A 215,722-nucleotide genomic window follows, 5' to 3' on the forward strand; every position below is an offset into this window, starting at 1 on the left:
TGGCGCTCACCGAGTTGATGATCAGGTAGTAGAAGGGGTAGGCGCACAGCACCGCGAACACGGCGAACAGCAGGTAGTTCCCGCCGCGGAAGACGGTGTCGCCGATCGAGCCGCGGTAGCGCGCGGAGGTGTCGCCGCGCTTGGCCGTCGTGAGGGTCTTCGTCATGGTCATGGCAGCGCCCCTCAGACGATCGATTCGCCGCGGACGCGCTTGGAGACCGCGTTGACGGTGAGCAGGAGGATGACCGAGATGATGCTCTTGAGCATGCCGATCGCGGTGGCCATCGACAGGCTGTTGCCCGTCATGCCGATGTTGTAGACGTACAGGTCGAGCACCTGTATCCACTGTTTGTTGAAGGCGTTCTGGAACACGTAGTACTGCTCCATGCCGTTGTTGAGGATGTTGGCGATCGACAGCAGCAGCAGCACCAGGTAGGTCGGCATGAGCTGCGGCAGCGTGATGTACCGCATCAGCTGGAAGCGCCCGGCGCCGTCGATGCGGGCGGACTCGTACAGCGACTGGTCGATGCCGGCGATCGCGGCGAGGTAGATGATCGCGCCCCAGCCGAGCCCCTTCCAGATGCTCCAGAGCGTCATGGTGATCCAGACGTTCTGGTCGGTGTCGAGGAACTTGACCGGCGTCGTGATGAGACCCGAGTCCATGAGCACGTCGTTGACCAGACCGGAGCTGGAGAACAGCGAGAAGGCGATCATGTAGACGAGCACCCACGAGATGAAGTTCGGGAGCGACGTGAGGGTCTGCACCGAGTTGCGGAACCAGGGTGCCTTGATCTCGTTGAGGAAGATCGCGAAGAACAGCGGCAGGATCGACGTCGCGATGCCGAGGAAGCTGATCGCGAGGGTGTTGAGCAGCACCTGCCCGATCTGCGCCATCTGGGTCGGCGAGCTCACCAGCATCTGGAACCACTGCAGCCCGACGAACTCGCTGCCCTCGAGCCCCAGCGCCGGCTTGTAGTCGTACAGCGAGTAGATCCAGCCGTACAGCGGCAGGTACGAGAACAGGAACGCGAGGATGAGGAACGGGACGATGCAGAGGAACAGCGTGAACGACGTCCGGCTGCCTGCCGGGCGCAGTCGCCGTCCGCGACCCTTCTTCGAGTTCTTCTCGAGGCCCCGGACCGTCGCCTCCTGGATGACCGTCTGAGCCTGCGCCTGCGTCGTCATCGGACCGTGCCTTCGACTGTCGCGACCGCGGGGGTCACCGTCGGGTGAGCATGACGTCGTCCCATGTCACTCCTTCGTGTACGTGGCTGCCGCTCTCTCGGTGCCTGCGGGGGCCGAGCGGATCGCGAGATCATTGTCGAACCGCTTCGATGTCGAACCGCTTCGATTGAAGAGTAGGCGCGCCGGCATCATTCGTCAAATGCTTTCTCGTAACGCGCCGATAACGATGGGAGCGCTCTCGGACGTCCGGGGAGCGGCAGGAAAGCGCCTACCATGGTCGGATCGGACGCACGGCGGCTTCCGCCCCGTGGCGGACCCGGCAACAGGTGAGCGCGAACGCGGCGAGGGGGCGACGGCGACATGAAGCGCATCGGCATCCGCGATGTCGCCGAGCGTGCCGGCGTGTCGATCAGCACCGTCTCGAACGCCCTGAACCGGCCGCACCTCGTCAGCGACCGGCTGGTCGACCGGGTGCGCTCCGCCGCGGACCAGCTCGGGTACGTCCCGCTGCAGGCGGCCCAGCAGCTGCGCGCCGGACGCTCGGGCCTGCTGGGCATGACCGTCATCAACATCGCCAACCCGTTCTTCGCCGACATGGTGGCCGGCGCCGAGGATGCGGCCTCCGCGGCCGGACTGCGCATCCTCGTCGGCAACTCCAGCGACGACATCGCCAAGGAGCGCGACCACCTCGAGCTCTTCGAGCGGGTGCAGGTCGAGGGCGCGCTCGTGAGCCCCTTCGGCCCACTGGAGCCGTGGCTGCAGCGACTGCGGGGGCGCGGCATCCCGGTCGTCCTCGTCGACGCGGTCGACGACACCGGAGAGCTGCCCTCGGTCTCGTTCGACGACGTCGCGGGCGGCCGCCTCGCCGCCGAGCACCTGATCGCCACCGGCCGTCGGCGACTCGCCTTCGTCGGCGCCCGCGAAGAGGTGCGCCAGGTGCGCGAGCGCCTGCACGGCGCCCAGCTGGCCGTCGCGGTGCACCGCGGCGCGACGCTCGAGCCGATCTGGACGAGTCGCACGACATCCGAGCTGGGCATCGCGTTCGGCGAGCAGCTCGCCTCCCGCTCCCCCGCCGACCGCCCCGACGGCATCGTCACCTCGAACGACCACCTGGCGATCGGACTGGTGCACGGGCTCATCTCGCGCGGGGTGCGCGTCCCCGAGGACGTCGCGGTCGTCGGCTACGACGACATCGAGTTCGCCGCGATCGCCGGCGTGCCGCTGACCTCGGTCCGCCAGCCCGCGCGCGAGATGGGCCGCACGGCCGCCGAGATCCTCCTGGCGCGCATCGCGGGGACGGCCGGCTCCGACCTCGGCAACGTGGTCTATCAGCCCGAGCTGGTCGTGCGGGCCTCGACCGGCGGCTGATCCCATGGCGCCGGCTCAGCTGACCAGCTGCGAGCCCTTGGCCGGCTGATCGCCGTCGCGCCGCTCGATGGCCCGCAGCGACCGCCCGACGAAGGCCGCGATGCGTCGCGCCCCCTCCTCGCGGAAGTGCGTGTCGTCGGTGAGCCCGCCGGGCCACACGGGGTGCTCGCCGGGGGCGAAGTGCGACAGCAGTGAAGTGGATGCCGCGGGCCCGAGATCCTCGTAGAGCCAGGTCGTGAACACCGTCAGGTCGATGAGCGGCACGTCGAGCTCGTGCGCGAGGTCGCGCACCGCGTTGGGATAGTCCCCGTGCGTCGGTGTGACGCGGTCGCCGTCGAACCAGCGCCGTTCGGCCGACGTGCACAGCACGGCGGCGGCGCCGCGGCCGCGGGCGTCCTCGACCATGCCGCGCAGGCGCTGGGTGTACCCGCCGCGTGCATCGAGTTCGGGGAGCTTCTGGTCGTTGTGGCCGAACTGGATGACGACGGTGTCGCCGGGCGCGACGCCCCGCAGCAGACGCTCCCACGATCCGTCGGCGAGGAACGATTCCGTCGTCGCGCCGCCGTAGGCGAGGTTGCGCACCGGCGCCTCGACGACCGGCTCGATGTACGAACCCCATCCGGTGAGGGGGAGCTCTTCGGGTTTCGCGGGGGCGACGGTCGAGTCGCCGGCCAGGTGGTACGTCATGTGGAGTCCTTCCGCGCACGGGGTGCGGCTGGGCCCACGCGCCAGAGGCTCCGCACGACGCGCCAGCGGCGTGTGGAGAGGCGTGGGGATCGTCGATAGCATTGCCATCATGACGCAGAAAGCGTTTACCGGCGCCATTCGCGTCATCGGAATCGCTCAGAACCCCCGTCCCGGCCGCTCAGTGCTGAAGCTGCTGGCCCGCCGGCCAGGTCGCATGATCCTCGCGGTGCTCGCGTTCGCGTGCAAAGAGATCCCGCTGTGGTTCCTGCCGGTCGTGACGGCGAAGATCATCGACCTCGTGGCCACCGGCGGCGAGGTCTCGACAGTCCTCATCTGGTTCGGGGTCGCCGCGGTGCTGCTGATCCAGAACTACCCGATGCACATGGTGTACATCCGCAACTTCATGCGGGTCGTGCGCGACACCGGGGCCGATCTGCGCAACGCGCTCGCGGCACGGCTGCAGAGCCTGTCGATCGGCTACCACACGCGGGTGAGCTCGTCGATCGTGCAGACCAAGGTGGTGCGCGACGTCGAGAACGTCGAGCTCATGCTGCAGCAGGTGACCCACCCGCTGCTCTCGTCGACCATGGTGCTCGTCGGCGCGATCGTGATGACGGCGATCGCGGTGCCGCAGTTCCTGCCGGTCTACGCCCTGGCGGTTCCGGTCGCGCTCGTGCTGCGCAGCAGCCTCAGTCGTCGCTCGCGCGCCCGCAACGAGGTGTTCCGCCGCGAGGTCGAGGGGTTCGCCGCCCGCGTGGGCGAGATGGCCTCGCTCATCCCGGTGACCCGTGCGCACGGCCTGGAGCGCACCGCCGTCTCGCGCGTGCAGGCCGGCGCCGACGGCGTGCGCCGCGCCGGCTACGAGCTCGACCTGCTCAACGGGCACGTCGCCTCGATCTCGTGGGTGGCGATGCAGCTGCTGGGGCTCGGCTGCCTCGTGCTCGCCGCGGTCTTCGCGCTCACCGGCGTGCTGCCGATCACGCCGGGCGAGGTCGTTCTGCTGTCGTCGTACTTCACGCTGCTCACCCAGGGCCTCACGCAGCTGCTGATGCTGATCCCCGTCGGCGCTCGAGGCCTGGAGTCGATGCGCTCGATCTCGGAGGTGCTGCAGGAGCCCGACCTGGAGCTCAACGAGGGCAAGCGCACCGTCGCGCACGTGGGCGGTCACCTCGAGCTGCAGCACGTCAGCCAGCGGTATGCCGGCGCGGACCGGGATGCCGTGCACGACGTGTCGCTCGACATCGAGCCGGGCGAGACTGTGGCCTTCGTCGGCTCGTCGGGGTCGGGCAAGTCCACGATGCTCAACCTGGTGCTGGGGTTCGTCAGGCCGACGTCGGGGCGCATCCTGCTCGACGGCGACGACATGCAGGAGCTCGACCTGCGCACGGTGCGCCAGTCGGTGTCGGTCGTGCCGCAGGAGTCGGTGCTCTTCGAGGGCACGATCCGCGAGAACATCGCGTACGGCCTCGACGACGTGTCGGACGAGCGCCTGCGCGCGGCGCTGCGCGACGCGAACGCGGCCGAGTTCGTGGACACCCTGCCCGACGGCTGGGACACTGTGGTCGGCGAGCGCGGCGCCCGGCTGTCGGGCGGCCAGCGCCAGCGGCTGGCGATCGCCCGCGCGCTCGTGCGCGATCCGCGCATCCTGCTGCTCGACGAGGCCACGTCGGCCCTCGACCCCGAGTCCGAGGAGCTCGTGAAGGAGGCCCTCAACCGGCTCATGAAGGGGCGGACGACGCTCGTGGTGGCCCACCGCCTGTCGACGATCCGCCAGGCCGACCGCATCGTCGTGCTCGAGCACGGCGAGGTCGTCGAGATCGGCGGCCACGACGCGCTCGTCGCCGCGAACGGGCGCTACGCGCACCTGCACGCGACGCAGGCGGGACTCCCCCGCTGACCTCGGCCGCCGGCATCCCTCGCGTCCGGTCGAGGGATGCCGGAATAGGGCATTCGCCCGATGCCGAATGCGCGGCGCGGTCGTAGCGTGTGCGCAGACACCGGACGCGGCGTCGCCGACGGCGCGTCGCCCGCTCGAAGGACCCGAACGAGGAGGTCGTGCCATGCGATGGAGAGTTCCCACAGCGACGGCGATCGCCGCCCTGCTGGTCTTGGGGGCCGCAGCACCCGCACACGCGGAGTCGATCGTCCTCGAGAACGCCCAGGCGAGCAATGCCCGCGCGTCATGCACGCCGGACGGCTGGGCTGACGGAACCCGGAGGGGGCAGTCGTTCACCGCCCCCGAGTCCGGCCGTCTCACCGAGGTGGGCTTCCACGCGAAGAACGTGGCACGGACCACCACGGTGTCGATCGCCCGGGGCGTCGGACCCAGCCGCGTCGAACTGGCGTCGCAAGCGATCTCGTTCCCCGGCACGCCAGTGCCCGAGCTGACGTCGATCGTCCTCACGACGCCCGTCGACGTCGTCGCCGGGCAGCAGTACTCGGTCATCGTCGCGGACATCTCGTGCGGCCCGGGGACGACCCTCGCCACGACCTTCTACATCGCCGACGGCACGCCGTTCGAGGGCGGAGACGAGCTCATCGGCGACGGCGTGCCCCTGACGACCGCGGACCTGTGGTTCCGGTTCGTGATCGAGCCCACCATCGTCGACACGACTGCGCCGACCATCACCGCGACGACCTCGCCGGCGGCGAACGCCTACGGCTGGAACAACACCCCCGTTCGGGTGACGTTCGCCTGCGAGGACGACACGGCGGTGGCATCCTGCGGCCCGGACACCACACTGGGCGAGGGCGCCGGGCAGAGCGTCACAGGGATCGCCGTGGACGACTCCGGCAACTCGACACAGCGTGTCGTGTCGGACATCAACGTAGATCTGACCCCGCCCGTGGTGTCGCTCCGTGACGGGCCTACCGACGGCGCCACCTACACAGCGGGCGCGGTACCGCCGCAGCCCGACTGCGTCGCCACGGATGCCTCGTCGGGTGTGGCCACGTGCAGTATCGACGGTTACGCGAACGGGCCGGGCGTGCACATCGTGAGCGCGACGGCGACGGACCTGGCGGGCAATTCCGCGACGACGAGCGCGACCTACACCGTCATGCCGCTGCGTCTGCGCGGGTTCTTCGCGCCGGTCGACATGGACGGCGTCATCAACGTCGTGAAGGGCGGGTCCACCGTGCCGCTGAAGTTCGAGGTCTTCGACGGGGCCGTCGAGCTGACCGATCCCGCTGTGGTGACGTCGTTCACGCAGACACCCGTCTCGTGCGAGGACTGGAGCACGAGCGAGGCAGACCCGATCGAGGTCACCACCACGGGGGCGACGAGTCTGCGCTTCGACGCGAAGGCGGGGCATTTCGTCCAGAACTGGAAGGCCCCCGCCCCACGGGCGGCGTGCTACGTGGTGACGATGACGGTCCAGGACGGCTCGACGCTGGCGGCGGCATTCCGGATGAAGTGACCGCATGGGATAGCGCTTTCCGGCGAGAGCGCCTACGCTGGGGAGTGGATGCCGGGCGCCCGGCATCCACTCTCCACCACGCTCTTCGACCCGCACAGGGAGCACCCGTGACCGACATCCTCCGCTGCGCCATCGTCGGCACCGGATCGATCGCCCACCTGCACGCGGACGCCGTCGCCGCCTACCCGCACGCGGAGATCGTCGCGGCGACGGACCTGTCGCGCGCCGCAGCCGACGCGTTCGCCGAGCGCCACGGCGTGCCGGCCGTGTACGACGACCTCGACGGGATGCTCGCCGCCGAGCATCCTGATGTCGTGCTCATCTGCACCCCGCCGGGGGCGCACCCCGCGCAGACCCTCGCCGCCTTCGCGGCCGGAGCGCACGTCATCGTCGAGAAGCCCCCGGCGCCGTCGCTGGACGAGCTGCAGCAGATGACGGCGGCCGCCGAGGCGGCGGGCCGCGAGCTGGCCGTGGTGTTCCAGCAGCGCACCGGCACCGCGGCCGCGCACGTCAAGCGACTGCTCGACTCCGGCGCACTCGGCCGCCCGCTGGTGGCGCAGTGCCAGACGCTCTGGTACCGCGGCGCGGACTACTTCGCCGTGCCGTGGCGCGGCAAGTGGAAGACCGAGGGCGGCGGCACGACGCTCGGGCACGCGATCCACCAGATCGACCTGCTGGCGTACCTCCTGGGTGACTGGGTCCGCGTCGAGGGGCGCCTGTGGCGCCTGGACCGCGACACCGAGACCGAGGACGTCTCGACCGCGACGATCGTGTTCGAGGGCGGCGTCGTGGCGCAGATGGTGTCGAGCACCCTCTCGCCGCGCGAGGTCAGCACGGTGCGCATCGACACCGAGCGCGCCACCGTCACCGTCGACCACCTCTACGGCCACGGTCACGAGAACTGGCGCATCACGCCCGCACGGCACGTGGACGACGCCGAGGCCGCGACATGGGATCTGCCGGCCGTCGAGGAGCGCAGCGGCCACGAGCCGCTCCTGCGCGACGTGTTCGACGCTCTGCGCGCCGGCGCCCCGCTGCCGCCGGTGGCGGACTCCCCCGCGCGCTCGATCGAGATCGTGGCCGCCGTCTACGCGTCGGCCGACGCGGACGGCGCCGTCATGACCCCGGCGGACCTCGCCGTGCACCCGACGCACCGCACCGGGTTCGCGAGCACCGTCATCGACCTGCGTCCCGGCCGATGACCCCCGAGCCCGCACGCGCCGTGGACCCCGACGCCGCCGCGCCGCACGAGATCTACCGCGACCCCGTCTACGACGGTGCGACCGATCCGACCGTCGTGCGCGCGCCCGACGGCTGGTGGATGCTCTACACGCAGCGGCGGGCGACGCACCCCGCTCCGGGTCCCGGCGTCGCGTGGGTGCACGGCTCGCGTATCGGCGTCGCCCGCAGCGACGACGGCAACCGCTGGTCGTACGCCGGCACCCTCGAGCCGGATGCCGGCGGCCTCGCGCTGCGCGAGGGCCGCCCGCCCGCCGAGGTGGACGAGACCCACTGGGCGCCCGAAGTGATCCACGACGGCACCCGGTGGCGCATGTACCTGACCGAGATCGACGGTGTGCCGACGCAGTGGCCCGGTCACGCGCGTCACATCGTCCAGTACACGTCCGACGACCTGCGCACGTGGACGCGGCGCGGTCCGCTGCCGCTCGCGAGCGACCGGGTGATCGACGCCGCCGTGGCCCGCTGCCCCGACGGGCGCTGGCGCCTCTGGTACAAGGACGAGGCCGCGGGCTCCACGACCGCCGTGGCGGTCTCGGACGACCTCGACACGTGGCTCCCGGGCGGCACGGCCGTCGCCGGGCGCGCGCACGAGGGGCCGTTCGCGTTCGCACTGGGCGGCCGCTGGTGGCTCCTCACCGACGAGTGGCGCGGCATGGCGGTCCACCGCAGCGACGACGCCGTCTCATGGCGCCGCCAGGGCGGAGCGGATGCCGTCATCCTCGGTGAGAGCGGCACCCCGGCCGCCGGCGTCCAGATCGGACGCCACGGCTCGGTCGTCGTGACCGGGGACGAGGCGCTCCTCTACTACTTCACGCACCCGTGGTGGGACGGCAGCGAGCTCGCCGACGCCGACGAGCGCACGCATCGGCGCAGCGCCGTCCACGTCGCACGTCTGCGCGTCGTGGACGGCGAGCTGATCGCCGACCGCTGAGGGGCTACTGCGGCAGGCGGTGACCGACCAGCGCGAGGTTCTGGATCGCCGCCAGGCCGTACTGCGCGACGTCGTTGGTGCCGACGCTCGGCGCCTCGTCGACGGGGTTGAGCACCCCCGGGCCGTCGATGCGTCGCAGCACGAAGTCACGCCGGTGCACGAGCCACTCGCCGATGCCCTCGAACGCCTGCCAGGCGGCATCGGCGATCTCATCGTCGCCGGTCGCGGCCGCCGCGTACGCGGTCAGCCGGCTGTGCGCCTGTTCGAGATGGATGCCGGTGAGCTCCTGCCCGACGGCATCCAGCTGCTCCTGGGGTGAGGCCAGGTACAGCCGGCAGTACTCGAGCCACGCGTCGCGGAACCCGGGGACGTCGACGAGCGAGATGAGCTCGCTCGCGACCTCGACGAGCCCGAACACGGCGCTCAGGTGCGACACCGCGATGCGGTCGCGCGTGGTGTCGAACCGGCCGGCGTCGATGTCGTACAGCGCCTCGCCGGTGAGGAACCCGTGCGGGAGCGCGCCGATGTCGGCCATCGTGCCGAGCAGCCTGTCGCGCGAGCGCTCGTCGCCGGTGCGCTCCCAGTCGGCGAGCCACGTCGCGGCGAGCGCACCCCAGTCGGTGCCGAGGCCGACGGCGAGGGCCGCCCGGTCGGGGCGATAGGTCGCGGCGTCGGTGCGCACCTTGCGCGTCGGGTCGGTGTCGAGGAACCGGGTGTCGCTGTCGCGCAGCTCGGTGAGCAGGTCGCCCACCCGCTCGTCGGCCGTGAGGTAGTGGAAGATCCGGCGGTAGATCGGGCTCGAGATGCGCAGCTGCTTGGCGCTGCACCCCCAGTGCTGCACGTTGTGGCGCGATCCCAGGCCCTGCCACCGGCCGACGTGGTAGACGTCGACCTCGCCGGTGTGACGGGTCATCGCCTCTGCCAGGCGGAACACGTCGGCACGGCCGCTGCGCAGGTACGAGTACCAGAGCCACAGGTCGGGCGAGAGCTCGCTGTTGTCCCACGCGTAGCCGCCGACGTCGTAGCGCCACACGTGGCGGTCGAGGTCGTAGGCGTGCATGACGTCGCCGTAGTTCCAGAACCCGTACCAGCGGCGCTGGTCGATCTGGCCGAGGTAGTAGTCCAGCAGGAAGTCGACGCTGTCCTCGATCTCGGCGCGGGCCGGGGTCGAACGGTCCACCGGCGCCCAGTCCCCGAACACACCGACGGCATGCAGGTGCTCGGGCGTCGGCTGCAGCAGCGGCGGCCGCTGCACCGCGTCGACGGATGCCGCGACATCCTCGATCGCCGGCGTCGCGGCGTAGGCGAACAGCGTGAGCTCGTGCGTCCGGGCGACGCCGTGTGCGTCGCCGAACCCCGGCTCGTAGTCCTCGTAGGTGATCTCGAGACCCTCGAGCTGGGTCGCGAAGTCGTCCTGGCCGAGGCCGTCGTGGTAGAACCGCACGTCCATCGGGCGCGCCTCGGGCGCATACATCCACGCGGTCAGCTCGGCGCGTTCGCCCGTCGCCCCGCGCAGGTCGAGCTGACCCGGATGCGACTGCCAGAACGAGCGGACGCCCACGCCGAGGCCTCCCGCCGGATCGCTGATCGCGAGGTAGCCCTCGGCGCGCGTGCCCGCCCCGGCGTCGATCCACGCGTGGCCGGGCGCGGTGCGCTTGCGGATGCCGAAGCCATCGGCGCTCAGCTGCGTGAGTGTGACGTCTCCCCACGCCGGGATGAGCTCCAGACGCTGCGAGACCTGCGGGTTCCACTGGGCGGTCGGCGGCGTCGCCTCGCCGCGGATCTGCGCCGCGCGCACCTCGGCGCCCGGGTCGCGCCGCAGGCCGGTGAGCCCCCGGACTGCCTCGGCGAAGAACCCGCCGTCGGCGCCGGCCAGGCGCACGTGCCGGTCGTGCAGCGCGGCGCGCAGCGGCACGTCGGCGCGCAGCCCGAGCCCGGCGAGGAAGTCGTGCTGCGCGTCGCCGTCCCACACCACGGAGTGCACGAGGCGCACCTCGGCGGATCCGTCGACGAGCACGAGCCGCACCGTGAACGGCAGCCACTCGCGAGACCCGTCCTCGGCCCGGTGCACGCCCTCGACCCGCACGACCGCGCGGACAGGCCCGCGCTGCTCGACGACGACCGCGCGGATGCGCGAGCGGTAGTGCTGCCGCGGCGACGCACCGCCGTCCTCCGGGATCTCTTGCTGCAGCAGGCTCACGAGGCGCACGTCCTCGGCGACCGTGCGGCCGTCGCGCACGACGCGGCGCACGAGCGCGTCGACCGGTCCGCGCTCGGGGCGCGCGAACACCAGGTCGACGACGCCGTTCGACACGATGAGCTCGTCGGGTTCGTCGCGCACGACCACGGACCCGGTGGATGCCGGGGGCGCGGCATCCACCACCGCTTCGTACTGCGCCGGGGCCTCGACCGCACCGACCGCGCAGCCGGCCCACTTGACCGAGCCGTCGGGCCACGTCGCAAGGGGCCAGAACTGCGCAGGCACGGCGTCGCCGCCGACCTCGCGCAGGCCCAGCTGCCCGGCGGAGGACACGGCACCGCGCGGAAGCGGGATGCCCCACGTCGCGCCGCCGCCGAGGCGAGCGGGCGGCGCGTCATCGAGCCAGCGGAGCGGGATGGGCGAAACGGTCACAGTGCGTGAACCTCCAGGTTGCGGTAACGGGCGACCAGCGGCGACATCTGACGGAAGCCGATCCGGCCGCCGCGCACGCGTGGTCCGGTGGACTCGTCGTCGGTCCATGAGAAGAGGGGAAGATCGTCGATCGAGAACGCCACGTGCGCGGCGTCCTTCACGACCTCGATGCGGTAGAACGCGTCCATCGTGTCCACGACGGGCGGGAGGGGGTCCGCGCCTTGCGCCACCAGGTGGAAACCGGGCGACTTGCGCAGGTTGCACGTGTGGAAGGCGCGCTCGTCCTCCCAGCGCCGCCGGAAGTACGACACGTGCAGCGTGCGGATGTCGCCGGAGTGGTACTGCGGGTACTGGCCGGTGCGGTGCGCCACACCGTCGTCGAAGATGCCGCCGCCGGCCGTCGACGCCGCGCCGAAGAACAGCATCGCGAGCCCCGGCTCGGCGCGCGGCGAGAACTCCCACGTGATCCGCAGCCGGTCCGGGAACACCTCCGGGCACCACAGCGTCCAGTGGTCGTCGAAGCCGCCTGCGGCGAACAGCTCCACAGCGCCCCCGGCGTCGCGGGCGCCGACCGGACCCTCGCCGGCCCAGCCGTCGAGATCGGATGCCGCACCCAGTGCGTTGCGGTACAGCAGCGTCATCCCTTGACCGATCCGATCAGCATCCCCTTCGCGAAGTGCTTCTGCAGGAACGGGTAGAACAGCACGATCGGCAGCGTGGCCACGATGATCACGGCGAACTTGATGCCCTGCGCGGGCGGCAGTTGCGTCGGATCCTGCTCGACCACCGACAGATCGGTCGCGACCGTCACCTGGCGCAGGAACATCTGCAGCGTCCACATCGAGCTGTCGTTGAGATACAGCAGCGGCGACATGAAGTCGTTCCAGATGCCGACCGCGTAGAACAGTGCGAACGTCGCGAGCACGGGCTTGGACAGCGGCAGCACGATGCTCCACAGCGTCTGCAGCTCGTTGGCGCCGTCGATCTTCGCCGACTCCTCCAGCTCGGCGGGGAGCTGCTGGAAGAAGTTCTTGATGATGATGAGGCTGAACGGATTGATCGCCATCGGCAGGATGAGCGCCCAGTAGTTGTTGAGCAGCCCCAGGTCCTTCACGACGAGGAACGTCGGGATCATGCCGCCGCCGAACACCATCGTGAACACGATGAGCGACAGGATCAGCTTGCCGCCGGGCAGGTTCGCCTTGCTCAGCGGATACGCCATCGCCGCCGTCAGCGTCAGCTGCACGAGCGTGCCCACTGCGGTCACGAGGATCGTCGTCACCAGCGCCCGCACGAATGCGGGGCTCGTGAAGATCGCCTCGTACGCGTCGAGCGAGAACGTCTCGGGCCACAGGAAGAACGACCGCGTCGCGAGCTCGGCCTCCGTCGCGAACGACCCGGCCAGCACGAACACGAACGGGATGAGCGCGACGATGCCGATGGCCACCATGAGGACGACGTTGAACACGTCGAACACCCGCCCGGCGGGCGTGTTGAAGCGATACTTCTCGCGAGCCATCAGAAGATCCCTGCCTGGTTGAAACGCTTGGCGATCCAGTTGGCGCCGAAGATCAGCACGACGCCGACGACCGCCTTGAACAGGCCGACCGCGGTGCTGTAGCTGTAGGAGCCCTGCGTGATGCCCATGAAATAGACGTAGGTGTCGAACACGTCGGCCACCGACCGGTTGAGCGCGTTCGTCATGAGGTAGATCTGCTCGAAGCCGGTGTTGAGGATCTGCCCCATCTGCAGCACGAGCATCACGATGACCGTGGGCATGATCGAGGGCAGCGTGATGTGCCACACCCGCTGGAACCGGCCCGCGCCGTCGATGATCGCCGCCTCGTACTGCGCCTGGTCGACGCCCGCGAGCGCCGCGAGGAAGATGATCGTTCCCCACCCCGTGTTCTTCCAGATGTCCTGCAGCACGATGATCGGCCGGAACCACGCCGGGTCGGCGAGAAAGTTGATGTCGGTGCCGAGCACGCCGTTGATCAGCTGGAACAGCGGCCCGATGTCGAGGGCGAACAGCAGGTACGTGAGCGAGGCCACGACCGTCCACGACAGGAAGTGCGGGATGTAGATGAGCGTCTGCGTCGTGCGCTTGAGGATGGTCAGGCGCATCTCGTTGAGCAGCAGCGCGACCACGATCGTCAGCGGGAACGCGATCAGCAGGCTCAGCAGCGCGAGGATCAGCGTGTTGGCGAGCAGGCGTGGGAAGTCCGGGCTGGAGAAGAAGTCCTCGAAGTGCTCGAGGCCCACCCAGGGGCTGTCGGCGATCCCGAGGAACGGGACGTACTCCTTGAACGCGATGATCGCGCCATACATCGGCCAGTAGCGGAACAGGACGAAGTAGGCGATCCCGGGCAGCAGCAGCAGATAGAGCCACTTGAACTGCGTGAAGTGCACGCGCACCCCGCGACGACGACGCGACTGTTCGGCGACGGTCAGCGTCTCGGTCTCGGTGATGGCGGTGTCGAGCATGGCCATGGCAGGAACCCCTCAGGTGCCGGGGCGACGGAGAGCCCGTCGCCCCGGCATCCATCGATCACTTGTCGGCGTCGGCCAGCTCGTTGATCTCGTCGATGACGTCATCGCCACCGCTCGAGCGCCAGAGCTTGACGGCGGCCTTCAGGCCGTCGAGGTCGATCTGGCCGGCCAGGAACTGGATGCGCGCGTCCGAGACGATCGTGTCGAGCTGCGCGCCCTTCGAGACGTACGTGTCGGACACGTACGGTGCGGCGGGGTCGTACTGCGCGTGCTCGAGGTCGGACGCCTCGATCTCTTTGCGCTTGTCGTACATCTGCTGCTCGTAGTCGGACGCCTGCTTCGGGTTGTAGCCCTGGAAGCCGGTGACGTTCATGCCCAGCTGCGCGAACGCGCCCACGGTGTCCTTCTCGACCTGCGGCACGTCGGGAACGGCCACCGCGAGGTCGTCCTCGACGGTGTAGTGGACCCCTTCGATGCCGTTGTTGATGATCGGGCCCGCCTCTTCGGAGTTGAGCTTGTTCAGCACCTCGAGGACGCCACGCAGGTCGGCCTCGGTGCGCACCGAGGACTTCGGGATCGCGAGGAAGCCCGAGTAGCCCGCCGTGGGCAGCGCGTGCAGCTCGTCGCTGTCGGGGCCGAGCAGGTTGCCGGAGATGTCGACGTACTTGTCGAAGCCCTCGGGGTCGGACTGCTTGAAGAGGCCGATCAGCTGCTGGGCACGCGAGTGCACGTCGAGGATGATGCCGCCCTTGCCGGTGAGGAACGGCTCGTTCCACTTCGCGGAGTCGAACGTCGCGAAGTCGGCGTTCACGACGCCGTCCTCGACCAGCGAGCGCTCGAACTCGACGGCGTCGAGCCACTCGTCGGTGGTGAAGTTCGGCACGAGCTCGCCGTCCTGCTCGGTCCACTTGTTGCCGGCGCCGTACCAGGTCTCGATGGCGTCCCACGGGCTGTTCGTGCCGATGGTGCCCGGCCACTTCGGCACGATGAGGCCGTAGGTGTCGTCGACGCCGTTGCCGTCGGGGTCGTCCTCGGTGAAGGCCTTGGCGACCTTGGCGAGATCCTCGGTGGTCTTGGGCATGTCGAGCCCGAGGTTCTCGAGCCAGTCCTTGCGGATGATGGCGGTCTCGCGCATGACGTCGCGGGCGCGGAACACGCCGTACACCTTGCCGTTGACGCTCGACGCCTTCTGCACCTCGGGGAAGGTGGTCTTGAGGTTCGGGTAGTCCTTCAGGTAGTCGGTGAGATCCCAGAAGGCACCCGCCTCGGCATTGCGCACGAAGCCCGGGTCCTTGCCCTGGATCACCATGACCTGGGGCAGGTCGTCGCCGGCGAGGGTGATGTTGACCTTGTCGCCGTACGAGGCGTTGGGCACCCACGTCATGTCGAGGTCGACGCCGATGACGTCTTCGAGGGCGGTCTCGATGTCGCTGCCGTCCTCGGGCGCATTGGTGCTGAGGAACGGCGCCATCACCGAGAGCGTCTTGAGCTTGGTCGCGGCTGCGTCCTTGTCGGCGGCGGCCTCGCCGCCTCCGCCGGAGCAGCCGGTGAGAGCGAGTGCGGCGACGACGGCGATGCCGACGCCGACGAGCGGCTTGCTGTGTTTCATGGGGGGAACTCCTTCGTTCTGTGTGGGGAGGGAGGACATCAGCGGGAAGTGGATGCCGCCGCCTCGCGCTCGGCGAGCGCTCGGTCGTTGGCGGTGAAGAAGGCGATGCACAGGACGGTGCTGAGCGTGAGCCACGCCCCGACCGTGAAGAACGGGACGGCCCCGGGCAGGACGCTGCCCACCCCGGCGACCGCGACCGCGCCGAGCAGCAGCAGCACGACGTGCAGGACGTTGCGCGCCGCCCAGCGCCCGGCAGTGAGGAGGTACGCCCGCAGCGGCAGGTCGTAGTGCGCGTACATCGGCACCGCCACGGCCGTGATCGTGAAGGCGGCGACCAGCGCCATGGCGCTGACGATGCCGAGCGGCTCGCCGATCGCCCCGGCACCGAGCCGGCCGACGACGTTCACCGCGAGGATCGCGGTGACGACGGCCCCGACGCCCAGCGCCGCGTTGGAGCGCCACAGCTCCCGGCGCCACGCGGCCGCGAACGCCCGGACGACGGGGAACACCTCGCCGCGCAGTCTGCGGCGGGTGAGGTCGGCGGCCGCGACGCTCGCGGGCACGGCCCCGACGACGATCAGGCCGACGAGGGCGAACGCCCACCACAGCAGGTTGAGCAGCGCGATCCACCAGATCCAGTCGAAGACGGCGTGGGCACGCAGCGCCCACGTGGCCACCGGCGCTGCCGAATCCGTCATGACATCTCCATCGTTGTAAGGGCGCGGCCGACGTGCGGGAATACGTTTTCCGCATGACGGCTCCGAGTACGGTAACCGCCTCGCGGCGCCGAGTCAACCCGCCGCAGGTCGCGGATTGAAACGTTCTCACCGGCCTCTCATCGATCGGATCGAAACGTTTTCACGCCGATGCCAGTGCGCGAGAGACTGGGACCGGGCACAGCCAGCGGCCGGAGCCCGTTACTGAATCGTTCTAATTTCTCGCGAAGACGTCTTGCGAAACGTTTTTAGACCGGGTACCGTAGCGGGCAAGCGCTTTCCAACCCATCGCACTCCCGCACCGAGGAACGCGCGAACCGCACACACAGACAACGGAACGTCTGCGCGGAACGAGAACACAGACGTTCAAGAGAGGACAAGGATGTTCAGCAAGAAGAGGGCATTCACCGCCGCCGCGGTCGCGGCCGGCGCCGCCCTGGTTCTGGCCGGATGCGCCGGTGGCAGCGGAAGCGACACCGCTCCCGACAGCACCCCCACGCTCAACCCGGACGAGAAGGTCACCCTGAACATGTCGTTCTGGGGCAACGACGTCCGCGCCGGCCTGTACGACCAGGTCATCGCCGCGTTCGAGGAGCAGTACCCGAACATCACGGTCAACACCTCGTTCCTGGACTTCCCCTCGTACTGGGAGAAGCGCCAGACCGAGGCCGCCGGCGGTGGTCTTCCCGACGTGATGCAGTTCGACTACTCGTACCTGCGTCAGTACTCCGAGAACGGTCTGCTGCTCGACCTCAACCCGTACCTGGGCAACATCATCGAGACTGACCCGCTGCCCGACAACATCCTGAGCATCGGCGTCGTGGGCGACCAGACCACGGCCATCCCGACCTCCACCAACGCGTGGGGCCTGTTCACCAACCCGAAGGTGCTCGAGACCGTCGGTGTCGACGACTTCACGGGCGGCAGCTGGGAGGACTACAGCGACTGGATGGGCGAGGTCACCGACGCCGGCGGCGGAACCGTCTGGGGTGGCAGCGACTACACCGGACGCATCCAGAACTTCGAGGTGCAGCAGCGCGCGAAGGGCAAGGACCTGTTCACCGACGACGGCAAGGCCAACTTCACCGAGAAGGACCTCAAGGCCTTCTGGGAGCAGGGCGACGCGCTGCGTGACGGCGTCACCGTTCCGCAGCAGAAGATCGAGGAGCTCAAACCCCTCGGCGCCTTCGACAGCGCCAACGCCGCGAGCGAGCTCACGTGGGACAACTTCGGCGCCGGCTACCTGGCGAACCTCGGCGCGGACTACACCGAGCTGAACCTCATCGCCCCGCCGGTCACCAAGGACGGCGCGAAGGACCTGTACCTGAAGCCGTCGATGCTCGAGGCCGTCTCGGCCAAGACCAAGCACCCCGAGGCTGCGGCGACGCTGGTGAACTTCCTCATCAACTCGCCCGAGTCGGGTGAGATCTTCGGCACCAACCGCGGCCTGCCGGCTTCGCAGACGGCCCTGGACGCGGCGACGCTCGACCCGATCGCCCAGCAGATCAAGGACTACGAGGCATCGATCTCCGACCGCCTCGGCGACGCCCCGCCCGTCCCGATCAACGGCTACGGCACGCTCGAGCAGAAGTTCCTCGAGATCGGCCAGGAGCTCGGCTACGGCACGATCTCGGTCGATGACGCCGTCTCGCAGTTCTTCTCCGAGATGGACACCGTCCTCAACCAGTGACACCCTTGCCGCGGGGCCGGCACGCCCCGGCCCCGCGGCAACCCTGAACACGTGCCCGACGACACCGTCGGTCACAGCGACGCCGTCCGCCCCGAAGGACGCCGTCAGTCATAGAAAGGAGCCGAGGTGAGCACGACAGCGACGAGAGTCATCGTCACCGATCGCCCCGCCAAGCGCCGCCTGCTGCGCAGCGGCCGGCCCGAGAGCAAGTTCCAGCGTCCCGGCCAGCGCGCCCGGTCGCGACGTGAGACGGCGGCCGGCTACGCGTTCCTCAGCCCGTGGCTGATCGGCTTCTTCGGTCTGACCGCCATCCCGATGGTGTACTCGCTGTACCTGTCGTTCACGAAGTACAACATCTTCCAGCCGCCCAAGTGGACCGGGCTGGACAACTACATCCGGCTGTTCACCAACGACCCGGTGTTCATCCAGTCCGCCGAGATCACGCTGGTCTACGTGTTCATCGGCACCCCGATCACGATGGCCGCGGCCCTCGCCGTCGCGATGCTGCTGAACTTCCGCGACCAGGGCGCCGGCTTCTTCCGGTCCGCGTTCTACGCCCCGTCCCTCATCGGCGGCTCGGTCTCGGTCGCCATCGTGTGGCGCGCGATGTTCTCCACCGACGGCCCCGTCGACAACACCTTGTCGTTCTTCGGCATCGACATCGGCGGCTGGATCGGCAACCCGGCCATGATCCTGCCGATGATGATCCTGCTGCACGTGTGGCAGTTCGGCTCGACCATGGTGATCTTCCTCGCCGGCCTCAAGCAGATCCCCAAGGAGCTGTACGAAGCGGCCGAGATGGACGGTGCCGGCGCCTGGCGGCGCTTCACCGCCGTCACGATCCCGATGCTCTCGCCCGTGATCTTCTTCAACCTGCTGCTGGGCCTCATCGGCGCCTTCCAGGTGTTCACGTCGGCGTACATCATCTCCAACGGCACGGGGGGACCTGCCGGCATGACCAACTTCATCACCGTCTACCTCTACAAGCGGGGCTTCAGCGACGGTCAGATGGGCTACGCGTCCGCGATCGCGTGGGTGCTGCTCGTGGTCGTCGCGATCATCGCCTTCATCCTTTTCCGCACCCAGCGCTCGTGGGTCCACTACGCAGGAGATGACCGATGACCTCCGCATCCTTCACCGACGGCACGATGGAGACCATCGAGCAGGAGATGATGCCGGCCACGCCGGCAGCACCACGCCGCCGGGTCAAGCGCAAGACCTGGCAGACCGTGATCTGGCTCGTCGTGCTGCTGATCATCACCGCCGTCGTGCTCTACCCGCTGGTGTGGCTGTTCTTCGCGACGTTCAAGCCGAACTCCGAGTTCGGCTCCAACACCGGGCTGCTCCCCGAGAACCCGTTCTTCGGCAACTACGCCAAGGTGATGGAGGGCATCGCCGGCGTCCCGATGTGGCGGTTCTTCCTGAACTCGTTCATCCTGTCGGTCGCCGCCGTGATCGGCACCGTGCTCTCGTCGGCCCTCGCCGCCTACGCGTTCGCCCGCGTGCAGTTCAAGGGCCTCGGCATCTTCTTCGCCGCGATGATCGGCACGCTGCTGCTGCCGTTCCACGTCGTGATCATCCCGCAGTACATCATCTTCAACCAGCTCGGCTGGGTCGACACCTACATCCCGCTGATCCTGCCGAAGTTCCTCGCCACCGGCGCGTTCTTCGTGTTCCTGATGGTCCAGTTCATGCGGCAGATGCCGCGTGACATGGACGAGGCGGCCCGCATCGACGGCGCCGGCCACTTCCGGATCTTCTGGTCGATCATCCTGCCGCTGATCAAGCCCGCCCTGATCACCTGCGCGATCTTCGCGTTCATCTGGGAGTGGAACGACTTCCTCGGCCCGCTGCTGTACCTCACCAGCCCCGAGAACTACCCGCTGCCCATCGCGTTGCGCCTGTACAACGACGCCTCCTCGGGCGGCGCCGACTACGGCGCGACCGTGACGGCATCCTTCATCGCCCTCGTCCCGATCCTGCTGTTCTTCATCGTGTTCCAGCGGTTCCTCGTCGACGGCGTCGCCACCCAGGGCCTGAAGGGCTGACGACCATGGACCGCCGCCAGCTGCGTGCCGCACGCCGGGCCGATGCGTCAGGGAGCGGGCCGACCCTCGGCGAGAGGGAACCGGCCCGCTACCCGGGAGCCAAGGGCGCCTTCGCCCTGTTCGGCGAGGTGCTGCTGACCGGACTGCTCATCACGATCGCCGGCCTCCTGGTGGTGACCCTGCCCGCGGCGCTGGCCGCCGGCATCCGTCACCTCCGCCGGTACGTGAACGCCGAGCAGTCCCACACCCGCACCTTCTGGGCGGACTGGCGCAAGGCGCTGCCCGGCGGACTGATCGTCGGCGTGGCCGCGACCGTCATCGCCACCGTGCTCACCCTGGACATCGTGCTCGCAAACTCGGGCGCCCTGCCTGGCGGCCCACTCATCGGCATCATCGGCTGGGCCGGCCTGGTCATCGGCGCCGTCGCCCTGCTGGCCGCCGCCGGCGGCTGGACCCCCGAGACCGGCTGGCGCCCCGCCGTCCGCGGCATCCCCGCCGCCCTCGCCGGCGACCCGATGGGCGCCGTCTACTACGCCGTCGCCGCCGTGCTCACCGGCGTCGTCACCTGGATGCTGGCACCCCTCATCATCGCCGGCCTCGGCTGCTCGGCCTTCGCCGTCGTCGCCATCCCGGCCCGCCGCAGCCGCCGCTGACGCGGCATCCCCTCCCCTCCCCTCCGCCATCTCTCCCGCATCACCGAAGGAGCTGCTCGACGTGCTGTACGGCGCCGACTACAACCCCGACCAGTGGCCGGAGGAGGTGTGGGACGAGGACGTCCGCCTCATGCAGGAGGCCGGCGTCAACATCGTGAGTCTCGGCATCTTCGCGTGGTCGCGCATCCAGCCCGCCGAGGACGTGTGGGACTTCGCGTGGCTCGACACCGTGATCGGCAAGCTGCACGCCGGCGGCATCGCGGTGAACCTCGCGACGGCGACGGCGTCCCCGCCGCCGTGGGTCAGTGCGACCTATCCCGAGACGCTGCCTGCCGACGAGTCCGGCGCCTCGTACTGGCCGGGCAGCCGCCAGCATTTCGCGCCGTCGTCGCCGACCTATCGCCGCCTCGCCGGCGAGCTGGTGCGCCGCCTCGCCGAGCGCTACGCGCACCACCCGGCCGTGGTCATGTGGCACGTCGGCAACGAGTTCGGCTGCCACCTGTGGATGGACTTCTCGGATGCCGCCCGCGACGCCTACCGCGGCTGGCTCGAGAACCGCTACACGACCATCGAGGCGCTCAACGACGCGTGGGGCACGAGCTTCTGGTCGCAGCGGTACGGCGCGTTCGACGAGATCTTCCCGCCGCGTCTCGCGCCCTACAGCCACAACCCGTCGTCGATGCTCGACTGGCGCCGATTCACCAGCGACATGCTGCTGGAGTGCTATCTCATGGAGCGCGGAATCCTGCTCGAGGCCGGCGCGACGCAGCCGATCACCACGAACTTCATGGGTCCGTTCAAGCCCGCGGACTACCGCAGGTGGGCGCCGCACATGGACGTCATCGCCGACGACTGCTACCCCGATCCCGCGAACCCCCACCGGGTGCGCGACGCCGCGTTCCAGCGCGACCTCATCCGCTCGCTCAAGCCCGGCGTGCCGTGGCTGCTGTGGGAGCAGGCGACCGACGCCGTCAACTGGCGCCCCGCAAACCCGGGCAAACAGCCCGGCGCGCTGATGGCCGAGACCGCGCAGTCCGTGGCTCGCGGGGCCGACGGGATCATGTTCTTCCAGTGGCGGCAGTCCCGCGCGGGCAGCGAGAAGTTCCACTCCGCGATGCTCCCCCACGCCGGCACCGAGACCCGCACGTGGGACGCGGTCACCGAGCTGGGCGCACGTCTGGCGGCCCTCCCGCAGCTCCCCGCGCCCGGCCGTGACGCGCATGTGGGCCTCGTGTTCGACTGGGAGAACTGGTGGGCGGTCGAGGAGCGCGACCACCCCACCGAGATCGACTACCTGGCGCTGATGCTGGAGTGGTACGGCGCGTTCCACGAGCGCGGCATCCAGGTCGACATCATCGCTCCCGAAGAGGCCGGCCTCGGCTACGACCTCGTCGTCGCCCCCGCGCTCTACCTGCTGCGCGAAGAGGGGGCGGCCGCGCTGACGCGCTTCGTCGACGCCGGCGGCACTCTGCTCACCGGCCCCTTCACCGACATCGTCGACGGCCACGACCAGTTCCGCGATGGCGGCTTCCTCACGCAGCTCGCGCCCGTGCTCGGACTCCGGTTCGAGGACTTCGGCGCCCTCGCCGGCATGTCGGCGGGCGGGAGCGGCGTGGGTGCGCTCAACGCCGACGCCGTGCTGGCGGCCCGTGCGGCCGCGGCGTCGGGCACCGCGGAGTTCGCGCTCGACGGCACGGCGCACCGCGGCCGCCTGGTCGCCGAGTCGGTCCACGCGACGGGCGCGACAGTGGTCGCGGCCTTCGGGTCGGGGCTGCAGACCGGCTCCCCCGCGCTCACGCGCCACTCCCTCGGCGCCGGGGAGGCCTGGTACGTCGCGACGCAGCCCGTCGGCGACGGACTGGGTGCCGTGGTCGACGCGGTGGTGGCGGCATCCGGTGTGCGTCCCGTGGTCGAATCGCTGCCGGCCGGTGTCGAGGCCGCGCGCCGCGGCGGCCTCGTGACCCTCATCAACCACGGCGATGCGCGGGCCGAGGTCGCGATCGACGGAGTGGATGCCGAGACCGGCGTGGCCGCCACACTCATCGTGCTCGAGCCCCAGGCCGTCGCCTTCGTCCTCGCGCCCGAGATCGCCGCCCGGTCGCGGCAGGACCCTCGCGCCGCGCTCGCTCTTCCCTGATCCCACCCCACCAGAATCCGGAGCCTCCGATGCCCTCACGCCGCACCCTGCTCGCTGTCAGCGCCCTGACGGCGAGCGCCGCCCTGGTCCTCGCCGGATGCTCCGGCTCGGGCGGTTCGGCCGATCCCGGCAAGACGTTCGACCCCGACGAGAAGGTCACGATCGACTTCGCGTTCTGGGGCAACGACGACCGCGCGTCGCGCTACAACGACCTCATCGCCGCGTTCAACGAGAAGTACCCGAACATCACGGTCAACCCGTCGTTCAGCGACTACCCGAGCTTCTGGGAGAAGCGCCAGACCGAGGCCGCGGGCGGCAACCTGCCCGACGTGTTCCAGTTCTCCGACAGCTACCTGCGCCAGTACGCGGAGTCGAACAACCTGCTCGACCTCGCGAGCGTGTCGGACTACATCGACACCACCACGTTCGAGGACTCGCTGCTGGGCACCGGCGCACTGGACGGCGTGCAGTACTCGCTGCCTACCGGGTACAGCCTGTGGGCGAACTTCGTCAACGACGACCTGCTCTCCGCCGCCGGCATCGAAGCGCCCGAGGGCGGCACGAGCGCTGCCGACTTCGACGACTGGATGGGCTCGGTCACCGACGCGACCGGCGGCAAGCCCTACGGCGGCACCGACTACACGCAGCGCATCCAGAACTTCGAGCTCGTGCTGCGCGCGAACGGCGAGAACCTGTACACCGACGACGGCGAGCTCGGCTTCACCAAGGACGAGCTGAGCGACTTCTGGCACTCGGGCGACGCGATCCGCGACGGCGTCGTGATCCCCCAGCAGGCCCTCGAGGAGCTCTCGCCCAAGTCCGGCTTCGGTGCGGGCGCCACGGCGAGCGAGATGAGCTGGAGCAACTTCCTGGGCGGCTACCTCGCCGACTCGGGTGCATCGTCGATCTCGATGATCGCACCGCCCATCGCCAAGAAGGGCGCGAAGGACCTCTACCGCCAGGCCGGTCTGCAGGTCGCGATCTCGGCCAACACCGAGCACGCCGAGGCTGCCGCGCTGTTCCTCGACTTCGTGGTCAACAGCGCCGAGGCGGGCGAGATCTTCGGCACGACGCTGGGCTACCCGGCCTCGTCGTCGAAGCTCGCCGGCACCACGCTCGAGGGCGTCGACAAGCAGGTCGCCGACTACATCGACTCGCAGGCGGACCGCATCGGCGACGCCCCGCCCGTGCCGGTCGCCGGCTACGGCTCGCTCGAGCAGAAGTTCTGGGACCTCGGCAAAGAGCTGGGCCTCGGCTCGATCAGCGTCGACGACGCGGTCTCGCAGTTCTTCTCCGAGGCCGACACCGTCCTGGGCTGAGCCCGCCGAAGCGTCACGGGAATCAGGGAAGGGATGCTGTCGCGCGGCCTATGCGACGGCATCCCTTCTCTCGTCCGCAGCGCGGGCAACCGATTTCCCGCGGGCGTCGCGCGCCACGATCGAGCCGGGCGGGAACTGAGGTAGGACGTTAAGCCGGCACCGGATCTCGGCGCCGTTGGACTGTTCGCTCGACGATGAGGAAGACCTTGGACATCGCCACCACCGCACCCGGCACGGGCGCCCTCGCACCTCGCGCCCGGCTCCGTTCGGACGCCCCGCAGCAGTCCCTCGACGGGTGGTGGAGGTTCCGCGTCTCGCCGTCGCTGCGCAGCGCACCCGACGACTGGCGCACGATGGATGCCGCCGAATGGGGCACCGTGGCGGTCCCGGGTCACTGGAACCTGCAGGGGTACGGCTCCCCGTCGTACTCGAACGTCCAGATGCCCTTCCCGCTCGACCCGCCGCATCCGCCGGACGCCAACCCGATCGGCGATCACCGGCACGACTTCGTGCCGGCCGACGATGTGCTCGCGCACCGTCGGCGGGTGTTGCGGTTCGACGGCATCGAGTCCGCCGCGGAGATCTGGCTCAACGACACCCTCCTCGGCACGACGCGCGGAAGCCGGCTGACACACGAGTTCGACGTGTCGGCCGTGCTGACGCCCGGCGTCAACCGCCTCGCCGTGCGCGTCGCGCAGTTCAGCGACGCCACCTATATCGAGAACCAGGACATGTGGTGGCTGCCCGGTGTCTTCCGCAGCGTGACGTTGCTCGCACGCCCCGATGGCGGCGTGGACGACGCGTTCGTCCGGGCCGACTACAACGCCCGCACCGGCGCCGGCGTGCTCGAGGCGACCGTCGAGGTCGACGGCGGGGGCGCGGCCCGCCTCGTGATCCCCGAGCTCGGCGTCGACGCGCCCGCCGACACCGTGCTGCGCCTCGATGCCGTCGAGCCCTGGAGCGCCGAACGCCCCCGCCTGTACGACGTCGAGGTGCGCACGGCCGCCGAGACCGTGCGCCTGCAAGTCGGCTTCCGCCGCATCGAGGTGCGGGACGCGCAGTTGCTCGTGAACGGCGCGCCCATCATGTTCCGTGGGGTCAATCGGCACGAGCACCGCGCCGAGCACGGTCGCGTGTTCGACGCCGAGGTGATCCGCGGTGAGCTGCTGCTCATGAAGCAGCACCACATCAACGCCGTGCGCACATCGCACTACCCACCGCATCCCGACGTGCTCGACCTGTTCGACGAACTCGGATTCTGGGTCATCCTCGAATGCGACCTGGAGGCGCACGGGTTCGAGCACGTGCAGTGGCGCGGCGGCCCGAGCGCCGACCCGGCGTGGCGCGCCGCGTACCTCGACCGTATGCAGCGCACCGTCCACCGCGACAAGAACCACGCGAGCGTCGTGATGTGGTCGCTCGGCAACGAGTCGCACCACGGCGCGAACCTCGAGGCGATGGCCCGCTGGACCAAGGCGTTCGACCCGACGCGTCTCGTGCACTACGAGGGCGACACCGCGAGCCGCTATGTCGACGTGTACTCGCGCATGTACGCGCCGCACGACGAGATCCGCGCGCTCGGCGAAGAGGGCCTGCAGCCGCCCCCCATCCGCGCGACCGCCGACGAGCTGCACCGTCTGTCGCTGCCGGTCATCCAGTGCGAGTTCGCCCACGCGATGGGCACCGGGCCCGGCGGGCTGGAGGAGTACTGGGACCTCTTCGAGCGCTACCCGCGGCTGGCGGGCGGCTTCGTATGGGAGTGGATCGAGCAAGGCATCCTCGCCCCCGACGATGGAACCGGTCGACGCCGCATGCTCTACGGCGGCGACTTCGGCGAAGACGTCCACGACGGCAATTTCGTCATCGACGGACTTGTCGACGCCGACCGGCGACCCCGCCCGAGCCTGATCCACTACGCAGCCGTCATCGCGCCCATCGTCATCACGGTGGCATCGGACCGCGACCGCGTCATCGTCGCGAACCGGTACGACGCGCTCGACCTCGGTCATGTGGCCATCGCCTGGGAGCGGCGCATCGACGGCGAATCGGTGGATGCCGGGGTCCTGAGGATCCCGTCGTGCCCGCCGCGGACCACCGTCGAGATCGCCCTGCCCGCGACCGCGTCGACGCCCCGCGCCGGCACGGTGTCGGACGCCGTGACGGTGACCGCCCGCACCGCCGCCGACAGCCCGTGGGCACCGGCCGGGCACGAGCTCGGCAGCGGACAGCACGTCATCCGCCACGCGCGCGCGGCCGCGACGCAGACGGAGGGCCCGGCATCCGATCACGGCATCGGCCCGCTGGAACTCGACCCGACGACGGGGCGCACGATCTCCCTCGGCGGACTCGCGATCAGCGGACCCGTCGTAGGCGTCTGGCGCGCACCGACCGACAATGACCGGGACTACGGGTCCGAAGAGCTCGACCTGCCGTCGATGGCCGACCGCTGGCACGCGGCCGCCATCGACCGGATGGTGACGCGACTCGTCGGCATCGACGTCGAGGGATCGGCCGTGCGGGTGCGCACCCGCACCGGCACGCCCATCTTCGACACCGCGATCGACGCCGACGCGACCTGGAGCGCGCTCGACGACGGCACCGTCCGGCTCGACATCGCACTGGAGCCGAATGCGAGCTGGACGGGCGAATGGGCGCGACTCGGGCTCGACTTCGAACTGCCCGGCGCTCCGGGCGACGTCGATCTCGTCGGGTACGGGCCCGTGCCGAGCTATCCCGACCTGCGGACCGGTGCGCGCTTCGGGTGGTGGACGATCCCGGCCGCAGAGCTCACCGTCGACCATGTGCGCCCGCAAGAAAGCGGTGCGCGCATCGACGTCAGCGAAGCGACCATCCGCGTGCCCGGTGGCGCCCTGCGCGTGCGCTCGCTCACGGCGCCGTTCGCCCTCACGGTCTCGCCGCACAGCCGACGCGCGCTCGCCGCGGCCGCACACGACTGGGAGCTGCCCGACGAAGACCGCACGTTCGTGTCGATCGACATCGCGCAGGCGGGCGTCGGCACGGCGACCTGCGGGCCGGGCGTGCTGCCCCGCCACCGGCTGTTCCCGCGTTGCGGCGCGATCTCTCTGACGTTCGAGCGCCTCCCGCTCGGCGCACCCCGCACCTGACCGACTCGAACTGGAGCACCGATGACCGACGCCACCGCCCGCCTCGACCCGCACCACGACATCGCCGACATCGACCGCCGGCTGTTCGGCGGCTTCGTCGAGCACCTGGGCCGCCACATCTACGACGGGATCTTCGAGCCCGGGCATCCCTCGGCCGACGACGAGGGGTTCCGCACCGACGTCGTCGAGCTCGTCAAGGAGCTCGGGGTGAGCACCATCCGCTACCCCGGCGGCAACTTCGTGTCGGGCTACCGGTGGGAGGACGGCATCGGCCCGAAGGACGAGCGGCCGCGCCGCCTCGACCTGGCGTGGCACTCGACAGAGACCAACGAGGTGGGCCTGCACGAGTTCCAGGCCTGGCTCGACCGCGTCGGCAGCGACCTGATGCTCGCCGTCAACCTCGGCACCCGCGGCACGCAGGAGGCGCTCGACCTGCTCGAGTACGCCAACATCGACACGCCCACGGCGTGGACCGAACAGCGCGCCGCGAACGGGCGCGAGACCCCGTTCGGCGTCAAGATGTGGTGCCTCGGCAACGAGATGGACGGGCCGTGGCAGGTCGGTCACCGCAATGCCGACGACTACGGCAAGATCGCGATGCGCACGGCCAAGGCGATGCGCATGATCGACCCGGGAGTCGAGCTCGTGGTGTGCGGGTCGTCGGGTCGGGGCATGCCGACGTTCGGCTCGTGGGAGCGCCAGGTGCTCGAGCACACCTTCGACGACGTCGACTTCATCTCATGCCACTCGTACTACCAGGAGCATGACGGGAACGCGCAGGAGTTCCTCGCGTCGGGCGTCGACATGGCGCGCTTCATCGAGTCGGTGGTCGCGATCGCCGACACCGTCGCCGCGACCAAGAAGAGCGACAAGCGCATCATGATCTCGTTCGACGAGTGGAACGTCTGGTACCTGCACGACGGCGACGGCGGCCAGAACGACAAGCCCGAGGAGAAGGGCTGGCCGGTGGCCCCGCGCCTGCTCGAAGACAAGTACAGTGCGCTGGACGCCGTCGTCTTCGGCGACCTGCTGATCACGCTGCTGCAGCACGCCGACCGGGTGCGCTCGGCCTCGCTCGCGCAGCTCGTCAACGTGATCGCGCCCATCATGACCGAGCCGGGCGGACCCGCATGGCGGCAGACCACGTTCTTCCCGTTCTCGATCACCTCGCGCCTCGCGCACGGCCGCGCGCTGCGCGTCCCGGTGACCGCGGGCTCGTTCGCGTCGGAGAAGCTGGGCGAGGTCGCGAACCTCAACGCCGTCGCCACGATCGATGACGACGGCGTCTCGCTGTTCGTCGTGAACCGCTCGACGACGGATGCCGCAACCCTGCGTGTCGACCTCGCCCCGCTGGTGCGGGCGCTCGGCCGCGACCTCGCCGTCGCCGAGGCGCATCTGCTGCACGAGACCGACCTGTATGCCGCGAACACGCTGGCCGACCAGAACCGCGTCGGCGTGCGCGACGCGGACGCCGCGGTCGACGGTGGCACGCTCACGGTGGAGCTGCCCGCGGTCTCGTGGGCCGCGATCCGGCTGGTCTGAGGTTCCCGCGACGATGACGCGCCTGCTGCACCTGGATGCCACTGCGCCCGCACGCCCCGAGCGGCGGCCGCGCATGGCGAACGACGAGGATGTGCGCCAGGGACTCGGGATCACGAGCCGCTGCCTGCTCCGGGACGGACTGCCGTGGCTCCCGGTCTCGGGCGAGCTGCACTTCTCGCGCGTCCCCCGCGAACGCTGGACCGAGCGGCTGCGCCTCATGCGAGCGGGCGGGATCACGGTCGTCGCGACGTACGTGCTGTGGCTGCACCACGAGCCGGTGCGCGGGAGGGTCTCGTTCGACGGCGGCCTCGATATCGCGGCGTTCGTCGACGCGGCACGGGCCGAGGGGCTTGAGGTCGTGCTGCGCATCGGCCCCTGGGCGCACGGCGAGGCGCGCAACGGCGGCTTCCCCGACTGGGTGCAGCAGGCCCCGGTCGCCCATCGCACCGACGATCCCGCCTACCTCGCGCTCGTGGCCGAGTGGTTCGGGCACCTGGCCCGTGCGCTGGACGGGCGTAGCACGCCCGACCGGCTGCTCGGCATCCAACTCGAAAACGAGCTGTACGACCAGCCGGGGCATCTGCTCACCCTCAAGCGCCTCGCCCGCGAGGCCGGGCTGTCGGCACCGCTGTGGACGGCCACCGCGTGGGGCGGCGCGCAGCTGCCCGATCCCGAGGTGCTCCCCCTGTGGGGCGGGTACGGCGACGGGTTCTGGGTCGATCCGGGTGAGCCGTGGGACCACACCTTCCGCGCGCACTTCTTCTTCTCCGACACCTGGGACGACCCCGGCATCGGCGCGGACGTGCGCGAAGCGGGGGCCGCGGCCCCGGCGCCGACCGGATCGCCCGACCCGTCCTCCCGGCCGGTGAGCGAGCGCCAGGGTGGCGGAGCACCGCACGCCGACCTGCCCGACGCCACCGACCTGTCGCCGTGGTTCCCCGCGGCCACGTGCGAGCTCGGCGGCGGCATGGCGACCGCCTATCACCGGCGCCCTCGTCCGGACGCGCTCGACATCGCGGCCGTCGCGCACGTCAAGCTCGGCAGCGGCTCGGCCTGGCAGGGGTACTACATGTACGCCGGCGGCACGAATCCGGGCCCGGACCTCGAAGAGACGCAGGCGACCGGATACCCCAACGACATGACGCCGCGCGGCTACGACTTCCACGCGCCGATCGGCGAGGCGGGGCGGGCGGCGCCGAGCCACTCCGCCCTGCGGCAGCAGCATGCGTTCATCGCCGCGTTCGGCGACCGGCTCGCCCCGACGCCCGCGCACCTGCCCGCAGCGCGCCCCACCGGCGTCGACGACGTCGACACGCTCCGCTGGGCGGTGCGCGCCGACGACGGCTCGGGCTTCGTGTTCATCGGGTGGCACCAGCCGCATGTGCCGCTGCCCGTGCACCGCGCGGCGCGCTTCCGCATCGAGACGACGCGCGGACCGGTCGAGCTGCCGAGCGCGCCGGTCGACATCCCGCCCGGGACGCTCGCACGCTGGCCGCTCGGGCTCCAGGTCGGCGGCGTCGTGATCGAGTGGGCGACCGCCTCCGCGTTGACGGTGCTGCCGAGCGCGATCCCGACGCTGGTGCTGACCGAGGATGCCGGCATCCCCGTCGAGATCGTGCACGAGGGCATCGCGCATCGCGTCGAGCCCGGCGGAGACGCGCTGCGACTCGCCGGCGCGCTCGACGTGCTGGTGCTGACCGCCGACGACGCGGCGGACGCCTGGGTCGTCGAGGCCGGCGAGCGGCGACTGTTCGTCGCGCCCGACGAGGTGACGTGGGATGCCGCCGGCCGTGTGGCGGTGCGCTCGGCGTCTGCACATCCCGACGTGCGCGAGTACGTCGACGGCGGCTGGCGCGCGCTCGACCTCGATCGCACGGGCGGCAGCGTGACGGACGGGCGCACATCCCCCGAGGCTCGCCGTGGTGCGCCCGCGCCACGGCGACCGGGCGCGGGGAGCATCCGGTTCCAGACCAGGCGCGATGCCACCGTGCCGTCGGGCCAGTACGGAGCGCGCGACGGGCGGCAGGCCGCGCCGCGCGACGATGTGCTCGACGCGCACGCGGCGGTGTACGTGCTCGACGTGCCCGAGCACACCGACGATGCCGTGCTGCGCGTGCGATGGGCCGGCGACGTCCTGCAGCTGCGGGTGGACGGCGAGACGGTGACCGACCGGTTCTGGGACGGATCCGAGCTCGTCGCGAACCTGCGCGACGCGGGCGTCCGAAACGGCTCGCGCGTCGAACTGCGGGTGCTGCCGCTGCGCACCGACAGCGGCGTGCACCTCCCCGCCGACGCCGCCGCCCGCCTCGCCTCGGCATCCGGCGTGCTGTGCGCCGTCGACGCCGTCACCATCGACCAGCGAGCACTGTGGACCGAGAAGGAGACACCCCGATGACGCTGCGCAAGACCGCGACGCCCCCGATGGGCTGGAACAGCTGGGACAGCTACGGCACCACCGTCACGGAGGCGGAGGTGCTCGCGAACGCCGCGTTCATGGCCGAGCACCTGCTGCCGCACGGGTGGGACACCGTCGTCGTCGACATCGACTGGGCCGACCCCACCGCACGCTCGCACGGCTACAACGAGTCGGCCCCGCTGGTGATCGACGAGTTCGGGCGGGTGCAGCCGGATCCGGTGCGGTTCCCGTCGGCCGCGGACGGTGCCGGGTTCGCACCGCTGGCCGCACGTCTGCATGGTCTCGGCCTGAAGTTCGGCATCCACATCATGCGCGGCATCCCGCGGATCGCGGTCGATCGCGACCTGCCCGTGCTGGGCGTCGAGGCGACCGCGGCCGGCATCGCCGATCCCACCAACGTCTGCGAGTGGAACCCGCATTACGTCGGCCTGGACCACCGCCGGCCGGGTGCCGCGGCCTACTACCACTCCCTCGCGGACCAGTACGCGCAGTGGGGAGTCGACTTCATCAAGGCCGACGACATGCTGTGGCCGTACCAGACCGCCGAGATCGAGGCCCTCTCGACCGCCATCGAGACCGCACCGCGAGAGATCGCACTGTCGCTGTCGCCGGGGCGCGACCTGTCGGCCGCCCACGTCGACCACCTGCGCGCGCACGCCACGATGTGGCGCATCTGCGACGATCTGTGGGACCGCTGGGACGATGTCGAGGCCAACTTCGCGCGCCTCGCCCGGTGGGCACCGCTCGCCGGCCCGGACGGCTGGCCCGACGCCGACATGCTGCCGCTCGGGCGCATCGGCATCCGCGCCGAGCGCGGCGAGCCCCGCGAGGGAGCACTCACCCTGGCCGAACGTCGCACGCTCGTGACGCTGTGGGTGATGGCGCGCTCCCCGCTCATGATCGGCGGAGACCTGCCGACGAGCGCCCCCGAGACGATCGCGCTGTTCACGAATGACGATGTGCTGCGCGTGCTGAACACGTCGCACCGCAACCGGGAGCTGCTGCGCGAGCGCGGGCTCGTCGTGTGGGCCGCCGAGGGGCCCGACGGCGAGCGCTGGGCCGCCGTGTTCAACCTCGACGACCGGGCGCGGGTCGAGCCGTTCGACACCCGGTCGCTCAGCCTGGGCGCCGCCCCATCGTCCGTGGTCGACGTGTGGGCGTCCGAGCCCGTCGCGGTCGAGGCGGTGCACGAGCAATCGGACGCCGCCCGCAGTGTCGCTCCGGGCAGCTCGGTCGTGCGCCTCGCCCTGGAGCCGCACGGCTGCGTGCTGCTGCGCGCCTGATCCCCGCGCGACGGGAAGCGGATGCCGCCGGGAAAGCGCTTGCGAGGCATCCACTCTCGTGGCACACTATTGGAAAGCGTTTACCCGCTGGGCACTCGCCCCGGGAGACCACAGAGCATTCAGAGAAGAAAGCAGGACCCCGTGACCGATACGACCCTCGCCCCCGCCGGCACCGAGGCACTCCCTCAGGTGCGTGAGATCGGCATCATCATGAACGGCGTCTCGGGCCGCATGGGCTACCGCCAGCACCTCGTGCGCTCGATCCTCGCGATCCGCGACCAGGGCGGCATCGAGCTGTCCGACGGCACCAAGGTCACCGTCAAGCCGCTGCTCGTGGGCCGCAGCGCGGCCAAGCTCGCCGAGCTCGCCGCCAAGCACGGCATCGAGGACTACACCACCGACCTCGACGCCGCCCTCGCCGACCCGCGCTGGGAGATCTACGCCGACTTCCTGGTGACCAAGGCCCGCGCCTCGGCGCTGCGCAAGGCGATCGCCGCCGGCAAGACCATCTACACCGAGAAGCCCACCGCCGAGACCGTCGCCGAGGCCCTCGAACTCGCGAAGCTCGCGCAGGAGGCCGGCGTCAAGACCGGCGTCGTGCACGACAAGCTGTACCTGCCGGGCCTGCAGAAGCTCAAGCGCCTCATCGACTCCGGCTTCTTCGGCCGCATCCTCTCGGTGCGCGGCGAGTTCGGCTACTGGGTGTTCGAGGGCGACTGGCAGCCCGCCCAGCGCCCGTCGTGGAACTACCGCGCCGAGGACGGCGGCGGCATCATCGTCGACATGTTCCCGCACTGGAACTACGTGCTCGAGAACCTGTTCGGCGAGGTCAAGACCGTCTACGCACAGGCCGCCGTGCACATCGCCGACCGCTGGGACGAGAAGGGCGAGCATTACACCGCGACCGCCGAGGACGCCGCGTACGGCATCTTCGAGCTCGAGGGCGACATCGTCGCGCAGATCAACTCGTCGTGGACGGTGCGCGTGAACCGCGACGAGCTCGTCGAGTTCCACGTCGACGGCACGCACGGCTCGGCCGTCGTGGGCCTGTTCGGCGCCAAGATCCAGCACCGCAACGCGACGCCCAAGCCGGTGTGGAACCCCGACCTCGCCGACGACCACGACTACGACGCCGACTGGGCCGAGGTCCCGACGAACGACGTGTTCCAGAACGGGTTCCGCCAGCAGTGGGAGGAGTTCCTCGAGTCCTACGTGCTCGACACCCCCTACACCTTCGACCTGCTCTCGGGCGCGCGCGGCGTGCTGCTGGCCGAGGCCGGCCTGCAGTCCAGCCGCGAGGGCCGCAAGGTCGAGCTGCCCGAGCTCACCCTGGAGTGAACCGGATGCCCCACCTCACCCTGCTCTCGGCCGACGGGGTCCTCTCCGCCGCCGAGCTGAACGAAGCCCCGGGCTACACGCGCCCGGACGGTCCGCTGCGCTCGCGCGTCGCGTACGCCGCCGCGCACGTGGTGCCCAAGACGTGGGCCGACAACACGCCCGGTCAGCCGGCCGAGGTCGACTGGGATGCCACGCTCGACTTCCGCCGCGCCGTGTACTCGTGGGGCCTCGGCGTCGCCGACGCCATGGACACCGCGCAGCGCAACATGGGACTGGACGCCGCCGCGACGCGCGACCTCATCGCACGTTCGGCGCAGGTCGCCCGCGAAGAGGGCGGCTCGGTCGTGGTCGGGGTCAACACCGACCACGTCGACGAGGAGCGCATCTCGATCGACCAGGTGATCGACGCCTACAAGACGCAGCTGCACTTCACCGAGGAGCAGGGCGCCGGCCCCGTGCTGATGGCCTCGCGCCACCTGGCGCGGATCGCCGAGTCGGCCGACGACTACCGGCGCGTCTACCGCGAGGTGCTGCAGTCGGCGACCACGCCGGTCGTGCTGCACTGGCTCGGCACCGCGTTCGACCCGGTGCTCGAGGGCTACTTCGGCTCGCCCGACTGGCGCGAGGCCTCGGCGGTCCTCCTCGACATCATCGAAGAGAACGTCGACAAGGTGGCGGGCGTCAAGATGAGCCTGCTGGATGCCGCCTCCGAAGTGTCGGTGCGCGAACGGCTCCCCGAGTCGGTGCGCATGTTCACCGGCGACGACTTCAACTACGTCGGACTCATCGGCGGTGCGGACGTGCCCGAGGCGCCCCAGCCCGACCGGGACGCGGGGTCCTCTCGCCAGCACTCGGACGCACTGCTCGGGGCGTTCGCGGCGATCACGCCGGTCGCCTCGGCGGCGATCCAGACGCTCGATGCCGGCGACGCTGCGCGCTACCTCGAGATCCTCGGCCCGACCGAGGAGCTCAGCCGCCAGGTGTTCGCCGCGCCCACGTTCTACTACAAGACCGGCGTCGCGTTCCTGTCCTGGCTCAACGGCCACCAGCCCGCGTTCCAGATGGTGGGCGGCCTGCACTCCGCGCGGAGCCTCCCCCACCTGTCGCGCATCGTCGAGCTCGCCAATGCGTCGCTGGCGCTGGAGCAGCCCGAGCTCGCCGCGATCCGCTGGCACGGCATGCTGCGCCACAACGGCATCGACGTCCCGGGAGTGATCGCATGAGCGCCGTCGTGGATCCGCGCCTGTCGATCAACCAGGCGACCATCAAGTACGCCGACCTCGCCACCGCGCTGCGCGTGACGGCTGAAGCCGGAGTGCAGGGCATCGGCCTGTGGCGCGAACCCGTCAACGAGGTGGGCCTCGCGACCGCCGCGTCGATGCTGGCCGACTCGGGGCTGCGCTTCACGACGCACTGCCGTGGCGGGTTCTTCACGCTGCCCGAGGGGCCCGCGCGCCGCGCGTCGATCGACGACAACCGCGTCGCGATCGAAGAGACCGCGACCCTTGCGGCCGCCGGGGCTCCGGGCTCGACGGCCATCCTCGTGCTTGTCGCGGGCGGCCTGCCCGAGGGCTCGCGCGACGTGGTCGGGGCACGCGAGCGCGTGCGCGACGCGATCGGCGAGCTCGCCCCGGATGCCGCCGCCGCCGGCGTCACCCTGGCGATCGAGCCGCTGCATCCGATGTACGCGTCGGACCGCTGCGTCGTCTCGACGCTCGGTCAGGCGCTCGACATCGCGGCGGACTTCGACCCCGCCGTCGTGGGTGCGACAGTCGACACCTTCCACATCTGGTGGGACCCGGACGTGCTGTCCTCGATCGCGCGAGCCGGCCGCGAGGGCCGCATCGCCACCTATCAGGTGTGCGACTGGAAGACGCCGCTGGCCGCGGACGCGCTGCTCAGCCGTCACTACCCGGGCGACGGCGTCATCGACTTCGCGTCGCTGACCGCCGCCGTCGAGGCGACCGGCTACGACCGCGACATCGAGGTCGAGATCTTCAACCAGGAGATCTGGGACACCGACCCGCGCACCGTGGTGGAGCGCACCGCCGCCGGGTTCGCGGCATCCGTGTCGCCCCACCTGCGTGCGCGCGTCGCGAGCTGACGCCGCCCGAAGTCTCGGAGCGCCCGCGGGGTTCTTGGCCCCCGCGGGCGCTTCGTCGTCGGTACGGTCGCGCGGAGCGTCTTCAGCCGTTCACCCCGTCAGCCCTTCAGCCCGGTGAAGCCGATGCCGCGGACGATGGACCGCTGGAACACCAGGAACACCAGGATCGGCGGGATGCTGGCGATGAGGAGCCCCGCGATCAGATAGGCCGGACTCGTCGCCTGCGCCAGACGAGGCAGCGCCACCGAGAGCGGCTGGGCGTCGGGATCGGTCAGGACGATGAGCGGCCACAGGAACTCCTTCCACGCCGACATGATCGCCAGCAGCGACACGACGGCGAGGATCGGGCGCGACATCGGAAGCACGATCCGCCAGAAGATCGTGAACCAGCCCGCGCCGTCGATCTGCGCGGCTTCGAACAGGTCCCGCGGGATCTCTTCGAAGAACTGCTTGACCAGCAGGATCGTGAACGCGTTCGCGCCCGCCGGCAGCCACACCGCCCAGGGCGTGTCGGTGATCCCTACGCCGATCAGTGGCAGGTCGAGGACGGTGAGATACAGCGCGATCAGCGTGACCGTCGCCGGCACGAACAGGGTGACCAGGAACGCGCCGTACACGAACCCGCCGTACCACGGGCGGATCACGGCGAGCGCGAAGCCCGCGCTCGTCGAGACCACGAGCTGGACGATCCACGACCCGAGCACCAGGATCACCGTGTTCCACAGGTAGTGGCCGATGTCGAGCAGTTCCCACGCGGCGGGGATGTTGGCCCACATCGCCGGCTCCGGGATGAGGCTCAGCGGCCGCAGCACCAGATCCGTGGGCGTCGAGATCGCCGCGCGCAGCATCCACACCAGCGGAACAGCCCCGAACCCGATCAGGCCGGCCGCGAGGACGACGTGCATGAGGGTCCATCCGCCGCCCACCGCAGGTCGACGCCAATCGTGCGGTGACAGGATGCCGCGCTCCCGCGGCCGATCGGAGCGGCGCGACCGTCTGCCGCGCAGCGGGGGGACGGTCACGGTCATCGGGCGCTCCAGGATCGGGTGAGCCGCAGGTACGCGGCGGAGACGAGGACGAGCACGATCGCGAGCAGCACGCTGAGGGCCGTCGCGACACCGTAGTCGCCGAAGAGGAAGGCGTACCGGTAGATCAGCAGCATGATCGTCACGGTGGCGTTCGCCGGCCCGCCGTCTGTCATGACGTACGGCTCGGTGAAGACCTGGATGGCCCCGATGATCTGCAGCAGCAGGAGCACGAGGATGACGCCCCGCATCTGTGGGAGGGTGATGTGCCACATCCGCCGCCACACCGAGGCACCGTCGAGCTCGGCCGCCTCGTAGAGCTCGGTGCTCACGCCGGTCAGCGCGGCGAGGTAGATCAGCACGGCGGTGCCCGCGCCCGACCACGTCGCCGCGATGACCAGGCTCGGCATCGCGAGCTCGGCGGACTGCAGCCACGGCAGCGGACCGAGTCCCACGATCGCCAGCAGGCTGTTCGCGACGCCGTTCTCGCCGGGGGCGAAGAACACCTTGAACAGGAGCACCGCGACGACGGGCGGGATCACGACGGGCAGGTAGGCGAGCACCCGCGCAGCGGCGGCGCCGTGGCGCAGCTCCGACATCAGGACGGCGCACACGAGCGGCACCGGCAGCCCGATGGCGAGCGAGAGGACCGTGAACCACAGCGTGTTGACTGCGGCGCGGGGCAGCAGAGGGTCTGCGAACAGCACCTCGAAGTTGCGCCAGCCGACCCACTCCGCGGGCTCGACCAGGTTGGTCTGCTGGAAGGCGAGGGTGAGGCTCTGCACGATCGGCCACCAGGCGAAGTACGCGAAGATCACGAGCGACGGCAGCAGGAACAGCAGTCCGGCGACGGCCGCGCGTCCACGCATCCCCCATCGTCGCCGGGTGCGCGCCGGCACCGCACCCGGCGGGACGGCGCGGCTCGGTGCCGCACCGTCCAGCCGTTCCGGGGCGATGGTCATGATGCGTGCTGGGCCAGGATCGTGTTCACTCGACTCTCGGCGTCGTCCAGGAGCGCGTCGATGTCGGCATTCGGATCCGTCAGCACCGCCTGCACGAGCGGGTCGAGGGCGGCATAGATCTCCTGCGACGCGACCACCGGCTCAGGGATGTAGTCGAACTCCGAGAGCGACGCGACGTACGGCGCGAAGTTGTCGACCGGCACGTTGACGTACTCGGCGATCGCGTCCTGGTACGCGGCGTAGGTCTCGTCGCTGAAGATCGGCAGCACCGGCACCCCCACCGGCAGGCCGTCGGCGGCCGATGCCTTCGCGGTCTCGGCAGCGACGGCGAGATCGTAGTTCGGCCTCAGCGCCCGGTACTCGATCCACTTCACCGCAGCCCGCTTCTCGGCCTCCGTCGCATCGGCGCTGACCATGAGCACCGTCGCGCCGGCCAGGGTCGCATCGGCCCCGCCCTGCGGCATCGGCCCGGCGCCGAAGGCCTCGGGGTCGCCGCCTTGCGCGATGTAGTTCGGGTACACGTCGGGCGGCGCCGATACCCACATGCCCACGTTGCCCGCGGTGAACTCCGCCACGAGGTCCTCCTGCTTGCCCAGCACGTTGTCGCCGAGGGAGTCGTCGTCCCAGCGCATCTTCTGCCACGTCTCGAGCACTTCGCGGGTCGGATCGTCGTTGAACGCGGCGACCCAGGTGCCGTCCGCCTTCTGCTCGATCATCTGCCCGCCGTCGGTGTAGGTGTAGCCGGTCAGGTGCCAGCCGCCGCTGTTGTTGGTGCTGATCTCACCGAAGCCGGTCTTTCCCGTCTTCTCGGCGATCTGTGCCGCGTCCTCGCGCACCTCGTCCCACGTCGTCGGCGGTTCGTCGGGATCGAGGCCGGCCTGCTCGAACAGGTCGCGGTTGTACACGAGCCCGAACGCGTAGCTCTTCTCGGGGATGCCGTAGACCGCCCCGTCCTGCCCGAGGAACTGCATCACGCGGGGATTGAGCTCGTCGAAGCCGTCGATCTCGTCGACGACGTCCGACAGGTCGGCCACCTGGCCGCGCTCGATGAGGGCCGGGGGCTCGGTGAGCGGGATGCGCAGCAACGTGGGGGCGTTGCCGCCGGCCAGACGGGTGGCGAAGGTCTTCGCGTCCCAGGGCACGTCGGATGCTTCGATCGTGATCTCGGGGTTCGCCTTCTCGAACTCGGCCACCTGCCGCTCGAACAGGGCGACCGCCGCGGTGTTGGTGGCCGCGGGCTTGCCCATGACGGTGATGGTGACGGACTCGGGCTCGCCGTCCTCGGACGGCTCCGGGGCCGCGCCGCTGCTGCTGCAGGCGACGGCGCCGGCCGCCAGCGCGGGGACGAGGACGAACGTCGCCACCAGGCGACGCTTTCGCTGATGCATGATGCCTCCGATGTGGGGATGTGCGGCGCTGCCGCGGGTTCCACAGACGGCGGGCCGGTGACCTTCGGTGACACGTCGTCGTGTGCTCGTTCGTCAGTATGCGGAGTAAGTGGTCGATACGCAACCTTTTTTCATCTTTTCTTAACTTCAAGTTTCAATCTTGTGCCATTGCGTTCCATTGTGATGAGATCGCTTCATGACCACTCCGCCGGACGACGCGCGTCCGACCGCACTGCTCGCCATGAGCCGGACGACGTTCGACGACCTGTTCGATGCGCCGCGCAGGGATCGCCTGCACGCGCTCGCCGCCATCGCCGCACCGGCTCGCGTCGAAGAGCTCAGCTCGCCGCCTGCGATCACCCGCCTGCACGACGTCGAGGTGCTCATCACCGGATGGGGGACGCCCGCCCTGAACGCCGACGTTCTCGCGGCGGCGCCGCGGCTGCGGGCGGTCCTGCACGCCGGCGGCTCCGTGAAGGGGCACATCAGCCAGGAGTTCTGGGATGCCGGAGTGCTCGTGACGAGCGCCGCAGAGGCCAATGCGATCCCGGTGGCGGAGTTCACGCTCGCGACGATCCTCCTCGAGGGCAAGCGCAGCCCGCGATATGCGGAGGGATATGCCGGCGAGCGCACGGCCTCGGGCCGGTGGCGCAGCCGGATCCCGCCGTCCGTGAACTTCGGCGGCACCGTCGGCGTGGTCGGACTGTCACGGGTGGGCCGGCGCGTCGCGGGACTGCTGCGGCCGTTCGACATCGAGGTGCTCGCCAGCGATCCGCTGGTCGACCCCCGCCAGGCCGCATTGCTCGGAGTCGAGCTCGTCGAGCTCGACGAGCTCCTCGTGCGCAGCGACATCGTGACGCTCCACGCACCGGAGCTGCCCGAGACGCACCATCTGCTCGACGCGCGCCGGCTGGGGCTGCTGCGTCAGGATGCGGTGCTGGTGAACACGGCACGCGGATCCCTCATCGATGCCGAAGCGCTCGTGGCACGCTGCCGTGACGGCCGGATGCGGGCGATCCTCGACGTCACCGATCCCGAGCCTCTTCCGTCCGACTCCCCGCTGTTCACGACACCGGGCATCGTGCTGACTCCGCACATCGCCGGTGCGATGCATCCCGAGACCCATCGGCTCGCCGATGCGGTGCTGGACGAGCTCGACCACCTCGCGCACGGGCGGCCGCCGCGCCACCCCGTCGACCGCAGGAGCCTGGAGTACATCGCCTGAGGGGCGAGCCGGAGGTGATCGACGATGATCGAAAACGTTAAGTTCGTTAGTCTGGGCGCGCGGCGAGAACGGAGGGGCCACATGCTCGCAGCGGAGCGTCGTGCTCGCATCCTCGATCTCGCACGTCAGGACGGTGCCGTGCGGATCTCGCGCCTCGTCACCGATCTCGGCGTCTCGCACGTCACGATCCGTCGCGACCTCGACGCGCTCGTCGCCGATCGCCTGCTCGACAAGGTGCGCGGCGGGGCGATCCTCTCCGCAGCCCCCGACGATCAGCCGGCGCGCTCCGCGTCGGCGACGATCGGTGTGGTGATCCCGACGTCGTACTACTACCGGTTCGTCGTCGACGGCATCGGCGACGCCATGACCGGACGCGGTGAGATGAAGCTCGCGATCTCGGAGTACGACCTGGCCGAGGAGTACCGGCTCGTCCGCGAGCTCGTCGACAGCGGCGTGGACGGTCTGCTGTGGGTCCCGTCGATCTCCGAGCGCGACGAGGACGCGGACTTCGCCGCTTTCGTCGCCGGGCTGACAGTGCCCGTCGTGTTCGTCGAGCGCGAGACCCCCGGCGGCGGTCTCGGAGCCGTCTGCTCCGTGCGGTCCGCGCACGAGCGTGGAGCGATGAGCGCCCTGCGGCACCTGCGCGATCTCGGCCATCGCCGCCTGGTGATGGTCAGCCGCGGCAGCTCGCAGAGCGCGGAGTTCGTCCGCCGCGGCTGGGCCGATGCTGTCGGCCGCCTCGGCCTGGACCCGTCCAGCACGGTCCTCGGTCCGCAGGAGCTGGGCGCGGGACCGACGTGGGAGCGGGGCAGCGCCGACGTCGTCCTCGACACCGTGCAGCGCATCGGCGCGACGGCCGTGTTCAGTCACGGTGACGAGAACTCCCTGTTCGGTCTCGTGCAGAACGCGCGCGGCCGCGGACTCTCGGTGCCCGAGCAGCTGTCGATCGTCGCCTACGACGACGACGTGTCGGCACACGCCGATCCGCCGATCTCGGCCGTCGCGCCCGACCGCCGCCGGGTCGGCGCGCACGCGACGCGCCTGCTGCTGGATCTGATCAGCGAGCCGAGCGCCGAGCCGCCGCTGCAGCTGCAGGTCGAGCCCCGGCTCATCCTGCGCGCCTCGACCGCTCCCCCTCCGACTCCCTGATCAGCGATCGGATGCCGCGGCCAGCAGCCGCAGCTCGCGCAGGCGCGGCGTCGCCATGCCCTCGCCGTCGAGGCGGACCGGCACCTCCACACTGCCCGGCTCGATGTCGAGCGCGACCTCACGGGTCAGTGCGGGCGAACCGGTGGGGACGGACTCGTCGAGGACGACGGCATCCCCCACCGTCACGCGAAGCCGGGCCGCGTCGTCGGACGCGAGCCACGACAGGCGCAGGGCGTGGGCGGTGCCGCTCCAGTCACGCAGCGTGAGCGAGATCGTGCCGCGCGTGCGTCGCCAGCGCGCGTCGCCGTCGACGCCGATCTCTTCATCGGACGCCGTCAGGCCGTGGTCGGACTCGGGCTGCTGCTCACCGAACGCAACGAGGTCGCGCGTGCGCGCCTCCAGATCGAGGGATGCCGCATCGATCGCCTCGAGCGCGGCCCGGCGCTCGGCGACCGAGGTCGCGGCGACCGGCCACGACACCGTGTACCGCGCGTCGTGGATGCCGGCGAAGGGCTCCAGCTCGACGCTACCGCCATCGGCGACCGGGACCGTCACCCGACCGGGCGCCGTCCGCACCGCGTGGTCCAGCGCGCCGGGCGCGAGGATCGGCGTCCGCGCGAGCGGGCGGAGCGCGCCGATCGCGATGTGGCCCATGCGCGCGCCGCTCCCGCGGTACGCGAGAGCGTCGTCGGCGATGCGCTGCGCGAGCACGTCGGGGCCGTCGACGATCCACCCCCAGTCCGAGCCGTCGGCGGGGCGCTCGAGGCGCAGCCGCCTCGGCAGCCGGAAGCGCACGGTCGTGCCGCCGGGCCCCGCCTCGATCACCGCGCGGGCGCCGGACGAGACGCGCCTCGGCGCAGCATCCCGCTCCACGACGGCGTCGCCGTCGACCCAGTCCGGGATCAGCACCGCGAGGCGCACCGGGCGCTCGGCGTGCACGTCGAGCGTCGCGTGGACGACCGCCGCATCGGACTCCGCGTCGACCGTCACGACCACCGAAACGCCGTCGATCTCGGCGCGCGACGGGACGAAGGCGTTGATCCGCACTTCATCCGCCCCCGCCGCGTACACCAGCGCGGCATGGCGCGCCTGCGCCTCGAAGCCCGAGCCCATGCAGCACCAGAAGCCCTCGGCCTCGGGCGCGTACACGCGGTAGTGCGCGGGCCGCTGCGGGGTGAAGTAGACCAGTCCGCCGTGTTCGGGATGCTGCGCCGAGAGCAGGTGGTTCGCCCGTGCCCGCTCGGCCCAGTGCAGATACGCGTCCTCACCGGTGAGCACGTGGAGCTCGGCGGCGAGCTTGACCATGTTGTGCGTGTTGCACGACTCCGGCCCCTCGCGCGCGATGAACATGCTCGCGAAGTCGGAGGGGAAGTGCTCGCGCACGCTGTCGCCGCCGATCGCGGCACTGCGGTGCCGGGCGACACTGTCGAAGAACACACGGGCCGCGGCGCCTTCGCGCGCCTCGATCTCGGGGAGCAGCTCGGGGGCGACCTCGCGCGCCGCGCGCTCGATGGTCGCGAAGCCGACGGCCACCGGGATCTGCGTGTTGGCGTGCAGTCCGTCCAGCTCGTCACGGCCGGCAGCGAGCGGTTCGACGAGGCCGCGTCGGGCGAAGCGGCGCGCGAGCCGGAGGTACGCGGCATCCCCGGTGACCAGCGCGAGGCGTGCGAACGCCTCGGTCATGCCGCCGAACTCGCACTCCAGGATGCGCTCGAACGCGGCATCGTCGAGGTCGGCGCCGACGCGCAGCCACCACGCGCCGAGGTCGTCGAGCGCGTCCCGGGCGACCGGATCCGCGGTGAGCTCGACCGCGTCGACGAGCCCCGCGAGGATCTTGTGCAGGTTGTACAGGGGCACCCAGCGTCCGTTGAGATGGAACGCGCCCGCGTCGATCCGGCCCTCGCGCAGCTCGTCCCACAGCGCCTCGCCGTCGGGCACACCGCCGACGTAGCCGGTTCCCGTCGCTCGCTGGCATGTGCGGATGCCGCGCACGAGCGTCTGCGCGAGCGCTGCGCCGCCGGCATCCCCGCCCGCCGCCAGGGTGCTCGCGGCCGACAGCACGTGACCGGCGGTGTGGCCGTCGAGTCCGTCGGACTCCCACCCCGGATACGGCTCGGCGTGAGCCAGCCCCGCCTCGCGCCGGAACGGCGCGAGCAGACGCTCGGGGTCCAGCCGCCCGAGCGTCGCGGCGACGGTGCGCTGCGCGTCCAGATCGACGCCCGGCTCGAGGCGCACAGCGGATGCCGGCAGGAAGCGCAGCGGGGCTGACACGGGCATGGTGCTCCTTCGCAGGTGCGGGCGGGGCCGATCGGGTCCACCGCTCGGGAGAAGCAGGCGGGAAACCGCTTGCCAATCTACCGCGCGAACCGGACACAGGCTCTAGACTCTGGCCTGTGAGCGACACATCCGCGCCCGCCCGAGGCGCTGCCACCCTCCACGACGTCGCACGCGAGGCCGGGGTCTCGCTGGCGACCGCGTCGCGCGTGCTCAACGGCTCGACCCGCAAGGTCGCCGAGAGCTACCGCGAGCGCGTCGAGGCCGCCGCCGAGAAGCTCGGATACACCGCGAACCTGTCGGCCCAGGCCACCGCACGCGGCACCGCGGCCATCGTCGCGCTGCTGGTCGCCGACATCGCCGACCCCTACTTCGGACAGCTCGCCGCGGGCGTCGCCCGCGGCGCCGACGAGGCCGGCCTCGTCGTCACCATCGCGATCACCGAGCGCGACCCGCAGCGCGAGGTGCGCCTCGTGCGGGCCCTGCGCGGTCAGCGTCCGCGCGGGCTCATCCTCGCGGCATCCCGCACCGAAGGCACCGACGCGGTCGGCCTCGCCGACGAGCTCGAAGCCTTCGCCGGCATGGGCGGACGCGTCGCGGTCGTCGGTCCCGGCGGGGGCTCGGTGCGCACCGTCGCCCTCGACAACCGCGGCGGAGCGGCCGCCCTCGGTGCCGAGCTCGCACGCCTCGGGTATCGCGAGGCGATCGTGGTCGCGGCATCCGAGGGCATCCGCACGTCGGACGACCGCGTCGCGGGGTTCACCGAGGGCTTCGGCGCGGGCGGCGGGACGGTGCGCGAGGTGCGCCGCGCCGGCTTCACGCGCGACGCCGGATACGAGACGGCCCAGCGGCTGCTGGCCGACGGCCTGCCCGAGGGCACGCTGATCTTCGGCATCAGCGACGTGGTCGCGATCGGCATCATGTCGGCGATCCGGGATGCCGGACGCCAGGTCGGCGCAGACGTCGCGGTCGCCGGGTTCGACGACATCGCCACGGGGCGTGACGTCCGCCCGGGCCTGACGACCGTGCACGTGCCGCTGGAGGAGCTCGGCTACCGCGCACTGCACGCCGCGACGGATCCGGAGTGGGATGCGACCGAGCCGCCGCTGCCCCTCGAGGTCATCGTGCGCGGCTCGACCCCCGCACGCGCCTGACGCGCGAGACCTGGGGGCACGCCGCACCGCAGGAAGCGTTTCCTCCCCCGTTAGGCTGAGCCGACCGGAAGGAGACGCATGACTCGACGCAACGACGGCGCGACCCGCGTCACGATCGCGGACGTCGCCGCCCGGGCGGGAGTGTCACTGTCGACAGTCTCGCGCGCGCTGAACGGCAATCCGACAGTCGACCCCGCACTCGCGGAGCGGGTGAAGGATGCCGCGGCCGCCCTCGACTACACCGCCAGTCCCGTCGCACGCAGCCTGGTGCTCGGGCGCACGCAGACCGTCGCCGTCGTGGTGCCCGACCTCGGCAACCCGACGTTCCAGGAAGTGCTGCGCGGACTCAGCCGCGCCGCCGCGGCCGACGACTATCACGTGCTGGTGGCCGATTCGGCCGAGTCCGTCGACGAGGAGCGCGTGCTCGCCGGCACCACGCGGCGCCGCACCGACGGCGTGATCCTGTGCGCGCCGCGTCTGCCGCAGGACGAACTCGACCGCCTCGTGGGCGGACTGCGCCCGGTCGTGCTCATCAACCGCACCGCCGGCGAGGCGCCCTCGGTGCGCGCCGACTACCGCAGCGCTCTGACCGCCGAGCTTGAGCTGCTGCACGAGCTCGGCCACCGCCGCATCGTCTACCTCGCCGGCGCCCCGCGCAGTGTCGCGAACGCCGCACGCCTCGCGGCGATCGCCGAGTTCGTCGCAGGCCACCCCGACACCGAGGTCGCCGAGATCCCCTGCGGCGTCGACTTCGCCTCGGGCGCGTCCGCCGGCGCCGCCGTGCTGGCCTCGGGCGCCACAGCGGCGCTCGCCTTCAACGACCTCGTCGCCATGGGCCTGCTCAGCGCGGTGCAGGAGAGCGGATGCCGCGTCCCGGCCGACCTCTCGATCATCGGCTTCGACGACATCCCCTTCGCCCGGTACACGACTCCCCCGCTGACGACCGCGGCCGTGCCGGCGGCCGAGCTCGGCGCCCAGGCCTGGGCGCGCATGCGCGAGCTGCTCGAAGGCGCCGAGCCGGGGCATCCGCTCACCCTCCTCCCCGAGCTGACGGTGCGGGGCTCGACGGGTCCGGCGGCCTGACCGGCCCTGACGCAGGAACCGCTTTCTCAGTTCTCGTGGTATTCTGAGAAAACGTTTCCTGAAGGAGTGAGATGAGCCACCGCCGGTATGCCCTCGTCGGTGCGGGACACCGCGCCCAGATGTACGTCGACGCGATCATCGGCCGCTACGCCGATGATGCGGCGCTGGTGGCGATCTGCGAGCCGAACCCGGTGCGCGCGCAGTACTACGTCGACCGTGTCGTCGCCGCCGGCCGGCCGGCCCCCGCCGTGTACGGGCCGGACGACCTCGAAGCGATGGTGCACGACCAGCAGGTCGAGCGCGTCGTGATCTGCGCGCGTGACGACCTGCATGCGCCGCTCATCGTGCGCTCCCTCGACGCCGGCGCCGACGTCGTGGTCGAGAAGCCGCTCACGATCGACGGCCCGTCCGCCGCGGCGATCGAGGACGCCATCGACCGCACCGGCCACGAGGTCGTCATCACGTTCAACTACCGGTACTCGCCCCGCAACTCGGCGCTGCGCCAGGTCATCCAGGACGGCACGATCGGCGAGGTCACCTCGGTCGACTTCTCGTGGGTGCTGGACACGAAGCACGGCGCGGACTACTTCCGTCGCTGGCACCGCGAGAAGGAGCACTCGGGCGGGCTGCTGGTCCACAAGGCCAGCCACCACTTCGACCTCGTCAACTGGTGGATCCGCTCGGCGCCGCGCCGCGTGTACGCCTCGGGCGGTCTGCGCTTCTACGGCGCCGACAACGCCGCGGCCCGCGGCCTCCACGATCGTCCCGCCCGCGGCACCCACGACGGAGGCGATGCGTTCGAGCTCGATCTGCGCGACGACGAGCGGCTGAAGGCCCTCTACCTCGACGCCGAGCAGCACGACGGGTACCTGCGCGACCGCGACGTGTTCGGCGAGGGCATCACGATCGAAGACAACCTGGCGCTGGTCGTCGACTACGCCTCGGGGGCGACGCTCAGCTACTCCCTCAACGCGCACTCGCCGTGGGAGGGCTACCGCGTCGCGGTCAACGGCACGCTCGGCCGCGCCGAGCTCGAGGTCGTCGAGCGCGGCGCCGTGCTCGCCGACGAGGGCCTGCACCCCGTGCTCGACCCGTCCGCCGTGCACGCCGGCGACTCCGGGTCGCTGCGCCCCGAGGGCGAGCGGCTCATCGTGCAGAAGCACTGGGAGGCTGCCTACGAGGTGCCGATCGTCAGCGGCGACGGCGGCCACGGCGGCGGCGACGCCCTGCTGCTGTCCGACGTGTTCGAGGGTCCGGGCGAGGACCCGCTGGCCCGCCCCGCCGACTGGCGCGACGGCGTCCGCTCGATCGCGGTCGGCATCGCCGGCAACCGGTCGCTGGCCACCGGCCTTCCCGTCCAGGTCGCCGACCTCGGCATCCGCTTCCTCGCCGACGACCACGCCGCGGCGGCGGTCCGCGCATGACGCGCATCGCGGTCACCGGCGGCGCCGGCCGTCTCGGCCGCAGCCTCGTGGCCGGGCTCGCGGCATCCGGTCACGACCTCGTCTCGCTCGACCACGCCGTGTCGGACGCGCCGGAGCTCGCGGGCGTGGAGCAGGTCGCGATAGACCTGAGCGACGCGGATGCCACAGCCGTCGCCCTCGCCGGGACCCGGGCCGACGCACTCATCCACCTCGCCGCGATCGCCGTGCCGTTCAGCGCGCCCGAGGACGTCATCATGCGCACCAACGCGGGGCTTGCGGTGTCGGTGCTCGGCGGTGCAGTGAAGGCGGGCATCCCGCGGATCGTCGCCGCGTCGAGCCCGACCGTGCTCGGGTACGGCGCGCCCACCGGCTGGGTCCCCGGACGGTTCCCGCTGGACGAGGACACACCGCCCCGGCCGTGGAACGCGTACGCCCTGTCGAAGCTGCTGATCGAGCAGACGATCGCGATGCTCGCCCGTCAGACCGGCGACGCGACGCGCTTCGCGGCGTTCCGCCCCTGCTACGTCATCGCGCCCGAGGAGTGGGCCGGTGCGCTCACCCAGCAGGGCCACACCGTGCGCGAGCGGCTCGACGACCCGGCGCTGTCGGCGCCGGCGATCTTCAACTACGTCGACGCGCGCGACGTCGCGGTGTTCGCCGACACGCTGCTGGCCGCGCTGCCCGAGATCCCCAACGGCGAGACGTTCTTCGTCGCCGCCGACGACGCCCTCGCCCGCGAACCGCTCGCCGACCTCGTGCCGCGCTTCTTCCCCGGCACCGACGACGTCGCCGCGGTCCTCACCGGCACGACTCCGGCGTTCTCGAACGCGAAGGCACGTCGTGTGCTGGGCTGGAGCCCCGCGCACTCGTGGCGCGGCGAGCTCGGCGATGCTGCGACAGGCTCAGCGACCGACCCCATCCCCGACCCCGCCCGAAAGGACGTGCTGGCGTGAACTTCGACGGCATCCTCTTCTTCCCCGTCACCCCGTTCGACGCGCAGGACCGCGTCGAAGAGGACCTGCTGCGAGAGCACCTCGAGACGACGCTCGCGCACAGGCCGGGCGGTGTGTTCCCGGCCTGCGGCACGGGCGAGTTCCACGCGCTGTCGACCGACGAGGCCACGCGCGTCGTGCAGGTCGCGACCGAGACCGTCGCCGGGCGCGTCCCGGTCGTCGCCGGGACCGGCGGTCCGCTCGGCCACGCGAAGGCCCTCGCCCGCGCGGCCGCCGACGCCGGCGCCGACGCGCTGCTCGTGCTGCCGCCGTACCTCGTCGGCGGCCCGCAGTCAGGGCTCGTGGCGTACGTCGAGGCGGTGGCCGCGGCATCCGATCTTCCCGTCGTGATCTACCACCGCGCGAACGCGCAGTTCACGGTCGATTCGGTGCGGCGCCTGGCCGCCAACCCCAAGGTCGTCGGATTCAAGGACGGCGTCGGCGACGTCGGCCTCGCGCAGCAGATCGTGCGCGCCGTGGCCGCCGAGGGCCGCGAGGACTTCGCGTTCTTCAACGGCCTGCTCACCGCCGAGCTGACGCAGGGCGCCTACCGCGGCATCGGCATCCCGCTGTACTCGTCGGCGGCGTTCGCGATGGTCCCCGAGGTAGCCAACGCGTACTACCGCGCGTACGTCGCCGGCGACGAGGACCGCCGCAACGCCCTCCTCGACGGCTTCTACTCGCCGCTCGTGCGCCTGCGCGACGAGACGCCCGGCTTCGGCGTCTCGCTCATCAAGACCGGCCTGCGCCTGGGCGGCCTGCCGGTCGGCTCCGTGCGTGCGCCGCTGGTGGACCCGACCCCCGCGCAGCAGGACCGCCTCGCCGAGATCCTGGCCGCTGGGCGGGCGCTGCTGTGACCACTGCCCGAGAGGGGGATGCCGCCGACAGCACGATCGCGGCACTCGACGCCCGGCTGATCCGCGTGCCGCTGACCCGCCCGTGGGCTGCGGACGTGACGGCCGTCGGCGTGATCGCCACGCACGTGGTGCGCTCGGACGGCGCGGAGGGCTGGGGGTTCTCGTGGACCCCGCAGATCGGCGCCGAGGCGGTCCACGCCCTGCTCGCCCACGACATCGCGACCTTCGCCGCGGGCCGTGCCGCCGACCCGTCGGCGCTGTGGACCGACGCCTGGCGGCACCTGCACGAGGCCGGCGGCGGCGGCGTGACGACGATCGCGCTCGCGGGGCTCGACCTCGCGCTGTGGGACGCCGCGGCCCGCGCCCGTTCGCTCCCCGTCTCGGAGCTCATCGGGCGACGCCGCGAGTCCGTGCGCGCGTACGGCTCGGGCGTGAACCTGCACTACACGCAGGACGAGCTCGTCGCCCAGGTGCAGCGCTGGGTGGATGCCGGGTTCGACGCGGTCAAGATCAAGGTCGGCAAGCCCGACGTGCGCGAGGACGCCGACCGGCTCGCCGCCGTGCGCGAGGTGCTCGGTGCGGACCGCGCCCTCATGATCGACGCCAATCAGCGCTGGGACCTCGACCGGGCCACGGCCTCGCTGGAAGTGCTCGCGCCATTCGCCCCGGCCTGGATCGAGGAGCCGCTGCGCGCCGACGACCTGACCGGGCACACCGAGCTGGCCCGCCGCCTCGCTGGCACGAGCGGCATCCCGATCGCGCTCGGCGAGAACGTGCACACCGCCTACCGGTTCGCCGAGTTCCTGCAGGCGGGCGCCGCGCAGATCGTGCAGCCGAACATCGTGCGCGTCGGCGGCATCACGCCGTTCCTGCGCATCGCGGACGTCGCCGTCGCGCACGGCGCCGCGCTGCACCCGCACCTGCTGCCCGAGCTGTCGGGTCAGCTCGCACTGACCCTGCCGATCGCCGCCGGGGCCGCCGCCCCGATGGCCGAGGATGTCGAGGACGCCGGCTTCGGCGAGCTCGGCGCCCTCGACGGCCCGTCGCCGGTGCGCATCGCCGACGCGACCCTCACCGAGACGCCGCACGTCGGCCTCGGCATCCGCTTCAGCTGACTCCCCCGAAGGAATCCTCATGACCACCACGACCGCCGAAATCGATGCCCTGACCGCCGCCGCGGCCGCTGCCGCCCCGGTGTGGCGCGCCGCCGACGCCGCCACCCGCGCCTCGTGGCTGCGCGCCGCGGCCGACACGCTCGACGCCCACATCGACGAGCTGGTCGAGCTCGCCGATGCCGAGACGCGCCTGGGCGAGACCCGTCTGCGCGGCGAGGTCGGTCGCACGACCGGGCAGCTGCGCCTGTTCGCCACGGTGGTCGAGGAGGGCTCGTACCTCGAGCTCACGGTGGACGACGCCGATGCCGCTGTCGCACGCCCCGAACTGCGCCGCATGCTCACCGGGGTCGGTCCGGTCGCGGTGTTCTCGGCCTCGAACTTCCCGTTCGCGTTCTCTGTCGCCGGCGGCGACACCGCATCGGCCCTCGCCGCCGGCAACCCGGTCATCGTGAAGGCGCACTCGGGTCATCCGCGTCTGTCGGAGCGGACCGCAGCCCTCGTCGCCGAGGCGCTCGTGGCCGCCGGAGCCCCTGAGGGCTCGCTTTCGCTCGTCGAGGGTCGCGAGGCCGGCAACGCCCTGGTGCAGCATCCGGCCATCCAGGCGGCGGGCTTCACCGGCTCGCTCGGCGGTGGCCGCGCGCTGTTCGACCTCGCGTCCGGGCGCCCCGACCCCATCCCGTTCTACGGCGAGCTCGGCTCGGTCAACCCTGTCGTGATCACACCGGCGGCCGTCGCGGCCCGCGGCGAGGCGCTCGCGCAGGGCCTCGTCGACTCGTTCACCCTCGGCGTCGGCCAGTTCTGCACGAAGCCCGGTGTGGTGTTCGTCCCCGCCGGCGCAGGCTTCGAGGCCCTCGTCGCCGGCTTCGCCACCAGCGCGTCGGGCGGTCCGCTGCTCACCGAGCGCATCACCGAGGCCTTCCCGTCCGGGGTCGCGCACCTCGAGTCCGATCCGTCGGTGGCGATCGTCGCGCAGGGCGTCGAGGCCGCGCCCGGGTCGGCGCAGCCTGTCGTGCTGTCGACGGATGCCGCAGCCGTCGCCGCCCGTCCGTCGGTGCTGCTGGAGGAGTGCTTCGGCCCGGTCACCCTGCTCGTGCGCTACTCGTCGCGGGACGAGCTGCGCGCGGCGCTGGAGGCGGTTCCCGGCTCACTGACCGCGACCCTGCACGCCGAGTCGTCGGACGAGGTGTCGGACGTGCTCGAGGTGCTCACCCGCAAGGCCGGGCGCGTGCTGTTCGCCGGCTGGCCGACAGGCGTCGCTGTCACGTGGTCGCAGCACCACGGCGGCCCGTGGCCGGCCACGACCTCGCTGCACACGTCGGTCGGCGCGACGGCGATCCGCCGGTTCCTGCGGCCGGTGGTGTTCCAGGACGCCCCGGCGGCCCTGCTGCCCGAGGTGCTGCGCGACGAGTCCCTCGCCGGCCTGCCGCATCGCCGCAACGGCGTGCTGCAGGTCCCCTGATCCCGCCGGAGCGCCCGCCGCTCCGCCTCCGCGCTCGCTCGACGACCGGGAGTGCTGACCCGGTCGTCGAGCGGACCCTCACAACCAGCGCTTGAGCTTGAAGACGCCGTAGAGCCCGAACCCGAGGCCGACCATCATCAGCAGCGCGAGCGGGTAGCCGAACGTCCAGTGCAGCTCGGGCATGTGGTCGAAGTTCATGCCGTAGACCGTGCCGATCAGGGTCGGCGCGAACAGGATCGCCGCCCACGACGAGATGCGCTTGATCTCCTCGTTCTGGGCCAGGCCCAGCTCGGTCTGCCGCTGCGCCACGAGGGTCGCCTGCACGTTGAGCGCGTTCTCGAGGATCGACCGGAAGGCGCCGGCGCGCTCGACGATGCGCAGCGCGTGGTCGAGCACGTCGCGCAGGTACCGCTGCAGCTCGAGGTCGACCTCGTACTTGTCGGAGCCGCGCCGCAGCGCGTCGATCATGCCGGTGAGCGGCTGCGTCGCCCGCTGGAAGTCGATCACTTCGCGCGACAGGTCGTAGATGCGGCGCGAGACCGCCTCGACGTCGGCCGCGGCGTTGCCGAACAACTGGTCCTCGATCTCGTCGATGTCGTTCTCGAGCCCGGCGATCACCGGGCCGTACTCGTCGACGACCTCGTCGAGCACGGCGTACAGCACCGCCTCGGGCCCCATCGCGAGCAGGTCGGGCGCCGCCTCGAGCCGGCGGCGCACCTTGCCGAGATTCGGCGCCTCGGCGTGCCGGATCGTCACGACGAACTCGGGGCCCACGAACACGTGCAGCTCACCGAACTCGACCTGCTCGGCGGCATCGAGGTAGCGGGCGGGGCGCAGCACCACGAACAGCGTGTCGCCGTAGCGCTCCAGCTTCGATCGCTGATGGCCGGTCAGGGCGTCCTCGACCGCGAGCGGATGCAGCCCGAACTCGTCGGCGATCGAGCGCACCTCGTCGGCGCTCGGGCGGTACAGGCCGATCCAGGCCATTCCGCCGCGGTCGCGCATGACCTCGTACGTCTCGTTCAGGTTCGCCGGGTCCTGTGTGCGTCGCCCCTGGACGTACACGGCGTTGTCGATCAGGGCCATCATGATTCACCTCGATTGCTCGCGTCGGCACGGCGCCCCAGGCGCCGCCATAAAGGCGCGCGCAGACGCGCGCACCGGTGCCACCGCCCGCTGCGAGGGATCAGTGCATCGAGATGCCGACCAGCGAAGACGAAACGGTGGCGCGGCTACTATCACTGGACATCGCGCATCACCCACCTTCCTGGTCGAACGGCCGAAACGGCCTCCGCCACCCTAGGCGACCTCGGCCGAGAGGTCAACCGGAGTCAGTCGAGCGTGCGGGCCAGCAGCGCCCCCGCTGCCGTGAGCCACCGCACCGGCTCGTCCATCGCCGCCTGGCCCGATCCGGCGAGCGCGGTGAGCGACGCGGTCGCCGCGAACCCCGCGACGTCGGCATCCGCGGTGATCCGACCGGCGACGAGGGCGACCGGCACCCCCGCCGCGGCGGCGAGCGCCCCGACGTGCGCGGGCACCTTGCCCGCGGCGGACTGACCGTCGTATGAGCCTTCGCCGGTGAGGACGAGGGATGCCGCCCCCACCGCCGCGTCGAGTCCCACCAGCTCCGCGACCGCCGCCGAGCCCGGCACGAGGCGCGCACCCCACGCCAGGAGACCGAAGCCGGTGCCGCCGGCAGCACCGGCGCCGGCGGCATCCCGATCCGCGTCGGGCTTCGCACCGCCGATCACGTCGGCGAACCGTGCCAGGGCGGCATCGAGCGTCGCCACGTCGGCGGGCGCCGCTCCCTTCTGCGGCCCGAACACCGCCGCCGCGCCGCGGGCCCCGAGCAGGGGGTTCGTCACATCGCTGAGCACTGTCACTCCGCCGGCGGGCAACGGCGCGAGGCCGGACAGATCCGCCGTCGCGATCGTCCCGAGTCCGCGGGCGCCGTCCGGGATCGGCCGGCCGGCGGCATCGGCGAACCGCGCCCCGAGCGCCGTGAGCATGCCGGCGCCGCCGTCGGTCGACGAGCTCGATCCGATGCCCAGCACCAGACGCGAGACGCCGTGGGCGAGGGCCGCCGAGATCGCCTGGCCGAACCCGCGTGTGTGCGCGTCGAACGGGCGCAGGCGCGGCGGGGTTCCGAGCAGCTCGATCCCGCTCGTGTTCGCGAGCTCGACGACGCCGGTGCCGCCCGGCGCGTCGGGCGTCGCCGGCAGGAGCACCCACGACGCCGTGACGTCGGCGCCCTCGGGACCGGCGACGGTGACGGGCATCCGGCGCGCGCCGGGCACCGCGGCGGCGAACGCGTCGACGGTTCCTTCGCCGCCGTCGGCCATGGGCAGCAGGCGCAGGGTGGCGGCTGGCCGCTCGGCCCGCCACCCCGCGGCAAGGGCTTCGGCGACGGCCGCCGCGGCGACGGTTCCCTTGAACGAGTCCGGGGCGATCACGACGGTGTGGGCCATGCCAGTTCCTCCTGCAGCGGGAAAGCGTTATCCTCCAGATCATGGTACCCATGGAACGATCGGAACCCGAGGCCCCGCGTGTCGTCATCGCCACCGGAGCCGGCCGCTACGCCGACCCGTGGCATCCCTTCCCCGCGACCTCCGCCCGCATCGCCGAGATCCTCCGCGCCGACGGCTGGGACGCCGCGATCGACGACGACGTCGACCACGCGCTGGCTCACCTCGACGGCGTCGACCTGCTCGTCGTCAACGCCGGCGACCCGTGGCGCGACGGCGGCGAGCCCCGGGTCGACCCCGCGGCCGCGGCCGGACTCGCCGAGGCGATCGCGCGGGGCATCGGGCTGATCGGGGTCCACGCCGCCCTGTCGAGCCTGCGCGACCACCCGGCGTGGCGCGAGGCGATCGGCGGCGAGTGGGCGCCCGGCACATCGTGGCATCCGCCGATCGGCGACGCCCGCGTCCGGATCATCGACACCGGCCACGCCCTCACCGACGGCGCGACCGACCTCGAGGTGTTCGACGAGCGGTACAGCGACCTCGTGGTCGACGCCGACGCGCGCGTGCTGGCCGTGCACGACGTCGACGGGGCCGAGCACGCTGCGGTCTGGGTGCGCGAGCAGCCGACGCGCGCGGTCGTGTCGTCGCTCGGGCACGACGAACGCGCCTACGACTCCCCTGCCCTCGCCGCTCTGCTGCAGCGCGCCGCCCGCTGGGCCGCGCGGGTCTGAGCGTCGGCGCACCGCCTCGGGACGCCCCGGCGCCCCGCCGGCGAATGGATGCCGCCACCCCGCGCGCCCTGAAGGCCCGTGCGCTGTGCGCGCCTGTCGCACGAGCACCCCGGGGACGAGGCATCCATCGCGACCCGGCACAATGGAACGCGAAACCCGCCCCCGACCCGACGGAGTGACATGTCCTGGCTCGTGACCGGAGGCGCCGGCTACATCGGCGCCCACATCGTCCGCGCACTCACCGAGGCGGGCCTGACGTCCGTCGTCATCGACGACCTGTCGAGCGGGCACGCCGAGTTCGTGCCCGAGGGCGTGCCGTTCGTCAACGGGTCGATCCTCGACACGGCACTCGTCGAGAGCACGCTGCGCGAGCACGGTGTCGTGGGCGTCATCCACCTGGCTGGGTTCAAGTACGCCGGCGTCTCGGTGCAGCGCCCCCTGCACACGTACGCGCAGAACGTCGAGGGCACCCGCTCGCTGCTGGAGGCCATGCAGGCCGCCGCGGTGTCGAACCTGGTGTTCTCGTCGTCGGCCGCGGTGTACGGCACGCCCGACGTGCCGCTGGTCACCGAGGACCTTCCGAAGCGGCCCGCGTCGCCCTACGGCGAGTCGAAGCTCATCGGCGAGTGGCTCATCCGCGACCAGGGCATCGCGACGGCCGACACGCAGCACCCGCTGCGCCACACCGCGCTGCGGTACTTCAACGTCGTCGGCTCGGGCGACCCGTCGGTGTACGACACCAGCCCGCACAACCTGTTCCCGCTGGTGTTCGAGGCGCTCCTCGACGGCCGCACGCCGCGCATCAACGGCGACGACTACGACACCCCCGACGGCACCAACGTGCGCGACTACGTGCACGTCGCCGACATCGCGGCCGCACACGTCGCTGCCGCCGAGCGACTGCTCGCGGGCGAGGCGATCGAGCCGGCGTACAACCTCGGCTCGCAGAACGGCCTGAGCGTGCGCGAGATCATGGACGCGATGGCCCGCGTCACGGGCATCGACTTCACGCCCGAGATCGCCCCGCGCCGCCCCGGCGATCCCGACCGCATCGTCGCGACGGGCGAACTGGCCGCGCGTGACCTCGACTGGAAGAACCGGTACACCGTCGACGAGATGGTCCGCACCGGCTGGGAGGCCCGCCGCAACGCGAGCGCTGGTCGCTGAGCCGATCGTGCCAGCTCGTCGGGCGAGCGCCAGCGAGACGAAACGCGGTGACGGACCGCCGAGAACGTCTCCTCCTCCGGTCGTTGAGCGAGCGCCAGCGAGACGAAACGCGGTGAGACGTCCTCGAAACAGCCACGCGCCGGCTCGCCGGGATGGCCAAGTCCGAGCAGCGGCTCGCGGCGTTTCGCCTCGCTTCGCTCGCTCAACGAGCGGGCTCGACGAGCGGGATCAACGAGCGGGAGCAGAAGGACCCGTGCTCGCGCGCACGACGAGCCGCGTCGGCACCGTCTCGAACGCCGCGGGGGCGCCGGCCTCGATGCCGTCGACGAGCGCGGCGACCGCACGCGCTCCGAGGGCGTCGAAGTCCTGGTGCACGGTGGTCAGCGGCGGCCGGTAGTCCGCGGCGTCGGCCACATCGTCGAAGCCGACGACGCTCACCTCGCCCGGCACGTCGCGGCCGGCCTCGGCGATCCCCCGCAGCAGCCCCAGCGCCATCTGGTCGTTCGCGGCGAACACCGCCGTCGCGCCCGCGGTGAGGAGGGTGGATGCCGCACCCCACCCCGACGCTGACGTCCAGTCGCCGCGCACCAGGTCGGGCACGCGCGCCCCGGCCGCGTCGAGGGCGGCACGCCAGCCGCGTTCGCGCTCGGCCGCGGCGAACGAGCCGGCAGGACCGGCGAGATGGTGCACCGTCGGGTGCCCCATGTCGAGCAGGTGCCGGACTGCCGACTCCGCGCCGGCGGCGTGGTCGGTGACGACGACGCCGAACCGGTCGTCGCGCGGCGAGTCGACGACCACGAGCCGCAGGCCCGCGGCACGCACGTCGGCGCCGCGCAGGCGTTCGGTGGCCTCGTTGAGCACGATCGCGCCGTCCACGCCCTGCTCGGCGAGCCGCTCGAACGCGTCGGCCACCGAGGCGTCGGGGCCGAGCGTCACGACAGTGAGCGCGTAGCCGCGCGAGGCCGCGGCATCCGCCACCGCCTGCAGCATGCGCGAGTTGCCGACCGACGCGAGCGTCGACACGACCAGCCCGAGGGTCTGGGTGCGCCCGGTGCGCAGCGCGCGCGCCGCGCGATGCGGGCGGTAGCCGAGCGCGGCCATCGCGGCTTCGACGCGGGCCCGCGTGTCGGGATCGACGCGGGGGCTGCCGTTGACGACCCGCGACACCGTCTGCCCCGAGACGCCCGCGCGCTCGGCGACGTCGGCCATCGATACGCGTCTGTCGACCATGCTCCCCCGATTCGTGTTGACGCTAACATAGCGCCTCCGTTACCATGTTGACGTGAACACACCTGAGTTCGGGATGGATACCGTCACCCTCGGCGCCGGCGTCGTCAAGCGTCCGACGCGCCTGGCCGACGGGCGTGAGCTGATCTACTACGACGACCCGGGCACCACCCTCGGCCCCGACCGGGCGATCGATGCGCGCGAGCTCGCGCCGCGCCCCGAGACCGCGACCATGCGCCGCGACGTGCTCACCGGCGACTGGGTGTCGATCGCGGCGGCACGCCAGAACCGCGCGTTCCTGCCGCCCGCCGAGCTCGACCCGCTCGCCCCGCAGACGCCGGCCAACCCGTCCGAGATCCCGTCGCGCTACGACGTCGCGGTGTTCGAGAACAAGTCGCCGTCGTTCGGCCCGGCCCTCGCCGTCGCCCACGGCGACGCCCCGGCCGGCATCGATGCCCCGGTCGATCTCGACGACCTCGTCGCGCCCGGCCTCGGCCGCACCCGCACGAGCGTCGGGCGCTGCGAGGTCGTGTGCTTCAGCCCCGAGCACTCCGGCTCGTTCGGCTCGCTCACTCCCACCCGCGCGCGCACCGTCATCGAGGCATGGGCCGACCGCACCGCGGCGCTCTCGGCACTCCCGGGCATCGAGCAGGTGTTCCCGTTCGAGAACCGCGGCGAGGCCATCGGCGTGACGCTCCCCCACCCGCACGGGCAGATCTACGCCTACCCGTACATCACCCCGCGCACGACGAGCCTGCTGGCCTCGATCGACCGCGAGGGTCCCGACCTGTTCGCGCGCATCCTCGAGTCCGAGCGCACCGGCGATCGCGTGATCCTCGAGGGCGAGCACTGGACGGCGTTCGTGCCGTTCGCCGCGCGCTGGCCGATCGAGATCCACCTGCTGCCCCACCGTCACGTCGCCGACTTCGCCGAGACCACCGCCGCCGAGCGCGACGAGCTCGCACCGCTGTACCTGCGCCTGCTGCGCGGCGTGGACGCGCTGTACGACTCGCCGACGCCGTACATCGCCGCATGGCACCAGGCGCCGGTGCACCGCGGCCGTGACACCGCCCGCCTGCACCTGCAGCTGACGTCGCCGCGCCGCGCGGCCGACAAGCTCAAGTTCCTCGCCGGGTCCGAGGCCGCCATGGGCGCCTGGATCGGCGACATCCCGCCCGAGGCGGCCGCCGCGAAGCTGCGTGAGGCCGTCGCATCCATCCCCGAGGAGACCCTGTGACCGACGCCCGCACCGCCCACGACACCACCACCGCCGCCCGCGCCCTGTTCGCCGAGCGCTTCGGCGAGGACCCCGTCGGCACGTGGTCCTCGCCGGGTCGCGTCAACCTCATCGGCGAGCACACCGACTACAACGACGGATTCGTGCTGCCGTTCGCGATCCAGCACCGTACGCACGTGGCCCTCGCGCCGCGCGCCGACGGGGTGTTCCGCGTCCGCGTCGCGTCGACGTTCGACGACGCGACGGCAGAGGTCGCGCTCGATGCGCTCGACGTGGTGTTCCCCGACCAGCGCGCCGACGTCCCCGAGTGGGCGCGCTACCCCCTGGGCGTGGCGTGGGCGCTGCTGGCCGCATCCGGGACCGATCCCGCCGACGTGACCGGCGTCGACCTCGCCTTCGCCTCGGACGTGCCGGTCGGTGCGGGTCTGTCGTCGTCGGCCGCGATCGAAGGGGCGACCGCCGTCGCCCTCGCCGACACGTGGGGCATCGACCTCGATCGTGTGGCGCTCGCCAAGGTCGGCCGCCGTGCCGAGAACGAGGCCGTCGGCGCTCCCACCGGGATCATGGACCAGATGGCGTCGCTGCTCGGCCGCCCCGACGCCGCCATCTTCCTGGACTGCCGCTCGCTGGAGGCCGAGGTCGTCGACCTGGGCTTCGCCGAAGCGGGCCTGGAGCTCGTCGTCATCGACACCGGTGTCAAGCACTCGCACGCGACCGGCGGCTATGGCGAGCGCCGCGCCGCCTGCGAGCGGGGTGCCGCAGCGCTGGGCGTGCCGGCCCTGCGTGATGTCACGGTCGACGACCTGCCGCGCCTGGCCGAGCTCGTCGATGACGTCACCTTCCGCCGCGTCCGCCACGTCGTGACCGAGAACCAGCGCGTGCTCGACACCGTGCGCACCCTTCGCGAGCAGGGTCCGACCGCGATCGGCGAGCTGCTCGTCGCCTCGCACGCCTCCATGCGCGACGACTTCGAGATCTCGGTTCCGGAGCTCGACACCGCGGTCGAAGCCGCGCTGTCGGCCGGCGCGGTCGGCGCGCGGATGACCGGCGGCGGCTTCGGCGGCGCGGCGATCGCCCTGGTCACCCACGATCGGGTCGAGGCGGTCCGGGATGCCGCCACCGCCGCGTTCGCGGCATCCGGTTTCGCCGCCCCGACGATCTTCACCGTCACGCCGTCGGCGGGCGCCGCCCGCGACTGAACGTGTTCACTTGCGTTGAACGTACGACGACACGCCGTCGTGGCGTACGTTCAGCGCAAGTGAACCGGGAATGAACGGTCGTCGCGCAGCGACACACGCACTGGCGGTGAGGGATGCCGCGGCCTAGCGTCGGACGCAGGGCCGCGGCATCCCTCACCCGTCGTGGTCCGGAAGGAGCGATCGTGGCGTACATCACCGTCGGGACCGAGAACTCGGTCGACGTCGACCTCTACTACACCGATCAGGGACCGGCCGAGGCGCAGCCCGTGGTGCTGATCCACGGGTTCCCGCTGAACGGCGAGTCGTGGGGCAAGCAGCAGGCCGCCCTGCTGGACGCCGGCTACCGCGTGATCGCATATGACCGTCGCGGGTTCGGCGAGTCCACCAAGGCCGGCGACGGGTACGAGTACGACACGTTCGCCGCCGACCTGCACGCGCTGATCGAGGACCTCGATCTGCACGACGCGATCCTCGTGGGCTTCTCGATGGGCACCGGCGAGATCGCGCGTTACCTGTCGCGCTACGGCTCGGCGCGCGTCGCGAAGGCCGCCTTCCTCGGCTCGCTCGAGCCGTTCCTGCTCATCACCGACGACAACCCCGACGGAGCGGGTCCGCAGTCGTTCTTCGACGGCATCGCCCAGTCGGTGCGCGACGACCGCTACGCGTTCATCGCCGGGTTCTTCAAGGACTTCTACAACCTCGACGACACGCTCGGCTCCCGCATCTCGCAGGAGGCCCTGGACGCGAGCGTGCAGGTCGCGAACACCGCCGGCAACACCGCCATCGCCGCGGCGCCCCTCACGTGGCCCACCGACTTCCGCGCCGACATCCCTGCGATCGACGTGCCGACCCTCATCCTCCACGGCACGGCCGACAACATCCTGCCGATCGACAAGACGGCCCGCCGCTTCCGCGAGCTGCTGCCGGACGCCGTCTACGTCGAGCTGGAGGGCGCCCCGCATGGGCTCCTGTGGACCCACGGCGCCGAGGTGAACGAGGCGCTGCTCGCCTTCCTCGCGAACTGACGATCAGGAGCCGTCGGGGATCACGCGCACGTGGTCACCGACGGCTTCGCCGTTGCCCAGCACGTCGGCGTCCGAGGCGTAGAGGGTCGCCTTCACCAGCCCGTTCGACACCGCGATCGGAAGGGATGCCGCGCAGCCGGCCGCCCACTTCTCGCCGTCGAACATGACAAGGCAGGTGTCGTCGCGTCCGCTCCCGTTCGCCCGCAGAGCGGCATAGTAGGCGTCGCCATGAGAGTCCTCACCGAGATAGCGGGTGCTTGACGCCTGGAGATCGTCGAAGTCGGCGTCCGCCGGCAGGCGATCCTGCTCCGTCTGCTCACCGGTGAGGAACGCCGGCTGGTCCTCCGCCGCCGTGCACGCCGTCAGCCCCGCCATCGCGAGCACCGTCACCGCGATCCCGATCGCCCGACCGCGTGCGCGCATCGCCGCTCCTCACCTTCGAATGTGCAGGTCAGCCACACATTAGCGCCCGCGGCGGGCGCGGGGCGAGCGGAATGACGGATGCCTCGACCCGGGGCCTGCGCGCAGGCCCGGGTCGAGGCATCCACTCTTCGAGGATCACGCCTGCGCCGGCACCACGCCCGCGTTCGCCATGGCGATGAGGCCGTCGATCATCTCGGGGCTCGTGCCCGCGCCGTCGCCCGCGAGACCGGCCATCATGCCGATGCGGCCGATGGGGAAGGACTCCATCATCTTCGACATGTCGACGCCCTCGGGCATGATCGACGCGGCGCTGTCGGCGACGCCGCCCATCGCCTGCGCGACCATGGCCTGCACGATGGGGCCCGCCACCGGGTGGCGCAGCACCTCGCCCATCGACGACGAGCGCGTGAGCGGCAGCGTGAACGCGTCGCCCTCGACTGTGACCTCGGCGGTCGAGCGGATGTCGCGGCTCGATGCTCCGACCGACACCGTGTACGAGCCGCCCTCGACGACCCAGCGGTCGGCGCGGATGTCCCAGTACGCGAGGTCCTGGCGGCGCACCGTGAGGGTCACCGTCTGCGTCTCGCCGGGCTCGAGTGCGACCGAGGCGAACGCCTTGAGCTCGCGCGGGGCGCGCTGCACGGCCGAGCCGTCCAGGCCTGTGTAGACCTGCACGACCTCGCGGCCCGCGCGGTCGCCGGTGTTGGTGACGGCCACTGTCACCTCGACGTCGCCGTCCGCGTCGACCTCGGCGGCGGCATCCCCGTACGCGAAGGTCGTGTACGAGAGGCCGTGGCCGAACGGGAACGCGACATCCAGGTTGCGCGCGTCGTACCAGCGGTAGCCGACGAACAGGCCCTCGCCATAGCGGACGTGCGAGAACTCCCCCGGGAAGTCGAGGTACGCCGGGGTGTCCTCCAGACGCACCGGGATCGTCTCGGTGAGCTTCGCCGACGGGTTGACCTCGCCGAACAGCACGTCCGCGGTCGCGCCGCCGCCGGCCTGGCCGAGCAGCCAGCCCTCGAGGATCGCCGGAACGCGGCCGGCGAACGGCAGCGCCACGACGCCGCCGTTCGAGAGCACGACCACCGTGTTCGGGTTGGCGGCCAGCACCGCGTCGAGCAGCTCGAGCTGCGCGGCGGGCAGGTCGATGTCTTCACGGTCGTAGCCCTCGGACTCCAGACGCGCCGGCAGACCCAGGAACAGCACGACGACCTCGGCGGCGTCCGCGGCGGCGACGGCCTCGTCACGCAGGCTCGCGGCGTCGTCGTCGGACACCGCGAGCGCATTGCTGAAGCCCTGCGCGTACGACACCTCGCCGGCCGCGAGCGCGCGGATCTCGTCCAGCGCGCTGTCAAGGCGCGTCGGGTTGATCATCGACGAGCCGGCGCCCTGATAGCGCGGGGATGCCGCGAACTCGCCGATCACCGCGATCCGCGCATCGCGTGCCAGCGGCAGCACGCCGCCCTCGTTCTTCAGGAGCACGATCGAGCGGCCGGCGGCCTCGCGGGCGAGCGCGTGGTGCGCGTCGACATCGAGCGGGCCGGCGACCGCACCGGCGCCGTCCGTCGCCTTGCGCACGAGGTCCAGCACGCGGCCCGCGGCGACGTCGAGCACGGACTCGTCGAGCGATCCGTCCTGGACGGCGGCGACGATCTGCGCGTCGGTGACGCCGCCCGACGACGGCATCTCGAGGTCCATGCCGGCGGCAAGGCCCGGGACGCGCTCGTTGACGGCGCCCCAGTCCGACACCACGAGCCCGTCGAAGCCCCACTCGTCGCGCAGCACCTGCGTGAGCAGCCACGGGTCCTCCGACGCGTACACGCCGTTGATGCGGTTGTACGAGCACATGACGGTCCACGGCTGGGCGTCCTCGACGACACGCTGGAAGCCGCGCAGGTAGATCTCGCGCAGCGGCCGCGGGTCGACGTCGGACGACGCGCGCATGCGGTCGTTCTCCTGGTTGTTGGCGGCGAAGTGCTTGAGCGACGTGCCAACACCCTTGGACTGGATGCCCTTCACGATGGCCGCACCCAGCACGCCCGACACGATCGGGTCCTCGGACAGGTACTCGAAGTTGCGGCCGCACAGCGGCGAGCGCTTGATGTTGATGCCGGGGCCGAGCAGCACCGCGACGTTCTCGATCGAGGTCTCGGTGCCGAGCGCCTCTCCCACGCGGTGGATCAGGTCGACGTCCCACGACGAGCCGATGCCGACCGCCGGCGGGAAGCAGGTGGCCGGCACGCTGTCGCCGATGCCGAGGTGGTCGCCGCCCTCACGCTGCTTGCGCAGGCCGTGCGGACCGTCGGTCACCATGATGGCCGGCACGCCCACGCGCTCGACCGGCTTCGTGTACCAGAAGCTCGCGCCGCTGGTCAGCGACGCCTTCTCTTCGAGGGTCAGTTCCGTGACATCGGGGATGCTCATGGAGTTCCTTTCATCGGGGGTTCGAGATGGCGACCGAGGTCATCGTGTCGCCTTGATGGGCCACACCGCGAGGGCGCCCAGGATGCCGAGCACGATCGCGACCGGGAACAGCGCCGCGTAGCCGAACGCGAGCGCGATCGCACCGGCGACGCCGGGGGCGAGAGTCTGCGGCAGAGTGGCGGCGATGTTGACGACGCCGAGGTCCTTCGCGAACGACTTGGCCGACGGCAGGACCTCGCTCATGAGCGCCTGGTCGACGGCCTGGAACATGCCGAAGCCGAAGCCGGCGATGAAGGTCATGATCATCCAGGCGTTGAGGTCCTGCCAGAACCACGGCAGCAGGAACGCGAGCGAGACGACCGCGGCCGAGGCGAACACGAACGGCTTGCGACGCCCCACCTTGTCGGACAGCGGGCCCGACACGAGCGTCGAGATGATGATGCCGACGAGGCTCAGCATGCCGAGGAGCGGGATGACCGACTCGGGGCTCTCGACGCCGAAGTAGTCGGTGAGGAGGTACAGCTGAAGACCTGTGACGGCGAAGTAGCCGGTGTACAGGAGGAGCCGGCCGGTGAAGGCCCAGAAGAAGTCGGGGTGCTTGACCGGGTTGACCCAGAACGTGCCGAGGAACGCACGGAAGCTGAAGGGCTCGCGCTCGAGCTTCGTGCTGGGGTAGTCCGGGTTGAACGCGACGAACAGTCCCAGGATCACTACGGCGAACACGGCGAACACGATGTAACCGAGCGTGATGCTGTGGAAGAAGAACGAGCCGACGATCTGGCCGCCGATCGCGCCGACCATGAGGCCGATGCCCGAGAGCGCGGCGAACGTGCCGCGCCGCTTGAGCGGCACCCGGTCGGGCATGACCGCCGACAGCGGGCCCTGCGCGAAGTTGTAGCTGATCTGCACGAGCATCCAGGCGATGATTAGCCCGACGACCGAGTTCGCGAACGCGAGGCCGACGAGCGAGAGCGCGCCCGCGAGCGCGCCGAGCATGATCCACGGCGCTCGGCGGCCGTAGCGCGAACGCGTGCGGTCGGAGATCTGGCCGGCGATGGGCTGCGCGACCATGGCGGCGAATGCGCCGATGGTGGCGATGACGCTGTACGTGGCGAGCTTGTTCTCCTCGCCGAACAGCACGGCGACCTGCTGCGGCAGCAGGATGCCGGGCACGGCGCCCCAGATCAGGAAGATGCCCAGGTTGGCGGGGATGATCCACCACATCAGCCGCCGCAGGCCCTTGACGGGGGCGGGCGGATCGTCGTTGCCGGCGGCGTTCTCGACGAAGGTGTTGGTGGTCATGGGAGCCATCGGCTCAGACGGCGCTGTCATGGATGTCCTTGCTGCGGGTAGCGGGCACTCCTCATCGAGCGCCTCGAGAGAAAACCATATGTCACTAGGTTTTGAGAAATCAAGCACTGTTCGGTTTACTTCTCCTATGACAGAAAGCGGCAAGGGGCGACGAGGCTCCTATGCGAAAGGCGTCGCGAAGCGCGAAGAGATCCTCACTCGGGCGCTCGACGTCATCGCTCGCGAGGGGTACCGCGGTGCCTCCGTCAAAGAACTGGCCGACGCCGTGGGGCTCAGCCAGGCCGGACTCCTCCACTACTTCGACAGCAAGGAGGAGCTCTTCACCGAGATCCTCCGCAAGCGTGACGAGCTGGACGCGACCGGGCGCGGCCTGAGCGGCGACGTCGAGCACGGCCTGACCGCGGACGCGGAACTCGATCTCGACGCGGTGCGCGAAGGCTACGTCGGCGTGGTCCGCCACAACGCCGACGTACCCGGGCTCGTGCACCTCTTCGCCCGCCTGTCGGTCGACGCAGCCGATCCCGAGCACGCCGCCCACGAGTACTTCGTGCAGCGCGGCATCGGCCTGCGCGAGTTCTTCAGCAGCGCGATCGCCGCGGGCCAGGCCGGCGGCGACATCGATGACCGGATCGACCCCGAGGTGCTCGCCCGGCTGTTCCAGGCGGTCGCCGACGGCATGCAGGTGCAGTGGATGCTGGAGCCCGAAGTCGACATGGCGACCACCGTGGGCGCGCTCTTCGAGCTGATCACCCCGCGCGACGACCCGGCGGTCGAGCGAGCGAAGCGGGACGAAACGCCCTGACGGGCGGTCGACCTCTTCAGATCGCCAGCGGATCCGCGAGAAGCCGCATCCGCGCGTCGCGCTGCGCACCCCGCAGGGCCGCGTCGGCGCCGAGCGCGCTGCCGATCACGGGCGCGATCGGCAGCACCGGCGCGTGGGCGATGTGCGGCTGGATCGTGCGGAAGACCGCATCGACGTCGGCGGCCAGCGCCGCCATGAAGCCACCGAGCACGATGACGTCGGGTGCGACCGTCAGCGCGACGATCTGCAGCGTGCGCGCGATCTCGCCCGCCGCCTCGCGCCACACGGATGCCGCGGGCTCGGCACCCTGCTGCACCCGCGCCACGAACGCCTCCAGCGCTGCCGTCAGCCCCTTCTCGGCCGCCAGGGCGCCGAGGCCCGACCGCGACAGCAGTGCGTCGGGCCCGGCGACGGTCACGAGGCAGCCGTGCTGCCCGCATTCGCAGCGCACCCCGCCCGGCACCACCGGCAGATGGCCGAGAGCCGCGCCCAGCACGCGGGCGCCGTCGGCATCGGTCAGCACGATCGCACCGCCGATGCCCGAGTCGGCCTTGAGATACAGCAGGGTCTCGCCGCCCACCGCGGCGTGCTCGGCGAGCGCTGCGACATCCGAGTCGGGCACGAGACGCGCCTGACCGCCGCCACCCTCGTACCGGGCGAGTGCGGCGGAGCGAGCGCGCAGCAGCCCCAGCAGGTCGACCTCGCCCCAGCCCAGGTCGGTGTCGGCGAGCACCCGGGCGGGCGAGCCGCCGACAGGGGCCCAGACGATCACGCAGACATCGGCGATGCGCCGGCTTGCGGCATCCATGTTCACGGCGACAGCGTCGACGGCCTCGGCGAGCACGCCGGCGATCGCACCCGGGTCGCCCATCGGCCGCCCATGGCGCAGCGAGACGCGGGTGAGCTCGTCGCCCGCGAGTGTGCTCGCGACCGCGGTCGCGTGGTCGGCATCGACCATCGCGGTCACGAAGCAGGGAGCGGATGCCGCCGGCGCGAGCATCGTGCGCGGACGGCCCATCCCGGCCGGGGCGACGACCTCCGACTCCTCGACGAGGCCCGCCTCGATGAGTTCGGCGACGAGCGAGGTGACCGCTCCGCGCGAGAGCCCGGTGGCCGCCGCGATGTCGGCCCGCGCCTCTCCGGCGCCCTCGAGCACGCGCCCGAGCACCAGGCCGAGGTTGTGCCGGCGGACGTCCGGCGTGGCGAGGGGCATGACGGCAATCGTAGGCCGGGGCGGGGGCGACGACGCGCGCCCCGCCCCGCCCGGTCACTGCTGCGACGCGTAGTGCGTGTCGTTGACCGTCTCGACGGTCCAGGCGCCCGCCTGGTACGTCAGCAGGTTGACGGCGCCGTTCGCGATGCCGTTGTCGGGAAGGCGATCGCCGGCCCCGAGGTCGACGAGCAGGCACGAGATCGACAGGCCGCTCGAGACGACGAGGACCTTGTCGTCGCGGTGCTTCGCGGCGTCCTTCGCGATCGCGTCCAGCGAGTCCCGCATGCGCGCCGAGACGTCATCGCAGTCCTCGGCGGGCAGCGCCGGGACGGGATTGGTGGCCACGATCGCATCGGTCATGTTCTCGAGGGTGAAGTCGAGTCCGTGCTGGTCGAAGTAGCCGAACAGGGCGCCCTGCATCGCACTCTGCTTCGCGCCCTCCCAGCCGCCGAAGTTCAGCTCGCGCAGACCTTCGTCGCGGGCGACCTCGAGCCTCGAGCCCGCGCCCTGCAGCATCAGCGTCGCCGTCTCGTAGTGGCGCACCATGTCGGCGGAGTACGCCCGGTCGATCCTGCCGACCTCTGCGCCGAGGTTCTCGCCCACGCGGGTCGCGACCGCGACCCCCTCCTCGGTGAGCGGCGCATCCGACCAGCCCTGAACGAGCTTCAGCTTGTTGAGGATCGTCTCGCCGTGACGGGTCAGGTAGATCTGCACGACGGCGTCGCGGTTCGAGGTGGGCGGCTTCGCCGCCGGGGCTTGCGCCGCAGGGGCTGCCGCAGCGGGAACGGCCCAGCCGCCGAGCACGGTGACGGCGAGGACCGCCGCGGCGGCGATCGCCAGGCGGGGAATCAGTCGGGTCATGTCATCTCCTTCGATCGGACGGACTGAACGCTAGCGACATTCGGGATTCGCGCACCGGGGTCGTTGCGGGATCGTTATACATAGTTCAGGTCTTGAATTTTATTGACGGATGAGGAACACTGATCCCGAATGCCGTTCGCATTTCGCACCCGAACCGCCCGAGACGTCTCGACGAAGAGGAGTCCCCATGACCGCACAGCCCACGCCGGATCCCGCGATCGACATCGCGCCCACCGGACTCATCCGCAGCACTCCCCCCGTCGCCGGCGAGCCCGCCGCAAGCCCGCCCGCGACCAAGCGCCTGCTGCCGAGCATGCTCTTCGCCGGCCTCACGCTGTTCGCGACCTACGCGGGGCTCATCGCGATCCTGCTGCCCGCGCAGATCCAGATCCTGTTCGGCCAGGAGCACGCCGAGGCCAACCTCGCGATCGTCACCACCGTGTCGTTCGTCTTCACGCTCTTCGCCCAGCCGCTCGCCGGCGCATTCAGCGACCGCACACGCTCGCGCTTCGGCCGCCGCGCACCGTGGATGGTCGTCGGCGCGCTGATCGGCGGCGTCCTGCTGCTCGGCCTGGGCTCGCTCACGCAGCTGGTGTGGATCACGATCTTCTGGGTCGTCATCCAGGTCGCCCTGAACTTCCTCCAGGCGCCGCTGACCACGATCACCGCCGACCGGTTCCCGCGCTCGAAGCGCGGCGGCGCCAGCGCCATACTCGGGATCGGCATGCAGCTCGGCGGCATGGTCGGCGTCATGGTCGCGAGCGGGCTGGCGGCGCAGTTCGGCGTCGCGTACTCGATCTTCGGCGTCGCGGTGATCGTCGTCACGGTGCTGTTCGTCCTCATCAACCGCGACTGGTCGTCGAAGGAGACGGCCGTCGAGAAGTTCTCGTGGGCAGCCTTCTTCAAGGGCTTCTGGGTCAACCCGCGCAAGCACCCCGACTTCTTCTGGGCGTTCACCGCGCGGTTCCTGCTCATCCTCGGCTACTTCGTCGTCTCCAGCTACCAGCTCTACATGCTGCAGAAGTACATCGGGCTGTCGTTCGCCGCGGCCACCGGCGCCGTCCTCACCCTGACCCTCGTCGCCTTCGTCCCGACCCTGCTCGCGATCGGCCTGTCGGGGTGGCTGAGCGACAAGGTCGGCCGCCGCAAGGTGTTCATCTACGTCGCGTCGGTGATCATGGCCGTCGGGTTCGTGATGCCGCTGGTCATGCCGAACATGACGGGCATGATCGTGATGAGCATCATCAACGGTCTCGGCTTCGGCATCTACATGTCCGTCGACGCGGCCCTCATGACCGAGGTGCTGCCGAACCCGGAGGGCGCCGCGGCCAAGGATCTCGGCATCCTCAACGTCGCGACCAACATCCCGCAGGCGCTCAGCCCCTCGATCGCCCTGCTGATCATCTCGGCCTTCGGCGGGTACGCCATGCTGTTCGTGTTCGCGATCGTGTTCGTGATCCTCGCAGCGATCGCCACGGCGCCCATCAAGGGCGTCCGTTAGAGTCCGCAAGAAGGGACCCTCACCCATGACCGATACCACCACTGCTCTCCGCTACGCCGAGGCCGACACCGCCACGGGGCGCGTGCGCGGCTTCTGGCGGGGCGAGCCCGGAGCCGGCGGCAGTGCCGCGTTCCTCGGCATCCCGTTCGCGCAGCCGCCCGTCGGCGAACTGCGGTTCGCCGCTCCCGTACCCGCCGAGCCGTGGCAGGGTGTGCGCGACGCGCTCGACTACGGTGCGACGGCGCAGCGCGGAGACCCCGGCGTGACGCTCATCCCCGAACCCTCGGTGCCCGGCGAGGCCACGCTCAACGTCAACGTCTTCACCCCCGTCCCCGGCGAGACGGATGCGGCGCTCCCGGTGCTGGTGTGGATCCACGGCGGCGGGTACTTCGCGGGCTCCCCCGCGAGCCCCTGGTACGACGGGCGCGCGTTCAACCGCGACGGCGTCGTCACCGTGACGATCTCGTACCGCCTCGGGTTCGACGGCTTCGGGTGGATCCAGGACGCCCCCTCCAACCGCGGCATCCGCGACTGGCTGCTGGCGCTGGAATGGGTGCAGGCCAACATCGCGAACTTCGGCGGCGACCCGTCGCGGGTCACGATCGCAGGGCAGTCCGCCGGCGGCGGGGCGGTGCTGACGCTGCTCGGGATGCCGGCGGCCCAGCACCTGTTCCACTCGGTGTGGGCACTGTCTGCGGCCACGGCGGACGTCGCGCCCGCGACCTGGGAGCGCATCGGCCGCGACGTCGCCGCGCGCGCGGGGGTCGCGCCGACCCGTGCCGGGCTGTCGGCCGTGCCCGAGGAGAAGATCATCGAGGCCCAGAAGGCGGCCACCGACGTCTCGGGGCCCAACGCGATCACGAAGCTGCTCGACGACGGCCTGACCCTGGGCCCGGCGATCGACGGCGACCTGATCACGCGTCCGACGCTCGAGTCGATCGCCTCCGGTGTCGGCGCCGACAAGCCGCTCGTGCTGGGTGCCACCGAGGACGAGTTCTCGATGGTCGTCGCCGGCTCCGCCAAGACGCTGCGCTGGATCCCGCTCGCGTTCCTGCTCGGCAAGGCCGGCCTCAAGGGCGAGCGGCGCAAGGCGTATCTCGCCGCGAACCGCGACGTCGTCGCGCGCGGTCATGCCGCCGTGCTCGGCCGCTACATCACCGACCGCATGTTCCGCACGTTCGTCGTCAAGGCCGCGACCGCACGAGGCGCCGCGCCCACCTGGGTGTATCGCTATGCGTTCCGCTCGACGCAGCCCGGCATGGTGCACGACGCCGCGGTGCACTGCATCGACGTGCCGTTCTGGTTCGACTGCCTCGACTCCGTGAAGATCGAGCCGCTCACCGGACCGAATCCGCCGCAGTCGCTTGCCGACCAGACGCACGGCGCCGCGGCCGGGCTCGTCGCCGCGGGCGACCCCGGCTGGCCCGCCTGGTCTTCCGCACCCGGCACGACCCGCGTGTTCGGCGGCGCCTCCGGCACGCCGGCTGTCGACCCCGACGGCTACGCCGCGGTGGCGTCGCTGCTCTGACCCGCAGAACCCCGGAGGGGTGGATGCCGCGCGCCGCGGCATCCACCCCTCCGACGGGTACCGGCTCAGCTGAGCGCGGGGACGACCTCACGCTCGAACAGCTCGACGCCCGAGACGTCGTACGCGGCCTCGGGGAAGTAATGGATGCTGTAGCCCAGGCCGTGCCCGGCGCGCTCTGCCAGGCGCTCGGCGACCTGCTCGGGCGTGCCGAAGCCGGGCGAGGCCAGGTAGTCGTGCTCGATGTGCGCGGCGCGCTCATCGCCGACGTGGGGGCGCAGCCGCTCGATGACGACGGCGAGGCGGTCGCGGGCCTCGGCCTCGGTGGCGCCGACGATGGTGTTGAAGTTGGACGAGCGTGTGATCGACGCGAAGTCCCGGCCGAGTGCGTCGCAGTGGCCGCGCAGCACGTCGCTCTTGTGGTCGAACTCCTCGAGCGACCCGGAGAAGTTCGTGTACGACGCGTACTGCGCCGCGATCTTGAGCGTGACCTTCTCGCCGCCGCCGGCGATCCAGAACGGGATGCCGCCGTCCTGCAGCGGGAGCGGCTGCACGATCGCGCCGTCGACCTGGAAGTGGCGGCCGTCGAGCGTCGCGCGCCCGGTCGTCCACGCCTGGTTCATGATGTCGACACCCTCGCGCAGCATGCGCAGCCGGTCGGCGACGGGCGGGAAGCCGTAGCCGTACGCCTTCCACTCGTGCTCGTACCAGCCGCCGCCGATGCCCATCTCGGTGCGTCCGCCCGACACGATGTCGACGGTCGCGGCGACCTTGGCGAGGTACGCCGGGTTGCGGTAGCCCATGCACGTGCACATCTGGCCGAGGCGGATGTTCGAGGTCGAGGCGGCGAACGCCGCCATCAGGGTCCACGCCTCGTGGGTCGCCTCGTCGGAGTGCACCGGCGTGGTGTGGAAGTGGTCGTAGACCCACAGCGACTCCCACGGCCCCGCGTCGGCGCGCTGCGCGAGGGAGTTCATCACCGCCCAGTGCTGGGAGGGGTCGATGCCGACGAGATCGAATCGCCAGCCTTGGGGGATGAAGGTTCCGAAGCGCATGCCCCCAGCCTAGGGAAGCGTTTGCTCGGGCTCCATTCCGAAAACGCCGGCGTGCGGCATCCGCTCGCACATCACGGCGATCGCATCGGGGTTGTGGTCGACGAGGACCGCGTTGCGGCCGAGCGCCGATGCGACAGCGCCGGTCGTGCCGCTGCCGGCGAAGAAGTCGAGCACCCGGTCGCCGGGACGTGATGAGGCCTGCACGATCCGGCGCAGGATGCCCTCGGGCTTCTGCGTCGGGTACCCGGTCTTCTCGCGGCCCGTCGTGGGCACGATCGTGTGCCACCACACATCGGTGGGGAGCTTGCCGCGCTCGGCCTTCTCGGGCGTCACGAGCCCCGGCGCCATGTACGGCTCGCGGTCGACGGCCTCGGAGTCGAACCAGTACGCCTTGGGGTCCTTCACGTACACGAGGATCGTGTCGTGCTTGGTCGGCCAGCGCTTGCGGGTCTTCGCGCCGTAGTCGTACGCCCAGATCAGCTCGTTGAGGAAGCGGTCGCGCCCGACGAGCGCGTCCATCAGCACCTTCGCGTAGTGCGCCTCGCGGTAGTCCAGGTGCAGGTACAGCGTGCCGTCGTCGGCCAGCAGCCGCCAGGCCTCTAGCAGCCGGGGCTCGAGGAAGCCCCAGTAGTCGTCGAACCGGTCGTCGTACGCGCGCAGGTCGCCGCGGATGCGCTCGTACTCGCGGCCGTGGAACCCCCGCCGCACGACCGTGGTGGCCGAGGCCTCGCTCACGGGGTCGTGAGAAAGGGATGCCGTCGACCGCGCAGTCTCGACGGCCCGCTCCTGCGGGCGCCCGGTGTTGAACGGCGGGTCGAGGTAGATCAGCGTGAACGACGCGTCCGGCAGGGTGCGGATCACCTCGAGGTTGTCACCGACGTGGATCTCGACCGAGCCGCGCATGGGCGCCGCGGCGGGACCTGCGACAGGCTCAGGGACCGGCGCGGAGGTCACGGCACCCGGCGCAGCCACGCGTCGGTCGAGAACTTCGACTCCACGAGCGCCTCGGCCTCGGCGTACTCGTCGGGCGTGATGCCGCCGGGCACGGCGCCGTAGAGGGTGGTGAAGGTCTCTTCGAGCTTGGCGATGATCGCCTCGCGCGGAAGCCCGGTCTGGCGGCGGAGCGGATCGACGCGCTTGGCGGCCGAGGTGGTGCCCTTGTCGCTGAGCTTCTCGCGACCGATACGCAGCACCTCGGTCATGACCTCGCCGTCCATGTCGTAGCTGAGGGTCGCGTGGTGCAGCACGCCCCCGTTGGCCAGGCGCTTCTGCGCGGCGCCGCCGATCTTGCCCTGCGGCGAGGCGATGTCGTTCAGCGGCTGGTAGGTCGCGTCGATTCCGAGCGCGCGCAGCGCCTGCAGCACCCAGTCGTCCAGGAACGCGTACGAGTCCGCGAACGTGAGACCGGCGACGAGGGATGCCGGCACGTAGAGCGAGTACGTGACGATCGAGTTGGCGCCCATCATCATGGCACCGCCGCCCGAGATGCGCCGGACCACGTCGTAGCCGTGCTTGCCGGCGCCGTCGGGATCGACCTCGTTGCGGAGGGACTGGAACGAGCCGATCACCACGGCGTTCTCGTCCCACTCCCAGATGCGCAGCGTCGGACGCCGGCGGCCATCGCCGACGCGGCCGGTGAGCACCTCGTCCAGCGCCAGGTTCATGCGCGGCGACACCGGGCCGTCGTGAACGATCTCCCAGTCGAAGTCGCGCCATCCGGGTGCCGTGACCAGTGCCCGCCGCACGGCGGTGCCGACGGCCTCGGGCGTGAAGCCCAGCAGCTGGGCCCCCTCAGGGAGTGCGCCGCGCACGGCGGCCGCGATGGTCGCCACGTCGGACTCGATCGGCAGCCCGTTGACGGCGGCGTCGATGTCGAGCAGCGCGTCGTCGGGCTCGAGGAAGAAATCGCCCGCGAGGCGGAAGTCCGCGATGCGGCCGCCCTGCTCTTCGAGGTCGACCACCACGAGCTTTCCCCCGGGCACCTTGTATTCGCCGTGCATGGGATTCAGCCTATTCGCGCGGGTGGATGCCGCGACCCCGGCGCCCCTGAGACACGCGTCGTCTCGCCGTCGCCTGCTCAGCGACCGAGAGGTGTCCTGGGGTGTGAGTCAGGCGCGCGCGGGGAAGCGCTGGTCGAGCCACGCCAGCAGGTCGGCGCGGACGTCGGCCTGCATGAGCTCATTGAAGATCTCGTGCCGCGCACCCGGGTAGACGAGCGTCGTGACATCGGTGAAGCGCGAACGGGTGCGGTAGGCGTCGGCCAGGCGGTGCACGCTGCGCGGTCCGCCCACGGTGTCGTCGCGACCCACCATGAGCAGGGTCGGGATGCCCCGCCCCACGCGCTTGCGCGGTCGCCCGTACATCCGCAGGCTGTCGATCACACCCACGAGCTTGATCGGATCCGCCGACGTGGTCAGTGGGTCGTCGAGGAATGCGCGGCCGACGCTCAGATCGCTTGACAGCCACTCCGTGCCCATGGCCCCCGGGCCGTCCCACGGCTTGTTCAATCCGCTCGTGTGGATCGAACCGGGCATGCGCAGAGCCGAACCGCTCAGCACCAGTCCGTCGTACGCCTCGGGGTGGTCGTTCGCCAGCATCTGCGCCAGAACGGAGCCCGCCGAGTGCCCGAGCAGGATCAGCGGGACGCCCGGGTTCTCGGCCCGGACCATGCCGGTGAACTGCCACATCGCGGCCAGCGCGGCACGGAGTCCTCCGGGACCGGGATGTCCCAGGCGGGACGCATCGCCGTCGTACTGCTTCAGACCGGTACGGCCATGACCGCGGTGGTCGGCCGCGTAGACCGTGTAGCCGTCTGCGACCAGAGCGTCGATCAGGGCCCGGTATCTCCCGGCATGCTCGCCGATCCCGTGCAGCAGCTGCACGACCGCCCTCGACGCGGTCTTCGCGGGATGGACGTCGTAGAAGATCGTGATGCCGTAGGCGTCGCTGAACTCGGGCATGCCGAGAGTCTAGGGGGCGGCATCCCCCGCACTATCTTTAGCAAAGCTAATGAGCTAGGCTAAAGAACCGGATGAGCAGCTACGGAACCCCCACGACACGCACCGACACCGATACCGAACACGATCCCGATCTCGCCGCCGCCGCCTCGCAGCTGCGGATCGCCACCTTCCGGCTCGCGCGGCGCATGCGCACGCAGCGCGCCGTCGACTCCATGAGCGACGGGCAGTTCGCCGTCCTCGCCGCACTCTGGAAGACCGGTCCGCACACCCTCGGCGAGCTGGCCGAGCGCGAGCGCGTCTCCGCGCCGTCTATGAACCGCACCGTCAACTGCCTGCAGGACTCCGGCTGGATCACCCGCAGCGCCGACGAGAACGACGGTCGCAAGGTCGTCATCTCGCTCACCGACTCCGGCCGATCCGTCGTCGACGAGACGGCCCGCCGTCGCGATGCGTGGGTCGAGTCCGCGCTCGCCGAGCTCACCGACGAGGAACGCGCGACGATCGCCGCGGCCGCTGAGATCATGGCGCGGATGGTGACGCTGTGAAGGCCATGTTCCGCTCGCTGTCGCTGTACAACTTCCGCGTCTGGTTCATCGGCGCGCTCATCTCGAACATCGGCGGCTGGATGCAGTCGACCGCCCAGGACTGGGTGGTGCTCACCGAGCTGACCGATCACGACGCCACCGCGATGGGCGTCACCATGGCGCTGCAGTTCGGTCCGCCGCTCGTGCTCGTGGGCATCACCGGCTGGCTCGCCGACCGGTTCGATCGCCGCAAGCTGCTCATGTTCACGCAGTCCGCGCTCATGCTGCTCGCCATCGCTGTCGGCATCCTGCTGCTGACGCACGTCATGACGCTGCCGCTGATGTGGCTGTTCGCCCTCGGATTCGGCATCACCAACGCGTTCGACGCCCCGGCCCGCCAGGCGTTCGTGTCGGACGTGGTGGCGAAGGAGAACACCTCGAACGCCGTCGCGCTCAACGCAGCGTCGTTCAACACCGCCCGGCTGATCGGCCCCGCGATCGGCGGTGTCATGATCGTGCTCGTGGGCACCGGGTGGATGTTCCTCGCCAACGCCGCGACGTTCCTCGCGATGCTGATCGCCCTGTGGATGATGCGCACCGATGAGCTGGTGCCCCGGGTGCGCGCCCCCGGCGCGGCCCGCCTGGCCGACGGATTCCGCTACGTCGCCCGCCGCCCCGACCTCATCGTCACCTTCGTCATGGTGTTCCTGATCGGCGCGTTCGGCATGAACTTCCCGATCTTCGCGTCGACGATGGCGCTGGAGTTCGGACGCGACGCCGACGGCTACGGCCTGCTCAGCTCCGTGCTCGCGATCGGCTCGCTGGCAGGGGCCCTGCTGTCGGCCCGCCGCGACCGCGCGCGGCTGCGCGTGGCGATCTACGCCGCCGGCGGGTTCGGAGCCGTGTCGCTCGTGTCGTCGCTGATGCCCGAGTACGTGCTGTACGCGGCGACCCTCGTGTTCGTCGGGTTCTGCACCGTCACGATGCTGACCACCGCGAACGGGTACGTGCAGACCTCGACCGACCCGGCGCTGCGCGGCCGCGTGCTCGCGCTGTACATGGCAGTCATCATGGGCGCGACCCCCATCGGCGCGCCCATCGCCGGCTGGGTCGCCACGACGTTCGGCCCCCGCGCCGCGATCCAGGTCGGCGCCGTCGCGGGCCTGCTGGCCTGCGCGATCGGCATGACGTGGATGATCGCGTCGGGCCGCATGCGCCGCCACGAGTCCCGCCGGTTCCTGCTGACCGTCGACGAGACGCGTCCCCTGACGATCGTCGCCCCCGAGGAGTTCAGCGACGAGGTCGCCGCCACGACGCCGATCCGCGCCATCGCCGACGACGCCCCGCGCGCCGCGAAGGCCAGCTGAGTCCCGCTCGTTCGTCACCCGTGCCACGCCTGGGCTCGGCGTGTCGCGTGCACAGGTGACGAATGAATGGATGCCGGCGGCCGAGGCTGCCGGCATCCATCGATCGCCGCGACGACGTCGAGCGGTCAGCGCGGGCCGCTGAGGGCGATCGCGAGCACGACCGCCACGCTGGTGGCGCCGACGGCGAGGATGAACAGCGCGAGGACGAAGAGGATGCCGGCGCCCGGCATCCTGGCCCCGTCCCGCTCTCGGCCGAGGGCGAGGTTCACCCGCTCATAGCGGCGTCGCGCGCCGAGATAGAGGGCGGCCGTCGCGATCAGGCCGGCGACCCCGCCCAGGGCCCACCACGCACTGCCGAACGCCGCGGGCAGGAGCCGGAACGCTACGAGCGAGCCGGCGGCCAGCGCGAGGGCGGTGCGCCGCCACGCCAGCTCGGTGCGCTCGGGCTGCAGCCCGGGGTCGAACAGGGTGCTCATCGCAGCAGGATCGCGAGGATCACGAAGATCCCGGCCAGGGTCACCGACGAGCCCAGCACCACCCCGAGGATCGAGGCCGGCAGCGGCCTGCCCTCGCGGAGGGCGAGTTCGCTGCGCATCCACCCCAGCCACGCGAGCGCGGGGGTCAGGATGCCGACGGCGACGAGCACCAGCGATGCCGCCAGGCGCAGCCCGGCATGCAGATCGAGCCCCAGCACCTCCAGCGCGACGCCGCCGGCGATCAGCGCCAGCGCCGTGCGGATCCACGCCAGGAACGTGCGCTCGTTCGCGAGTGTGAAGCGCGCATCGGGCTCCGTGCCGCGAGAGAACACCGAGCGCGGGAAGCGGCGGTCGCTCATGCCTCTCCGATCGTTGTCAGCAGCTCCCGCGAGACCGCGGTGCCCGGCCTTCATTGTGGTCCATGTCAGGCACGGAACCCCAACCGCAGGCCCGGTGGCGCGGAACGTGTGGCGCGGAAGATCAGGCGCGGAGCATCAGGCACGGAACGTCAACGGCACCCGCACCGGCGCGAACCCCTCGGCGGTGACGACCACCGTCGCGGCTCCTTCGCCGGTGGGCCGGACGATCGCGAGCGCCCGGCCGTCGTGCGTCGTGACGGACGGCCCGGCGAACGACTCTTCGGTGCGGATGCGCCCGGTGCCGAGACCGGCGAGCTCGGCGTCGCCCTCCACCGTCACCGTGACCGCCACGTCGTCATCGCCCGCCACGACTCCCGAGGCATCGGCCAGCGCGATGCCCACGAACGCCAGTCCGTCGGGGGCGACGTCGGCACGCTCGGCCGTCGCGACGAGGCCCGGCTCGCCCGCCGTCCGCAGCGTCGTGCGCCCGATCTCGCGCCCGCCGGACCGCGCGATCGCGATCAGCTCGCCCGGCCGGTACTGCGTCTCGAACCGGGCGCGGAACGCCTTCTCGGCGCCCACCTCGGCGAGCCCGAGCGACACCCCGTCGCGCAGCAGCTCGACCTCGTCGGCGGCCGCGTAGACGTCGACCGTGACGGGTGCGCCGGGTGCGGCATCCCACGTCCACGACGACACGGAGTCATCCCACGACCACGGCGTCGTCGCAGTCGGACGGCCGTGGTGACGGGGCGGATGGACGGCGAGGTAGGGGTCGGTGCGCAGTCCGAACACGATCTCGCGGTAGTACGACACCGGCCGGCGGTGTCCCGTGATGTCGAGGTCGCCGCAGCCGGCGAGCAGGTGCGGGTACGGACCGACCGTGCCCGTGGGCGTGTAGTCGGGCTCGTCGGTGTAGTCCACGCGGCCGATGCCCGCCTCGCCGAGGTAGTCCCAGCCCGTCCAGGTGAAGTCGCCGATCACGTGCGGCAGGCGTTCGACGAGCTCCCACATGCGCTCGATGCGCGACGGGAACGTCTCGGACCCCACGATCACGCGATGCGGGAACAGCTCGCGATCGAGCTCGTAGCGCGACTCGGCGTAGTTGAACCCCACGACGTCGAGCACCGACGCCGATTCCTCGGTCGAGGTCGTCACGAGCTCCGACGCGTTGGCGCGCGCCATCGTGTCGCCCATCGTCGCCATCATCGTGTTGGGATCGGATGCCTCGTCCGACGGCGGCCCGTCGGTCGTGGCCGCCGCGGCATCGGCCGCCGCGATCTCGGCCATGCGGTCGAGGTTCGCGATGATGCCGTTGATGCCGTTCGTCACCAGGCGCGTGTCGTCGAGCGCGCGCACCGCCTCGGCCAGGCGCCGGCTCCACGCGGCGCCCGCGGGCGAGGCGAGCTCGAGGATCTCATTCCCGATCGAGTACATGATGACGCTCGGGTGGTTGAGGTCCTTCGCCACGAGCGCGTCGACATCGTGGCGCCAGCGCTCGGCGAATCCCGGCGCGGCGTCGAAGGCGACCTTCGACCGCGTCCAGGTGTCGGTGAGCTCGTCCATGACGTACACGCCGTGACGGTCGCAGGCGTCGAGCATCGCGCGGCTCATCGGGTTGTGGGCGCTGCGGAGGGCGTTGAAGCCGGCGTCCTTGAGCAGGCGGACGCGGCGGTCCTCGGCATCCGCGAACGTGGCGGCGCCGAGGGGTCCGCTGTCGTGGTGGACGCACGCACCGCGCAGGTCGACCGGCACGCCGTTGATGCGCAGGCCGCGCTGGGGATCGACCTGCAGGCGGCGGATGCCGAAGGCGGCGGCATCCTGGTCCAGCTCTTCGCTCCGTTCGTCGGCGAGAGTCGTCCGGACGCGGTGGAGGGCGGGCGAGGCATCGCTCCAGAGCGCCGGCGCCTCGACCGCGAGGCGGATCCGGGCGACGGCGTCGGATCCCGGCAGCACCGTCACCGGCGTCGATCCGGTGGCCAGCCCGGCGCCGGACGGCCCCTCGATGGCCCACGTCACCCGCACCGTGCGCGTGTGCCGCGAGCTGTTGCGCACCGTCGTGGCGAGGTGCACGACCGCCCGGTCGGCGTCGACGTCAGGGGTCGTCACGCGCGTCGCGTCGAGCGGCAAGTGCACGGGATCCGCCACGACCAGATGAACGGGGCGATAGATTCCGGCGCCGGAATACCACCTGCTGTCGCGGTGGGCGCGGGCCTCCACCGTGAGGCGGTTGGGCTCGCCGTAGCGCAGGTACGGGTCCAGCACCGCCTCGAACGCGTTGTACCCGTTGGGCTCGTGTACGACGGCATCGCCGTTGAGGAAGACGACGGCGTCCCGGTAGACGCCCTCGAACTCGACGCGCACGGTCTTCTCGCGCCAGTGCGCGGGGACCTCGAACGTCTTGGCGTACTCGAACACCCCGCCGGGGACGTAGCCGGTGTGCACCCCCTGATCGCCCGTCGCCGAGCGGGGCAGATCGCGGACGGCATCGTGCGGCAGTCGCACGGGGCGCGGGGCGGACTCGGCCGTCGCCGCCTCGAAGGCACCGAGCTTCGGCCCGACGGTCCAGCCGTCGAGCCAGGGTTCGCGGATCATGCGTCGCGCTCCGTCGCGTCGTTCGTGGCGTCCAGCGGAGTCTCGGACCCCGCCGACTCGCCGTCGGCCGGGGCGTTCGCGTCCAGCACGTCGAGCGCGTTCTCGAGGCCCGCGAGGTCGTAGCCGCGAATGAGACTGCGGAAGCACTCGTGCATGGCCGCGGCCATGTCGGTCGAGGATCGGTCCAGCAGCCACTGCACCTGGAGTCCGTCCATGAGGGCGATCGTCGCGACCGCAGCGCGCGCGGGGTCGACGCCGTCGTTCAGGCGTCCCGCCGCCGCGGCGCGCTCGAACGAGCCCGTCACGCTCGTGCGCACGTACAGGTAGCGGTTCTTGAAGTAGTCATGCGCGGGATGGTCGGGCGACGTGGCCTCGGCCGAGAGCACGCAGTAGAGCTCGACGATGCCGGGGTGGGCGGCATTGAACCGCGCGAGCTCGGCGAGTGAGCGCAGCGCCTCGACCCCGTCGGGCATGTCGAAGTCCACGCGGGACCGTGACAGGTCGTCGCGGTGATCGAGCAGCGCCATGAGCAATGCGCTCTTGCTGCGGAAGTGATGCAGCAGCCCGGCTTCGCTCATCCCCACGCGCTCGGCGACCTCGCGGAGCGACCCCGCACGGTAGCCGGACTGCGCGAACACCTCCAGCGCCGCGTCGAGGATCGCCGTGCGGGTCTCCTTCGACTTCGCGTACTCGCCGCGCGGCTTGCGCCCCGTCGTGGGAGCGGTCCCCTTCCGCGTGACGGCGGTCGTCGTCTCGGTCATCGTCTCACCGTATCCCCGGGTCGTCTCGCCACACCCCCTTCGGTGTGCGCCGGGGTCCTTCCTCTCCGTTCTATAACGAATTTCTAGGAGTCGCTAGCTTTTTGTGTCAAAAACCTAGTGCTCGCTCGAAATTGCTGTTAGCGTCATCGGCCAGCAGGCGATCCGCAGGGGCATCGCCACCTATGAAGGGACCAAGGATGTTCCGTTGGAAGGCCACAGCAGCCACCATCGCGATCGCCGCGCTCGCCCTGACCGGCTGCGCCGGCGGCGGCGACGGAGGGTCGGGCTCGAGCGACTCCGGTCGCGCAGACCGGCTCACACTCACGGCGATCGCCGCCCCCACGAGCTACGACATCGGCGCAGGCGCCGAGTACGGCAACCGCAGCCCGTTCTTCCAGGCGGTGTTCGACACGCTGCTGCAGAAGGACTCCACCGGCGAGATCCAGCCTTGGCTGGCCACGAAGTGGGAATACAACGACGACAACACGGTGCTGACCCTCACGCTCCGCGACGACGTCGAATTCACCGACGGCAGCAAGCTCGACGCCGACGCGGTCGTCGCGAGCCTGGAGCGCTTCCGGGACGGCACGTCGCCGCAGGCCGCGACCTTCGCCGGCAAGGAGTTCGCCGCCGTCGACGCCACCACCGTCACCATCACGCAGGCGGCGCCCGACCCCTCGCTCGTGAACCTGCTGTCGATCGCTCCGGGCCTCATCCAGGCACCGTCGACCTTCGACGATCCCGACGCCGCCACCGAGCCGATCGGCTCGGGCCCGTACGTCCTCGACACGGCGTCGACCGTCACCGGCACCACCTACGTCTACACGGCGAACCCCGACTACTGGAACGCGGATGCCGTCAAGTACGACAACCTCACCATCAACGTCATCGAGGACCCGACCGCGACCCTCAACGCCATGAAGGCGGGCGAGGCCAACGGCGCGAAGATCGTCGACAACAGCGCGATCCCCGAGATCGAGGCGTCGGGGTGGACCATCGAGTCCAACGAGCTCGACTTCCAGGGCCTGCTGCTGTTCGACCGCGACGGCACCATGGCGCCCGAGCTCGCCGACGTGAACGTGCGCAAGGCCATCAACATGGCCTTCGACCGCGAGGCTCTGCTGCACGCGCTGCAGTCCGGCTACGGCACGGTCACCGAGCAGGTCTTCCCGGCGACCTCGACCGGCTACGACGAGTCGCTCGACAGCACCTACGAGTACGACCCCGAAGGGGCCAAGGAGCTCCTCGCCGAGGCGGGCTACCCCGACGGGTTCACGCTCAACATGATGTCGACCCCTGCCTTCCAGCAGACGTTCGATCTCGTGGCGCAGCAGCTCGCCGACATCGGGATCACCGTCAACTACACCGACCCGGGCACCGGCAACTTCATCACCGACATGCTCGCCCCGAAGTACCCGGCGACGTGGATGGCGCTGGAGCAGAACCCCGACTGGCAGCTGATCAACTTCATGATCGCCCCCGACGCCACATTCAACCCGTTCCACTCGCAGGACCCGCAGGTCGACGAGTACATCAGCACCATCCAGACCGGCACGCAGGACGAGGCGGAGCAGGCGACGAAGGACCTCAACGCCTGGATCGTCGACAACGCCTGGTTCGCACCGTTCTTCCGGGTGCAGGGCACGTTCGCGACGGACGCGAACACGAACCTCGAGTTCTGGCCCACCAACGCCTACCCGTCGATCTTCGACTTCTCGCCGAAGAACTGAATCCTCTCCCCGCCCGCTCGCACACCGCGGGCGGGCGGGGAGACACCACCCACGGGAAACGTCATGCTTGCATTCATCCTCCGGCGCCTGCTGTCGGGCGTCGTGCTCATCGCGGTGATCTCGTTCCTCGCGTTCGTGCTGCTCTACCTGGGCGGCGGCGACATCGCCCGCCGCATCCTGGGAGAGAACGCGACCGCCGAGACCGTCGCCAAGAAGACCGAGCAGCTGGGCCTGGACCGGCCCCTCCTTCAGCAGTACTGGGACTGGGTCACGTCGGCCCTCACGGGCGACCTCGGACGCAGCTGGTTCACCGGCGAGCTGGTGTCGGTCAGCGTCAGCACCCGGCTCGCCGTCACGCTGTCGATCGTCATCGGGGCGACTCTGGTCTCGGCCGTCGTCGCCGTCGTCCTGGGCGTCCTCGCCGCCCGGCGCGGGGGCTGGGTCGACGGGACGGTCCAGGTGACCTCGCTCATCGGCTTCGCGATCCCCGGCTTCCTGATCGCCCTCGGGCTCGTGCTCGTGTTCGCCGTCAACCTCGGCTGGTTCAAGGCGACCGGCTACGTGCCGATCTCGACGTCCTTCACCGGCTGGCTGTCGTCGGTGACCCTGCCGATCATCGCGCTGTCGATCGGCGCGATCGCCGCCGTCGCCCAGCAGGTGCGCGGCTCGGTCATCGACGCGATGTCGCGCGACTACGTCCGCACCCTCCGCTCCCGCGGCCTCAGCACCGGTTCGGTCGTGTACCGGCACGTGCTGCGCAACGCCGGCGGACCGGCGCTCGCCGTGCTCGCCCTGCAGTTCGTCGGGCTTCTGGGCGGCGCCGTCATCATCGAGCAGATCTTCGCGATCCCCGGCATCGGTCAGCTGTCGGTCCGCGCCACGACGCTCGGCGACATCCCGGTGGTGATGGGGCTCGTGATCGCCTCCGCGATCATCGTGCTCGTCGTCAACCTCCTCATCGACCTCGCCCAGGCGGCGCTCAACCCGAAGGTGCGACTCTCATGACCGCCATCGACGTCCCCCTCGCGGTACCGGTCGCACCGGTCCGCGTCCCGCTCTGGCGACGACTGCTGCGGCGACCGCTCGGTCTCGCATCGCTGATCTTCCTCATGCTCGTGGTGGTCATCGCCATCATCGGGCCGGCGATCGCCCCCCAGGACGGCAACTACGCCGACATCCGCAACGTGCTCGCGCCGCCGAGCCCCGAGCACCCGCTCGGCACCGACGGCAGCGGCCGCGACGTCCTCTCGCGCCTGCTGCTGGCGACGCAGACGACCGTCGCGGCGGGTGCCCTCGCGCTCGTCGTCGCCCTCGTGATCGGCGTGCTCTCGGGTCTCATCGCCGGGTACTACCAGGGCTGGTTCAACTCCGCCGCCACGTGGGTGACCGAGCTGAACATGGCCCTTCCGGGCATCGTGGTGCTCCTCGCCGCGCGCGCCGTGCTCGGCCCGTCCGTGTGGATCTCGATGTTCATCTTCGGCATCCTGCTCGCGCCCTCGTTCTACCGCCTCGTCTACGCTTCGGTCACCTCGGTGCGCTCCGAGCTGTATGTCGACGCGGCCAGGGTGTCGGGACTCAGCGACAGCCGCATCGTCGGCCGGCACGTGCTGTCGGTGGTGCGGGCCCCCATCATCATCCAGGCGTCGATGATCGCGGGCATCGCGATCGCGATCCAGTCGGGGCTGGAATTCCTCGGTCTCGGCGACGTCCTCGTCCCGACCTGGGGCTCGATGCTCAACGACGGCTTCAAGAACATGTACAAGGACCCGCTCCTGATGCTGTGGCCGTCGCTGGCGATCGCGCTCACGTGCATCGCGCTGACCCTGCTGGCGAACGTGATGCGCGACGAGCTGGAGCGCACGGTGTCGGTGCGTCGCAAGCGGCGTCGAGCGGTGACGACGAGCACCGGCTCGGTGGCCGCCGTGACGACCTCGTTCTCGATGAGCGGCGGCGACGTCGTCGACCTCGACGAGCTGCCCGCGGCCGATGGCGACGGCGTCGTCGTCCACGAGGACGACCAGCGCAGCAAGGCGACCGAGAAGGTGCTCGAGGTGCGCGACCTGCACGTCGGCTACGACCAGCCCGACGGCTCGCACATCGAGGTGGTCCACGGAGTGTCGCTCGACATCCGCAAGGGCGAGGTGCACGGCCTCATCGGCGAGTCGGGCTCGGGCAAGAGCCAGACCGCGTTCGCGGTGCTGGGCCTGCTCCCCCGCGGCGGGCACGTCACATCGGGCTCGATCCGGTACGAGGGCACCGAGCTCGCCGACGCGTCCGACCGGGCCTACGCCGGCATCCGCGGCGCGCGCATCGGCTACATCCCGCAGGAGCCGATGTCGAACCTCGACCCGTCGTTCACGATCGGCAGCCAGCTCGTCGAGCCGCTGCGCAAGACGCTGGGCCTGTCGAAGAAGGACGCCACCCAGCGCTCGCTCGATCTGCTCGCCCGGGTCGGCATACCCAACCCGAAGCGCACCTTCGACGCGTACCCGTTCGAGGTGTCGGGCGGCATGGCGCAGCGCGTGCTGATCGCCGGCGCGGTCTCGACCGACCCCGACCTCATCATCGCCGACGAGCCGACGACGGCCCTGGACGTGACGGTGCAGGCCGAGGTGCTCGATCTGCTGCGCGACCTGCAGGCCGAACGCCACATGGCGATGCTTCTGGTCACGCACAACTTCGGCGTCGTCGCCGACCTGTGCGACCGCGTGACGGTCATGCAGAGCGGCCTGTTCGTCGAGCAGGGCCCCGTGCGCGCGATCTTCCACGACGCGCAGCATCCGTACACGAAGTCGCTGCTGGGGGCGATCCTCGACGAGGGTCCCGCCCGCGGCCCGCTGGCCGGAACCCCGGTCGTCGCGAAGGGAGCGGGAGCATGACCGCGCCGCTGTTGGAAGTCAAGGACCTCGTGGTCGAGTACCCCGGCAAGGGGTTCCGCGCCGAGCCGTTCCGGGCGCTGAAGGGCGTCTCGCTCGACATCCTCCCCGGAGAGACCGTGGGCCTGGTCGGCGAGTCCGGCTCGGGCAAGACCACGCTGGGCCGGGCGGCTCTCGGCCTCGCGCCGGTCACCGAGGGGACGATCACGTACGACGGTCGTGACATCTCGCACCTGGGACGCGGCGAACGCCGCGCCCTCAGCTCCGAGATCCAGGTCGTGTTCCAGGACCCGTACTCTTCGCTGAACCCGTCGATGACGGTGGAGCAGATCCTCACCGAGCCGCTGACGGCGGCGGGGGTGGCGACCGCCGAGGCGAAGACGCGCGTGCGCGGCCTGCTCGACCAGGTCGGGCTGCCGGCCGATGCCCGCGGGCGTCTGCCGCGCGAGTTCTCGGGCGGGCAGCGGCAGCGCGTCGCGATCGCCCGGGCGCTCGCCTTGCAGCCCCGCCTCATCGTGTGCGACGAGCCGGTCTCGGCGCTGGACCTGTCGACGCAGGCCCGCGTGCTCGACCTGTTCATCGAGATCCAGGAGCGCACCGGCGTCGCCTACCTGTTCGTGACGCACGACCTCGCGGTGGTGCGCCACATCAGCCACCGGGTGGCCGTGATGTACCGCGGCGAGATCGTCGAGGCCGGCGACGCCGACCAGGTGACGTCGCACCCCGAGCACCCGTACACGCAGCGCCTGTTCATGGCCGCGCCGGTGCCCGATCCCGACAAGCAGGAGGAGCGCCGGATCGCGCGTCGCGTCCTCCTCGACGCCGAGGCGGCTTCGAGCGCCGCCTGACAGACCGGATGCCGCGACCCGGCCCGTCCCGTGGGTGGCGGGTCGCGGCATCCGACCATGAACGACCCTCTGAAACGGAAGACCCCATGACCGACACCGCCGTCCACCCCGCCGCCGTGCAGCACCTCGTGCCGCTGCTGGAGCGCCTCACGCTGGAGCAGAAGGCGGCCCTGGTGCAGGGCGCGGACTTCTGGACCACTGTGGCGCTGCCCGAGATCGGCCTGCGCGCGATGACGCTGTCGGACGGTCCGGCCGGCGTCCGCGGTCCGCGGTGGGACGAGCGCGAGCCGTCGCTGAACCTGCCGTCGGGCTCGGCCCTCGCGGCGTCGTGGGACGTCGACCTGGCGTACCGGTACGGGGCGGCAGCGGCATCCGAAGCCCGTCGCAAGGGCGTGGACGTCGTGCTCGGGCCGACCATCAACCTGCACCGCTCGCCGCTGGGCGGCCGGCACTTCGAGTGCTTCAGCGAGGATCCCGAGCTCACTGCCGAGCTCGCTGCGGCCTACGTGCGCGGCCTGCAGGACAACGGGGTCGCCGCGTGCCCCAAGCACTACGTTGCCAACGACTCCGAGACCGACCGGTTCACCGTCGACGTGCGCGTGGACGAACGGGCGCTGCGCGAGCTGTACCTGGCGCCCTTCGAGCGCGCGGTGGCACAGGCCGGCGCCTGGACGATCATGAGCGCCTACAACGCGGTCGACGGCGTCACGATGACCGAGAACGAGCTGCTCGAGACGCCGCTGAACACCGAGTGGGGCTTCGACGGCACCGTGATCAGCGACTGGACGGCGGTGCGCTCGCTCGACTCGGTGCCCGCCGCACAGGACCTCGCGATGCCCGGGCCGGCGCCCGCGTGGGCGGGCCTGGCCGACGCCGTCCGCGACGGACGCCTGGCCGAGGCCGACCTCGACCGCAAGGTGCTGCGGCTGCTGCTGCTCGCCGAGCGCGTGGGCGCCCTGGGCGGCTCGGCGCCGCTGACGCCGGCAGACCTCGACGGATCCGCCTTCGCCCGGGCCGCGGCGATCGAGGGCACCGTGCTGCTGCGCAACGACGGCGTGCTGCCGCTCGCGCCCGCGGCGCTCGCCCGGGTGGCGGTCATCGGCCAGAACGCCCGCGAGGCCCGCACGCAGGGCGGCGGCAGCGCCACTGTGATCCCCGAGGCCGTCGTCTCGCCGCTGGACGCGCTGCGCGCGGCCCTCCCGGGCGCCGAAGTGCGCTTCTCGCTCGGTGCCGTGGTGCAGGAGGGCGTGTCGGAGCTCCCGCTGGACCAGCTGACCAATCCCGCCACCGGCGAAGCGGGCCTGCGCGTGGCGTTCTTCGACGCCGACGGCACCGAGCTGTTCGCCGAGAACCGCCGCTCCACCGCGCTCGTGTGGTTCGGCGGCGACGCGCCGATCTCGGCGAGCGCGACGGTGGTCTACGAGACGGTCTACACGCCGGCCGAGAGCGGCGACATCGAGCTCGGCTTCGCCGGCGCCAATCCCGGCCGCCTGTTCGTGGACGGCGAGCTCGTGCTCGACGATTCCCCCGTCATCGAGGGCACCGACCTCGGGGCCGCGTTCCTCAACCCGCCGTCGATCACCGCGACAGTGCACGTCGAGGCCGGGCGCGAGACCGCGCTGCGCGTCGAGTTCGCGCGCGCCGACGCCGGCGCCCTGTCGGGCGCGCTCAGCGCGACGCTGGGCATCGCCCCCGAGCGCACCGACCCCGAAGAGCTCATCGCGCGCGCCGTGGCCGAGGCCGCAGCATCCGACATCGCCGTCGTGGTCGTCGGCACGAACTCCAAGGTCGAGTCCGAGGGCTACGACCGCACGAGCCTCGACCTGCCGGGGCGCCAGGACGACCTCGTGCGCGCCGTCGCCGCCACCGGCACGCCCACGATCGTCGTCGTCAACGCCGGCTCGCCGGTCGTGCTGCCGTGGGCCGGCGAGGTGGGCGCCGTCGTGCAGGGGTACTTCGGCGGCCAGGAGTTCGGCCACGCGATCGCCGACGTGCTCACCGGCGCCGCGGAGCCGGGCGGACGCCTCCCCACGACCTGGCCGGCGTCGCTCGCGGACGTGCCAGTGACCGACGTCACACCGCGGAACGGCCGCCTCGATTACCGCGAGGGTCTGCACATCGGCTACCGCGCGTGGCTGCGAGAGGGGGATGCCGCGGCCCCCGCGTTCCCGTTCGGCCACGGTCTCGGGTACACGACGTGGGCGTGGGATGCCGCGCCGCGGGTCGGCGACGCGGTCGAGGTCACGCTCACGAACACCGGGAACCGCGCCGGCAAGCAGGTCGTGCAGATCTACGCCGAGCGTGCCGGCTCGGCCGTGGAGCGTCCGGTGCGCTGGCTGGTCGGCTTCGCGACAGTGCACGCCGCGGCCGGCGAGAGCGTCATCGCGACGGTTCCGGTGCCGCCGCGCCGCCTCGCGCACTGGGCCGGGGAATGGGTCGTCGAGCCCGGCGAGTACACCCTGCGTGTCGGAGCCTCGGTGGCCGACCTGCCGCTCACACTGGCCTGGCACACCGAAGGAGCCAACGGATGACCCTCTCCCTGCTCACCACCCCGCAGCTGCGCGGCACCGCCGACGAGCGCCTCGACGACGTCGTGGCCCGCCTCGACGAGTGGCTCGCCGCCGACCCCGACCTGTCGTTCCAGGTCGCCGCGTTCCACGACGGCACGCCTGTGCTCGACGCGTGGGGCGGACCGCACCTCGCCGAGGATTCGGTCATGGTGCCGTACTCGGTCACCAAGAACACGATCGGCCTGTCGATCGGCCTGCTCGTCCAGCGCGGCGAGCTCGACCTCGACGAGCGGGTGGCGCAGTACTGGCCCGAGTTCGCGGTGAAGGGCAAGGTCCGCGTCACCGTGCGCCAACTGCTGTCGCACCAGGCGGGGCTTCCGCAGGCCACGCCGCCGCTGCGGTGGGAGGAGCTGCTCGACGACCATGCCGCCGCGCAGCGCCTGGCCGCGAGCGCGCCGTTCTGGCACCCCGGAAGCGCCTTCGGCTACCACGCCATCACGATCGGCAACCTCGCATCCGAGCTGGTGTTCCGGGTGACCGGCCGCACACTGCACGAGTTCTACGAGACCGAGATCCGGGCTCCCCACGGCGTCGACTTCCATCTCGGGCTGCCCGCCGCCGAGGACCACCGCCGTGCGCCCGTGCTGCCGATGATCCGCCCGGTGTCCGACACCACGGCGCCGTCCTTCTCGGCGCTCGGCCCCGTCGTCTTCGCGATGGGCGGCGAGCCGGTCGACATCGGCAACGACGAGATCAGCTGGCGCTTCGGGCACCCGGCCGGTTCGGGCACCGGCACCGCGCGAGGTCTCGCACGGCTGCTCGCCGCGGCCGTCACGGGCGTCGACGGCGCCCCGCCGTTCCTCAGCGCCGACACCGTGGAGCAGATCGGCCAGCAGCAGATCCGCGGCTACGACGAGGTGCTGCACCAGCAGGACCGTGCCCACGCGATCGTGTTCCAGAAGCCCTCGCAGCAGCTCGCGTTCGGCGGCCCGCGCGCCTTCGGCCATGACGGGGCGCTCGGCGCCCTGGCCTGCGTCGACCCCGACTCGGGCGTCGCCTTCGCGTGGACGATCGCCCGCGGCCCGTGGCCCGGCGGCGCCGACCCGCGCGCGGTCGCGCTGGCCCGCGAGCTCGGCGTGCTGCTCTCGTCCTGACCCCGTCATCGTCCCGACCCCACCGGAGATCCTCGTGACCACGCTGTACAACCCGCTGCTGAACGGCTTCCACCCCGACCCGAGCGTCGTCCAGGTCGACGGCGCTTACTACCTCGCCACGTCGACGTTCGAGTATCTGCCCGGCATCCCGATCCACCGCTCGACCGACTTCGAGACCTGGGAGCTCATCGGCCACGTCGCCACGCGGCCCGGCCAGCTGGGCGTCGAGGACGTGCCCACCGGGGGCGGTGCGTGGGCGCCGACGATCCGCCACCACGACGGCGTGTTCCACCTCGTCATCACCGACGCGATGGGCCGCGGCATGCTGCACTTCACTGCGGCCGACGCCGCGGGGCCGTGGAGCGACGGCGATCTGCTGCGCAAGGCCGACGGCACGGGAACGATCGAGGGAATCGACCCCGACATCGCGTGGGATGCCGCCGGCACCTGCTACGTGACGTTCTCGGGTCTGCAGCTGACCGGAGCCCTGAACCCCAACCAGCCCGCGCACCTGGGCATCCAGCAGGTGCGGGTCGACCTCGGGACGCATCGGGCGCTCGAAGAGCCGCGGTCGCTGTGGTCGGGCACGGGGCTGATGTTCCCCGAGGCGCCGCATGTGTACGAGGTCGACGGCGCCTGGTACCTCATGATCGCCGAGGGCGGCACCGAGCGCGGGCACTCGATCTCGATCGCCCGCGGCGACTCCCCCGAGGGCCCGTTCACCGGCGCCCCGGGCAACCCGCTGGTCTCGGCACGGTCCACGCCGCGACCGATCCAGAACACCGGGCACGGCGACCTCGTCGTCGGCCCCGGCGGGCAGTGGCTGTGCGTGCTGCTGGGCGTCCGGCCGCGCAGCGGCACCCGGGCGTTCTCGGCGCTGGGCCGCGAGACCTTCGTCACGCCCGTCACCTGGCACGACGGCTGGCCCGCCATCGCGCCGGTCGAGCGCAACCCGCGCCCCGGCACGCGCGTCGAGGTGGCGTTCTCCTCCGACGAGCCGCTCGACCCCGAGTGGGTCGGCATCCGCCGTCTGCCGGCCGAGATCGCCGATCTCGACGCCCGCGACGGCGCGCTCGTGCTGCACGCCGAGGGCACGACCCTCTCCGACTCCCGGCCGGTGTTCGTCGGTCGCCGGCAGGAGCACCTGAACAACGCCGTCACCGTCCACGTCGATGTGAGCGCCGGCGTCGGCGGTCTGGCCGTGCGCTATGACGAGGGCTTCCACCTCGAGATCGAGGCGGGGGACGGCACCGTCACCGCGCGGGCGTGCCTGAGCGGGCTCCGCCAGGAGTGGACCGGCCCGCTCGACGGCCACGTCGTCGACCTGCACCTGGACTCCGTCACCCCCGGGCCCGGCTGGCGCATGGTCTCGACGAGCGACGTCTTCCGCCTGGGGTTCACCCCCCTCGGCGGCGAGCGGGTCGAGCTCGCACAGGTCGACGGGCGCTTCCTGTCGTCCGAGGTGGCCGAGTCCTTCACCGGCCGCGTCATCGGCGTGTACGCCGTCGACGGCGATGTCGCCGTGCTCGGCTGGGTGGCCGAGGGCGACGACGACTGACCCCCGCCCCACACCTCTGACCCCGACCGGAAGGAACCCCGTGTTCGACCGCGCCTCCACCTTCGGCGACACCCTCGACAGCCCCGCCGGCCGCGCCGTGCTCGAGACCCATCTGCCCGGCATCGCGGCATCGCCCATGGCGGCGCAGTTCCGCGGCGCGCGGCTCGGCCAGCTCGTCGCGCTCGTGCCCGCGCTCGAGGACCCCGCCGCGCAGGAGCGGCTGTGGGACGCCCTCGCCGCCGTCGAGGACGGCGACGAGGACCGCATCCCGTACCCGGCGGCCATCGCCTCGAACCCCGCGTACGAGGGCGAGGAGGTGGCGCGGGGTGCGGCATCCCTCCTCCCGGCGCAGCCGACCGCGCAATGGGACGTGCTCGAGGTCAGGATCGAGGGGCCGAGCCACCGCAACCCGTTCGTCGACGTCGAGCTCGACGCCCTGTTCACTCGGCCCGACGGCACCGAGGTGCGCGTCGGCGGCTTCTACGACGGCGACGGCGTGTACGTCGTGCGCGCCCTGGCCGACGCGGAGGGCGAGTGGCGCTTCGTCACCCGCTCGACGGCACGCTCGCTCGACGGACTGTCGGGTACCGCCGTCGTGACAGCGGCCCGCGAGGGCGCGCACGGCCCGGTGCGGGTCGACGGGTTCCACTTCCGCCACGCCGACGGCACCCGGCACCTCCCGCTCGGCACCACCGCGTATGCGTGGACGCACCAGAGCGACCAGCTGCAGGAGCAGACGCTGCAGACGCTCGCCGCGGCGCCGTTCACGAAGATCCGGATGTGCGTGTTCCCCAAGTCGTATCTCTTCAACGCGAACGAGCCGGCGGACTTCGTGTTCCCCGGGACGCTGGCCGACGGGTTCGACCTGGAGCGGTTCGACCCCGCGCACTTCCGGCGCCTCGAGCGGCGCATCGCACAGCTGGGCGCCCTCGGCATCGAGGCCGATCTGATCCTCTTCCACGCGTACGACCGGTGGGGGTTCGCCGACCTCGGACCGGCTGTCGACGAGCGCTACCTGCGCTACGTCGTGCGCCGCCTCGCCGCGTTCTCGAACGTGTGGTGGTCGATGGCCAACGAGTACGACCTGCTGTGGTCGAAGACCGGCGCCGACTGGGAGCGCCTGGCGCAGATCGTCGGCGAGGAGGACGCGTTCGGGCACCTCAACTCGATCCACAACTGCCGTCCCTACTACGACTACTCGCGCCCGTGGATCACGCACGTCAGCATCCAGCGCGTCGACGTCTACCGCACCGCCGAGAACACCGACGAGTGGCGCGAGCGCTGGGGCAAGCCCGTCGTGATCGACGAGTGCGCCTACGAGGGCGACATCGACCAGGGCTGGGGCAACATCACCGGTGAAGAGATGGTGCGCCGGTTCTGGGAGGGCGCCGTGCGCGGCGGGTACGTCGGCCACGGCGAGACCTACCTGCCCTCGGCGCTCGGCCGCGACGACGAGGTGCTGTGGTGGTCGAAGGGAGGGATGCTGCACGGCACGTCGCCCGACCGCATCGGCTTCCTCGAGCAGCTGCAGTCCGAGGCCCCCGACGGCGTGTGGGACCCGCTGCCCTCGGACTGGGACGTGCCGTGGGGCGGCACCGACACCCACCGCATCGGCTACTTCGGCTTCAACCGCCCCCGGTTCCGCAACCTCGTGCTGCCCGACGGCGAATGGACAGTCGACGTCATCGACACGTGGAACATGACGGTCGACCGCGTGCCCGGCACGCATCGTGCGACGCTGCGCGTCGAGCTGCCCGGCCGTCCGTTCATGGCCGTGCGGACGATCCGCGTCGGAGGTTGAGCACGCCGAGCCCCGGTCAGCGCGCCTCGCGCACGCCGACGCGCTCGAGGTGCGCGTTCGTGAACCGGCCCTCGGGGTCGAGACGCTCGAACACCCCGCGCGCGTCGGCGAGGCGGGGGTGCACGCGCTCGATCGCGGCGCGGTCGAAGCCGTGCACCTTGCCCCAGTGCGGGCGGGCGCCGAAGGGCTCCAGCGCCGCCTCGATGCGGGCGACCGCGGCCGCGACCTCGTCGGGGTGGTTGTACCAGGTGAAGTGGATGATCACGGTGTCGCGGCCGTACGCGGGGCTCAGCCACAGTACGTCGGCGGCCGCGGTGCGCAGCTCGGTCCAGATGAGGTGAGGACGGATGCCGTCGCCCAGGGCGCGCACCGCGTCCAGCGCCGCGGCGGCATCGGCACGGTCGACGAAGTACTCGGTCTGGATCTCGTCGCCGAAGGACGGCTGCGCGTCGAGACGGAAGTGCGGAAGCCGCAGCATCCACGGTCCCGGGACGCCGCCGATCTCGGTGGCGTTGTCGCCGTCGCCGAACGGCGACACGTCGCCGAGGGTGCGGACGCCGTCCAGCAGCGTGTCGGCCACCAGCTGGTCGTCCGACTCCAGGCGGGTCTTGACCCACACGTAGCCGACGGTCGGCTCCTCCCAGCGCGAGAACACCGACACGCTGTAACCGGCGGACGTGAGCTCGTCGTAGCGCGTCAGGGCGGCATCCCATGTGACACCGGAGTAGATGTCCTGCCGCAGCCGGAACGCGGGCACGACGTCGAGCGTCAGCGACACCACGATGCCGTAGGCGCCGAGGCCGACCACCAGCGCATCGAAGTCGGCGTCGCCGCGGCGCACCTCGCGCACCTCGGCGTCGGCGCCGACGTAGCGCAGGGCACTCACCGAGGCCGACAGCACCTGGTTGGCGTCGCCCGAGCCGTGCGTGCCGGTGGCCGTCGCGCCGCCGACGTTGATGTGCGGCAGCGACCCCATGTTGCGCAGCGCCCAGCCGCGCTCGTGCAGCCACACCGCGAGCACGCCGTAGCGGATGCCGGCGGGCACCGTCACGGTGCCAGACGCCTCGTCCAGTGCGAACTCGGGCGCGAACCCTGTCATGTCGACCAGGGTCCCGGTCGTGTCGGGCAGATCCGTGAACGAGTGGCGTGTGCCGAGCGCGCGCACGCGGCCCGGTTCGGCCAGCACCCGCCGGACATCGTCGACGGTGGATGCCGTCACGATCCGCGGCGCCGCGTACTCGTAGGTGCCCGCCCAGTTGCGCGACATCGCACTCCCTCTCAGATCCGGCCTGCCTCTCCATCCTGCCGGGTCGCGCCTGCAGCGTTCCGCTCTATGTCGGAACCCGCCCGTACCGTCGAACACGTCTTCGACGGCGTGCGCGTCATGTCGGAACCCGAGCGAGAAGGTGGGCGAGAATGAGTATCGTGCCGGAACTGCTGGAGCGAGCCGCCGACGACTCGGCGGGTGCGCGAAAGGCGCGCGGCGCGTTCTTCACTCCCCCGACGATCACGCGCTTCCTCGCGCAGTGGGCGATCCGCGAGGGGACGGATGCCGTGCTCGAGCCGTCCGCCGGCGACGCCGCGTTCCTGGTCGAGGCCGTGCGGCGCCTGCGCGATCTCGGCGCCGCCGAGCCGCCCGCTGTCAGCGGCATCGAGATCCACCCGCACAGCGCCGAAGTGGGCCGCGAGCGCATCCAGCGCATCGGCGGCGATCCCGCGCTGATCGTCGACGACTTCTTCAACGTCGAGCCGACCGCCCGCTTCGACGCGGTGATCGGCAATCCGCCCTACATCCGGTACCAGCAGTTCACCGGCGAGGCCCGCGCGCGGGCCCGAGAGGCCGCGTTCCGCGCCGGCGTCGCCCTCACCGGCCTCGCCTCCAGCTGGGCGGCCTTCACCGTGCAGTCTGCGCTGCACCTGCGGCCCGGCGGGCGCCTCGGGCTCGTGCTGCCCGCCGAGCTGCTGAGCGTCAACTACGCGGCGCCGGTGCGCCGGTTCCTGTTCGAACGGTTCGCGCGACTGGAGCTCGTGCTGTTCACCGAGCAGGTCTTCCCCGAGGCCGAGGCCGATGTCGTGCTGCTCATGGCCTCGGGCTTCGACGAGGGCGTGAGTCGCCACGCGACCGTGTACGAGACGACGAACGCCGCCGGGCTCACGGCGCTCCCCGAGGGGCTGACCTTCACCCCCACCGACCCGTCCGACAAGTGGAACAGCGCGCTCGTCGACCCCGACGCGATCGAGCCGCTCCACTCGCTGCGGCAGGCGGGCGCGTTCGTGCCGCTCAAGGAATGGGGCGAGACGACGCTCGGCATCGTGACCGGCAACAACGGCTACTTCTCCCTGAGCCCGGAGCGGGCGGCCACGCTCAAGCTCGACCCGTCCGAGCTGGTGCCGCTCTCGCCCCCGGGCAGCAGCCATCTGCGGGGGCTCGCGCTCACGACCGAACAGCTCGCCGCGCTGGGCGACGCGGGGCGGGCGACGCTGATGTTCCGTCCGACCGGCGACACCCTGTCTGCGGCGGCGAAGCGGTACGTGCGCGCCGGCGAGCGCGACCGGGTGAACGAGGCATACAAGTGCCGCACGCGCACCCCGTGGTACCGCGTGCCCCTCGTGCCCCCTGCCGATCTGCTGCTCACGTGCATGAACGCCGACACGCCTCGCCTCACGACGAACGAGGCCGGGGTCCATCACCTCAACTCGGTGCACGGCGTCTACCTCGACGCGGCGCTGCGCGACCTCGGTCGTGAGCTGCTGCCGCTCGCGAGCCTCAATTCGGTCACCGTGCTCAACGCCGAGATGGTCGGCCGCGCCTATGGCGGCGGCATCCTCAAGATCGAGCCGCGCGAGGCCGACCGCTGGGCAGTCCCCTCGGCCGAGCTGATCGGCGAACGCGCTGCCGAGCTGCGCGCGGTGCGCGATCGCGTCGCGGCGGACCTCGCTGCGGGCCGCCTGTGGGATGCCGTGCAGCGCGTCGATGACGCGCTCTTCTCCGGCCGTGACCTGCCGTCAGGCGACGACCTCCACGCTGTGCGTGCAGCGCACACGCGCCTCATGGAGCGCCGCATCGCCCGTTCACGAACCGCCCGCTGACGCCGCCCGCGCCCTCCGCGCTCGCTCTCCCCCAACGCCGCCCGCCGAGACGAAGGACCTCCACTCCGTGCCGATCAGGAAGCCGTCCGTCGCCGAACAGGGCTGGGCGCTGTTCGACCGCATCGTCGAGCGGGCCACCACCGCAGGCCACACCTCGCCCTGGACGGCCGACGGCCGCGTCGTCGAATATCGGCCGGACTTCGAGACGCTGCGCCTGCTGCTGGGCGTGCCCCTGCACCTCGGCGCCAACTCGCAATCGGGCGTGCCCGCGCTCGCGCTCGATGTATGGATCGGGTACGAGCTGCGTCGCGCCGGCTTCCACCCCGACGCGGTGTGGCCGCGCGAGTCCGACCCGCGCATCATGCCCGCGGCCCTCGCGGCGCTGCTCGAGGCGACCCCTGCGCGGGGCGGCGAGCGCGCCGCCCTCGAGGAGCGCATCCGCATCAGCGGATCGAAGTCCGGGCTCGTCGCCGGCAAGGCGAAGATCCTCGGCAAGAACTACCAGAAGCAGGTCGACGTCGTCCTGTCGGACTGGCGCACCGGTCCCGAGATGCTGATCAGCACCAAGCGGATGGATTCGTCGTTCGGCAAGAACGCGGCCAACCGCGTCGAGGAGTCCTACGGCGACGCGAAGAACCTGCGGCTGCGGCATCCTCTCGCCTCGCTCGGGTTCGTGTTCGGGCTGCGTACGACGATCTACGAGAAGGAGTCGGCGAAGGCCGCGTGGCTGATCGACCTGCTCGGCAAGCTCGGACAGGAGGACGACGCGTACGACGCCGTCGCCCTGGTGCTGATGGAGTACGCGCAGGACCCGCCCGCCGACGGCGACGACGTCGACGAGCCCGAGAGCGGACCCGAGACGGGTCCCGAGGCCGCACTCGAGACGACGGGCGACCCCGACCAGCTGTTCTCGCTCGACGCCCCCGGGGCCGCCGACACCGCCGCGGCGCAGGCGGCGGCGCGCGCCGAGCTCGACGCCGCGATCGCGGTGCTGCCGCCCGTGTCGATCGTGCTCGACGACCGGGTGCCCGACGAGCTGCACCCGGCGCGGTTCCTGCGGGCAATGGTCGAGCGCACGCTCGCGATCACCCCCGTCGACCACCACGCCGAGGCACGGGTGCGCCGCGATGCGGCCGTGCGCGCGGCCCGTGCGGCCGCCCGCTGAGATCGACCGGCCCGTTCCTTGCCAGGTTGTGCGGATGCCTCGACCCGCCCTGCTGCCGCGCGCGACTCCGGCTGAGGCAGTCCGCGCCTGGAGCTGCATCTGCGGGAGCCTCTGATGACCCGCCCCGACGTGGCGTAGCCGCGGGGTCCGCGCCGCCGCACCGCGCGTGGCCCCAGGCGCTACCGTGGCTTCGTGTCACCAGGGGCAGAGCGGGGCGATCGCGACGTCGGCGACGACGCCGCCGAGTTCGCAGAGCTCGGGGTGCTGCTGATCGACGCCGGGCTGTCGGTGACCGATGTGCGGACGTCCCTCGAATCCGCCCATGCCGCGACCGCGACACCCGCGGCCATGAGCTTCGCGGTCCTGCCGTCGGCGGTGTTCATCTCGCTCGACGACGAGGGCGGACGCACGGTGATGGGCAACACCACCTCGGAGGCGCTGTCGATCCGCCAGTCGGCCCGCGCCATGCGCCTGCTGCACCGCGTCGTCGACGGCTCCGTGCCCCTGGCGGGCGTCCGCGGGCACGCGCGGGGCATCCGGGCGTTCGTCCCCCGGCACCGCGTGGTCGCCTGGATCGGCGGCACGGCGCTGGTGGCCTTCGGGCTCGCCGTGCTGTTCCGCTGCCCGTGGTGGGCCATCGTCACCTCGGCCGTCGCGGGCGTCGTGGTGGGCGCGATCACCGCACTGCTGCGTCGCTCCGGGCCCGCGTCGTCGATCATGCCGTTCGTCGCCGCCTTCGCCTCGACACTCCTGGTCGGCGGCGTCGCCGCCGGGCTCGGCACCGGTGCGGTGCCGCTGTTCGCCGTGTGCGCGCCGATCGCGATCCTCGTGCCCGGCGCGCTCATCACCAACGCGCTGCTCGAGCTGACCGCGACCGACATCGTCACGGGGTCTGCCCGGCTGGCGTACGGGCTCATCGTGCTGGGTTTCATGACGGTCGGGATCCTCGCGGGCGGGGCGATCACCGGCCTCGCCGTCGACCCGGACTCGGCCGCGCTGGTCGGCCAGGCCCTCACGTTGCACTCGCCGCCCGGCGGCTGGACCGCGCTTCCGCCGGCATGGGTGTCATGGGTCGGCGTCGTCGCGCTCGCCGCGGGCGTCGGCCTGGCCTTCGGCGCCGGTCGACGTCTCATCGTGCTCAGCATCCTCGTCATGCTGTGCACGTGGGCAGCCCTCGCCCTGCTGACCCCCTTCGTGGGCAGCGCCCTGGCCACCGGCATCACCGCGGCGGCCCTGTTCGTCGCCGCCCGCATGCTCGAGAACCTGAGCTTCGGCGTCCCGGCGGCGACGACGTTCCAGCCTGCATTCCTGCTGCTGGTGCCCGGCACTGTCGGTCTCGTCGCCCTCGCGACCCTCGACCGAGGATCACTGGCCTCGGCGCTGCTCGTCTTCGCGAGCCTGTGCATCGGCACCAAGGCGGGCTCGGTGATCGTCGACACGAACTGGTCCCGCGCGCTCGCGCGGCGGCATCCCGTCCCGGTGAAGAAGCCCTCCCCCCGGGGCGACGGCCCGCGCGCCTGACGCCTGCCCGTTCGGGAGCGCCGTGGGCTTCCCCGCCGGAACGGGCGGATCAGCCGGCGGCTTCGGCGGCCAGCCGCTCGGATGCGGTGGCCATGTGGGTGGCCATCGCCGAGGCGGCGGCATCCGCATCCCCCGCTTCGACCGCTCGGAAGACGGCGTCGTGCTCGTCGATCGCGGTGCGCGCTTCGGCCTCGTCGTGCACGGCGCGGTCCGCGTACACCTGCAGCAGCGACCGCACCACGTGCAGCAGGTCGACGAGCGTGTCGTTGGCGGCCGAGGCTGCCAGCGCGTTGTGGAAGTCGAGGTCGGCGCGCGCGAACGACTTGAGGTCGCCGACGGCGGTGCGCATACGCTCCAGGGACGACTGCAGAGCGCCCCGATCGGATGCCGCAGCCCGGCCCGCGGCCAGACGGGCGACGTAGATCTCCAGGCCGGAGCGCAGTTCGAGCAGCTCGGCAGTGTTCTTCCGGCCGATGAGGAGCCCCCAGCGGAGCGTCTGCGGGAGCAGCTCGCTCGCGGTGCCCCGCAGGTACGTGCCGGATCCGGGGCGCACGTCCACGATGCCGAGGATCTCCAGCGCGGCGAGCGCCTCGCGCACGGCTGACCGCCCCACGCCGAGCGTCGCCGCCAGCTGCCGCTCGGGCGGCAGGCGCGTGCCGGCCTCGAGGTCGCCGCTGGTGAACAGATCCATGAGCCGGCGCGCGACCTCGGAGACCGGTGTGCCGCTCGGCAGCGCGCCGAGAGCGGCCGTGATCTCGGCGGAACGGTCGTCCGGGTACGCAGGCATGCGAACAACTTATCCTGCCGGCATCCGTTCGGGAAGATTTGGTCAACCGGTTCTTGCAATTGGTCAACCGGTTTGGCACACTAGACTCACACCACCTCGATCACCGTCGATGAGCCAGGAGTCACCGTGGACCAGAACCAGACCAGCGCTGTCGCGCCGCCCGTCGCGCGCTCGACGATCCGCAAGGTGTCGATCCGCCTCGTCCCGTTCGTGGCGCTGATGTTCTTCATCAACTACCTCGACCGCACCGCGATCGGGTTCGCCGCCCCCAACGGCATGAACGAGGACCTCGGCCTCAGTGCCGCCCAGTTCGGCTTCGCGTCGGGCGTCTTCTTCATCGGCTACATCCTGCTCGAGGTGCCCTCGAACCTGGCGCTGCACAAGTTCGGCGCCCGCCGCTGGCTCTCGCGCATCATGGTCAGCTGGGGGATCGTCGCGCTGCTGTTCACGTGGGTGCAGAACTTCGAGCAGCTCGTCGTGCTGCGCTTCCTGCTCGGCGTCGCCGAGGCCGGGTTCTTCCCGGGCGCGATCCTGTTCCTGAGCCTGTGGGTGCCCGCGCAGTACCGCGGCCGCATCCTGATGCTCTTCTACCTGGCCCAGCCGCTCACCACCGTCATCGGCGCCCCGCTGGCCGGCTGGCTCATCCAGCAGCATGGTGCGCTCGGCCTCGAGGGCTGGCGTTTCATGTTCCTCGGCGTCGCGATCCCCGCCATCATCGTCGGCGTCGTGGCCTGGTTCTACCTGAAAGACAAGCCCACCGACGCGAAATGGCTCACGCGCGACGAGCAGGTCTGGCTGACCGATGCGCTGGACCGTGAGAAGGCCGCGACGCAGAAGAAGGAGCACGGCCACGTGTCGGCGCGCTTCGCCTTCAAGAGCGGCCGCGTGTGGGTACTGTCGTTCATCTACTTCGGCTTCATCTACGGCCTGTACGCGCTGGCGTTCTTCCTGCCGACGATCATCGAGGGCTTCCAGACCCAGACCGGCCAGACCTTCGACACGCTCCAGAAGGGCCTCATCACCGCGATCCCGTACCTGCCCGCCGCAGTGGTCATGTACTTCTGGTCGCGCAGCGCCTCCAAGCGCGGTCTCAAGACGTGGCACATCGCCGGCCCCGCGATCGCCGGTGCCGTCAGCATCCCGCTCGCCCTGTTCATGGGATCCCCCGCGGCCACGATCGCCGTCATCACGGTCACCGCCTGCGCGATCTTCGCGGCCCTGCCGAACTTCTGGACGCTCCCGACGCGATTCCTCACGGGCGCCGCGGCCGCTGCCGGCGTCGCGCTCATCAACACGATCGGCAACCTCGCCGGCTTCTCGGCCCCGTTCATCACCGGCGCGGTGCACGACTGGACCGGCGGCTACGAGGTGCCGATGTTCATCGTCGGCTTCGTCATGCTCGTGTCGGCGGTGCTCATGGTGCTGCTGGCCCGCAGCAACCGCATCAACCCCGTCGTGGTCGACGATGCGGAGGGCCCGGATGCGGCCTCCGTCGCCTCTGCGCCGGCCGACACCGCGAACGGCGACGCCCGATGACCCGCCTGTGGAACGAGCCCGCGGACTTCGCCGACGAGATGATCGACGGCTTCGTCGCCGCGAACGAGCGCTACGTGCGACGCGTGCCGGGCGGCGTGGTCCGATCGACGGTGTCGCCGGCCGGGCAGGTCGCGGTCGTCGTCGGAGGCGGCTCGGGGCACTACCCCGCGTTCGGCGGGCTGGTCGGTCCCGGGCTCGCGCACGGCGCGGCGATGGGCAACCTGTTCGCGTCGCCCTCGACGCAGCAGGTGTTCGCGGTCGCGAAGGCTGCCGACAACGGCGGCGGCGTGTTCTTCTCGTACGGCAACTACGCCGGCGACGTGCTCAACTTCGATGCCGCGCAGGAGCGCCTGCGCGGCGAGGGCATCGCGTGCGAGACCGTCACGGTCACCGACGACATCGTCAGCGCAGAGCCCGACGAGAAGCACAAGCGCCGCGGCATCGCGGGCGATCTCACCGTGTTCCGGATCGCCGCCGCCGCGGCCGAGGCCGGCGCGGACCTCGCCGAGGTGACACGGCTCGCCCGCCTGGCGAACGAGCGCACGCGCTCGTTCGGCGTCGCCTTCACCGGATGCACGCTGCCCGGCGCCGAGCAGCCGCTGTTCACCGTGCCGGAGGGGCGCATGGCGATCGGCCTCGGCATCCACGGCGAGCCCGGCGTCGACGAGACCGGCATCCCGACCGCCGACGGACTGGCCGAACTGCTGGTCGACAAGCTGCTGGCCGAGGTGCCCGACGGCGTCACGGTCGAGGGCGCCCGGGTCGTGCCGATCCTCAACGGTCTCGGCTCGCTCAAGTACGAGGAGATGTTCGTCGTCTACCGGCGCATCGCGCAGCTGCTCGCGGCGGCGGGCATCGAGATCGTCGACCCGCACGTCGGCGAGTACTGCACGAGCTTCGACATGGCGGGCACCTCGCTCACGCTGTTCTGGCTCGACGAGTCGCTCGAGGCCCTGTGGCAGGCTCCCGTCGACACCCCTGCCTACCGCCGGGGTTCGGTCGCGCCGCAGGAGCGGGTGGATGCCGCGACGGTCGAGGCTGCGACGGCCGACACCGTCGTCGCACCCGGGGACGAGGCATCCCGAGCCGTCGCCGCCACCGTGCTCGCGGCGGTGCAGGCGATCGTCGACACCGTCGACACGCACGTGGACGAGCTCGGCCGCATCGACGCGATCGCCGGCGACGGCGACCACGGCATCGGCATGCAGCGCGGCTCGCACGCGGCGCTCGTGGCCGCGGCCGCGGCCGTCGAGGCCGGAGCCGGTGCCCGCACGACCCTCGAGCGGGCCGCCGACGCGTGGTCCGACCGGGCAGGCGGCACCTCCGGTGCGCTGTGGGGAGTGATCCTCACGGCGATCGCGGCCCGGCTCGGCGATGAGCGCGCTCCCGACGCGGCCGCCGTCGCGGCGGGCGTCCGCGCCGGTGCGCAGGGTGTCATGGACTACGGCAAGGCCGAGGTCGGCGACAAGACCCTCGTCGACGCGCTCGTGCCGTTCGCGGCGACCCTGTCGCAGGGCGTCGACGGCGGCGGCGGCCTGATCGACGCATGGCGCGACGCGGCCGCCGCCGCGACGTCCGCGGCCGAGTCCACCGCCGCCCTGCTCCCGCGCATGGGCCGGGCCCGTACGCACGGTCAGAACAGCGTGGGCACCCCCGACCCGGGCGCGATCTCGCTCGCGCTCATCGCGACGGCCATCGGCGAGACACTCGCGGCCGGCCCGCTCGCGGCCGAACCCCACCACGACGACAAGGAGAACGCACATGTCGACTGAGAACGCCCAGCCGCTGCGGATCGTGATCGGCGCCGACGACGCCGGCTTCGACTACAAAGAGATCCTCAAGAAGGACCTGGAGCAGAACCCGGGCGTCGAGGTCGTGTTCGACGTGGGCGTGGACGCCGATGGGCACACCCCGTACCCCAAGGTGGCGATCGAGGCCGCGCAGCGCGTCGCCGCCGGCGACGCCGACCGTGCACTGCTCATCTGCGGCACGGGCCTGGGCGTCGCGATCGCCGCCAACAAGGTGCCCGGCATCCGCGCCGTCACCGCGCACGACTCGTTCTCGGTCGAGCGCGGCGTGCTGTCGAACAACGCGCAGGTGCTCACGATGGGTCAGCGCGTCGTCGGCATCGAACTGGCCCGCCGCCTCGTGCGCGAGTGGCTGACCTACCGCTTCGACACCACGTCGGCGTCGGCCGACAAGGTCGCCGTCATCGACGAGTTCGAGACCACGGGCAGCTGCTGATGTCGCAGGTCACGGTCGGGGTGAGCCTGAAGACGTACTTCGGGCACGAGCGGGCGCGGACGTTCTTCGCCGCCCTGGCGCAGCGCGCGGCGACCCACCCCGCTGTGGTCTCGGGCGCGGTGCGCCTGTTCGTGATCCCCACCTATCTGCAGATCCCGGCGGCGCTCGAGGCCTTCGCGGATTCGCGCGTGCTGGTCGGCGCGCAGGACGTGTCCGAGTTCGAGCCGGGCGCCTACACCGGCGAGGTCACCGCCGCCGAGCTCGCCGAGGTAGGCGTCGCCGTCGCCGAGATCGGGCACGCCGAGCGGCGGCGCCTGTTCGGCGAGACCGACGAGGTCACCGCCCGCAAGGCCGCCGCCGCGCTCGCCCGGGGCCTCACACCGGTGCTGTGCGTCGGAGAGTCCTCGCGGATGGACGGAACGGATGCCGCACGCGCGACAGTCGCCCAGCTCGCCGCCGACCTGGCCGGCGCCCCCGCGGGGCCGGTCATCGTCGCGTACGAGCCGGTCTGGGCGATCGGGGCCCCCGAGCCCGCGCCGTCGGCGCACATCTCCGCCGTCACGACCGCGATCGCCGCCGCACTGCAGGCCTCGCCCGAGCGCGCAGGATCGGCGGTCATCTACGGCGGCTCGGCCGGCCCCGGCCTGCTCACGCGCCTGGGTGACAGCGTCGACGGCCTGTTCCTCGGCCGCTTCGCGCACGACCCGGACGCCCTCGTCGCGGTGCTGGACGAGGCAGCCCTTCTCGCCTCCTCAGGATCGGTTCCCCCCGCCTCGTCGCCGAGACGTCACCCGCGCACCGGGACAGAGGGTGCGTCGTGATCGGCCTCGGCACCTATGCCTTCTTCTGGCAGCACTCCGACCTGGTCGACGAGCCGCTGTCGCTCGTCGGCGCTTTCGAGGCGACCAAGGCCCTCGGCGTCGACCTGTTCCAGATCTGCGACTACGCACCGCTGGAGGCGATGGACGACCATGAGCTCGCCGACGCCGACGCCGCAGCCCGCGACCTCGGCCTGACGATCGAGCTCGGCACGAAGGGCATCGAGCCCCCGCGGCTCGCCCGATTCCTCGACCTCGCCGGCCTCTTCGGAGCGACGCTCGTGCGCAGCATGCTGTACTCCCCCGAGACCCGGCCGTCGCTCACCGAGGCCGAGGAATGGCTGCGCGCCGCACTGCCCGCGTACGAGGCATCCGGGATCGACCTCGCGCTCGAGACCTACGAGCAGGTCGCCACCACCGACCTCGTCGCCCTGATCGAACGGATCGGCAGCCCTCGATTGGGTGTGTGCCTGGACCCCGCCAACGTCGTCGCACGCCTGGAACGGCCGCGCGACTGCGTCGAGCAGACCGCGCCGCACGTCAAGAACGTGCACGTCAAGGACTTCGCCTTCGCCCGGCAGCCCGGCTGGGTCGGCTTCACCTACGGCGGCGCCGCCATGGGCGAAGGGCTGCACGACTACCCCCACCTGCTCGAGACCGTCCGGCCTCGCGAACGAGGCGTCAACGAGGTCGTCGAGCACTGGCTGTCGTGGCAGGGCGACGCCGAGACCACCATCCGCACCGAGCGGGAATGGACCCGCACCACCATCGAATACCTGAGGAGCCACTCATGAGCACCACCACCGACACCTTCAAGATCGCCGTCGTCGGCGCGGGCGGCAAGATGGGCATGCGCGTGTCGAACAACCTCGTCAAGACCGACCACCAGGTCGCGTACGTCGAGAACTCGCCCGCCGGCCGTGAGCGCACCGTCGAGGCGGGGCGCGAGCTGACGGATGCCGCCACCGCCGTCGCCGACGCCGACATCGTCGTGCTCGCCGTGCCCGACCTCGCGCTGCAGTCGGTCACCGCCGAGCTCGTGCCGCAGCTCAAGTCCGGTGCGATCGTCCTGACGCTCGACCCGGCCGCGGCGTACGCGGGACTGCTCACCACACGCGAGGACGTCGTGCAGGCCGTCGCCCACCCGTGCCACCCGTCGATCTTCCTGCAGCGCCAGAGCCCCGAGGAGTGGGCCGACACCTTCGGCGGCATCGCGGCCCCGCAGGACGCCATCGCCGCCGTCGAGTCCGACGACCCGGCCAAGAAGGCGATCGTGGAGGCGACCGTGCGCGCCATCTACGCGCCCGTGATCGACGTGCACTGGGTCACCGTCAAGCAGCTCGCGCAGCTGGAGCCGACGCTCGTCGAGACCGTCGCCTGCATGATCGGCGCGCTCCTCAACGAGGCGCTGCAAGAGACCGTCAACACCATGGGCGTGCCCGAGGCCGCGGCCCGCAGCATCCTGTACGGCCACACGCAGGTGGCCCTCGCCAACGGTCTGCGCGGCGACAACCCGTTCTCGGACGCGTGCCTCATCGCGATGGACTACGGCCGCGAGAGCATCATCAAGGACGACTGGAAGAAGATCTTCCGCGACGACGAGCTCGACAAGAACCTCTCGCGCATGCTCCACCTCGACCACATCGAGCGCTGAGCGGCACCCGCGGCCGAAGGGAAGAACATGGGACAGCTCGAAGGCAAGACCGCTCTCGTCACGGGTGCGGCACTGGGCATCGGCCTGGCCGTCGCGACGCGCTTCGCCCGTGAGGGCGCGCGCGTCATCCTCGCCGACCGCAACGGCGAAGGTGCGGCGGCCGCGGCCGCCGAGATCGGCGCGAGCGCACGCGCGGTGACGATGGACATCTCGGACGAGGATGCCGTCGCCGCGGCGTTCGCCGAGGTCGAGGCGGCGGGCTGGGCCCCCGACGTGGTGGTCGCCAACGCCGGCGTGCAGCTGTTCGGCCAGGACGCGCAGGCCGCCGATCTGGACCTCGACGTCTGGCGCCGCACGATCGACATCAACCTCACCGGGACGTTCCTGACCGTCAAGCACGCGGTGCGCTCGATGCTCCCCCGCGGCGGCGGGTCGATCATCCTCACCGGCAGCCCGACCGGGGTGAACGGCGAGGGCAAGGACTTCACCGCGTACAGCGCGTCCAAGGCCGGCATCCACGGACTCGGGCGCACTGTCGCGGCGGCCTACGCCGATCGCGGCATCCGCGTCAACACGGTGCAGCCCGCATACACCGAGACCCCGCTCGTCGCCGCGATCAGCGAGGACCCCGCGTCACGCGCCGCGATCGTCGGACGCATCCCGCTCGGCCGCGCCGGGACGCCGGACGACGTCGCCGGCATCATGGTGTACCTCGCGAGCGACGACGGCGCGTTCGCCACCGGAGCGCTGTTCTCGGTCGACGGCGGCATGACGACGATCTGACCCCCAGCTGGGCATGAGACGAAGATGGAGCGCATGACCGACGCCTGGCACGCGGACGATGCACGTGAGTGGCGCAGCGGACGCTGGTCGCTGGAGATGCGCGGCGACGAGCTCGCCGACCTCGCCTACGACGGCCGCGTCGTGCTGCGGTCGGTGCGCGCCGTCGTCCGCGACCGCAACTGGGACACCGCGGGCCTCGTGGTCGATCGCGTCGATGCGTCGAGCCTCGCTCTGACCCTGCACGTCCACTCCACCGGGCTCGGCAGCGACCTGCGCGGCGTGGTGCGCGCCGAGGCCCGTGGCGGGCGCCTGCGCGTGATCGCCGACCTCGAGTCGCAGACCGCGTTCGAGACCAACCGCACCGGGCTCGTCGTCCTGCACCCGCCCGTGCTCGCCGGGGCACCCCTGCTCGTGACGCACCCGGACGGCGCGGCCGCGGCATCCACCTTTCCGGCGCGGATCAGCGCGCACCAGCCGGCGTTCGACATCTCCGCCCTCGCGTGGTCGCACGACGGCCTCGACGTCGCCGTGCGCTTCGGCGGCGACGTGTTCGAGATGGAGGACCAGCGGAACTGGACGGATGCCTCGTACAAGACGTACAGCCGGCCGCTCGCCCTTCCGTTCCCGTACCCGCTCGCCGCGGGTGAGCGGGTGGTGCAATCGATCGACATCGAAGTGTCGGGCGAGCCCACCGCGGCCGATGCGGACGCGGTGACGCGCATCCGGCTGGCCGAGGGCCCGGCGCTCCCGGAGATCGCGGTGTCGGCCTCGACCGCCCCCGACCCGGCGCCGAGCCCCGCCCCGGGCCCCGCGCCGGCGGCGGTGCTGGTCGAACTCGACCTCGCCACGCGCAACTGGCGTGCGGCGCTGGCGCGGGCGGCGGCATCGGGAGCGCCCCTCGACGTTCGGTTCGTGCTGGCCGACGACGACCCGACGCGCATCCACGAGGGCGCCCTGGCACTGCAGGGGCTGCCGGTCTCGCGCGTGACGGCGTTCTGGCCGACCGGGCCCGCCCGGCACGTGTCCGACATCGACGCCATCGCCCTGCTGCGCGAGGCGCTCGCCGACGCCGGCGTCCAGACGCGCGTGGTCGGCGGTGCGCGGTCGCACTTCACCGAGCTCAACCGCGAGCACCACCGCCTGCCGCGGGGCCTCGACGGCATCGTGTTCAGCAGCACCCCGCTGTTCCACAGCCTCAGCACGGCGCAGCTCGTCGAATCGCCGCCCATCCAGCGGCTCGTCGCGACGCAGGGGGTCGAGCTCGCGGGCGGTCTCCCGGTGCATCTCGGCCCGATCTCGCTGCGCCCGCACTTCAACGACGTCGCGACCACCGCACCGCCGATGCCCGCGCACGACGATCTGCGGGACGGCTACGGCTCGGCTCTCACCCCGGCCGCCGACCCTCGTCAGGCCTCGCCCGAGCTCGCCGCCTGGACGATCGCAAGCGCGGCGGCCCTCGCCGTCCCGGGTGTGGCGACGCTGACGTACTTCGAGCAGTGGGGTCCGCGCGGGCTCCGGGCCGCCGCCGGAACAGCCTTTCCGGTGCTCGACGCCGTGACGGCGCTGTCCGCGCTGGCGGGGCGGCCGGGCCTGCGCGGCGACTCCCCCGACGGCCTCGTGTGGGCTCTGGGGGCTCGCGCCGACGGCCGCGACACCGTGCTCGTCGCCAACCTGGATCGCGCTCCCCGCACGATCGAGGTCGAGCTGCCGGACGGCGCGACGCGCACCGTCGAGATCGCACCCGGCGCGTTCGCGCGGATCTGACGACCGGCACGGCTCTGACGGTCGGCACGGCTCAGCGCCAGGCCACCTCGACCGCTCCGGCCTCGTACGTGGCGACCGGATGCGCGAAGGGCATCGGCTGCTGCTGCTCGGCCCGTACCAGGCGCAGCCGGGGCGCCGCGGCGAGCAGCTGCGTGACCGCCTCCCGGATCTCCAGCCGGGCGAGCTGCTGCCCGATGCAGGCGTGCGCGCCGTGCCCGAAACCGAGGTGGCCGAACGCCTCACGCGTCACGTCGAACCGGTCGGGGTCGTCGAAGCGCCGCTCGTCGCGATTGGCCGCCACCGGCGAGACAGCCACCGTGGTGCCCGCCGGGATCGGGATGCCGCCGAGCTCGAGGTCGACCAGCGCGGTGCGCGGGAACAGCGTGAGGAACATCGCGCCGACCCGCAGGAACTCCTCGATCGCGCCCGCGATGCGCTCGGGGTCGTCGCGCAGTGCGGCCGGCTGGTCGGCGTGGGTCAGCAGCGCCACCATCGCCGTCGAGATGAGGTAGGCCACCGAGTCGCGCCCCGAGGTCATCAGCACCAGGACGATGCCCTCGACCTCGGTGCGCGTCCACTCGCCCTGCAGCAGGTGCGTGGTGACGTCCTCGACTTCGTGAGCCCCGCGCTCGAGCTGCACGGCATCGACGTCGTGCTGCTGACGTTCGTACTGCGCGGCACGGGGCGCCACGTCCTCGACGAGACCGAGCACCGGATCCTGGGACCGTCCTTCGCAGTCACCCGTGGCACCGGCAGCGGGCGCCGGCTCAGTCCTCCCGCCACACGCGCACGTCCCACGCTCCGAGCACGATCTCGGCACCACGATCGTGGCGGGCATCGTCGAGAAGGGATGCCACCCCTCGCGCCACCTGCACGGTCCGTGCTTCGGGCGACCAGTTGTGGACGACCCACACGCGCCCCTGCGGCCCGGTCAGCGAGTGGGCGGTGACCGAGCTCGGACGTGCGACGAGCGGGCCGCGAGCCGGCCCGGCGACCGACGCGACGACGGCGGCCAGCGTCGCCCGGTCGAGGATCGAGCCCACGACGACGATCGTGCCGTCGCCGACGTCTCGGCGTGTGACCGCGGCCCACCGGCCGAACAGCTCGTGCCGGTAGCCGAGCAGCACGTCCGCCCCGGCGGTCTCGAGCCCGTCGATCCAGCCGTGCGCCTCTCCGACCGCCTCCCCCGCAGGAGAGACCACCGCGACCGGTCCGGCCAGGGCGGCGATCTCGCGATACCCCACGCCTGCGGCAGCGCCGACGATCGCGGGAGCGAGGGCCGCCCGCATGCGTCCCTCGTCGTCGCCGTATCCCGTGCGGGGCCCGAGCACGAGCCGCCCGCCCCGCCGCGCGTACTCGACGAGCGTCTCGAGCGTCGGGGCCGATGCCGCGACCAGCCCGGCCACGATCAGCACCGGGTAGCGCCGCACGAGCTCGGCAGCCTCGGGCAGCTGTCGCTCGTTCACGAACCCGACCTGCAGTCCGGCGTCCACCGCGGCGCGGCCGAACGCGCCGATGAAGCGCGCGTACGAGCCGCGGTCTGCGTCGGCGCCGCCGGGCTTCGCGAGCGGCGGCTCGAACGTCATGGCCCATTCACTGTCGTGCGCGTACACGAGCCCCACGTCGGCGTCGGGTGCGGCATCCCGGAGCGCGTCGCCGACGGCCGCGAACTGACGGCCGATGCCGGCGATCTCGTCGTACACCCGACCGGGCGCGAGGTCGTGACCGAGGATGCCGCCCCAGTGCACTTCGTGCCCCGAGTGGAGGGTGTGCCAGTGCCAGTACGACACCAGGCGCGCGCCGCGGGCGACGAGCAGCCACGCCGCCTGGGCGAGCTGGCCGTCGTACGGCGGGCGGGTGAGCCACGCGGGCCCGATCGACGCGGCGCCCGTCTCGGTGACCAGGAACGGCGCCTGTCGCGTGGCCCGCATGCGATCGGCCATGAGCACGAGCTGCGGCACGTCGTCGGCGTACCACTGACCGCCGTCGCCGTCGCGGTCGAGATCCAGGGCGTCCTGCGCGAGGTAGTAGGCGTTGCCGCTCGCGATGTCGAGCCGCGCGCCCACCGCGACGTCGTCCATCGCGGGCCGTCCGTAGGCGATGCACGTCGTGAGGAATGCGTCGTCGGCCACGAGCTCGCGCACGATCCCCGCCTGCCAGCCGATGAACTCGGCGGTGAGCTCGGCCTGGAACCGGCGCCACGCCAGCTCGTACGCGGGGGTCGTGTTGCCGGCCGGCGCCCACAGCTCGTCCCACTCGGCGATGCGGTGCGACCAGTAGACGAGACCCCATTCGCGGTTGAGGGTGTCGACGTCGCCGTAGCGGTCGGCCACCCACTCGCGGAAGCGCTGCACCACCTGATCGTTGTGGATGAGGTGCAGTCCCGCCTCGTTGTCCAGCTGCACGCCGACGACCGCGGGATGCCGGCCGTGGCGCCCGATGACGGCCCGGATGACGCGCTCGGCGTACCGGCGGAACAGCTCCGACGTGTAGTCGACCTCCTGGCGGCCTCCCCACGGCACCGAAGAGCCGTCGCGGCGCACGACCGCGAGCTCGGGATGCCGTCGCGCCAGCCACGGCGGCACGGCGTAGGTCGGGGTGCCCAGGATCACGCCGATGCCGTGGCGCTCGGCGGCATCGAGGATCGGGGTCATCCACTCCAGATCGAACTCGCCGCCGCGCGGCTCCCACGTCGACCACACCGACTCCCCGACGCGGATGACGCTGATGCCGGCCTCTGTCATGAGGCGCAGGTCGGTCTCCAGCCGCGCCGGATCCGGCAGGTACTCGTTGTAGTAGGCCGCGCACAGGCGCGGACCCTCGCGCCACTCGTGCAGCCGGTCGGGGGTCTCGCCCATGCTCAGCCGCCGATCCGGGTGATGCGCAGCGCGACCGCCGCGCCTTCAGGCAGCGCGACCGGCGCCGAGACGCGGTCCCAGGCGTCGTTGCGCTGCACCTCGGTGAGCGTGAAGCGGCGGCCGACCGGCGTGACCGTCATGTTCCAGGTATCGATGACGTCGACCTCGAACACGTCGCCCTCCTCGGGGCGCTCGCCCGGGAACCCGATCGGCAGGCGGAACTCCCACGAAGCGGGCGCGGAACGCCCGAGGTACTGCACGTACTGACGGCGGGGGATGCCGGCGACATGCGCCGGGTCGTCCCACTTGTCGATGGGGTCGAGGCCGACCATGTCGAGCCCCTCGAGCACCTCGCGGAGGAACCCGAGCCGCGCCGGCGAGTCGCCGCGCAGCGGCCCGCCCTCGACCATGTGCAGGCTCCCCGACGGCGTCACGAAGCTCTCGCCGTGCGACGCATAGCACCCCGCCACTGTCGTCACCCAGAACTGGTGCACGAGCTGCTCGGCGTCGAGATGGCCCCAGCGCTCGGGGATGTCGCCCTCGTACTTGATCTCGTCGAGCACGACAGGCTTGCCCCACACGTCGCGGTAGAGGTTCGCGCGGCCGAAGTCGGCGGTCACCGAGCCGTTCTGGATGGACGCGTGCGTCACCCACGGCTGGTTGTTGTCGTACAGCTCGATCCAGTTGTGGATCGAGCGCAAGTGGTCGTACGGGTCGACCTCGGCCAGCAGCGCTCCGGTGCGGTCCCACCGGTCGTCCGGCCGTTCGAGCTGGTCGAACTCGTTGCACAGCGACCACCACACGTGCGGATGCGCGGCCAGGCGGGCGACGAGGTAGCGCAGGTAGGCGGCATCCTCGTCCTCGGTCAGTTCGTTGAGGCCGAACTGACCTCGGTCGTAGGCGTTGTAGATGAGGACGTCGGCCTGGATGCCCCGTTCGCCGAGCAGTTCGACGGCGCGGTCCAGGCGCTGGAAGAACGCGGGCACGGGCTTGCTGACATCCCAGCGACCGCCGTCGGTCTTCTCGAACGGCATGAGCGCGGGCACGTGCTCGACGTAGCCGCCGCCTTGCGGGAAGACCATGAACCGGAGCTTGTTGAACCCGGCCTCGGCGATCGCGTCGACGGTCTGCGTGAACAAGGGCTCGTCCTGGTGCAGCCAGTTGTACGCCGTCGCGCCCACCGGACGCAGCGGCGTGCCGTCGGCGTGCGCGAAGTGGAACCGGTGCGCGACGCGCACCGGGCCGTGGTCGGCGCCTCGCTCGACCGCGAACGTGCCCGTGCGACCGGCGAGGGACGGGTCGTCGCTGTGTGTCTCCCACGCCCACTCCCCCTCGAGATCGGGGGCGAAGCGGACGCGGTATGTCGTGCCGCCGTCCCAGAATCCCGGCACGTCGCGCTCGGTTCGGGATGCCGCATGCCGCAGCCGCACCGTCAGCGGCGTGCGATCGGCGGGGATGACGGCAGCGCCGTCGAAGGTCAGCTCGATCGGGCGGTACAGCTGATGGGACATCCTTGTCGTCCTCCGACTCTGGGTGATGAACGGGCCGATTGAAACGTTATCAACACTTTTGCATAATCTGCTTGACTTGAATAGACATGCAATGCAACAGTCTTCGTGTTACCGGTAACACGTCGCATCGACCGGTTCATCCTCCCCCACGCGACAACGACGTTCCCCAGAGCGGAGAAGACAGACATGAAACTTTCGCGCACGAGTGCGCTTGCGATCACCGCCGTGCTCGCGACCGGACTGCTCGCGGGCTGCAGCAGCTCGCCGTCCACCGAGGCCGACGGCGACGTCGAGCTCACGCTGTGGGCTCGCGGCAACTCGGTGCCCGACGAGGTCGAGCAGATCCTCGCCGATCAGTTCCCCGACTACGACATCACCTTCGAGAACATCCCCGACATCGAGGACAAGCTGCGCGCCGCCCTGCGCTCGGGCAGCGGACTGCCCGATGTCGTCGTGATGGGAGGGACGCTCCCGGCGTTCTTCTCGGTCGCCGACAAGTTCGTCGATCTCTCGGAGCAGGCCGACGAGAGCGATGCCGTGCAGTGGGGCCTGGACCTCGGCAAGGCGCCGGACGGACGTCAGGTCGCCCTGCCGACCGACATCGGGCCGTGGGGGTTCTTCTACCGCACCGATGCCCTCGAGTCCCTCGGATACCCCACCGAACCCGACGAGGTCGCCGCCGCGGTGGACTCGTGGGACGCCTACCGCGAACTCGCTCAGGCCGCCGCGGCATCCGGGAGCTTCGTGTGCGACCACGCCGGTCAGGTGTACCAGGCGCGGCTCGCGCAGGAGGGCTACGCGTACTTCGCACTCGAGGACGGCAAGGACGTCAACATCGTCGACGACGCCGATGCGCACGACGCGTTCGTCGAATCTGCGGCCCTGGCCCAGGACGACCTCTGCGCCGACGCCGAGCCCTACACGCCCGAGTTCAACGCCGCGCTCACCCAGGAGGACATCGTCGGCTTCGTCGGTCCGGCGTGGGAGGACGGCCTGCTGAAGTCGGCCGGCGAGCTGCAGAGCGGCAAGTGGCGCGTGACCACGGTGCCGGGCGGTCCCGCGGCCACGGGCGGCAGCTTCGTCGCCGCTCTCGCCGCGAGCGCGCACCCCGATGCGGCGGCCGAGGTCGCGGCCTACATCGGCGGCCCCGAGTTCCAGAAGATCGGCTACCTCGAGAAGGGCCTGTTCCCGGCATCCGCGGGCGTCGCCGAAGACCCCGAGGCCGCGTCGCCGCAGGATTACTACGGCGGCCAGGACACACTCGGAGCGCTGGCTCAGACGGCTGCCGACGCGCCCCTGGTGTACCAGGCGCCGAACAGCGGGGCCATCCGATCGCAGTTCTTCGTCGCACTCACCGACCTCGCCTCCAACGGAGAGGACCCCGAGAAGGTCTACGACGCCCTCGTCGAGAAGAACTCGGCCGAGTGACCACGACGGGGGCGGCGGTGCGCCGCCCCCGTCCTCAGGGAGCACCTTCATGACCTCGACCATGACCCGCGCCGCGGCGACGCCGACGGCGCCCCCACCGCCCCGGCCGCGCCGCAAGCGTCTGCGCTACTGGCGCGAGTACCTGGCGATCTCGCCCTTCTACATCCTCTTCGCCGTCTTCGGCCTGTTCCCCCTCGTCTTCGCCGTCTACCTCTCCATGACCTCGTGGGACGGGCTCGGCGAGCCCGAGTGGGTCGGCTTCGACCAGTTCGAACGACTGTTCACATCGGGCGAGTTCGGCTCGGCGCTGGTGAACACGGTCATCATCTTCGTCATCGCGCAGGTCCCCGTGATCCTCGCGTCGCTGGGCGCCGCCGCCCTGCTCAGCTCTCCGCGCCTGCGGGCGAAGGGCCTCTATCAGACCCTGTTCTTCCTCCCCCAGGTGACCTCGATCGTCGCGGTCGCCATCGTCTTCCAGTCGCTGTTCTCGAACGAGTACGGCATCATCAACTCGCTGCTCGAGGCCGTGGGCCTGGGCGCCGTGCCCTGGATGACGACGGAGTGGGGTGTGCGCCTGGTCGTGGCGCTGATGATCTTCTGGCGCGGTTTCGGCTACTTCGTCGTGATCTTCCTCTCCGGCATCTCGTCGATCCCGCCGTCCCTCTACGAGGCCGCGCGCCTGGACGGCGCCGGGCCGTGGCGCATCCTGCGTTCGATCACCGTCCCCATGATCTGGCCGACGATCCTGTTCGTCGCGGTGACGGGCACCATCAGCGGCTTCCAGATCTTCACCGAGCCGCAGGTGCTCACCAACGGTCTCGGCGGGCCCGGAGGCTCGGTCGTCACGCTGATGTTCCTGCAGGTCGGCTACATGGGCGCGACGCTGCCCACGGTGATGCCCGACCTCGGCTTCGCGACCGCGATCGGCTGGGGCATCTTCGTGGTGCTCATCCTGCTGGCGATCCTCAACTCGCGCGTCATCGCCCGCCGACGGAAGGACGCCTCATGAAGCACGGTCGCCGCGCTTGGCTGCAGCATCTGGTGCTGATCCCCGCAGCCGCGCTCTTCGCCTTCCCGTTCTACTGGCTGATCGTGATGTCGACCAGCACGACCTCCGACATCTTCTCCGCTCCGCCCCGGCTGATCCCCGGCGGCGAGCTCATCGACAACATCACCCGGCTGTTCACCCGCGTCGACTTCAGCCAGGCGTTCGTCAACTCGGTGTTCGTGTCGGTGACCGCGACGCTGCTGACCGTCGCGATCGCGGCGCTGTCGGGATTCGTCTTCGCGATGTACCGCTTCCCCGGCCGGGACTGGCTGTTCGGCATCCTGCTGGCCACGATGACGCTGCCGACGGGGGTGATGCTCGTCCCGATGTTCCAGATCTACGTCGACCTGGGCTGGCTCAACACCTACCTGCCGCTGATCGTCCCGGGGGCGGCGAGCGCCTTCGGCATCTTCTGGATGCGGCAGGCCGCGCGCGAGGCCGTGCAGTACGAGGTGATCGAGGCCGCGCGCGTGGACGGCGCCGGGTTCCTGCGGGTCTTCTGGCATGTCGGCGTGCCGGCGCTGCGGCCCGCGATCGCCGGCTTCACGGTGTTCCAGTTCATGTGGAACTGGAACGAGTACATGTGGCCGCTGCTCGTGCTCAACGACTCCGATCTCTACACGCTCCCCGTGGCGCTGCAGCAGCTCAACGGCAACTTCGGCATGACCGACTATCCGATGGTCATGGTGGGGACGCTCCTGGCCACGCTCCCGCTGATCCTCGTCTTCCTGGTGTTCCGCCGGCAGGTCATGAGCAGCGCGACGGCCGGCGCGGTGAAGGGATGAGCAGCACGATGCCGGACACAGCCGAACCGATCGACCGGCGCGCCGTCGTCGCGCGCCACCGGATCCGCCGCGAGCAGCCGGATGCCGAGGCGCCGCTGAGCGTCGGCAACGGGGAGTTCTGCTTCACCGCCGACGAGACCGGGCTGCAGACCTTCGCCGACTGGCACAGCCGGGCTGCGGCGCGTGCCGAGGGCCGCAGCGCGACACCGCTGGGCACCCAGGCGCAGTGGGCGTTCCACTGGGCGCCGAATCCGGGCGGTCTGCAGCTCGATGACACCATGGTGCGGTTCGAGCGTCCGGACGGGTCGCCGGTCACGTACCCGACGACCTACGACTGGCGTCTTTCCGAGGAGGAGGCGCGCCGCCTGCAGCCGGCAGGCTACTACTACTGGGTGAACCCGCAGCGGCTGCATCTCGGGCGGATCGCGTACCGCCTCACCGATCCGGACTCCGGCGCGGTCGTGGCCGATCCGCGTGCGCTGGATGAGACCGAGCAGCTGCTGGACCTGTGGACCGGCATCCTCGACAGCGCCTTCTCGCTGGGCGGCCGGCGCACGCGGACGCGCACCGCCGTGCACCCGTCACGGGATCTCGTGGCCGTCTCTGCCTCGTCGGACCTCTTCGCCGACGGCGCGGCATCCGTCCGGATCTCGTTCGCGACGGTGCACGACACGTGGGAGGCGGACGAGGACTGGACGCGCCCCGACGCGCACTCCAGCGACGTCGAGATCCGCGACGACGGCACCGCTCAAGTGACCCGGCTCGTCGACGGCGCCGCCTACTGCGTCCTGCTGTCGGCGAAGGGATGCCGCATCACGGCACCCGAGCGGCACGTCGTCGAGCTCGTGCCCGAGGGCCCCGACATCGAGTTCTCGGTCGAGTTCGTCCGGGCGGCATCCGATCGGACCGTCCCCCCGGCGAGCGAGGTGTTCCGCATGGCGGCGGCGCACTGGCCCGAATTCTGGAACGACGGCGCGATGGCGGACCTGTCGGCATCGGCCGACCCGCGCGCCCCCGAGCTGGAACGCCGGATCGTGCTGTCGCAGTACCTCACCGCGATCCAGTGCGCGGGCTCGACGCCCCCGCAGGAGAGCGGGCTGGTGTGCAACTCCTGGGGCGGCACGTTCCACCTCGAGATGCACTGGTGGCACGCCGCGCACTTCGCGATGTGGGGCAGGCCCGGACTCCTCGAGCGCAGCCTGGACTGGTACCGCCGGGCCCTGCCGTCAGCGCGCGAGAACGCGCGCCGCAACGGCTACCCGGGCGCCCGGTGGCCGAAGCACATCGGCCCCGAAGGGGTCGAGAGCCCGAACGAGATCGGTCCGCTGCTGGTGTGGCAGCAGCCCCACCCGATCTCGTTCGCCGAGCTCATCTACCGCGCCCGCGAGGAGGATCCCGCCGTGCTCGACGCATACGGCGAGCTCGTGGACGAGACCGCCGAGTTCCTTGCGGGCTTCGTGTGGTGGGAGGACGGCGTCGCGCACCTCGCGCCGCCGCTGATGCCCGCCCAGGAGCGGTACGACGCGACCACGACGTGGGATCCGACGTTCGAGCTCGCCTACGTCGCGTGGGGCCTGCGCACGGCGTGCGAATGGCGGCGGCGCCGCGGACTGGACGTGCCGGCGGCCTGGTCCCGTGCGGCCGCGGCGATCGCACCGCCGCCCCGGTCGGACGGCGTCTACGACGCGGTGCGCGGTCAGACCGCCCTCGTCGACCACCCGTCCCTCGTGGGCGCGTACGGATTCGTCCCCGACACCGGGCTCATCGACCCCGCGACGATGGGCCGGACGCTGGACCTGGTGCTCGAGCAGTGGGAGTGGAACTCCACGTGGGGCTGGGACTTCCCGCTGCTGGCGATGTGCGCCACGCGGCTCGGCAGGCTCCCGGCCGCGTTCGACCTGCTGCTGACCGACCTGCCGCGCAACCGCTATCTGTCGAACGGGCACAACTTCCAGGTGCCCAACCGGCTGCCGCTGTACCTGCCCGGCAACGGCGGCCTGCTCGCCGCGTTCGCGATGCTCGTGACCGACGACGACGGCGGCGCCCGCACCGGTCTTCCCGATGACTGGGACGTCCGCGTCGAGGGTTTCGCTCCCCGGCCCTGACACGCGCACGCCTCCGATTCGACGACGGAAACGGAACCAGATGACCACGACGCCCCTGACCGGGATGCTGCGACCGACGCAGAAGTCCACCGAGCTGCTCCTCGCGCCCACGCACCGCGCGGGCGACTGGAACAGCCACGGCGTGGACTGCCCCTTCGTCTTCCGCAGGGACGGCGTCCTGGGCATGACTGTCGTCGGCTGGGACGGGCGCGGCTACCAGACCGGGCTGTCGTGGCACGACGGCCACGCCTGGTCGGCGCCGCAGCTCGTCTTCCCGCGCGACGAGGCCTCGCCGCACCGGCGGCACAACGCGGCGCTCACCGCCTTGCTGCGCGACACCGACCTGTATGGCGCCGGCGAGCTCATCGCCGTCGACGGGTGGTACTACGGGACGTACCACGCGTATCCCGACGCGGGCTATGAGGCCGGCTCGGCCGTGATCGGGTTCGTCCGCAGCCGCGACCTGCGGCACTGGGAGGACGTGGGCGACATCCTCCGCCCCGAAGAGGGCGGCGACTGGGAGCGGGGCGGGCTCTACAAGTCGTACCTGCTGCGGCACGACGGCCGCTTCTGGCTCTTCTACAACGCGAAGAACCGGGTCTCGGGCAGCTGGGTCGAGCAGACCGGCGCGGCGGTGTCGGACGACCTGGCCTCTTGGCAGCGCGTCTCGGACGCCCCGCTGCTGTCGATCGGCCCCGCCGGATCGCCCGATGACCGCTTCGCCTCGGACCCCTTCGTCCTGCGCGCTGCGGACGGGACCTGGATCATGTTCTACTTCGGCCTGCGGGCGGGTGGACCGGCCGTCGACCTGTACGCGACATCGCCCGACCTGGTCGAGTGGACGAAGTCGCCGGACGTGCTGGTGCACCCCGGCGCGCCCGGCGCCATCGACGACTGGCACGCCCACAAACCGGCGGTCATCCGCACGGACGACCGCCTCGAGCACTACTACTGCGCCGTCCAGCGCCTCGCGGAGCCCATCGACATCGACGGCTACCGCCAGTTCGAAGGGCGCGGGATCGCCCTCGCCTGGTCTCAGGTCCCGGGCTGAGGGCCGACCTCGGGGCGCTGCGGCCTCGTGAGGATCACGCCCGACGACGACCCAGCGTGCTCTCACGCGGGACGAGCACGGGCATCAGCTGCTGATGGACCGCTGCCAGCGGCCGCCCCTGGATCGTCTCGAAGAGCGCGTCGACGACGATCTCTCCGACCTCGCGATGGCGCCGGCTCACGCTCGAGATCGGGATGAGCGACGCCTCCGCGAACTCGTTGTCGTCGTAGCCGATGAGCGCGATGTCGCCGGGGACACGGATGCCCTCTGCGGTGAGCGTGCGCAGCATCCCGAGCGCCAGCAGATCGTTGACCGCGAAGACGCCGTCGGGCCGCTCGTGCGGCGGCCGGGACGCGATGGCCTCCCCGATGCCGCGTCCCGCCGACACGGAGCGCTCCGCGACGTCGAACGCCTCGAAGGCGATCCCCCGCTCCCGGGCCGCGGTCTCGGCCCCCGCCCGTCGCGCGGCGACCTGCACGATGGAATGCGGACCTCCCACGAACGCCACGCGGCGGCATCCCACCTCCGCGAGATGCTCGATCGCGAGGCGGCCGCCGGCCACCTCGTCGATCGACACCGAGGGCTGCTCCGGCGACGCCGCGTGCTGCCCCACCAGCACCGAGGGCGTCCCGCGGCGACGCAGCAGCGCCAGTCGCGCCTCGACCTGGTGATGCGAGGCGACGAGGAGTCCGCGCACGTGATGCTGCGCGAAGGCGTCCAGGTACGTCGCCTCCCGTTCCTCGTCGTGCTGAGGATCGGCCAGGAACACCGAGAGCCCGAGCTGCGCCGCACGGTTCTGCACGCTCGCGGCGACCTCGCCGAAGTGCGGATTGCCGATGTCGGAGGCCAGGTACCCGATGACGCTGCTCACCCCCAGCCGCAGCTGGCGGCCGGCGCTGCTCGGCACGAAGCCCACTTCGTCGATGGCATCCGCCACGCGCTGCGCCATCGTCGGCGACAGCAGCTCGGGGTGGTTGAGGTAGTTCGAGACCGTCCCGACCGCGACACCCGCCTGCGCGGCGACGTCCTTGATCCCGGCCGGCACCGTCAGCGCCAGTCGTGCTCGGCCACGAAGCCGAGGCGTTCGCGGATGCGGCGCGTCGACATGAGGGACTCGAACTCGCCGAGGTCGTCGGCGACGGGCGTGCCCGGGAACCACCTCTGCGCGAGCTCGCGCGAAGGCGCCGCACAGCCCGAGTCGGGCGCGGCGACGTTGTACACCTCGAAGCCGGGGGCGGCGTGCGCGAGCGCGAGCGACACGGCCTGCGCGCCGTCGCGCGCGTCGACCCACGACCCGAGCAGGTCGCGGCGGTAGCCGGGCTCGGCGGCGCGCTCGAACGTGTCGTAGTCGTCGGCGGCCACGACGTTCGTGAAGCGCAGCGCGGTGATCGAGGTCCCGGGCGCCCAGTGCACCAGCTGTCCGGCGATCGCCTCTTCGGCCACCTTGCCCAGGCCGTACGTGTTGTTCGCGCGCGTGTAGTCCTCGTCGACCGGCAGCGAGGGCGGTGCCTCGTCGAACGGGAAGCCCATCGCGGTGATGCTCGAGGCGAGCACGACGGTGCGGATGCCGGCGCGGTGCGCGGCGAACAGCGCGTTGAAAGACACCGCGACGTTGTTGTGGAACGTGGCCGCGTCGGGCACGAGCCCGTTCACCGGGATCGCTGCCAGGTGCACCAGAGCGTCGAGTCCGTCGTGGCGGGCGGTGACCGACAGGAATGCGTCGAGCGTCTGCCCGAAGTCGGTGAGATCGACGCGCGTGAACCCCGGGCCGGGGATGCCGGCCAGGTCGAAGCCCGAGACGACGTGCCCCTCGGCGCGCAGCCGCTCGACCGTCGCGCGGCCGAGTTTGCCGCCGCTGCCGGTGACGCCGATCCGCATGCCGTACCTCCCTGTGCGAGCTGTCGGCATCCCGACTTGAAACGTTTCGTTCTGGATGCCACACTCACTGTACACCGGAACCGAAACGTTTCATTTCCTCTAGGAAGGACCTCGATGTCCGTCATCGTCGACGCGCCCCGCATCGAACACCACCGCGAGCCGCTCGGCATCGGCGAGCGCGCTCCCCGCCTGTCGTGGCGCATCGCCGACGCCCCCGCCGGATGGCGGCAGGCCGCCTACCGCGTCGAGCTCGAGCAGCACGGCGCGACCGCGACCCACGAGGTCGACGGCGCCGAGCAGGTGCTCGTCGACTGGCCCGGCGAGCCGCTGCGCTCGCGGGAGCGCGTCGCCGTGCGCATCGCCGTCCGCGGCGCCGACGGCCAGTGGTCGGCGGCATCCCCCACCACGACGCTCGAAGCCGGACTGCTCGAGCCCTCGGACTGGCTCGCGCGGCCGGTGGGTGCGTTCCGCAACGAGAACCCGCACTCCGACGAACGGCGCCCGTCGCTCGTGCGCCGCGGCTTCGACGTGCGCGACGGGCTCGTGCGCGCCCGCCTGTACGCGACGGCCCACGGCGTCTACGAGGCCGAACTCAACGGCCGGCGCGTCGGCGACGACACCCTCTCGCCCGGCTGGACCGTGTACGGGCAGCGCCTGCGGTACTACACGTACGACGTCACGGACCTCGTACACCCCGGCGCCAATGCGCTCGGCGCGTGGCTCGGCGACGGCTGGTACCGCGGACGCCTCGGCTGGCGCGGCGGGTTCCGCAACGTCTACGGCTACGACCAGTCCTTCCTCGGCCAGCTCGAGCTCACCTACGCCGACGGCACGCGCGAGGTCGTCTCGACCGACCTGTCGTGGCGCTCGGCGCCGAGCCCGATCCTGCACAGCGGCCTGTACGACGGCGAGGACTACGACGCCCGCGAGGAGCAGGAGGGGTGGTCCACCGCGGCATTCGACGACTCGGCGTGGGAGGACGTGTCGGAGCGCCACCGCGACCCCGCGACACTCGTCGCCCCGACCGCCCCGCCCGTGCGCGCGACGCAGGAGCTGCGGCCCGTCGAGGTGCTCACCGGCCCGAGCGGCACGCGCATCCTGGACTTCGGGCAGAACCTCGTCGGGCGTGTGCGGATCCGCGTGAGCGGACCGGCCGGAGCGACGGTCACCCTCCGCACCGCCGAGGTCATGCAGGAGGGCGAGATCTACACGCGCCCGCTGCGCGCCGCGCGCTCCACCGACAACTACACGCTCGCCGGCCGCAGGAGCGAGGAGTGGGAGCCGCGGTTCACCTTCCACGGCTTCCGGTACGTCGAGGTCACGGGCTGGCCGGGCGACCTCGACGCCGATGTCGCGACGGGCGCCCTGGTGGCGCGGGTCTACCACACCGACCTCGAGCGCACCGGGTGGTTCGAGTCCTCCGATCCCGCCCTGAACCGCCTGCACGAGAACGTCGTGTGGGGCATGCGCGGCAACTTCGTCGACATCCCCACCGACTGCCCGCAGCGCGACGAGCGCATCGGCTGGACGGGTGACATCCAGGTGTTCGGTCCGACCGCCTCGACGCTGTTCGACGTGTCGGGCATGCTGTCGGGCTGGCTGCGAGACGTCGCGCTCGAGCAGCTCCCCGACGGCACCGTGCCCTGGTATGTGCCGGTGATCCCCGCCGTCGACAAGTGGACGCCGCTGCGGCCAGGCGCCGCCTGGGGCGACGTCGCGACGCTGCTGCCCTGGACGCTGTACGAGCGCTTCGGCGACGCCGGCGTGCTGCGGGCGCAGTTCGACAGCGCACGCCGCTGGGTGGACCTGCTCGAGCGTCGCTCGGGACCGTCGCGGCTGTGGAACACGGGGTTCCAGCTGGGCGACTGGCTCGACCCTGCCGCGCCGCCGAACGACCCCGCCGACGCCCTGACCGACCGCTACCTCGTCGCCACCGCGTACTTCGCGAAGTCGGCACGGACCGTCGCGCGCATGGCCGGGGTGCTCGGCCTCGCCGCAGAGCAGGCACACTACGACCGGCTCGCCGACGAGGTGGCCGCGGCGTTCGTCGCCGAGTACGTCCACCCCGACGGCACCATGACCAGCGACGCGCAGACCGCCTACGCGCTGGGACTGCAGTTCGACCTCATCACCGACCCCGGAATGAGGGATGCCGCGGCCGCCCGCCTGTCGCAGCTCGTGCACGAGGCGGGCAACCGCATCGCCACCGGCTTCGTCGGCACCCCGCTGGTCTCGGACGCACTGAGCTCGGGCGGGCACGTCGACACCGCGTACGACCTGATCCTCGAGCGCGAGTGCCCCTCGTGGCTGTACCAGGTGGAGCAGGGCGCGACGACTGTGTGGGAGCGGTGGGACTCGCTGCTGCCCGACGGCACCGTCAACCCCGGCACGATGACCTCGTTCAACCACTACGCCCTCGGCGCCGTGGCGGACTGGATGCACCGGGTGATCGCGGGCCTGGCACCCGCAGCGCCCGGCTACCGCCGCATCCGGTTCGCCCCGCGGCCCGGCGGCGGCCTGACCTCCGCGTCGGCCCGGCAGCTCACCGCGTACGGCGAGGCGGCGATCTCGTGGCGCATCGCCGACGGCAGGCTCCACGTCGAGGCGACGGTCCCCGTCGGAGCCGAGGCCGTGCTGGACCTGCCCGGTGCCGACGAAGAGACGCTGGGCGCCGGCATCCACTCTCGCGAGATCGCGATCGGCTGAGCGGTCGCGCCGGAGGATTTCGGGTGCCGCCGGGCGCGGCATCCGAAATCCCCGGTCGGTCTGTGAAACCCGGGGTCACGGGCACTGGCGCCGCGGGCCGAGAGTGAATATCCTTTCGTTAGCGAATCCGAATACACCTTGGATCGCCGCGATCGGAGACACCGTGCCACTCACGCCGTACACCCGCCCCGCCGACGGGCAGGTGCGCCTGCTCACGAAGGTCGCCCGCATGTACCACGAGCGGGGCGTCCGGCAGGCCGACATCGCGGCCGCGCTCAATATCTCACAGGCGAAGGTCTCGCGTCTGCTGAAGCGTGCCGAAACCGTCGGAATCGTCCGCACCATCGTCACCGTCGCCCCCGGCGTGTACGCCGAGCTCGAAGAGCGGCTCGAAGACAGGTACGGCCTCGCCGAAGCCGTCGTGGTCGACGTCGACCCCGAGGCCGACGAGCGCGAGCTGCTCGCCTCGCTCGGCGCCGGCGCCGCCGCCTACCTCGAAGCCACCCTGTCGGGCGGCGATCGCATCGGCGTCTCGTCGTGGAGCCAGACGATCCTCGCGATGGTCGACCGCATGCGCCCGTTCACGGTGCGCGGCGCGACCGAGGTCGTGCAGCTGCTCGGCGGCATCGGCGCCCCCGAGGCGCAGAGCCATTCCAACCGCATCCTCGGCGAGCTCGCCCGCACGCTCGGCGCCGATCCCGTCTACGTACAGGCGCCCGGCGTGGTCGCCGACCCCGCGATCCGCGACAGCCTGCTCTCGGACCCCTCGATGCAAGAGGTCACACGGCACTGGAACGAGCTCACCATGGCGATCATGGGGATCGGCAGCATCGAGCCCTCGGACGTGCTCGCCACCAGCGGCAACGCCTTCGCCGACGACGAGCGCCGCTCGCTGATCGATCAGGGCGCGGTGGGCGACATCTGCCACCGCATCTTCCGCGCCGACGGGTCCCTCGTGCGCGGGGCGCTGGATGACCGCATCATCGCCATCACCGTCGAGAACCTGCTGCGCATCCCGCGCCGCGTGGGCATCGCCGGCGGCGACCGCAAGCTCGAGGCGATCCATGGCGCCCTCGCCGGCGACTGGGTGACGACCCTGGTGACCGACCTGCGGTCGGCCGAAGCCCTCGCCGAGCGCTGAGGTGTTCGGCTGCTCGGCCGAGGCCGGCGGGGTCAGCGCCCCAGCGACTCCGCCAGGCGCTCGACGCCGAGCCGCGGACTCGTGAGCACCGGGACGCCGACCGACACGGCTTCGGCGGCGGAGGCCATGGATGCCTGAGCCAGCACGATCACGTCGGCCTCGGCCGCACCGCGCTCGATCGCGGCGGCCACCAGGCTGTCGTGCGTGGCACGATCGCCTCCCGCCACGGCGGCGAACGCGCCCTCGATGACCTCACTGGTCACCTCGGGCTCCACGCCGGCGAGCGCCGCGCGCTCGTGCAGCAGCCCCAGGGTCGGGCGGCACGTCGTCGGCAGCGTCGCGAGCACCCGGATGCGGCGGCCGGCCCGGACCGCGGCATCCGCCATCGCCTCGTCCACGCGCAGCACGGGCAGCCCCGCGGCCGCGGCGGCCGGGGCCGCCAGCTCGGAGATCGACGAGCAGGTGAACAGGACGGCGTCCGCTCCCCCTGCCGCCGCCGCGCGCACCAGGTCGTCGACGCGCTCGGGGACCGATGCCGACCGCTCGTCGTCGCCGAGATCGGCGACGATCCGGTCGTCGAGGTAGTTCACGACCGTCGCGCCGGGGATCAGCTCGGTCGCGAGCGCGCCGAAGGGCGCGATGTTGACGGCGCCGGTGTGCAGGAAGGCGATACGGGGAGCGGCCTGTGTCATGTGACCAGTCTTTCTGCTTTCTCAGCCCTTCAGGGCGCCGCCGGCCATGCCGGCCATGATCTTCTTGTTGAGCGTCAGGAAGACGATCAGCAGCACGACGATGTTGATGCTCACGGCCGCGAACAGCGGGCCGTACTGCGTCGAGCCGTACTCGTCGCTGAGGCTCAGCAGCCCCACCTGGATCGTCGCGAGCTCGGGACGGGTCGTGAACGTCAGCGCGATCAGCAGGTCGTTCCACACGCTGAAGAACTGCACGAGTCCGACCGTGAGGATCGCGTTCTTCATCATCGGGATGCCGATCACGAAGAACGAGCGCAGCGGACCCGAGCCGTCGACGGTCGCCGCCTCGAAGATCTCGCGCGGCACCGAGCGGAAGTACGTCGCCATGAGGAAGGTCGTCAGCGGCAGGCCCATCACCGTGTACGTGATGATCAGCGGCAGCAGCGTGTCGGTGATCCCCATCCGGAAGTACACGATGAACAGCGGCACGAGGATCATCTGCCCAGGCACCATGATGCCGGCGAGCACGTACAGCAGGACCGCGTTGCGGCCTTTCCAGATCATGACCTCGAGCGCGTAGCCGGCGGCGACGCCGATGAACACGATCAGCAGCACCGACGGGATCGTCACGATGATGCTGTTGAGGTAGTTCTGCGCCACGTTGCCGTTGGTCAGCGCCGCGATGTAGTTGTCGAAGTTCCATGTCTCGGGCAGCGACAGCGCAGGGTTCGAGAGGAACTCGGACTGCGTCTTGAACGAGCCGAGCACCATCCACACCTGCGGGTACAGCACCACGACCATCAGCAGCGCCACCACGATCCACACCGGGATGCGGCGCGCGAGGCGCAGCACGGTGCGCTTGGCCTGGCTCGGGGCGGGCTTGCGCCGGGTCGGGACCGCGACCGTGGCCGGGGCATCCATCGTCGTCGTCATGTCAGACCTCCGCCTTGCGCCGCGACGACCGGAAGATCGCGAGCGTGAACACCAGGCACAGCAGCGTCAGCACCAGGGCGATCGTCGAGCCGTAGCCGTACTCCGCGTACTCGAACGCGGTGCGGTACATGTACAGGGTGAGCGGGGCGGTCGACGTGCCGGGACCGCCGCCGTTGAGAGCCAGCAGGCTGTCGAAGACCTTGAGCGTCGAGTTGAGGCTGAAGATGATCGACGACAGCAGGATCGGCAGCGACAGCGGCACGATGATGTGCCGCACGAGCTTGAGCCCGTTCGCGCCGTCGAGTCGTGCGGACTCGATGACCTCCTCGGGGATGTCGAGCAGGCCCGCGTACAGCAGCACGGCGTAGAAGCCCATCGAGCCCCACAGCGTCATCACGATCGCGGTGGTCATGGTGCCCGCCGTCGAGGCTAGCACCTCGACGCTCTCGCCGCCGAAGAAGTTGATGATGTCGTTGACCGGCCCCTGGTTCTGGCCGACCGCGACGAAGCTCTTGAAGAGCAGGGCGACCGCCACCGTCGGCAGGATCGCGGGGAAGAACACGATCGTCCGCACGAAGGACGACCCCTTGCGCAGCACGAACACGTACAGCAGGGCGAGGCCGTAGCCGAGGGCGACCTGGCCGATCGTGGCGACGACGGCGAAGAAGATGCTCACCCACATCGACTGCAGGGCGGCGCTGTCGGTGAAGAACGTCGCGAAGTTCTGGAATCCGACCCACTCGAACCCTCGGAGCGTGTTGCCCTCGAAGAACGACAGGCCGAACGACCATGCCACCGGCACGATCTTGAGCAGGGTATAGAGCAGGAGCGCAGGCGCCAGCAGGATGAAGATCGTCTTGCGATCTCCGAAGATCGAGTTCATCGGGCGGATGCCTCTCCCGGGGATTTCTGGAGTGTGCCGGCCACCTCCGAGCCTAGGCCGAAGCCGGGGCGGGAGGAGGCCGGCACGTTCGTCACTTGTTGGCGTCGAGGCTGGCCTGGAGGTCCTTCATGTAGTCCTCCGGGCTCATCTGACCCGTGGTCAGCAGCGTGACGTTCGTCGAGGCGAGCGAGTTGCTCTTCGGGTCGAACAGCGCCTCGAACCACAGCACCGTCTCGTCGATGCCCTCGATGCGCTGCTGGATCTCGGCGGTGTTCTCCGAGATGTCGGTCACGTCGCCGTTGACCTTGAAGCCCGAGATGACGCCCGCGTCCTGCAGCGCCTGCTGGCCGTAGTTCTCGGCGATGCAGCTGATCCAGTCCTGCACCTTGGGGCCGAACTGCTCGGCGTTGACGATCATCGGCGCGCCCGCGTTGGCCGGGTACTGGTCGATGCTGCCCTTGCCGCCGTCGACCGAGGGGAACGGCATGAAGCCGACGTTCTCGCCGCCGATCTGGTTGCGGTCGGGGTCGTTGATCGCGCTCAGCAGCCACGTGCCGTCGTAGGTCATCGCGGCCTGGCCGGTGAGGAACATGTTCGACGAGGTGTCGCCGTCACGGGTCGAGAAGCCCTCGCCGAAGTTGCCGGCCTCGGCGAAGTCCTGCAGCGCCTTGGCGCCGGCGACGTACTCGGGGTCGGTGAGCTTGGCGTCGCCCTTCTGGATCGCGACCATCGCGTCGGGTCCGACATTGCGGTAGATGTACATGCCGAGGATGCGGGTGAGCGGCCAGCCCTGCGCACCGGCTTCGGTCATCGGCACGACGCCGGCCTTCTGCAGCTTGGCGGCGTCGTCGACGAGGTCGTCCCACGTCTGCGGCTCTTCGATGCCGTTGTCGGCGAAGATCTGCTTGTTGTAGAAGATGCCCTCGATGTTGTACTGGTACGGCATCGAGAACATGCCGCCGTAGACCTGCTCGACGGTGGATGCCGCGGCCGGCAGCACGTTGTCCCACGTGCCGGCGTCTTCGAGCGCGGCCTTCAGGTCGCCCACGAGGCCCGCCTTGCCGAGGTCGCCGTCCGGACGGATGAGCGCGGTGCCGGCGATGGTGTGCGTCGCGAGGGCGCCCTGGCTGGCCAGCAGCGTCACCTTCTGCACGACGTCGGCCTGCGCGACCTTCTGATGCTCGATGGGCAGCGCCTTGTTCTCGGCCTTGCAGGCACCGGCGGCGAGCGCGTCCAGCTCGTCCGACAGGACCGGGTTCTCGTTCGCGGTCATGACCGTGAACTTGTCGGGGTCGGTGCCTCCGGCGCCGCCGGCGTCGGTGGATCCGGGGGCGGCGGTGCCGCCGGCGCAGGCGGCGAGCGGCACGACCGCGGCGAGCGCGATCCCGAGCGTCGCGATGCGGCGTCGGTTGCTGCGTGTGTTCATAGCGTCCTCCTTGACGACGACCATGCGGGTGAAAGGTACGACCACGACAGTAGGCACGATTTCAACGTGTGTCAACAGTCAGTACTGAAATTCTATTCACTTTGAGACGATTCAGGGTCTAGACTGCATTTCCATGCAGCGTTGCGAGAACTTGCATCACCTGCTTAGTCTGACCCGCAACGGTCCTGTTCTTGCCGCGACGCCGCGACGAGCACGAGACTGAACGCCACTCGGAAGGAACCGACATGACCGCCACGACCGCGACCCGGGCGCACGCCCGGTTGCGACCCCTCGGCGCTGCGAACGCACGCTGGGCCAGCGGCTTCTGGGGAGATGTCCACGATCGCACGCGCGACGTCACGATCCCGCAGATCTGGTCCTCGCTCAGCGATCCCGCGGTGAGCCCCGGCCTCGCCAACTTCCGCATCGCCGCCGGGCTCGATGCCGGCGAGCACTCCGGCCCGCCGTTCATGGACGGCGACTTCTACAAGTGGCTCGAGGCCGCGATCGCCCGGCTCGAGACCGATCCGGACCCCGAGCTCGCCGAACGCCTGGAGCAGATCGCGCAGCTGATCGCGTCGGTTCAGCGACCGGACGGCTACCTGCACACGCCCACGATCATCTCGACCCGCAACCACGAGGACGCCATCGCGCTGGCCGACCGGTTCAACTTCGAGACGTACAACCTGGGGCACCTGATCACCGCAGGCGTCCGCCACTACGAGGTCACCGGATCGACGACGCTCCTGGACGCGGCGCGAAAGGCGGCGTCGTTCCTCGAAGACCTCGCCACGAACAAGCCGCTGGAGCTCGCCCGCAGCGCGATCTGCCCCTCCCACTACATGGCGGTGATCGACCTGTACCGTGCGACCGGCGACGAGCAGTACCTGCGGCTGTCCGAGGCGTTCATCCGCGTCCGCGACGACTTCGAGGGCGGCGACGACAACCAGGACCGGGTGCCGGTGCGCGAGCAGACTGTCGTGGCCGGGCATGCCGTGCGCGCCAACTACCTGTACGCGGGCCTGGCCGACCTCGTCGCCGAGACCGGCGACACCGAGCTGGAGGCCGTGCTCGAGCTGCTGTGGCGCGACGTCGTCGACACCAAGCTGTACATCACCGGCGGCGCGGGCGCGCTCTACGACGGCGCCTCCCCCGACGGCTCGCCGTGGCAGGGCGACATCAGCCGTGTGCACCAGGCCTACGGCCGGGCGTTCCAGCTGCCGCACACGACCGCGCACAACGAGTCGTGCGCCAACATCGGCCTGATCCTGTGGGGTGAGCGGATGCTGGCGCTCACCGGCGACGCGGCCTACGCGGACGTGATCGAGCAGGTGGCGTTCAACAGCCTGCTCTCCAGCATCAGCCTCGCGGGCTCGGAGTACTTCTACACGAATCCGCTGCGCCAGGTGCGGGACCTCCCCTATCCGCTGCGCAGGCCCGGCGATACGGCCATGCACCCGGTCCCCTCACCGCCGCCCTCGGACGAGCGTCTTCGCGAGCCCTACCTCAGCTGCTTCTGCTGCCCCCCGAACATCGCGCGCACGCTCGCGCGGTTCCACGAGCGTGCGGCGTCGCTCGGCGCCGACGGCCTGTACGTCCACCTGTACGGCGGCAGCGCGCTCGACGTGACGGCCGAGGACGGCAGGCGCCTCGCCCTCAGCGAGGACGGCGGGTACCCGTGGGGCGAGACCGTCGCCTTCACGGTCACCGCTGCGGTGCAGGATGCCGGCGGCCAGGGCCTCCCCCTGCACCTGCGCATCCCGGGGTGGGTGTCGGGCGCGACGCTCACCGTGAACGGCGAGGACGTGCCGGTGACCGGCCCGGGGACGTACACCCGCGTCGAGCGCGAGTGGCAGGAGGGCGACGTGATCGCGCTGATCCTGCCGATGCCGGTGCGCGTGCTGCGCGCCCACCGCCTGGCCGAAGAGGCGACGAACCAGGTCGCGGTGCGCCGCGGCCCGGTCGTGTACTGCGTCGAGTCCGCCGATCTGCCGGAGGGCGTCGTGCTGGAGCAGGTGGCGCTGCGCCGCGGCGCGGCGTTCACGCCGGTCGAGACCGAGGTCGCCGGGCAGCGCGTGGTGGCGATCGACACCGAGGCCGTCATCCTGCCGCGCTCCGACGAGGACGCCCTGTACGACGACGTCGCCGACGTGCCGCTCACGACGACCCCGGTGCGCCTGGTCCCGTACTTCGCGTGGGGCAACCGCGGCGCCGGCGAGATGTCGGTCTGGCTCCCCCTGGTCTGGTGACGCGCATGGAACACGTCATCGCGACCTACGTCATCGAGACCTCGCTGCCGCTGCAGCGCGCGGCCGAGGTGCTCGCCGGCGAGCAGTCCACAGGTACATTCGTCCGCGTCGAGCGCGAATCCGACGACCTGCGTGCCCGGTTCGCCGCGCAGGTGGAATCGCTCGAGGAGCTCCCGCTCACCGGCGCCTCGCCGCTGCCGGGGTCGGTGGGCGACCCCGCACTGCGCCGCCGCGCGCGCCTGCGGCTGCGCTTCCCGCTCGACAACTTCGGCCCCTCGCTGCCGAACCTGCTCGCCGCGGTGGCCGGCAACCTGTTCGAGATCAAGGAGCTGTCCGCGATCCGCCTGGTCGACCTCGAGCTGCCGCCGGCCTTCGCCGAGCGGTACCCGGGCCCGGCGTTCGGCGTCGAGGGCACCCGCCGGCTCATGGGGCGGCCTGACGGCGCCATGATCGGCACGATCGTCAAGCCCAGCATCGGCCTGTCGCCCGAGGATCTCGCCGAGGTGGTGGGGCAGCTCGCGGAGGCGGGCATCGACTTCATCAAGGACGACGAGCTGCAGGGCAACGGCCCCTCGGCGCCGCTCGCCGCCCGCGTGGCGGCGGTCATGCCGGTGCTCGAGCGCTACGCGGACCGCACCGGCCGCAAGCCGATGTACGCGTTCAACATCACCGACGACATCGGGCGACTCGAGGCCAACCACGACCTCGTGGTGGCCGCCGGCGGCACGTGCGTGATGGCCTGTGTGAACCTCGTGGGCCTGCCGGGGCTGGAGTTCCTCCGTCGCCACAGCAGTGTGCCGATCCACGGGCACCGCGCCATGTTCGGATCGTTCGGACGCTCCGAGCAGGTCGGGATAGGGTTCCGTGCGTGGCAGAAGCTCGCCCGCCTGGCCGGCGCCGACCACCTGCACACGAACGGCATCAGCAACAAGTTCTACGAGACGGACGACCAGGTGCTCGACTCGATCGCCGCGGTCCGCGAACCGCTCCTGGGGCTCACCCCGACCGTGCCGGTGCTGTCGTCGGGGCAGTGGGGCGGGCTCGCGCACGCGACCTATGCCGCCGTGGGCACGACCGATCTGCTGGTGCTCGCCGGCGGCGGCATCCACGGTCACCCCGACGGGGCGGCTGCGGGCGTCGCGAGCATGCGCGACGCGTGGGCGTCGGCGGCGCGCGGCGAGAGCGCCGACGACGCGTACTCGTCCTCGCCGGCGCTGCGACGGGCTGCAGAGCTGTTCGGGCCGGTCCGTGCGTAGCGAAGGCCCCGTCGTCTTCTACGGCGACGACTTCACCGGCAGCGTCGACGCGCTGCTGCAGTTCGCCCGGCGCGGGTGGACCGGCCGGCTCTTCACCGAGCTCCCGGATGCCGCCGCGCTGGCCCGCGCGGCGGCCGAGGTCGACGTGGTCGGGGTGGCGGGCATCTCGCGATCGCTCGGCCGGGACGACATGGACGCCGAGCTGCGGCCGGTGTTCGCCGCCTTCGCCGCGCTGGGTCCCGCGCTCGTGCAGTACAAGGCGTGCTCGACCGCGGACTCAGCGCCGCACGTCGGAAGCCTCGGGCGCGTCGTGGAGCTCGCCCGCGAGGCGTTCGGCGAGCGGCCGGTGCCGATGCTGTTCGCGCAGCCCGACTTCGGCCGCTACACCGTGCTCGGCCAGCACTTCGCCGCCGAGCAGGGCGTCGTCTATCGCCTCGATCGGCAGCCCACGATGTCGCAGCATCCGTCCACGCCGATGACCGAGGCCGATCTGGCCGTCCACATCGGACGCCAGACGATGCTGCCGGTCGGCGCCGTGTCGCTGCTCTCCTACGATGGCCTGGCCGCACGGCTGCGCGCCGCCACCGATGCCGCCGTCGTGCTGGACGCCCTCACCGACGAGCATCTGGTCACCGTGGGCGCGGCGCTCGGAGCGCTGCCGGCGCCGGTGTTCGCCATCGGCTCCGGCGGGCTGTCGCACGGCGTCGCGGCGGCATCCCCCGGCGACGGGCCGGCGATCCCGGCCACTTCGTCCGCCACGGGCCCGGTGCTCGCGGTGTCGGGCAGCCGCTCGGCACAGACCCGGCGGCAGGCCGATGCCGCAGCCGCCGCCGGCTGGCTCGTCCGCGCTCTGCCGCTCGATGCCGCCGCGCTCGCGTCCACGACGGCCGAGGTGCGCGACGCGCTGCGGGCCGGGCGGAGCGTCGCGCTCACCTCCGACGACGCCGACATCGGCGCCGCCGGCGAGGGGCCCCTGCTGCCGGCGATCGCGGAGGCCGCGGCATCCCTCATCGCAGCGATCGCGCGCGACGGAGCATCGCGACGGATCATCGTGTGCGGCGGCGACACGTCGAGCCGCGTCACGCGGCTGCTCGGCGTCGAGGCGCTGTCGATCGCCGCCAACCCGTGGGGCAACGTGGTGCTGCTGCGGGCTCACTCCGACGACCCCGCGATCGACGGGCTCGAGCTGCTGCTCAAGGGCGGCCAGGTCGGCGCCGACTCGCTGTTCACCGACGTCGCCGCCCTCGCACCCGCCCGGTAGGGTCCCTGGGGTGAGCCGCTTCTTCGTCGTCCCCTCGTCCTACGTGTATCTGCGCCGCGGGTCGTCCGTGCTGCTGCAGCTGCGGCAGAACACCGGGTACATGGACGGATGCTGGGCCGCCGGCGCGGCCGGGCACATCGAGCTCGGCGAGACCGCCGCGGGCGCCGCGGCGCGCGAGGCCCGCGAAGAACTCGGGCTCGCTCTCGACCCCGCCGCGCTGCTGCCGATCGCGGTGATGCAGCGCACCGACGGCACCGACAACCCGATCGAGCAGCGCGTCGACTGGTTCTTCGCGTGCGACGACTGGGTCGGCGAGCCGCAGATCCTGGAGCCGCGCAAGTGCGCCGAACTCGCCTGGTTCGACCTCGATGCGCTGCCCGAGCGCATGCCGGAGTACGAGCGCACCGCACTCGAGGCGCTGCGCGACGGACGTTCGGCGACCCTGCTGTCGTCCGGTTTCTAGCGCCCCGCGCTGCCGCCTCGCTCATCCGACGCGTTCGCCGGGCGCTCTCTGCTCGCGAGACCGGGGGTATCGGCTGACACCGGGGGCGACGCCATGGGTCTCAGCCAGAACCCCCTGCCTCGGCGGCCAGATCCCCGGTCTCGTCGCGGTGCGACTTGCCGGAGCGTCCCATCGCACCGCACGATCGAATCGGGCGCCGATAGTCGGGCGCGCGCCGGAGAACTCGACGAATCTGGAGAGCGAAGGGAGAAGCCATGATCGCCACGCTCAACCAGCTCGCCGACGTCGTCGAGGACCATCTCGCCGATGACCTCGACATCGCCGAGTTCGCACGGCGCCACGGCACCACCGAGTACCACCTGCGGCGGACGTTCTCGGCGCTGGCCGGGATGCCGCTGTCGGAGTACGTCCGACGTCGGCGCATGACCGTGGCCGCGGCGGACGTGCTCGGCGACGACGACCTGCTGAGCATCGCGGTGCGTCACGGGTACGGCTCGACCGAGGCGTTCGCCCGCGCGTTCCGCGCGGTGCACGGCGCAAGTCCCGGCGACGTCCGCCGCGACCGCAGCTCCCTTCGCGCCCAACCCAAACTCAGGTTCCGCCTGACCGTCGAAGGAATCATCCCCATGGACACCCGCATCACCGACCGCCCCGCGTTCCGCCTCATCGGCCACGCCACGCGCGTGCCACTCATCCACGAAGGAGTCAATCCGCACATCCAGGCGCACATCGCCTCACTGCCCGCAGAGGAGCACGCCCGGCTCAAGCAGCTCAGCAGCACCGAGCCGGCAGGTCTGCTGCAGGTCTCAGCCGACGTCGATCCCGACTACACCGAGGGCACTACGCTCACGTATCTGCACGGCGTAGCTGTCGACGCCGTCGCCCCCGTACCCGATGACCTCGATGCGATCGAGGTCCCCTCGGGAACGTGGGCCGTGTTCCGCACCGCCGGGGACTACCCCGCAGCCCTGCAGCAGACGTGGGCGGCGACGGCTGCCGACTGGTTCCCGTCGAACCCGTGGCGCCTGCGCCCCGGCCCGTCGATCGTCGCGATCCTGGACCGCTCCCCCGACTTCACCACAGCGACCAGCGAGCTGTGGCTCCCCGTCGAACGCGCCTGACGCGAGCGCACCACCGCCAGAGCCACCGCAGCGCATCCGGCAGCAGCACGCCGCGGTGGTTCGGGCTGTGACCAGCACGCCGACGATGCTCACGAACCGCTCACCGCCGGCATCGGCGACGTAGTTCTCGATCGCCTCGGGGTCGCCGAACCAGTCGGGCAGCGATTCGAGGATCGTCCGTACGGCCCCGGGGTCTCGTCGCAGCTCGAAAGCCACCGTCATCGCGGCAAGTCGGCCAGGCGCGACCAGGGTCACCCGGCCTGAAGGCGCAGGCTCCACGATGTCGGCACGCGCGGGATGCGGTACTGCTCGGGCAGGGCAGGACCCACGGATGCCGAGCCCACGCCCTGCTGCGCGTGATCGAGGTTGAGCCACACCCGGCCAGAGTCGACGAGCTCGTGAGGCTTGGCAGCCCGCGTGAGGTCGTGAGACGTCCAGCGGCGTGCCGTGAAGTCGAACTCGGGGCGCCCGTCGACCCGCAGCGACGGCATCCCGGGTCCGGTGACCTCGAGCCACCGCGTCTGCACGTGGTTGCCGTTCTCCTGCGGCACCGGGTACGGCACCTGCAGGTCGTCGACGGATGCCGCGTACCGGCCCACCCGCGAGCCTTCGTACGAGTCGACGTACGTCTCGCCGGGGCCGCGGCCGAACCACGTCACCCGCTCGGCCACGCCCGGCAGGGCGAACAGGAGACCGAGGCGCGGCACGAGGATGTCGCGGCCGAGATACGGGGTGTCCGACCACGGGCCGACGAAGTCAGCAGTCGCGTCGAGCACGAGCCCGTCGCCGTCGGCCGCCCAGGTCATGCTCCACGCGACGCCGTGCGGATGCGTGCGCGGCGCCGTGCGCCCGCGCACGGTGAGCCGGCCCGCTCCCGTCGACACCTCGTCGATGCGGTGCAGCAGCCGGTCGAGCATCGTCTTGTGCCACACCGAGGCGAGGTCGTTCGTCGCACCCTGGCCGTGGTCGTTCTCGGTGGGCGCGCGGTACAGGTCCAGCGTCGGTCCGTCGAGCTCGAGGTCCCCGAGCCGCACGAGGCGTCCGGTGGCCGCATCGAACGTGCCCGCCCCGACCTCGACCACCTCGCGGGCCACGGCCGCCGAGAAGGCGAACCGCAGCGCGGGCACGCCTGCTCCCGGTGCGGGCGCGGCGACGACCTGAGCCGTACGCGCCACCCGCTGCCCCCACGCCACGACGTGCCCGGCAGGCGCCCACCGCGCCTCTGCGGCGAGCGCCGCCTCGACAGTCAGCACCACGTCGTGGGGAGTGGATGCCACACCCGCAGCCGCCGCGAGCGCCTGGGCGGCGGCATCCGGGATCGCGATCTCGACGGCGGAGCCCGCGGCCAGCGCGGGGACCTCGAGCACGCCGCTCGCGACCGGCAGGCCGTCGGCCTCGACGCTCCAGCCGAAGGCCAGGTCGGACGTGTCGATCGTGTGCCGGTCGTTCTCGACCCGCACCGACGCCTCGCCGACGGTGATCAGCACCGGCTCGTGCGCCTTGGCGAGCTCGACGAGACCCGGCGTCGGCGTGCGGTCGCTGAACACCAGGCCGTGCAGGCTGAAACGGCCGCCGCGCGGCTCGTAGTCCACGTCGTCGCCGTGCATCACGATGCGCTCGCCCGCGGGCCCGTCCCCGTGGAACCCGTGGTCGATCCACTCCCAGACGAACGCGCCGCACAGGCGCTCGTGCGCACGGATGATGCGCCAGTAGTCCTGCAGCGAGCCGGGGCCGTTGCCCATCGCGTGCGCGTACTCGACCAGCAGGAAGGGCAGCCCGCGACGGCGCTCGTCATCGGCGTCCGAGATGCCGTCGGGGGCGTCCTCGTCGGCGTCGAACACCATGCCGTGCATGCTGAGGCGGCCGCCGCGGGGTTCCTCGCGCCGGCCGATCCGCTCCAGCAGCTCCAGCGACGGATACATCAGCGAGTAGAAGTCGGAGTCGCGGTAGCGCGGGTCGCGCTCGTACAGCACCGCGCGCGACGGATCGCGGGCGTCGAGCCACTCCCGCATCTCGCGGAACCCGTCGCCGGTCATGCTCTCATTCGCGAGCGACCACACCACGATGCTCGGGTGGTTCTTCAGAGGCTCGACGGTGCGGTGCAGGCGGTCCATGATCGCGTCGCGCCACTCGGGCATCGCGGGCGGGTTGTGCTCCCACCCCTCGTAGATGAACCCGTGGGTCTCGAGGTCGGCCTCGGCGACGACCCACAGCCCGTACTCGTCGCACAGCCGCAGGAATTCGGGATGCGGCGGGTAGTGGCTGGTGCGCACCGCGTCGACGTTGGCGCGCTTCATCAGCTCGATGTCGCGGATCATCGTCGCGCGGTCGAGCGTGCGACCGCTGTCGGGGTGGTGCTCGTGCCGGTTGACACCGCGGAACGTCACCGCGCGTCCGTTCACCGTGAACACCCCGTCGACGACCTCGACGTGACGGAACCCGATCGCGAGCGAAAGGGTCTCGGACGCCGTGCGGACGGTGCCGCGGTACAGCCGCGGGCTCTCGGCGCTCCACGGCTCGACGGGGACTGTGACGCTCTCGCCCGCGGCGATGCGCAGGCCCAGCTCGGGCACCTCGACCAGCGCCGGCGGTGCGGCGGAGGCGGCGGCATCCCCTCCCGACGGCGTCACGTCGACTCGCAGCGTGCCGAGTCCGCTCGCCGCGTCGTAGTCGGCGTGCACGAAGTGGTCGTCGATGCCCCCGGCCGGGCGCGCGAGCAGCTCGACGTCGCGGAAGATGCCGGGCAGCCACCACATGTCCTGGTCCTCGAGGTACGTCCCCGCCGACCAGCGCTGCACGCGCACGCACAGCACGTTGCGGCCGGGACGCACCGGGGCATCGAACTCGAAGGGCAGACGACTGCCGGTCGACCAGCCCAGCTCCTCGCCGTTGAGCCAGACCTTGGCGCACGAGTCGACGCCCTGGAACCGCAGCACGGCCGTGCCGCCGACGCCCGCGAAGGACTCCGGCGCCTCGAACACGAGCCGGTAGTCGCCGGTGGGGTTCTCGTCCGATACGTACGGCGGGTCGAGCGGGATCGGGTACGCGGTGTTCGTGTACAGCGGGCCCTCGGCGGTCCCGAGCATGCGGCGCGCGGGGCCGCCGGCCAGCGGGGTGAAGGGCTCGAGCACCCAGTGCGAGGGGACCGCCATCGCGTCCCACCCGCTGTCGTCGAAATCAGCGGCCAGGAACGCGTCGCCGGTGCCCTCGGCGGTCGGCGAGAGACGGAAGCGCCACGTGCCGTTGAGGCTCAGCACCTCCGCGTCGGTCAGGGCCTCGGCGCGCGGCGTGCGGCGCCCGGCCCCCGGCTGCGTGCTCTCCCAGTACCGGTCCGTCGCCGTCGCTCGCACGGATCCGCTAGTCTGCATGTCCATAAGGGGTTGCATATCCATTCCTGATTGAATGCGATTGCAGTCTAACTCAGCGAGGAGCCGCCATGGCAAGAACGATCGCACACCCCCGGACGAGGGGCACGCAGGCGATGCGCACCCAGGCTGCGGCGGTCGTCCCCGGGGCGATCGCACGGGCGGTGGGCGAGGCATCCCGCATCAAGGCGCGCGCCATCGACCGCGTCGCCTACGCGAGCGACGCCTCGCACTTCCTGCTCACGCCGCAGGCCGTCGTGATCGCCGCCGACGCCGCCGAGGTCGGCGCGGTGATGCGCGCCGCGACGACGAGCGGGTCGCCGCTGACGTTCCGCTCCGGCGGCACCAGCCTGTCGGGGCAGGCAACGACCGAGGGCATCCTCGTCGATGTGCGGCAGCGGTTCCGCCGCATCGACGTCGAGGACGACGGCCGCCGTGTGCGCGTGCAGCCCGGCGCGACGGTGCGACAGGTCAACGCGCGCCTCGCGCGGCACGGCCACCGCCTCGGCCCCGACCCTGCGAGCGAGATCGCCTGCACGATCGGCGGCGTGGTCAACAACAACTCCAGCGGCATGGCGTGCGGCGTCACCGAGAACACCTACCAGACGCTCGAGTCGCTCGTCTTCGTGCTGCCCTCGGGCACCGTGGTCGACTCGGGCGCGCCCGACGCCGATGCCGCGCTGCGGGCGGCCGAGCCCGAACTCGTGGAGCGCCTGATGCGGCTGCGCGATCGCGTCGTGTCGAACCCGGCCTCGGTCGAGATCATCCGCCGCCAGTTCGCCATGAAGAACACGATGGGCTACGCGGTCAACGCATTCCTCGACTTCGGCACGCCGGCGCAGCTGCTCGCGCACCTCGTCGTCGGCAGCGAGGGCACGCTGGCGTTCGTCGCCGAGGCGACCTACCGCACCGTGCCGATCCTGCCGCGCATCTCGACGGCGCTCACGGTGTTCCCCGACCTCGAGGCTGCCACCCGGGCGCTCCCCGACCTGGTCGCGACGGGCGCGGCGACCCTGGAGCTGATGGATGCCGCGTCCCTCCGCGTCGGGCAGTCGCTGGCCGGCGCGCCGCGGCAGATCACCGGGCTCACCGTGCGCGACCAGGCGGCCCTGCTCGTCGAGTACCACGCGCACACCGACGAGGAACTGGCCGACCTCGTCGCCCGCGGCACGCGCACGCTGTCGGCGCAGCCGCTGGAGGCACCGGTCGGGTTCAGCGCCGATGCGGCCGAGCGCGCCGTCGCGTGGAAGCTGCGCAAGGGCCTGTACGCATCCGTCGCGGGCGCCCGGCCGAGCGGCACGACGGCCCTGCTGGAGGACGTCGTGGTGCCGGTCGAGCGCCTCGCCGCCACGTGCGGCAGCCTGCAGAGGCTGTTCGACCGGTACGACTACGGCGACAGCGTGATCTTCGGGCACGCCAAGGACGGCAACATCCACTTCATGCTGACGGATCGGTTCGAGCCGGCCGACCAGCTTGCGCGCTACGCCGCGTTCACCGAGGACATGGTCGACCTGGTGCTCGACGCCGGCGGCAACCTCAAAGCCGAGCACGGCACCGGCCGCGTCATGGCGCCCTACGTGCGCCGCCAGTACGGCGACGAGCTCGCCGACGTCATGCGCGAGCTCAAGCGGCTGTGCGATCCGCATGGCATCCTCAACCCCGGGGTGATCGTCGACGACGACCCCGAGGCCCACCTCAAGCACATCAAGCTCGCCGATCCGATCGAGGCCGAGGCCGACCGCTGCGTCGAGTGCGGCTACTGCGAGCCGGTCTGCCCGAGCCGCGACCTGACCCTGACCCCGCGGCAGCGGATCGTCACGCGGCGCGCGATCGCGCGGGCCGAGGCATCCGGCGACGACGCCCTCGCGCGCGAGCTGGAACGGGACTACGGCTACGCCGGCGTCGACACGTGCGCCGTCGACGGCATGTGCCAGACGGCGTGCCCGGTGCTGATCAACACCGGCACGCTCGTCAAGCGGCTGCGCCGTGAGGACGCGGGCCGCGTCGCGGGCACCGCATGGGCCGGTGCGGCGAACGCGTGGGGTGCTGCGACGCGCGTCGCGAGCGCGGGGCTGAGCGTGGCCGACCGGATGCCGGCGGCCGTGGTGACCGCGGCGACAGACCTCGGCCGTGCCGTGCTCGGCGCCGACACCGTGCCCCGCTACACCGACGACCTGCCGCGCGGCGGGCGCGCCCGCTCGAAGCTCGGCGCGTCGATCGGCGGCGGGGAGGACGCGCCGGTCGCGGTGTTCCTGCCGGCGTGCGTGGGAACGATGTTCGGCCCCGCCGACGCCGCCGACGGCACCCCGGGGATCGGCGCGACCGAGGCGTTCCGGCGACTGGCCGAGCGGGCCGGCGTGCGCCTGGTCGTGCCCGAGAACGTCGACACGCTGTGCTGCAGCACGCCGTGGACCTCGAAGGGCTACGCCGACGGACGCGCCGCGATGTCGCGCCGCGTCGTCGCGGCCCTCGCCGAGGCCTCACCCGGCGGTCGGCTCACCGTGGTGACCGACGCGTCGTCGTGCACCGAGGGCTTCGTGCACCTGCTGGCCGACGCGGGGGTCGAGACCACCGTCGAGGACGCCGTGGCCTTCACCGAGCGCGAGCTGCTGCCGCGCCTGGGCGCCGTCACGCCGCTCGTCGGCACGCTGGCGCTGCATCCGACCTGCTCGTCGACGCAGCTGGGCCTCGATCCGGCGTTGCAGCGCGTGGCCACTGTCGTGGCCGGCGAGGTCGTCGTGCCCGATTCGTGGGGATGCTGCGGCTTCGCCGGCGACCGCGGGATGCTGCATCCCGAGCTCACCGCGTCGGCCACGGCGCCCGAGGCTGCCGAGGTGCGCGCGCTCCGCGCCGACGCCCACGCGTCCTGCAACCGCACCTGCGAGCTCGGCATGACCCGCGCCACCGGCGCGGACTACCGCCACGTGCTGGAGCTGCTGGAGGAGGCGACGCGACTTCGTGGTCGTTGAGCGGAGCGAGGAACGAGCGAAGACGAAACGTGGCGAGACGCCTTCGAGGACCCGGGCTGCGCGAACGTCGCGCGAGTGGCCGGGTCCGATCGGCGGCTCACGGCGTTTCGTCTCGCTCCGCTCGCTCAACGACCTGTGGTCGCGGCCGTCGACTCCCGCACCACGAGCTCGGGCTGGAAGCGCACGGTGCGCTCGTGCCCGCCGTCGGGCTCCTCGAGCTCTTTGAGCAGCAGGTCGACCGCGGTGTACCCGATGAGGTGCGCCGGCTGGCGCACCGAGCTGAGCGGCACGACGGTCGCCGAGGCGAAATCGATGTCGTCGTAGCCGACGAGCGCGATGTCACGAGGCACCTGCACGTCCGACATGAGCGAGAAGGCCTGCAGCGCACCCACCGCGAGCAGGTCGTTCGCCGCGAAGACGGCGTCCGGCCGTTCCTGCGGCGCCAGCCCTCGCAGCTGCTCCCCGGCCGCGCGGCCCTGCAGCACCGAGAGCGCGGCCATCTCGATCACCTCGAGCGTCGCCCCCTCGACCTCGGCGACGGCGCGGCGCGCGCCCTCGAGGCGGTCGGCCACCTGGCGGATCGAGCGCGGACCGCCGATGAACGCGATGCGCCGGCGGCCGGTCGACAGCAGGTGCGCGACCGCGAGGTACCCGCCCTCGACGTCGTCGACCGACACCGAGGCCAGCGCGGTCGCGGCGTCCTCATGGTCGACGAGGATCACCGGCACGCCGGCGTTCTGCAGCCGCACGAGGGCCGCCAGGTCGCCGTCGACCGGGGTCACCAGCACGCCGTTCACCCGCTGCTCGCGGAACAGCTCCAGGTACGCGTCCTCGCGATCGGAGCGCTCGTCGCTGTTGCCGAGCAGCACGCTCATGCCCGATTCGGCGGCGCGGTCCTCGGCGCCGCGCGCCACCTCGGCGAAGAACGGGTTGCCCGAGTCGAGCACGATCAGCGCGATGCTGCGGCTGCGTCCGGCCCGCAGCTGCCGGGCGGCGTCGTTGCGCACGAAGCCGAGCTCCTCGATCGCCTGCGTGACCCGTTCCACGGTCGCCGGCGACACCTTCTCGGGCCGGTTGAGCACGTTCGAGACGGTCCCCACCGACACGGAAGCCGCCGCAGCGACATCTCGCACGCTCACCACCATGACACTCCCAGGGTTTGTTCTCGCTGTCCGCGAGTGTAGGGCACCGCACCGCCCGGGCAAGCGGAGTCCCGCCTGCCGGGCGCCGGTCAGGCGTCCGCCGCGATCGTCGCACCGGCCTCGCGGCGCGCCGACAGGTCGGCGAGCCGTTCCGCGATGGTCTGCTGCACGTCGGGACCGGCGAACATGAACAGCGCCTCGCCGAGCTCGCGGCGGTCGGACCACCGCGTGGTCGTGCGGAACGCGTGCGCGGCCTCGGGATTCGCGGCCTCCAGCGCCGTGCCGATGGCGCGGTAGGCGTCGAGGTCGTCGATCACGGCGGCCAGCGTCGAGTCCATGCCGATGCGGGACGAGGACGCCGGGGGTGCGGCATCCGCCGTCTCCCATTCATGCGCACCCGAGCCGACCTCGAAGGACCGGCCGTCGGGCAGCACGACGACGGCCGTCGTGTTGGGCGGCACGGTCGCCGTCACCCGCACGACGCCGCCCTCGCGCGACCAGCCGGCGCGGGCCGTGCCGTAGGGCGTGAGGTGCTCGGCCGACGCGAAGTCGAACTCCGCGAGCGGGTGCGGCTCGATGCGCAGTCGCGCGTAGCCGGGCGCGTCGGGGGCGAGGCCGGCGACCACGCGGTGCAGCCAGTCGCCGATCGCGCCCAGCGCGTAGTGGTTGAACGAGGTCATCTCGCCCGGGTTGATGGTGCCGTCGGGCAGCATCGAGTCCCAGCGCTCCCAGATCGTGGTGGCGCCCATCGTCACCGGGTACAGCCACGACGGGTTCTCGGTCTGCACCAGCAGACGCCGCGCGGTCTCGAGGTGTCCGGTGCGGGTGAGGGCGTCCTGGATGATCGGCGTGCCGACGAAGCCGGTGCCGATGCGGTACCCCGACAGCCGCGTGAGCTCGGCCAGGCGCGCGCCCAGCACCTCCTGCTGCTCGGCAGGGGCGATGTCGAACATGATCGCCATCGCGTACGCGGTCTGCGCGTCGGACATCATGCGGCCGGCCGGAGTGACGTACTCGGCGAGGAACGCCTGACGCACCTCTTCGGCGATCGTCGCGTACGCGTGCGCGGTGCTCTCGTCGCCGAGCAGCGCGGCCGCGCGCGCCACCGCGTCGACCGAGCGGAACAGGTAGGCCGATGCGACGATGTCGGCGTCGGTCTTGGCCTTGGCCGCCTGCTCCGGCGGCGCGTCAGGGTCGAGCCAGTCACCGAACTGGAACATGCCCTCCCACAGGCGGCGAGGACCGGCGAGGTCGATCAGCACGTCGGCCCACGCCTTCATGCTGTCGTACTGCCGTGCGACGGTCGCGGCGTCGGCGTAGCGCTCGTGGAGCACCCACGGCACGATCGTGGCGGCGTCACCCCACGCGGCGGCGGGGCGCGCGACACCGAGCGCGTTGGGCACGACGAACGGCACCACGCCGTCCTCCTGCTCCAGCGCGAGGTCGCGCAGCCACGAGTCGAGGAACCCGCGCACGTCGTACAGGAACGACGCCGTCGGCGCGAACACCTGGATGTCGCCCGTCCAGCCCAGGCGCTCGTCGCGCTGCGGGCAGTCCGTCGGCAGGTACAGGAAGTTGCCGCGCAGGCCCCACACGATGTTCTCGTGCAGCTGGTTGACGAGCGGATGGGATGCCTCGAACCACCCGGTCCGCTCCATGTCGCTGTGGATCACCACGGCGGTGACGGCGGCCGGGTCGAACTCGCCGGGCCACCCGTCGACCTCGGCGTAGCGGAAGCCGTGGAAGGTGAACTCGGGCTCCCACTCCTCGACGCCGTCGCCCGACAGCGTGTAGTGGTCGGTCGCGGCGGCCGCGCGCAGCGGGCGCGTTCCGAGCTCGCCGTGCTCGAGCACCTCGGCATGACGCAGCGTCACCACGGTTCCGGCAGGTCCCTCGACACGGATCCGCAGGCGTCCGACGAGGTTCTGCCCGAAGTCCAGCACCGTCTTGCCGGCGGGCGTCGCGATGACCTCGCGCACCGCGAGCTCGTCCAGGCGCCGCACGAACGGCGACACGCGCGCCTCGGGCGGGTGGATCGCATCTGCCTCGGCCGCCGGCATCCACTCCGACGCGTCGAAGCCGGCTTCGGCGAACCCGCGGCCGGCGTCGTCGACGAGCGCGAGGCGCGCGTCGTGATCCTCACCGGCATACAGGCCGCTCGCGGTGATCGGACCGGTCGCGGCCTGCCACGAGGCATCCGTCGTCACCCACTGCGCCGCCCCGTCGGCGTACTCGACGAGCAGCTGCCCGGCGAACCGCGGCTGGTCCGCGTACAGCGGACGGGCGTTCTCGCGGAAGCCGAACCGCTCGGTCGCCCACGCTCCCGCCAGCCGCACGCCGATCGCGTTGCGGCCCTCGGCGAGCAGGGCGGTGACGTCGGTGGTCTCGTGGATCGTGCGCTGCGGGTACGGCGTCCAGCCGGGCTTCATGACCTGGTCGTCGACGTCGGCGCCGCCGATCGCGACCTGGTACACGCCGACCGCGGTGGCGTACAGCGTCGCACGCGAGACGGGACCGGTGACCTCGAACTCGGTGCGCAGGTACGCGGGCCGGGCGGTCTCGGAGGGCGACGCCAGCCCGATGGCCGCTGCCTGCCACTCGCCCTCGCCGAGGAAGCCGGCGACCACGCGGCGCGGCGCGCTCCACTCCCCCGTCGTGCCGTCCTCACCGGTCACCCGCACGCGCAGCGACACCTCCTCGCGCGGCGCGAGCGGGGCGAACGGCCACGCGAGCTGCGTCGACGCCGGTCCGTCGACCCGGTGCGTCTCGAGCCCGCCCCCGCGGGTGAGCTCGATCTCGGCCGACGCCTGGCGCCAGTCCGGCGTGTCGGTCTCGGTGCGCCAGCCGAAGCGGGGCTCGGGGGCGGCCACGACGTCGCTGCGATACGGCGCGTCGATCGTGAGATGAGGAACGGTGCTCATGGCACTCCTTCGTGCGTTGCGGTCTTCTTCGAGTTCGGACGGGTGGATGCCGCGATCAGGCGGACACGAGCGCAGCGGGCGCCGCGACGGCGGGAGCGGTGACGACGATGCGGTGGATGCCGTGGGGCAGCTCGGCGGGCGCCGGGGCGTCGCCCACGGTGACGACGGAGGTCGCGGTGACGGGAAGGTCCAGCAGCGCCCGCGCGCCGAAGGGCACCTCGAGGGTCACCTCGAACCGGTCGCCGTCGACGCGCCAGTCGATCGCGAGGCGGCCGTGCGGGGTCCGGATCGACGCGGCGGCGCAGTCGAGCCCGACCGCCGGGCGCGGCGCGACATGCACCGTGCGGTAGCCGGGGTCGTCGGCATCCGGGGCGAGGCCGGCCACCGTGCGGTACACCCAGTCGATCATCGCGCCGTAGGCGTAGTGGTTGAACGACAGCATGCCGGTGTCGTCCTCGGACGCGTCCTCGGTCGGCAGTGCGTCCATCGCGCCGGAGTGGATGCTGCCGTCGGGCAGGATCGCGTCCCAGCGCTCCCACACCGTCGTCGCGCCGCGGTCCACCTGGTACAGCCACGACGGCGCCTCGCGGCGCAGCAGCATGAGGTAGGCCTCGTCGAGGTAGCCGGCGTGCGACAGCGCGAACAGCACGAGCGGCGTGCCGAGGAACCCGGTCGCGATGCGGCCGTTCTCCCGCCGCACGTTCGCGGCGAGGCCGGCGGCGATCTCGTCGCGGCGCGCCGCCGGGGCGAGCCCGAACTCCAGGGCGATCGCGGCGCCGCTCTGGGTCTGCACCGCCTCGTCGCCCCAGCGCGCGAACGTCGCGCCGCCGACGCGGTCGGCGAGCGCGTCGTAGTCATCGGCCGACACCGTGTCGCCGAGCACCCGCTCGGCACGGGCGAGCAGGCGCGCGGACCACGCGTAGAAGGCGTTCGACACGAACTCCGACGACACCTTCGCCTCCCACGGCCGCTCGCCCGGCGCGTCGGGGTCGAGCCAGTCGCCGAACTGGAAGTCGCCGCCGGGCAGCACGTCGCCCTCGCCCGCGCGACGGCGCAGGTGCTCGACCCAGCGACGCATGCTGCGGCGCTGACGCACCAGCACCTCTTCCGAGCCGTACGACTCGTACACGGCGAGGGGCACGATGGTGGCGGCATCCGCCCAGCCGGCACGGCCCATGTTCTCGGTCGGGACACCGCCCATCAGCATGTCCTGCGGACGGATGATGTCGGGCACGACCGCGGGCACGCCGCCCTCGTCGGTCTGGTCGATCTCGAGGTCGCGCAGCCACGACATCCAGAACGCCTCGGCGTCCATCAGGGTGTTCGCGGTCGCGGCGAAGGCCTGCGCGTCTCCGGTCCAGCCGAGGCGCTCGTCGCGCTGCGGGCAGTCGGTGGGCACCGAGACGAAGTTGTCGCGCTGCGACCAGAACACGTTCGAGTGGAAGCGGTCCAGCGCCTCGTGCGACGACGAGAACGTGCTGCGCGGGCTCAGGTCGCTGGAGATCGCGACGGCCGTGGCCTCGACGACCTCGGCGCCGTCGACGTCGGCGTACCGGAAGCCGTGGAACGTGAACGCCGGTTCGAGCACCTGCTCGCCGTCGGCGCCGAGCGTGTACACGTCTGTCGCCCTGGCCGAGCGCAGCGCCTTCACATGCAGGTCGCCCGAGGGCTCGAGCACCTCGGCGTGACGCACGGTGACGACATCGCCCGCGCGTCCGCGCACGGTGAGCCGCACCCACCCCGACAGGTTCTGGCCGCCGTCCAGTCGCGTGCGGCCGCTGTGGGCCGACAGGGTCATCGGCAGCTCGGCGACGACCCGCACCGGAGGCGCGGACCGCGGCTCGAACCGCGCCGGGTCGATGTCGACGAGGGATGCCGCCCCCCAGTTCTCGCCGGAGAACCCCGGCTGGTGCACCGCGGGGTCGTCCAGTCGCAGGTCGGTGACCGTCCCGTCGTAGATGCTCGCGCTGCGGATCGCGCCGGGACCGGCCTGCCACGAGGCATCCGTCTTCGTCACGATCTCGCCGTCGGCCTCGACTTGCGCGAGTGCGCCGGTGCGGTCGCCGTAGATCGCCTGGCGGCGCGCGAATCCGAAGCTGCCGCGATACCAGCCGTCGGCGACGGCCAGCACGACGACATTGACGCCCTCGCGCAGCAGTGCCGTCACATCGAGCGTGTCGATGAGGATGCGCTCCTGGTACGACGTCCACCCCGGTGTGAGCAGCGCATCGGAGGCCCGCACCCCGTTGACCCAGGCATCCACGAGCCCGACGGCGCTCAGCCGCAGCCGCGCCGCTGCCGGCGCCTGCGCGAGCGTGAACTCTGTGCGCAGCAGCGGGACGGGCCCGTCGGCAGGCGTGTCGAGGCCGATGACCCGGGCCGTGAGTCCCGGGCCGTCCACGCCGGCCTCGACGATGAACGGCTCGCTCCACGCGGACCAGCCGGCCGTCGTGGCCACGCGCACGGCGAAGGCACGGCGCTCGCGGGGCGCGAGGGCACCCTCGACCGCGATGCCGGTGGTGCGCGAGGCGAGGACCGGCGCGGCCTCGGCGAGCGCGCCGCCCTCGGCGCCGGACGCGAGCTGGTACCCCACCAAGCGCGCCTGCGGGTCGTCGCTCTCGGCGCGCCAGCTGAGCCGCAGCCCGGTGCGCGGAACGCCGATCAGGCCCGCTCCGTGCTGGCTGCGCAGCTCGGTCACGCGGGTCGCCGCATCGGAGGACGTGGGGGCGGGGAGGGATGCCGTCATGGCCGAGTCCTTTCGGCGGATCGGCCGCTTCGCCGCCCGCCCGACCATCGTGAAACGATTCAGGGCTCGCTGTCAACCAATGTGTAGACCGTTACACGATCGTGATGGAGCGTTCTACATCGACCTGTTGACCCGCGCGCCCATCGGGTCGTACCGTACGAGAAGTTGAATGGTTTCAACCCGTGGGGACCCGAACCGTTCGATGTGGCACCAAGGAATTCCGGCAGCGTGGGCGGACCCTCCGCTCGGCTTTACAAGGAGGTAAAGATGAAGAGCTCCCCGACCAGGAGAGTGCTCCTCGCGGGTGCGGGCATCGTGGCACTGGCCGTGCCGCTGGCCGCGTGCAGCGGCGGCGGTGGCGGCGGATCGAGCGACGGCAAGGTCGAGATCTCGTTCCTGACGCAGAACACCGGCACCAACGTCGATGTCGCCAACGCCTTCATCGACGCGTTCGAGAAGGCCAACCCCGACATCACGGTCAAGCTGGAGACCCAGCCGGCCGGCACCGAGGGCGACAACCTCATGAAGACCAAGCTCGCCACCGGCGAGATGGAGGACGTCTTCGGCTACAACTCGGGCTCGCTGTTCCAGGCCCTCAACCCCGACCAGAACCTCGTACCGCTCGACGACGAGGACTGGGTCGACGGGCTCATCGACACGATGAAGGCCGTCGTCTCGACCGACAGCCACATCTACGGCGCACCTCTGGGAGCGAGCCAGGCCGGCGCCGTCGTGTACAACAAGAAGGTCTTCGCCGACCTCGGCCTCTCCGTCCCGAAGGACTGGGCCGAGTTCGAAGCCAACAACGAGAAGATCAAGGCTGCCGGCATCACCCCCGTCATCCAGACCTACGGCGACACCTGGACCAGCCAGCTGTTCGTGCTCGGCGACTTCGGCAACGTGCTCGCCGCCGATCCCGACTGGGCCGAGGCCTACACCAAGGGCGAGCGCAAGTACGTCGACGAGCCCGCCCTCGCCGGCTTCGCCAACCAGCAGGAGGGTTTCGACAAGGGCTGGTGGAACCAGGACTACGCGTCGGCGCTGTACGACGACGGCGCAAAGATGGTCGCCACCGGTGTCGGCGCGCAGTACCCGATCCTCACCGGCATCGTCTCGACGTTCCAGCAGAACTACCCGGACGACCTCGAGAACCTCGGCGTGTTCGCGCTGCCCGCTCACGACGCCGCAGACACCAAGCTGACGGTCTGGCTGCCCAACGCGGTCTACATCCCCAAGACGACCGAAGGCGACAAGCTCGAGGCCGCGAAGAAGTTCGTCGCGTTCATCAACTCGCCCGACGGCTGCGAAGTCCAGACCACGGTCATGGTGCCCAGCGGCCCGTTCGCCACGAGCGCCTGCACGCTGCCGGACGACGTGCCCGGTCTGCTGAAGGACATGCAGCCGTACTTCGACGACGGCAACACCAACCCGGCGCTGGAGTTCCTCTCGCCGATCAAGGGACCGAACCTCGAGAACATCACGGTGCAGGTCGGCTCGGGCATCAGCTCGGCGAAGGACGGCGCGGCCCTGTACGACGAGGATGTCGTCAAGCAGGCGCAGCAGCTGGGCCTCGAAGGCTGGTGATCCAGCGGGTCTGAGAGAACCGCCGGGGGTCGCGCCGGGCACGGCGCGGCCCCCGCTTCACGACACGTGCACTCATCGAAGGAGATGACATGACGACCATCGCAGAGCGCCCCACCGCGGCCGCAGAGGCTCCACCGCCCCACAAGAAGCGCAAGCGGATGAAGAGCATGTACCCCACATGGTTCTACATCCCGTCCGGCGTGCTCTACGTCGCGCTCTTCGCGGTGCCGACCTTCGCATCCTTCTACTTCAGCCTCACGCGCTGGTCGCTGTTCGACGTCGAGTTCATCGGGTTCGACAACTTCGTCACGTTCTTCAGCGAGCCGATGCTCTTCCAGGGCCTCATCAACACCTTCATCTACGGCTTCGTGACGTCGGGACTCAAGGTGGTCCTGGGCCTGGCCCTCGCACTGCTGCTGACCGGGAGCATCCTCGGACGCGGATACCTGCGCGCGACCATCTTCTTCCCCGTGCTGGTCTCGACGATCGGCGTCGGGGTGACCTTCAAGGTGCTGATGGACCCGTTCGACGGACTCATCAACAAGTCACTCGCGGTGTTCGGGATCCAGGGGCCGGGTTGGCTCACCGATCCGGCGTGGGCGCTGTTCTCGGTCGCCCTCGTGGACGTCTGGAAGGGCGTCGGCATCGCGACGCTCATCTACATCGCGGGCATCGTCGCGATCCCCCAGGAGTACTTCGAAGCGGCGAAGGTCGACGGCGCGAGTGCATGGAAGACGTTCCGCAACATCACGCTGCCGCTCGTCCAGCCCGCCACCGCGACCGTCGTGCTGCTGTCGCTGATCGGCGGCCTGCGCTCGTTCGACCTCATCTGGGCGATGACCCGCGGCGGCCCGGGCTTCTCGTCCGACGTGATCGCGTCGGTCATCTACAAGCAGTACCAGGCGGGCTTCTACGGCCTGTCGACGGCCGGCAACGTGGTGCTGTTCATCGTGGTGACCGCGATCGTGCTGCCCATCAACCACTACCTCACGAAGCGGCAGGTCGAGTCATGAGCCTCACGCGCACCCTCACCACCGCCGGGGCGAAGCCCGGCCGCATCCGGGCCGACCGCAGACCGCTGACGTTCCGGCGGTTCATGAAGAAGTACTTCGTCGGCATCATCGCGATCCTGGCGTCGATCGTCGTCTTCATCGTGCCGTTCGCGTTCATCTTCGTCACCGCGGTCAAGAACGAGCAGGAAGCCTCGCTGCTGGAGTTCTCACTGCCGCAGCAGGGGTGGCAGCTGTGGGAGAACGTCGTCGCCGTCTTCTCGGCCCGCGACTTCATCCTCGTGACGGCATTCATCAACAGCACGATCCTCACCGTCGCGTCGGTGGCCCTCATGGTCGTCCTGGCGGCGATGGTCGGCTACGTCCTCCAGCGCCGCAAGTCGCGCTGGAACGCCCTGGTGAACTTCTTCGTGCTCGCGGGGCTCATCGTCCCGCCGGCTGTCGTGCCCACGATCTGGGTCATGCAGAGCCTGGGGATCTTCAAGACCATGCCGGGCATGATCCTCATCGAGGTCACCTTCGGGCTGTCGTTCTGCATCCTGCTGTTCCGGGCGTTCGTCTCGACGATCCCGCGCGAGCTGGACGAGGCGGCGACGATCGATGGCGCCGGACCGCTGCGACTCTTCTTCACGGTCATCCTGCCGCTGCTCAAGCCGGTCGTGATCACCGTGATCGTGGTGCAGGCGGTGGCGGTCTTCAACGACTTCACCAACCCGCTCTACTTCTTCCCGGGCGACGACAACGCGACGGTGCAGCTGACGCTGTACAACTTCTCCAGCCAGAACCTCAGCCAGTGGAACCTGCTGTTCATGGACATCCTGCTCATCACGATCCCGCCGCTGATCATGTACATCTTCTTCAACCGGCAGATCGTGGCGGGCATGACCAGTGGGGCGGTCAAAGGCTGATGGAGCAGCAGGAGCGGGCGCTCGCCGCGTACGTGGACTCCGTCCGCGGCGAGCCCGGCGCCCTGGGCGTCGTGCTCGTCGGCTCCGTCGCGCAGGGCAGGGAGCGGGCAGACTCCGACGTCGACGTGTACCTCGTCGTGGACGACGCGCGCTTCGAGGCCGAGACCGCCGCCGGCAGGTTCGCGTGGGTCGAGCGCCGGGACGCCGACTACCCCGGCTCGTACATCGACATCAAGCTCGTGAGCCCGTCGTACCTCCGCGCGGCCGTCGAGCGGGCGGACGACCCGACGCGGGCGTCGTTCCTCGGCGCGCGCGTCGCGTGGAGCGAGCTGCCCGACCTCGGCGACACCGTCGCCCGGATCGCGACGCTCCCCGACGAGGTGTGGGACGAGCGGGTCCGCTCCCACGTCGCCCAGGCCCGCCTGCACGGCGGCTACTTCCTGCGGCAGGCGACCGAGCGCGGCGACGAGTTCCTGCGCCGCCACGCGGGTCTGCACCTGGCGCTCGCCGCCGCCCGGGCGGCACTCGCGGCGAACCGCGTCATGCTGCCGGGACCGAAGTACATCTCGAAGCTGGTGCGCGCCGTATCGACGCCGGAGGGCTTCGTCGCCGCGTGGGAGCGGGTCGTGGACGATCCCGACACGGCATCGGGCGCCGAGCTGCTGCGGGTGCTCGACGCCTGGCTGGGCGACGGGCTGTCGCCGGGCGACACCCTGTCGACCTTCATCCGCGACAACGAGCTGCACTGGCTGCGAGGAGGTGTCCCCGCCGAGTTCTGGTGAGCGCTTTCCCACTTGCGGAGAAGCGCGCGGGCATCTATCGTTGAAACGATTCACGAACGGATGCCGCTCCTCGCGGCATCCCCCGTCCCACAGGAGTCCTCCATGACGAGCACCGCGACGAAGCGGGTGTGCTTCCAGCTCGTGATCCGCCCCGAGCTGCTGGACGAGTACATCGCCCGCCACACGCCGGTCTGGCCCGAGATGCTCGCCGAGATCGCGGCTGCGGGGCGCCGCAACTACTCGCTGTTCCTCGGCGACGGCGGCCGGCTCATCGGCTACTACGAGACCGATGACGACGAGGCGGCGCAGGCCTACCTCGCCGGCTCCGAGGTGGCCGCGCGCTGGGAGGCCGAGATGGGCCGCTTCTTCGTCGGCCTCGACGGCCGCCCGGATCAGGCCGCCACGCCCCTCACCGAGATCTTCAACCTCCACGACCAACTGACCGCGGCGGAGGCTGCGGCCACCGCATCCGAGAACGAGAGCACCGCATCATGACGACGCTGTCACCCGACAACCTGTCCACCCTCGAGGGCCAGGGCATCGAACTGCCCAGCTGGGCGTTCGGCAACTCCGGCACCCGCTTCCGCGTGTTCACGACGCCCGGCACCCCGCGCGACCCCTACGAGAAGATCGCCGACGCCGCACAGGTCAACGCCTACACGAAGCTCGCGCCCAGCGTCGCGCTGCACATCCCGTGGGACAAGGTCGAGGACTACGCCGACCTGCGCCGTCACGCCGAAGACCTCGGCGTCAGCCTCGGCACGATCAACTCGAACACCTTCCAGGACGAGGACTACAAGTTCGGGGCGCTCACGCACCACGACGACCGCATCCGTCAGAAGGCCATCGACCACCACTTCGAGTGCATCGACATCATGCACGCCACCGGTTCGCGCGACCTCAAGATCTGGCTCGCCGAGGGCTCGAACTACCCGGGCCAGGCCGACATGCGCGCCCGGCAGGACCGCCTGCACGACTCGCTGCAGCAGATCTACGACCGTCTGTCGGACGAGCAGCGCCTCGTGCTGGAGTACAAGTTCTTCGAGCCGGCGTTTTACCACACCGATGTTCCGGACTGGGGCACCTCGTACGCGCAGGTGGTCGCCCTCGGCGACAAGGCGATGGTGTGCCTCGACACCGGCCACCACGCGCCGGGCACGAACATCGAGTTCATCGTGATGCAGCTGCTGCGACTCGGCAAGCTCGGCTCGTTCGACTTCAACTCGCGCTTCTACGCCGACGACGACCTCATCGTGGGGGCGGCCGACCCGTTCCAGCTGTTCCGCATCATCTTCGAGGTGATCCGCGGCGGCGGGCTGAACAACCCCGACGTGGCGTTCATGCTCGACCAGTGCCACAACGTCGAAGACAAGATCCCGGGCCAGATCCGCTCGGTGCTCAACGTCCAGGAGATGACGGCGCGCGCTCTGCTCGTCGACCGCGACGCGCTCGCGGCCGCGCAGCAGGCGAACGACGTGCTGGCCGCCAACGCGGTGTTCATGGATGCGTTCTACACCGACGTGCGCCCGGCCCTGGCCGAATGGCGCGAGTCGCGGGGCCTTGCGGCCGACCCGATGGCGGCGTACGCGGCATCCGGCTACCAGTCGAAGATCGCGGCCGACCGCGTCGGCGGCACGCAGGCCGGCTGGGGCGCGTAAGCGCCGACACAGACCCACCCGGGGTGTGGGATGCCGATCCCCACCCCCCGGGTGCACCATCTCGATGCCGGCACCGCCGCCGGCCCGAACTCCGAAGGACCCTCATGAGCGAGCCCTACTCCGCCGCCGGCGGACTCGTCCGCGTCTATCCCGCGCGCGAGCCGAACGGCACCGGACTGGTGTGGGCGCACGGCGGCGCGTTCGCGTTCGGTGACCTCGACATGCCCGAGTCCGACTGGGTCGCCTCGCAGCTGGCCGCGCGCGGCACGACGGTGGTGTCGGTGGACTACCGCCTCGCGCCGATCCCGGAAGGGTGGGATGCCGCCGGCCGGACCGCGGGCGCACACCCCTACCCTGCGGCATCCGACGACATGCTCTCGGCGTGGGCATGGACGGTCGACAACGCCGACCGGCTGCGGGTGGACCGCACCCGTCTCGCTATCGGCGGCACGAGCGCGGGCGGCAACCTGGCCGCGGGCGCCGCGCTGCGGCTGATCGAGCGGCGCGCCGAGGTGCGCCCGGCCCTGGCGCTGCTCGCCTACCCGACCCTGCTCGCCGTGCAGCCCGCTCCCGATGCGGCGCTGCGCGCAGCCCTCGACGCGCAGCCCACGGCCGACCGGTTCGGCCCCGATCTCGTGCTCGCGATGTATGAGAACTACCTCGGCGGCCCCGTCGACCGCGCCCCGCTGGGTGCGATCCCCGGCCGTGCCCGCCCGGTCGACCTCGTGGAGTTCCCGCCGACGCTGATGGTCAACGGCGAGGTCGACGAGCTGCGCGTGTCCGGCGAGGCGTTCGCCGCCTCGCTGCGCGCCGCCGGCCGTCCGATCGACGTCCTGGCCGAGCCGGGCACCGAGCACGGCCATCTGAACCGCCCGCAGGAGGCTGCGGCATCCATGACCCTCACCCGCTTCGCGGAGCGCCTCGCCGCCCTCCCGGCCCTGGCTCCGGCATCCCGATGACTCCCCTCACCCTCCCTGTTCATTCGTCACCTGTGCGCGCGAAACCGGCCCCGAGACGCGCACAGGTGACGAACGAACCCGAAACTGCCCACGTAAGGAACGCATCATGACCAACCCGGCCGTCACCGACCTGATCACCCGGTCGAACCGCCTCGGCGCCGACCCGAAGAACACCAACTACGCGGGCGGCAACACCTCCGCGAAGGGCACCGAGACCGATCCGGTCACCGGCGAGCCTGTCGAGCTGCTGTGGGTCAAGGGCTCGGGCGGCGACCTCGGCACCCTCAAGCCCGAGGGCCTCGCGGTGCTGCGCCTGGACCGCATGCGGGCGCTCGTCGACGTGTACCCGGGCGTGGAGCGCGAGGACGAGATGGTCGCCGCGTTCGACTACTGCCTGCACGGCAAGGGCGGGGCCGCACCGTCGATCGACACCGCGATGCACGGACTCGTGGATGCCGCGCACGTCGACCACCTGCACCCCGACGCCGGCATCGCGATCGCGACCGCCGCCGACGGCGAGGAGCTCACCGCCAAGATCTTCGGCGACAAGGTCGTGTGGGTGCCGTGGCGCCGCCCCGGCTTCCAGCTTGGCCTCGACATCGCCGCGATCAAGGCGGCCAACCCGCAGGCGATCGGCACGATCCTCGGCGGCCACGGCATCACCGCGTGGGGCGACACGTCCGACGAGGCCGAGGCGAACTCGCTGTGGATCATCGAGACCGCGCAGACGTACATCGACGCCAACGGGGCGGCCGAGCCGTTCGGCGGCGTGCGTGCCGGCTTCGAGGCGCTGCCCGAGGCCGAGCGCCGCACGAAGGCCGCTGCACTGGCAGCCACGATCCGCGGACTGGCGTCGACCGACAAGCCCATGGTGGGCCACTTCACCGACGCGGCCGTGGTCACCGACTTCCTCGCGTCCGAGAAGGCGCCCGCTCTCGCCGCACTGGGCACCAGCTGCCCCGACCACTTCCTGCGCACGAAGGTCAAGCCGCTGATCCTCGATCTGCCGGCCGACGCGACGGTCGAGGCATCCATCGCCCGCCTGACCGAGCTGCACGAGGCGTACCGCGCCGACTACCAGGCGTACTACGACGCCCACGCGACCGACGAGTCCCCCGCGATCCGCGGCGCCGACCCGCTCATCGTGCTGGTGCCGGGCGTGGGCATGTTCTCGTACGGTGCGAACAAGCAGACCGCGCGCGTGGCGGGCGAGTTCTACGTCAACGCGATCAACGTGATGCGCGGCGCCGAGGCGCTGTCGACCTACGCGCCGATCTCGGACGCCGAGAAGTTCCGCATCGAGTACTGGGCGCTCGAAGAGGCCAAGCTGCAGCGCATGCCCAAGCCCAAGACCCACCAGGGGCGCATCGCGTTCGTGACGGGCGCCGCGTCGGGCATCGGCAAGGCCATCGCGACCCGCCTGGCCGCCGAGGGCGCGTGCGTCGTTGTCGCCGACCTCGACCTGGAGAAGGCGCAGGCCGCCGCGGCCGAGCTCGGCGGCACCGATGTCGCGATCGGCGTGGCCGCGAACGTCGCCGACGCCGACGGCGTGCAGGCCGCGATCGACGCGACGCTGCTCGCGTTCGGAGGCATCGACCTGGTCGTCAACAACGCCGGGCTGTCGCTGTCGAAGCCGCTGCTGGAGACCACCGAGAAGGACTGGGACCTGCAGCACGACGTCATGGCGAAGGGCTCGTTCCTGGTCTCGAAGGCCGCCGCGAAGGCGCTCATCGAGCAGAGGATGGGCGGCGACGTCATCTACATCTCGTCGAAGAACTCCGTCTTCGCCGGCCCGAACAACATCGCGTACTCGGCCACCAAGGCCGACCAGGCCCACCAGGTGCGCCTGCTCGCGGTCGAGCTCGGCGAGCACGGCGTGCGCGTCAACGGCATCAACCCCGACGGCGTCGTGCGCGGCTCGGGCATCTTCGCCGCCGGCTGGGGCGCCAACCGCGCCGCCACCTACGGCGTCAAGGAAGAGGACCTCGGCCAGTTCTACGCCAACCGCACGATCCTCAAGCGCGAGGTCGTGCCCGAGAACGTCGCCGACGCGGTGTACGTCCTCACCGGCCCCGAGCTGTCCCGCACCACCGGCCTGCACATCCCCGTCGACTCCGGCGTCGCCGCCGCCTTCCTGCGATGACCGCGACCGGACTCGGCCGAGAAGCCGCGATCTCGTCGAGGCACCCCGCTATCGACGCCGGTAACGCGGTTGCTCGGCGAGAAACCGCGGTGTCGACGAAGGGTGCCGGCGAGATGGGGGGCGTCCGGTGACCGGCGGCGTCGTCGCGGCGGTCGACCTCGGCGCGACGAGCGGCCGCGTCATGCTCGGCTACGTCGACGACGGCGAGCTGCGCCTGGAGCAGGTCGCGCGCTTCCCGAACGGGCCCGTCGATGGCCCGGACGGCGGCCTGCACTGGGACTTCACCGCGCTGTACCGGCACATCGTCGAAGGCCTCACCGAGGCCCTGCGCCGCGAGCCTGGCATCGCGAGCATCGGCATCGACTCGTGGGCTGTCGATTACGGTCTGGTGCACGGCGACGAGGTTCTCGGCGAGCCGTTCCACTACCGCGACGAGCGCACCGCGCGGGGAGTGGATTCCGTCCACCGGGCGGCCCCGTCCGCCGAGCTGTACCGGCGCAATGGCCTGCAGTTCCTGCCGTTCAACACGCTGTACCAGTACGCGGTCGAGGAGCGCCTGGCCGACGCCGAGGTGTCGCTGCTGATCCCCGACCTGGTGGCGTTCCTGCTGACCGGCGCGCGGGTCGCCGAGCGCACCAACGCGTCGACGACGGGCCTGGTCGACGTCCGCACCGGCGAGTGGGACCTGGAGCTGGCCGCGCGGCTCGGGCTTCCGGCATCCATTCTCCCTTCGCTGGTCGACCCGGGCGAGGTGCTCGGCACGCTGCGCGGCGAGGCGCGCGAACGCATCGGCGCGCCGCTCGAGGTGGTGGCGGTCGGCTCGCACGACACCGCGTCGGCCGTCGTCGCGGTGCCGCTGAGCACCCCCGACGCCGCGTACATCTCGTGCGGCACGTGGGGCCTGGTGGGCGTCGAGCTCGACGAGCCGGTCGTCAGCGATGAGGCGCGCGAGGCGAACTTCACCAACGAGGGCGGCGTCGACGGGCGCGTGCGGTTCCTGCACAACGTCACCGGACTGTGGCTGCTGAGCGAGGCAGTGCGCACCTGGGAGGCCGAGGACGGCGCCGCGATCGACCTGCCCGGGCTGCTCGCCGAAGCGGCGGCGGTTACCGGCGAGGTCCCGCTGTTCGATGCGAACGACCCGCGCCTGTCGGCGCCCGGCGACATGCCGGCCCGTATCGCCGCGGTCATCGCCGAATCCGGCGCTGCGGTCCCGGCCACGCGTGCCGCGTTCGCCCGTGCGATCGTCGAGAGCATCGCGCAGGCGTTCGCCGATGCCGTCGCGACGGCCGCGCGCCTGACCGGCCGCGACGTCGACGTCATCCACATCGTGGGCGGCGGAGCGCTCAACCGCCTGCTCTGCCAGGCGACGGCCGACCGTTCGGGGCTGCCCGTCCTCGCCGGCCCCGTCGAGGCGACCGCGCTCGGCAACGTCCTCGTCCAGGCCCGCGCGCACGGCTGGTTCGGTCCCGACGCGACCCTGGAGGATCTGCGGCGAGTGGTGGCGGCATCCACGTCTCCCGAGCGCTACGAGCCGAACGCGTGACAGGCTACGGCGCCGCGTTCGATTGGGCCCGCGGGCACGTCGACGCCGGGCGCCTTCCCACCGCGGTCCTCGGCGTCGCGACGGCCGACGGTGTCGTGGCGCTCGACGCGTTCGGCGCGACGGCGGGCCGCCCGGCCCGCGTCGACGACCCGTACTGGCTGTTCTCGATCACCAAGGTGCTCACCGGCCTGACCGCCGCGCGGGCCGTCGAACGCGGGTTCCTCACGACCGAGACCCCGCTGGCCGACGCCGTCCCCGCCTTCGGCGCCGGCCGCGACGCCGACGACGTCGTGCGCCTCGGGCATCTCGTGAGTCATACCGCCGGCATCCCCGAGCCCACGCTCGATCCCGCCGAGGGGCTGCGCGCCGCCCTGCTCGCTCCCGGCCGCGACTTCGCCGCCGGCGCCGCCTCCCGCTACTCGACAGTCGCGTTCGACGGCATCGTCGAGCTCGTGCGGCGCACCGCCGGATGGGAATGGGATGCCGACATCGCGACGTGGTCGGCAGACCTGGGCGCCACGGGGTTCACGCTCGACCCCTGCGTCGACCCGCACACCGTCGTCGACGCCGAACGCCTCGGGCTCGACATGACCGGCTTCGCGAGCCACCGCAACCCCGGGGCGGGCATGATCGGCACCGCCGCCGACCTGCTCGCGCTCGGATCGGCGCTGCTGCGCATAGGCCGCGGCGCGACGGGCAGCGTCGTGCAGCCCGCGACACTCGCCATGATGCGCCGGGCGCTGACCGGCGACATCCCGCGGCTCGACCCCTATCCGGCCGCGGCCGGACAGGACTGGGGCTTCACGTTCAACCTGCGCACGCGCGCGCCCGGGCTCGTCGACCGCGACGTGTTCGGCCACGCCGGCTGGGCCGGCACCGAGTTCTGGGTCCACCCGACCGCGGGCGTGGCCTTCGTGCTGCTGACGAACCAGGCCGAGCGGCCGGGGATCGACGTGGACCAGCTCGACAACGCGGTGGTGTCGGCGGTCTGACTCCCCTGGCCCGGCCGGCGCGGGCCGCGCCTCACCCCTGCGGGGCGAGAGCCGCCGACGCGGGACCGAGAGCGAGCTCGCCGACGCGCACCGCCTGACCGGTGGTCAGCGAACGGTTGCCCGCGAGGCCGACGGCGACCGACCGCACACCGTCGTGCCACGTGGCGGCCCGGCCCAGCGGGTCGTGGCCGACGCCGCGGAACAGCTCTGCGAGCAGCTGGGCGTCGCCCCCGCCGTGCGCACCGTGCCCGTCGGGGATCTCGAACTCGCGGGCCGGCTCGAAGTGCTGCTGCACCACGAGCCGCTCGGCGACGGGCCGCGCGTCGCCCGTGGCGGCGGCACCCGGATGTGCGCTCGGGTCGACGATGGCTGCGGGCCGGCCGCTCGCGGCGAGGCGGACGTCGCCGCGCTCGACGACCGTGAGTTCGGCCCTCCCCCGCGTGCCGTTGACGCCGACGACATAGCCCTCCCACGGCGAATGCGCGTTGAGCGAGTACGACATCGAGGCACCGCGGGCGTAGTCGACCACGAGCGAGAGGTTGTCTTCGATCGTGATGCCCTCGCCGAACACGTCGCGGTCCCGCAGGTAGCCGTCGTGGCCCTCCTGCTCGAAGTACAGCCCCCGCAGCTCGGGATCGTCCCGCAGGTCGAGGCTGAACGCGTCGCGCAGCGCGGAGTCCTCGGAGCCCCGGGCCGGCCGCGGGCCGAGTCCGCGGCGGGCCGCGTTCGCCGCGCCGTAGAACCGCAGGCCGCCGCTCGCGAAGACGCGGGCCGGGGCGTCGGCGAGCCACCAGTTGACGAGGTCGAAGTGATGCGACGCCTTGTGGATCAAGAGGCCCCCGGACTTGTCCTTCTCGCGGTGCCAGCGGCGGAAGTAGTCGGCGCCGTGCGACGTGTCGAGCAGCCACTCGAAGTGCACCGACGTGATCTCGCCGATGCGTCCGGACTGCAGTACCTCCTTCAGCGCCGAGTTGCGCGGCGAGTAGCGGTAGTTGAAGGTGACGGTGACCGACCGGCCCGTCCGGGCCGCGGCATCCGCGATGAGCCTCACGCCCTCTTCGCTCGTGGTGAGCGGCTTCTCGACGACCGCATCCGCGCCTGCCTCGAGCGCGGTCACGACATGGCCGGCGTGGGTGAAGTCCGGCGAGGTGACGATGACCCTGTCGACGCCGAAGCGCGCGACAGCCTCGGCGAGGTCGTCGGGTGCGAAGCGCGCGGGCACCGGGGCGCCGCGTTCGCGCAGCCGCGCCTCGTGCCAGTCGAGTCGCCCCGGGTTCGGGTCGGTCCACGCGACGAGCTCGGCCACGTCGGCGTGCGGGCCCGCGATCGCGTCGATGTACATCTGTGCGCGACTGCCGGTTCCCACCAGCGCATACCTCGTCCGTGCCACTGCGGCGCCCTCCACTCGTTCCCCGTCCCCGCTCACTCGATCCCCGCCCATCCGCTTCCCGCTCACTTGATGCCCGATGTCGCGAAGCCCTTGACCAGGTACCGCTGGCCCAGCAGGAACGCGAGGAACAGCGGGATGAGCGACACGACAGACATCGCGAACATCGCGCCGTAGTTCGACGACGACTGCGCATCGATGAAGCCCTTGAGCGCCACCGACACCGGGAAGTTCTCGCGCGTGCGCAGGTAGATCAGCGGCCCGAAGAAGTCGCCCCACGTCCAGATGAAGGTGAAGATCGCCGTCGTGGCCAGGGCCGGCACCATGAGCGGCAGAGTCACCTGTCCGAAGATGCGCAGGTGACCGGCGCCATCGATGCGGGCGGCCTCGAAGATCTCCTTCGGCAGACCGCGGATGAACTGCACCATCAGGAAGATGAAGAACGCGTCCACCGCGAGGAACTTCGGGACGATGAGCGGCAGGAACGTCTCGAGCCAGCCCAGCTGACGGAAGATGATGAACTGCGGCACCAGCACGACGTGGAACGGCAGCATGATCGTGCCGAGCATGATCGCGAAGTACGCGTTGCGTCCCCAGAACCGCAGCCGCGCGAACGCGTACGCGGCGAGCGAGCAGGACACCAGGTTGCCGATGGTCGCGCCGATCACGAGGATCGTCGAATTGATCAGGAAGTGGCTGAACGGCAGCTGCTGCGACGTCCACCCGTGGACGTAGTTGTCGAGGGTGAGGTCCGTCGTGAAGATCCCGAGGTCCGTGAAGATCTCGCTGTTGGGCTTGAGCGAGGACACCACGAGCCAGATCAGCGGATAGATCATCAGGATCGACAGCGCGATCAGGGCGATGTGCTTGATCACCGACCGCACGGCGCCGCGGCGCCGCAGCCGGCGTCGACGTCGGTCGGAGGCATCCTGAGGCTCGGCGACGCGAGGCGTCGCGAGTTCGTGCACTGCGGTCATGGTGGTGCGTGCTCCTCGGCTGACGGGCGGGTTCTCGCTGACGGGCGGATATTCGGTGGGAGGCGCATCAGTCGTCATAGAAGACCCAGTACTTCGAGAACCAGAAGTTGATGGCGGTGAAGCCCGCGATCACGAGCAGCAGCAGCCAGGCCATCGCCGACGCGTAGCCCATGTTGAGCTCGGTGAACGCCTGCTTGTAGAGGTACAGCGTGAAGAACATGGTCGAGTCCGACGGTCCGCCGGTGCCTCCCGAGACGATGTAGGCCTGCGTGAAGGACTGGAACGCGAAGATGATCTGCAGCACCAGGTTGAAGAAGATGATCGGCGTCAGCAGCGGCAGCGTGATCGAGAAGAAGCGGCGGAACCGCCCGGCGCCGTCCATCTGCGCGGCCTCGTGGTACATCTCGGGGATCTGCCGCAGTCCTGCCAGGAAGATCACCATCGGCGAGCCGAACGTCCACACGTGCAGGATGATGATCGTCGCCAGCGCGTAGTCGGGGTGCGAGATCCAGCCCGGCCCGTCGATCCCGAACCACGCCAGGAACGCGTTGACCAGACCCTCCTTGCCGAAGACCTGGCGCCACAGGATCGCGATCGCCACCGATCCGCCGAGCAGGCTCGGCAGATAGAAGATCGACCGGTAGAACGCGAGCCCGCGCATGCCGCGGTCCAGCAGCACGGCCACCGCGAGCGCGAGCGCGAGCTGCAGCGGCACCGACACGATCACGTACACGAGCGTCACGCGCAGCGAGTTCCACAGCCGCGCGTCGCCCATCATGCGGGTGAAGTTGTCGAAGCCTGCCCAGGTCGGCGGCTGGAGCAGGTTGTAGTCGGTGAACGCGAGGAACAGGGATGCGATCATCGGGCCGATCGTGAAGACGATGAGCCCGACCAGCCAGGGCGCCAGGAACAGGTGCCCCGCCTTGTTGTCGGGGTTCTTGGCCTTCGTCTTCACGCCGCCGGATCTGCCGCGTCGCGCCTGCACCGCCATCTGGCGCAGCTCGCCGATGCTGCTCACGGGGACCTCCTCGTCGCCGGAATCTCGTGAAACCGCTTTCACGTTGAAGATCAGTATTACCCGACGCGAGCGAGATCGTCAAACGACATATCCCGCACGGATCCGGGGCAAGAGGAGGTGATCATCGCGTGAACGATTCAATAACGCGGCAATGGCAACAATTGACACGACCGCACCGCTTTGCTACTTTCCGGTGAAAGCGGTTTCTTGCTCGCCACCGGTGACGTCCTGCCGCCGGCGCCGCCACCCGATGCCGGGGCCCACCGGCACGACGAAGAAATGAGACGCAATGACGCGTAACGCACGAACCATCGCGACACGGGTCGCGATGGGCACGACGCTCGCCGCCACCCTGGCCCTCGTCGGCTGCTCCGGCACCGGCACAGGCGGGGCGGCGACGCCCACCGGCGGGTTCGATCCCGCCGAGAAGGTCGAGCTCCACATCGCGTGGTGGGGCAACGACGAGCGCGCGGCCATCATGGCCGAGGCGATCGACATGTTCGAAGAGGAGTACCCGAACATCACGGTCGTCGAAGAGCCCGTCGGCGCCCCCGACGACCTGTTCAACCGTCTCGCGACCGACTTCGCCTCGGGCACCGCACCGGACGTGTTCGCCCTCGGCGGCGCCAAGCCTCAGGAGTACGGCGATGCGGGCGCACTGCTGGATCTCTCCACCGTGAGCGAAGAGCTGCCCACCGATGCCTACCCGGACTTCACCCTCACCAACGCCACGGTCGACGACACGCTCTACGGTCTGCCCACCGGCGGCAACGCGATCGGCCTGCTCGTCAACAAGGCCGTGTTCGAGAAGGCGGGCGTCGACCTGCCCGACGGCTCGTGGACGTGGGACGACTTCATCGACGCGGCCAACGAGATCACGGCCAAGGCCGGCGACGGCGTGGTCGGCCTCGACCTGCGCATCCAGGACATCCTCGGCACCTACGTCGCGCAGTACGTCGACACCGGCATCTACGACTGGGACGGCGACCTCGCCGTCGATGCCGACACGATCCAGGACTGGTACGAGATGGAGCAGCAGCTCGTCGCCGACGGCGGCCTGCCCGACCCGTCGGTCATCGTCGAGCACTGGAACGTGACGCCCGACCAGACGCTGTTCGGGACCGGCAAAGCGGGCATGACGTTCTCGTACAGCAACCAGATCGGCTCGTACGCGGGCGGCGCCGGCGGCGACGTCGAGATCGTCACCCCGCCGACCTCGACCAAGAGCTCGGGCGTGGCCGTGCTGCCCTCGCAGTTCTGGTCGATCGCCGCGACCACGAAGCACCCCGAAGCCTCGGCGCTGCTCGTGGACTGGCTGCTGAACCAGCCCGAGCCGGCGAAGGTGATCCTCGCCAACCGCGGGCTGCCCTTCAACCCCGAGACGCTCGCTGTCGTGAAGCCGCTCCTCACCCCGGCCGACACGCAGGCGGCCGAGTACCTGGAGTCCGTGCTCGACGTCGGCGTCGTCGCCCCGCCGCAGCCGGCCGGCGGATCGATCCTCAACGAGCTCTCGCAGCGGATCGAGTCCGACATCCTGTTCGGCAGCACCTCCGCCGCCGACGGCGCGCAGCAGTGGGTCGACGAGCTGACGACCTCGCTCGCGAACGACTGATCCCCCGGATGTGCGGGCGGCTCCCCCGCGGGGCCGCCCGCACTCCTCTTCTCCGGTCGCACCGCGACCGACGACGACGGAGGCGCGATGCCCGCGATCGACGACGCACTGTCGCGACTGCGCGAGAGCGACCCGGTAGCGCGTGCCGGCATCCCGAACGCGGGCGCACTGCACGACGGACTGCGACGCAGCGAGGTCGCGTTCGCCGCCCTCGGCGGCGGCCTCGAGGAGCGCTGGCACGCGGCGCTCGGCGAGCTCGCCGGGTGCATCGGTCCGCTGGGCGGCGTCGACGCGCTGTTCGAGGGTGGTGCGTACCCGGGCGCCTGGCTGGAGAGCACCGCCACCGTGAGCGCCGAGATCCTCGACCGCTTCGCCCCGTCGATCACGCGGGCGACCCACCTGCTCTTCGCCGACCTGGCGCGCGAGGACGGGCTGCTGCCGTACAAGGTCACCTCCGACGGCGCCGCGTTCACCCAGATCCAGATGGTCACCCCGCTCGCCCGCAGTGTGTGGCACCACTACCTCCGCTCGGGGCCTACCGCCGACGCGCGCGAGTATCTGCGTCGCATGTACGACGCCATGGCGCGCAACGACGCCTGGCTCGCGCAGCACCGTGACACCCGCGGAACGGGAGGCGTCGAGGCGTTCTGCACGTTCGACACCGGCCACGACCTGTCGCCGCGGTTCTGGCACGTGCCCGAGCGCTGCTTCCGCGGCGACGCGGCCCGCTTCGATCCCGACGTCCCCGGACTGCCGTATGTCGCGCCCGATCTCACCGCCAACGTCGCGTGTCAGCGCGAGCACCTGGCGCTGATCGCCGCCGAGCTCGGTGAAGACGGGACGCCGTGGCAGGCCGGGGCGGCGGCATCCTCTCGCGCGCTCTTCGACCAGTGCTGGGACGAGAGCGACGGCATGTTCTACGACCGCACGACGGATGGCCACGTGCGGGTCGCCTCGGACGTGCTGCTGCGCGTGCTGGCGTGCGGCATCGGCGACGACGAGCTGTTCGGCCGCGCGCTGGAGCGCCACCTCATGAACACGCGCCGGTTCCTCTCGCAGGCCGGATTCACGTCGATCGCGATGGACGACCCGCGCTTCGACGACGACCACACCCGCAACTCGTGGGCGGGTCCGGTCAACCTCCTCAGCCTCGTGCGCGCACCCCAGGCGTTCGAGGCCCATGGCCGCCACGCCGAGCTGAGCCTCGTGCGGCGCGCGCTGCTGGGTGCTGTCGCCGGTCATGACCGCTTCGCCCAGTGCCTGGACCCGTGGACCGGCGACGCCGGCTACACCGACGGCTACTCGCCCGCGATGCTGTGGCTGCTCGACGCGCTCGAGGCGGACTGCGGCGTGCTGCCGCGCGCGGACGGCGAGGTCTGGCTGAGCGGGATGCCGCCCACGCGGCTCGATCACGGCCGGTCGGCCGTCGCCACCGCCGCCGCCCGCACCGTCGCGGGCACGCGGTACGAGCTCGCCGCCGACGACGAGCGCGTCGAGGTGCATCGCAACGGACGGCGATGGCTGCGTTTCCCCCGCGGCTGGCGGGTCGTCCTCGACCGCACCGGTCGCGTCTCGGGCGTCGTCGGGCTGTCGGCGGCGTCCGTCTCGGGCGAACTGCGACGGGATGCCGCACCCCCGCTCGCGCTCACGCTCGGGCCCAACGACCACGCCTCCGTCGCCGACGGACACGTGACGGCCCGGCGCCACCCGGGTTTCACCCCGCCGCGCTTCTAGGATGAAGGCGCTGCGGCAGAGGGGGCCGAAGCGGCCCGCGAGAGGAGACCTCCTTGGTCAGACGCACCCGAGCGACGACGATCGCCGAGGTCGCGCGGCACGCCGGCGTGTCGCCGGCGACGGTGTCGCGGGTCATGAACGACCGGTTCCTCGGCGAGCCCGAGATCGCCGATCGGGTGCGCGCGGCGGCGCGCGAGCTCGACTACTCGCCGAATCATCTCGCCCGCAGCTTCGCCCTCGGGCAGACGAACGCGATCGCGTTCCTCGTGCCTGATCTCGCCAACCCGTCGTTCCAGGCCGTGCTCTCGGGTCTCAGCAAGGCCGCCGGCGACGAGGGGTACCGCGTCCTCGTCGCCGATTCGGCCGAATCGCCCGAGGACGAGCCGCTGCTGGCGGCCGAGATCCGCCGTCGCTGCGACGCGCTGGTGCTGTGCGCACCGCGCATGGCCGAGGACGCCCTGGTGCGCACCACCGAGACGCTCGGTCCCGTCGTGCTGATGAACCGGTCGAGCCCGTCGGTCACCGCGCCGACGCTGTCGGTCGACTCCCGGAGCGGGTTCGAGGCCCTCGCGCGTCACCTGTACTCGCTCGGCCACCGTCGGCTCGTGTATGTCGAAGGGCCGGCCGGGGTCGCCAACGAGAAGCGGCTGCAGGGCCTGGCCGACTTCAGCGGGTCGGTCAAGGGTGTCACTGTCGAGCGCGTCGCGGGCGGGGCCGGCAGCGAGAGCGGCCTGGGCGCCGTCGAGGCCGTGGTGCGTTCGCGGGCGACCGCGGCGCTCGCGTTCAACGATCTCGTGGCCGTCGGCCTCGTGCACGGCCTCGTCGAGCGCGGCGTGCGGGTACCCGACGACATCTCGGTGACCGGCTTCGACGACATCCCGTTCGCGCGCTTCATGTCGCCGTCGCTCACGACGGCGTCGGTGCCGCACGAGGTGCTGGGCGCGCTCGCCTGGAGCCGCATGCGCTCGCTCATCGAGGGCACGACACCCGAGCACGACGTGGTCTTCCAGCCGCGCCTGGAGGTGCGGCGCTCGACGGCGGCGCCCCGCGCCTAGCTGTACCCAGCCGCATCTCGCGCACGGTCTCGGCGAGAATGGGACCATGCTGCGGGATCTCGGTCTGGAGGGTTCGGGCTCGGACGACGCCGTGTACCGGTTCCTCATCGCCCACGCCGCCGCGACCGAGTCCGATCTCGCCCGTGCCTTGGCGATCCCGGCGACGGTGGTGACACGTGCGGTCTCGCAGCTGCGGGATCTCGGCCTGATCGTCGTCGAGCCCGCGGTGCCGGCATCCACGTCATCGCCGACGGAGCACCGATGGCGCGCCGTCGCACCGGAGCTGGCGATCGGGCCGATGGTGGCGAGGTCGCGCGACCGGCTGCGTCGCGCCGAGGATGCGTTCCTCGAGCTGGTCGACGCCTACCGGCGCGAGCACACCGCGTCTGCAGCGTCCGACCTCGTCGAGTTCGTCGAGGGCAGAGCGGCTCAGGCTGCCTGGATCAGCCGGCTGGAGAGCGGCGCCCGACGATCGATCGACGTGTTCCAGACCGGGCGGAATCTTGTCGTGCCGGTCGCCGAGAGCATCTATGAGGATCCGCCGGAGCCGGAGCCGGAGCCCGAAGGCGCGCGCGGGGCGTCCGCGGGTTTCGATCCGCTCGCGGAGCCTGCCACTGCGCATCACGACGGGGTGCGCTACCGCGTCGTCGTCGACACCGACTTCCTCACCGAGCCCGCGGCGATCCGCGCCCTCGATGAGCGACTGGCCCTCGGTCACGAGGTCCGCATCGTGGACGACCCGCTGGCGAAGCTCGTGATCGTCGACGGGGAGCTGGGCATGATCCAGGTGAGCGGCAGCGCATCGGTCGTCCTGCGCGCGCCGCTGGTCGTACTGGGCACCCAGCTGTTCGAGACCACCTGGCGCCATGCTCGCCCGTACTTCAGCGACGGCACGCAGATCTCCACCGAAGACCGGCGGGTGCTGCAGCTCATGCTCGCCGGGCTCACGGATGCCGCCGCCGCCAGTCAGCTGGGCACGTCGCCGCGCACCATCCAGCGGCGGCTTCGCGCCCTCATGAACCGCGCGCAGGTGACCTCTCGCGTGCAGCTGGGCTGGCATGCCATGCGCAACAACTGGATCTGACGCGAACAGCTGCGGGCGGCCGGACTCGCGTCCGACCACCCGCAGCGATCACCGGTCAGGGCATCGACGCCACGATCTTGTTCAGTGTCTGGCCCTTGTACTTCGACACGGGCACCGGCACGGTCTTGGCCGTCGTGTTGCGCGCGAACCAGTTCGTGATGACCCACTGCAGATCGTCACCGTCCACCACGCCGTCGAGGTTGAGGTCGGCGTCACGCTCCGACGTGCCGCGAGCCGCGTAGATCGCGGCCGCGTCCTTGACGTCGATGACGTCGTCGCCGTTCACGTCGCCGGCGAGCAGCGCGGGAATGGCGCTGTAGCGCTGCCCGGCCAGACCGAACTCTCCGTGCGTGGCCAGGTCGATGTCCTGGTACCAGGCGAAGTGACCCGGCGTGCGCACGACGGCGGTAGCCGGCTCTTCGGTGTACGGCAGCCCCGCAAGGCTCGCGCCGCCCTTCGCGTCGAAGGTCCACGCCTTGGCCGCACCGTCGGGCAGTGTGAGCGTCCCGGTGGTGCCGACCGCGGAGTAGTCGCGGTTCGCGTAGTCGAACGCGAAGGAATCAGTGAGCAGGGCCTGCGGGGCCGGCTGAATGATCGCGGCTGACACCGGGTTGAGGTAGCGCGTCCCGGGGTACACGATCTGTGGAGCCTTGCCTCCTGTGCGCGAGGTGACGTAGACCCCGGCCTGGAAGAGCCCGGTCTGCTCCGTGTAGCCACCGTCGAGCACCCGGAACGTCACGCGGAACGTCGGCAGCTCGGCAGCCGTCACGCCGGCCGTGCTGTCGTCCATCGCCACACTGACCTTCTTGATGACCTGGCTCGACACCGTGCGCTCGGTCGTCGTGACCTCGCCCGAGGCGACCGCGGCGAGCTCGTCGGTCTTGTCGATCGAGAGGATCTCGGTCGACGACGGGCTGTAGCGCAGCTCCATCGCGTAGTCCGACCAGGCCTGGGTGTCGTGGGCCGTGAACGTGTAGGTCACGACGTCTCCTGGACGCGCCCATGCGGTGTCGGCGTCGCCGATCACGTACGGGTAGCCGTCGCGGAGCAGGTAGACCTCCTGGCGATTGCTCACGTTGCCGGCCGCGTCCGCCGCCCACATCCGCACACCGGTCGCGGGGCCGGGGCTGAGTGTCACGGTGCCGTTCACCGCGCCGCTCGCATCCGGGTACCACAGTCCCTCCGGGGCTCCGGTGAAGCGGGTGAAGTACAGCCGGTTGTCGGACTGCGCCAGGTCGATGCCCGCCGCGCGGATCTGGTCCAGCTCGCCGTCCATGAGCGACGCCTTCATGACGTACTCCTTCGCGTCCGCCGGCACACGGACGACCTTGGGGTGCGCCATGCTGTACGGCGCCAGACCGTCGTCGTACGTGGGGCTCGTCGTGTCGACGAACAGCGGACGGGTCGTCTGGAACGTGTTCCCGTCGACGTCCACGCCGATGAGCTTCAACGTGTACTGTCCCTGGGCGGCCCAGACCGGACGATGGCTCACCGGCGCGGCGGCATCACCCGTGAAGGGGTAGTACTGCCCATACAGGTTGACGTAGCCGTACCAGCGGTCCTCGAGGAGCGGCTGCGTGTCGACCGTGCCGACGAGGCCGAGGTCGTTGCCGGCGGCATCCGCGTAGACGATGTCCAGGTGATCGATCTGGCCCGCCAGCTTGAAGCCGAACACCGCCTGGCCGTTGATCGCCTCGCCGATGACCGACATGTCCTGCCCCTGACGGTTCGTCACGACGGACTTGACCATGTCGACGTCCGCGATGCCGCGGTCCGCGACGCGCAGCCCGAACGGGATCTCGATCGGATCGGCACCGGCCGCGGTGAGCACGACATCGCCTTCGTAGTAGCCCTTCGCAGCCGTCGCCGGCACCTCCAGGTCGAAGGGCACCTTGCCGCCGTTCTTCGACGCGTTCACGGTGGTCTTGCCCGCCGTGAGCCGGACACCGTTGGCGGCGGCATCCATCGACGTCCCCGAGCCGTCCGTGAACTGCACCGCGACCGAATACTTCGCAGGCGACGGGGCGGCGACCTCGACGGTCGCCGAGCGCTTCGCCCCGATGCCGACCGCGACCAGGCCGAAGTCGAGCGCACCCGTGCGATACGCGTGGTCCACGGTGCTCTGGTCCGGCAGCTCGAGCTCGGTCGTCGCGTCCACCCACGCGGCGGTCTTCGCGGTCACCGCGGCGAGCGGATCGACCTGACCGGCGCCCACCTCGTAGACGCTGCTGTTGACCGGCGGCGCGGCCGCCGTGTTCATCAGGGCGATCTTGACCTGCTCGGGCGTCCGCGTGTGGTCGTACTGCAGCGCCAGCGCCGCGACGCCCGCCACGTACGGCGTCGCCATCGACGTGCCCGACAGGTACGCGTAGGCGTTCGTGTAGTCCGTGCCCTGCGGGTCGACGATGTCGAGCGGGATGCTGGACAGCACGCTGACGCCGGGCGCCGTGATCTCGGGCTTGATCGCCATCGTTCCGTTGACCGGACCGCGCGAGCTGAACGAGGCGAGCGAGCCGTCGCCGAGCGTGAGCGTGCCGTCGGCGGCGAACGTCACCTGGGCGGAGCCGTCGGCCACTGCCGCGTACAGCGCCGCGCCCTGCTCGTCGGTGACCGAGAACGCGGGCACGAACTTGGCTCCCGCGCCCAGGAACGCCGGGATGTGTCCGGTCGACCCGGCTTCGTTGACGACGATGACTGCGACAGCGCCGCGCTGCTTCGCGTACTCGACCTTCGCGTTCAGGGTGATCTCACCGCGGCGCACCAGGGCGATCTTGCCCTGCGGCACGTCGCCCGTGTACCCGGCGCCGTTGCCGATGCCGCCGTCGAACATGTCGAACGTGCCGGTCAGACCGGAGAACGGTTCGCCGTACGGCTGCGCCAGAAGACGACCCTGGACCTCTGCGCCGTCGGCCACGATGGTCGCGGCCGGCAGGTCGAGCGGCGAGTCGTTGGCGCCGACGGTGATCGGCAGCGCGGCGGCCGCCGGCGCACCGATCGTGAAGGCGTCGCTGCCGCTGTTGCCTGCGGCGACCACCGTGGTGATGCCCGCGAGCACGAGGTTGTTCGCCGCCATCGACTGGGGGCTGAGCGGGTCGTTCACCGAGGCGCCGAGCGACATGTTCACGACGTCCATGTGGTCCGTCAGTGCGCGGTCCATGCCCGCGAGGACCGCGCTGGTGCTGCCCGAGCCGTAGGGGCCGAGCACGCGGTACGAGTACACCCGCGCGTCCGGGGCGACGCCCTGCGCGGAGCCCGCGGTCGTCCCGGTGCCCGCGATGATGCCGGCGACGTGCGTCCCGTGCTCGGTGTAGTACGTGCTCCCGTTCGAGACCTCTGCCTGCTTCGAGGACTTCCAGTCCTCCCAGGTCGTCTCCATCGGGTCGTCATCGCCGTCGACGAAGTCGTGGCCGCCCGCGTACACGGTCTGCAGATCGGGGTGGTGGTAGTCGATGCCGGTGTCGATGATGCCGACCTTGATGCCGGTGCCGGTGACGCCGTCGGCGTGGAGCTTCTTCAGCCCGGCCGCGATCTCGTCCTGCACATCCGCCGGCGTCGGCTCGGCGGCGGCGCTGCGTCCGCCGAGGGCCGTCACCTCGGCGTCGGGCCAGACCGAGCCGACCTCCGCCGAATCGAGCAGCTTCTCGATCTGGTCGCCCGGGAGCGTGAGGCTCACCCCGTTGAACGCCTCGGTGTACTCGGCGGCGATCGTCGGCGCCGCGGCGACACCGTCCTCACCTGTGAAGATCTGCGCCACGTCGTCCTTGAAGCGGCGATGCGAGTCGGCGACCTTCTTGTCGGCGGCATCCTGCGAGAGGTCGACACCGTCCTTGGCAGCGAGCAGGCGTTCGACGTCGGCGGGCTGCTGGGTGAACGACACGATCACCCCCACGGGGTCGGACGAGGCGAGCGCCCCCTCGTCGAAGTTCAGCGGGTCGACGTCGATCGCGTCGAGCGCATCGAGGGCTGAGCGCTGATCGTCGGTCAGCCCGGCGAGGATGGCGGCGGCATCCGCCGACGGACGAGGGGCTGCCACGGCGGCGACGGGGATGAGCCCGCCGGCGACGACGGCGCCCGCGGCGACGGCCGCGAGCGCGCGAGAGAAGGTGGAGCGTTTCATGGGGAGTCTCCGGGAAGGGCGGTCTCACCCGGCCGGCGAGTGCCGCCCGGGTCTGCCCTTCGACTCTCACACCGCGGGATGCGGTTTCCCTAGCCGGGAGGGTGGCGAGAGGACGACATGGCGCGAAGTCGACACGCGCCCGGAGCCTAGTCGCGCGGCGGCTGTGTCGACGTGCGCGGCTTGAGCTCGGCCTCGAACACCTCGCGCACCGCGGCGGTGCGGCCGGCGATGCGCTCCAGCAGCATCTCGACCGCTCGCGCGCCCATGCGCTCACCGGGCTGATCGACGCTCGTGAGGCCGATCGCCGGGTGTCCGGCCATCGCCACGTCGTCGTAGCCGATCACCGACAGGTCGGCGCCGGTGTCTGAGATCGCGCGCAGCGCTCCGAAGGCCAGCTCGTCGTGCGCGGCGAACACCGCCGTCGCCGAGGTGCCGCGCTCGATCGCGTCGCGCGTCGCCCGGTATGCGGCATCCGAGCCGTCCTCGCAGCTCCACACCTCGGGCTCGAAGCCGTGGGCGGCCATCGCCGCGAGGTACTCCCGCAACCGGCCGCTGTGCGGGTACGGCGCGTTCGGATCCTCTTTCGGCAGCGTCAGGTGGGCGATGCGGGTGTGACCGAGATCGAACAGGTGCTGCAGCGCCAGTCGCGCCCCGCCCAGATCGTCTCCGGCCACGACGTCGTAGCGGTCGGAGGTGTCGAGGCGGCCGAACATGACGAGCGGGACGGATGCCGCGATCCGTTCGAGCGCGTCCTCGTCGACCCGCGGCGACACGGCGATGAGCCCGTCGACCTGCCTGTCGACGAGGGCTTCGAGCGCGCGGTAGCCGAGTCGGGACCCGGTCTCGGCAGGCGCCAGGATGAGCTGGTACGGCGTGCCTTCGAGCGCCGCCGTGGCGCCGCGCACGATGCGCACGAAGAACTGGTTCGCGAGATCGGGCAGCTCGATGCCGATCGTGTACGTGCGCCCGCGCATCGCCCGGGCCGCGATGCTGGGGCGATAGTTGAGCTCTGCCATCGCCAGGGTCACGCGTTCGCGCATCGCATCGCTGACGCCGTACGCGTCGCGCAGCACCTTCGACACGGCCGCGCGTGAGACGCCCGCCCGGGCGGCGACATCCTCGATCGTCGCACGGCGCAGGGGCACGGCTGGGCCCACGCCCCCGGAGGCTCCGGCCGACGCGTCAGCGGCGCCTGGAGAAGTCGTGGGGACCGTCATCATCCACCTCCCTGCGGGGTCTCGAGGGCGTGGCCTCAGGGCCAAACCTACCGGAGCGCGAAAGCGTTTCCCAACCGTTCGCGGCGTCCGTTGTAGACCGGTCCACAGTGGCATGGTCCGGACGATCCCGTCAAGAGGTCCGGGCGGCGGAGCACGGCGTCGGCGTGCGCCGGATCAGGCCTCGCGGGTGATCGTCACCTTCACGTGCAGGTTGCTCTTGAAGGGGCCGGCGTACACGCCGCGCAACGGCGGCACGTCGTTGTAGTCGCGGCCGCGGCCGACGAGCACGTGACGGTCGCCGATCTCGATGTTGTTGGTGGGGTCGAACCCCTGCCACTCCCCCGAGAACCACTCGATCCAGGCGTGGGACTCGCCCGTCACCGCGACGCCGACCTCGGCCGACGGGCGCGGGTGCAGGTAGCCCGACACGTAGCGCGCCGGGATGCCCACCGAGCGCAGCGCGCCCAGGGTGATGTGCGCGATGTCCTGGCACACGCCCTTGCGGGCCTCCCACGCCTCGGCTGCTGTCGAGTGCACACCGGTCACGCCGTGCATGTACTCGACCGCATCCCCCACCGCCACCGAGATGGCGTGGGCGGCACGACCGGGGTGATCGTGCTGCGCGGCGATGGAGCGGGCGAGCTCGGCGACCTCGTCGTGGGGGCGGGTGCGGCCCGTCAGCGACAGCTGCTCGACGGTCTCGATGGAGCGGTTCGCCTCGCGGGCCAGTCCGTCCCACGTGACGTCGATGTGCTCGAGCGGGCGCGGACGCACCTCGACCAGCGAGCGTGCCGTGATCGAGAGGGCCGAGTGCGGCGTCAGCACGTCGAACGCGGCGACGCGGGTTCCGAAGTAGTCCACATACTGGTTGACCGACGTCGACGGCTCGATGTCGAGCGACGAGTTGAGCACGAACTGGCTCTCGGTCGAGACGGGCAGCATGCGCGCCTCGTTGTACGACGCGGTGACGTCGCCGCCGTAGCTGAACCCGGTCTGGTGCTCGATGCGCAGTCTCTTCATGATCGCCGCCCCGGTCCCTGAGCCTGTCGAAGGGTCATGAGATCTCTCCGATCCAGCTCGGCTCGGCCTGCGTCGGGAAGAACCGCCCGCGGATCGCCTCGGACGCCTCACGCGTGACCTGCTGCACGCGATCCATGTGAGTGGGCAGCTCGCCGAGGATCTCGGAGATCGGCCGGTACTCCAGGTCGTTGCGGATCTGCCCGAGGGCACGCAGCACGGTGTTGGAGTGCCCGACGCGGTCGGCGCGCGGGTCGATGGCGCTCATGCACTCCTCGGCCCGCTGGATCGAGTAGATGATCGAGCGGGGGAACAGGCGGTCCAGGAGCAGGAACTCCGCGGCGTTGCGCGCGCTCGGCATGCCGCGGTAGGTGCGCAGGTAGGCCTCGTAGGCGCCGCACGAGCGCAGGATCGTGGTCCACGACGGCCCCGACGCCTCGGTCAGCGAGCGTGTGGCCAGCAGACGGGCCGTCATGTCGGTGCGCTCGATGCTGCGGCCGAGGGTGAAGAACTGCCAGGCCTCGTCACGGCTCATCGAGGAGTCGTGGATGCCGACGGCCAGGGCCGCCCGTTCACGGACCCACTGGAAGAACTCGTGCACCCGGTCGTTCTGCAGGCGCCGCGGCATCCGGGCGTTCGTGGTGTTGAGGGTCTCCCACAGCTCGGTCGAGACGATCTCGCGGGCACGTCGGGCGTTCTCACGCGCCGCGGTGAGGGCGTACGCGATGCTCGACGGGTTCATGCGGTCGACGGCCAGGCGCGAGAGCACGTCCTCGCGGCGCACGTGCTCGACGCCCTCGGGAGGCAGCGACCCCATGACGCTCAGCAGCGACCGGCACGCGGTGTCCTCGTCGATCCACGGGTCTTCGAGCAGCAGCTGCAGGTGCACATCGAGGATGCGGGCGGTGCCGTCGCTGCGCTCGATGTAGCGCCCGATCCAGAACAGTGACTCGGCGATTCGGCTCAGCATGACGACTCCTCGGCGGTCTGCTGCTGCTGCTCATGCTGCTCGTGGTTTCCGCGGCCCGGATCCTGCGGCGAATGCGACGGCTCGGTCTGCGCGTCGTAGACGATCGGGATCGCCTCGGTGACGTTCGCGGCCTGGTCGGCGACCAGCTCGGGCACGCCGCGGCCATGGCCGTACTCGACAGTGCCGGGGGCCGATCCGCCGACGATCCAGGTGTCCTTCGAACCTCCGCCCTGGCTGGAGTTGACGACGAGCTGTCCCTCGGGGAGCGCGACGCGGGTGAGGCCGCCCGGCAGCACCCACACGTCCTCGCCGTCGTTCACGGCGAAGGGCCGCAGGTCGGCGTGGCGTGGCCGCATCCCGTCCTCCACGAGGGTCGGAATGGTCGAGAGCATCACGACGGGCTGAGCGATCCACCCGCGCGGGTCGGCGCGCAGCTGCCGGCGGAGCTTGTCGAGCTCGGCGGGCGAGGCGTCCGGGCCCACGACCAGGCCCTTGCCGCCCGAGCCGTCGACGGGCTTCACGACGAGCTCGTCGAGCCGGTCGAGCACCTCTTCGAGCGCGCCAGGGTCTTCGAGCCGCCACGTGTCGACGTTCTTGAGGATCGGCTCCTCGGCCAGGTAGTAGCGGATGAGGTCGGGAACGTAGGTGTACAGCAGCTTGTCGTCGGCGACGCCGTTGCCCACCGCGTTGGCGATCGTGACGTTGCCCAGGCGCGCGGCGAGCATGAGCCCCGGGGCGCCCAGCATCGAGTCGGCGCGGAACTGCAGCGGGTCGAGGAAGTCGTCGTCGACACGGCGGTAGATGACGTCGACGCGCTTGGGGCCGCGCGTGGTGCGCATGAACACCTTGCCGCCGACGCACAGCAGGTCGCGGCCCTCGACGAGCTCTACGCCCATCAGGCGGGCCAGCAGCGTGTGCTCGAAGTACGCGGAGTTGTAGACGCCGGGCGTCAGCACGACGACGTTGGGGTCCTCGATGCCGGCGGGCGCCGAGGCGCGCAGCGCCGCGAGCAGCTTGTTGGGGTAGTCGCCGACCGGGCGCACCCGCATGGACACGAACAGCTCGGGCAGCGTCTGGGCCATGACCCGGCGGTTCGAGATGACGTAGCTGACGCCCGAGGGCACCCGCACGTTGTCTTCGAGCACGCGCATCTCGCCGTGCTCGTCGCGGATGAGGTCGATGCCCGACACCTGGATCCGCACGCCGTTGGCGGGCTGAATGCCGGCGGCCTGGCGGTAGAAGTACTGCGAACTGGAGATCAGCCGGGCGGGGAGCACCTCATCGCGCACACAGTGCTGGTGGCCGTACGCGTCGGCGAGGAAGGCCTCGAGCGCGCGCACGCGCTGCTTGACGCCCGCCTCGATGCGCGACCACTCGTCGAACGCGATGATGCGCGGCACGGCGTCGAGTGGGAACGGCCGCTCCTCGCCCGCGAAGTCGAACGTGACACCCTGCGCGAGGTACGAGCTCGCCAGCGAATCGGTGCGGCCGCGCAGCTCCTCCTGCGTCATCTGCGCCAGCGCCTGATACAGCTCTCGATAGGCCTCGCGCGACTCTGCGGGGGCGCCGGGGTGGGCCGGACTCCCGAACATCTCGTCGAACGCGGGCACCCCCGAGGGCGTCTTGCGCGGCGCGAGCGTCGAGCCGTAGCCGTCGAACAGATCACCCATGCGAAGAGCCTAATGCGGCCCGGATTGCCGACATGTTTCGCACGGGGCGAAGACGGCGCACCGTGCGGATGCCGCCGCGCGAACGTACCCTTCTCTCATGGCTCGTGAGTCCCGGCGGGACCGTGTCCCGGCGCCCCTGGGGTGGGCGGCGGGCGTCGCCGCGGTCGCGCTCGGAGCGGGGCTCGGCGAGCTCGCCGCCGCCGTGCTCTCGCCGTCGTCGAGTCCGGTCGCCGCGATCGGCGGCACGCTCATCGACCTGGCGCCGCCGTGGGCGAAGGACACCGCGATCGCGCTGTTCGGCACGGGCGACAAGGCGGCCCTGCTGACGGGCATCGCGATCGGGATGATCGTGCTCGCCGCCCTCGCCGGGTGGCTCGAGGTACGTCTTGCGCCGTGGGGCGCCGCGGTCGTCGGAGCGTTCGGCGTGGCCGGCGCGATCGTCGCGGCCACCCGTCCCGGAGCGGGTGCGCTCGCGTGGGCGCCGGCGCTGATCGCGGGCGCCGTCGGGGCTGTCGCGCTGTGGCTGCTGGTCAGGATGCTGCGGCCCCGGGCCGCGGCATCCCTTCCCGCCGCTGAGACGGACACGGATCCGCGGGATGAGCCTGCCGCGCAGCCGAACCGGCGGGCCTTCTTCGCGTGGGCGGGCGCGGCGACTGCCGTCGGCGTGCTCGCCGTCGCGATCGGCAGCCTCCGCACCACGGCCTCGGCGGGTGTGGCCGCGGCGCGGCGCGCGCTGCACCTTCCGGAGCCGGCGGTGGCGGCATCCCCGGTCCCCGCCGGCGCCGAGCTCGACCTGCCGGGGCTCGCGCGGGTCGTCACGCCGAACGACAGCTTCTACCGGATCGACACCGCGCTCATCGTGCCCGAGGTCGACCCCGCCAACTGGCGGCTGCGGATCCACGGCATGGTCGCGCACGAGGTCGAGCTCACCTGGGACGAACTGCTCGCACTGCCGCTGCAGGAGTCGTGGACGACGCTCACGTGCGTGTCGAACGAGGTCGGCGGCGATCTCATCGGCAATGCGCGCTGGCTCGGGTATCCGGTGCGGGAGCTGCTCGCCCGCGCCGTGCCGGACGAGGCGGCCGACATGGTGCTGTCGCGGTCGATCGACGGGTTCACGGCATCCACTCCCCTCGAAGCGCTCACCGACGGGCGCGACGCGATCCTCGCCGTCGGCATGAACGGCGAGCCGCTCCCGCTGGAGCACGGGTTCCCGGTGCGCATGGTGGTTCCCGGGCTCTACGGCTACGTGTCGGCGACGAAGTGGATCGTCGACCTGGAGGTGACGCGGTTCGACCAGGCGCGCGCGTACTGGACCGACCGCGGCTGGGCGGAGCGAGGACCGATCAAGCTCGAATCGCGCATCGACGTGCCGCGCCGAGGACAGGGGCTGAAGGCCGGCGATGTCATGATCGCCGGCGTCGCGTGGCAGCAGCAGGTCGGCATCGAAGCCGTCGAGGTGCGCATCGACGAGGGCGAGTGGCAGACCGCCACGCTCGCGACCGCGATCTCGGACGACACCTGGGTGCAGTGGAGCATGCCGTGGACGGCCGAGAAGGGCGACCACGTCATCCAGTGCCGGGCGACGAGCAAGTCCGGCGAGGTGCAGACCGACGAGGTGGCCCCGCCCGCGCCGGACGGCGCCTCGGGCTGGCACTGGCGCACCGTCTCGGTGTTCTGACCCTGTCTGCGCGCCCGGAGCGGTGAACAGATGTCCAGGTGCGCTCGGGTTTCGTCAACCGGACGCGCGTGACCGGAGAGCCCGATAGCATGCGGGGAGGGACCGGCTCTTGGGGACGCCGGTTGCTGGGGAGGTATCGGTGCCTGATCCGTTGGAGCTGCTCGTCGCGCGCCTGCTCGAGCTCGCGACGATCGACGAAGCCACCGGCATGCGCCGTCTGCCGCCCGAACGCGAGCTGTGCGACGCCCTGGGCATGAGCCGCGGCACGCTGCGCGAGCAGCTCGCCGTGCTCGAACGCCTCGGCTTCCTCACGCGCACGCAGGGCCGTGGCACCTACCTCAGCAACCCGTCGTACGACTTCGTGCGCACGTTCTTCGCCATCGCCCGCGAGCTCGGCCACCTGACCGACGAGGAGTTCTCGGAGTCCCGCGTGCTCCTCGAAGAGGCCCTCGCCGAGGCGGCGGCCCGCCGTGCGACGCCCGCCGAGGTCGACGCGCTGCGGGCCGAGGTCGACCGCATGGTCGCCTCGCAGGCCGCCGGCGACGACGACGACGCGCACGAGGCCGATGTCGCCTTCCATCGCCGGCTGCAGACCGTCGTCGACAACTCGGTGCTGCAGTTCCTCCACGAGGGACTCAGCCACGTGCTCCGCGACGACATCGCGGCACGCCGGCTCGCGGTCGCCGAGGCCGATACGGATGCCCGGACCGACAGCATCCACTACGACATCGTCGACGCGATCGCCGCGCGCGACCCGGCCGGCGCACGCTCGGCGATGCGCCGCCATTTCGGCGGCGTCACCCCCGGCGCGCGCCGGGCCTGAGCCGGGCCCACGGGCTCAGGCGGCGAGCACCGTCCGGAGCTGCTCGACCGCCCAATCGAGCTCGGTCGCGCGGATGACCAGCGGCGGCGCGATGCGCACGGTCTGGCCGTGCGTGTCCTTGACGAGCACGCCGCGGGCTATGAGGCGCTCGGCGACCTCACGGCCGGTGCCCACGGCGGGGTCGATGTCGACGCCCGCCCACAGCCCCGCGACGCGCACGGCCGTGACGCCGTGGCCGACGAGATCCTGCAGCTTGGCCTCGAGATGCTCGCCCAGCAGCTTCGCGCGACTCTGGAACTCGCCGGTCTGCAGCATCTCGACGACGCGCAGTCCGACCGCCGCGGCGAGCGGGTTGCCGCCGAACGTCGAGCCGTGCTCGCCGGGGCGGATCACGCCCAGCACGTCGCGGTCGGCGACGACGGCCGAGACGGGCAGGATGCCGCCGCCCAGAGCCTTGCCGAGCAGATACACGTCCGGCACGACGCCCTCGCGATCGCACGCGAACGTCTCGCCGACGCGGCCGAGGCCGGACTGGATCTCGTCGGCGATGAACAGCACGCCGCGCGCCGTGCACACCTCGCGCACCGCGCGCAGGTACCCCTCGGGCGGCAGGATCACGCCGGCCTCGCCCTGGATCGGCTCGATGAGCACGGCGACCGTCTCGGGCGTGATCGCCGCCTCGATCGCGGCGGCGTCGCCGTAGGGCACCGAGACGAAGCCGGGCGTGAACGGGCCGAACCCGTCTCGCGCGGAGTCGTCGTCGCTGAAGCCGACGATCGTCGTGGTGCGGCCGTGGAAGTTGCCGTGGGCGACGACGATGGTGGCGGCATCCACGGGCACGCCCTTGACGCGGTAACCCCACGCGCGGGCGACCTTGATGCCCGTCTCGACGGCCTCGGCGCCGGTGTTCATCGGCAGCACGAGGTCTTTGCCGCACAGCTCGGCGAGCGCCGCGGCGAACGGGCCGAGGCGGTCGTTGTGGTACGCCCGGCTGGTGAGGGTCAGGCGGTTCAGCTGCTCCTGCGCGGCGGCGAGGATCGCGGGATGCCCGTGCCCGAAGTTGAGCGCGGAGTAGGCCGACAGCAGGTCGAGGTACCGCTTGCCCTCGACGTCGGTCACCCAGGCGCCCTCGCCGCGCGAGATGACGACGGGCAGCGGGTGGTAGTTGTGCGCGAGGTGCTCCTCCTCGCCGGCGATGATGCGGACCATCGCGGTGTCGGTGAAGGTCTCGGGGGTCATGTCTCCTCCTCCGCTCAGCGCCGCAGCTCGAGCGTGCAGCACTTGATGCCGCCGCCGCCGAGCAGCAGCTCGGACAGGTCGACGAGCACGGGGTTGTAGCCGCGCTCGCGCAGCTGCGCCTCGAAGCCGGTCGCACGCGGCGAGATGATCACGTTGCGGCCGTCGCTGGCCGAGTTGAGCCCGAACACGGCGCCGTCGGCGTCGGCGACCTTGATGGCGTCCGGGTAGCGCGCCGCGAGCTCCTGCTGGGAGGCGTCGTCGAACGCGTGCTCGAGGTACGCGATGTTCGCCTTCTCGACGCCGCCGGGGCCCTGCACCGGGTCGAGCACCGAGATCGCGGTGTCGAGGTGGTAGAACCGCGGGTCGACGAGCGTCAGGCTCACGACCTCTTTGCCGAACACGTCGGCGAGTTCGCGGTGGCTGTCGCCGGTGGAGCGGAAGCCGGTGCCGGCGAGGATCGTGTCGCCCACGAGCAGGAAGTCCCCCTCGCCCTCGTTGACCTCGACGGGGGCGGCGACCTCGAAGCCGTTGTCGCGGAACCAGTCCATGAACGCCGGGCCCTCGGGCACGCGCTCCTGGTAGCGGAACTTGGCGCCGTACGCGACGCCGCCGATCACGAACCCGCCGTTGGCGGTGTAGACCATGTCGGGCAGGCCCGGGATCGGGTCGATGAGCTGCACGTCGTGCCCGAGGGCGAGATACGTGTCGTACAGCACCTGCCACTGGCGCACCGCGAGGGCGGTGTCGGTCGGGTTCGCCGGCTCCATCCAGGGGTTGATCGTGTAGCTGACCGTGAAGTGCTCGGGGCGGCACATCAGGTAGCTGCGGTGCTGCTGGGTCCGTTCAGACCCCGCGGCTGTCGAAGCGGCGGTCTGGGCGGGTGCGGGCGCGATGTCGCCTGTCATGTGTCTCCTTGCGAAGTACGGCGGACGCTGTCCACAGGCCCGGCGGCTCCGTCCCACTCGATCCGGAGCGGGGCGAAGAGCAGTCCCGGGCACGCCGGATCCATTGTCTCACGCACCCTGCGTGCGGCCGGGGAGTGAGCGCGAATTCGGATGCCTCACCCTCAGTCCGCGAGCACCACGACCTTGCCCGTCACGTGGCCGTCGGCGACGTGCGCGAGCGCGTCGCCCGCGTCGGCGAACGCGAACCTCCGCTCGATGACCGGATGCAGCTCGCCCGCTGCTGTGAGAGCGACCAGCGCGGCCAGCACACGGGGCTTGGGCGTCGCGGCGAGCGGGATCAGCGGCCGGCGCGCGCCGATCGACAGCAGTCCGGCACGGATCAGGCGCCCTATCGGGCCGAGCACACGACCGCCCTCGCCCGACACCAGCACGACCCGGCCGCCGTCGCGCACGAGGCGCCGCAGCTCACGCAGCGGGGCGGTGCCGGCGATGTCGATCACCGCGTCGAACTCGCGCTCGCCCAGGTCCGGCGAACCGGGCTGCACGCGGCGGTAGTCGAAGGTGCGCGTCGCGCCGAGGGACTCGACGAGCGCGCGGTTGCGCTCCCCGCACAGCGCCCACACCTCGGCCCCGCGCAGCGCGGCGAGCTGCACCGCGAACGTGCCCACGCCACCGGAGGCGCCGATCACGAGCACGCGCGAGTGGTCGGGCCCGGCGCCGTCGACGGCGCCGAGGCGTGCGAGCTCGAGCGCCTGCCAGGCCGTCCCGCCCGCCACGGGCAGCGCCGCCGCGAGCGCCGGATCCAGGTCCGCCGGCCGCGCCACGAGCCGCGACGCCGGCGCCAGGGCGTAGCCGGCGAGGGCGCCGCCGGGCAGCTCCCCCACGACCTCGTCGCCGACCGCGAGTCCGGTCACCCCGTCACCGACGGCGACCACGGCGGCGGCGGCATCCATCCCCCGCACCGGCTGCCGCGGCCGGCGCAGGCCGAACGCCAGGCGCACGAGCAGCGGCTCGCCACGCATGACGCGGATATCGCCGTTGTTGAGGCCCGTCGCGCGCACGCGCAGCAGCACCTGGCCGCGGCCCGGCGCGGGCACCGCGGCGGTCTCGAGCGCGACGGCGTCGGCCTGTCCGTAGCGGTGCTGCCGCCACGCGGGCATGGTGTCGGCGGTGAACGGGACGGCCATGTCACTCCCCTGGATGCTGGATGGGGCCCGGATAGTCGAAGAGGTCGTCGAGCCCGACGCCGAACGCACGGGCGAGCTGGAACGCGAGTTCGAGCGACGGCGAGTAGCGCCCCTGCTCGATCGCGATGAGGGTCTGCCGCGTCACTCCGACGCGGCGGGCGAGGTCGGCCTGCGTCATGCCCGCGGCCTCGCGCGCGGCACGGATCGAGTTGGTGACCTGGGTGGGCTTGACCATCAGACGAGCCCGCGGCGGTAGGCGATGACGCTCGCGATGCCGCCGACGATCGACGACAGCGCGAACCCGAAGAACATGGTGTTGGCGATCCAGAACCAGTCGGCCTCGAACGCGCAGAGCACGATCACCCCGAGCCCCGCGATGACGAGGAACGCCTGACCCACCCGGGTCGACATGTGCGAGATGTCGCGATCGCGCTGGTCGCTCTTTCCGACGCCGTCGGGATCGCGCATGCCGGCGAGCATTCCCCACGCGATGCTGAGCAGGATCGCGGCGACGATGCTGGCGCCGATCGTCCACAGCATGAGGGGCACCCAGTCGACGTCGGCGAGCGGTCCACCGCCCGCCTGCTGCAGCACCAGCACGATGTAGACCGCCATGGCGAGGACGCTCACGATGAGGCTCGCCCAGATGTTGCGCTCTTCGTAGACCATGACTCCGCCCTCCGCGGCATGTAAAGAATGTTTGACACCTGCACGGTACGCCGGCGCCCTAGGCAATGTCAAGGATTCTTTACATTGCCTCCCGCGCCACGGCTCGGCCACAATGAGGGGCGGTGGACCGAAGGCGTCTTACAACGTTGTAGGCTCGGAGCACGCCGGCCGGGGAGCCGACGGCATCGGAGCGATCGGGGGTGGGCGATGGCGGCAACGCTGCACGACGTCGCGCGCCTCGCGGGCGTCTCGATCAAGACGGTGTCGAACGTCATCAACGACTACCCGCACATCCGCCCGACGACCAAGGAGCGCGTCGAGGCCGCGATCGCCGAGCTCGGGTACACGCCCAATCTCACGGCACGCAGCCTCCGCTCCGGCCGCACCGGCTCGATCGCGCTGGCCGTGCCCGACCTGGCGCTGGCGTACTTCGCCGAGCTGGCGGCATCCGTCATCGCCGCCGCCGAGGCCTCGGGGCTCGTCGTCACGATCGAGCAGACCGGCAGCGGCGGACGCCAGCGCGAGCTCGACCTGCTCACGAGCCCGCGGCGCAAGATGAGCGACGGCCTGATCTTCAGCCCGCTCGAGATGAGCCAGGACGACGTCGCGCACCTGAACGTCGACTACCCGCTGGTGCTGCTCGGCGAGCGCATCTTCGAGGGGCCCACCGACCACCTCACGATGCGCAACGTCGAGGCGGCCCGCGCCGCGACCGAGTACCTCATCGACTCGGGCCGGCGGCGCATCGCGATCGTCGGCGCGCACGAGGGCGAGCTGATCGGCTCGGCGGCGCTGCGCCTGCAGGGCTACCGCGAGGCGCTCGAGGCCCACGGCATCCCGTTCGACGGCCGCCTCATCGGTCCGTCGATCGAGTGGCATCGCGCCAACGGCGCCCGGTCGATGCGCGAGATCATCGAGCGCGGCGTGGCGTTCGACGCCGTATTCGCCCTCAACGACACGCTCGCGTTCGGTGCCATGCGCGCGCTGCAGGAGGCGGGACTGCGCGTGCCCGACGACGTGGCGGTCATGGGCTTCGACGACATCGACGAGGCGCAGTACTCGATCCCGTCGCTCACGACTGTCGACCCGGGCCGCGCCTGGATCGCCCGCACCGCGGTATCGACGGTCATCGAGCGCATCGAGGGGCTCGACGCTCCCCCGCGCCTGCTGCTCGCCGACTTCGAGATCGTGCAGCGCGAGTCGGCGCCCGCCGTCGCCCGCTGACCCTCCGCCTCGCGACGGTCGGCGCCCTCGCCGTGGTCCGTTCCGCCCCGGGGTGTCGGCATAGGCGCCTCAGTCCTCGGCGGGCCACTCCACGCGCGGCCAGCCGTCGCGCCACCGCAGCGGCAGCAGGCCCAGCCGGAACTGTCCGTCGAGGTCGGCGTCGTACCAGTGGAAGGCCAGCAGCCCGCCCGAGGCCGACTGGCCGCCCGGGCCGACGCGCGTGCCCGAGGTCGCGAGCACCGGGGTGCCGCCGTCTTCGAGCAGGGGAACGCCGTCTGCGTCCAGGTACGGCCCGGTCACGTCCTCAGACCGCCCGACCGCGATGTTGTACGTGCTGTCGGCGCCCTGGCAGCACGAGTCGCGCGACACGAACAGGTAGTAGTACCCGTCGTGCGGCACGATGTAGGGCGCCTCGATCGCGTTGGGCGGCGACTGCCGGTCGGCCAGGCGCAGCGGCTCGTCGTCCTCGGTGCCGGCGGCGCGCAGTCCGCTCGGCCACTCCAGCGGCACCATGCGGATGCCGCTCCAGAACGAGCCGAACGCCATGAAAGGGTCCCCCTCGGCGTCCTCGACGATGCCCGGGTCGATCGCGTTGAAGTCGGTGCCGGCGGACTCGATCACCACGCCCTGGTCGACCCACTCGTAGTCGGGGTCGGCAGGATCGAGGGTCGTGTTGGTGGCCAGCGCGATGAGCGACGTGTTCGAACCGAACGTCGACGCCGAGTAGTACAGGTACCACGTGCCGTCGTGCTCGTAGAGCTCCGGGGCCCACAGGTTGTCGACCCCGGGGACGGCGTCCACGAGCCACTGCGGCTTCTCGTCCCACACGGTGCCGGCGTCCTCCCAGTCGGCGCCGTCGTCCGACCGCCGGACCTGGATGTTGCCGTCGCCGACCTGCCCGTTGCCGGTGGAGTAGAGGAACGACGGCTCGCCGTCCACGCCCGCCACGAACGCGGGGTCGTGCACGAACGTGTCTCCGCTCAGCTCGGGGGCGGCGGGCGTCCCCGCGCAGCCGGTCATCGCGGCGACGACGGCGAGCAGGGATGCCGCCACCGCCGCGAGCCGTGACCTCATGCCAGCGCGATCGCCGACCACGACACCGGGGGCAGCGTGACGGTGAGCATGCCGCCTTCGAGCACGACGCCGTCGAGGGTCTTGAGACCCACGCGCTCCTGGTCGGCGAGCGTGTTCTTGGCGTACACGTCGTCGTCCCACACGGTGACCGCTTCGGCGACCGTGGCGACGCGGAGCTCGGTGACGTCGACCGTGACGGTGATCGCGTCGGTCTGGCTGCGGTTCACGAGGAACACCGCCGCGGCGCCGTCGTCGGCAGTGACCACCGAGTCCACCAGGGGCGCGTCGCCGTACACGGCTGTCGCGTAGGTGCCGGCGTCGATCCGGGGCTTCAGCACCTCGCCGCGGGCGAGGCGCGAGGTCACCGAGAAAGGGAAGAACGTGGTCTGGCGCCAGGCGGCACCGCCCGGCTCGGTCATGATCGGCGCGATGACGTTCACCAGCTGCGCGAGCGACGCCGAGGTCACCCGGTCGTGGTTGCGCAGCAGCGTGATCATGAGATTGCCCAGCACGACGGCATCCGCCACCGAGTAGACGTCCTCGAGCTGTCGCGGGGCGACGCGCCACTGGTCGTTGACCTCGTCGGAGGCCTGGTGCTCGTCGAGGTACCAGATGTTCCACTCGTCGAACGAGAGCTTGATCTTCTTCTTCGACTTGAGCTTGTTGCCCACGTGGTCGGCGGTCGAGACGACGGTCTCGATGAAGTACTGCATGTCGATCGACGACGCGAGATACGAGCCGAGGTCGCCGCCGCGCTCCTGGTAGTAGGCGTGGCACGAGATGAAGTCGACGTGGTCGTACGCGTGCTCGAGCACGGTGCGCTCCCAGTCGCCGAAGGTCGGCATGGCCGAGCCCGACGAGCCGCACACGACCAGCTCGAGGCTGCGGTCGGCGGCCTTCATGGCCTGCGCCGTACGGGCGGCGAGCTTGCCGTAGTCCTCCGCCGTCATGTACCCGGTCTGCCAGGGGCCGTCCATCTCGTTGCCCAGGCACCACATCTTGATGTCGTGCGGCTCGGGGGTGCCGTTGGCGATGCGCTGGTCGCTCAGCGCCGTGCCCGACGGGTGGTTGCAGTACTCGAGCAGGTCGAGCGCGGCCTCGATCCCGCGGGTGCCGAGGTTGACGGCCATCATGAGCTCGGAGCCGGTGAGCTTCAGCCACCGCGAGAACTCGTCGACGCCGACCTGGTTGGTCTCCAGCGAGTGCCACGCGAGGTCGCGGCGCACCGGGCGCTGGTCGCGGGGGCCGACCGAGTCCTCCCAGCGGAAGCCCGACACGAAGTTGCCGCCGGGGTAGCGGATCGTGGTCGAGCCGAGTTCGCGCACGAGGTCGACGACGTCGAGGCGGAAGCCGTCCTCGTTGGCCGTCGGGTGACCGGGCTCGTAGATGCCGTCGTAGACGCAGCGGCCGAGGTGCTCGACGAAAGAGCCGAAGATGCGGCGGTCGATCGGGGCGACGACCGCCTCGCGGTCGACCGAGATGCGGGCGGTGGCGGGTGACGTGGTCACGTTTCTCCTCCAGGGTGGGGCCGGCTGCGGGCAGCACGGCATGACGGTGCGGGGCGTGCCCGCGAGTTCAGGGGTCTGTTCAGCGGCCGGATGCCGCCGTCACGGGCGCCGGTTCGCCCCGGCGGTCGGCGGCTCGGGGATGGTCAGGATCGAGCGCCGCGAGCCGGTGGTCGACGAACCACCCCGCGACGAACAGCACGACGGCGAAGCCGACGAGCGGGACGAGCATGGGCAGCAAGCCCAGGGCGACGCCGATGACGGCCAGGGTGACGAGCAGTGCGAGGCTCATGACCGGCGACGTGAACGGCAGCACCGCGGCGTACCGCAGCACGGGGCCCGGCCTCTCGTCGTACCGGACGGCCACCGTCAGCGCGGCGGCGAACGCGAGCAGCGCTCCGGCGCCGACGACCCAGGTGAACCCGGCGAGCGCCGCCGCGACCGGTCCGTTCAGCGCAGGCAGCACGGTGGTGTCGAGCGCGAGCAGCACCGCGATCACGCCGAACGGGACTCCGATGAGGTTCGCGCGCCAGAACTGGGCGCGGTATGCCTGCGCGAACGTGCGCACGAGCCCGGTCTCGAGCTCTCCGTCGCGCAGGAGCGTGAGGCAGGCGGTCGCCGCGAGCGCTGCCGGTGCGAACCCCAGCACGACCAGTCCGACGATCGTGCCGGCGACGAACAGCAGGTTCACGACGATGAGGGCGGCGATGACCCGCAGCCACGACATCACGCGTCCGGCCCACCCGGCTTCGGCGATCATGCCGTCACCGCCTTCGAGCCGGTCCACACGACGCCCTCGGCGTCGAGGCCGGCGAAGGCGAGCACCGGGCGCTGCGCCACGGGGTCGAACGCGCCGAAGACGACGGCATCCAGCACGACGTCGCCCTCGCCCGCGCCGACGATGAGCGGCGTGGTCAGCGCCTGCCCGTCGGTGTGGGCGGCGGCGACGATCGGCAGGCGGACGGATGCCACGACCCCGCGCTCGGCGGGGTCGAACCTCACGACGTCCCAGTCGCCCGACACCGACGCGGGCGCGGGCAGGCGCTCGGCGTCGTCACCGGCGAACGGGTGCGGCGAGACGAGGGGCCACCCCGACGCCGTGACGTGCACGCGGCGGATCTGCGCCTCGTGCCGCGTCGGGTCGTCGGCGTGACGCACGTGGTGCACGAGGAACAGCCGGTCGCCGTCGCGGAACACCGAGTTGTGGCCCGGCGCGGTCCACGCCGTGCCGCCGGGGAACCGGTGGCCGCCGAGGATCTTCGTGCCGACGGCATCCGGCGCCACGTCCGACACATCGGTGAGGGCGCGGCCACGGGCGTCGAGGTAGGGCCCGGTGACCTGGTGCGACGACGCGACCCGCACGCTGTAGCTGTCGAACAGCGAGTCGTACGAGACGAACAGCACGAAGCGGTCCTCTTCGGGGCGGTACACGATGTAGGCGCCCTCGACCGCGCCGTCGACGCTGGCCGGCCGGCGCGCGATGAGCGTGCCGACCTCGTCGGGGTCCTCGGCGAATCCGGTCCGCGCGTCGAGCGGGAGGATGTGGATGCCGCCGAAGAACGAGCCGTACGTCAGCCACGGGCGTCCGGCCCGGTCGAAGACCACGGCGGCGTCGATCGCGTTGTGCCCGTCGACCTGGTGGGTCGTGGTGACGACGGGTCCGGCATCCGCCCACGGTCCTGCCGGGGACGCGGCGGTCGCGAGGCCGATGACCGATGTGCGCGAACCGAACGTCGAGGCGGAGTAGTACATGTGCCACAGCGGCGACCCGTCGGCGGTGGGCCAGCGCACCACCTCGGGCGCCCACAGCCCCTCTGCGCCGGTGTGGGCCAGGGCGGCGGCGGGCACCCCGTCCAGCGCCGTGCCGATGAAGGTCCACGTGACGAGGTCGGGCGAGGTGCGCACGTGCACCCCCGCGGGGATGTCGTCGACGCCGACCGCCGCGTCGGTCGAGAACATGTACCAGCGGCCGTCGTCGCCGCGCACCACGGTGGGGTCGTGCGCGTTGCGCGCACCCCACGTGGTCGGGTCGGCGGCGGTGGCCGCATCCATCGAGTACGTCACGATCAGCCCTTCGCTCCCGTGAGGGCGACCGACTCGATGATCTGACGCTGGAAGATGACGAACACCGCGAGCACCGGGATCAGCGCGATGAACGAGGCCGCCATGATGAGCGGGTAGTCGGTCTGGCTGGCGTACGTCGCGTTGAAGCTCGCGATGACGAGCTGCAGCGTCTGCTTCTCGGGCGAGTTCAGGTAGATGATCGGGGCGAGGTAGTCGTTCCACACCGCCATGAACCACAGGATGAACTGCGCCGCGATCGCCGGGCGGATCGCCGGGAAGATGAGGGTGAAGAAGATCCGCAGGTAGCCGGCGCCGTCGATCTTGGCGGCCTCGATGATCGAGTCCGGCACCGAGTCGAGGTACTGGCGGATGAAGAAGATCATCACGATGTTGCCGAAGACGCCGGGGAGGATCAGCGGCCACAGGGTGTCGACCATGCCGAGGTCGGCGAACAGCTTGAACTGCGGGATCATGATCGTCGGGAACGGGATCATGATGGCCGCCAGCAGCATCAGGAACAGCACGTTCTTGCCGGGCAGCCGCAGCTTCGCGAACGCGAAGGCCGCCAGCATCGAGGTGATCGTGCCGATGATCGTGACGGTGGCCGACACGATCACCGAGTTGACGATGCCCGACAGCAGGGGCCCTGCCGACCAGACCCGCACGTAGTTCTCCCACACCACCGGGTCGGGGATCCACTGCGGCGGCAGCGCGAACACGGCTTCGCGGGTCTTGAGCGACGTCGAGAACGTCCACAGCAGCGGCGCGATCATCACGATGCCGCCGATCGACAGCACGATCGTGAGGATGACGTTGACGAGGCCGTAGGCGCCGAACCAGCGCCGGCGGCCGGCGGAGTTGCCGGTGGGGCGGCCGATACGGCGCTGGGGCAGCTTGCGCCCCGGCGCGCCCTCGAGGTCGGAGTTCAGGGCCGACACGGCCCCGGGAGTGGTGAGCGTCATGATGTGCCTCAGTCGATCGAGAACTGGAAGCGGCGGTTGAGCCGGAACTGGATCGCGGTCACGACGAAGACGAGCAGCCCGAGGACCACCGACATCGCTGTCGCGTAGCCCATCTGGAGGTAGTTGAACGCCTTCTGCCAGATGTACCAGACGATCGAGGCCGAGCTGAACTCGGGACCGCCGGTGGGGGTCATGATGTTGATCTCGATGAAGATCTGGGCGCCGCCGATGATGCTCGTGACGACGAGGAAGAACGTCACCGGGTTGAGCATGGGCACCGTGATGTGGCGGAACTGCTGGAACGCCCCGGCGCCGTCGAGGGCGGCGGCCTCGTACAGGTGGCGCGGCACCGACTGCAGGGCCGCCAGGTACAGCAGCATCGAGTAGCCGAGGCCCTTCCACACCGCCATGATGATGATCGCCGGCTTGACGGTGTCGGCGTTCTGCAGCCAGTTGGGGCCGTCGATGCCGAACAGCGCCAGCACCTGGTTCACCAGGCCGAAGTCGCCGTTGTACGCCCACTGCCACAGGATCGCGACGGCCGCGAGCGACGAGATCACCGGCACGTAGTAGACGGTGCGGAAGAACGTCGTGCCGCGCATCCGGCGGTTGAGCGCGAGGGCCAGCAGCAGCGACAGCACGAGCCCGATCGGGATGCCGATCATGTAGAAGATCGTGTTGCCCATCGCCTGCCAGAAGTACCGGTCGTTCGCCATCTCGACGAAGTTGGCGATGCCGTTGAACACCGGCTCGCTCAGGCCGTTCCACTTCGTGAACGAGGCGTACACCGAGAACACCAGCGGGTAGCCGGTGAACACCAGGAACCCGACGATCGGGATCGCGACCAGCGCGAGCGCGGCGCGGTGCTCGCGGCGGTGCAGCCGCGAACGACGGACAGGGGTCGTCGTCGACATGGGAACCTCGTTTCAGAAGAGATCAGGAGAGGGTGGATGCCGCACCCCGGGCCCTCGGGTTCGTCCGAGGCGCGGCATCCACTCGATCAGCGGGTCAGCCGATCAGCCGATGCCGGCTTCGGCGTTCGCCTTGTCGAGCATCTCCTGCATGCGCGGCTGGACTTCCTTCAGGTAGTCGGCCGCGGTCTGCTTGCCGTCGAGGACGGGCTGGATGTTCTTGAACAGCTCGTCGTACCACTCGGCGCTGTACGTCGTGTTCGCGGGGAGCGCCCGGCCGTAGTCCTGGACGATGTCGAGGAACTCCTGCTTGTTGTCGGGCGGGAGGGTCGAGGAGGTGACCCACTCGTTTGCCATGTCGATGAGGTTCGGGATCTGCACACCGGCGTCGACCAGCGACTGCTGGGCGGTGGGGTCGGTCGACAGGTAGATCGACAGCTTGGCCGCCATGTCGGGGTCCTTGGTCGACTCGCTCACGGCGATGCCGAGCGTGCCGGTCCAGGTCGCGGTCTCACCGGTCGAGCCGACCGGCCAGGGGATGAGGTCCCAGTCGAAGTCGAGCTTCTCGTACGTGGGCACGTCCCACGGGCCGACCGGGAAGAAGCCGATCTCGCCCTTCATCCACCGCTGGTAGGTGTCGAGCGTCTGCGCGTCGGTGGCCGACGGGGTCACGCCCTCCACGTTGGTCAGGTCGGCGAAGTACTGCAGCGCCTCGGCGAACTCGGGGGTGTCGACGGTGACCTTCGTGCGGTCCTTGTTGAGCCAGTCGCCGCCGTTGGACCACACGAACGCCTGCAGGTTCCACACCACGTTCAGGCCGGTGCCCCACTGGTCGAGCGTGCCGTCGCCGTTGGTGTCCTGCGTGAGCTGCTTGGTGACGGCCGTGAACTCGTCCCACGTGAGGGGCGTGTCGGCGTCGGGAAGCGGGATGCCGGCCTTCTCGAACATCGTCTTGTTGTAGCCGAACGAGAACGGGCCGACGTCCTTGGGCATCGCGTAGATCGCGCCCTGGCCCATGAGCTTGCCGTCGAAGCGGTAGCTGTCGACGCCGTACTGCCAGACGTTGTCGAGGTCGAGGTCCTTGTCGCCCTCGACGTACTCGGTGATGTCCTTGATGATGCCGGTCTTGACGTAGGCCTGCACGCTGCCCGGGTCGATGTAGAAGACGTCGGGAACCTGCTTGCCGGTGATCGCGGCTTTCAGCTTGGTGCTGTACTCGTCTGCCGTCGTCATGATGATCTTGACGTCGACGTCGTTGTCCTTCTCGAACTGCTCGATCGCCGCGGTGTAGGCCGCCTTCTCGGCGTCGCTGCCGCGGAACATGAAGGTCAGCTGCTCGGTGCCGCTGTCGCCGGAGCCGCCTGCGCAGCCCGACAGCATCAGTCCGCCGACCGCCAGCATCGCCGCCGCGGCGATGACCGGCTTCCGTGACTTCGTCATCACGATTCCTCTCGTAGTGCTGTGTGATCAGCCTGCGGGATCCCGGGGGGATCGATCGCCGCTGACCGTGGATGTCCCGTTGATTTACAACGTTGGAATTACGGGGTGGACAACAGTGTGCGACGCGATCGGAGGTGCTGTCAAGCCGTTCGGGTGAAAAAGTTCCAACGTTGTAGAAGCGTGATCGGCGAGCTCCGGCGACGAGAGGATGCCGGGCGCCCGACATCGGCTCCCGACAGGTCAGTCGAGCCGGTCCGCGGTGGCAGGCTCGCGGGCCGGCCACACGACGAGCAGGAACGCCGAGATCGGCCCGAGGAAGAACGTCAGCAGGAACCACGTCCAGGCCGACCGGTTGCGGGTGCGGGCGAACCCGCCGGCCAGGATCGCGACAGTGAGCCACAGTGCCGAGACGACCGAGGCGAGGGCGGAGACATCCTGCATGCGCGCGACGCTAGCGGAGCCCGGCCGGCGCATTCCGCCACCGAGCGTCATTCGGTTTATGATGCCTCAGCCCGTCATCGCCGATGGGCGCACACCGCACCCCCGGAGTTCCACATGCGCAAGCGCTGGATCGCGCTCATCGTCGTCGCGTCCGTCCTCGTCGTCGCCCTCGTCGGCGTGTACTGGGCGGGCCGCAGCCTGTTCCACATGCCGACGGCCAAGGGAGTCGACTCGGTGATCGGCGAGCTCGGCGGCACGCGCGTGCTCGGCGTGTTCGCGCACCCCGACGACGAGCAGACCGTCAACGGCCTGTTCTGGCGCGCCAAGACGCAGGACGACGCCTACACGGCGATGATCACCGCGACGCAGGGAGAAGCCGGGCATCAGGTCCCGGTCGTCGCCCGGCAGGAGGATCTCGGCGACATCCGCAAGGCCGAGGCCCTCAAGAACAGCTTCAACCTCGGTGTCGATGAGCACGAGGTGTGGGACTACCCCGACGGCGGCGTGCCCGAGGTGGACGAGCAGGAGCTCGTCGACCGGGTCGCCGACACGATGAAGCGGATCGAACCCGATGTCGTCGTGGCGTTCTGGCCCGAGTCCGGGGCGACCGGGCACAAGGACCACATGCGCATGGGCGAGGTGACCGAGAAGGCGATCGCCCAGCTCGAAGACGAGGACGGCTCGTACAGCGGGCCGAAGTACGTCGTCTACACGATCAGCCCCACCACGGCGCTGGAGATGTTCGGCGGCGAGGCGGGCGCGTTCGTCGTGAAGAACCAGCCCGACCCCGAGTATGCGATGTCGGCCGAGACGGGCAAGAAGATGGAGGGCTGGAAGATCCACTCCTCGCAGGAGAACTACCTCCAGGAGGCGTACCACCTGCCCGCGTGGCTCGTGTACCTCCTGTGGGACCAGGAGTTCTACCACATACGGGATCTGCAGGCCGACCCGCTGAACTGATCCGGGATGCCGGGCGCCGCGGCATCCACTAGGTTCTCGCCATGGGATTCCTCACGGCAATCGTCCTGCCGCTCCTGTTCATCGTGATCGGTTTCGTGGCGCTGTTCTACGTCGTGCGCGGTGCGGTGCTCAGCGCGCTGCGCACCCACCACGCCGAGGTGCATCAGCCGCCACAGTCCACGCCCGGCTACGTCGACGCCGACGGTCTCTGATCACCAGCGATCAGATCACGGCCTCGCTCCACGGGTCGGGGTTGCCGAAGCGGTGCGCGGTGATCGTCACGGACTGCTCGTGCAGGAAGGGCAGCAGCTCCAGCCGGCCGGCGGTGGTGACCTCGTTGTCGTAGACGGCGAGGTCGGGATCGCCGCCCACGGCCTGCGACACGAGGGTGTGCAGCGCCGCGACCGACTCCGCGGCGCCGATCAGGCGCACGCGGTCCGGACGCGGTGCCTGCTCCTCGTCGGCGACGGCGGTGAGCAGGTCCTCGTCGGCGGTGATGCGCTGCAGCCACTGCTCGTCGGACTCGACATAGACGGCCACGTCCCCTTCCGCGAGCACGCGCCGCACCGCCGCGGGGAGGCCCACCGGCGCACTGAGCGTCAGTCTCGAACCCGCACGCAGTCCCGCCACGACGACGCGCAGCACGGCCTGCCATGAGGCGTCGGCCGTCGCGCGCAGGGCCACCGAGCCGATCGGCCGGTACCGGAACAGGTTGCGCTCGACGCCGAGCGCCGACACGTCACGCACCTGGCCGAACTCGCGGTCCCACGCGATCGCGTCCGACAGGGCGCCGCGGCGCAGCCACTCGAACGACTCGTAGTCGAGCGAGGGCTGGGCGGCCTCGATGAGCGAGGCGATGCGCGTGTCGAGGCCCCGCAGATGGAGCGTGGCGGATGCCGGTGCCCCCGAGGTCGCGCGCCACCGGCCGAGGCCGACGAGATAGTTGGGACCGCCGGCCTTGGCGCCCGCCCCGACCGACGAGCGCTTCCAGCCGCCGAAGGGCTGCCGCTGCACGATCGCACCGGTGATGCCGCGGTTGACGTACAGGTTGCCTGCCTCGACGCGGTCGAGCCACATCGCCAGGTCGTCGGGGTTCTGCGTGTACAGGCCCGCGGTGAGGCCGTAGGCGACCGCGTTCTGCAGCTCGATCGCGTGCGACAGCGACGTCGCGTGCATGACGCCGAGGACCGGCCCGAAGAATTCCTCGTGGTGGAACCGCGACCCCGGCTGGACGCCGACGCGGATGCCCGGCGTCCACAGGCGACCGCGGTACTCGGGAGCGCCGTCCACGGGTCGCGGTTCGACGAGCCACTGCTCGCCCTCCTCGAGCGTCGTGAGCGCCCACTCGAGCTTGCCGCGCGGCACCTCGACGACCGGGCCGACCTCGCTGAGCGGGTCCGACGGCGGTCCGACCCGCAGCGAGTTCGCGGCATCCACGAGCTGACGGGCGAAACGGCGCGAGTGCCCGACCGGGCCGACCAGGATCGCGAGCGAGGCCGCCGAGCACTTCTGGCCCGCGTGGCCGAACGCGCTCTTGACGAGGTCGGATGCCGCCAGGTCGAGGTCGGCCGTCGGCATGACGATCATGGCGTTCTTGCCGCTGGTCTCGGCGAGCAGCGGCAGGTCGGGCCGCCACGAGCGGAACAGGGCGGCGGTCTCCCACGACCCGGTGAGGATCACGCGATCGACGGCCGGATGCGACACGAGCGCCTGGCCGAGTCCGCCCTCGTCGATGTCGACGAGGGCGAGCACGTCGCGGGGCACGCCCGCCTGCCACAGCGCCTCGGCGACGACGGCGGCGCAGCGCCGCGCCTGCGGTGCCGGCTTGAACACGACGCCCGAGCCCGCGGCGAGCGTGGCGAGCACACCGCCCGCCGGGATCGCGATCGGGAAGTTCCACGGCGGCGTCACGACGGTGAGCTTCGCCGGCTCGAACACCGCACCGCTCACGCGGTCGAGCTCGCGGGCCGTGGCGGCGTAGTAGTTCGCGAAGTCGACGGCCTCACTGACCTCGACGTCGGCCTCGGCGAACACCTTGCCGGTCTCGGACGCGGCGACCTCGATCAGTTCGCCACGACGCGCCTCCAGCGCCCGCGCGGCCGCGGCCAGCACGGCGGACCGGTCGGCTGCGGGGAGCGAACCCCAGCGGCCGGCGGCATCCGTCACCCGCGCGATGATCGCCTGCAGTTCCGATTCGTCGCTGACACGGGCGGCGGCGACCGTCTGGTCGCCCGCGCGGGAGGTCTCGATGCGGGAGAGGATGCCGCGGGCCCAGGCGCGGTTGCCGGGCAGGGCCGGGTCGCTGTCGGGCGTGTTGCGGAAGCCCGGGGCGCCCGCCGCACGCGCATCGGTCTGGCGCGGCGCGAACACCGCCGTCTCGATGAACGCCTCGGCGCCGAACACCTGCTCGGGGACGGCGGGTTCGAGCGGGGCGGTGTCGGTGGTCGCAGCCGACCGCGCGATGCCCATGACGACCTGCGTGAGGCCGGCCTCGTCGGCCGACCGTGCGGCGCGGCGCAGCCGGGCCTGCGCGCGCGGCGACTCGTCGGCCGGGTCGTCGGCGGTCGGCGCCGACAGCTCGGCGGCCTCGGCGGCGCGGTCCTGGTCGCGGTTCGGGCCGATCGCGAGCCCGGCATCGTCGGCGCGGGCGAGCGAGGCGACGAAGCGGTCGCGCTCGCGCGCGAACATCGCCGGGTCGTCGGCGAGGTCGAACGCGGCCGACAGGAAGTTGTCGCTCGACGCGTTCTCTTCCAGGCGCCGCACCAGGTAGCTGATCGCGACGTCGAACTCGTCGGGACGCACCACCGGCACGTACAGCAGCACGTGCCCGACCTCGCGTGTGACGGCCTCGACCTGTCCCTGCGCCATGCCGAGCAGCATCTCGAACTCGACATCGGGCGACGCGCCGGCGGCGCCCGATGTCGCCTGCACGGAGCCTGTCGAAGTGTCGGGCCGCACACCTGTCGCACCGGCGAGCAGCCAGGCGTAGGCGATGTCGAACAGGTTGTGACCGGCGACGCCGATCCGCACGCCGCGCGTGTGCGCGGGGTCGAGGGCGTAGCGCAGGCACCGCACGTAGTTGGCGTCGGCGTCGACCTTCGCGTCATAGGTGGCCAGCGTCCACCCGTGCATGACGGCATCCACCCGTTCCATCGCGAGGTTCGCGCCCTTGACGAGCCGCACCTTGATGCGCGCACCGCCCGCCTCGATGCGGGCGAGCGCCCACGCCGTGAGCTGCTGGAGCGCGGGGAGCGCGTCGGGCAGGTAGGCCTGCAGCACGATGCCCGCCTCGAGCCCCCGCAGGCGCGGGTCTTCGAGCAGACTCGTGAACACCGCGATGGTGAGGTCGAGGTCGCGGTACTCCTCCATGTCGAGGTTGATGAACGTGCCGTCCGCGGCGGCCGTGAGGTACAGCGGACGCAGTCGCTCGACGACCTTGTCGACCACCTCGTCGAACGCCCACATCGAGATGTGGCTCGCGATCGCCGAGACCTTGACCGACACATAGTCGACGTCGGGGCGTCGGATGAGTTCGTGGATGCCGTCGAGCCGGCGCCGCGCTTCGTCCTCGCCGAGCACCGCCTCGCCGAGCAGGTTCAGATTCAGGCGCGCGCCGCCCGCGCGCAGCTGCTCGATGGCGGCGCCGAGCTTGTCGGGCCGCGCGTCAACCACGAGGTGGCCCACCATCTCGCGCAGCACGCGCCGCGCGATCGGCACCACCGGCGAGGGCAGCACGGGGGCGACAGCCCCGCCGACGCGCACGGCCGAACGCAGGTACCAGGGCAGGAAGTCGGGCACGAGCGGGGCGACCCGGTGCAGATGCGAGGCCGCCGCCGAGAGGCTCTCGGGTCGCATCACCCCGTCGACGAAGCCGATCGTGAACGGCAGTCCGTTCGGGTCCTTCAGCACGCCGGCCAGTCGCTCGGCAGCGGGGTCCGCTTCGACCTCGGCGCTCTCGGCCGTCCATCGCTGCGCCAGCGCCACGGCCTCCTCGACCAGACGTCCGTCGGTCCCGGGTTCCATGCGCGCTCCATCCACCTCTGCGTCCACCTGCGTGACTCCAGCCTGCACCTCTTCGTGCGCGATCGGCTCGACATGTGCCATGACCTCTAGCGTGCGGCATCCATTCATTCGCGAAAAGCGAACATCTATGATCTATATCGTTCGATTCTGTCGATGGGATGCCGGTGTTCGAACTTCGCCGTCTCAGGCTGCTCCACGAGCTCGCGCTGCGGGGTACGCTCGCGGCCGTCGCCGAGGCCCTGTCGTTCAGCCCCTCGACGATCTCGCAGCAGCTCGGACTGCTCGAGAAGGAGGCGGGCGTCGCGCTGCTCGCCCCGGACGGACGCCGGGTGCGGCTCACCGAGCACGGGCGGGTGCTGGCCGCCCACGCGGCACGGGCGCTCGACCTCGACGAGCACGCCCGCGGCGAGCTCGAGTCGCTGACGCCGGGCCTCGCGCCGGTGCGCGTCGCGGTGATGCAGACGGCGACGCTCGCGCTGCTTCCGGGCGCCCTCCGGCTGCTCGCCGAACGCGCACCCGGACTGCGGGTCGAGCTCGTGCAGCTGCCGCCGGAGGAGGGCCTGTTCGAGCTCACCGCGCGCGGCGTCGACCTCGTGATCGCCGAGCAGTACCCCGGGCACACGCGCGCGCACGTCGAAGGACTCGAACGGGAGGTGCTCGGCACCGACCCCATCCGCCTGGCGGTGGCGCCTGCCGACACCGCCCGCTCGCTGGACGATCTGCGGCAGCGGGCGTGGGCGATGGAGCCCGCGGGCACCGCGGCACGCCAGTGGGCGGTGCAGCAGTGCCGGGCCGCCGGGTTCGAGCCTGACGTGCGGTTCGAGCTGGCCGACCTGACCGCGCACGCCCGGCTGGTCGCGTCCGGTCAGGCGGTAGCCGTGCTCCCCGACCTGCTGTGGACCGGTGCTCCGGCTCCGGTCCGGCTGCTCGATCTGCCGGGGCGCCCGGCGCGCGAGATCTTCCTGGCGCAGCGGACGGCCTCTCGGGACCGTGCCGGCATCGTCGAGGTGCGCCGCGCGCTGCGCGACGCCTTCGCCGTCACGGGCGGCGATCCGGGCCGGTAGGTCTGCGGCATCCCCCCTCGTCCCCGCGAAACGACGTGTGCCCGGCCCTCTAGGCTGGGCTGGTGTCCGAGCAGCCGTCCGCAGCCCCCGCGCGGAAGAGCCGCTTCACCTGGGTGCGCGCGGCGAGCGATCGCGTGCCGACGGCCTGGTTCGCCGCGATCGGCACGGGGGCGTTCCTGGCCGCGACGGCGGCGTTCGGCGGGCTCGCTGAGGCGACACCGCCACCGCTCGCCGTGCTGGAGCCGGGCGAGGCGCATGTCACCGACATGCGCACCCTCACGGTGGTCAAGGCCGTGCTGATCGACGAGCTTCCGGGATCGGGCACCTGGCCCGAAGACGGCGAGCGCGTGCTCGCGATCGTGGTCGACGTCACGAACAACTGGGATCAACCGCTGCGCACGCGGGGGTCGTGGAGCGTGGAGGAATCGTTCTCGATCAAGGGCCTGGAGAGCGACCGCGACCTCGGCGATGACGAGAAGGACCCCGGGCCGAGCGTCGCCCGCTATGACGACACCACGGCCGGACCGATACTGCAGCCGGGTGTCCCCGCCAAGGTGGTCTACTCCTGGGCGGTGGACGCCGACGACTACCAGGCCGGTGACGAGCTCGAGGTCACTCTCGATGACATGAGGCTGTACACGGCGTCGTTCGTCGCCCAGGGCAGCAACTGGCAGGATCCAGTGCCGACGGCGACGATGTCGCTGCCGATCGAGGACGTCGGCGCCGGCGTGGAGGAGGACTCCGCCGATGACGACTGATCCCGTGCCGACGCCGACCACGCCTGCCGCAGCACCGGCATCGCGGAGGCTGCCTCCGTGGGCCGCGTGGACGATCGGCCTGCTGTGCATCGTCGCAGCCTGGTTCGTCTCGTTGGCGACGCCGGGCGACGCGCAGATGAAGGCGCCGTTCGAGGTGCCTGCGACGATCGGTCAGGCCGCCACCGGGCGGAACATCGCTGTGACCTTCACCGATCTCCGCCGTGCCGGCACGGTGAATGCGACGGCCTGGTCAGCCGAAGGGAACTGGCTGGTCGTGGATCTGGATGCGGAAGCCGTCCTCACCGAGGTCGGAGCCTCGCTCGGCTCCGCGCAGCTGCGGATCGACGGCAAGCAGTTCGACGCGAGCGAGCGGCCGAAGTCTTTCTACCGGGGAACGCTGCGTGTCGGCGTCCCGCAATCCGGCAGCCTCGCGTTCGAATTGCCCACCGAACTTCGTGCCGGCGAGGGCCGGATCGAGCTGGCGCTCAATGGCATCAACCCCGAGCTCGACTCGATGGTCGTGCTGACATTCGACCTCGCCGACCTCGACACGGTCGACGAGACCGACCTGCTGATGACGGGATGGACCAACCCGTGACCGGATGGTGGCGTTCCAATGCGGTCGCGCTGGGCGCAGTCCTGGTGCTCGTGCCGGCGACCTACGCCGCGATGGCGTGGAACGAGTGGTCGGAGACGCTGCAGGGCACACCGGCCCAGCCGATCCTCCTGCAGCCGGGTGAATCGACCGAGTACGTGGGTGCGACGATCGGCCCGGTCACGGCGGAGTACAGCGAGTTCCCCGATGCCCCGCAAGGCAGCAAAGTGATCACGGTCGAGATCCAGATCGATCCCGCGGGCTCCGAGTTCGCGTGCTCCACGCCCGAACTGCACGAGACCGGCGGCCTGGAACGACAGTGGAGCTACACCACCGATCTGGGCCGGGAGTGGGACGACGACCTGTTCACCGGGTGCGACTCCGAGCTGACCGAGCCCTATGCGATCACGGTCGACTACCTCGTCGCCGAGGACGTGTCGGGGCCGTTCACCGTCTGGCTCGCGTCCAAACCCGGGCTGCCGGAGTTCGTGAGCGCCGTCATCGACCCCTGATCCGTGACCGCCTGCGGCGACGGAGAACCGGATGCCGCGGCATCCGTCTCTCCCCCCGCGAGGCGTCCGCGCAGTCGCCCGATGACACCGTCGTAGCCGCCGGCCACGAGCGCGATGCGCACAGGCTCGATGAGGACCGGGGCGATCAGGAAGATCAACTGGTCGTTGATGAACCAGAAACTCAGAGGCTGGGGGCCGAACGCGCGCGGGATCGCCCATTCGAGCAGCCCTTGCACCCAGAGCAGCAGGGTGTAGAGCAGCACGAACCCCCCGATGAGCACCGGCCCGGCGCGCCACATCAGCACCAGCGCGTTGCCGATCGGCGTGAACCGGCTGATGAGCTCGCTCCAGATATCGCCCAGCCGCGCCCGGAGTCGGGCCGGCAGCGACCCGTACCGCGTGCGGATGCGGCGGCCCGTCTCGCCGCCGAGTTGCGTCGTGTCGATCGCCTGCGGGGCGACCACCTGCCCGTACAGCACTCCCGCGATGGTCAACCACGCGATCGGCAGGAGGATGATGCCGCCGGCCTCGCCGAGCAGCCAGTCGGTCGCGCCCCACAGCCAGCCGAGCGGCACGAACACCGACTCCATCAGCGACCGGATGTCGCTGAGCCACACCATGCCCTGCCGCGATCCGACCCATGCCGTGACGGATCCGACCACGTCGGAGATGACGATCGCCGCGAAGTACACCCATACGGCCTCGAGGTAGGCCGCGATGAACCCGAACCAGCGCGGAAGACGGTCGCGATGGCGCTTGAGCAGCCAGCGCAGCGCGAAGGCGACGACCACGATCGCCACGGTCAGGGGCGTGACCGTGACCATCCCGCCCACCCCGTCCCCACGCGCTTCGTCGGTCAGCAGTCGCCCGGTCGAGAGCTCCAGCGCACGGAGCGAATAGGCCACCGCGTCTTCGCGCAGATATCCCCACGCCGCGTAGAACGCGAAGAACGGGAGGATGCCGACCATCAGTGCGTCGAAGAACTCGCGGCGCCGGGTCGGCCCGTCCGTCGGCAGCGGCGCGATGGCGCGCAGCTGCCGCATGCCGTCGCGCAGCACCAGGAACATGGCCACCAGGGCGACGAGTCTGACGAGGATGGCGATCGGCAGCAGCAGCGATCCGGCGACCGCGCTGTAGGAACCGACCCAGCCCGCGACCTCGATGACCCCGTAGCGAACGAGGATCGCTCCGAGGTACAGCGCCAGCAGCACCGGCCAGTGCCGCCACAGCAGGCGGCCGGCGGTGCGCAGCACGGCGAGCAGATCGGTCACCCGCCTACGCTATCGGGAGCCGGAGCCCCGCTCCGCGCGGGAGCCGGGGCCGCGCCGCGGGGCCACGGACGCGGCCCGACCGTCGTCAAGGATGCTCTGAGCGCGTCGGCGCGGCGCCGGGCCGCGTCTCGTCGTCGGCATCCGCCGGAAGACGGCCCTCCTGCGCGCGGACAGCGTCGGCATCGCGTGCGTCCAGGTCGCGAGCGGACGCCGTGTCGTCGCCGGCGGTCGGCGCGCCCTCCGCGGGCCGCGCAGCGTCATCGACGTAGGGGTCGACGTCGTCGGCCTTGCGCAACGTCTCGGCCTGTCGCGTGCGCAGCTCCGCGGCCTCGTCGCGGTGATCGTCGATAGCGCCCGAACGTCGCTCGGCGTCGATCGATGCTTCGGCCGCACGCGCCTTCGCCGCCTCGGCTGCGGCGGTGGCGGCAGCGGCGTCGGCCTGGGCACGGGCTGCCTGCGCCTCGTGCTCGCGGGCGGCAAGGTCCGTCTCGCGTGCGTCGGCACGCAGACGCTCGGCCCGCTCGTGCTGGTGCTCGAGCCGTCGCGTCCTGCGACCGCGTGCGGTCACCAGCAGCGCGACGACGACGATCACGAGAACGATCGCGATGCCGACGATGATCCAGATGAGGGTGGTCGTGTCCACGGCACACTCCTTGACTCCCCGCGCCGGTATGGTTCGCCGGCGCGTCGGACCGTCCACGCAACCCCACCCCGTGAATGACGGCAAGCGGGTTGTGCTGGAGGCGTCCTGTGCGCTAGCGGCGGCTCATCCGCCGCATCCGGTCAGCTCCAGAGGCTGGGAGCGGGAGCCTTCGTCGAGGGCAGCGCGGCGCCGTCGGCCCAATCCGCGACCCAGCTCGGCAGCGGCGGCAGGTCGTCGGGGCGGCCGAGCGCGGCGAACAGCTCGTCGGTGTTGACCACTCCCCCGTTCTTGCGGAGAAAGCGGGCCCGCACGATCATTTCGGCGTAGACCTCGCCGTCGACCACGGCACGGTGGATCTGATAGACCGCCTTGTCATCGTGACCGTAGAGACGCGACTCGACGGTGAACCGCTGCCACAGCTGCAGCGACTTGCGGAACGTGACGGTCTCGCTCGCGACCACGGCGTACCAGTCGCGCTCGTTCATCGCATCCCACAGTCCCGTGCGGATCAGCAGGTCGAATCGGCCGAGGTCGAACAGCGACGCGTAGCGCCCGTTGTTCATGTGCATCAGCAGGTCGATGTCGGTCGGCATCGTGGTGAGCCGGACGCGGCCGACGGAGCGCGGCGGGATCGGGCCGCCGCGGCGCAGCGCCGCCTTGGCGCGCATGATCGTCAGGAGGGTCCGCCACCACACATTCACGAAGTGCGATCGTAGCGATCCTCGACGCAGATGCCGATTCGATTGCCGATTCCTACAACGTCGCGGCTGCATCCCTTCGGGGTCGGCAGCTCGGCCACGCGGACCGTGCGCGTTCTGGTATCAATTCGAGGGTGACCTCCCCGGCGACCGATGCCCTGGCCCCGCTGACTCCCGATGACGCCGGCGAGGTGCTGACGCTCCAGCGCGCCGCGTACACCAGCGAGGCGCGGCTGTACCGCGACCCGTTCCTGCCGGCGCTCACGCAGTCACTCGAGGAGCTCGAGGCTGAGCTGCACGGCCCGGGGCTCGGGCTGCGTTCGGCGGGTCGGCTGATCGGCGCCGTGAGGTGGACGGTCGACGACGGCGTCGCACACATCGGCCGGCTGACCGTCGTCCCCGATCTGCAGGGTCGCGGGATCGGGACGCGGCTGCTGCGGGCCGCGGAGGAGGCAAGCGGTGCGGACCGGTTCGAGCTGTTCACCGGGCACCTCAGCGAGGCGAACATCCGCCTGTACGAACGCGAGGGCTACGTCGTCGACCGGCGCGAACCGCTGCATGAGGGCGTCGACCTCATGTACCTGGTCAAGGTGCGCCCCCTGCCCTGACGGTGAGGATGGCGTTCCGATCACTCCTCCGCGGGAAGCATCAGGTTCGCCGGACGATGAGTTCTCGGCGTCGGGTCGGAGACTTCATCACCGGCCGCCATCTCGCGTCCGAGTCCCACCAGTACGGGCCTTTCACGTGCGGGACGCCGTCGATCATGCGGATCCGCCATCCGCTCGTGTCGATCGTGCGGTGATGGAAGAAGCACAGCAGGACTCCGTTGTCGACATGCGTCGGTCCGCCTCGTGCATGCTCCTGAACGTGGTGAATCTCGCACCACCGAGCCGTCACGTGGCAGCCGGGGATGACACACCCGCCGTCCCGCAGCCCGATCGCTTTGCGCTGGTGATGGGTGAAGACGCGGTCCAGTGTGGTGAGCGACAAGATCCGGCCGTTCTCACCCGTCAGGACGCGCTGAACCGCCCCGCTGCACGCGATGTGCCTGGCGGAGGCGATCGGCACCGGCTCGCCGTCGACGTGCGCGTACCCGCGACCGGTCGCGAGGTCCTCTTCACGGACCTGCACGACCAAGGTCGCCGCCGTGCCACCCAGCGTCGGCACCGTGTCGGCCTCGATCGCCGCGGTCAGCAGCGTGGCCAGCGCGTCGTGCCGCTTCTGCGCGGCCGTCCGCTGATCGGCCTGCTCCTCGAACAGGCCGATCGGATCATCCTGATCCGCGCCGACGAACCTCGGCCCGGGCAGGTCGGCGCCCGCAACGCGAGGGTTCAGCACACTGTCGAACCCGACCTGCAGCAGAGCCGCGACCTCGGGAAGCAGACCGCCGCGCACCGGGACCAGCCCGTCCGTTCCAGGTCGCCCGATCGTGACACCACGCTTGCGCAACGCCCGCGACTCGGCGCGTTCGGACCCGTCCGGGTCCAGATACGCCGCCCACACCTGCGCCATCGCCCGCAAGTCATCCGCCGACGCCGGCAGAGCACCGTCCGCGCCGCACCCCGACGCAGCGGCAGCCAGCTCTTCATCGGCCGCGAGCAGCCCGTCACGCCCCGCCAGCGTGCCGCGGAACACGCCCAGGACGGCAGCGACGCCGTCAAGCCCGGCATGCCCTGAGGTCAATGCCGCTCGCATCGCCGGGAACTGCGCCGGCAGCAGCTCCCCCGTCGACGGGGCCACGGACCGGCGCACGGCTTTACCCGCCGCGACCGCCTCGGCCGCGGTCCGCGATGAGACCCGCGTCGCCCGCTGCACGAGCTCGGCCAGGGTGCGGCATCCATAGCGCGACGTCAGCCGCTCCGGATGCGGCACCGACTCGTCCCGATCGACCACGATGGCGACCGACTCGACCACCACCGCCTCGCCAAGCGACGTACCCGCGCGGCGGTCGCCAACACGGCCAGCACCTCGTCGTCTCGACAGCCCCGCAGCGCCTCATCGACCACGGCATCCGAGAGCACCGCGGCGAGTGCATCGCGATCCCGGCGAGAGCATCGGCGAGGTCTGTCATGACACCATCATGCCGAGGGGTTCCGACATTCAAATCCCCAGATCCACCGGGTTTTTCCACCTGTGGATGACTCCGTTGGACGCGCAGTGCGCGCTCCCTGTGGAGGAGGGGAATGGATGCCCCCGGCCCGACCCACCCGCACCCACACCACCTCCGCCCCGAGACCCCGGGCGACACCCCGCGCGAACTCCCGCGCTTCGTCCCGACACCAGCTCACGACGTTTCGTCCCGCCCGTCCGCCGTTCGCTCGACGACCGAACGGCGGACCAGACCGCCGATCGCTGATCGCGGCCTCCCCCACCCGAGTACGACGTCCGACCACCCGCATCCCGCTGCCCGGCATCCGCTTGTCATACGCCGTTCATCCCGCGTTCGCGCGATTTCCCGTCTCGCGGCGAGCCGCGTAGAGTCACGCACATGGAAGCCGAAACCCAGACCGACATCGTCGTCCGTCCGGTGCGCGACGTCGACGCCGAGGCCCTCGGGCGCGTCCACGCGACGTGCTGGCACGAGACTTACGACCACCTGATCAGCAAGGCGGCCCTCGAGGCCGTCTCGCCCAAGCGCCTCGCCGAACTGTGGACCCACTGGGCCGTGCAGGGTCCCGAGTTCAAGATGTTCGCCGCCCTCGTCGACGGCGAGATCGTCGGGTTCGCGGGTTCCGGCCCGGCGCGCGACAAGGACGCCCCGCGGTTCCGCGAGCTGTACTTCATCTACCTGCTCGACGCCTATCACGGCACCGGCATCGGTCAGAAGCTCTTCGACGCCGTCGTCGAGCCCGCCGAGGGCCTGTACCTGTGGGTCGCCGACGACAACCCCCGCGCGCACCGCTTCTACGTGCGCAACGGGTTCACTCTCGACGGCGCGTCGCACACCGAGCCGTTCCTCGGCGAGACCCTCACCGAGGTGCGCTTCACGCGCTGACCCGTCCGTTCCGAGGGGGCGTGTCCGGTTCGCCGGGCATGCCCCTTCGTCGTCCGCGCCGGCGGTCCGCCGGAAGAATGGATGCCGCCGACCCGGCGTCCGGCGAGGCCCCCGATCCGCAAGACTGTTCGCATGCCCCCTCGCACCCCGCTCACCGTCTGGCCCCTCGAGGGCATCCCCGAGATCGCGTCCGGCACCGACCTCGTGGCCGTCATCGCCGAAGCCGCTGCCGGCGTGCTGGCGGACGGCGACATCCTCGTCGTGACGTCGAAGATCGTCTCGAAGGCCGAGGGTCGCTTCGTCGTCGCCGACGACCGCGAAGACGCCATCACCGCCGAGACCGTGCGGGTGGTGGCATCCCGTCTCACTCCGTCGGGGTTCACGACGCGCATCGTCGAGAACCGCCTCGGCATGGTGTCGGCGGCGGCCGGCGTCGACGCCTCGAACACCCCCGAGGGCACCGTGCTGCTGCTGCCGGTCGACCCCGACGCGTCGGCTCGCACGATCGCCGCCGGGCTGCGCGAGCGCCTGGGCGTCGAGATCGGTGTCATCGTGTCCGACACGCTCGGGCGTGCCTGGCGCGAAGGGCAGACCGACCACGCGATCGGCGCGGGCGGTGTCCTCGTGTTCGAGGATCTCCGGGGCGCGACCGACGCCGAAGGACGCCCCCTGGTCGTCACGATGCCGTGTGTGGGCGACGAGCTGGCCGCCGCCGCCGACCTCGTGAAGGGCAAGGCGGCACGCCTGCCGGTCGCAGTCGTGCGCGGCCGCTCCGACCTCGTCGGACCACTCGACCTTCCGGGCGCCCGGTCGATCGTGCGCCCGCTGGAGCGCGACATGTTCCGCCTCGGCGCCGACGAGGCCTATGCCGACGGATTCGCGGCGGGTGCGGCATCCCTCTCTCCGTCCGAGGGCGGTGTCGGCGCCGCCGACTAGCCTGGTGTCCGTGGCGATCCGCACCAAGAGCACGCGTGGCAGGACGGGCACTCAGGCGCCCGCGTTCGACTTCGACGAGGCGGTGGTGCTCGCCGGCATCGCACCGGGCGACGCCGACGCGTTCGATGCGTTCCTGGGCGCCGCCTACTCCGGCATCGTCCGTGACGCCTGGCAGCTCGCCGTCGGCGACACCGTCGAGGGGTGCCGCTTCGACGGGCTCGAGCTCGGGTCATGGACGCTGCGCGGCACCCACGTGCTCGAGAGCGTCATCACCGGCGCGAACGTCCCCGCCGTGTCGGCAGCACGCAGCGGCTGGCGCGATGTCGAGGTGCGCGACAGCCGATTCGGCTCGGTCGAGGTGTACGACGCGTCGTGGCGCGGCATCCGCTTCACCCGCTGCAAGCTCGGGTACGTCAATCTGCGCGCTGCCGAGCTGCTCGACGTCGCGTTCATCGACTGCACGATCGACGAGATCGATCTGATGGATGCGGCGGCCCGGCGCGTCTCGTTCGAGGGCTGCCGCATCGCCACGCTGAACACCAGCGGCGCGAAGCTGACCGACGTCGACCTGCGCGGCGCAGACCTCGGTCAGGTCGTCGGGATCGAGGGGCTGCGCGGTGCGACGATCTCGGCCGAGCAGCTGCAGCTCATGGCTCCCGCATTCGCCGAGCTCCTCGGCCTCACGCTCGACGGCTGACCGTCGGCGTCAGCGCCCCGACACCTTGCCGAACAGTCGGGCGATGGGGGCGAGCACGAGCGGCCGTGCCGCGATCCAGGCCGCGACGATCACGAGCAGCGAGAGCGCGAAGATCCAGAACCCGAGCCAGTTGTCGGCGTACGCGTTCGGGTCGGTGGACCCCTGCATCGCGTACATGTGGTTGAGGTTGCGCAGCGCCCCGGTGGCGAACACCAGCACGACGTGCACGAAGATGAACAGCACGAAGTACAGCATCACCGGGAAGTGCAGCGCCCGCGCCCACTCCACCGGATAGGCCTTGTTGAGCCCGGCGGCGTTCTTCGGCCAGATGCCCGACATGCGCACACCGGTGATCGCCGCGAGCGGCGCCGCGATGAACACCGTCGTGAAGTACGCCAGCTGCTGCAGCGCGTTGTAGTTCACCCAGCCGTTCTCGGTCGGCCAGTCCAGCGACGCGTACTGCAGCGCCGCCGACAGCGCGTTGGGGAACACCTCCCACGACGTCGGCACGATGCGCAGCCACTGCCCGGTCACGAACAGCAGCACGACGAAGATCGCGCCGTTGACGAGCCACAGGATGTCGAGCGACTGGTGGAACCACAGGTTCAGGCTGATCTTGCGACGACCGTTGGTGCGCGGCGACCAGAACACGCTCGGCCGCTTCTCGGTGCGAACCGTGAGTCCGGTGCGGATGATCAGCACCATCAGGAACACGTTGAAGAAGTGCTGCCACCCGAGCCACGCCGGGAAGCCCACGGGCGCCCCCTCGGGCAGGTGGTATTCGCCGGGGAACGCCGCGAGGAAGTCCACACCCCACGACGTCGAGAGCAGCCACCGCACCGCGAGCACGACCATCGCCGCCGCGTACAGCAGACCGGCCCCACCCAGGATGGCCAGGCCCCACTGAGCGCCGGTGAACGGCCCGACCTTGCGCGGCTCGCGTCGGATCGGGTGAACCCGAGCGTTCGTGCCCTCCCACACCGTGTGCGGGTAGGGCAGCGGCTGCGACAGCGGCACGCCCGACGGGGTCGCCCGCACGACGGGAGCAGTGGATGCCTCCGCCTCCGCCTGCGGAGCGGTCGGTGCCCCGGCGGCGGGCGCCGCCGCGACGGCCGTCTCGGCCACAGGTGCCGCGACAGCCGGCGCAAGCCCGGCGGGCGGCCACGGCTCGCCGCCCGGAGTGCGGGGCAGACCACGGCGCAGCGCCTTGGCGCCGGCCGTGGCCCGCGACTCCGCCGGCACAACGTGCGTCGCGGGGGCCTCGGCTCCCGCGGGTTCTGACTGCAGAACAGGCTGCTCCGCAGTCACGTGCGGTGTGGCGCCTGCGGCAGCGGGTGCGGAGACCGACGGCGGAGCAGATGTGGTCGCGGCCGCGACAGGAATCGTGGATGCCGGCGGCCACGGCTCGCCGCCCGGCACACGCGGCAGACCTCGACGCAGTGCCCGCGCAGCAGCCACGGGTGCAGCGGAAGCTGCAGCGGGCGCAGGAACCGCGGGTTCCTCCTGCAGCCGAGGCGTTTCGTCTCGCTCGTTCCTCGCTCGCTCAACGACCGGCGGCTCCACAGCCTCGGCCACCGCCGTGGCGGCGAACGTGCCGGCAGCGACCGGGGCCACGCCGGCCGGAGGCCACGGCTCGCCGCCGGGGACGCGCGGCAGACCGCGCCGCACCGAGGAACCGAACGTCGCCATGCGGGTTACGCCTTCTTCGCCTCGAGCGCGGCGATCAGCTGCGGCACGACCTGGAACAGGTCGCCGACGACGCCGAAGTCGGCGATCTCGAAGATCGGGGCGTCGGCGTCCTTGTTGATCGCGACGATCGTCTTCGCGGTCTGCATGCCCGCCTTGTGCTGGATGGCGCCGGAGATGCCGATCGCGATGTACAGCTGCGGCGACACCGACACACCGGTCTGCCCGACCTGGTACGTCTGCGGCACGTAGCCGGCGTCGACCGCGGCACGCGACGCGCCGACAGCGGCGCCGAGGACGTCGGCCAGCTGCTCGACGAGCGCGAACTTCTCGCCTGACCCGAGTCCGCGACCGCCCGAGATGACCTTCGCGGCACCGCGCAGCTCCGGCCGCGACGACGACACGACAGCCTCGTCCACCGACGTCACCGCAGCGGCCCGGCGGCCCGACGCGCGCACCTCGAGCGTCTCGACCTCGGGCGAGGCGACGGCCTCGGCACGGGCATCCACCGATCCCTGACGGATCGTGATCACCGGCGCCCCCCACGTCACCGCGGAGTCGACGTTGTACGCGCCGCCGTAGACGGAGTGCTGCGCGACGACGCCCTCGGCGTCGCGCGAGACGCCGACGGCGTCCACCGCGACACCCGAACGGTTACGGGCGGCGAAGCGGCCGGCGACATCGCGGCCCTCCACCGAGTTCGACACCAGCACCGCGTCCGGACGCACGAGGTCTGCGGCCGACGTCAGCGCGTCCACCCGCCCCGCGCCCAGCCCGTCGCCGGCAGCGGCGACCAGCACCGACGCGGCGCCCAGGGCCGCGGCATCCGTCGCCAACGCCTCGTCACCGACGATCAGCGCGACCGGCGTGCCCACCGACGCGGCGGCGCCGAGCACCTCGGCGGCCGACTTGGCCAGGCCGCCCGACGGCGTCGTGTCGAGCAGAACCAGGATCGAGTCATCTGCAAACGTCATGGCGCTTCCTTACGCGAGCCGGTTCTGGATGAGGAACTCCGCGAGCTTCTCGCCCGCGTCGCCCTCGTCGACGATCTTCACGCCCGCCGCGCGCGGCGGCTTCTCGCTCAGCCCGATGACGATCGACCGCGAGGCCTCGGGGTCGTGCGGGTCGATCTCGAGGTCGGCGAGCGACAGCGTCTCGAAAGGCTTCTTCTTCGCTGCCATGATGCCCTTGAAGTTGGGGAACCGGGCATCCGGCAGCGCCTCGGTGATCGACACGAGGGCGGGGAGGGATGCCGTCACCTGCATCGTCGCGCCGTCCGACGCGCGCGTGCCGCTGACCGCGTCGTCCGCGATCTCGACCGCGCTCAGGTACGTGGCCGACGGCACGTCGAGGATCTCGGCCACCATCGCCGGCAGCACCCCGCCGGACCCGTCCGTGGACTGGTTGCCGGCGATGACCAGATCGAACCCGGTGCGCTGCAGCGCGGCCGCGAGCACCTCTGCGGTCAGTCCGAGGTCGGCGCCCAGCAGCGCGTCGTCGACCACCTGGACCGCCGACGCGGCACCCATCGCGAGCCCCTTGCGCACCGTCGCCGACGCCGACTCGGGCGTCATCGACAGCACCACGACCTCGGTGCCCGGCGTCTTGTCGGCATGCGACAGCGCCACCTCGAGGGCCCGCTCGCCGATCTCGTCGAGCACCGTCTCGCTCGCCCCGCGATCGGCAAGCCCCGTCTCCAGCGACAGCTTGCGATCCCCGTAGGTATCCGGGACTTCCTTGACCAGGACGACGATCTTCATGACGATCTCCTCACGCTGCGCACGAGTCTATGGGGCCACGCAGAATGTAGCCAATCCGCGGTGGTGAACAGCTTGCTACCGAGTTTCGATGCACTGTGTGTATACATAAACGCCGGTTGCGGCATCCCGATACGGTGGAACGAGGAGGTCGCGATGGCAGCACCGAAGCGTCTGGCGGTCGACCCGATCGCCGAGGCCAAGCGGCAGTGGATCGCGCACGGCTGGGAGCCCGCGGCGGCCGGTATGACCGCGGTGACGTCGATCATCCGCGCGCAGCAGCTGCTGTTCGCCCGCATCGACGCGACGCTCAAGCCGTTCGGGCTGTCGTTCGCGCGCTACGAGATGCTGCGGCTGCTCGGCTTCACCCGCGAGGGGAGGATGCCGATGGCCAGCGCCATCGCCCGCCTCCAGGTGCATCCCACCAGCGTCACGAACACCGTCGACCGGCTCACCCGCGATGGGCTGCTCTCCCGCGAGCAGCATCCCGACGACGGCCGCGCCGCGATGCTGGTCCTCACCGACGCCGGACGCGAGCTCGTGGAGCGCGCGACCGCGGCCCTCAACACCGAGGTGTTCGAGAGCCCCGGCCTGAGCGACGACGACACCACCGAGCTCGTCCGCATCATCGCGCGCTTCCGCAAGGACTCGGGCGACTTCACCGAGCCGCGCCCGCAGCCCGAGCCGCTCTGACCGTCAGCGCCCGCGGAAGTCGGGGGCGCGCTTCTCGCGGAACGCGGCCATCCCCTCCTTCTGGTCCTCGGTGTCGAACAGGCTCGCGAACACGTGCTTCTCCAGCCGGAGCCCCTCGGCGAGCGAGGATTCGAGTGCGCCGTCGAGCACCGCCTTCGCCGCGTAGAGGGCGGGCAGGCCCTTGGCGGCGATCGCCTCGGCGCTCTTCTGCGCCTCGGCCAGCAGGTCGGCCGCAGGCACCACCCGTGAGGCCAGGCCCGAGCGCTCGGCCTCGGCGGCGTCCATCATCCGCCCCGTGAGGATGAGATCGGCGGCCTTGTAGTACCCGACAGCGCGCACGAGACGCTGCGACCCGCCCATGCCGGGGATCACGCCGAGGGTGATCTCGGGCTGCCCGAACTTCGCCGTATCGGCGGCGAGGATGATGTCGCACATCATCGCCAGCTCGCACCCGCCGCCCAGGGCGTAGCCGGCGACGGCGGCGATGACGGGCGTGCGCACGGCGGCGAACCGCGTCCACCCGCCGAAGTGGTCGCCGAGCAGCATGTCGAGGCCGGACTTGGACTCCATCTCTTTGATGTCGGCGCCGGCGGCGAACGCGCGCTCCGACCCGGTGACCACGATCGCGCCGATCGCCTCGTCGGCGTCGAACGCGGATGCCGCCGCCGTCACCTCGCGGCACACCTGCGAATTGAGCGCGTTCAGCGCCTCGGGGCGGTTGAGCGTGATCCAGCCGACGCGCCCGCGCGTGTCGACGATGATGGTCTCGTATTCGGTCATCGGTCCTCCTCGACCCTGTGCATCCGATCATGCCTGCTCCGCCGCGCTCGCGCGGCATGCGATCGTAGACGGCGATGACTGAGCTCGAAGCGGCCGTGCGCGCCGAGATCGCCCGCTGGGCCGCGGACTCCACGGGCGCCGATCCGTCGGACGCCGTCGTGGCCGCCTCGCGGCGCGCCCTGCTGGTCGCCGTCCCCCGTCTGCGGCCGGAGCTGGACGCGGCGACCGCCGCCCAGGCAGAGCTGCCCGGCGCCGGGGACCGCCCGCGCCGGCCGCGCCGCGGACACAGCACCCTGGTGGTGCTGGCGCTGCTGTTCGGCGCGTTCGCACCGGCGATGGTGCTGCCGTCGCCGCGCAACGGCCGGTCGGCGTTCGATGTCGGCGACGGCGCGATCTGGATGGGCGTCTGGGCTGCCGCGTCCCTCATCTGCTTCGCCCTCGCCGCGCGGGACCAGCTGCGGTCGAAGTACCTGAACCCTCGGGTGAAGGGCGCCCGGATCTTCATCTTCTACGCGGTCGTGTGGGCGGCGACCCTGGTGTTCACGGTCTTCCACTGGGACGACGTAGACCGGTATGAGCCGCTCGTCCCGATCATCGGTGCCGTGATCCTCGGCGCGTCGATCATCGGCATCGTCGTGCTCTGGACGCACGCGCGGCAGGTCGAGCGCGATCACTGGGCGCAGGAAGCGGTGCGCGCGACCTCGGGCACCCCGAAGGACCCCGTCAAGAAGTGGTGGTCCAACGTCTCGCGGCGCCTCACCCCCGGCGAGCGCGGCGACGGCGACAGGTCGTACCGGTTCGCACTGGCCGCGCTGGTGGACGACCGCATCATCTCGACGACCGACGCGCAGCGCCTGAAGCGCAAGCAGCCGCCGACGGTCTGGGCCGGCGGCATCCGCTGATCCTCCTCGCTCGGACGGGTATCCACATGGGGAATGGTCCCCATGTCGTCGGCGCGAACAGTTGCCCTAGCCTGTCTGCGGGCCGGTCGCGGTCCGTTCGAAATTCTGAGAGGACTGTGACATGGCTGATTTCAAGGCTTCTTATGGCGAGATGGAGTCGA

At 71.2% G+C, this 215,722-nt stretch carries 172 protein-coding genes (1 of these 172 only partly in view); 98 read left to right on the forward strand and 74 right to left on the reverse strand.

Annotated elements, in window-relative coordinates:
- On the reverse strand, positions 1 to 172 hold the 5' end (the start) of the coding sequence (locus tag ABEA46_RS14945) for a carbohydrate ABC transporter permease (RefSeq protein WP_345545427.1). The gene continues 779 nt to the left of window position 1, outside the view; only the first 172 of its 951 coding nucleotides appear in the window; the start codon lies at positions 170 to 172; its stop codon lies off the left edge, out of view.
- A gap of 11 nt (positions 173 to 183) precedes the next feature.
- Positions 184 to 1,185: an ABC transporter permease gene (locus ABEA46_RS14950; protein ID WP_345545428.1), complete on the reverse strand. Its 1,002-nt coding sequence runs from the start codon at positions 1,183 to 1,185 to the stop codon at positions 184 to 186.
- 360 nt (positions 1,186 to 1,545) lie between these two features.
- On the opposite strand from ABEA46_RS14950, the gene ABEA46_RS14955 reads away from it, so the two are divergent.
- The gene (locus ABEA46_RS14955) at positions 1,546 to 2,553 is read left to right on the forward strand and encodes a LacI family DNA-binding transcriptional regulator (RefSeq protein WP_345545430.1); all 1,008 of its coding nucleotides are present in this window, start codon (positions 1,546 to 1,548) and stop codon (positions 2,551 to 2,553) included.
- 15 nt (positions 2,554 to 2,568) lie between these two features.
- Here the strand turns inward: ABEA46_RS14955 and ABEA46_RS14960 are convergent, their stop codons facing one another.
- Complete coding sequence (locus ABEA46_RS14960; protein ID WP_345545432.1) at positions 2,569 to 3,240, reverse strand: rhamnogalacturonan acetylesterase; 672 nt, start codon at positions 3,238 to 3,240, stop codon at positions 2,569 to 2,571.
- A 109-nt stretch (positions 3,241 to 3,349) separates the two neighbouring features.
- On the opposite strand from ABEA46_RS14960, the gene ABEA46_RS14965 reads away from it, so the two are divergent.
- The 4 genes from ABEA46_RS14965 to ABEA46_RS14980 all read left to right on the forward strand — a co-directional run bounded on the left by ABEA46_RS14965 (position 3,350) and on the right by ABEA46_RS14980 (position 8,832).
- Positions 3,350 to 5,137, forward strand: a complete 1,788-nt coding sequence (locus ABEA46_RS14965) for an ABC transporter ATP-binding protein (protein WP_345545433.1) — start codon at positions 3,350 to 3,352, stop codon at positions 5,135 to 5,137.
- A gap of 163 nt (positions 5,138 to 5,300) precedes the next feature.
- The gene (locus ABEA46_RS14970) at positions 5,301 to 6,659 is read left to right on the forward strand and encodes a PxKF domain-containing protein (protein WP_345545434.1); all 1,359 of its coding nucleotides are present in this window, start codon (positions 5,301 to 5,303) and stop codon (positions 6,657 to 6,659) included.
- A gap of 107 nt (positions 6,660 to 6,766) precedes the next feature.
- Positions 6,767 to 7,861, forward strand: a complete 1,095-nt coding sequence (locus tag ABEA46_RS14975) for a Gfo/Idh/MocA family protein (RefSeq protein WP_345545435.1) — start codon at positions 6,767 to 6,769, stop codon at positions 7,859 to 7,861.
- A complete protein-coding gene (locus ABEA46_RS14980; protein ID WP_345545437.1) occupies positions 7,858 to 8,832 on the forward strand; it encodes a family 43 glycosylhydrolase in 975 nt (324 codons plus the stop codon). Before ABEA46_RS14975 ends, ABEA46_RS14980 begins: the two co-directional genes overlap by 4 nt.
- A gap of 4 nt (positions 8,833 to 8,836) precedes the next feature.
- Here the strand turns inward: ABEA46_RS14980 and ABEA46_RS14985 are convergent, their stop codons facing one another.
- From ABEA46_RS14985 to ABEA46_RS15010, 6 genes are all read right to left on the reverse strand, one after another.
- Positions 8,837 to 11,464, reverse strand: a complete 2,628-nt coding sequence (locus ABEA46_RS14985) for an exo-rhamnogalacturonan lyase family protein (protein WP_345545439.1) — start codon at positions 11,462 to 11,464, stop codon at positions 8,837 to 8,839.
- On the reverse strand, positions 11,461 to 12,105 hold the full coding sequence (locus ABEA46_RS14990) for a DUF1961 family protein (RefSeq protein WP_345545440.1): 645 nt from the start codon (positions 12,103 to 12,105) through the stop codon (positions 11,461 to 11,463). The genes ABEA46_RS14985 and ABEA46_RS14990 overlap by 4 nt, the downstream gene beginning before the upstream one ends.
- A complete protein-coding gene (locus tag ABEA46_RS14995; protein WP_345545442.1) occupies positions 12,102 to 12,983 on the reverse strand; it encodes a carbohydrate ABC transporter permease in 882 nt (293 codons plus the stop codon). The genes ABEA46_RS14990 and ABEA46_RS14995 overlap by 4 nt, the downstream gene beginning before the upstream one ends.
- The gene (locus ABEA46_RS15000) at positions 12,983 to 13,948 is read right to left on the reverse strand and encodes an ABC transporter permease (protein ID WP_425563201.1); all 966 of its coding nucleotides are present in this window, start codon (positions 13,946 to 13,948) and stop codon (positions 12,983 to 12,985) included. The genes ABEA46_RS14995 and ABEA46_RS15000 overlap by 1 nt, the downstream gene beginning before the upstream one ends.
- Before the next feature lie 64 nt (positions 13,949 to 14,012).
- The gene (locus ABEA46_RS15005) at positions 14,013 to 15,563 is read right to left on the reverse strand and encodes an extracellular solute-binding protein (protein WP_345545446.1); all 1,551 of its coding nucleotides are present in this window, start codon (positions 15,561 to 15,563) and stop codon (positions 14,013 to 14,015) included.
- 38 nt (positions 15,564 to 15,601) lie between these two features.
- Entirely contained in the window at positions 15,602 to 16,261 is a 660-nt protein-coding gene (locus ABEA46_RS15010; RefSeq protein ID WP_345545448.1) for a YesL family protein, read from the reverse strand.
- A 400-nt stretch (positions 16,262 to 16,661) separates the two neighbouring features.
- On the opposite strand from ABEA46_RS15010, the gene ABEA46_RS15015 reads away from it, so the two are divergent.
- The 13 genes from ABEA46_RS15015 to ABEA46_RS15075 all read left to right on the forward strand — a co-directional run bounded on the left by ABEA46_RS15015 (position 16,662) and on the right by ABEA46_RS15075 (position 35,934).
- Positions 16,662 to 17,969 (forward strand): ABC transporter substrate-binding protein, encoded by a 1,308-nt coding sequence (locus tag ABEA46_RS15015; protein ID WP_345545449.1) that lies wholly within the window; start codon positions 16,662 to 16,664, stop codon positions 17,967 to 17,969.
- Between the two features lie 126 nt (positions 17,970 to 18,095).
- The gene (locus tag ABEA46_RS15020; protein ID WP_345545450.1) at positions 18,096 to 19,091 is read left to right on the forward strand and encodes a carbohydrate ABC transporter permease; all 996 of its coding nucleotides are present in this window, start codon (positions 18,096 to 18,098) and stop codon (positions 19,089 to 19,091) included.
- Positions 19,092 to 19,138: 47 nt separating this feature from the next.
- Entirely contained in the window at positions 19,139 to 20,017 is an 879-nt protein-coding gene (locus tag ABEA46_RS15025; protein ID WP_345545754.1) for a carbohydrate ABC transporter permease, read from the forward strand.
- Positions 20,018 to 20,022: 5 nt separating this feature from the next.
- The gene (locus ABEA46_RS15030) at positions 20,023 to 20,670 is read left to right on the forward strand and encodes a DUF624 domain-containing protein (RefSeq protein ID WP_345545452.1); all 648 of its coding nucleotides are present in this window, start codon (positions 20,023 to 20,025) and stop codon (positions 20,668 to 20,670) included.
- Positions 20,671 to 20,731: 61 nt separating this feature from the next.
- Positions 20,732 to 22,807: a beta-galactosidase gene (locus ABEA46_RS15035; RefSeq protein ID WP_345545454.1), complete on the forward strand. Its 2,076-nt coding sequence runs from the start codon at positions 20,732 to 20,734 to the stop codon at positions 22,805 to 22,807.
- A gap of 29 nt (positions 22,808 to 22,836) precedes the next feature.
- Positions 22,837 to 24,126 carry an ABC transporter substrate-binding protein gene (locus ABEA46_RS15040; RefSeq protein WP_345545456.1) on the forward strand — a complete coding sequence of 430 codons (1,290 nt, stop codon included), beginning with the start codon at positions 22,837 to 22,839 and terminating at the stop codon, positions 24,124 to 24,126.
- A gap of 194 nt (positions 24,127 to 24,320) precedes the next feature.
- Entirely contained in the window at positions 24,321 to 27,251 is a 2,931-nt protein-coding gene (locus ABEA46_RS15045) for a glycoside hydrolase family 2 TIM barrel-domain containing protein (protein ID WP_345545458.1), read from the forward strand.
- 21 nt (positions 27,252 to 27,272) lie between these two features.
- The gene (arfA, locus tag ABEA46_RS15050) at positions 27,273 to 28,793 is read left to right on the forward strand and encodes an arabinosylfuranosidase ArfA (RefSeq protein ID WP_345545460.1); all 1,521 of its coding nucleotides are present in this window, start codon (positions 27,273 to 27,275) and stop codon (positions 28,791 to 28,793) included.
- 13 nt (positions 28,794 to 28,806) lie between these two features.
- The gene (locus tag ABEA46_RS15055; protein ID WP_345545462.1) at positions 28,807 to 31,188 is read left to right on the forward strand and encodes a beta-galactosidase; all 2,382 of its coding nucleotides are present in this window, start codon (positions 28,807 to 28,809) and stop codon (positions 31,186 to 31,188) included.
- A complete protein-coding gene (locus ABEA46_RS15060; protein ID WP_345545465.1) occupies positions 31,185 to 32,492 on the forward strand; it encodes an alpha-galactosidase in 1,308 nt (435 codons plus the stop codon). The genes ABEA46_RS15055 and ABEA46_RS15060 overlap by 4 nt, the downstream gene beginning before the upstream one ends.
- 141 nt (positions 32,493 to 32,633) lie before the next feature.
- Positions 32,634 to 33,830, forward strand: coding sequence for a Gfo/Idh/MocA family protein (locus tag ABEA46_RS15065; RefSeq protein ID WP_345545466.1), 1,197 nt, complete (start codon positions 32,634 to 32,636; stop codon positions 33,828 to 33,830).
- A 5-nt stretch (positions 33,831 to 33,835) separates the two neighbouring features.
- Positions 33,836 to 35,053 (forward strand): dihydrodipicolinate synthase family protein, encoded by a 1,218-nt coding sequence (locus ABEA46_RS15070; RefSeq protein WP_345545467.1) that lies wholly within the window; start codon positions 33,836 to 33,838, stop codon positions 35,051 to 35,053.
- Entirely contained in the window at positions 35,050 to 35,934 is an 885-nt protein-coding gene (locus ABEA46_RS15075; RefSeq protein ID WP_345545469.1) for a sugar phosphate isomerase/epimerase family protein, read from the forward strand. The genes ABEA46_RS15070 and ABEA46_RS15075 overlap by 4 nt, the downstream gene beginning before the upstream one ends.
- A gap of 98 nt (positions 35,935 to 36,032) precedes the next feature.
- Here the strand turns inward: ABEA46_RS15075 and ABEA46_RS15080 are convergent, their stop codons facing one another.
- From ABEA46_RS15080 to ABEA46_RS15090, 3 genes are read right to left on the reverse strand one after another with little or no spacing between them, the layout of a single operon-like run.
- Positions 36,033 to 36,962, reverse strand: a complete 930-nt coding sequence (locus ABEA46_RS15080) for a carbohydrate ABC transporter permease (protein WP_345545470.1) — start codon at positions 36,960 to 36,962, stop codon at positions 36,033 to 36,035.
- Positions 36,959 to 37,921 carry a carbohydrate ABC transporter permease gene (locus ABEA46_RS15085; RefSeq protein ID WP_345545472.1) on the reverse strand — a complete coding sequence of 321 codons (963 nt, stop codon included), beginning with the start codon at positions 37,919 to 37,921 and terminating at the stop codon, positions 36,959 to 36,961. The genes ABEA46_RS15080 and ABEA46_RS15085 overlap by 4 nt, the downstream gene beginning before the upstream one ends.
- On the reverse strand, positions 37,918 to 39,309 hold the full coding sequence (locus ABEA46_RS15090; protein WP_345545473.1) for an ABC transporter substrate-binding protein: 1,392 nt from the start codon (positions 39,307 to 39,309) through the stop codon (positions 37,918 to 37,920). Before ABEA46_RS15090 ends, ABEA46_RS15085 begins: the two co-directional genes overlap by 4 nt.
- 196 nt (positions 39,310 to 39,505) lie before the next feature.
- Between ABEA46_RS15090 and ABEA46_RS15095 the strand changes: the two genes are divergently transcribed.
- Positions 39,506 to 40,534 (forward strand): hydroxyacid dehydrogenase, encoded by a 1,029-nt coding sequence (locus ABEA46_RS15095; protein WP_345545475.1) that lies wholly within the window; start codon positions 39,506 to 39,508, stop codon positions 40,532 to 40,534.
- Positions 40,535 to 40,615: 81 nt separating this feature from the next.
- The gene (locus tag ABEA46_RS15100; protein ID WP_345545476.1) at positions 40,616 to 41,683 is read left to right on the forward strand and encodes a substrate-binding domain-containing protein; all 1,068 of its coding nucleotides are present in this window, start codon (positions 40,616 to 40,618) and stop codon (positions 41,681 to 41,683) included.
- Here ABEA46_RS15100 and ABEA46_RS15105 read toward each other — a convergent pair whose 3' ends face one another.
- Positions 41,684 to 43,960, reverse strand: coding sequence for a beta-L-arabinofuranosidase domain-containing protein (locus tag ABEA46_RS15105; RefSeq protein ID WP_345545477.1), 2,277 nt, complete (start codon positions 43,958 to 43,960; stop codon positions 41,684 to 41,686).
- 116 nt (positions 43,961 to 44,076) lie between these two features.
- Here ABEA46_RS15105 and ABEA46_RS15110 point away from each other — a divergent pair, with 116 nt between their 5' ends.
- The 7 genes from ABEA46_RS15110 (at position 44,077) to ABEA46_RS15140 (ending at position 52,041) form a co-directional block, all read left to right on the forward strand.
- Positions 44,077 to 45,111 carry a LacI family DNA-binding transcriptional regulator gene (locus tag ABEA46_RS15110; RefSeq protein ID WP_345545479.1) on the forward strand — a complete coding sequence of 345 codons (1,035 nt, stop codon included), beginning with the start codon at positions 44,077 to 44,079 and terminating at the stop codon, positions 45,109 to 45,111.
- A gap of 78 nt (positions 45,112 to 45,189) precedes the next feature.
- Positions 45,190 to 46,194, forward strand: coding sequence for a LacI family DNA-binding transcriptional regulator (locus ABEA46_RS15115; protein ID WP_345545482.1), 1,005 nt, complete (start codon positions 45,190 to 45,192; stop codon positions 46,192 to 46,194).
- A 71-nt stretch (positions 46,195 to 46,265) separates the two neighbouring features.
- Positions 46,266 to 47,618: a Gfo/Idh/MocA family protein gene (locus ABEA46_RS15120; protein ID WP_345545483.1), complete on the forward strand. Its 1,353-nt coding sequence runs from the start codon at positions 46,266 to 46,268 to the stop codon at positions 47,616 to 47,618.
- Positions 47,615 to 48,571 carry an NAD-dependent epimerase/dehydratase family protein gene (locus ABEA46_RS15125; RefSeq protein WP_345545485.1) on the forward strand — a complete coding sequence of 319 codons (957 nt, stop codon included), beginning with the start codon at positions 47,615 to 47,617 and terminating at the stop codon, positions 48,569 to 48,571. The genes ABEA46_RS15120 and ABEA46_RS15125 overlap by 4 nt, the downstream gene beginning before the upstream one ends.
- Positions 48,568 to 49,467 (forward strand): 5-dehydro-4-deoxyglucarate dehydratase, encoded by a 900-nt coding sequence (locus tag ABEA46_RS15130; protein WP_345545488.1) that lies wholly within the window; start codon positions 48,568 to 48,570, stop codon positions 49,465 to 49,467. The genes ABEA46_RS15125 and ABEA46_RS15130 overlap by 4 nt, the downstream gene beginning before the upstream one ends.
- A complete protein-coding gene (locus tag ABEA46_RS15135; RefSeq protein ID WP_345545489.1) occupies positions 49,464 to 50,582 on the forward strand; it encodes a mandelate racemase/muconate lactonizing enzyme family protein in 1,119 nt (372 codons plus the stop codon). Before ABEA46_RS15130 ends, ABEA46_RS15135 begins: the two co-directional genes overlap by 4 nt.
- A 19-nt stretch (positions 50,583 to 50,601) precedes the next feature.
- The gene (locus ABEA46_RS15140; RefSeq protein ID WP_345545490.1) at positions 50,602 to 52,041 is read left to right on the forward strand and encodes an aldehyde dehydrogenase (NADP(+)); all 1,440 of its coding nucleotides are present in this window, start codon (positions 50,602 to 50,604) and stop codon (positions 52,039 to 52,041) included.
- 78 nt (positions 52,042 to 52,119) lie between these two features.
- Here the strand turns inward: ABEA46_RS15140 and ABEA46_RS15145 are convergent, their stop codons facing one another.
- Complete coding sequence (locus ABEA46_RS15145) at positions 52,120 to 53,127, reverse strand: magnesium and cobalt transport protein CorA (protein WP_345545756.1); 1,008 nt, start codon at positions 53,125 to 53,127, stop codon at positions 52,120 to 52,122.
- 245 nt (positions 53,128 to 53,372) lie between these two features.
- Positions 53,373 to 54,509, reverse strand: a complete 1,137-nt coding sequence (locus tag ABEA46_RS15150) for a glycerate kinase (RefSeq protein WP_345545491.1) — start codon at positions 54,507 to 54,509, stop codon at positions 53,373 to 53,375.
- Positions 54,510 to 54,559: 50 nt separating this feature from the next.
- On the opposite strand from ABEA46_RS15150, the gene ABEA46_RS15155 reads away from it, so the two are divergent.
- Positions 54,560 to 55,237: a ThuA domain-containing protein gene (locus tag ABEA46_RS15155; protein ID WP_345545492.1), complete on the forward strand. Its 678-nt coding sequence runs from the start codon at positions 54,560 to 54,562 to the stop codon at positions 55,235 to 55,237.
- A gap of 180 nt (positions 55,238 to 55,417) precedes the next feature.
- Positions 55,418 to 56,404, forward strand: coding sequence for a UDP-glucose 4-epimerase GalE (gene galE / locus ABEA46_RS15160; protein WP_345545494.1), 987 nt, complete (start codon positions 55,418 to 55,420; stop codon positions 56,402 to 56,404).
- A 228-nt stretch (positions 56,405 to 56,632) separates the two neighbouring features.
- On the opposite strand, the gene ABEA46_RS15165 is transcribed toward galE, so the two are convergent.
- A complete protein-coding gene (locus ABEA46_RS15165; RefSeq protein WP_345545495.1) occupies positions 56,633 to 57,634 on the reverse strand; it encodes a LacI family DNA-binding transcriptional regulator in 1,002 nt (333 codons plus the stop codon).
- 73 nt (positions 57,635 to 57,707) lie between these two features.
- Here ABEA46_RS15165 and galT point away from each other — a divergent pair, with 73 nt between their 5' ends.
- The 3 genes from galT to ABEA46_RS15180 all read left to right on the forward strand — a co-directional run bounded on the left by galT (position 57,708) and on the right by ABEA46_RS15180 (position 61,092).
- Positions 57,708 to 58,868 (forward strand): galactose-1-phosphate uridylyltransferase, encoded by a 1,161-nt coding sequence (gene galT, locus ABEA46_RS15170; RefSeq protein WP_345545758.1) that lies wholly within the window; start codon positions 57,708 to 57,710, stop codon positions 58,866 to 58,868.
- Positions 58,865 to 60,067, forward strand: a complete 1,203-nt coding sequence (gene galK / locus ABEA46_RS15175; RefSeq protein WP_345545497.1) for a galactokinase — start codon at positions 58,865 to 58,867, stop codon at positions 60,065 to 60,067. Before galT ends, galK begins: the two co-directional genes overlap by 4 nt.
- Before the next feature lie 182 nt (positions 60,068 to 60,249).
- Positions 60,250 to 61,092 carry an alpha/beta fold hydrolase gene (locus ABEA46_RS15180; RefSeq protein ID WP_345545499.1) on the forward strand — a complete coding sequence of 281 codons (843 nt, stop codon included), beginning with the start codon at positions 60,250 to 60,252 and terminating at the stop codon, positions 61,090 to 61,092.
- A gap of 3 nt (positions 61,093 to 61,095) precedes the next feature.
- On the opposite strand, the gene ABEA46_RS15185 is transcribed toward ABEA46_RS15180, so the two are convergent.
- The 3 genes from ABEA46_RS15185 to ABEA46_RS15195 all read right to left on the reverse strand — a co-directional run bounded on the left by ABEA46_RS15185 (position 61,096) and on the right by ABEA46_RS15195 (position 65,244).
- The gene (locus tag ABEA46_RS15185) at positions 61,096 to 61,515 is read right to left on the reverse strand and encodes a hypothetical protein (RefSeq protein ID WP_345545500.1); all 420 of its coding nucleotides are present in this window, start codon (positions 61,513 to 61,515) and stop codon (positions 61,096 to 61,098) included.
- Positions 61,516 to 61,650: 135 nt separating this feature from the next.
- The gene (locus ABEA46_RS15190; RefSeq protein WP_345545501.1) at positions 61,651 to 63,942 is read right to left on the reverse strand and encodes a glycoside hydrolase family 3 C-terminal domain-containing protein; all 2,292 of its coding nucleotides are present in this window, start codon (positions 63,940 to 63,942) and stop codon (positions 61,651 to 61,653) included.
- Positions 63,943 to 63,981: 39 nt separating this feature from the next.
- The gene (locus tag ABEA46_RS15195; RefSeq protein ID WP_345545503.1) at positions 63,982 to 65,244 is read right to left on the reverse strand and encodes an MFS transporter; all 1,263 of its coding nucleotides are present in this window, start codon (positions 65,242 to 65,244) and stop codon (positions 63,982 to 63,984) included.
- Positions 65,245 to 65,380: 136 nt separating this feature from the next.
- Between ABEA46_RS15195 and ABEA46_RS15200 the strand changes: the two genes are divergently transcribed.
- Entirely contained in the window at positions 65,381 to 66,055 is a 675-nt protein-coding gene (locus ABEA46_RS15200; protein ID WP_345545504.1) for a TetR/AcrR family transcriptional regulator, read from the forward strand.
- A gap of 16 nt (positions 66,056 to 66,071) precedes the next feature.
- Here the strand turns inward: ABEA46_RS15200 and ABEA46_RS15205 are convergent, their stop codons facing one another.
- A complete protein-coding gene (locus ABEA46_RS15205) occupies positions 66,072 to 67,268 on the reverse strand; it encodes an ROK family transcriptional regulator (RefSeq protein WP_345545505.1) in 1,197 nt (398 codons plus the stop codon).
- 54 nt (positions 67,269 to 67,322) lie between these two features.
- A complete protein-coding gene (locus ABEA46_RS15210) occupies positions 67,323 to 68,129 on the reverse strand; it encodes a histidine phosphatase family protein (RefSeq protein ID WP_345545507.1) in 807 nt (268 codons plus the stop codon).
- 187 nt (positions 68,130 to 68,316) lie between these two features.
- Between ABEA46_RS15210 and ABEA46_RS15215 the strand changes: the two genes are divergently transcribed.
- Positions 68,317 to 69,630, forward strand: coding sequence for an MFS transporter (locus ABEA46_RS15215; RefSeq protein WP_345545509.1), 1,314 nt, complete (start codon positions 68,317 to 68,319; stop codon positions 69,628 to 69,630).
- 25 nt (positions 69,631 to 69,655) lie between these two features.
- On the forward strand, positions 69,656 to 71,158 hold the full coding sequence (locus ABEA46_RS15220; protein WP_345545511.1) for a carboxylesterase/lipase family protein: 1,503 nt from the start codon (positions 69,656 to 69,658) through the stop codon (positions 71,156 to 71,158).
- Positions 71,159 to 71,223: 65 nt separating this feature from the next.
- Here ABEA46_RS15220 and ABEA46_RS15225 read toward each other — a convergent pair whose 3' ends face one another.
- The 4 genes from ABEA46_RS15225 to ABEA46_RS15240 all read right to left on the reverse strand — a co-directional run bounded on the left by ABEA46_RS15225 (position 71,224) and on the right by ABEA46_RS15240 (position 75,170).
- Entirely contained in the window at positions 71,224 to 72,210 is a 987-nt protein-coding gene (locus tag ABEA46_RS15225) for an LLM class F420-dependent oxidoreductase (RefSeq protein WP_345545513.1), read from the reverse strand.
- A 9-nt stretch (positions 72,211 to 72,219) separates the two neighbouring features.
- A complete protein-coding gene (locus ABEA46_RS15230; protein WP_345545760.1) occupies positions 72,220 to 73,113 on the reverse strand; it encodes a DNA-methyltransferase in 894 nt (297 codons plus the stop codon).
- 47 nt (positions 73,114 to 73,160) lie between these two features.
- Complete coding sequence (gene lplAB / locus ABEA46_RS15235) at positions 73,161 to 74,210, reverse strand: lipoate-protein ligase LplAB (RefSeq protein WP_345545515.1); 1,050 nt, start codon at positions 74,208 to 74,210, stop codon at positions 73,161 to 73,163.
- Positions 74,211 to 74,318: 108 nt separating this feature from the next.
- Positions 74,319 to 75,170, reverse strand: a complete 852-nt coding sequence (locus ABEA46_RS15240) for an alpha/beta hydrolase (protein ID WP_345545517.1) — start codon at positions 75,168 to 75,170, stop codon at positions 74,319 to 74,321.
- A 71-nt stretch (positions 75,171 to 75,241) separates the two neighbouring features.
- Here ABEA46_RS15240 and ABEA46_RS15245 point away from each other — a divergent pair, with 71 nt between their 5' ends.
- Together ABEA46_RS15245 and ABEA46_RS15250 are read left to right on the forward strand one after the other, a co-directional pair.
- Complete coding sequence (locus ABEA46_RS15245) at positions 75,242 to 75,715, forward strand: MarR family winged helix-turn-helix transcriptional regulator (RefSeq protein WP_345545518.1); 474 nt, start codon at positions 75,242 to 75,244, stop codon at positions 75,713 to 75,715.
- Between the two features lie 5 nt (positions 75,716 to 75,720).
- Complete coding sequence (locus ABEA46_RS15250; RefSeq protein ID WP_345545762.1) at positions 75,721 to 77,061, forward strand: MFS transporter; 1,341 nt, start codon at positions 75,721 to 75,723, stop codon at positions 77,059 to 77,061.
- A gap of 125 nt (positions 77,062 to 77,186) precedes the next feature.
- Here the strand turns inward: ABEA46_RS15250 and ABEA46_RS15255 are convergent, their stop codons facing one another.
- The 4 genes from ABEA46_RS15255 to ABEA46_RS15270 form a co-directional block, all read right to left on the reverse strand.
- Positions 77,187 to 77,537, reverse strand: coding sequence for a DUF202 domain-containing protein (locus ABEA46_RS15255; RefSeq protein WP_345545519.1), 351 nt, complete (start codon positions 77,535 to 77,537; stop codon positions 77,187 to 77,189).
- Entirely contained in the window at positions 77,534 to 77,896 is a 363-nt protein-coding gene (locus ABEA46_RS15260; RefSeq protein WP_345545521.1) for a YidH family protein, read from the reverse strand. Before ABEA46_RS15260 ends, ABEA46_RS15255 begins: the two co-directional genes overlap by 4 nt.
- Positions 77,897 to 78,031: 135 nt before the next feature.
- On the reverse strand, positions 78,032 to 80,488 hold the full coding sequence (locus ABEA46_RS15265; RefSeq protein WP_345545523.1) for a glycoside hydrolase family 2 TIM barrel-domain containing protein: 2,457 nt from the start codon (positions 80,486 to 80,488) through the stop codon (positions 78,032 to 78,034).
- Positions 80,485 to 81,249 carry a TetR/AcrR family transcriptional regulator gene (locus ABEA46_RS15270; protein WP_345545525.1) on the reverse strand — a complete coding sequence of 255 codons (765 nt, stop codon included), beginning with the start codon at positions 81,247 to 81,249 and terminating at the stop codon, positions 80,485 to 80,487. The genes ABEA46_RS15265 and ABEA46_RS15270 overlap by 4 nt, the downstream gene beginning before the upstream one ends.
- Positions 81,250 to 81,446: 197 nt before the next feature.
- Here ABEA46_RS15270 and ABEA46_RS15275 point away from each other — a divergent pair, with 197 nt between their 5' ends.
- From ABEA46_RS15275 to ABEA46_RS15310, 8 genes are all read left to right on the forward strand, one after another.
- Positions 81,447 to 82,979, forward strand: coding sequence for an ABC transporter substrate-binding protein (locus tag ABEA46_RS15275; RefSeq protein ID WP_345545527.1), 1,533 nt, complete (start codon positions 81,447 to 81,449; stop codon positions 82,977 to 82,979).
- A 63-nt stretch (positions 82,980 to 83,042) separates the two neighbouring features.
- Positions 83,043 to 83,984 (forward strand): ABC transporter permease, encoded by a 942-nt coding sequence (locus ABEA46_RS15280; protein ID WP_345545539.1) that lies wholly within the window; start codon positions 83,043 to 83,045, stop codon positions 83,982 to 83,984.
- Positions 83,981 to 85,858: a dipeptide/oligopeptide/nickel ABC transporter permease/ATP-binding protein gene (locus ABEA46_RS15285; RefSeq protein ID WP_345545540.1), complete on the forward strand. Its 1,878-nt coding sequence runs from the start codon at positions 83,981 to 83,983 to the stop codon at positions 85,856 to 85,858. The genes ABEA46_RS15280 and ABEA46_RS15285 overlap by 4 nt, the downstream gene beginning before the upstream one ends.
- Positions 85,855 to 86,703 carry an ATP-binding cassette domain-containing protein gene (locus tag ABEA46_RS15290; protein WP_345545541.1) on the forward strand — a complete coding sequence of 283 codons (849 nt, stop codon included), beginning with the start codon at positions 85,855 to 85,857 and terminating at the stop codon, positions 86,701 to 86,703. Before ABEA46_RS15285 ends, ABEA46_RS15290 begins: the two co-directional genes overlap by 4 nt.
- Before the next feature lie 86 nt (positions 86,704 to 86,789).
- Positions 86,790 to 89,234 carry a beta-glucosidase gene (locus tag ABEA46_RS15295; protein WP_345545543.1) on the forward strand — a complete coding sequence of 815 codons (2,445 nt, stop codon included), beginning with the start codon at positions 86,790 to 86,792 and terminating at the stop codon, positions 89,232 to 89,234.
- Positions 89,231 to 90,367 carry a serine hydrolase domain-containing protein gene (locus tag ABEA46_RS15300; protein WP_345545545.1) on the forward strand — a complete coding sequence of 379 codons (1,137 nt, stop codon included), beginning with the start codon at positions 89,231 to 89,233 and terminating at the stop codon, positions 90,365 to 90,367. The genes ABEA46_RS15295 and ABEA46_RS15300 overlap by 4 nt, the downstream gene beginning before the upstream one ends.
- A 34-nt stretch (positions 90,368 to 90,401) precedes the next feature.
- Entirely contained in the window at positions 90,402 to 91,925 is a 1,524-nt protein-coding gene (locus ABEA46_RS15305) for a glycoside hydrolase family 43 protein (protein ID WP_345545547.1), read from the forward strand.
- Between the two features lie 40 nt (positions 91,926 to 91,965).
- Positions 91,966 to 93,726, forward strand: a complete 1,761-nt coding sequence (locus ABEA46_RS15310; RefSeq protein WP_345545549.1) for a DUF5605 domain-containing protein — start codon at positions 91,966 to 91,968, stop codon at positions 93,724 to 93,726.
- Positions 93,727 to 93,742: 16 nt separating this feature from the next.
- On the opposite strand, the gene ABEA46_RS15315 is transcribed toward ABEA46_RS15310, so the two are convergent.
- On the reverse strand, positions 93,743 to 94,993 hold the full coding sequence (locus ABEA46_RS15315) for a D-arabinono-1,4-lactone oxidase (protein ID WP_345545551.1): 1,251 nt from the start codon (positions 94,991 to 94,993) through the stop codon (positions 93,743 to 93,745).
- Between the two features lie 149 nt (positions 94,994 to 95,142).
- Between ABEA46_RS15315 and ABEA46_RS15320 the strand changes: the two genes are divergently transcribed.
- From ABEA46_RS15320 to ABEA46_RS15330, 3 genes are all read left to right on the forward strand, one after another.
- Positions 95,143 to 96,816 (forward strand): N-6 DNA methylase, encoded by a 1,674-nt coding sequence (locus tag ABEA46_RS15320; RefSeq protein ID WP_345545553.1) that lies wholly within the window; start codon positions 95,143 to 95,145, stop codon positions 96,814 to 96,816.
- A 67-nt stretch (positions 96,817 to 96,883) separates the two neighbouring features.
- Complete coding sequence (locus tag ABEA46_RS15325; RefSeq protein WP_345545554.1) at positions 96,884 to 97,981, forward strand: hypothetical protein; 1,098 nt, start codon at positions 96,884 to 96,886, stop codon at positions 97,979 to 97,981.
- A gap of 192 nt (positions 97,982 to 98,173) precedes the next feature.
- Positions 98,174 to 99,502: a threonine/serine exporter family protein gene (locus ABEA46_RS15330; protein WP_345545555.1), complete on the forward strand. Its 1,329-nt coding sequence runs from the start codon at positions 98,174 to 98,176 to the stop codon at positions 99,500 to 99,502.
- A gap of 49 nt (positions 99,503 to 99,551) precedes the next feature.
- Here ABEA46_RS15330 and ABEA46_RS15335 read toward each other — a convergent pair whose 3' ends face one another.
- Positions 99,552 to 100,289 (reverse strand): FadR/GntR family transcriptional regulator, encoded by a 738-nt coding sequence (locus tag ABEA46_RS15335; protein WP_345545556.1) that lies wholly within the window; start codon positions 100,287 to 100,289, stop codon positions 99,552 to 99,554.
- A 126-nt stretch (positions 100,290 to 100,415) separates the two neighbouring features.
- Between ABEA46_RS15335 and ABEA46_RS15340 the strand changes: the two genes are divergently transcribed.
- The 8 genes from ABEA46_RS15340 to ABEA46_RS15375 are packed head-to-tail and all read left to right on the forward strand — an operon-like array spanning position 100,416 to position 109,088.
- Positions 100,416 to 101,825 (forward strand): MFS transporter, encoded by a 1,410-nt coding sequence (locus ABEA46_RS15340; protein ID WP_345545572.1) that lies wholly within the window; start codon positions 100,416 to 100,418, stop codon positions 101,823 to 101,825.
- A complete protein-coding gene (locus ABEA46_RS15345; protein WP_345545573.1) occupies positions 101,822 to 103,597 on the forward strand; it encodes a dihydroxyacetone kinase family protein in 1,776 nt (591 codons plus the stop codon). Before ABEA46_RS15340 ends, ABEA46_RS15345 begins: the two co-directional genes overlap by 4 nt.
- Positions 103,587 to 104,069 carry a ribose-5-phosphate isomerase gene (locus ABEA46_RS15350; protein WP_345545575.1) on the forward strand — a complete coding sequence of 161 codons (483 nt, stop codon included), beginning with the start codon at positions 103,587 to 103,589 and terminating at the stop codon, positions 104,067 to 104,069. The genes ABEA46_RS15345 and ABEA46_RS15350 overlap by 11 nt, the downstream gene beginning before the upstream one ends.
- Entirely contained in the window at positions 104,069 to 104,890 is an 822-nt protein-coding gene (locus ABEA46_RS15355; protein WP_345545577.1) for a triose-phosphate isomerase family protein, read from the forward strand. The genes ABEA46_RS15350 and ABEA46_RS15355 overlap by 1 nt, the downstream gene beginning before the upstream one ends.
- On the forward strand, positions 104,887 to 105,681 hold the full coding sequence (locus tag ABEA46_RS15360; protein WP_345545579.1) for a sugar phosphate isomerase/epimerase family protein: 795 nt from the start codon (positions 104,887 to 104,889) through the stop codon (positions 105,679 to 105,681). The genes ABEA46_RS15355 and ABEA46_RS15360 overlap by 4 nt, the downstream gene beginning before the upstream one ends.
- Positions 105,678 to 106,541, forward strand: coding sequence for a phosphogluconate dehydrogenase C-terminal domain-containing protein (locus ABEA46_RS15365; RefSeq protein ID WP_345545581.1), 864 nt, complete (start codon positions 105,678 to 105,680; stop codon positions 106,539 to 106,541). The genes ABEA46_RS15360 and ABEA46_RS15365 overlap by 4 nt, the downstream gene beginning before the upstream one ends.
- Positions 106,542 to 106,568: 27 nt before the next feature.
- A complete protein-coding gene (locus tag ABEA46_RS15370; protein WP_345545583.1) occupies positions 106,569 to 107,324 on the forward strand; it encodes an SDR family NAD(P)-dependent oxidoreductase in 756 nt (251 codons plus the stop codon).
- Between the two features lie 33 nt (positions 107,325 to 107,357).
- Positions 107,358 to 109,088 (forward strand): D-apionate lactonase family protein, encoded by a 1,731-nt coding sequence (locus ABEA46_RS15375; RefSeq protein ID WP_345545585.1) that lies wholly within the window; start codon positions 107,358 to 107,360, stop codon positions 109,086 to 109,088.
- A gap of 31 nt (positions 109,089 to 109,119) precedes the next feature.
- Here the strand turns inward: ABEA46_RS15375 and ABEA46_RS15380 are convergent, their stop codons facing one another.
- From ABEA46_RS15380 to ABEA46_RS15390, 3 genes are read right to left on the reverse strand one after another with little or no spacing between them, the layout of a single operon-like run.
- Positions 109,120 to 109,800, reverse strand: a complete 681-nt coding sequence (locus ABEA46_RS15380; protein WP_345545587.1) for a cytochrome P450 — start codon at positions 109,798 to 109,800, stop codon at positions 109,120 to 109,122.
- A gap of 55 nt (positions 109,801 to 109,855) precedes the next feature.
- Complete coding sequence (locus ABEA46_RS15385) at positions 109,856 to 111,946, reverse strand: beta-galactosidase (protein ID WP_345545588.1); 2,091 nt, start codon at positions 111,944 to 111,946, stop codon at positions 109,856 to 109,858.
- A gap of 2 nt (positions 111,947 to 111,948) precedes the next feature.
- Positions 111,949 to 113,457 (reverse strand): apiosidase-like domain-containing protein, encoded by a 1,509-nt coding sequence (locus ABEA46_RS15390; protein WP_345545589.1) that lies wholly within the window; start codon positions 113,455 to 113,457, stop codon positions 111,949 to 111,951.
- A 186-nt stretch (positions 113,458 to 113,643) separates the two neighbouring features.
- Between ABEA46_RS15390 and ABEA46_RS15395 the strand changes: the two genes are divergently transcribed.
- From ABEA46_RS15395 to ABEA46_RS15415, 5 genes are read left to right on the forward strand one after another with little or no spacing between them, the layout of a single operon-like run.
- A complete protein-coding gene (locus tag ABEA46_RS15395) occupies positions 113,644 to 114,885 on the forward strand; it encodes an ABC transporter substrate-binding protein (RefSeq protein ID WP_345545590.1) in 1,242 nt (413 codons plus the stop codon).
- Positions 114,886 to 114,934: 49 nt separating this feature from the next.
- Positions 114,935 to 115,894, forward strand: a complete 960-nt coding sequence (locus ABEA46_RS15400; RefSeq protein WP_345545592.1) for a carbohydrate ABC transporter permease — start codon at positions 114,935 to 114,937, stop codon at positions 115,892 to 115,894.
- Complete coding sequence (locus tag ABEA46_RS15405) at positions 115,891 to 116,718, forward strand: carbohydrate ABC transporter permease (protein WP_345545593.1); 828 nt, start codon at positions 115,891 to 115,893, stop codon at positions 116,716 to 116,718. Before ABEA46_RS15400 ends, ABEA46_RS15405 begins: the two co-directional genes overlap by 4 nt.
- A gap of 8 nt (positions 116,719 to 116,726) precedes the next feature.
- On the forward strand, positions 116,727 to 118,823 hold the full coding sequence (locus tag ABEA46_RS15410) for a hypothetical protein (RefSeq protein ID WP_345545595.1): 2,097 nt from the start codon (positions 116,727 to 116,729) through the stop codon (positions 118,821 to 118,823).
- A gap of 40 nt (positions 118,824 to 118,863) precedes the next feature.
- The gene (locus ABEA46_RS15415) at positions 118,864 to 119,874 is read left to right on the forward strand and encodes a family 43 glycosylhydrolase (RefSeq protein WP_345545597.1); all 1,011 of its coding nucleotides are present in this window, start codon (positions 118,864 to 118,866) and stop codon (positions 119,872 to 119,874) included.
- A 34-nt stretch (positions 119,875 to 119,908) separates the two neighbouring features.
- On the opposite strand, the gene ABEA46_RS15420 is transcribed toward ABEA46_RS15415, so the two are convergent.
- On the reverse strand, positions 119,909 to 120,919 hold the full coding sequence (locus tag ABEA46_RS15420; protein WP_345545599.1) for a LacI family DNA-binding transcriptional regulator: 1,011 nt from the start codon (positions 120,917 to 120,919) through the stop codon (positions 119,909 to 119,911).
- A 2-nt stretch (positions 120,920 to 120,921) separates the two neighbouring features.
- Positions 120,922 to 121,752 (reverse strand): NAD-dependent epimerase/dehydratase family protein, encoded by an 831-nt coding sequence (locus tag ABEA46_RS15425; protein ID WP_345545601.1) that lies wholly within the window; start codon positions 121,750 to 121,752, stop codon positions 120,922 to 120,924.
- 114 nt (positions 121,753 to 121,866) lie between these two features.
- Here ABEA46_RS15425 and ABEA46_RS15430 point away from each other — a divergent pair, with 114 nt between their 5' ends.
- Positions 121,867 to 124,458 (forward strand): family 78 glycoside hydrolase catalytic domain, encoded by a 2,592-nt coding sequence (locus ABEA46_RS15430; RefSeq protein WP_345545603.1) that lies wholly within the window; start codon positions 121,867 to 121,869, stop codon positions 124,456 to 124,458.
- 163 nt (positions 124,459 to 124,621) lie between these two features.
- Entirely contained in the window at positions 124,622 to 125,599 is a 978-nt protein-coding gene (locus ABEA46_RS15435) for a sugar-binding transcriptional regulator (RefSeq protein ID WP_345545605.1), read from the forward strand.
- 32 nt (positions 125,600 to 125,631) lie between these two features.
- Here ABEA46_RS15435 and ABEA46_RS15440 read toward each other — a convergent pair whose 3' ends face one another.
- The 4 genes from ABEA46_RS15440 to ABEA46_RS15455 all read right to left on the reverse strand — a co-directional run bounded on the left by ABEA46_RS15440 (position 125,632) and on the right by ABEA46_RS15455 (position 129,533).
- The gene (locus ABEA46_RS15440) at positions 125,632 to 126,291 is read right to left on the reverse strand and encodes an aspartate/glutamate racemase family protein (RefSeq protein WP_345545606.1); all 660 of its coding nucleotides are present in this window, start codon (positions 126,289 to 126,291) and stop codon (positions 125,632 to 125,634) included.
- A gap of 21 nt (positions 126,292 to 126,312) precedes the next feature.
- Complete coding sequence (locus ABEA46_RS15445) at positions 126,313 to 127,224, reverse strand: carbohydrate ABC transporter permease (RefSeq protein WP_345545607.1); 912 nt, start codon at positions 127,222 to 127,224, stop codon at positions 126,313 to 126,315.
- Position 127,225: 1 nt separating this feature from the next.
- Entirely contained in the window at positions 127,226 to 128,107 is an 882-nt protein-coding gene (locus ABEA46_RS15450) for a carbohydrate ABC transporter permease (protein ID WP_345545608.1), read from the reverse strand.
- 91 nt (positions 128,108 to 128,198) lie between these two features.
- Positions 128,199 to 129,533 (reverse strand): ABC transporter substrate-binding protein, encoded by a 1,335-nt coding sequence (locus ABEA46_RS15455; protein ID WP_345545609.1) that lies wholly within the window; start codon positions 129,531 to 129,533, stop codon positions 128,199 to 128,201.
- A 245-nt stretch (positions 129,534 to 129,778) separates the two neighbouring features.
- Here ABEA46_RS15455 and ABEA46_RS15460 point away from each other — a divergent pair, with 245 nt between their 5' ends.
- The 5 genes from ABEA46_RS15460 (at position 129,779) to ABEA46_RS15480 (ending at position 135,883) form a co-directional block, all read left to right on the forward strand.
- Positions 129,779 to 131,782, forward strand: a complete 2,004-nt coding sequence (locus ABEA46_RS15460) for a glycoside hydrolase family 127 protein (RefSeq protein WP_345545611.1) — start codon at positions 129,779 to 129,781, stop codon at positions 131,780 to 131,782.
- Between the two features lie 5 nt (positions 131,783 to 131,787).
- Entirely contained in the window at positions 131,788 to 133,038 is a 1,251-nt protein-coding gene (locus ABEA46_RS15465) for a RuBisCO large subunit C-terminal-like domain-containing protein (RefSeq protein WP_345545613.1), read from the forward strand.
- Complete coding sequence (locus ABEA46_RS15470) at positions 133,031 to 134,299, forward strand: four-carbon acid sugar kinase family protein (RefSeq protein ID WP_345545615.1); 1,269 nt, start codon at positions 133,031 to 133,033, stop codon at positions 134,297 to 134,299. The genes ABEA46_RS15465 and ABEA46_RS15470 overlap by 8 nt, the downstream gene beginning before the upstream one ends.
- A gap of 10 nt (positions 134,300 to 134,309) precedes the next feature.
- Positions 134,310 to 134,762 carry an NUDIX domain-containing protein gene (locus ABEA46_RS15475; RefSeq protein WP_345545617.1) on the forward strand — a complete coding sequence of 151 codons (453 nt, stop codon included), beginning with the start codon at positions 134,310 to 134,312 and terminating at the stop codon, positions 134,760 to 134,762.
- Between the two features lie 254 nt (positions 134,763 to 135,016).
- Positions 135,017 to 135,883: an AraC family transcriptional regulator gene (locus ABEA46_RS15480; RefSeq protein ID WP_345545619.1), complete on the forward strand. Its 867-nt coding sequence runs from the start codon at positions 135,017 to 135,019 to the stop codon at positions 135,881 to 135,883.
- 251 nt (positions 135,884 to 136,134) lie between these two features.
- Here ABEA46_RS15480 and ABEA46_RS15485 read toward each other — a convergent pair whose 3' ends face one another.
- Complete coding sequence (locus ABEA46_RS15485) at positions 136,135 to 139,257, reverse strand: glycoside hydrolase family 2 TIM barrel-domain containing protein (RefSeq protein WP_345545621.1); 3,123 nt, start codon at positions 139,255 to 139,257, stop codon at positions 136,135 to 136,137.
- Between the two features lie 107 nt (positions 139,258 to 139,364).
- On the opposite strand from ABEA46_RS15485, the gene ABEA46_RS15490 reads away from it, so the two are divergent.
- Positions 139,365 to 142,217: an FAD-binding and (Fe-S)-binding domain-containing protein gene (locus ABEA46_RS15490; protein WP_345545764.1), complete on the forward strand. Its 2,853-nt coding sequence runs from the start codon at positions 139,365 to 139,367 to the stop codon at positions 142,215 to 142,217.
- Between the two features lie 125 nt (positions 142,218 to 142,342).
- Here the strand turns inward: ABEA46_RS15490 and ABEA46_RS15495 are convergent, their stop codons facing one another.
- From ABEA46_RS15495 to ABEA46_RS15505, 3 genes are all read right to left on the reverse strand, one after another.
- On the reverse strand, positions 142,343 to 143,362 hold the full coding sequence (locus ABEA46_RS15495; protein ID WP_345545622.1) for a LacI family DNA-binding transcriptional regulator: 1,020 nt from the start codon (positions 143,360 to 143,362) through the stop codon (positions 142,343 to 142,345).
- An 86-nt stretch (positions 143,363 to 143,448) separates the two neighbouring features.
- Positions 143,449 to 146,280 carry an alpha-L-rhamnosidase gene (locus ABEA46_RS15500; RefSeq protein WP_345545624.1) on the reverse strand — a complete coding sequence of 944 codons (2,832 nt, stop codon included), beginning with the start codon at positions 146,278 to 146,280 and terminating at the stop codon, positions 143,449 to 143,451.
- Between the two features lie 55 nt (positions 146,281 to 146,335).
- Entirely contained in the window at positions 146,336 to 149,026 is a 2,691-nt protein-coding gene (locus tag ABEA46_RS15505; RefSeq protein ID WP_345545626.1) for a family 78 glycoside hydrolase catalytic domain, read from the reverse strand.
- 267 nt (positions 149,027 to 149,293) lie between these two features.
- Here ABEA46_RS15505 and ABEA46_RS15510 point away from each other — a divergent pair, with 267 nt between their 5' ends.
- From ABEA46_RS15510 to ABEA46_RS15555, 10 genes are all read left to right on the forward strand, one after another.
- Entirely contained in the window at positions 149,294 to 150,610 is a 1,317-nt protein-coding gene (locus tag ABEA46_RS15510) for an ABC transporter substrate-binding protein (RefSeq protein WP_345545628.1), read from the forward strand.
- Positions 150,611 to 150,699: 89 nt separating this feature from the next.
- On the forward strand, positions 150,700 to 151,623 hold the full coding sequence (locus ABEA46_RS15515) for a carbohydrate ABC transporter permease (protein WP_345545630.1): 924 nt from the start codon (positions 150,700 to 150,702) through the stop codon (positions 151,621 to 151,623).
- A gap of 83 nt (positions 151,624 to 151,706) precedes the next feature.
- Entirely contained in the window at positions 151,707 to 152,528 is an 822-nt protein-coding gene (locus ABEA46_RS15520) for a carbohydrate ABC transporter permease (RefSeq protein WP_345545766.1), read from the forward strand.
- Complete coding sequence (locus tag ABEA46_RS15525; protein WP_345545632.1) at positions 152,528 to 153,310, forward strand: nucleotidyltransferase domain-containing protein; 783 nt, start codon at positions 152,528 to 152,530, stop codon at positions 153,308 to 153,310. Before ABEA46_RS15520 ends, ABEA46_RS15525 begins: the two co-directional genes overlap by 1 nt.
- Positions 153,311 to 153,412: 102 nt before the next feature.
- Positions 153,413 to 153,805 (forward strand): L-rhamnose mutarotase, encoded by a 393-nt coding sequence (locus ABEA46_RS15530; protein WP_345545634.1) that lies wholly within the window; start codon positions 153,413 to 153,415, stop codon positions 153,803 to 153,805.
- Positions 153,802 to 154,968 (forward strand): L-rhamnose isomerase, encoded by a 1,167-nt coding sequence (gene rhaI, locus ABEA46_RS15535; protein WP_345545635.1) that lies wholly within the window; start codon positions 153,802 to 153,804, stop codon positions 154,966 to 154,968. Before ABEA46_RS15530 ends, rhaI begins: the two co-directional genes overlap by 4 nt.
- 104 nt (positions 154,969 to 155,072) lie before the next feature.
- Positions 155,073 to 155,927: an alpha/beta hydrolase fold domain-containing protein gene (locus tag ABEA46_RS15540; protein WP_345545636.1), complete on the forward strand. Its 855-nt coding sequence runs from the start codon at positions 155,073 to 155,075 to the stop codon at positions 155,925 to 155,927.
- Between the two features lie 106 nt (positions 155,928 to 156,033).
- Positions 156,034 to 158,070 carry a bifunctional aldolase/short-chain dehydrogenase gene (locus ABEA46_RS15545; RefSeq protein WP_345545638.1) on the forward strand — a complete coding sequence of 679 codons (2,037 nt, stop codon included), beginning with the start codon at positions 156,034 to 156,036 and terminating at the stop codon, positions 158,068 to 158,070.
- Positions 158,071 to 158,197: 127 nt separating this feature from the next.
- Positions 158,198 to 159,616, forward strand: a complete 1,419-nt coding sequence (locus ABEA46_RS15550) for a rhamnulokinase (protein WP_345545640.1) — start codon at positions 158,198 to 158,200, stop codon at positions 159,614 to 159,616.
- Positions 159,613 to 160,608, forward strand: a complete 996-nt coding sequence (locus ABEA46_RS15555; protein ID WP_345545642.1) for a serine hydrolase domain-containing protein — start codon at positions 159,613 to 159,615, stop codon at positions 160,606 to 160,608. Before ABEA46_RS15550 ends, ABEA46_RS15555 begins: the two co-directional genes overlap by 4 nt.
- A gap of 31 nt (positions 160,609 to 160,639) precedes the next feature.
- Here ABEA46_RS15555 and ABEA46_RS15560 read toward each other — a convergent pair whose 3' ends face one another.
- The 3 genes from ABEA46_RS15560 to ABEA46_RS15570 all read right to left on the reverse strand — a co-directional run bounded on the left by ABEA46_RS15560 (position 160,640) and on the right by ABEA46_RS15570 (position 163,990).
- Positions 160,640 to 162,049: a Gfo/Idh/MocA family protein gene (locus tag ABEA46_RS15560; RefSeq protein ID WP_345545644.1), complete on the reverse strand. Its 1,410-nt coding sequence runs from the start codon at positions 162,047 to 162,049 to the stop codon at positions 160,640 to 160,642.
- Between the two features lie 11 nt (positions 162,050 to 162,060).
- Positions 162,061 to 162,972, reverse strand: coding sequence for a carbohydrate ABC transporter permease (locus ABEA46_RS15565; RefSeq protein ID WP_345545646.1), 912 nt, complete (start codon positions 162,970 to 162,972; stop codon positions 162,061 to 162,063).
- Positions 162,973 to 163,039: 67 nt separating this feature from the next.
- Positions 163,040 to 163,990, reverse strand: a complete 951-nt coding sequence (locus tag ABEA46_RS15570) for a carbohydrate ABC transporter permease (protein ID WP_345545648.1) — start codon at positions 163,988 to 163,990, stop codon at positions 163,040 to 163,042.
- 289 nt (positions 163,991 to 164,279) lie between these two features.
- On the opposite strand from ABEA46_RS15570, the gene ABEA46_RS15575 reads away from it, so the two are divergent.
- The 4 genes from ABEA46_RS15575 to ABEA46_RS15590 all read left to right on the forward strand — a co-directional run bounded on the left by ABEA46_RS15575 (position 164,280) and on the right by ABEA46_RS15590 (position 169,475).
- Positions 164,280 to 165,602, forward strand: coding sequence for an ABC transporter substrate-binding protein (locus tag ABEA46_RS15575; RefSeq protein ID WP_345545650.1), 1,323 nt, complete (start codon positions 164,280 to 164,282; stop codon positions 165,600 to 165,602).
- 87 nt (positions 165,603 to 165,689) lie between these two features.
- A complete protein-coding gene (locus ABEA46_RS15580) occupies positions 165,690 to 167,336 on the forward strand; it encodes an MGH1-like glycoside hydrolase domain-containing protein (RefSeq protein WP_345545651.1) in 1,647 nt (548 codons plus the stop codon).
- 53 nt (positions 167,337 to 167,389) lie between these two features.
- Positions 167,390 to 168,391, forward strand: a complete 1,002-nt coding sequence (locus tag ABEA46_RS15585) for a LacI family DNA-binding transcriptional regulator (protein WP_345545653.1) — start codon at positions 167,390 to 167,392, stop codon at positions 168,389 to 168,391.
- Between the two features lie 46 nt (positions 168,392 to 168,437).
- The gene (locus ABEA46_RS15590; RefSeq protein WP_345545655.1) at positions 168,438 to 169,475 is read left to right on the forward strand and encodes a LuxR C-terminal-related transcriptional regulator; all 1,038 of its coding nucleotides are present in this window, start codon (positions 168,438 to 168,440) and stop codon (positions 169,473 to 169,475) included.
- Between the two features lie 55 nt (positions 169,476 to 169,530).
- Here the strand turns inward: ABEA46_RS15590 and ABEA46_RS15595 are convergent, their stop codons facing one another.
- The 5 genes from ABEA46_RS15595 to ABEA46_RS15615 form a co-directional block, all read right to left on the reverse strand.
- Positions 169,531 to 173,592: a S8 family serine peptidase gene (locus ABEA46_RS15595; protein ID WP_345545657.1), complete on the reverse strand. Its 4,062-nt coding sequence runs from the start codon at positions 173,590 to 173,592 to the stop codon at positions 169,531 to 169,533.
- Between the two features lie 146 nt (positions 173,593 to 173,738).
- On the reverse strand, positions 173,739 to 174,749 hold the full coding sequence (locus ABEA46_RS15600; protein WP_345545659.1) for a LacI family DNA-binding transcriptional regulator: 1,011 nt from the start codon (positions 174,747 to 174,749) through the stop codon (positions 173,739 to 173,741).
- Between the two features lie 234 nt (positions 174,750 to 174,983).
- Positions 174,984 to 175,829 carry a transglutaminase family protein gene (locus ABEA46_RS15605; protein WP_345545661.1) on the reverse strand — a complete coding sequence of 282 codons (846 nt, stop codon included), beginning with the start codon at positions 175,827 to 175,829 and terminating at the stop codon, positions 174,984 to 174,986.
- A gap of 34 nt (positions 175,830 to 175,863) precedes the next feature.
- Entirely contained in the window at positions 175,864 to 176,796 is a 933-nt protein-coding gene (locus ABEA46_RS15610; protein WP_345545662.1) for an alpha-E domain-containing protein, read from the reverse strand.
- Positions 176,790 to 178,466 (reverse strand): circularly permuted type 2 ATP-grasp protein, encoded by a 1,677-nt coding sequence (locus ABEA46_RS15615; protein WP_345545664.1) that lies wholly within the window; start codon positions 178,464 to 178,466, stop codon positions 176,790 to 176,792. Before ABEA46_RS15615 ends, ABEA46_RS15610 begins: the two co-directional genes overlap by 7 nt.
- Before the next feature lie 97 nt (positions 178,467 to 178,563).
- Here ABEA46_RS15615 and ABEA46_RS15620 point away from each other — a divergent pair, with 97 nt between their 5' ends.
- Positions 178,564 to 180,147 (forward strand): molybdopterin-dependent oxidoreductase, encoded by a 1,584-nt coding sequence (locus ABEA46_RS15620; RefSeq protein WP_345545665.1) that lies wholly within the window; start codon positions 178,564 to 178,566, stop codon positions 180,145 to 180,147.
- A gap of 139 nt (positions 180,148 to 180,286) precedes the next feature.
- Entirely contained in the window at positions 180,287 to 180,970 is a 684-nt protein-coding gene (locus ABEA46_RS15625; protein WP_345545667.1) for a FadR/GntR family transcriptional regulator, read from the forward strand.
- Positions 180,971 to 180,985: 15 nt separating this feature from the next.
- Here ABEA46_RS15625 and rocD read toward each other — a convergent pair whose 3' ends face one another.
- From rocD to ABEA46_RS15650, 5 genes are all read right to left on the reverse strand, one after another.
- A complete protein-coding gene (gene rocD, locus ABEA46_RS15630; protein WP_345545668.1) occupies positions 180,986 to 182,209 on the reverse strand; it encodes an ornithine--oxo-acid transaminase in 1,224 nt (407 codons plus the stop codon).
- A gap of 14 nt (positions 182,210 to 182,223) precedes the next feature.
- The gene (gene ddaH / locus ABEA46_RS15635) at positions 182,224 to 183,114 is read right to left on the reverse strand and encodes a dimethylargininase (protein ID WP_345545670.1); all 891 of its coding nucleotides are present in this window, start codon (positions 183,112 to 183,114) and stop codon (positions 182,224 to 182,226) included.
- 161 nt (positions 183,115 to 183,275) lie between these two features.
- On the reverse strand, positions 183,276 to 184,301 hold the full coding sequence (locus ABEA46_RS15640) for an NAD(P)-dependent alcohol dehydrogenase (RefSeq protein WP_345545671.1): 1,026 nt from the start codon (positions 184,299 to 184,301) through the stop codon (positions 183,276 to 183,278).
- Between the two features lies 1 nt (position 184,302).
- Complete coding sequence (locus tag ABEA46_RS15645) at positions 184,303 to 184,536, reverse strand: helix-turn-helix transcriptional regulator (RefSeq protein WP_345545673.1); 234 nt, start codon at positions 184,534 to 184,536, stop codon at positions 184,303 to 184,305.
- Positions 184,536 to 184,970, reverse strand: a complete 435-nt coding sequence (locus ABEA46_RS15650; protein ID WP_345545675.1) for a hypothetical protein — start codon at positions 184,968 to 184,970, stop codon at positions 184,536 to 184,538. Before ABEA46_RS15650 ends, ABEA46_RS15645 begins: the two co-directional genes overlap by 1 nt.
- 207 nt (positions 184,971 to 185,177) lie before the next feature.
- Here ABEA46_RS15650 and ABEA46_RS15655 point away from each other — a divergent pair, with 207 nt between their 5' ends.
- The gene (locus ABEA46_RS15655; protein WP_345545677.1) at positions 185,178 to 186,194 is read left to right on the forward strand and encodes a LacI family DNA-binding transcriptional regulator; all 1,017 of its coding nucleotides are present in this window, start codon (positions 185,178 to 185,180) and stop codon (positions 186,192 to 186,194) included.
- Between the two features lie 69 nt (positions 186,195 to 186,263).
- On the opposite strand, the gene ABEA46_RS15660 is transcribed toward ABEA46_RS15655, so the two are convergent.
- The 8 genes from ABEA46_RS15660 to ABEA46_RS15695 form a co-directional block, all read right to left on the reverse strand.
- Positions 186,264 to 187,268, reverse strand: coding sequence for an arabinan endo-1,5-alpha-L-arabinosidase (locus ABEA46_RS15660; RefSeq protein WP_345545679.1), 1,005 nt, complete (start codon positions 187,266 to 187,268; stop codon positions 186,264 to 186,266).
- Positions 187,265 to 188,776 carry an arabinosylfuranosidase ArfA gene (gene arfA, locus ABEA46_RS15665; RefSeq protein WP_345545681.1) on the reverse strand — a complete coding sequence of 504 codons (1,512 nt, stop codon included), beginning with the start codon at positions 188,774 to 188,776 and terminating at the stop codon, positions 187,265 to 187,267. Before arfA (ABEA46_RS15665) ends, ABEA46_RS15660 begins: the two co-directional genes overlap by 4 nt.
- A 79-nt stretch (positions 188,777 to 188,855) precedes the next feature.
- On the reverse strand, positions 188,856 to 189,533 hold the full coding sequence (locus tag ABEA46_RS15670; RefSeq protein WP_345545683.1) for a YesL family protein: 678 nt from the start codon (positions 189,531 to 189,533) through the stop codon (positions 188,856 to 188,858).
- Entirely contained in the window at positions 189,530 to 190,837 is a 1,308-nt protein-coding gene (locus ABEA46_RS15675; protein ID WP_345545685.1) for an arabinan endo-1,5-alpha-L-arabinosidase, read from the reverse strand. Before ABEA46_RS15675 ends, ABEA46_RS15670 begins: the two co-directional genes overlap by 4 nt.
- A gap of 2 nt (positions 190,838 to 190,839) precedes the next feature.
- A complete protein-coding gene (locus ABEA46_RS15680) occupies positions 190,840 to 191,799 on the reverse strand; it encodes a carbohydrate ABC transporter permease (RefSeq protein ID WP_345545687.1) in 960 nt (319 codons plus the stop codon).
- An 8-nt stretch (positions 191,800 to 191,807) separates the two neighbouring features.
- Entirely contained in the window at positions 191,808 to 192,713 is a 906-nt protein-coding gene (locus ABEA46_RS15685; protein WP_345545689.1) for a carbohydrate ABC transporter permease, read from the reverse strand.
- 102 nt (positions 192,714 to 192,815) lie between these two features.
- A complete protein-coding gene (locus ABEA46_RS15690) occupies positions 192,816 to 194,150 on the reverse strand; it encodes an ABC transporter substrate-binding protein (RefSeq protein ID WP_345545691.1) in 1,335 nt (444 codons plus the stop codon).
- Positions 194,151 to 194,390: 240 nt separating this feature from the next.
- A complete protein-coding gene (locus tag ABEA46_RS15695; protein ID WP_345545693.1) occupies positions 194,391 to 194,591 on the reverse strand; it encodes a hypothetical protein in 201 nt (66 codons plus the stop codon).
- Positions 194,592 to 194,705: 114 nt separating this feature from the next.
- Between ABEA46_RS15695 and ABEA46_RS15700 the strand changes: the two genes are divergently transcribed.
- Together ABEA46_RS15700 and ABEA46_RS15705 are read left to right on the forward strand one after the other, a co-directional pair.
- A complete protein-coding gene (locus ABEA46_RS15700) occupies positions 194,706 to 195,551 on the forward strand; it encodes a PIG-L deacetylase family protein (protein ID WP_345545695.1) in 846 nt (281 codons plus the stop codon).
- A gap of 41 nt (positions 195,552 to 195,592) precedes the next feature.
- Positions 195,593 to 195,763: a hypothetical protein gene (locus ABEA46_RS15705; protein ID WP_345545697.1), complete on the forward strand. Its 171-nt coding sequence runs from the start codon at positions 195,593 to 195,595 to the stop codon at positions 195,761 to 195,763.
- A 10-nt stretch (positions 195,764 to 195,773) separates the two neighbouring features.
- Here the strand turns inward: ABEA46_RS15705 and ABEA46_RS15710 are convergent, their stop codons facing one another.
- Entirely contained in the window at positions 195,774 to 199,574 is a 3,801-nt protein-coding gene (locus ABEA46_RS15710; RefSeq protein ID WP_345545768.1) for a proline dehydrogenase family protein, read from the reverse strand.
- A 164-nt stretch (positions 199,575 to 199,738) separates the two neighbouring features.
- Between ABEA46_RS15710 and ABEA46_RS15715 the strand changes: the two genes are divergently transcribed.
- The 4 genes from ABEA46_RS15715 (at position 199,739) to ABEA46_RS15730 (ending at position 202,503) form a co-directional block, all read left to right on the forward strand.
- The gene (locus ABEA46_RS15715; RefSeq protein WP_425563195.1) at positions 199,739 to 200,638 is read left to right on the forward strand and encodes a LysR substrate-binding domain-containing protein; all 900 of its coding nucleotides are present in this window, start codon (positions 199,739 to 199,741) and stop codon (positions 200,636 to 200,638) included.
- A gap of 62 nt (positions 200,639 to 200,700) precedes the next feature.
- A complete protein-coding gene (locus ABEA46_RS15720) occupies positions 200,701 to 201,396 on the forward strand; it encodes a hypothetical protein (protein ID WP_345545701.1) in 696 nt (231 codons plus the stop codon).
- A 112-nt stretch (positions 201,397 to 201,508) separates the two neighbouring features.
- Complete coding sequence (locus ABEA46_RS15725; protein WP_345545703.1) at positions 201,509 to 201,994, forward strand: hypothetical protein; 486 nt, start codon at positions 201,509 to 201,511, stop codon at positions 201,992 to 201,994.
- Complete coding sequence (locus tag ABEA46_RS15730) at positions 201,979 to 202,503, forward strand: hypothetical protein (RefSeq protein ID WP_345545705.1); 525 nt, start codon at positions 201,979 to 201,981, stop codon at positions 202,501 to 202,503. The genes ABEA46_RS15725 and ABEA46_RS15730 overlap by 16 nt, the downstream gene beginning before the upstream one ends.
- On the opposite strand, the gene ABEA46_RS15735 is transcribed toward ABEA46_RS15730, so the two are convergent.
- The 3 genes from ABEA46_RS15735 to ABEA46_RS15745 form a co-directional block, all read right to left on the reverse strand.
- A complete protein-coding gene (locus ABEA46_RS15735) occupies positions 202,407 to 203,774 on the reverse strand; it encodes a hypothetical protein (RefSeq protein ID WP_345545707.1) in 1,368 nt (455 codons plus the stop codon). The two genes, ABEA46_RS15730 and ABEA46_RS15735, sit on opposite strands and share 97 nt — an antisense overlap.
- Positions 203,775 to 203,859: 85 nt before the next feature.
- Complete coding sequence (locus tag ABEA46_RS15740) at positions 203,860 to 204,417, reverse strand: hypothetical protein (RefSeq protein WP_345545709.1); 558 nt, start codon at positions 204,415 to 204,417, stop codon at positions 203,860 to 203,862.
- A 140-nt stretch (positions 204,418 to 204,557) separates the two neighbouring features.
- Positions 204,558 to 205,118: an acyl-CoA thioesterase gene (locus tag ABEA46_RS15745; RefSeq protein ID WP_345545711.1), complete on the reverse strand. Its 561-nt coding sequence runs from the start codon at positions 205,116 to 205,118 to the stop codon at positions 204,558 to 204,560.
- Positions 205,119 to 205,249: 131 nt separating this feature from the next.
- Between ABEA46_RS15745 and ABEA46_RS15750 the strand changes: the two genes are divergently transcribed.
- Complete coding sequence (locus ABEA46_RS15750) at positions 205,250 to 205,723, forward strand: GNAT family N-acetyltransferase (protein ID WP_345545713.1); 474 nt, start codon at positions 205,250 to 205,252, stop codon at positions 205,721 to 205,723.
- Positions 205,724 to 205,763: 40 nt separating this feature from the next.
- Here the strand turns inward: ABEA46_RS15750 and ABEA46_RS15755 are convergent, their stop codons facing one another.
- The gene (locus ABEA46_RS15755; protein ID WP_345545715.1) at positions 205,764 to 207,032 is read right to left on the reverse strand and encodes an HNH endonuclease signature motif containing protein; all 1,269 of its coding nucleotides are present in this window, start codon (positions 207,030 to 207,032) and stop codon (positions 205,764 to 205,766) included.
- A gap of 571 nt (positions 207,033 to 207,603) precedes the next feature.
- On the opposite strand from ABEA46_RS15755, the gene ABEA46_RS15760 reads away from it, so the two are divergent.
- The 3 genes from ABEA46_RS15760 (at position 207,604) to ABEA46_RS15770 (ending at position 209,743) form a co-directional block, all read left to right on the forward strand.
- Positions 207,604 to 208,110: a GNAT family N-acetyltransferase gene (locus ABEA46_RS15760; protein WP_141895780.1), complete on the forward strand. Its 507-nt coding sequence runs from the start codon at positions 207,604 to 207,606 to the stop codon at positions 208,108 to 208,110.
- Positions 208,111 to 208,242: 132 nt separating this feature from the next.
- Positions 208,243 to 209,046 (forward strand): coenzyme F420-0:L-glutamate ligase, encoded by an 804-nt coding sequence (cofE, locus tag ABEA46_RS15765; RefSeq protein ID WP_345545718.1) that lies wholly within the window; start codon positions 208,243 to 208,245, stop codon positions 209,044 to 209,046.
- Positions 209,047 to 209,056: 10 nt separating this feature from the next.
- On the forward strand, positions 209,057 to 209,743 hold the full coding sequence (locus tag ABEA46_RS15770; RefSeq protein ID WP_345545719.1) for a pentapeptide repeat-containing protein: 687 nt from the start codon (positions 209,057 to 209,059) through the stop codon (positions 209,741 to 209,743).
- A gap of 9 nt (positions 209,744 to 209,752) precedes the next feature.
- On the opposite strand, the gene ABEA46_RS15775 is transcribed toward ABEA46_RS15770, so the two are convergent.
- The 3 genes from ABEA46_RS15775 to ABEA46_RS15785 form a co-directional block, all read right to left on the reverse strand.
- Entirely contained in the window at positions 209,753 to 211,201 is a 1,449-nt protein-coding gene (locus tag ABEA46_RS15775; RefSeq protein WP_345545720.1) for a cytochrome b/b6 domain-containing protein, read from the reverse strand.
- 236 nt (positions 211,202 to 211,437) lie between these two features.
- A complete protein-coding gene (locus tag ABEA46_RS15780; protein WP_345545722.1) occupies positions 211,438 to 212,403 on the reverse strand; it encodes an electron transfer flavoprotein subunit alpha/FixB family protein in 966 nt (321 codons plus the stop codon).
- A gap of 9 nt (positions 212,404 to 212,412) precedes the next feature.
- On the reverse strand, positions 212,413 to 213,189 hold the full coding sequence (locus tag ABEA46_RS15785) for an electron transfer flavoprotein subunit beta/FixA family protein (RefSeq protein ID WP_345545724.1): 777 nt from the start codon (positions 213,187 to 213,189) through the stop codon (positions 212,413 to 212,415).
- Positions 213,190 to 213,342: 153 nt separating this feature from the next.
- Here ABEA46_RS15785 and ABEA46_RS15790 point away from each other — a divergent pair, with 153 nt between their 5' ends.
- Positions 213,343 to 213,879 (forward strand): MarR family winged helix-turn-helix transcriptional regulator, encoded by a 537-nt coding sequence (locus tag ABEA46_RS15790; RefSeq protein ID WP_345545725.1) that lies wholly within the window; start codon positions 213,343 to 213,345, stop codon positions 213,877 to 213,879.
- 3 nt (positions 213,880 to 213,882) lie between these two features.
- Here ABEA46_RS15790 and ABEA46_RS15795 read toward each other — a convergent pair whose 3' ends face one another.
- The gene (locus tag ABEA46_RS15795; protein WP_345545727.1) at positions 213,883 to 214,659 is read right to left on the reverse strand and encodes an enoyl-CoA hydratase; all 777 of its coding nucleotides are present in this window, start codon (positions 214,657 to 214,659) and stop codon (positions 213,883 to 213,885) included.
- Positions 214,660 to 214,733: 74 nt separating this feature from the next.
- Here ABEA46_RS15795 and ABEA46_RS15800 point away from each other — a divergent pair, with 74 nt between their 5' ends.
- Entirely contained in the window at positions 214,734 to 215,561 is an 828-nt protein-coding gene (locus ABEA46_RS15800) for a hypothetical protein (protein WP_345545729.1), read from the forward strand.
- Positions 215,562 to 215,722 lie beyond the last annotated feature (161 nt).

The organism is Microbacterium jejuense (genome assembly GCF_039544225.1).
In the GTDB taxonomy this organism is placed as follows: domain Bacteria; phylum Actinomycetota; class Actinomycetes; order Actinomycetales; family Microbacteriaceae; genus Microbacterium; species Microbacterium jejuense.

Bases quoted from the DNA above. Each gene is read 5' to 3' on its own strand.
- ABEA46_RS14950 (WP_345545428.1), bottom strand. From the start codon at position 1,185: ATGACGACGCAGGCGCAGGCTCAGACGGTCATCCAGGAGGCGACGGTC.
- ABEA46_RS14955 (WP_345545430.1), top strand. From the start codon at position 1,546: ATGAAGCGCATCGGCATCCGCGATGTCGCCGAGCGTGCCGGCGTGTCG.
- ABEA46_RS14960 (WP_345545432.1), bottom strand. From the start codon at position 3,240: ATGACGTACCACCTGGCCGGCGACTCGACCGTCGCCCCCGCGAAACCC.
- ABEA46_RS14965 (WP_345545433.1), top strand. From the start codon at position 3,350: ATGACGCAGAAAGCGTTTACCGGCGCCATTCGCGTCATCGGAATCGCT.
- ABEA46_RS14970 (WP_345545434.1), top strand. From the start codon at position 5,301: ATGCGATGGAGAGTTCCCACAGCGACGGCGATCGCCGCCCTGCTGGTC.
- ABEA46_RS14980 (WP_345545437.1), top strand. From the start codon at position 7,858: ATGACCCCCGAGCCCGCACGCGCCGTGGACCCCGACGCCGCCGCGCCG.
- ABEA46_RS14990 (WP_345545440.1), bottom strand. From the start codon at position 12,105: ATGACGCTGCTGTACCGCAACGCACTGGGTGCGGCATCCGATCTCGAC.
- ABEA46_RS14995 (WP_345545442.1), bottom strand. From the start codon at position 12,983: ATGGCTCGCGAGAAGTATCGCTTCAACACGCCCGCCGGGCGGGTGTTC.
- ABEA46_RS15000 (WP_425563201.1), bottom strand. From the start codon at position 13,948: ATGCTCGACACCGCCATCACCGAGACCGAGACGCTGACCGTCGCCGAA.
- ABEA46_RS15005 (WP_345545446.1), bottom strand. From the start codon at position 15,563: ATGAAACACAGCAAGCCGCTCGTCGGCGTCGGCATCGCCGTCGTCGCC.
- ABEA46_RS15010 (WP_345545448.1), bottom strand. From the start codon at position 16,261: ATGACGGATTCGGCAGCGCCGGTGGCCACGTGGGCGCTGCGTGCCCAC.
- ABEA46_RS15015 (WP_345545449.1), top strand. From the start codon at position 16,662: ATGTTCAGCAAGAAGAGGGCATTCACCGCCGCCGCGGTCGCGGCCGGC.
- ABEA46_RS15025 (WP_345545754.1), top strand. From the start codon at position 19,139: ATGATGCCGGCCACGCCGGCAGCACCACGCCGCCGGGTCAAGCGCAAG.
- ABEA46_RS15030 (WP_345545452.1), top strand. From the start codon at position 20,023: ATGGACCGCCGCCAGCTGCGTGCCGCACGCCGGGCCGATGCGTCAGGG.
- ABEA46_RS15040 (WP_345545456.1), top strand. From the start codon at position 22,837: ATGCCCTCACGCCGCACCCTGCTCGCTGTCAGCGCCCTGACGGCGAGC.
- ABEA46_RS15045 (WP_345545458.1), top strand. From the start codon at position 24,321: ATGAGGAAGACCTTGGACATCGCCACCACCGCACCCGGCACGGGCGCC.
- arfA (WP_345545460.1), top strand. From the start codon at position 27,273: ATGACCGACGCCACCGCCCGCCTCGACCCGCACCACGACATCGCCGAC.
- ABEA46_RS15055 (WP_345545462.1), top strand. From the start codon at position 28,807: ATGACGCGCCTGCTGCACCTGGATGCCACTGCGCCCGCACGCCCCGAG.
- ABEA46_RS15060 (WP_345545465.1), top strand. From the start codon at position 31,185: ATGACGCTGCGCAAGACCGCGACGCCCCCGATGGGCTGGAACAGCTGG.
- ABEA46_RS15070 (WP_345545467.1), top strand. From the start codon at position 33,836: ATGCCCCACCTCACCCTGCTCTCGGCCGACGGGGTCCTCTCCGCCGCC.
- ABEA46_RS15075 (WP_345545469.1), top strand. From the start codon at position 35,050: ATGAGCGCCGTCGTGGATCCGCGCCTGTCGATCAACCAGGCGACCATC.
- ABEA46_RS15080 (WP_345545470.1), bottom strand. From the start codon at position 36,962: ATGACCGTGACCGTCCCCCCGCTGCGCGGCAGACGGTCGCGCCGCTCC.
- ABEA46_RS15085 (WP_345545472.1), bottom strand. From the start codon at position 37,921: ATGACCATCGCCCCGGAACGGCTGGACGGTGCGGCACCGAGCCGCGCC.
- ABEA46_RS15090 (WP_345545473.1), bottom strand. From the start codon at position 39,309: ATGCATCAGCGAAAGCGTCGCCTGGTGGCGACGTTCGTCCTCGTCCCC.
- ABEA46_RS15095 (WP_345545475.1), top strand. From the start codon at position 39,506: ATGACCACTCCGCCGGACGACGCGCGTCCGACCGCACTGCTCGCCATG.
- ABEA46_RS15100 (WP_345545476.1), top strand. From the start codon at position 40,616: ATGCTCGCAGCGGAGCGTCGTGCTCGCATCCTCGATCTCGCACGTCAG.
- ABEA46_RS15105 (WP_345545477.1), bottom strand. From the start codon at position 43,960: ATGCCCGTGTCAGCCCCGCTGCGCTTCCTGCCGGCATCCGCTGTGCGC.
- ABEA46_RS15115 (WP_345545482.1), top strand. From the start codon at position 45,190: ATGACTCGACGCAACGACGGCGCGACCCGCGTCACGATCGCGGACGTC.
- ABEA46_RS15120 (WP_345545483.1), top strand. From the start codon at position 46,266: ATGAGCCACCGCCGGTATGCCCTCGTCGGTGCGGGACACCGCGCCCAG.
- ABEA46_RS15125 (WP_345545485.1), top strand. From the start codon at position 47,615: ATGACGCGCATCGCGGTCACCGGCGGCGCCGGCCGTCTCGGCCGCAGC.
- ABEA46_RS15140 (WP_345545490.1), top strand. From the start codon at position 50,602: ATGACCACCACGACCGCCGAAATCGATGCCCTGACCGCCGCCGCGGCC.
- ABEA46_RS15145 (WP_345545756.1), bottom strand. From the start codon at position 53,127: ATGGCCCTGATCGACAACGCCGTGTACGTCCAGGGGCGACGCACACAG.
- ABEA46_RS15150 (WP_345545491.1), bottom strand. From the start codon at position 54,509: ATGGCCCACACCGTCGTGATCGCCCCGGACTCGTTCAAGGGAACCGTC.
- ABEA46_RS15155 (WP_345545492.1), top strand. From the start codon at position 54,560: ATGGAACGATCGGAACCCGAGGCCCCGCGTGTCGTCATCGCCACCGGA.
- galE (WP_345545494.1), top strand. From the start codon at position 55,418: ATGTCCTGGCTCGTGACCGGAGGCGCCGGCTACATCGGCGCCCACATC.
- ABEA46_RS15165 (WP_345545495.1), bottom strand. From the start codon at position 57,634: ATGGTCGACAGACGCGTATCGATGGCCGACGTCGCCGAGCGCGCGGGC.
- galT (WP_345545758.1), top strand. From the start codon at position 57,708: ATGGATACCGTCACCCTCGGCGCCGGCGTCGTCAAGCGTCCGACGCGC.
- ABEA46_RS15185 (WP_345545500.1), bottom strand. From the start codon at position 61,515: ATGCGCGCACGCGGTCGGGCGATCGGGATCGCGGTGACGGTGCTCGCG.
- ABEA46_RS15190 (WP_345545501.1), bottom strand. From the start codon at position 63,942: ATGAGCATCCCCGATGTCACGGAACTGACCCTCGAAGAGAAGGCGTCG.
- ABEA46_RS15195 (WP_345545503.1), bottom strand. From the start codon at position 65,244: ATGACCACCAACACCTTCGTCGAGAACGCCGCCGGCAACGACGATCCG.
- ABEA46_RS15200 (WP_345545504.1), top strand. From the start codon at position 65,381: ATGACAGAAAGCGGCAAGGGGCGACGAGGCTCCTATGCGAAAGGCGTC.
- ABEA46_RS15205 (WP_345545505.1), bottom strand. From the start codon at position 67,268: ATGCCCCTCGCCACGCCGGACGTCCGCCGGCACAACCTCGGCCTGGTG.
- ABEA46_RS15210 (WP_345545507.1), bottom strand. From the start codon at position 68,129: ATGACCCGACTGATTCCCCGCCTGGCGATCGCCGCCGCGGCGGTCCTC.
- ABEA46_RS15215 (WP_345545509.1), top strand. From the start codon at position 68,317: ATGACCGCACAGCCCACGCCGGATCCCGCGATCGACATCGCGCCCACC.
- ABEA46_RS15220 (WP_345545511.1), top strand. From the start codon at position 69,656: ATGACCGATACCACCACTGCTCTCCGCTACGCCGAGGCCGACACCGCC.
- ABEA46_RS15225 (WP_345545513.1), bottom strand. From the start codon at position 72,210: ATGCGCTTCGGAACCTTCATCCCCCAAGGCTGGCGATTCGATCTCGTC.
- ABEA46_RS15230 (WP_345545760.1), bottom strand. From the start codon at position 73,113: ATGCGCGGCTCGGTCGAGATCCACGTCGGTGACAACCTCGAGGTGATC.
- lplAB (WP_345545515.1), bottom strand. From the start codon at position 74,210: ATGCACGGCGAATACAAGGTGCCCGGGGGAAAGCTCGTGGTGGTCGAC.
- ABEA46_RS15240 (WP_345545517.1), bottom strand. From the start codon at position 75,170: ATGCCCGAGTTCAGCGACGCCTACGGCATCACGATCTTCTACGACGTC.
- ABEA46_RS15245 (WP_345545518.1), top strand. From the start codon at position 75,242: ATGAGCAGCTACGGAACCCCCACGACACGCACCGACACCGATACCGAA.
- ABEA46_RS15250 (WP_345545762.1), top strand. From the start codon at position 75,721: ATGTTCCGCTCGCTGTCGCTGTACAACTTCCGCGTCTGGTTCATCGGC.
- ABEA46_RS15255 (WP_345545519.1), bottom strand. From the start codon at position 77,537: ATGAGCACCCTGTTCGACCCCGGGCTGCAGCCCGAGCGCACCGAGCTG.
- ABEA46_RS15260 (WP_345545521.1), bottom strand. From the start codon at position 77,896: ATGAGCGACCGCCGCTTCCCGCGCTCGGTGTTCTCTCGCGGCACGGAG.
- ABEA46_RS15265 (WP_345545523.1), bottom strand. From the start codon at position 80,488: ATGATCCGCGAACCCTGGCTCGACGGCTGGACCGTCGGGCCGAAGCTC.
- ABEA46_RS15270 (WP_345545525.1), bottom strand. From the start codon at position 81,249: ATGACCGAGACGACGACCGCCGTCACGCGGAAGGGGACCGCTCCCACG.
- ABEA46_RS15275 (WP_345545527.1), top strand. From the start codon at position 81,447: ATGTTCCGTTGGAAGGCCACAGCAGCCACCATCGCGATCGCCGCGCTC.
- ABEA46_RS15280 (WP_345545539.1), top strand. From the start codon at position 83,043: ATGCTTGCATTCATCCTCCGGCGCCTGCTGTCGGGCGTCGTGCTCATC.
- ABEA46_RS15285 (WP_345545540.1), top strand. From the start codon at position 83,981: ATGACCGCCATCGACGTCCCCCTCGCGGTACCGGTCGCACCGGTCCGC.
- ABEA46_RS15290 (WP_345545541.1), top strand. From the start codon at position 85,855: ATGACCGCGCCGCTGTTGGAAGTCAAGGACCTCGTGGTCGAGTACCCC.
- ABEA46_RS15295 (WP_345545543.1), top strand. From the start codon at position 86,790: ATGACCGACACCGCCGTCCACCCCGCCGCCGTGCAGCACCTCGTGCCG.
- ABEA46_RS15300 (WP_345545545.1), top strand. From the start codon at position 89,231: ATGACCCTCTCCCTGCTCACCACCCCGCAGCTGCGCGGCACCGCCGAC.
- ABEA46_RS15315 (WP_345545551.1), bottom strand. From the start codon at position 94,993: ATGTCGCGCAACTGGGCGGGCACCTACGAGTACGCGGCGCCGCGGATC.
- ABEA46_RS15320 (WP_345545553.1), top strand. From the start codon at position 95,143: ATGAGTATCGTGCCGGAACTGCTGGAGCGAGCCGCCGACGACTCGGCG.
- ABEA46_RS15335 (WP_345545556.1), bottom strand. From the start codon at position 100,289: ATGCCTGCGTACCCGGACGACCGTTCCGCCGAGATCACGGCCGCTCTC.
- ABEA46_RS15345 (WP_345545573.1), top strand. From the start codon at position 101,822: ATGACCCGCCTGTGGAACGAGCCCGCGGACTTCGCCGACGAGATGATC.
- ABEA46_RS15350 (WP_345545575.1), top strand. From the start codon at position 103,587: ATGTCGACTGAGAACGCCCAGCCGCTGCGGATCGTGATCGGCGCCGAC.
- ABEA46_RS15355 (WP_345545577.1), top strand. From the start codon at position 104,069: ATGTCGCAGGTCACGGTCGGGGTGAGCCTGAAGACGTACTTCGGGCAC.
- ABEA46_RS15365 (WP_345545581.1), top strand. From the start codon at position 105,678: ATGAGCACCACCACCGACACCTTCAAGATCGCCGTCGTCGGCGCGGGC.
- ABEA46_RS15370 (WP_345545583.1), top strand. From the start codon at position 106,569: ATGGGACAGCTCGAAGGCAAGACCGCTCTCGTCACGGGTGCGGCACTG.
- ABEA46_RS15375 (WP_345545585.1), top strand. From the start codon at position 107,358: ATGACCGACGCCTGGCACGCGGACGATGCACGTGAGTGGCGCAGCGGA.
- ABEA46_RS15385 (WP_345545588.1), bottom strand. From the start codon at position 111,946: ATGGGCGAGACCCCCGACCGGCTGCACGAGTGGCGCGAGGGTCCGCGC.
- ABEA46_RS15390 (WP_345545589.1), bottom strand. From the start codon at position 113,457: ATGTCCCATCAGCTGTACCGCCCGATCGAGCTGACCTTCGACGGCGCT.
- ABEA46_RS15395 (WP_345545590.1), top strand. From the start codon at position 113,644: ATGAAACTTTCGCGCACGAGTGCGCTTGCGATCACCGCCGTGCTCGCG.
- ABEA46_RS15400 (WP_345545592.1), top strand. From the start codon at position 114,935: ATGACCTCGACCATGACCCGCGCCGCGGCGACGCCGACGGCGCCCCCA.
- ABEA46_RS15405 (WP_345545593.1), top strand. From the start codon at position 115,891: ATGAAGCACGGTCGCCGCGCTTGGCTGCAGCATCTGGTGCTGATCCCC.
- ABEA46_RS15410 (WP_345545595.1), top strand. From the start codon at position 116,727: ATGCCGGACACAGCCGAACCGATCGACCGGCGCGCCGTCGTCGCGCGC.
- ABEA46_RS15415 (WP_345545597.1), top strand. From the start codon at position 118,864: ATGACCACGACGCCCCTGACCGGGATGCTGCGACCGACGCAGAAGTCC.
- ABEA46_RS15425 (WP_345545601.1), bottom strand. From the start codon at position 121,752: ATGCGGATCGGCGTCACCGGCAGCGGCGGCAAACTCGGCCGCGCGACG.
- ABEA46_RS15430 (WP_345545603.1), top strand. From the start codon at position 121,867: ATGTCCGTCATCGTCGACGCGCCCCGCATCGAACACCACCGCGAGCCG.
- ABEA46_RS15440 (WP_345545606.1), bottom strand. From the start codon at position 126,291: ATGACACAGGCCGCTCCCCGTATCGCCTTCCTGCACACCGGCGCCGTC.
- ABEA46_RS15445 (WP_345545607.1), bottom strand. From the start codon at position 127,224: ATGACGACGACGATGGATGCCCCGGCCACGGTCGCGGTCCCGACCCGG.
- ABEA46_RS15450 (WP_345545608.1), bottom strand. From the start codon at position 128,107: ATGAACTCGATCTTCGGAGATCGCAAGACGATCTTCATCCTGCTGGCG.
- ABEA46_RS15455 (WP_345545609.1), bottom strand. From the start codon at position 129,533: ATGAACACACGCAGCAACCGACGCCGCATCGCGACGCTCGGGATCGCG.
- ABEA46_RS15460 (WP_345545611.1), top strand. From the start codon at position 129,779: ATGACCGCCACGACCGCGACCCGGGCGCACGCCCGGTTGCGACCCCTC.
- ABEA46_RS15465 (WP_345545613.1), top strand. From the start codon at position 131,788: ATGGAACACGTCATCGCGACCTACGTCATCGAGACCTCGCTGCCGCTG.
- ABEA46_RS15480 (WP_345545619.1), top strand. From the start codon at position 135,017: ATGATCGCCACGCTCAACCAGCTCGCCGACGTCGTCGAGGACCATCTC.
- ABEA46_RS15485 (WP_345545621.1), bottom strand. From the start codon at position 139,257: ATGGACATGCAGACTAGCGGATCCGTGCGAGCGACGGCGACGGACCGG.
- ABEA46_RS15490 (WP_345545764.1), top strand. From the start codon at position 139,365: ATGCGCACCCAGGCTGCGGCGGTCGTCCCCGGGGCGATCGCACGGGCG.
- ABEA46_RS15495 (WP_345545622.1), bottom strand. From the start codon at position 143,362: ATGGTGGTGAGCGTGCGAGATGTCGCTGCGGCGGCTTCCGTGTCGGTG.
- ABEA46_RS15500 (WP_345545624.1), bottom strand. From the start codon at position 146,280: ATGAGCACCGTTCCTCATCTCACGATCGACGCGCCGTATCGCAGCGAC.
- ABEA46_RS15505 (WP_345545626.1), bottom strand. From the start codon at position 149,026: ATGACGGCATCCCTCCCCGCCCCCACGTCCTCCGATGCGGCGACCCGC.
- ABEA46_RS15510 (WP_345545628.1), top strand. From the start codon at position 149,294: ATGAAGAGCTCCCCGACCAGGAGAGTGCTCCTCGCGGGTGCGGGCATC.
- ABEA46_RS15515 (WP_345545630.1), top strand. From the start codon at position 150,700: ATGACGACCATCGCAGAGCGCCCCACCGCGGCCGCAGAGGCTCCACCG.
- ABEA46_RS15520 (WP_345545766.1), top strand. From the start codon at position 151,707: ATGAAGAAGTACTTCGTCGGCATCATCGCGATCCTGGCGTCGATCGTC.
- ABEA46_RS15525 (WP_345545632.1), top strand. From the start codon at position 152,528: ATGGAGCAGCAGGAGCGGGCGCTCGCCGCGTACGTGGACTCCGTCCGC.
- ABEA46_RS15530 (WP_345545634.1), top strand. From the start codon at position 153,413: ATGACGAGCACCGCGACGAAGCGGGTGTGCTTCCAGCTCGTGATCCGC.
- rhaI (WP_345545635.1), top strand. From the start codon at position 153,802: ATGACGACGCTGTCACCCGACAACCTGTCCACCCTCGAGGGCCAGGGC.
- ABEA46_RS15540 (WP_345545636.1), top strand. From the start codon at position 155,073: ATGAGCGAGCCCTACTCCGCCGCCGGCGGACTCGTCCGCGTCTATCCC.
- ABEA46_RS15545 (WP_345545638.1), top strand. From the start codon at position 156,034: ATGACCAACCCGGCCGTCACCGACCTGATCACCCGGTCGAACCGCCTC.
- ABEA46_RS15560 (WP_345545644.1), bottom strand. From the start codon at position 162,049: ATGGGCGGGGATCGAGTGAGCGGGGACGGGGAACGAGTGGAGGGCGCC.
- ABEA46_RS15565 (WP_345545646.1), bottom strand. From the start codon at position 162,972: ATGACCGCAGTGCACGAACTCGCGACGCCTCGCGTCGCCGAGCCTCAG.
- ABEA46_RS15575 (WP_345545650.1), top strand. From the start codon at position 164,280: ATGACGCGTAACGCACGAACCATCGCGACACGGGTCGCGATGGGCACG.
- ABEA46_RS15580 (WP_345545651.1), top strand. From the start codon at position 165,690: ATGCCCGCGATCGACGACGCACTGTCGCGACTGCGCGAGAGCGACCCG.
- ABEA46_RS15590 (WP_345545655.1), top strand. From the start codon at position 168,438: ATGCTGCGGGATCTCGGTCTGGAGGGTTCGGGCTCGGACGACGCCGTG.
- ABEA46_RS15595 (WP_345545657.1), bottom strand. From the start codon at position 173,592: ATGAAACGCTCCACCTTCTCTCGCGCGCTCGCGGCCGTCGCCGCGGGC.
- ABEA46_RS15605 (WP_345545661.1), bottom strand. From the start codon at position 175,829: ATGAAGAGACTGCGCATCGAGCACCAGACCGGGTTCAGCTACGGCGGC.
- ABEA46_RS15610 (WP_345545662.1), bottom strand. From the start codon at position 176,796: ATGCTGAGCCGAATCGCCGAGTCACTGTTCTGGATCGGGCGCTACATC.
- ABEA46_RS15615 (WP_345545664.1), bottom strand. From the start codon at position 178,466: ATGGGTGATCTGTTCGACGGCTACGGCTCGACGCTCGCGCCGCGCAAG.
- ABEA46_RS15620 (WP_345545665.1), top strand. From the start codon at position 178,564: ATGGCTCGTGAGTCCCGGCGGGACCGTGTCCCGGCGCCCCTGGGGTGG.
- rocD (WP_345545668.1), bottom strand. From the start codon at position 182,209: ATGACCCCCGAGACCTTCACCGACACCGCGATGGTCCGCATCATCGCC.
- ddaH (WP_345545670.1), bottom strand. From the start codon at position 183,114: ATGACAGGCGACATCGCGCCCGCACCCGCCCAGACCGCCGCTTCGACA.
- ABEA46_RS15640 (WP_345545671.1), bottom strand. From the start codon at position 184,301: ATGGCCGTCCCGTTCACCGCCGACACCATGCCCGCGTGGCGGCAGCAC.
- ABEA46_RS15645 (WP_345545673.1), bottom strand. From the start codon at position 184,536: ATGGTCAAGCCCACCCAGGTCACCAACTCGATCCGTGCCGCGCGCGAG.
- ABEA46_RS15650 (WP_345545675.1), bottom strand. From the start codon at position 184,970: ATGGTCTACGAAGAGCGCAACATCTGGGCGAGCCTCATCGTGAGCGTC.
- ABEA46_RS15655 (WP_345545677.1), top strand. From the start codon at position 185,178: ATGGCGGCAACGCTGCACGACGTCGCGCGCCTCGCGGGCGTCTCGATC.
- ABEA46_RS15660 (WP_345545679.1), bottom strand. From the start codon at position 187,268: ATGAGGTCACGGCTCGCGGCGGTGGCGGCATCCCTGCTCGCCGTCGTC.
- ABEA46_RS15670 (WP_345545683.1), bottom strand. From the start codon at position 189,533: ATGATCGCCGAAGCCGGGTGGGCCGGACGCGTGATGTCGTGGCTGCGG.
- ABEA46_RS15680 (WP_345545687.1), bottom strand. From the start codon at position 191,799: ATGACGCTCACCACTCCCGGGGCCGTGTCGGCCCTGAACTCCGACCTC.
- ABEA46_RS15685 (WP_345545689.1), bottom strand. From the start codon at position 192,713: ATGTCGACGACGACCCCTGTCCGTCGTTCGCGGCTGCACCGCCGCGAG.
- ABEA46_RS15690 (WP_345545691.1), bottom strand. From the start codon at position 194,150: ATGACGAAGTCACGGAAGCCGGTCATCGCCGCGGCGGCGATGCTGGCG.
- ABEA46_RS15695 (WP_345545693.1), bottom strand. From the start codon at position 194,591: ATGCAGGATGTCTCCGCCCTCGCCTCGGTCGTCTCGGCACTGTGGCTC.
- ABEA46_RS15700 (WP_345545695.1), top strand. From the start codon at position 194,706: ATGCGCAAGCGCTGGATCGCGCTCATCGTCGTCGCGTCCGTCCTCGTC.
- ABEA46_RS15705 (WP_345545697.1), top strand. From the start codon at position 195,593: ATGGGATTCCTCACGGCAATCGTCCTGCCGCTCCTGTTCATCGTGATC.
- ABEA46_RS15710 (WP_345545768.1), bottom strand. From the start codon at position 199,574: ATGGAACCCGGGACCGACGGACGTCTGGTCGAGGAGGCCGTGGCGCTG.
- ABEA46_RS15730 (WP_345545705.1), top strand. From the start codon at position 201,979: ATGGACCAACCCGTGACCGGATGGTGGCGTTCCAATGCGGTCGCGCTG.
- ABEA46_RS15760 (WP_141895780.1), top strand. From the start codon at position 207,604: ATGGAAGCCGAAACCCAGACCGACATCGTCGTCCGTCCGGTGCGCGAC.
- cofE (WP_345545718.1), top strand. From the start codon at position 208,243: ATGCCCCCTCGCACCCCGCTCACCGTCTGGCCCCTCGAGGGCATCCCC.
- ABEA46_RS15780 (WP_345545722.1), bottom strand. From the start codon at position 212,403: ATGACGTTTGCAGATGACTCGATCCTGGTTCTGCTCGACACGACGCCG.
- ABEA46_RS15785 (WP_345545724.1), bottom strand. From the start codon at position 213,189: ATGAAGATCGTCGTCCTGGTCAAGGAAGTCCCGGATACCTACGGGGAT.
- ABEA46_RS15790 (WP_345545725.1), top strand. From the start codon at position 213,343: ATGGCAGCACCGAAGCGTCTGGCGGTCGACCCGATCGCCGAGGCCAAG.
- ABEA46_RS15795 (WP_345545727.1), bottom strand. From the start codon at position 214,659: ATGACCGAATACGAGACCATCATCGTCGACACGCGCGGGCGCGTCGGC.
- ABEA46_RS15800 (WP_345545729.1), top strand. From the start codon at position 214,734: ATGACTGAGCTCGAAGCGGCCGTGCGCGCCGAGATCGCCCGCTGGGCC.